Source organism: Sphingomonas sp. T1, from assembly GCF_902506585.1.
GTDB classification, from domain to species: domain Bacteria; phylum Pseudomonadota; class Alphaproteobacteria; order Sphingomonadales; family Sphingomonadaceae; genus Sphingomonas; species Sphingomonas aerolata.
On sequence record NZ_LR733875.1, the window covers coordinates 113,768 to 344,453 of the forward strand.

Annotated in this window: 186 protein-coding genes, 2 tRNA genes, 3 pseudogenes and 1 other annotated feature (2 of these 192 cut by a window edge); of the genes and pseudogenes, 87 read left to right on the top strand and 104 right to left on the bottom strand. The window is 66.8% G+C overall.

Features of this window, described 5'->3' with window-relative positions:
- The 3 genes from ntrX to hflX form a co-directional block, all read left to right on the top strand.
- Window positions 1–1,067: the 3' portion of a nitrogen assimilation response regulator NtrX gene (gene ntrX / locus GV027_RS00530; RefSeq protein ID WP_031393368.1), read on the top strand. The gene continues 310 nt to the left of window position 1, outside the view; only the last 1,067 of its 1,377 coding nucleotides appear in the window; the start codon falls outside the window, past its left edge; the stop codon is at window positions 1,065–1,067.
- Window positions 1,068–1,141: 74 nt separating this feature from the next.
- Window positions 1,142–1,717, top strand: a complete 576-nt coding sequence (gene hfq / locus GV027_RS00535; protein WP_261362599.1) for an RNA chaperone Hfq — start codon at window positions 1,142–1,144, stop codon at window positions 1,715–1,717.
- A gap of 24 nt (window positions 1,718–1,741) precedes the next feature.
- Window positions 1,742–3,034, top strand: coding sequence for a GTPase HflX (gene hflX / locus GV027_RS00540; RefSeq protein ID WP_159510608.1), 1,293 nt, complete (start codon window positions 1,742–1,744; stop codon window positions 3,032–3,034).
- On the opposite strand, the gene mazG is transcribed toward hflX, so the two are convergent.
- Window positions 3,015–3,749: a nucleoside triphosphate pyrophosphohydrolase gene (gene mazG, locus GV027_RS00545; RefSeq protein ID WP_159510609.1), complete on the bottom strand. Its 735-nt coding sequence runs from the start codon at window positions 3,747–3,749 to the stop codon at window positions 3,015–3,017. The genes hflX and mazG overlap by 20 nt on opposite strands.
- Window positions 3,750–4,503: 754 nt before the next feature.
- Between mazG and GV027_RS00550 the strand changes: the two genes are divergently transcribed.
- Both GV027_RS00550 and GV027_RS00555 read left to right on the top strand, forming a co-directional pair.
- The gene (locus GV027_RS00550; protein WP_159510610.1) at window positions 4,504–4,923 is read left to right on the top strand and encodes a VOC family protein; all 420 of its coding nucleotides are present in this window, start codon (window positions 4,504–4,506) and stop codon (window positions 4,921–4,923) included.
- A gap of 10 nt (window positions 4,924–4,933) precedes the next feature.
- Complete coding sequence (locus tag GV027_RS00555) at window positions 4,934–5,236, top strand: polyhydroxyalkanoic acid system family protein (protein ID WP_031438938.1); 303 nt, start codon at window positions 4,934–4,936, stop codon at window positions 5,234–5,236.
- Window positions 5,237–5,379: 143 nt separating this feature from the next.
- Here GV027_RS00555 and GV027_RS00560 read toward each other — a convergent pair whose 3' ends face one another.
- From GV027_RS00560 to GV027_RS00615, 12 genes are all read right to left on the bottom strand, one after another.
- Window positions 5,380–6,705, bottom strand: coding sequence for a PQQ-dependent sugar dehydrogenase (locus tag GV027_RS00560; protein ID WP_107931921.1), 1,326 nt, complete (start codon window positions 6,703–6,705; stop codon window positions 5,380–5,382).
- Window positions 6,706–6,918: 213 nt separating this feature from the next.
- A complete protein-coding gene (locus tag GV027_RS00565; protein ID WP_031393856.1) occupies window positions 6,919–7,818 on the bottom strand; it encodes a hemolysin family protein in 900 nt (299 codons plus the stop codon).
- An 8-nt stretch (window positions 7,819–7,826) separates the two neighbouring features.
- Window positions 7,827–8,336 carry an rRNA maturation RNase YbeY gene (ybeY, locus tag GV027_RS00570; RefSeq protein WP_031438936.1) on the bottom strand — a complete coding sequence of 170 codons (510 nt, stop codon included), beginning with the start codon at window positions 8,334–8,336 and terminating at the stop codon, window positions 7,827–7,829.
- A gap of 123 nt (window positions 8,337–8,459) precedes the next feature.
- Window positions 8,460–9,464: a PhoH family protein gene (locus tag GV027_RS00575; RefSeq protein WP_056409148.1), complete on the bottom strand. Its 1,005-nt coding sequence runs from the start codon at window positions 9,462–9,464 to the stop codon at window positions 8,460–8,462.
- A 415-nt stretch (window positions 9,465–9,879) separates the two neighbouring features.
- Entirely contained in the window at window positions 9,880–11,199 is a 1,320-nt protein-coding gene (gene miaB, locus GV027_RS00580; protein WP_159510611.1) for a tRNA (N6-isopentenyl adenosine(37)-C2)-methylthiotransferase MiaB, read from the bottom strand.
- 306 nt (window positions 11,200–11,505) lie between these two features.
- Window positions 11,506–12,030 (bottom strand): lysophospholipid acyltransferase family protein, encoded by a 525-nt coding sequence (locus GV027_RS00585; RefSeq protein WP_236558978.1) that lies wholly within the window; start codon window positions 12,028–12,030, stop codon window positions 11,506–11,508.
- 193 nt (window positions 12,031–12,223) lie between these two features.
- The gene (locus GV027_RS00590; RefSeq protein WP_031394622.1) at window positions 12,224–12,646 is read right to left on the bottom strand and encodes a Fur family transcriptional regulator; all 423 of its coding nucleotides are present in this window, start codon (window positions 12,644–12,646) and stop codon (window positions 12,224–12,226) included.
- A gap of 75 nt (window positions 12,647–12,721) precedes the next feature.
- A complete protein-coding gene (locus tag GV027_RS00595) occupies window positions 12,722–13,231 on the bottom strand; it encodes a GNAT family N-acetyltransferase (RefSeq protein WP_056679513.1) in 510 nt (169 codons plus the stop codon).
- Window positions 13,231–13,863, bottom strand: a complete 633-nt coding sequence (gene tsaB / locus GV027_RS00600) for a tRNA (adenosine(37)-N6)-threonylcarbamoyltransferase complex dimerization subunit type 1 TsaB (protein ID WP_159510612.1) — start codon at window positions 13,861–13,863, stop codon at window positions 13,231–13,233. Before tsaB ends, GV027_RS00595 begins: the two co-directional genes overlap by 1 nt.
- Before the next feature lie 39 nt (window positions 13,864–13,902).
- Complete coding sequence (locus tag GV027_RS00605) at window positions 13,903–14,502, bottom strand: malonic semialdehyde reductase (protein WP_159510613.1); 600 nt, start codon at window positions 14,500–14,502, stop codon at window positions 13,903–13,905.
- The gene (locus tag GV027_RS00610; protein WP_031396534.1) at window positions 14,502–15,074 is read right to left on the bottom strand and encodes a NifU family protein; all 573 of its coding nucleotides are present in this window, start codon (window positions 15,072–15,074) and stop codon (window positions 14,502–14,504) included. The genes GV027_RS00605 and GV027_RS00610 overlap by 1 nt, the downstream gene beginning before the upstream one ends.
- Before the next feature lie 83 nt (window positions 15,075–15,157).
- Window positions 15,158–16,036 (bottom strand): aspartyl/asparaginyl beta-hydroxylase domain-containing protein, encoded by an 879-nt coding sequence (locus tag GV027_RS00615; protein ID WP_107045656.1) that lies wholly within the window; start codon window positions 16,034–16,036, stop codon window positions 15,158–15,160.
- A 153-nt stretch (window positions 16,037–16,189) separates the two neighbouring features.
- Here GV027_RS00615 and GV027_RS00620 point away from each other — a divergent pair, with 153 nt between their 5' ends.
- Complete coding sequence (locus GV027_RS00620) at window positions 16,190–19,159, top strand: M16 family metallopeptidase (protein ID WP_159510614.1); 2,970 nt, start codon at window positions 16,190–16,192, stop codon at window positions 19,157–19,159.
- A 151-nt stretch (window positions 19,160–19,310) separates the two neighbouring features.
- A complete protein-coding gene (locus GV027_RS00625; RefSeq protein ID WP_037531841.1) occupies window positions 19,311–19,796 on the top strand; it encodes a hypothetical protein in 486 nt (161 codons plus the stop codon).
- A 33-nt stretch (window positions 19,797–19,829) separates the two neighbouring features.
- Here GV027_RS00625 and GV027_RS00630 read toward each other — a convergent pair whose 3' ends face one another.
- Window positions 19,830–21,620, bottom strand: coding sequence for an AMP-dependent synthetase/ligase (locus GV027_RS00630; RefSeq protein WP_159510615.1), 1,791 nt, complete (start codon window positions 21,618–21,620; stop codon window positions 19,830–19,832).
- A gap of 199 nt (window positions 21,621–21,819) precedes the next feature.
- The gene (gene ggt, locus GV027_RS00635) at window positions 21,820–23,541 is read right to left on the bottom strand and encodes a gamma-glutamyltransferase family protein (RefSeq protein WP_443029515.1); all 1,722 of its coding nucleotides are present in this window, start codon (window positions 23,539–23,541) and stop codon (window positions 21,820–21,822) included.
- A 37-nt stretch (window positions 23,542–23,578) separates the two neighbouring features.
- Here ggt and GV027_RS00640 point away from each other — a divergent pair.
- A tRNA-Met gene (locus tag GV027_RS00640) sits at window positions 23,579–23,655 on the top strand.
- 49 nt (window positions 23,656–23,704) lie between these two features.
- Here GV027_RS00640 and GV027_RS00645 read toward each other — a convergent pair.
- From GV027_RS00645 to GV027_RS00695, 11 genes are all read right to left on the bottom strand, one after another.
- Window positions 23,705–24,019: a hypothetical protein gene (locus GV027_RS00645; RefSeq protein ID WP_236558979.1), complete on the bottom strand. Its 315-nt coding sequence runs from the start codon at window positions 24,017–24,019 to the stop codon at window positions 23,705–23,707.
- A 539-nt stretch (window positions 24,020–24,558) separates the two neighbouring features.
- Complete coding sequence (locus tag GV027_RS00650) at window positions 24,559–27,144, bottom strand: cation-translocating P-type ATPase (protein ID WP_159510617.1); 2,586 nt, start codon at window positions 27,142–27,144, stop codon at window positions 24,559–24,561.
- A complete protein-coding gene (locus tag GV027_RS00655; RefSeq protein WP_159510618.1) occupies window positions 27,145–27,960 on the bottom strand; it encodes a universal stress protein in 816 nt (271 codons plus the stop codon).
- A gap of 396 nt (window positions 27,961–28,356) precedes the next feature.
- Window positions 28,357–30,468: an ATP-binding cassette domain-containing protein gene (locus tag GV027_RS00660; protein WP_159510619.1), complete on the bottom strand. Its 2,112-nt coding sequence runs from the start codon at window positions 30,466–30,468 to the stop codon at window positions 28,357–28,359.
- Window positions 30,465–33,071 carry a cysteine peptidase family C39 domain-containing protein gene (locus tag GV027_RS00665; protein ID WP_159510620.1) on the bottom strand — a complete coding sequence of 869 codons (2,607 nt, stop codon included), beginning with the start codon at window positions 33,069–33,071 and terminating at the stop codon, window positions 30,465–30,467. Before GV027_RS00665 ends, GV027_RS00660 begins: the two co-directional genes overlap by 4 nt.
- Window positions 33,068–34,216 (bottom strand): HlyD family secretion protein, encoded by a 1,149-nt coding sequence (locus GV027_RS00670; protein WP_159510621.1) that lies wholly within the window; start codon window positions 34,214–34,216, stop codon window positions 33,068–33,070. Before GV027_RS00670 ends, GV027_RS00665 begins: the two co-directional genes overlap by 4 nt.
- Window positions 34,217–34,223: 7 nt before the next feature.
- Entirely contained in the window at window positions 34,224–35,663 is a 1,440-nt protein-coding gene (locus GV027_RS00675) for an efflux transporter outer membrane subunit (protein WP_159510622.1), read from the bottom strand.
- Window positions 35,664–35,974: 311 nt separating this feature from the next.
- A complete protein-coding gene (locus GV027_RS00680; RefSeq protein ID WP_236558980.1) occupies window positions 35,975–36,601 on the bottom strand; it encodes a TorF family putative porin in 627 nt (208 codons plus the stop codon).
- Between the two features lie 67 nt (window positions 36,602–36,668).
- Window positions 36,669–37,913 carry a S8 family peptidase gene (locus GV027_RS00685; protein WP_159510624.1) on the bottom strand — a complete coding sequence of 415 codons (1,245 nt, stop codon included), beginning with the start codon at window positions 37,911–37,913 and terminating at the stop codon, window positions 36,669–36,671.
- Window positions 37,910–38,572 carry a zf-HC2 domain-containing protein gene (locus GV027_RS00690; protein WP_159510625.1) on the bottom strand — a complete coding sequence of 221 codons (663 nt, stop codon included), beginning with the start codon at window positions 38,570–38,572 and terminating at the stop codon, window positions 37,910–37,912. The genes GV027_RS00685 and GV027_RS00690 overlap by 4 nt, the downstream gene beginning before the upstream one ends.
- 9 nt (window positions 38,573–38,581) lie before the next feature.
- On the bottom strand, window positions 38,582–39,172 hold the full coding sequence (locus tag GV027_RS00695) for an RNA polymerase sigma factor (RefSeq protein ID WP_236558981.1): 591 nt from the start codon (window positions 39,170–39,172) through the stop codon (window positions 38,582–38,584).
- A 391-nt stretch (window positions 39,173–39,563) separates the two neighbouring features.
- Between GV027_RS00695 and GV027_RS00700 the strand changes: the two are divergent.
- The 3 genes and pseudogenes from GV027_RS00700 to GV027_RS21640 form a co-directional block, all read left to right on the top strand.
- A pseudogene (locus GV027_RS00700) lies at window positions 39,564–40,114 on the top strand (transposase); the annotation flags it as partial.
- Window positions 40,115–40,210: 96 nt separating this feature from the next.
- Window positions 40,211–40,432 carry a transposase gene (locus GV027_RS00705; protein ID WP_159510626.1) on the top strand — a complete coding sequence of 74 codons (222 nt, stop codon included), beginning with the start codon at window positions 40,211–40,213 and terminating at the stop codon, window positions 40,430–40,432.
- Between the two features lie 38 nt (window positions 40,433–40,470).
- A complete protein-coding gene (locus GV027_RS21640; RefSeq protein WP_159510627.1) occupies window positions 40,471–40,785 on the top strand; it encodes an IS3 family transposase in 315 nt (104 codons plus the stop codon).
- Here GV027_RS21640 and GV027_RS21340 read toward each other — a convergent pair.
- Window positions 40,767–40,936: pseudogene (locus tag GV027_RS21340) on the bottom strand (IS3 family transposase); the annotation flags it as partial. The gene GV027_RS21640 and the pseudogene GV027_RS21340 sit on opposite strands and share 19 nt — an antisense overlap.
- Window positions 40,937–41,027: 91 nt before the next feature.
- Here GV027_RS21340 and GV027_RS00715 point away from each other — a divergent pair.
- Both GV027_RS00715 and GV027_RS00720 read left to right on the top strand, forming a co-directional pair.
- On the top strand, window positions 41,028–42,725 hold the full coding sequence (locus tag GV027_RS00715) for a methyl-accepting chemotaxis protein (RefSeq protein ID WP_159510628.1): 1,698 nt from the start codon (window positions 41,028–41,030) through the stop codon (window positions 42,723–42,725).
- Between the two features lie 832 nt (window positions 42,726–43,557).
- Entirely contained in the window at window positions 43,558–46,308 is a 2,751-nt protein-coding gene (locus GV027_RS00720) for a TonB-dependent receptor (RefSeq protein ID WP_159510629.1), read from the top strand.
- Between the two features lie 491 nt (window positions 46,309–46,799).
- Here GV027_RS00720 and GV027_RS00725 read toward each other — a convergent pair whose 3' ends face one another.
- Entirely contained in the window at window positions 46,800–47,126 is a 327-nt protein-coding gene (locus tag GV027_RS00725) for a putative quinol monooxygenase (protein WP_159510630.1), read from the bottom strand.
- A 121-nt stretch (window positions 47,127–47,247) separates the two neighbouring features.
- Between GV027_RS00725 and GV027_RS00730 the strand changes: the two genes are divergently transcribed.
- Entirely contained in the window at window positions 47,248–47,604 is a 357-nt protein-coding gene (locus GV027_RS00730; RefSeq protein ID WP_159510631.1) for a winged helix-turn-helix transcriptional regulator, read from the top strand.
- Window positions 47,605–47,832: 228 nt separating this feature from the next.
- On the opposite strand, the gene GV027_RS00735 is transcribed toward GV027_RS00730, so the two are convergent.
- A complete protein-coding gene (locus tag GV027_RS00735; RefSeq protein ID WP_159510632.1) occupies window positions 47,833–48,213 on the bottom strand; it encodes a hypothetical protein in 381 nt (126 codons plus the stop codon).
- A 622-nt stretch (window positions 48,214–48,835) separates the two neighbouring features.
- Between GV027_RS00735 and GV027_RS00740 the strand changes: the two genes are divergently transcribed.
- Window positions 48,836–49,402 (top strand): hypothetical protein, encoded by a 567-nt coding sequence (locus GV027_RS00740; protein WP_159510633.1) that lies wholly within the window; start codon window positions 48,836–48,838, stop codon window positions 49,400–49,402.
- A 179-nt stretch (window positions 49,403–49,581) separates the two neighbouring features.
- Here GV027_RS00740 and GV027_RS00745 read toward each other — a convergent pair whose 3' ends face one another.
- On the bottom strand, window positions 49,582–50,352 hold the full coding sequence (locus GV027_RS00745) for an SGNH/GDSL hydrolase family protein (RefSeq protein WP_236559295.1): 771 nt from the start codon (window positions 50,350–50,352) through the stop codon (window positions 49,582–49,584).
- Window positions 50,353–50,558: 206 nt separating this feature from the next.
- Here GV027_RS00745 and GV027_RS00750 point away from each other — a divergent pair, with 206 nt between their 5' ends.
- The 4 genes from GV027_RS00750 (at window position 50,559) to GV027_RS00765 (ending at window position 59,818) form a co-directional block, all read left to right on the top strand.
- Window positions 50,559–52,769, top strand: coding sequence for a hypothetical protein (locus GV027_RS00750; RefSeq protein ID WP_159510635.1), 2,211 nt, complete (start codon window positions 50,559–50,561; stop codon window positions 52,767–52,769).
- 10 nt (window positions 52,770–52,779) lie between these two features.
- Entirely contained in the window at window positions 52,780–54,402 is a 1,623-nt protein-coding gene (locus tag GV027_RS00755; protein ID WP_159512656.1) for a DUF5597 domain-containing protein, read from the top strand.
- A 52-nt stretch (window positions 54,403–54,454) separates the two neighbouring features.
- Window positions 54,455–57,343: a glycoside hydrolase family 31 protein gene (locus GV027_RS00760; RefSeq protein WP_159510636.1), complete on the top strand. Its 2,889-nt coding sequence runs from the start codon at window positions 54,455–54,457 to the stop codon at window positions 57,341–57,343.
- 165 nt (window positions 57,344–57,508) lie between these two features.
- Window positions 57,509–59,818: a glycoside hydrolase family 3 C-terminal domain-containing protein gene (locus GV027_RS00765; protein ID WP_201302647.1), complete on the top strand. Its 2,310-nt coding sequence runs from the start codon at window positions 57,509–57,511 to the stop codon at window positions 59,816–59,818.
- On the opposite strand, the gene GV027_RS00770 is transcribed toward GV027_RS00765, so the two are convergent.
- Window positions 59,772–60,980, bottom strand: coding sequence for an MFS transporter (locus GV027_RS00770; protein ID WP_159510638.1), 1,209 nt, complete (start codon window positions 60,978–60,980; stop codon window positions 59,772–59,774). The two genes, GV027_RS00765 and GV027_RS00770, sit on opposite strands and share 47 nt — an antisense overlap.
- A gap of 224 nt (window positions 60,981–61,204) precedes the next feature.
- On the opposite strand from GV027_RS00770, the gene GV027_RS00775 reads away from it, so the two are divergent.
- Window positions 61,205–62,095 carry a LysR family transcriptional regulator gene (locus GV027_RS00775; RefSeq protein WP_159512657.1) on the top strand — a complete coding sequence of 297 codons (891 nt, stop codon included), beginning with the start codon at window positions 61,205–61,207 and terminating at the stop codon, window positions 62,093–62,095.
- Window positions 62,096–62,121: 26 nt separating this feature from the next.
- On the opposite strand, the gene GV027_RS00780 is transcribed toward GV027_RS00775, so the two are convergent.
- From GV027_RS00780 to GV027_RS00815, 8 genes are all read right to left on the bottom strand, one after another.
- Window positions 62,122–63,654 (bottom strand): MFS transporter, encoded by a 1,533-nt coding sequence (locus GV027_RS00780; RefSeq protein WP_201302553.1) that lies wholly within the window; start codon window positions 63,652–63,654, stop codon window positions 62,122–62,124.
- A complete protein-coding gene (locus tag GV027_RS00785; RefSeq protein WP_236558982.1) occupies window positions 63,651–65,120 on the bottom strand; it encodes an efflux transporter outer membrane subunit in 1,470 nt (489 codons plus the stop codon). The genes GV027_RS00780 and GV027_RS00785 overlap by 4 nt, the downstream gene beginning before the upstream one ends.
- Entirely contained in the window at window positions 65,117–66,019 is a 903-nt protein-coding gene (locus GV027_RS00790) for an efflux RND transporter periplasmic adaptor subunit (RefSeq protein WP_159510639.1), read from the bottom strand. Before GV027_RS00790 ends, GV027_RS00785 begins: the two co-directional genes overlap by 4 nt.
- Complete coding sequence (locus tag GV027_RS00795; protein WP_159510640.1) at window positions 66,016–66,222, bottom strand: DUF1656 domain-containing protein; 207 nt, start codon at window positions 66,220–66,222, stop codon at window positions 66,016–66,018. Before GV027_RS00795 ends, GV027_RS00790 begins: the two co-directional genes overlap by 4 nt.
- Window positions 66,219–68,273 (bottom strand): FUSC family protein, encoded by a 2,055-nt coding sequence (locus GV027_RS00800; RefSeq protein WP_159510641.1) that lies wholly within the window; start codon window positions 68,271–68,273, stop codon window positions 66,219–66,221. Before GV027_RS00800 ends, GV027_RS00795 begins: the two co-directional genes overlap by 4 nt.
- Window positions 68,270–68,722 carry a MarR family winged helix-turn-helix transcriptional regulator gene (locus GV027_RS00805; protein ID WP_159510642.1) on the bottom strand — a complete coding sequence of 151 codons (453 nt, stop codon included), beginning with the start codon at window positions 68,720–68,722 and terminating at the stop codon, window positions 68,270–68,272. The genes GV027_RS00800 and GV027_RS00805 overlap by 4 nt, the downstream gene beginning before the upstream one ends.
- Window positions 68,723–68,835: 113 nt before the next feature.
- Entirely contained in the window at window positions 68,836–70,626 is a 1,791-nt protein-coding gene (locus GV027_RS00810) for an IlvD/Edd family dehydratase (protein ID WP_159510643.1), read from the bottom strand.
- Window positions 70,627–70,657: 31 nt separating this feature from the next.
- On the bottom strand, window positions 70,658–71,803 hold the full coding sequence (locus GV027_RS00815) for an aldose epimerase family protein (RefSeq protein ID WP_159510644.1): 1,146 nt from the start codon (window positions 71,801–71,803) through the stop codon (window positions 70,658–70,660).
- A gap of 135 nt (window positions 71,804–71,938) precedes the next feature.
- Between GV027_RS00815 and GV027_RS00820 the strand changes: the two genes are divergently transcribed.
- Window positions 71,939–73,270: a sugar MFS transporter gene (locus tag GV027_RS00820; RefSeq protein ID WP_159510645.1), complete on the top strand. Its 1,332-nt coding sequence runs from the start codon at window positions 71,939–71,941 to the stop codon at window positions 73,268–73,270.
- A 25-nt stretch (window positions 73,271–73,295) separates the two neighbouring features.
- On the opposite strand, the gene GV027_RS00825 is transcribed toward GV027_RS00820, so the two are convergent.
- Complete coding sequence (locus GV027_RS00825) at window positions 73,296–74,057, bottom strand: FadR/GntR family transcriptional regulator (protein ID WP_056407587.1); 762 nt, start codon at window positions 74,055–74,057, stop codon at window positions 73,296–73,298.
- A 111-nt stretch (window positions 74,058–74,168) separates the two neighbouring features.
- Between GV027_RS00825 and GV027_RS00830 the strand changes: the two genes are divergently transcribed.
- From GV027_RS00830 to GV027_RS00840, 3 genes are all read left to right on the top strand, one after another.
- Window positions 74,169–75,722, top strand: a complete 1,554-nt coding sequence (locus tag GV027_RS00830; protein ID WP_159510646.1) for an aldehyde dehydrogenase (NADP(+)) — start codon at window positions 74,169–74,171, stop codon at window positions 75,720–75,722.
- Window positions 75,723–75,789: 67 nt separating this feature from the next.
- Window positions 75,790–76,782 carry an AraD1 family protein gene (gene araD1 / locus GV027_RS00835; RefSeq protein WP_159510647.1) on the top strand — a complete coding sequence of 331 codons (993 nt, stop codon included), beginning with the start codon at window positions 75,790–75,792 and terminating at the stop codon, window positions 76,780–76,782.
- 2 nt (window positions 76,783–76,784) lie between these two features.
- Complete coding sequence (locus tag GV027_RS00840) at window positions 76,785–77,711, top strand: Gfo/Idh/MocA family protein (RefSeq protein WP_159510648.1); 927 nt, start codon at window positions 76,785–76,787, stop codon at window positions 77,709–77,711.
- Between the two features lie 41 nt (window positions 77,712–77,752).
- Here GV027_RS00840 and GV027_RS00845 read toward each other — a convergent pair whose 3' ends face one another.
- Window positions 77,753–78,442, bottom strand: a complete 690-nt coding sequence (locus tag GV027_RS00845) for an OmpW/AlkL family protein (RefSeq protein ID WP_159510649.1) — start codon at window positions 78,440–78,442, stop codon at window positions 77,753–77,755.
- A gap of 126 nt (window positions 78,443–78,568) precedes the next feature.
- Between GV027_RS00845 and GV027_RS00850 the strand changes: the two genes are divergently transcribed.
- Both GV027_RS00850 and GV027_RS00855 read left to right on the top strand, forming a co-directional pair.
- A complete protein-coding gene (locus GV027_RS00850; RefSeq protein ID WP_159510650.1) occupies window positions 78,569–79,888 on the top strand; it encodes a radical SAM protein in 1,320 nt (439 codons plus the stop codon).
- Window positions 79,878–80,585 (top strand): Crp/Fnr family transcriptional regulator, encoded by a 708-nt coding sequence (locus GV027_RS00855; RefSeq protein WP_159510651.1) that lies wholly within the window; start codon window positions 79,878–79,880, stop codon window positions 80,583–80,585. The genes GV027_RS00850 and GV027_RS00855 overlap by 11 nt, the downstream gene beginning before the upstream one ends.
- Window positions 80,586–80,607: 22 nt before the next feature.
- On the opposite strand, the gene GV027_RS00860 is transcribed toward GV027_RS00855, so the two are convergent.
- Both GV027_RS00860 and cydD read right to left on the bottom strand, forming a co-directional pair.
- Window positions 80,608–82,266, bottom strand: coding sequence for an amino acid ABC transporter ATP-binding/permease protein (locus tag GV027_RS00860; RefSeq protein WP_201302554.1), 1,659 nt, complete (start codon window positions 82,264–82,266; stop codon window positions 80,608–80,610).
- Window positions 82,263–83,990 carry a thiol reductant ABC exporter subunit CydD gene (cydD, locus tag GV027_RS00865; protein WP_236558984.1) on the bottom strand — a complete coding sequence of 576 codons (1,728 nt, stop codon included), beginning with the start codon at window positions 83,988–83,990 and terminating at the stop codon, window positions 82,263–82,265. The genes GV027_RS00860 and cydD overlap by 4 nt, the downstream gene beginning before the upstream one ends.
- 118 nt (window positions 83,991–84,108) lie before the next feature.
- Between cydD and GV027_RS00870 the strand changes: the two are divergent.
- The 4 genes and pseudogenes from GV027_RS00870 (at window position 84,109) to GV027_RS00885 (ending at window position 87,848) form a co-directional block, all read left to right on the top strand.
- Window positions 84,109–85,710, top strand: a pseudogene (locus GV027_RS00870) (cytochrome ubiquinol oxidase subunit I).
- A gap of 33 nt (window positions 85,711–85,743) precedes the next feature.
- Entirely contained in the window at window positions 85,744–86,883 is a 1,140-nt protein-coding gene (gene cydB / locus GV027_RS00875) for a cytochrome d ubiquinol oxidase subunit II (protein ID WP_159510652.1), read from the top strand.
- A 28-nt stretch (window positions 86,884–86,911) separates the two neighbouring features.
- Complete coding sequence (cydX, locus tag GV027_RS00880; RefSeq protein WP_082451351.1) at window positions 86,912–87,034, top strand: cytochrome bd-I oxidase subunit CydX; 123 nt, start codon at window positions 86,912–86,914, stop codon at window positions 87,032–87,034.
- Window positions 87,035–87,137: 103 nt separating this feature from the next.
- Window positions 87,138–87,848 carry a Crp/Fnr family transcriptional regulator gene (locus GV027_RS00885; protein WP_037529129.1) on the top strand — a complete coding sequence of 237 codons (711 nt, stop codon included), beginning with the start codon at window positions 87,138–87,140 and terminating at the stop codon, window positions 87,846–87,848.
- Between the two features lie 27 nt (window positions 87,849–87,875).
- On the opposite strand, the gene GV027_RS00890 is transcribed toward GV027_RS00885, so the two are convergent.
- Window positions 87,876–88,472 (bottom strand): hypothetical protein, encoded by a 597-nt coding sequence (locus tag GV027_RS00890; protein WP_159510653.1) that lies wholly within the window; start codon window positions 88,470–88,472, stop codon window positions 87,876–87,878.
- A 242-nt stretch (window positions 88,473–88,714) separates the two neighbouring features.
- On the bottom strand, window positions 88,715–89,050 hold the full coding sequence (locus GV027_RS00895) for a hypothetical protein (RefSeq protein ID WP_159510654.1): 336 nt from the start codon (window positions 89,048–89,050) through the stop codon (window positions 88,715–88,717).
- On the opposite strand from GV027_RS00895, the gene GV027_RS00900 reads away from it, so the two are divergent.
- The 3 genes from GV027_RS00900 (at window position 89,022) to GV027_RS00910 (ending at window position 93,842) form a co-directional block, all read left to right on the top strand.
- Window positions 89,022–91,490, top strand: a complete 2,469-nt coding sequence (locus GV027_RS00900; RefSeq protein WP_159510655.1) for a PAS domain S-box protein — start codon at window positions 89,022–89,024, stop codon at window positions 91,488–91,490. The two genes, GV027_RS00895 and GV027_RS00900, sit on opposite strands and share 29 nt — an antisense overlap.
- Before the next feature lie 19 nt (window positions 91,491–91,509).
- Window positions 91,510–92,124 (top strand): response regulator transcription factor, encoded by a 615-nt coding sequence (locus GV027_RS00905; protein WP_031394397.1) that lies wholly within the window; start codon window positions 91,510–91,512, stop codon window positions 92,122–92,124.
- A gap of 77 nt (window positions 92,125–92,201) precedes the next feature.
- Window positions 92,202–93,842 carry a Na+/H+ antiporter gene (locus GV027_RS00910; protein WP_031394396.1) on the top strand — a complete coding sequence of 547 codons (1,641 nt, stop codon included), beginning with the start codon at window positions 92,202–92,204 and terminating at the stop codon, window positions 93,840–93,842.
- A gap of 15 nt (window positions 93,843–93,857) precedes the next feature.
- Here the strand turns inward: GV027_RS00910 and GV027_RS00915 are convergent, their stop codons facing one another.
- Window positions 93,858–94,835, bottom strand: a complete 978-nt coding sequence (locus tag GV027_RS00915) for an alpha/beta fold hydrolase (RefSeq protein WP_159512662.1) — start codon at window positions 94,833–94,835, stop codon at window positions 93,858–93,860.
- Between the two features lie 161 nt (window positions 94,836–94,996).
- On the opposite strand from GV027_RS00915, the gene GV027_RS00920 reads away from it, so the two are divergent.
- Entirely contained in the window at window positions 94,997–96,403 is a 1,407-nt protein-coding gene (locus GV027_RS00920; protein ID WP_443029547.1) for a coniferyl aldehyde dehydrogenase, read from the top strand.
- Window positions 96,404–96,440: 37 nt separating this feature from the next.
- On the opposite strand, the gene GV027_RS00925 is transcribed toward GV027_RS00920, so the two are convergent.
- From GV027_RS00925 to GV027_RS00940, 4 genes are all read right to left on the bottom strand, one after another.
- Window positions 96,441–98,768, bottom strand: a complete 2,328-nt coding sequence (locus GV027_RS00925; protein WP_159510657.1) for a TonB-dependent receptor — start codon at window positions 98,766–98,768, stop codon at window positions 96,441–96,443.
- Between the two features lie 87 nt (window positions 98,769–98,855).
- The gene (locus GV027_RS00930) at window positions 98,856–100,106 is read right to left on the bottom strand and encodes an MFS transporter (RefSeq protein WP_107932992.1); all 1,251 of its coding nucleotides are present in this window, start codon (window positions 100,104–100,106) and stop codon (window positions 98,856–98,858) included.
- A gap of 100 nt (window positions 100,107–100,206) precedes the next feature.
- On the bottom strand, window positions 100,207–101,286 hold the full coding sequence (locus GV027_RS00935; RefSeq protein ID WP_159510658.1) for an LLM class flavin-dependent oxidoreductase: 1,080 nt from the start codon (window positions 101,284–101,286) through the stop codon (window positions 100,207–100,209).
- On the bottom strand, window positions 101,283–102,176 hold the full coding sequence (locus GV027_RS00940) for an aldo/keto reductase (protein ID WP_159510659.1): 894 nt from the start codon (window positions 102,174–102,176) through the stop codon (window positions 101,283–101,285). Before GV027_RS00940 ends, GV027_RS00935 begins: the two co-directional genes overlap by 4 nt.
- Before the next feature lie 43 nt (window positions 102,177–102,219).
- On the opposite strand from GV027_RS00940, the gene GV027_RS00945 reads away from it, so the two are divergent.
- The 6 genes from GV027_RS00945 (at window position 102,220) to GV027_RS00970 (ending at window position 110,919) form a co-directional block, all read left to right on the top strand.
- On the top strand, window positions 102,220–103,296 hold the full coding sequence (locus tag GV027_RS00945; protein ID WP_159512663.1) for a Gfo/Idh/MocA family protein: 1,077 nt from the start codon (window positions 102,220–102,222) through the stop codon (window positions 103,294–103,296).
- Between the two features lie 72 nt (window positions 103,297–103,368).
- The gene (locus tag GV027_RS00950; protein WP_159510660.1) at window positions 103,369–103,668 is read left to right on the top strand and encodes a putative quinol monooxygenase; all 300 of its coding nucleotides are present in this window, start codon (window positions 103,369–103,371) and stop codon (window positions 103,666–103,668) included.
- 108 nt (window positions 103,669–103,776) lie between these two features.
- Window positions 103,777–104,292, top strand: a complete 516-nt coding sequence (locus tag GV027_RS00955) for an RNA polymerase sigma factor (RefSeq protein ID WP_159510661.1) — start codon at window positions 103,777–103,779, stop codon at window positions 104,290–104,292.
- Between the two features lie 36 nt (window positions 104,293–104,328).
- Window positions 104,329–105,264, top strand: a complete 936-nt coding sequence (locus GV027_RS00960; RefSeq protein ID WP_159510662.1) for a FecR family protein — start codon at window positions 104,329–104,331, stop codon at window positions 105,262–105,264.
- Window positions 105,261–107,642 carry a TonB-dependent receptor domain-containing protein gene (locus GV027_RS00965; protein WP_236558986.1) on the top strand — a complete coding sequence of 794 codons (2,382 nt, stop codon included), beginning with the start codon at window positions 105,261–105,263 and terminating at the stop codon, window positions 107,640–107,642. Before GV027_RS00960 ends, GV027_RS00965 begins: the two co-directional genes overlap by 4 nt.
- A 79-nt stretch (window positions 107,643–107,721) precedes the next feature.
- Window positions 107,722–110,919 carry an autotransporter outer membrane beta-barrel domain-containing protein gene (locus tag GV027_RS00970; RefSeq protein WP_159510663.1) on the top strand — a complete coding sequence of 1,066 codons (3,198 nt, stop codon included), beginning with the start codon at window positions 107,722–107,724 and terminating at the stop codon, window positions 110,917–110,919.
- Window positions 110,920–110,943: 24 nt separating this feature from the next.
- Here GV027_RS00970 and moaC read toward each other — a convergent pair whose 3' ends face one another.
- From moaC to GV027_RS00990, 4 genes are read right to left on the bottom strand one after another with little or no spacing between them, the layout of a single operon-like run.
- Window positions 110,944–111,417 carry a cyclic pyranopterin monophosphate synthase MoaC gene (moaC, locus tag GV027_RS00975; protein ID WP_159510664.1) on the bottom strand — a complete coding sequence of 158 codons (474 nt, stop codon included), beginning with the start codon at window positions 111,415–111,417 and terminating at the stop codon, window positions 110,944–110,946.
- Complete coding sequence (trpC, locus tag GV027_RS00980; protein ID WP_159510665.1) at window positions 111,414–112,190, bottom strand: indole-3-glycerol phosphate synthase TrpC; 777 nt, start codon at window positions 112,188–112,190, stop codon at window positions 111,414–111,416. The genes moaC and trpC overlap by 4 nt, the downstream gene beginning before the upstream one ends.
- 1 nt (window position 112,191) lies before the next feature.
- On the bottom strand, window positions 112,192–113,184 hold the full coding sequence (gene trpD, locus GV027_RS00985; protein ID WP_159510666.1) for an anthranilate phosphoribosyltransferase: 993 nt from the start codon (window positions 113,182–113,184) through the stop codon (window positions 112,192–112,194).
- A complete protein-coding gene (locus GV027_RS00990) occupies window positions 113,181–113,789 on the bottom strand; it encodes an anthranilate synthase component II (protein WP_159510667.1) in 609 nt (202 codons plus the stop codon). The genes trpD and GV027_RS00990 overlap by 4 nt, the downstream gene beginning before the upstream one ends.
- A 167-nt stretch (window positions 113,790–113,956) precedes the next feature.
- Here GV027_RS00990 and GV027_RS00995 point away from each other — a divergent pair, with 167 nt between their 5' ends.
- Entirely contained in the window at window positions 113,957–114,367 is a 411-nt protein-coding gene (locus tag GV027_RS00995; protein WP_031440380.1) for a hypothetical protein, read from the top strand.
- A gap of 88 nt (window positions 114,368–114,455) precedes the next feature.
- On the opposite strand, the gene trpE is transcribed toward GV027_RS00995, so the two are convergent.
- Together trpE and GV027_RS01005 are read right to left on the bottom strand one after the other, a co-directional pair.
- Window positions 114,456–115,961 carry an anthranilate synthase component I gene (gene trpE, locus GV027_RS01000; protein ID WP_236558987.1) on the bottom strand — a complete coding sequence of 502 codons (1,506 nt, stop codon included), beginning with the start codon at window positions 115,959–115,961 and terminating at the stop codon, window positions 114,456–114,458.
- Window positions 115,945–117,888: a peptidylprolyl isomerase gene (locus GV027_RS01005; protein WP_159510668.1), complete on the bottom strand. Its 1,944-nt coding sequence runs from the start codon at window positions 117,886–117,888 to the stop codon at window positions 115,945–115,947. The genes trpE and GV027_RS01005 overlap by 17 nt, the downstream gene beginning before the upstream one ends.
- A gap of 118 nt (window positions 117,889–118,006) precedes the next feature.
- Between GV027_RS01005 and tpiA the strand changes: the two genes are divergently transcribed.
- Complete coding sequence (gene tpiA, locus GV027_RS01010; RefSeq protein WP_159510669.1) at window positions 118,007–118,762, top strand: triose-phosphate isomerase; 756 nt, start codon at window positions 118,007–118,009, stop codon at window positions 118,760–118,762.
- Window positions 118,763–118,816: 54 nt separating this feature from the next.
- Here tpiA and GV027_RS01015 read toward each other — a convergent pair whose 3' ends face one another.
- On the bottom strand, window positions 118,817–120,205 hold the full coding sequence (locus GV027_RS01015; RefSeq protein ID WP_159510670.1) for a leucyl aminopeptidase family protein: 1,389 nt from the start codon (window positions 120,203–120,205) through the stop codon (window positions 118,817–118,819).
- A 10-nt stretch (window positions 120,206–120,215) separates the two neighbouring features.
- Window positions 120,216–121,610 (bottom strand): serine hydrolase domain-containing protein, encoded by a 1,395-nt coding sequence (locus tag GV027_RS01020; RefSeq protein WP_159510671.1) that lies wholly within the window; start codon window positions 121,608–121,610, stop codon window positions 120,216–120,218.
- A gap of 161 nt (window positions 121,611–121,771) precedes the next feature.
- Here GV027_RS01020 and GV027_RS01025 point away from each other — a divergent pair, with 161 nt between their 5' ends.
- A complete protein-coding gene (locus tag GV027_RS01025) occupies window positions 121,772–121,918 on the top strand; it encodes a lmo0937 family membrane protein (RefSeq protein WP_159510672.1) in 147 nt (48 codons plus the stop codon).
- Window positions 121,919–121,996: 78 nt separating this feature from the next.
- Here the strand turns inward: GV027_RS01025 and rimO are convergent, their stop codons facing one another.
- Complete coding sequence (rimO, locus tag GV027_RS01030; RefSeq protein WP_159510673.1) at window positions 121,997–123,325, bottom strand: 30S ribosomal protein S12 methylthiotransferase RimO; 1,329 nt, start codon at window positions 123,323–123,325, stop codon at window positions 121,997–121,999.
- A gap of 96 nt (window positions 123,326–123,421) precedes the next feature.
- Between rimO and GV027_RS01035 the strand changes: the two genes are divergently transcribed.
- On the top strand, window positions 123,422–124,519 hold the full coding sequence (locus tag GV027_RS01035) for an anhydro-N-acetylmuramic acid kinase (RefSeq protein ID WP_159510674.1): 1,098 nt from the start codon (window positions 123,422–123,424) through the stop codon (window positions 124,517–124,519).
- A gap of 57 nt (window positions 124,520–124,576) precedes the next feature.
- On the opposite strand, the gene GV027_RS01040 is transcribed toward GV027_RS01035, so the two are convergent.
- From GV027_RS01040 to GV027_RS01060, 5 genes are all read right to left on the bottom strand, one after another.
- Window positions 124,577–124,885 (bottom strand): hypothetical protein, encoded by a 309-nt coding sequence (locus GV027_RS01040; RefSeq protein WP_159510675.1) that lies wholly within the window; start codon window positions 124,883–124,885, stop codon window positions 124,577–124,579.
- Between the two features lie 83 nt (window positions 124,886–124,968).
- Complete coding sequence (locus GV027_RS01045; RefSeq protein ID WP_159510676.1) at window positions 124,969–126,147, bottom strand: vWA domain-containing protein; 1,179 nt, start codon at window positions 126,145–126,147, stop codon at window positions 124,969–124,971.
- A 64-nt stretch (window positions 126,148–126,211) separates the two neighbouring features.
- On the bottom strand, window positions 126,212–126,757 hold the full coding sequence (locus tag GV027_RS01050) for a CHAP domain-containing protein (RefSeq protein WP_031394952.1): 546 nt from the start codon (window positions 126,755–126,757) through the stop codon (window positions 126,212–126,214).
- 73 nt (window positions 126,758–126,830) lie between these two features.
- Window positions 126,831–128,231: a hypothetical protein gene (locus GV027_RS01055; RefSeq protein WP_236558988.1), complete on the bottom strand. Its 1,401-nt coding sequence runs from the start codon at window positions 128,229–128,231 to the stop codon at window positions 126,831–126,833.
- Between the two features lie 128 nt (window positions 128,232–128,359).
- Entirely contained in the window at window positions 128,360–129,214 is an 855-nt protein-coding gene (locus GV027_RS01060; protein ID WP_031394950.1) for an AAA family ATPase, read from the bottom strand.
- Window positions 129,215–129,385: 171 nt separating this feature from the next.
- On the opposite strand from GV027_RS01060, the gene bla reads away from it, so the two are divergent.
- Window positions 129,386–130,252, top strand: coding sequence for a class A beta-lactamase (bla, locus tag GV027_RS01065; protein WP_159512666.1), 867 nt, complete (start codon window positions 129,386–129,388; stop codon window positions 130,250–130,252).
- An 18-nt stretch (window positions 130,253–130,270) separates the two neighbouring features.
- Here bla and GV027_RS21855 read toward each other — a convergent pair whose 3' ends face one another.
- Window positions 130,271–131,035, bottom strand: coding sequence for a DUF6975 family protein (locus tag GV027_RS21855; RefSeq protein ID WP_443029516.1), 765 nt, complete (start codon window positions 131,033–131,035; stop codon window positions 130,271–130,273).
- Between the two features lie 305 nt (window positions 131,036–131,340).
- Here GV027_RS21855 and GV027_RS01075 point away from each other — a divergent pair, with 305 nt between their 5' ends.
- Together GV027_RS01075 and GV027_RS01080 are read left to right on the top strand one after the other, a co-directional pair.
- Entirely contained in the window at window positions 131,341–133,545 is a 2,205-nt protein-coding gene (locus GV027_RS01075) for a S9 family peptidase (RefSeq protein WP_236558990.1), read from the top strand.
- A gap of 98 nt (window positions 133,546–133,643) precedes the next feature.
- A complete protein-coding gene (locus GV027_RS01080) occupies window positions 133,644–134,672 on the top strand; it encodes an aspartate-semialdehyde dehydrogenase (RefSeq protein WP_031439890.1) in 1,029 nt (342 codons plus the stop codon).
- Window positions 134,673–134,806: 134 nt separating this feature from the next.
- Here GV027_RS01080 and GV027_RS01085 read toward each other — a convergent pair whose 3' ends face one another.
- Window positions 134,807–135,448 (bottom strand): YitT family protein, encoded by a 642-nt coding sequence (locus GV027_RS01085; RefSeq protein WP_159510680.1) that lies wholly within the window; start codon window positions 135,446–135,448, stop codon window positions 134,807–134,809.
- A 334-nt stretch (window positions 135,449–135,782) separates the two neighbouring features.
- Between GV027_RS01085 and GV027_RS01090 the strand changes: the two genes are divergently transcribed.
- Complete coding sequence (locus GV027_RS01090; RefSeq protein WP_159510681.1) at window positions 135,783–136,544, top strand: alpha/beta fold hydrolase; 762 nt, start codon at window positions 135,783–135,785, stop codon at window positions 136,542–136,544.
- 162 nt (window positions 136,545–136,706) lie between these two features.
- Entirely contained in the window at window positions 136,707–138,539 is a 1,833-nt protein-coding gene (locus GV027_RS01095; protein ID WP_159512667.1) for a M2 family metallopeptidase, read from the top strand.
- Window positions 138,540–138,703: 164 nt separating this feature from the next.
- Here the strand turns inward: GV027_RS01095 and GV027_RS01100 are convergent, their stop codons facing one another.
- The 3 genes from GV027_RS01100 to GV027_RS01110 all read right to left on the bottom strand — a co-directional run bounded on the left by GV027_RS01100 (window position 138,704) and on the right by GV027_RS01110 (window position 141,284).
- On the bottom strand, window positions 138,704–139,168 hold the full coding sequence (locus GV027_RS01100; protein ID WP_159510682.1) for a hypothetical protein: 465 nt from the start codon (window positions 139,166–139,168) through the stop codon (window positions 138,704–138,706).
- Between the two features lie 78 nt (window positions 139,169–139,246).
- The gene (locus tag GV027_RS01105; protein ID WP_031439894.1) at window positions 139,247–140,683 is read right to left on the bottom strand and encodes an AMP nucleosidase; all 1,437 of its coding nucleotides are present in this window, start codon (window positions 140,681–140,683) and stop codon (window positions 139,247–139,249) included.
- Window positions 140,684–140,804: 121 nt separating this feature from the next.
- Window positions 140,805–141,284: a peroxiredoxin gene (locus GV027_RS01110; RefSeq protein ID WP_031394784.1), complete on the bottom strand. Its 480-nt coding sequence runs from the start codon at window positions 141,282–141,284 to the stop codon at window positions 140,805–140,807.
- Window positions 141,285–141,393: 109 nt separating this feature from the next.
- Here GV027_RS01110 and GV027_RS01115 point away from each other — a divergent pair, with 109 nt between their 5' ends.
- Both GV027_RS01115 and ahcY read left to right on the top strand, forming a co-directional pair.
- Window positions 141,394–141,954, top strand: a complete 561-nt coding sequence (locus GV027_RS01115) for a YqgE/AlgH family protein (protein WP_159510683.1) — start codon at window positions 141,394–141,396, stop codon at window positions 141,952–141,954.
- A gap of 173 nt (window positions 141,955–142,127) precedes the next feature.
- Window positions 142,128–143,561, top strand: coding sequence for an adenosylhomocysteinase (ahcY, locus tag GV027_RS01120; protein WP_037530116.1), 1,434 nt, complete (start codon window positions 142,128–142,130; stop codon window positions 143,559–143,561).
- Between the two features lie 107 nt (window positions 143,562–143,668).
- On the opposite strand, the gene GV027_RS01125 is transcribed toward ahcY, so the two are convergent.
- Genes GV027_RS01125 through GV027_RS01135 form a run of 3 tightly spaced genes read right to left on the bottom strand, consistent with a single transcriptional unit; the run spans window position 143,669 to window position 147,290 of the window.
- On the bottom strand, window positions 143,669–145,015 hold the full coding sequence (locus GV027_RS01125; RefSeq protein ID WP_159510684.1) for a cell wall hydrolase: 1,347 nt from the start codon (window positions 145,013–145,015) through the stop codon (window positions 143,669–143,671).
- A 5-nt stretch (window positions 145,016–145,020) separates the two neighbouring features.
- Window positions 145,021–145,941 carry a cysteine synthase A gene (gene cysK / locus GV027_RS01130; protein ID WP_031394778.1) on the bottom strand — a complete coding sequence of 307 codons (921 nt, stop codon included), beginning with the start codon at window positions 145,939–145,941 and terminating at the stop codon, window positions 145,021–145,023.
- On the bottom strand, window positions 145,938–147,290 hold the full coding sequence (locus GV027_RS01135; protein WP_159510685.1) for an MFS transporter: 1,353 nt from the start codon (window positions 147,288–147,290) through the stop codon (window positions 145,938–145,940). The genes cysK and GV027_RS01135 overlap by 4 nt, the downstream gene beginning before the upstream one ends.
- A gap of 218 nt (window positions 147,291–147,508) precedes the next feature.
- Between GV027_RS01135 and pdhA the strand changes: the two genes are divergently transcribed.
- Together pdhA and GV027_RS01145 are read left to right on the top strand one after the other, a co-directional pair.
- Window positions 147,509–148,558, top strand: coding sequence for a pyruvate dehydrogenase (acetyl-transferring) E1 component subunit alpha (gene pdhA, locus GV027_RS01140; RefSeq protein ID WP_031394777.1), 1,050 nt, complete (start codon window positions 147,509–147,511; stop codon window positions 148,556–148,558).
- Complete coding sequence (locus tag GV027_RS01145; protein ID WP_159510686.1) at window positions 148,558–149,982, top strand: pyruvate dehydrogenase complex E1 component subunit beta; 1,425 nt, start codon at window positions 148,558–148,560, stop codon at window positions 149,980–149,982. Before pdhA ends, GV027_RS01145 begins: the two co-directional genes overlap by 1 nt.
- Before the next feature lie 49 nt (window positions 149,983–150,031).
- Here the strand turns inward: GV027_RS01145 and GV027_RS01150 are convergent, their stop codons facing one another.
- From GV027_RS01150 to GV027_RS01160, 3 genes are read right to left on the bottom strand one after another with little or no spacing between them, the layout of a single operon-like run.
- On the bottom strand, window positions 150,032–150,688 hold the full coding sequence (locus GV027_RS01150) for a TadE/TadG family type IV pilus assembly protein (RefSeq protein WP_159510687.1): 657 nt from the start codon (window positions 150,686–150,688) through the stop codon (window positions 150,032–150,034).
- Window positions 150,685–151,284 (bottom strand): TadE/TadG family type IV pilus assembly protein, encoded by a 600-nt coding sequence (locus tag GV027_RS01155; RefSeq protein ID WP_042466695.1) that lies wholly within the window; start codon window positions 151,282–151,284, stop codon window positions 150,685–150,687. The genes GV027_RS01150 and GV027_RS01155 overlap by 4 nt, the downstream gene beginning before the upstream one ends.
- On the bottom strand, window positions 151,281–152,981 hold the full coding sequence (locus GV027_RS01160) for a TadE/TadG family type IV pilus assembly protein (RefSeq protein ID WP_159510688.1): 1,701 nt from the start codon (window positions 152,979–152,981) through the stop codon (window positions 151,281–151,283). The genes GV027_RS01155 and GV027_RS01160 overlap by 4 nt, the downstream gene beginning before the upstream one ends.
- 122 nt (window positions 152,982–153,103) lie before the next feature.
- Here GV027_RS01160 and GV027_RS01165 point away from each other — a divergent pair, with 122 nt between their 5' ends.
- Together GV027_RS01165 and GV027_RS01170 are read left to right on the top strand one after the other, a co-directional pair.
- Window positions 153,104–153,766 carry a squalene/phytoene synthase family protein gene (locus GV027_RS01165; protein WP_159510689.1) on the top strand — a complete coding sequence of 221 codons (663 nt, stop codon included), beginning with the start codon at window positions 153,104–153,106 and terminating at the stop codon, window positions 153,764–153,766.
- Window positions 153,767–153,845: 79 nt separating this feature from the next.
- Complete coding sequence (locus GV027_RS01170) at window positions 153,846–154,325, top strand: EF-hand domain-containing protein (RefSeq protein WP_159510690.1); 480 nt, start codon at window positions 153,846–153,848, stop codon at window positions 154,323–154,325.
- On the opposite strand, the gene trmFO is transcribed toward GV027_RS01170, so the two are convergent.
- On the bottom strand, window positions 154,261–155,628 hold the full coding sequence (gene trmFO, locus GV027_RS01175; RefSeq protein ID WP_031439904.1) for a methylenetetrahydrofolate--tRNA-(uracil(54)-C(5))-methyltransferase (FADH(2)-oxidizing) TrmFO: 1,368 nt from the start codon (window positions 155,626–155,628) through the stop codon (window positions 154,261–154,263). The genes GV027_RS01170 and trmFO overlap by 65 nt on opposite strands.
- Before the next feature lie 58 nt (window positions 155,629–155,686).
- On the opposite strand from trmFO, the gene GV027_RS01180 reads away from it, so the two are divergent.
- On the top strand, window positions 155,687–156,118 hold the full coding sequence (locus GV027_RS01180; protein ID WP_159510691.1) for a DUF488 domain-containing protein: 432 nt from the start codon (window positions 155,687–155,689) through the stop codon (window positions 156,116–156,118).
- A gap of 173 nt (window positions 156,119–156,291) precedes the next feature.
- Window positions 156,292–156,347: a sequence feature (sul1 is cis-regulatory element that is thought to sense ions involved in sulfur or methionine metabolism; They are found in Alphaproteobacteria), on the top strand.
- A gap of 71 nt (window positions 156,348–156,418) precedes the next feature.
- The gene (locus GV027_RS01185) at window positions 156,419–157,900 is read left to right on the top strand and encodes a SulP family inorganic anion transporter (protein WP_159510692.1); all 1,482 of its coding nucleotides are present in this window, start codon (window positions 156,419–156,421) and stop codon (window positions 157,898–157,900) included.
- A gap of 99 nt (window positions 157,901–157,999) precedes the next feature.
- Here GV027_RS01185 and GV027_RS01190 read toward each other — a convergent pair whose 3' ends face one another.
- The 4 genes from GV027_RS01190 to yaaA all read right to left on the bottom strand — a co-directional run bounded on the left by GV027_RS01190 (window position 158,000) and on the right by yaaA (window position 162,758).
- The gene (locus tag GV027_RS01190) at window positions 158,000–158,350 is read right to left on the bottom strand and encodes a DUF952 domain-containing protein (protein WP_159510693.1); all 351 of its coding nucleotides are present in this window, start codon (window positions 158,348–158,350) and stop codon (window positions 158,000–158,002) included.
- Window positions 158,347–161,127, bottom strand: a complete 2,781-nt coding sequence (gyrA, locus tag GV027_RS01195; RefSeq protein WP_159510694.1) for a DNA gyrase subunit A — start codon at window positions 161,125–161,127, stop codon at window positions 158,347–158,349. Before gyrA ends, GV027_RS01190 begins: the two co-directional genes overlap by 4 nt.
- 198 nt (window positions 161,128–161,325) lie before the next feature.
- Window positions 161,326–162,012, bottom strand: coding sequence for an SDR family NAD(P)-dependent oxidoreductase (locus GV027_RS01200; RefSeq protein WP_056676150.1), 687 nt, complete (start codon window positions 162,010–162,012; stop codon window positions 161,326–161,328).
- The gene (gene yaaA / locus GV027_RS01205; protein ID WP_159510695.1) at window positions 162,009–162,758 is read right to left on the bottom strand and encodes a peroxide stress protein YaaA; all 750 of its coding nucleotides are present in this window, start codon (window positions 162,756–162,758) and stop codon (window positions 162,009–162,011) included. The genes GV027_RS01200 and yaaA overlap by 4 nt, the downstream gene beginning before the upstream one ends.
- A 163-nt stretch (window positions 162,759–162,921) precedes the next feature.
- Here yaaA and GV027_RS01210 point away from each other — a divergent pair, with 163 nt between their 5' ends.
- Window positions 162,922–164,214, top strand: a complete 1,293-nt coding sequence (locus tag GV027_RS01210; RefSeq protein ID WP_031439911.1) for a hypothetical protein — start codon at window positions 162,922–162,924, stop codon at window positions 164,212–164,214.
- Between the two features lie 100 nt (window positions 164,215–164,314).
- On the opposite strand, the gene GV027_RS01215 is transcribed toward GV027_RS01210, so the two are convergent.
- Window positions 164,315–164,782, bottom strand: coding sequence for an Lrp/AsnC family transcriptional regulator (locus GV027_RS01215; RefSeq protein WP_031393257.1), 468 nt, complete (start codon window positions 164,780–164,782; stop codon window positions 164,315–164,317).
- 195 nt (window positions 164,783–164,977) lie between these two features.
- Here GV027_RS01215 and GV027_RS01220 point away from each other — a divergent pair, with 195 nt between their 5' ends.
- The 3 genes from GV027_RS01220 to GV027_RS01230 are packed head-to-tail and all read left to right on the top strand — an operon-like array spanning window position 164,978 to window position 168,341.
- Complete coding sequence (locus tag GV027_RS01220) at window positions 164,978–166,795, top strand: histidine kinase dimerization/phospho-acceptor domain-containing protein (protein WP_236558991.1); 1,818 nt, start codon at window positions 164,978–164,980, stop codon at window positions 166,793–166,795.
- Complete coding sequence (locus tag GV027_RS01225) at window positions 166,792–167,778, top strand: polysaccharide deacetylase family protein (RefSeq protein ID WP_159510696.1); 987 nt, start codon at window positions 166,792–166,794, stop codon at window positions 167,776–167,778. Before GV027_RS01220 ends, GV027_RS01225 begins: the two co-directional genes overlap by 4 nt.
- Window positions 167,775–168,341 carry a DNA-3-methyladenine glycosylase I gene (locus GV027_RS01230; protein ID WP_159510697.1) on the top strand — a complete coding sequence of 189 codons (567 nt, stop codon included), beginning with the start codon at window positions 167,775–167,777 and terminating at the stop codon, window positions 168,339–168,341. Before GV027_RS01225 ends, GV027_RS01230 begins: the two co-directional genes overlap by 4 nt.
- 20 nt (window positions 168,342–168,361) lie before the next feature.
- Here GV027_RS01230 and GV027_RS01235 read toward each other — a convergent pair whose 3' ends face one another.
- On the bottom strand, window positions 168,362–168,631 hold the full coding sequence (locus tag GV027_RS01235) for a hypothetical protein (protein WP_031439915.1): 270 nt from the start codon (window positions 168,629–168,631) through the stop codon (window positions 168,362–168,364).
- Between the two features lie 131 nt (window positions 168,632–168,762).
- Here GV027_RS01235 and GV027_RS01240 point away from each other — a divergent pair, with 131 nt between their 5' ends.
- The 6 genes from GV027_RS01240 (at window position 168,763) to GV027_RS01265 (ending at window position 178,512) form a co-directional block, all read left to right on the top strand.
- Window positions 168,763–170,979, top strand: a complete 2,217-nt coding sequence (locus GV027_RS01240) for a ribonuclease R family protein (RefSeq protein WP_159510698.1) — start codon at window positions 168,763–168,765, stop codon at window positions 170,977–170,979.
- Between the two features lie 71 nt (window positions 170,980–171,050).
- Window positions 171,051–172,874: a translation elongation factor 4 gene (gene lepA, locus GV027_RS01245; protein WP_031395119.1), complete on the top strand. Its 1,824-nt coding sequence runs from the start codon at window positions 171,051–171,053 to the stop codon at window positions 172,872–172,874.
- Window positions 172,875–172,983: 109 nt separating this feature from the next.
- On the top strand, window positions 172,984–176,382 hold the full coding sequence (locus tag GV027_RS01250; RefSeq protein WP_159510699.1) for a polysaccharide deacetylase family protein: 3,399 nt from the start codon (window positions 172,984–172,986) through the stop codon (window positions 176,380–176,382).
- A 74-nt stretch (window positions 176,383–176,456) separates the two neighbouring features.
- Window positions 176,457–177,218 carry a molybdate ABC transporter substrate-binding protein gene (modA, locus tag GV027_RS01255; protein WP_159512669.1) on the top strand — a complete coding sequence of 254 codons (762 nt, stop codon included), beginning with the start codon at window positions 176,457–176,459 and terminating at the stop codon, window positions 177,216–177,218.
- Window positions 177,219–177,923 (top strand): molybdate ABC transporter permease subunit, encoded by a 705-nt coding sequence (gene modB / locus GV027_RS01260; protein ID WP_037530133.1) that lies wholly within the window; start codon window positions 177,219–177,221, stop codon window positions 177,921–177,923.
- Window positions 177,913–178,512 (top strand): ATP-binding cassette domain-containing protein, encoded by a 600-nt coding sequence (locus GV027_RS01265; RefSeq protein ID WP_159510700.1) that lies wholly within the window; start codon window positions 177,913–177,915, stop codon window positions 178,510–178,512. Before modB ends, GV027_RS01265 begins: the two co-directional genes overlap by 11 nt.
- Before the next feature lie 64 nt (window positions 178,513–178,576).
- Here GV027_RS01265 and rpsI read toward each other — a convergent pair whose 3' ends face one another.
- The 3 genes from rpsI to GV027_RS01280 all read right to left on the bottom strand — a co-directional run bounded on the left by rpsI (window position 178,577) and on the right by GV027_RS01280 (window position 180,773).
- The gene (gene rpsI / locus GV027_RS01270) at window positions 178,577–179,134 is read right to left on the bottom strand and encodes a 30S ribosomal protein S9 (RefSeq protein WP_043157976.1); all 558 of its coding nucleotides are present in this window, start codon (window positions 179,132–179,134) and stop codon (window positions 178,577–178,579) included.
- A complete protein-coding gene (rplM, locus tag GV027_RS01275) occupies window positions 179,135–179,614 on the bottom strand; it encodes a 50S ribosomal protein L13 (protein WP_037530138.1) in 480 nt (159 codons plus the stop codon).
- A 115-nt stretch (window positions 179,615–179,729) separates the two neighbouring features.
- Complete coding sequence (locus GV027_RS01280; protein WP_159510701.1) at window positions 179,730–180,773, bottom strand: COX15/CtaA family protein; 1,044 nt, start codon at window positions 180,771–180,773, stop codon at window positions 179,730–179,732.
- Window positions 180,774–181,010: 237 nt separating this feature from the next.
- Between GV027_RS01280 and GV027_RS01285 the strand changes: the two genes are divergently transcribed.
- From GV027_RS01285 to GV027_RS01300, 4 genes are all read left to right on the top strand, one after another.
- Entirely contained in the window at window positions 181,011–181,403 is a 393-nt protein-coding gene (locus tag GV027_RS01285) for a MerC domain-containing protein (RefSeq protein ID WP_236558992.1), read from the top strand.
- Between the two features lie 73 nt (window positions 181,404–181,476).
- Window positions 181,477–181,950 carry a Fur family transcriptional regulator gene (locus GV027_RS01290; RefSeq protein ID WP_107933086.1) on the top strand — a complete coding sequence of 158 codons (474 nt, stop codon included), beginning with the start codon at window positions 181,477–181,479 and terminating at the stop codon, window positions 181,948–181,950.
- Between the two features lie 127 nt (window positions 181,951–182,077).
- Window positions 182,078–184,000: a 1-deoxy-D-xylulose-5-phosphate synthase gene (gene dxs / locus GV027_RS01295; RefSeq protein WP_159510703.1), complete on the top strand. Its 1,923-nt coding sequence runs from the start codon at window positions 182,078–182,080 to the stop codon at window positions 183,998–184,000.
- On the top strand, window positions 183,997–184,161 hold the full coding sequence (locus GV027_RS01300; protein ID WP_159510704.1) for a hypothetical protein: 165 nt from the start codon (window positions 183,997–183,999) through the stop codon (window positions 184,159–184,161). The genes dxs and GV027_RS01300 overlap by 4 nt, the downstream gene beginning before the upstream one ends.
- A 29-nt stretch (window positions 184,162–184,190) precedes the next feature.
- On the opposite strand, the gene GV027_RS01305 is transcribed toward GV027_RS01300, so the two are convergent.
- Window positions 184,191–184,862 (bottom strand): RBBP9/YdeN family alpha/beta hydrolase, encoded by a 672-nt coding sequence (locus tag GV027_RS01305; RefSeq protein ID WP_031439324.1) that lies wholly within the window; start codon window positions 184,860–184,862, stop codon window positions 184,191–184,193.
- 187 nt (window positions 184,863–185,049) lie between these two features.
- Between GV027_RS01305 and GV027_RS01310 the strand changes: the two genes are divergently transcribed.
- The 5 genes from GV027_RS01310 to GV027_RS01330 all read left to right on the top strand — a co-directional run bounded on the left by GV027_RS01310 (window position 185,050) and on the right by GV027_RS01330 (window position 188,233).
- On the top strand, window positions 185,050–185,799 hold the full coding sequence (locus GV027_RS01310; protein ID WP_159510705.1) for a TlyA family RNA methyltransferase: 750 nt from the start codon (window positions 185,050–185,052) through the stop codon (window positions 185,797–185,799).
- A 171-nt stretch (window positions 185,800–185,970) separates the two neighbouring features.
- Entirely contained in the window at window positions 185,971–186,489 is a 519-nt protein-coding gene (locus GV027_RS01315; RefSeq protein ID WP_107933094.1) for a TspO/MBR family protein, read from the top strand.
- A 38-nt stretch (window positions 186,490–186,527) separates the two neighbouring features.
- Window positions 186,528–186,782 (top strand): accessory factor UbiK family protein, encoded by a 255-nt coding sequence (locus GV027_RS01320; RefSeq protein WP_031395657.1) that lies wholly within the window; start codon window positions 186,528–186,530, stop codon window positions 186,780–186,782.
- Window positions 186,783–186,879: 97 nt separating this feature from the next.
- Window positions 186,880–187,386: a YbjN domain-containing protein gene (locus tag GV027_RS01325; protein WP_031395656.1), complete on the top strand. Its 507-nt coding sequence runs from the start codon at window positions 186,880–186,882 to the stop codon at window positions 187,384–187,386.
- Between the two features lie 31 nt (window positions 187,387–187,417).
- On the top strand, window positions 187,418–188,233 hold the full coding sequence (locus tag GV027_RS01330; protein ID WP_159510706.1) for a pyrroline-5-carboxylate reductase family protein: 816 nt from the start codon (window positions 187,418–187,420) through the stop codon (window positions 188,231–188,233).
- Here GV027_RS01330 and GV027_RS01335 read toward each other — a convergent pair whose 3' ends face one another.
- A complete protein-coding gene (locus tag GV027_RS01335) occupies window positions 188,234–188,722 on the bottom strand; it encodes a MarR family transcriptional regulator (RefSeq protein WP_031395654.1) in 489 nt (162 codons plus the stop codon).
- Between the two features lie 106 nt (window positions 188,723–188,828).
- On the opposite strand from GV027_RS01335, the gene GV027_RS01340 reads away from it, so the two are divergent.
- The 3 genes from GV027_RS01340 (at window position 188,829) to GV027_RS01350 (ending at window position 190,530) form a co-directional block, all read left to right on the top strand.
- On the top strand, window positions 188,829–189,908 hold the full coding sequence (locus GV027_RS01340) for a branched-chain amino acid aminotransferase (RefSeq protein ID WP_031395653.1): 1,080 nt from the start codon (window positions 188,829–188,831) through the stop codon (window positions 189,906–189,908).
- Window positions 189,909–189,960: 52 nt separating this feature from the next.
- A tRNA-Gln gene (locus GV027_RS01345) sits at window positions 189,961–190,035 on the top strand.
- A 66-nt stretch (window positions 190,036–190,101) separates the two neighbouring features.
- Window positions 190,102–190,530: a DUF1810 domain-containing protein gene (locus tag GV027_RS01350; RefSeq protein ID WP_159510707.1), complete on the top strand. Its 429-nt coding sequence runs from the start codon at window positions 190,102–190,104 to the stop codon at window positions 190,528–190,530.
- A gap of 21 nt (window positions 190,531–190,551) precedes the next feature.
- On the opposite strand, the gene GV027_RS01355 is transcribed toward GV027_RS01350, so the two are convergent.
- Window positions 190,552–191,214, bottom strand: a complete 663-nt coding sequence (locus tag GV027_RS01355) for a Fe2+-dependent dioxygenase (protein WP_159510708.1) — start codon at window positions 191,212–191,214, stop codon at window positions 190,552–190,554.
- Between the two features lie 92 nt (window positions 191,215–191,306).
- Between GV027_RS01355 and GV027_RS01360 the strand changes: the two genes are divergently transcribed.
- Entirely contained in the window at window positions 191,307–191,615 is a 309-nt protein-coding gene (locus tag GV027_RS01360) for a hypothetical protein (RefSeq protein ID WP_159510709.1), read from the top strand.
- Between the two features lie 110 nt (window positions 191,616–191,725).
- Here the strand turns inward: GV027_RS01360 and GV027_RS01365 are convergent, their stop codons facing one another.
- Entirely contained in the window at window positions 191,726–193,822 is a 2,097-nt protein-coding gene (locus GV027_RS01365) for an alpha/beta hydrolase family protein (protein ID WP_159510710.1), read from the bottom strand.
- A gap of 58 nt (window positions 193,823–193,880) precedes the next feature.
- On the bottom strand, window positions 193,881–195,008 hold the full coding sequence (locus GV027_RS01370) for a lactonase family protein (RefSeq protein WP_236558994.1): 1,128 nt from the start codon (window positions 195,006–195,008) through the stop codon (window positions 193,881–193,883).
- 108 nt (window positions 195,009–195,116) lie between these two features.
- Between GV027_RS01370 and GV027_RS01375 the strand changes: the two genes are divergently transcribed.
- The 4 genes from GV027_RS01375 to GV027_RS01390 all read left to right on the top strand — a co-directional run bounded on the left by GV027_RS01375 (window position 195,117) and on the right by GV027_RS01390 (window position 200,063).
- The gene (locus tag GV027_RS01375; protein WP_159510711.1) at window positions 195,117–196,496 is read left to right on the top strand and encodes an ABC1 kinase family protein; all 1,380 of its coding nucleotides are present in this window, start codon (window positions 195,117–195,119) and stop codon (window positions 196,494–196,496) included.
- A gap of 156 nt (window positions 196,497–196,652) precedes the next feature.
- Window positions 196,653–199,013, top strand: a complete 2,361-nt coding sequence (locus tag GV027_RS01380) for an FdhF/YdeP family oxidoreductase (RefSeq protein ID WP_159510712.1) — start codon at window positions 196,653–196,655, stop codon at window positions 199,011–199,013.
- Window positions 199,010–199,804, top strand: a complete 795-nt coding sequence (locus tag GV027_RS01385) for a formate/nitrite transporter family protein (RefSeq protein ID WP_159510713.1) — start codon at window positions 199,010–199,012, stop codon at window positions 199,802–199,804. The genes GV027_RS01380 and GV027_RS01385 overlap by 4 nt, the downstream gene beginning before the upstream one ends.
- 7 nt (window positions 199,805–199,811) lie before the next feature.
- The gene (locus GV027_RS01390) at window positions 199,812–200,063 is read left to right on the top strand and encodes a hypothetical protein (protein ID WP_159510714.1); all 252 of its coding nucleotides are present in this window, start codon (window positions 199,812–199,814) and stop codon (window positions 200,061–200,063) included.
- A gap of 125 nt (window positions 200,064–200,188) precedes the next feature.
- Here GV027_RS01390 and GV027_RS01395 read toward each other — a convergent pair whose 3' ends face one another.
- The 8 genes from GV027_RS01395 to GV027_RS01430 form a co-directional block, all read right to left on the bottom strand.
- Window positions 200,189–202,255, bottom strand: coding sequence for a catalase (locus tag GV027_RS01395; RefSeq protein WP_159510715.1), 2,067 nt, complete (start codon window positions 202,253–202,255; stop codon window positions 200,189–200,191).
- 104 nt (window positions 202,256–202,359) lie between these two features.
- Window positions 202,360–202,623: a hypothetical protein gene (locus GV027_RS01400; protein ID WP_159510716.1), complete on the bottom strand. Its 264-nt coding sequence runs from the start codon at window positions 202,621–202,623 to the stop codon at window positions 202,360–202,362.
- A gap of 98 nt (window positions 202,624–202,721) precedes the next feature.
- The gene (locus tag GV027_RS01405) at window positions 202,722–204,638 is read right to left on the bottom strand and encodes an alpha-L-fucosidase (protein WP_159510717.1); all 1,917 of its coding nucleotides are present in this window, start codon (window positions 204,636–204,638) and stop codon (window positions 202,722–202,724) included.
- 18 nt (window positions 204,639–204,656) lie between these two features.
- Window positions 204,657–206,954 (bottom strand): GH92 family glycosyl hydrolase, encoded by a 2,298-nt coding sequence (locus tag GV027_RS01410; RefSeq protein WP_159510718.1) that lies wholly within the window; start codon window positions 206,952–206,954, stop codon window positions 204,657–204,659.
- Window positions 206,951–208,372 (bottom strand): glycoside hydrolase family 125 protein, encoded by a 1,422-nt coding sequence (locus tag GV027_RS01415; RefSeq protein WP_159510719.1) that lies wholly within the window; start codon window positions 208,370–208,372, stop codon window positions 206,951–206,953. Before GV027_RS01415 ends, GV027_RS01410 begins: the two co-directional genes overlap by 4 nt.
- The gene (locus GV027_RS01420; protein ID WP_159510720.1) at window positions 208,369–210,906 is read right to left on the bottom strand and encodes a glycoside hydrolase family 3 C-terminal domain-containing protein; all 2,538 of its coding nucleotides are present in this window, start codon (window positions 210,904–210,906) and stop codon (window positions 208,369–208,371) included. Before GV027_RS01420 ends, GV027_RS01415 begins: the two co-directional genes overlap by 4 nt.
- Window positions 210,903–213,488 carry a beta-mannosidase gene (locus tag GV027_RS01425; protein WP_159510721.1) on the bottom strand — a complete coding sequence of 862 codons (2,586 nt, stop codon included), beginning with the start codon at window positions 213,486–213,488 and terminating at the stop codon, window positions 210,903–210,905. The genes GV027_RS01420 and GV027_RS01425 overlap by 4 nt, the downstream gene beginning before the upstream one ends.
- Entirely contained in the window at window positions 213,488–215,803 is a 2,316-nt protein-coding gene (locus tag GV027_RS01430; protein WP_159510722.1) for a beta-N-acetylhexosaminidase, read from the bottom strand. The genes GV027_RS01425 and GV027_RS01430 overlap by 1 nt, the downstream gene beginning before the upstream one ends.
- Window positions 215,804–216,088: 285 nt before the next feature.
- On the opposite strand from GV027_RS01430, the gene GV027_RS01435 reads away from it, so the two are divergent.
- Complete coding sequence (locus tag GV027_RS01435; RefSeq protein ID WP_031396151.1) at window positions 216,089–216,826, top strand: GntR family transcriptional regulator; 738 nt, start codon at window positions 216,089–216,091, stop codon at window positions 216,824–216,826.
- A gap of 22 nt (window positions 216,827–216,848) precedes the next feature.
- On the top strand, window positions 216,849–219,770 hold the full coding sequence (galA, locus tag GV027_RS01440) for a beta-galactosidase GalA (RefSeq protein ID WP_159510723.1): 2,922 nt from the start codon (window positions 216,849–216,851) through the stop codon (window positions 219,768–219,770).
- A 61-nt stretch (window positions 219,771–219,831) separates the two neighbouring features.
- Here galA and nagE read toward each other — a convergent pair whose 3' ends face one another.
- From nagE to GV027_RS01470, 6 genes are all read right to left on the bottom strand, one after another.
- Window positions 219,832–221,565, bottom strand: coding sequence for an N-acetylglucosamine-specific PTS transporter subunit IIBC (nagE, locus tag GV027_RS01445; protein WP_159510724.1), 1,734 nt, complete (start codon window positions 221,563–221,565; stop codon window positions 219,832–219,834).
- Window positions 221,562–224,063, bottom strand: coding sequence for a phosphoenolpyruvate--protein phosphotransferase (gene ptsP / locus GV027_RS01450; RefSeq protein WP_159510725.1), 2,502 nt, complete (start codon window positions 224,061–224,063; stop codon window positions 221,562–221,564). Before ptsP ends, nagE begins: the two co-directional genes overlap by 4 nt.
- Window positions 224,064–224,106: 43 nt before the next feature.
- A complete protein-coding gene (gene nagA, locus GV027_RS01455) occupies window positions 224,107–225,249 on the bottom strand; it encodes an N-acetylglucosamine-6-phosphate deacetylase (protein WP_159510726.1) in 1,143 nt (380 codons plus the stop codon).
- Complete coding sequence (locus tag GV027_RS01460) at window positions 225,246–226,316, bottom strand: SIS domain-containing protein (RefSeq protein ID WP_159510727.1); 1,071 nt, start codon at window positions 226,314–226,316, stop codon at window positions 225,246–225,248. The genes nagA and GV027_RS01460 overlap by 4 nt, the downstream gene beginning before the upstream one ends.
- An 85-nt stretch (window positions 226,317–226,401) precedes the next feature.
- Window positions 226,402–227,166, bottom strand: a complete 765-nt coding sequence (locus GV027_RS01465) for a copper homeostasis protein CutC (RefSeq protein WP_236558995.1) — start codon at window positions 227,164–227,166, stop codon at window positions 226,402–226,404.
- Between the two features lie 7 nt (window positions 227,167–227,173).
- Complete coding sequence (locus GV027_RS01470) at window positions 227,174–228,187, bottom strand: N(4)-(beta-N-acetylglucosaminyl)-L-asparaginase (RefSeq protein ID WP_159510729.1); 1,014 nt, start codon at window positions 228,185–228,187, stop codon at window positions 227,174–227,176.
- 203 nt (window positions 228,188–228,390) lie between these two features.
- Between GV027_RS01470 and GV027_RS01475 the strand changes: the two genes are divergently transcribed.
- Window positions 228,391–230,686, top strand: partial view of a TonB-dependent receptor domain-containing protein gene (locus GV027_RS01475; protein WP_031439245.1) — the 5' portion only. 773 nt of this gene lie beyond the right edge of the window; the window shows 2,296 of its 3,069 coding nt (coding positions 1–2,296); the start codon lies at window positions 228,391–228,393; the stop codon falls past the right edge of the window.

Sequence of the window (230,686 nt, forward strand, 5' to 3'; positions counted from 1 at the left end):
AGAAACCGTTCGAAGCCGAGCGACTGCTGCTCATGGTGGCGCGCGCGACCGAGACCGAACGGCTGCGCCGCGAGGTCGCCTCGTTGCGGGCCACGGTCGGCCGCGAGACCGATCTCACCGGCAATTCGGGGGCGATCAACGGCGTCCGGGCGACGCTCAAGCGTGTCGCCGCGACCGGCAGCCGCGTGCTGATCATGGGTGGGGCAGGGGTCGGCAAGGAGGTCGCTGCACGCCTCCTGCACGGCTGGAGCCTGCGCACCGATGCGCCGTTCGTAATCGTCAGCGCCGCGATGATGACCCCTGAACGTGTCGACGAAGAGTTGTTTGGCGCGGAGGAGGGTGGGGACAAGATCCGCCCCGGGCTGCTCGAGCAGGCGCATGGCGGAACGCTGTTCCTCGACGAGATCGCCGACATGCCGATCACGACGCAAGCGCGGATCTTGCGGGTCCTGACCGACCAGAGCTTTACGCGGATCGGCGGTACCAGGGTCGTGAAGGTCGATGTGCGTGTGGTGTCCGCGACGGCGCGCGACCTCGTCCACGAGATTGCCGAGGGTCGGTTTCGCGAGGATCTCTATTACCGGTTGAACGTCGTGCCGGTGGCTATCCCGCCGCTCGCGGATCGCCGCGAGGACATTCCTGCGCTGGTCCAGCATTTCATCGCGCATTATGCGGCGGAACGCCGGGTTCGGACACCGGAAATCGCGCCCGATGCGATGGTTGCGCTGCAATCCTACGACTGGCCGGGAAATGTGCGTCAGCTTCGCAACGTGGTTGAACGGACGATCATCCTCGCGCCGGGCGACCGACTGGGGCGGATCGATCTCGACCTGCTGCCGGCCGAAGTTCTGGGCGATCAGGGCGACATGGGCAGCGCCGGGGGAACCGCGATCATGGGCTCTCCGCTACGCGAGGCGCGTGAAACCTTCGAACGGGAGTATCTGCGTGTTCAAATCCGTCGGTTCTCCGGCAACATCTCGCGCACCGCGAGCTTTATCGGGATGGAGCGATCGGCGCTGCACCGGAAGCTGAAGCTGCTCGGGATCACCGAGACGCGGGACGATTGATCGCATATCTGTCGCCCGCCCCTATGGACGAAGCGGTACCGGGAACATAGATTAGACGCTCGCCCGGCAATCGGGTGATCTCCGACGCCGGGAAACGGCGCCACGCGGGCAAAGTCCCGCCAAAAACAAGGGTTATCCCATTGGCCGAAAAAATTGGCTCGCTCCAGGACCTGTTCCTCAACGCGCTGCGCCGCACCAAGACCCCCGTCACGATGTTTCTGGTTAAGGGCGTCAAGCTCCAGGGTATCGTCACTTGGTTCGATAATTTCTCGGTGCTGCTACGTCGCGACGGTCAGTCCCAGCTCATCTACAAGCACGCGATTTCGACGATCATGCCCGCGGGACCGATGGACGTCGCCGCGATCGTCAACGCCGTCGCAGAAACGCAAAAGAAGCAGCCGCTTTTGCAGGAAATTTTCCTGAACGCGGTCCGCAAGTCGGAAGACAGCGTGACCATGTTCCTCATCAACGGCGTCATGCTCCAGGGCCAGATTGCCGGCTTCGACCTGTTCTGCATGCTGCTCCAGCGCGAAGGCATGGCGCAGCTCGTCTACAAGCACGCGGTGTCGACGATCCAGCCCGCGCGGCCCCTGAACCTTGCCGAGGATCCCGACGACAGCGACGAGACGGATGCGGTGGACGACGCATGATCATGACGGCCTGGGGCAATGCGCATGAGTAGTGGTTTCGACCGTGACCGCGACGAGTTCGCCCGCGGGACGAAAGCGATCGTCGTCTTGCCCGACCAGGGTGATGCGACACGCGATGTCGACGCACGGCTTGAAGAGACGGCGGGCCTTGCCGCCGCCATTGGCGTGGAGGTGGTCGAACGGATCGCCTATCGCGTCCGCCAGGCCAAGCCGGCAACGTTGATCGGCAGCGGGCAGGTCGAGCTCCTCGCGACACAGGTGCGAATGGAGGAGGCGGGGCTCGTCGTGTTCGATGCGAGCCTGAGCCCGATCCAGCAGCGCAATCTCGAAAAGGCGCTGGAGACGAAGGTCATCGACCGCACCGGGCTGATCCTCGAAATCTTCGGGGAGCGCGCGGCGACGGCCGAAGGGCGGCTGCAGGTTGAACTCGCGCATCTCGACTACCAGGCTGGCCGGCTCGTCCGGAGCTGGACCCATCTCGAGCGTCAGCGCGGCGGGTTCGGCTTTCTCGGCGGGCCTGGTGAAACCCAGATCGAGGCGGATCGCCGGCTCATCCGGGACCGGATGGCGCGGCTCCGGCGCGAACTCGAGCAGGTGAGCCGCACCCGCGGCCTGCACCGGGAGCGACGCCAGCGAGCCCCTTGGCCCGTCATCGCGCTCGTCGGCTATACCAATGCCGGAAAGTCCACGCTGTTCAATCGATTGACCGGTGCTGACGTCATGGCCGAAGATCTGCTCTTCGCTACGCTGGATCCGACGCTTCGGCAAATCCGATTGCCCGGTATCGACAAGGCGATCCTGTCCGACACGGTCGGGTTCGTCTCGGACCTGCCAACCCAGCTCGTCGCGGCATTCAAGGCGACGCTCGAGGAAGTGGTCTCCGCCGATCTGCTGATCCATGTGCGTGACATCGCGCATCCCGATACTGAGGCGCAACGTGCCGATGTCGAGGCGGTGCTGGCGGACATTGGCGTCGACGATATGACCCCGCGGTTCGAAGTCTGGAACAAGCTGGATCTGCTCGATCCCGCCGATCATGACGAGATTGCCGGGGAGGCTGCGCATCGCGAGGATGTCGTGGCGATCTCGGCGCTGAGTGGGGAGGGGGTGGGCCATCTCGTCGAGCAGGTCGCTGCCAAACTGACGGATGCGCATCGCCGCTATCACATTACGCTCGATGCGACGGACGGCGCAGGCGCGGCATGGTTGCACGCGCATGGCGAGGTGCTCAGCAGTCTCGCGGACGGGCTGGCCACCACCTATGACGTACGGCTGTCCGACACCGATTACGACCGGTTCAGCCGCCGCGACGCTTGACCGCCTGCCAAAGCGCTTCCTTTTCCTCGAGCGACAAAGCTTCGAAGCCCGCACCGGCGATATGCTCCATCGCCCGAAACCTGGCTTCGAATTTTGCGTTGCCCGTGCGTAACGCCACTTCGGGATCGACACCGAGGTGGCGGGCATAATTGGTCACCGAGAACAGAAGGTCGCCGACCTCTTCGGCCAGTGTGTCGGCGGTCGCTGTCGCAATCTCGTCGAGCTCTTCGTGTACTTTCGCCAGGGAACCGGTTGGATCGGGCCAGTCGAACCCGACCCGTGCAGCACGCTTTTGCAGCTTCTCGGCTCGCGCCAGCGAAGGGAGCGCGGTGGCGACGCCGGCCAGGGCACTCTGGTCAGGCTTGCTCGCGCGTTCGGTCGCCTTGATCGTTTCCCAACCAGGCGATGTCTCCGCCGGACCAAAGATATGCGGGTGTCGGCGCTCCATCTTGTCGCTGATCGCGTCGATGACGTCGGGCAGGGCGAACGCGCCGGCTTCTTCTGCGATGCGGGCATGGAACACCACCTGCAACAGCAGGTCGCCGAGTTCGTCCTTCAGATCGGCAAGATCGCCGCGCTCGATCGCGTCGACGACCTCATAGGCCTCTTCGATCGTGTAGCTGGCAATCGTCTTCGATGTTTGAACACGGTCCCATTCGCATCCCGTATCCGGATCGCGCAGTCGCGCCATGATGGTCGTGAGGCGGTCAATCATGGCGGCGCTCCGCATAAAGTGAGAATGACGTGGAGATCGCCGAAGCTATGATAGATTCAAAAGCTTCGTAACGAACAACTCTGTTGCCGCTAGTTAGAGAAGACACACTCTTCGCCAATTAGAAATGACACCCGTTGGTAGCAGCGGGGGCAGCGTGTAGCCATCCCAACAGCGCAGCGGTGCCCCCGCTGATGCGATACCCCCGCGGCCGGGGGGCGTTTCTTGGCGGGGAGCATCGTGCAGGCCGCATCCCTTGCACCTCCCCGGCGGAGGCCGGGGCCCAGGTGGGAAGGTCGCTGTGACGACGCGATGTCCTTTGTTACCACCGTCCCCCAATTGGGCCCCGGCCTTCGCCGGGGTGGTGCCATCTCTTTTGCGGGCGGCTGGTACTATATCGACAATTAGCATCGTGCAGGCCGCATCCCTTGCACCTCCCCGGCGAAGGCCGGGGTCCAGGTGGGGAGGTCGCAGTGATGTCGCGCTTTCCTTCGTTACCACCGTTTCCGACCTGGGCCCCGGCCTTCGCCGGGGTGGTTGTGGGGTGGCGGGGCGGCGTTACTGCAACGCACGTCGAGCTGTTTCCCCGCGAAGGCGGGGATCCAGACTGGGCTCCCGCCTTCGCGGGAGAACAGGGGGGCGCGCTTATGGGGAGAGCGAGGGCGGGATACTTTGAAGGAGAGCCGCAGACGGTCGGCGATCATCGCATAGCGGGGGCGGGGTGACGCAGGGGATCATCCGCTCTATCCTGCCGCGCATGACGCTGCGCCCCTTTCATCTCGCCTTTCCCGTCCATGACCTCGCCGCCGCGCGGGCCTTTTACGGGGGGACGCTCGGCTGTCCCGAGGGGCGGTCGAGCGACCACTGGATCGATTTTGACTTGTTCGGGCATCAGATCGTCGCGCATCTCGATCCGGCGGCGAAGGCGGTCGCGGTCGAGAATGCGGTCGACGGGCATCAGGTGCCGGTGCCGCATTTCGGCGTGGTGCTGACGATGGACGACTGGACGAGCCTGTCCGAGCGGGTCGCGGCGGCGGGGGTCCGGTTCGGGATCGCGCCGCATCTCCGCTTCAAGGGCGAAGTCGGCGAGCAGGCGACGATGTTCTTTTGCGACCCCAGCGGCAACGCGCTCGAGTTCAAGGCGTTCGCACAGGACGCGATGCTGTTCGCACACTGAGGATCAAAGAATGTCCAATCCCATTTCAGTCGATATCCCCCACAAGCTCGGCAAGGCGGGGGTGCGCTCGCGGCTCGACAGCGGCATCGACACGATCGGGTCGAAGATCCCCGGCGGATCGGTGACCGATCGGCGCTGGGAGGGCGACACGCTGCACTTCACCGTCAGCGCGATGGGGCAAGTGATCGGCAGCAAGGTCACGGTGTTCGAGGACACTGTCCATGCGATCGTCGACCTGCCCGGGCTGCTCGGGCTGTTCGCGGGCAAGGTGCAGGACATGATCCGCAAGGAAGGGCCGAAGCTGCTGCGCTGAGAGTTCGCGGTGTGACGCCGCCCCGCTCGTCATCCTGACGAACGTCAGGATCCAGGGTCACGGGCGGTGTCTTGTGTTACTCTGGATCCTGACTTTCGTCAGGATGACGGGGGGAGGGGAGGCGTTCTCGTGCCTCCCCGCACTTACTTCGTACTGACGCGCCAGATCGTGTTGCCGACATCGTCGGCGACCAGCAGCGCACCGGCCTTGTCGGTGATGACGCCGACCGGGCGGCCCTGTGCCTCGCCATCCTTGTTGAGGAAGCCGCCGAGCACGTCGACGGGCTTCGCGTTCGCCGCCGGGAAGCCGGTGTCGCCGAACGGGATGTAGACGACCTTGTAGCCCGAGAGCGGCTTGCGGTTCCACGAGCCGTGCTCGCCGACGAAAACGCCGTTGGTGAAGCGGTCGCCGAGCTTCGCGTCGCCCGCAAAGGTCAGGCCGAGCGCGGCAACATGCGGTCCGAGTGCATAGTCGGGACGCTTGGCATATTGCTGGAGCGCAGGGTTCTTCGGCTCGACGCGATCGTCGGGATAGCCGCCCCAATAATACCAGGGCCAGCCGAAGTGATCGCCGAACTCGACCTGGGTCAGATAGTCGGGCGCGAGGTCCGAGCCGAGCATGTCGCGTTCGTTGACGACGGTCCAGAGCTGGCCCGATTTGGGGTTGATCGCCATGCCGTTGGGGTTGCGCAGACCGGCGGCATAGATCCGCCAGTTCTTGTCCTTCGGCCAGACCTGAAGGATGTTGGCGCGGTATTTCTCCGCATCCATGCCGTTTTCGGCGATGTTCGACGCCGAGCCGACGCCGACATAGAGCGTCTTGCCGTCGGGGGCGGCGATCACGTTGCGCGCCCAGTGGTTGCCGCCGCCGTTGAGCGGGATGACACGCTCGGGCTTTGCGGTGATCCGGGTCGCGCCCTCGGTATAGGGCACGCGGACGAGCGCGTCGGTGTTGCCGATATAGAGCTGGCCATCCATCAGCGTCATGCCGAAGGGCGAGTTGAGCCCGGTCATGAAGGCCGAGCGCGTCTCCGCGACGCCGTCGCCGTCCGCGTCGCGCAGCAGCGTGATGCGGTTGGCCGAGGGCACGCCTGCGCCCGCGCGGCCCATCAGGAAGTTCATCACGGTCGTGACGACACCGGGACCTTTGCGCGGTGGCGAATTGGTCTCGGCGACCAGCACGTCGCCATTGGGCAGGCGGTAGAGCCAGCGCGGATGATCGAGCCCGGCCGCGAAGGGCTGGACCTTCATCCCCGCCGCCGCGGTCGGCATCGCGCCCTTGGGCCAGCCGACCGCCTTGGCGACGCCGATCGTCGGCAGCATCTGGATCCGCGGCGCGGTGATGTCAGGCCGCTTGCCGGTGACCTGGTTGACGTCGAGCCGGGCTGTATCGGGCCAGGCGAGCCAAGTGAACCCGGCGATCCCGACCAGGATGATCAGCCCGAGCACGATGAGGATGTGTTTGCGCATGCAGGAGAGTTAGGCGGGAGTGCGGGCGGGGGCAATGGCGTGATTGCGGTTGGGTATTGCGCGAGCTTCGTCATTCGCGGAGGCGGGAGTCCAGAGCGGCAGCGCCTGCGTGCTGTCGGATGGTCAGCCGGTATGGGTTCCCGCCTTCGCGGGAATGACGCTGGGGGCGGGGGGGGGGCGGGTCGTGTCGGCCGACGCACCGCCCCCTTCGTGTCAGTCGTCGTCCTCTACCAGCACGACCGGGGGGTGGAGGCGGAGGCGGTTGACGCGGCGTTCGTCGGCTTCGGTGACTTCGAGCTTCCAGCCGCTCGGATGATCGACGCATTCGCCGATCTGCGGGACATGGCCTGCGAGCAGCGCGGCGAGACCGCCCAGCGTGTCGATATCGCCATCGACCTCGGCGAGCCGTGGGTCGATCAGTTCGGCGGCATCCTCGAGCTCGGCGCGCGCGTCGACGTCCCAGGCGCCGCCGTCGATCGGCGTCATCAGCACCTGCGGCGCGTCGTCATGCTCGTCCTCGATATCGCCGACGATCTCCTCGATCAGGTCCTCGAACGTGACGAGCCCCTCGGTGCCCGAATATTCGTCGAGCACGATCGTCAGATGGACGTGCTTCTGCCGCATGTCGGCGAGCAGATCGAGCGCGCCGCGCGACATCGGCGCGTAGAGCGGCTCGCGGATGAGGCCAGCGAGCGTCGTCGGATGCTCGGCGCCGGTCGCGAGGATCGTGAAGACGTCCTTGATATGGACCATGCCGATGATAGTATCGAGATTGTCGCGGTACACCGGCAGGCGGCTGTGGCCGGCCTCGGCGAACAGCTTGACGAGGTCGGCGAACGACGTCTCCTCCTCGACCGCGATGATGTCGGCGCGCGGCACGCCGACATCGCCTGCGTCCCGCTCGCTGAAATGCAGCAGGTTGCGGACCATTTGGCGCTCGAGCGGGGTGAGATCGCCCTTGGCATCGGGGGCGGGATCGCCCTCGTGCCGGTCGATCGCATCCTCGAGCTGATCGCGCAGCGATTCGTCGGGAGCACCGAAGATCAGGCCTTTCAGCCCGCGCCAGATACTGTCGGTACTATCGCCGTTTCCGGCATTGGGGCCATCGGCCATCGTGGTCGTCAGTCCTCTGTGATGAGATAGGGATCGTGGAGCCCGAGCGCGGCGAGCGCGTCGCGTTCGATCTGCTCCATACCCTCTGCCTCGTCGTCGTCCATATGATCATAGCCTAGCAGATGCAGCGTGCCGTGCACCATCAGATGCATCGCATGATCCTCGACCGAGATGCCGCGCTCCGCGGCTTCCGCGACGCAGACGCCGTGCGCGAGGATGATGTCGCCGAGCAGCACCTCGCCATCGTCCGAATTCTGCGCGATCGTCTCGAGCAGATCGGCCTGGACCATCGGGAAGGACAGGACGTTGGTCGGCTTGTCCTTCTGGCGATACTGCTTGTTGAGCGTGTGGACCTCGTCGTCTGAGGCGAGCCGGAACGAGATCTCGACCGTGGCGGCGCCGGTCAGCAGCTGACCATGCGGTGTGCGTTCGATCGCCGCGGTCGCGGCACGCTTAGCGAGGCCGTCCCAGTCCTGGTCGGGCCAGGGAGCCTCCGAAGAGAGCGCGATTTCGAGCATGCGGGTCCTTCCGGCGGAAACGTCAGGACGAAATCATTACACAGGTGGCAAAGTTCCGCACCCCTTGCGGTATGCGGACGGCCCGGCGGCTATCCCGGCATGTCCGGAATAGCCGCGCGGGGATCAGGCGTCGCTGCCCTCATAGGCTTCGACGACGCGGCCGACGATCGGGTGGCGGACGACGTCGCCGACGGTGAAGCGGCACATCGAGATGCTCTCGACCCCCTCCAGACGGCGGACCGCATCGGCCAGACCCGAGGCGGCGACGCCGCCGGGGATGTCGACCTGCTTGGGATCGCCGCAGATCACCATCCGGCTGTTCTGGCCGAAGCGGGTGAGGAACATCTTCATCTGCGCGGGCGTCGTATTCTGCGCCTCGTCGAGGATCACGAACGCGTCGGCCAGCGTCCGGCCGCGCATGAAGGCGATCGGTGCGACCTCGATCTCGCCGCTCGCGATGCGGCGTTCGACCTGCTCGGCGGGGAGGCAGTCGTAGAGCGCATCGTACAAGGGACGGAGATAGGGGTCGACCTTCTCCTTCATGTCGCCGGGAAGGAAGCCCAGCCGCTCGCCCGCCTCGACCGCGGGGCGCGACAGGATCAGACGCTGGACGCTGCCGGTGATGAGCTGCTGGACCGCTTGCGCGACCGCGACATAGGTCTTGCCGGTGCCTGCTGGTCCGAGCGCGAAGATCATGTCGTTGTTCGTCAACTCGCGCATGTAGTGCGCCTGCGCCGGCGTGCGCGGAACGATCGTCTTCTTGCGCGTGCGGATCATGATCGGGGGGGCAGCGCCGCCGCCGGCATCGGCGCGGATGATCCCTTCGAGCACGGGTTCGTCGGCCATCGCGATCGAGGCGTCGACGAGGCCGGTGTCGACATCCTCGCCGCGCTGGATCCGGGCATAGAGATCGTGGAGCACGTCGCGCGCCTTGGCGACCTGTTCCGCGGTGCCCTCCAGACCAATCTTGTTGCCGCGCGCGGTGATGTACACACCAAGGCGGTTTTCGAGCGCTACCAGATTCTGGTCGTACTGGCCGAAGAGCCGGACGAGGAGTTGGGGCTTGTCGAACAGCAGCTCGACTCGGGCGCGGTCACCGGACTGGGCGGGAACGGGTTTACGGCTCATGCGGTCCTTTCGGGGGCAGACGTGTCGGATCGGTGATCGAATAGGGTCGGGCCGGCACGCATCACGCCTGGGATGGCGTTCGACCAGAGATGAGCATGGGAGCCCGCGCGTTCAAGCGGCGCCGGGGCGCCTGGCTGGCGATGATTCGAGTCGCGTGGGCGAAGCTGCATCGGGGGAGAGTGTGGCAGGGGATTCGGGTGGGGAACAGCGGTAGTTTTGGTGTGGTGTGCGAAGGATGGGGGGCGTTGCCTGAAAGCCTCAGCGGGGCGCGCGATTCCCATGATTGGCATACCACCCCGGCGCAGGCCGGGGTCCAGTTGGGAAGGTCGATGTGACGGAGGATCGTCCGTCGTTACTTCCGTCCCCCAACTGGGCCCCGGCCTTCGCCGGGGTGGTGGTAAAGGGTGGGGCGCTTTCAGGCGGCCTGCGCGATGCGTTCGATGCCGGTCAGCGAGTTGGGGCCGGCCGCCGCGAGGGTTACCTCCACCAGATCGCCGATCGCGTGGTCGCCGATCAGGTGGACCGATTGCAGCCAGGGCGACTTGCCGATGAGCTGGCCGGGGAGCTTGCCGGGGCGTTCGAGGAGCACGGTGCAGGTGCGGCCGACGGTGGCGGCGTTGAACGCGTGCTGGTCGCGGTTGAGCGCGGCCTGGAGGCGCTGGAGACGCTCGTCCATGACGGACTCGGGGACCTGCTCGACGATCGCGGCGGCGGGGGTGCCGGGGCGCGGGCTGTATTTGAAGCTGTAGGCCTGCGCATAGCCGACCGCGTCGACGAGGCTCAGCGTGTCCTCGAACTCGGCATCGGTCTCGCCGGGGAAGCCGACGATGAAGTCGCCCGACAGTGCGATGTCGGGGCGCACCGCGCGGACGCGGTCGAGCAGGCGGAGATAGGAATCGCGGGTGTGGCTGCGGTTCATCGCCTTGAGCACGCGGTCGCTGCCCGCCTGGACGGGAAGGTGGAGGAACGGCATCAGGCTCTCGACGTCGCGGTGTGCGTCGATCAGCCCCTGCGTCATGTCGTTGGGGTGGCTGGTGGTGTAGCGGATCCGCGCGAGGCCGGGGATGCGGTCGAGGTCGTGGATCAGGTCGTGCAGGCCGCGCTCGTTTTCGGACCACGCATTGACGTTTTGCCCGAGCAACGTGATCTCGCGCGCGCCGGCGTCGACCAGCGCCTTGGCCTCGTCGACGATCGCCGCGAACGGCCGGCTGATCTCGGCGCCGCGGGTGTAGGGGACGACGCAATAGGTGCAGAACTTGTCGCAGCCTTCCTGCACGGTCAGGAACGCCGAGGGCGCGACCTTGCGGCGGGTCGGGAGCGCGCCGAACTTCGACAGCAGCGGCATGTCGGTGTCGAGCGACGGCGTGCCCGCCGCGGCCTTTGCGACGAGGTCGGGGAGGTTGTGATAGGCCTGCGGGCCGACGACGACGTCGACCTTGGCGCGGGTGAAGATCTCCTGCCCCTCGGCCTGCGCGACGCAGCCGGCGACCGCGATCATCGGCGTCTTGCCGTTCTTGCGCAGCTGATCCTTCCGCAGCCGGCCGATGTCCGAATAGACTTTTTCGGTTGCGCGCTCGCGGATGTGGCAGGTGTTGAGCACGACGATGTCGGCGTCGACCGCATCGGCCTGGGTCAGCCCGTCGGCGGCCATCAGTTCGGCCATGCGCTCGCCGTCATAGACGTTCATCTGGCAGCCGAACGACTTGACGTGATAGGTCTTGGGTTTCGAGGTCATGCGCGCGCCGTACCAAATTTGTGTGCGTGGGGGGAGGGGCGTCTTCGGGGGTGGTGTCCGAGGGTGTCTCCCGGGCACCAAGAGTAGCTCCCCGGCACCAAGGGTACCTCCCCGGCGGAGGCCGGGGTCCAGTTGGGGGACGTTGCTGACTTAGGGCAGCGCCTCGTTACTCCGGCCTTGCCAACTGGGCCCCGGCCTTCGCCGGGGTGGTGTTTGAGGGCTGGGTGGGGGCAGTGCGCTCCCCCTTGTTCTCCCGCGAAGGCGGGAGTCCAGCCTGGGTCCCCGCCTTCGCGGGGAAACATAGTCTTAAAGGGCTTCGATGCGGCGGCGGGCTTCGGTGGCTATGGCTTTGCGGTTGCCGAAATCGGCGGGGGCGAACGGCTCGGCGAAGTGCAAGGTCGCGACGAAGCTGCCGCGGCGTTTCAGGACGCGGGCGGCGTGGTGCTGGCCGGGTTCGTCGCCAACCCAGGCGAGCTCGTGCGTGGCGGGGCCATAGTCGATGCGGACCGGCTGGACGCGGACGCCGGGCGGGGGCGGGTCGAGCGCGGCGAGCAGCGCGGCCTTGAAGGGGAGGAGCGTGACGCCGTCGCCGGTCGTGCCCTCTGGGAACAGCGTGACGGGCCAGTCGCGTGCGAGCGTGTCGCGGAGCTGCGCGATCTGCGCGGTCACCGCCATCCGATCGGCGCGGCTGACGAAGATGGTCGCGTTCAGCGTGCAGAGCCAGCCGACCAGCGGCGCCCGGCGAAGCTCGGCCTTGGCGATGAATGCGGTGCCGGTCGCACCCGACAGGAGCAGAATGTCGATCCAGCTGAGATGATTGGCGACGAACACCACGTCATGGCGCAGCGGCGTGCCGACGATCCGTCGCCGCGCGCCGACGATCCGGCCGACCAGCCCGAGAAAGCGCGGGGGCCAGGGCGATCGCCGGCCGAACAGCCGCCACAGCCCGTGGACCGGCAGCGCGAGCAGCAGCGCGATCAGCAGCGCCGCGAGCCGCGCGACGAGACGCAGGCGCCCGATCGGATCAGTCCTTGCGGGTCAGCGCGACGCCGTAGAGTTCCATGCGGTGATCGACCAGCCGGAAGCCGAGCTTCTCGGCGATCGCCTTCTGCAGCTGTTCGAGCTCGGGATCGACGAATTCGATCACCTTGCCGCTCTCGACGTCGATCAGATGGTCGTGATGCGCCTCGGGTGCGGGTTCGTAGCGCGCGCGGCCGTCGCCGAAATCATGGCGGTCGAGGATGCCCGCCTCCTCGAACAGCCGCACGGTGCGATAGACGGTCGCGATCGAGATGCCGGGGTCGATCGCCGAGGCGCGCTCATAGACCTTCTCGACATCGGGATGGTCATCCGCTTCCGACAGGACGCGCGCGATGACGCGGCGCTGCTCGGTAATGCGCAGGCCCTTCTCGTTACAGAGGGCTTCCAGATCGATCTTGCGCGGCATGTGTCGTTCCCTTGGTAAACCCCCATGTAGGCGGTTAACGCTGTTGCGAAAAGGGATAGTGACTCGCAATAAGCCTCAGCTGCCGAGCGCGCGCGAATAGGTGTGCGCGTCATGCGCCACCCCCGACCGGCCGCGGTAATAAGCGCGGCGTTCGCCGACCTTGGCGAAACCGTGCGCGGTGTAGAGTTCGACCGCCTCATTGCCCGCGCGCACCTCGAGATGCAGCGTGGCGACGTTCGCGGCGATGCAGTCGGCGATCACCGCGCCGACCAGCGCGGTGCCGATGCCGCGGCGGCGCGCATCGGTCGCGACCGCGATCAGCAGCAACTCCGCCTCGTCGAGCACCGTCCGCGTCATCGCGAAGCCCGCGGGGCGATCGTCGACAAAGGCGAGGACGAGCTGGATGCCGGGCAGCGCGAGCACGCCGAGGCACTGGGTGCGCGTCCACGCCTCGCCATACGCTGGGTCGAACGCGTCGCCCATCAGCGCATCGACGATCGCGAGGTCGCGCGCGTCGCCCGCGCGCAGGACGACCGCGGATGCCGCGTCTTCGTCGGAAGGCGGGGGCACGGCGCGGGTCGCCATCAGCGCGGCACCGCCGGACGGACCACGGCGGGCTTCGCATCGGGCGCGCGGCCATAGACCGGGACGGGCGGCAGCGCGGTGAGCGTCTCGGGCAGCAGGATCGCGGCGCCCGCATCGGGCAGCGCCTCGGTCAGGTCGAGATCATCGGCGAGTGCGGCAAGCCACCGCACGCCATTGCCGACCGCGCGCCGTCCCGCCAGCGCCGCGAGCGCCGCGTCGGGCTTCAGCGACACCATGTCGGTGCGCGGCGACAGATCGGCGGCAAAGCACTGCATGAAGACCTCACCATGCCCGCCCTCTAAAACTACTGCAATATCATCGGTTAAGCGATCGTCGAATCCCGCCGCAGCGACCAAAGGCAGCGATGAGAAGCCGGTGACCGTCGCCGACCAGCCGAGTGCCAGCCCGCGCGCGGCGGCGATGCCGACGCGGACGCCGGTGAAGCTGCCGGGGCCGACATCGACGAGGATGCGGTCGGCGCGGCCGCCGCCGGGGAGCGCGGCGATCATCGGAACGAGCCGTTCGGCATGACCGCGTCCGACGACGTCATGCGTCCGCGCGACGATCACGCCATCATCGGCGAGCGCGACCGAGCAGGCGGCGGTGGACGTCTCTATGATCAGCGTGCGCATATCGGTAATCCCTCTCCCCTCCGGGAAGAGGGCGTCATGTCAGGCGATGCTGTTGAACTTCGCGAAGTCGGGGCGTGGCGACCTGGCGAAGATCGTCGCGGGATCGCCATAGCCGAGCGTCGCGATGAAGTTGGTGCGGACCGCGGGCGTGTCGGCGAAGAAGGCAGCATCGACCTTCTCCGCGTCGAACCCCGACATCGGCCCGGTGTCGAGCCCGAGCATCCGCGCGGCGATGATGAAATAGGCGCCCTGCAGCGTCGAATTGCGGAAGGCGGACGCCGCACGCAGTTCGGCACTGCCCGTGAACCAGGATTTCGCATCGGCGTGCGGAAACAGTTCGGGCAGATGCTCGTGGAATTCGGTGTCCATGCCGATGATCACCGAGACGGGGGCGTTCAGGATCTTGGGCTGGTTCTGCGCGCTGCACGCGTCGGCGAGCTTCTGCTTGGACTCGTCGCTGACGCACCAGACCAGCCGCGCGGGAAGCTGGTTGGCGGACGTCGGACCCCATTTCATCAGATCCCAGATCGCGTGCAGATCGGGCGTCGCGACCGGGCGGTCGGTATAGCCGTTATAGCTGCGCGCCTCGCGGAAGACCGCGTCGAGCACGGCGTCGGGCTGCGGACCGCGCGGGGTCATCAGACGGCGCGCACTTCGGTGACTTCGGGGACGTAATATTTCAGGAGCTGCTCGATGCCGTTCTTGAGCGTCGCGCTCGACGAGGGGCAGCCGGCGCACGCCCCCTGGAGCTGGAGGAACACCTTGCCCTTGTCGAAGCCGCGATAGACGATGTCGCCGCCGTCATTGGCGACCGCGGGACGGACGCGCGTCTCGATCAGGTCGCGGATCTGCGCGACGATATCGGCATCGGCGGGGTCGTCGGTCAGCACGGTATCGTCGGATGGCACCGAGAAGCCTGCGCTCGCGGGGCGGAACAGCGGCATCGCGGCGGAGAAGTGATCGAGCATGATCGCCAGCACGTCGGGCTTCAGATCCGACCAGGCGACGCCGGGCGCGGCGGTCACCGAGACGAAGTCGCGCCCGAAGAACACGCCGGTCACGTCGCCGAGCCGGAAGATCGCGTCGGCGAGCGAACTCGCCTCGGCCTCCTCGGGGGTGGCGAAGTCGCGGGTGCCGGACTCCATGACGGTGCGTCCCGGCAGGAACTTCAACGTCGCAGGGTTCGGGGTGGATTCCGTTTCGATCAGCATGGGGTGCATGTGGCGACGGGGGGCGGAGGGATCAAGCAAACTCTTCTTTGGCACCGGCATAGCGTTTGAGCGGCCGGATGCCGTCAGACGTCGAGCTGTTTTACCGCGGCGTTCCAGTCGCCGATGTTGCGGACTGCGTCCTGGACGAAGGCCGAGCGGCGGACGACGTTCAGGAAGGCGTCGGCGATCCACTTGCCCGGATTGCGCAGTGGCCTCTCGAACTGGATGAGCAGGACGACGCGCGTGCCGCTCGTGTCGTTCCAGACCGCGTGGTTATAGGTGTCGTCGAACACCAGCGTTTCGCCCTCCGACCAGCGCACGGTGCGGTCGTGGACGCGCATCCGGACGTCGCCGTCGCGCGGCACGATCAGGCCGAGGTGACAGGTGATCAGCCCCTTGGTCACGCCGCGATGCTCCGGAATGTGCGTGCCGGGCGCGAGGATCGAGAAGAAGGCGCTGTTGAGCCCGGGGATCTGCGCGACGAGATCGCGCGTGCGCGGGCAGCGCACCAGATTCTCGTCGATCGGATAGCCATAGCCCCAGAGGAAGAACGAGCGCCACTTGTCGATCTCGGCGATCGCGCGGTGATCGGGCGAGATCGTCGCGAGGCTGGGCGAAGCCTCGCCGCGCAGCGCGACCGCGACCGCCTCGTCACGGATATCGCGCCAATGCTCGCGCAGCAGCTGCGTCCAGGCGAAGTCGCGGACGTCGAGCACCGGATCGTTCGAGACCAGCGACGAGCTCGCGATCAGCCGGTCGAACACGCCGCGCAGATGCTTGCCGACGCGGATGATCAGCGGCCGGCCGGGTTCCGCCGCGAGCGGCGCGCCGGGCCGGGGCGCACCCGAAATAACCGTCAGATCGGGGGTGCGGTGGGGGGTGCTGCGGGGATCACGACCAGAATTTCGCCACATTGCCGGACCCGTCGCGGTCCCGGTCTTCGCCCTGACTTCGGCTTGCATTCGCACTCCACTCTTCGTCGTTCGCTCGTACCGCGCGCCCGTATCCGCGCTTGCAGGTGATTGAGATAGCGCGGCTATGGGACGAAATGATGGCGCGGCGCGCGCGACGGGCACGGCGCTGGCGGTCGGCGGCCGGGGGCGCTACAGGACGGCATGGCGTTTACCCCCCGCGCGCTCGGCGCTCCCGTCTTCCTGTCGCTCGTGCTGTGCCTGGCGATCCCTGCCATCGGCCAATCGGGGACGCGGCCCGCGTCTCGCGCCAAGCCGCCCGCGGCGGCACCTGCTGCACCCGTCCAGCCGCAGACCGTGGCGATGCCCGGCGAGGCGCCGACCCTGCCCGGGCTGCCCGGCATCGACACGACCGCGTGGCTGTACAAGGGCAGCGATCTCACCCGCGACCCCGAGTGGAAGTTCGGCACGCTGCCCAACGGGCTGCGGTTCGCGGTGCGCAAGAACGGCGTCCCGCCGGGCCAGGTGTCGGTGCGCGTCCGCGTCGATGCCGGCTCGCTGAACGAGAGCGACGCCGAGCGCGGCTATGCGCATTTCATCGAGCATCTGTCGTTCCGCGGCTCGAAATACGTCCCCGACGGCGAGGCCAAGCGCGTCTGGCAGCGGTTCGGCGCGACGTTCGGGTCGGATACCAACGCGCAGACCACGCCCGTTTCGACGACGTACAAGCTCGACCTGCCCTCGGCGAGCGAGGCGGGGCTCGACGACAGCCTGAAGATCTTGTCGGGGATGATGGAGCAGCCGGTGCTGACCGACGCGACGGTCACCGCCGAGCGCCCGGTGGTGCTCGCCGAACAGCGCGAGCAGCCAGGACCCCAGGTGCGGATCGGCGATGCGATCCGGTCGACCTTCTTCGCCGGCCAGCCGCTCGCGGACCGGTCGCCGATCGGCAGCATCAAGACGCTCGAGGCGGCGACCGGCGCGAGCATTAAGGCGTTCCACGATCGCTGGTACCGGCCCGAGAACACCGTCGTCATCATTTCGGGCGACATGGACCCGGCGCTGTTCGGACGGCTGATCGTCAAGAACTTCGCGGACTGGAAGCCGGTCGGCGCGTTCACCGCGGCGCCCGATTTCGGCAAGCCCGATCCCGCCGCCCCCGCCGCACAGGCGATCGCCGAACCGTCGCTGCCCGCGGTCGTCACGCTCGGCGTGGTCCGGCCCTGGGTGTACAAGGACGACACCGCGATCATGAACCAGACGCGGCTGGTCGACGTGCTGGCGACGCGGCTGATCAGCCGGCGGCTCGAGACGCGCGCGCGCGCCGGCGGCAGCTATCTCCAGGCGGGGGTGTCGATCGACGACGTGTCGCGGTCGGCGAACCTGACCAGCGTCAACATCGTGCCGATCGGGACCGACTGGGAAGCGGCGCTGAAGGACGTGCGCGCGGTGATCGCCGATGCGCAGACCAACGCGCCGAGCCAGGCCGAGGTCGACCGCGAATATGCCGATTTCGACACGATCATGCGCACCCAGGTCGAGACCGCGCGGGTCGAGGCGGGCGCGCGTCAGGCCGACGACATGGTCGGTGCGCTTGACATCCGCGAGACCGTCGCGGGACCGGAGACATCGTACAAGATCCTGCAGGACGCCAAGGCGAAGGGCATGTTCACCCCCGCCACGCTGCTCGCGGCGTCGAAGCGGATCTTCGAGGGGACCGCGACGCGCGCGCTGGTCAACACGATCACGCCCGATCCCGCCGCTGTGGCCAAGCTCGAGACCGCGCTGAAGGCGGACGTCTCGGGTCTTGCGGGGCTGCGTCGCCAGCAGAATGCGGTGACGTTCGCCGCGCTGCCGCCGCTCGGCAAGCCCGGCGTCGTGGCGTCGCGCGAAAAGATCGCCGCGTTCGACATGGAGCAGGTGACCTATGCCAATGGCACCCGCCTGCTGCTGTTCCCCAATACGGGCGAGACCGGCCGCGTCTATGTTCGCGTCCGGTTCGGGCGCGGTTACAGCGCGATCCCGGCGAACAAGCCGAGCCCGGCCTGGGCGGGCGACCTCGCCCTGGTCGCGGGCGGGATCGGCAAGCTCGACCAGGGCGATCTCGATCAGCTGACCGCCGGGCGTCGCATTGGCCTCGACTTCGGGATCGATGACGACGCGTTCACGCTGGGCGCGCTGACCTCGCCTGCGGATTATGCCGACCAGCTGACGCTGATGGCCGCCAAGCTCGCCTTCCCGGCATGGGACGCAGCCCCGGTCGCGCGCGCGCGGGTCGCGGCGCTGGCGGCGTTTGCGGGCTATGAATCGTCGCCCGACGGCGTGCTGTCGCGCGATCTGGAGAAGCTGTTGCGCGCGGGCGATCCGCGCTGGGGCACGCCGTCGCGCGAATCGGTCGAGGCGCTCAACGCCAAGGACTTCCGCAAGTTCTGGGAGCCGCTGCTCAAGACCGGGCCGATCGAGGTGTCGGTGTTCGGCGACGTGAAGAGCGAGGAGGCGATCGCCGCGGTCGCCAAGAGCTTCGGTGCGATCGCCCCGCGCTCCGCGTCGACCGCGGTGGCGGCGCCGGTGCGCTTCCCCGCGCATGTCGCGACCCCGGTGATGCGCACGCATACCGGCCCGCAGAACCAGGCGGCGGCGGTCATCGCCTGGCCGACCGGGGGCGGGATCGAGGCGATCACCGAGAGCCGTCGCCTCGACGTGCTCGCGCAGGTGTTCGCCGACCGGCTGTTCGAGCGGCTCCGCCAGGCGGCGGGCGCGAGCTACAGCCCGAACGTGCAGAGCCAGTGGCCGACCGGGATGAACAGCGGCGGTCGCCTCGTCGCGATCGGCCAGGTCGCGCCGGAAAAGGTCGCGTTCTTCTTCGAGACCGCGCGCAAGATCGCCGCCGAGCTCGTCTCGACGCCGATCGCGGATGACGAGCTGCAGCGGATCAAGCGGCCGATGGGGCAGTATATCATGCGCGCCTCGACCGGGAACCAGTTCTGGATGCAGCAGCTCGGCGGGGCGACCTATGATCCGCGGCGGATCGACGCGACCAAGCGGATCGCCGAGGATCTGGTGTCGACGACGCCGGCCGACCTGCAGGCGGTCGCGGCGAAATATCTGCGCCCCGACCGCGACTGGACGATGGCGGTGGTGCCTGCTGCGGCGCCCAAGCCGGTGGCGAAATAAGCGGACCGGGAGGGCGCGTGCCGGTCGGTGCGCGCCCTTCGCCGAAGAAAATATCCTCGCGCAACGTCGGGCGGCGGGGATCGATCCGCACCACCGGATCGATCGTCATGCCGCGGGCGTTTGGACCTGATTCATACCCGGGAGTGTATTGATGAAGAAGACGTGGTTAGCGCTGGCGGTTGCCGGCGGATTGGGCGTGTCCGCCTGTTCGGGCGCGCCGTCGACCGATGCGGTCGATAACAATGCGATGAGCACTGCGGGCGTATCGCTGCGCAATCTGGGCGAAACCGAGGTCGCAGCGCCCGCGCCGCCCGCGCTGACGGTCAAGGGTGACCTGATCCCGACCCCGTCGGACACCGCCTCGCGCTATTTCCTGCTGCGCGAGCGCCGGGCGATCGGCGGCACGGTGATCGCGATCATCCGCCAGGAGCATGCCGGCCGCGTCGCCTATGCCCGCACCGAAGTCGATTGCGAGCGTCGCCTGTTCCATGTCCTGGGCGTCGCGCCGCGCCGTTCGCTGGTCGAGACGAGCATCGCCTATGACGGTCCGTTGCGGCCGATCGCCGGGCTGCCGCTGCGCGAGGAGCTGGCGACCTATGTCTGCAAGCGCAGCAACCTTCCGCTGGGCGCAGCCTGAGGGGGCGGGGGGTCCGATGCGGCCCCCCGTTCGTCAGCCCTTGAGGTAGAGCGCGTCGAGCCGGTCGCCATAGGCCTGGCGGATGACGTGACGGCGGATCTTGAGGCTCGGCGTCAGCTGTTCGTTCTCGATCGTGAACGGCCCGTCCGCCAGCACGAAGCGGCGGACGCGTTCGGTGACGGTCAGGTCCTTGTTCACGCGCTCGATCGCGTGACCCAGCGCGGTGCGGAACTCGCTGTTCTCGGCCAGCCGGCTGAAATTGCACGCATCGCCGTTCGACGCGCACCATTGCTGCGTCCATTCGGGATCGGGGACGATCAGCGCGACCATATAGGGGCGCTTGTCGCCGGCGATCATCGCCTGGACGATCTCGGGCTGGAGCGTCAGCATCCCCTCGATCTTCTGCGGGGCGACATTGTCGCCCTTGTCGTTGATGATCAGATCCTTCTTGCGGTCGGTGATGCGGATGCGACCCTGCGCGTCGATCTCGCCGACGTCGCCGGTGTGCAGCCAGCCGTCCTTCAGGACCTTCGCGGTCTCGGCGTCGTTGCGCCAATAGCCGTGCATGACGAGCTCGCCGCGGACCAGGATCTCGCCATCCTCGGCGATCCGTACCTCGGTATCCTTGAGCGGCGGGCCGACCGAATCCATCCGCACGCCCGCCTTGGGGCGGTTGCACGAGATGACGGGCGCGGCCTCGGTCTGGCCATAGCCCTGGAGGAAGGTGAGGCCGATCGATTCGAAGAACAGCCCGACCTCCGGGTTGAGCGGCGCGCCGCCCGAGATCATCGCCTTCAGCCGGCCGCCGAACTTCTTGGCGATCTTGGGCTTGAACAAGGTCGCGACGGCGGCCTGCGCCGGCCGGTCGATCAGGCGGAGCTTGCCCGCATAGCGCCTGGCGCCGATGTCGAGCGCGCGGGCGAGCAGATAGGCCGACGCGCCGCCCTGTTTCTCGATCGTCTTCGAGATGCGCGTGCGCAGCACCTCGAACAGGCGGGGGACGACGAACATGATCGTCGGGCGCGTTTCCTCGATATTGGCGGCGAGCTTTTCGAGGCCTTCGGCGTAATAGATCTGGCCGCCCAAAGAGATCGGGAAATGCTGGCCGCCGGTATGTTCATAGGCGTGGCTCAAGGGGAGGAACGACAGGAAGACCTCGTCGTCCCAACCGAAATCCTCCGAGATGACGGCGGCGCAGCCCGCGCAATTGTGCAGGATCGCGCCGTGATGCTGCATCACGCCGCGCGGCGCGCCGCCGGTGCCCGAGGTGTAGATGATGCAGGCGAGATCGTCGCGGGTGAAGGTCGCGCGCGCGGCCGCGGTCTCTGGCGTGGTCGGGTGCGCGGCGATCAGTGCGTGCCAGTTGTGGAAATCGATCGCGGCGGGGACTCGCATGTCCTCGAGCCCGATCACGATCTGCGCCTGGTTCGAGCGCAGGACGGCGGGGAGCACCGTCTTCGCCAGCTTGGCGGTCGAGACGATGATCGCGCAGGCGCCCGCATTCTCGATGATGTGCAGGTGATCGCGTTCGGTGTTGGTGACATAGGTCGGCACCGTCGCGCAGCCCGCCGCCATGATCGCGAGGTCGCTGAGGCACCATTCGGGGCGATTCTCGCTGACCAGCATCACCCGGTCGCCGCGTTTGAGCCCGATCGCGGTGAGCGCGGTGGCGAGGCTCGCCACCTGTCGCGCGGCGTCCGCCCAGCTGGTCGCCACCCAGGCGCCGCTCTGCTTGGTCCAGAGGAACGGCGAGTCGCCCCTCTCCGCGGCGCGCGCGAAGAACATGGTGACGAGGTTGGGAAAGGGTTCGAGCTGGCGGGGCATGGTCTCTCCTGGGGCGCTCTTGCGAGCTGTATCCCCTCGCGGGGCCGCTCGGTCTTTGGTGCGGTATAGTCTGCTAAGAGTCCGTCGTAATTCCCGCGGAGGCGGGAACCCATATTGGCTGACCGGCCTGTGGGATCACCGACGTCAACGCCTATGGATCCCCGCCTGCGCGGGGATGACGACAAAGGGGCGGGGCATGTTATTCCGGCGCGCGTTGCAGCGCACCGACGCGCTGGATCTGCGTCACGGTGCCGTCCTGCGCGATTCCGACGCCTTCGCTGCGCGGGTCCGCTGCGCCGACCCAGCGGCCGTTCACCCGCTCGACCGCGTTCGCCTTCAGCCCGAGCGCGGTGACCTGCACCGTCTCGCCGAGCGCCTGAAGCGCGGGGATCATAGCCTCGCGTTCGGTGCCCTTCTCGACCGCGGCGACATGGCCGGGCGCATAGATCAGGCCGAGCGCGATCGAATCCTGTGCGGACAGTTTCCAGTCGACCACGCCGATGATCGCCTTCGCGACCTGCGCGATGATCGTCGAGCCGCCTGCCGCACCGACCGCGAGCCGGACCTTGCCGTCGGGGCCGTAGACGATCGTCGGCGACATCGAGCTGCGCGGGCGCTTGCCGCCCTCGACGCGGTTGGCGACGAGATAGCCGTTCTTTTCGGGGACGGTGTCGAAGTCGGTGAGCTGGTTGTTGAGCACGGTGCCGTCGACGGTCAGCCCCGAGCCGAAATAGCCCTCGACCGTAGTCGTCACCTCGACGACGTTGCCGCGCGCATCGGCGACCGCGAGGTCGGTGGTGCCGGGGACTTCGCTGACCGGGGCGGATTGCCGGGCCGGGGCGCCGGGGGGCGAGCCGGCGCTGACGCTGGCCATCGTCGTGGTCGGCTGGATCAGCGCCGAGCGTGAGGCGAGATAGGCGGGGTCGAGCATGCCCTTGACCGGCACCGACACGAAATCGGGATCGCCGACATAGAGGTCGCGGTCGGCATAGGCGAGCCGCGAGCTCTCGGCGAACAGGTGCCACGCCTGTGGACTGTCCTTGCCGAGCTTGGCCATGTCGAAGCGTTCGAGCTGTTTCAGGATCATCAGCACGGTGATGCCCCCCGACGAGGGCGGGCCCATGCCGCAGATGCGATGGACGCGGTAGGTGACGCAGACCGGCGCGCGGGTCTTCGCGTCATAGCTGGCGAGATCGCCGGTCGTCATCTTCGACGGGTTGCGCGCGGCGGTGTTGACCGTGGTGACGATCTTCTGCGCCTCGGGACCGACATAGAAGCTGTCGGCGCCGCGCGCGGCGATCCGCTGGAGGAGGGCGGCCTGGGCGGGGTTCCTGATCATCGCGCCGATCGCGACGGGCGATCCGTCGGGGGCGGAGAAGAGCGTGCGCGTTTCAGGCGTGATGTGGCCGCCATACGCCTTCATCCCGTTAACGAGCCGCGGCGACGCCTTGAAGCCATTCGTCGCGAGCCGGATCGCGGGGTCGAACAGCCGCGCCCAGGGGAGCCGGCCCGAGGCGCGGTGCGCGAGCGCCATGCCGCGCAGCGCGCCGGGGACGCCGACGCTGCGACCGCCGGGGACCGCGTCGCGGTGGCTGAGCGGGGTGCCGTCGGCGGCGTAGAACCAGCGTGGATCGGCGGCGGCGGGGGCCTTTTCGCGCGCGTCGATCGTGCTGAGCCCGCCATTCGCCGCATGGCTGACCCAGAAGCTGCCGCCGCCGATCCCCGAGCTTTGCGGCTCGACGACGTTGAGCGCGAGCATCGTCGCGATCGCCGCATCGGTCGCGCTGCCGCCCGCGCGCAGGATCTCGACCCCCGCGGCGGCGGCGCGGGGGTCGGCGGCGCTGACCATGCCCTGATCCTTCGCCGGGGCGGGAGTGGGGGCGGTCCGGCGAAGGATCAGGGCATGGTTATCAAAACCCATTCACAATCTCATCTACCCACGTCCCTAACCGGACCGTCGCGGGGTGGAGCAGCCCGGTAGCTCGTCAGGCTCATAACCTGAAGGTCACAGGTTCAAATCCTGTCCCCGCAACCATCTTGATTTGCAACACCTCCGAGGGAATACCCGCGGAGGCTTTTTGCGTTTATGCTCCAGCACAGAGCGAAAGCATCGAGACGAGTTCGCCGCGTAGCTCGATCGCGAGATCGTCGCTTTCCGGCGTCAGCACCACCGCCTCGATGAGCGCGCGCAACCGGTCGAACGCCTGCGCCTTCAGCGCGTTGTCCTCGAAGGCCGCGGTGGGCTGTTCGACCTTCTCGCGGTACACGCGGCCCAGGTCCGGGGTAAGCAGCCCAGGCTCTGGGGAAACCGTCTCAATGGTCTCCTGTTCCGCAAGTTCCAGTTCGGCGAGCAGGGCCTTGCGCCGCTCGGTCCAGATCTTCATCTCGTCGACGAACACCGTCGCGTCCACGCCTTTGAGGATAGCCGCCTTGGCGTACCCGAGCTGGTGATCGAGATTGGCCAGTTCGGCTTCCCGCTCGGGGCGGGCGCTGACCGTTTCAGCTGTCAGGCGCCGGGTCTCTGCCTCATATTCCAGAGGAACGCTGCGACGACGTCGTCACGCAGCATCTCCTCGCCAGGCCCGCCAGCACGCGTGCGTCGAGTTCGTCCTGCCGGATCGTCAGCCGGTTGTCGCACCAGGTGGGGCCCTTCTTCTCGGCACCCTGGCAGCTGATCTGCTGCCGTCATCCCACAATCCTGCCTCCCATCGCTACATCTGATCGCATCCAAACGCCCCGTGGTCACAACTGCGTGCACGGCGTTTGACCGCCGGCCGGAGCAGCCAAGCATGGTCGACTCCAGAAACTCCTAGCGATTGCAGCTTAGAACGCGCCACTAAGCAAAGCGATCGACCAGAAAACCCCGATGGTTAGTCTACCCTACCGAGCAAAGGTGAACGGGCGGGCCGGCGAGGGCTTGTGCCTGAAAGAGCGTCGATCATTGCACGACAAGGGCTCGGCTGCCCGGATCGCTCCGCCTGCGCGGCGTCGCCTTGCGGATCAGCGGCTTGCACGCTTCGAGTATGGCGAGCAGTCCGATGCCCATGCCGAGCGCCAGCGTCATATCGCTCCAGGCGATCAAGCCGAACTTCAGCAGCATCTGCGCACGGGGCAGAAACAGGATCAGACCGGTTACGCAGACAATCGCTGCGACGACATAGCGGAGCGCTGCATTGTGGCGGACCAGCGCATCGAGCATCGAAGCGCTGAACGACCGGTTCACCAGGATCAGCGCGAGGATTTCGGCGATCAGCGCAAAGAAAATTAACGCGCGAAGCTCGCGCTCCGGCATCCCGGCCGCTTGCTCGATTATAAACACTGCCGCCAGCATGGCGAAGGCAAGCCCGCCCTGGAACACGCTCCAGACAATCATCGGCATGGAGAACAGCGCCTCGGACGGCGCGCGTGGCGGGCGGCGCATGATGTCTTCCTCGTCCCGCTCGGCCTCGAACACGAGGGTGCAGACCGGATCGATCACCATTTCGAGCAGGGCGACATGGATCGGCCCGAACAGGATCGGCATGCCGAAGAACAGCGGCAGCAGCGCAAGCCCGGCGATCGGCACGTGCACCGCAAAGATGAACGCCATCGCCTTGCGGATGTTGTCGTAGATCCGTCGGCCCAGCCGCACCGATTGGACGATCGCGCCGAAGTCGTCATCGATCAGTATGATCGCGGCGGCTTCGCGCGCGACGTCCGTCCCGCGTTTGCCCATCGCCACACCGATATGCGCGGCCTTGAGAGAGGGCGCGTCGTTGACGCCGTCACCCGTCATCGCGACGATCTCGCCCGCGGCCCTGAACGCGTCGACGATGCGCAGCTTCTGCTCGGGCATTATCCGCGCGAACACCGTCACAGCTGGCAGTTGTGCCGCGAGCTGGGCATCGTCGAGCGTCGTGAGGTCCGCACCGGTTAGGACCTCGCCCTCGGCGATTCCCGCCTGCCGTGCGATCGAGCGCGCGGTCGCCGCATAATCGCCGGTGATCATCACGACACGAATTCCTGCGCGACGACACTCGGCGATCGCGCCTGGAACACTGGCGCGGATCGGATCGGCCAGGCCGACCAGCCCGACCAGTTGATAGCGATAGCCGTGCTGCGTTTGCGCCCAGTCGCGATCCGGCGGTGCCGCGCTCGCGACGGCGAGGACGCGAATGCCGCGCACCGCCATGGCGTCGACCGCGGCGGTCATCGCTGCATGTTGATCCGGGGCAAGCGCGCACAGGCTGGCGATCGCCTCGGGCGCGCCCTTGGCCGCGATGCGCAGCGCGTCGCCGTCGTCCCACACGTTCGACATCGCCAGCAATTCGGGACGCAGCGCATAGGTGTGGACGAGCGTCCCGGTGGATGGCGACCGCGCCACGACCGCGGACCACGCGTCGTGCAGCGCGATTTCCATCGGGTCGCTCGGCGCAATCGCACTGGCGCGCGCGGCGGTGGCGAGCAGCGCGTGATAGCCAGGCGTCACCGGCCTATTCCCCGCGAGCACGAGCGTCGCGGAAGAGGGCAACCAAAGCTCGCCGACCGACATGCGGTTTTCAGTCAGCGTGCCCGTCTTGTCGGTGCACAGGATCGTGGCCGATCCCAGCGTCTCGATCGCGGCCGCGCGGCGGGTGAACACGCCGACCTTGCCGATCCGCCACGCTCCCATCGCCAGAAACACCGTCAGGACGACGGGAAACTCCTCCGGCAACATCGCCATGCCGATCGCGATCCCGGCCAGCAGCGCCTCGATCCAGCCGCCGCGCAGTAGCCCGAACAACGCAACGACCAGCAGCGCGACAGCGCCGCCGCCGATCCCGCACCAGGTCACGATCCGGGTCGTCTCGCGGCGCAAACGCGGTACCTCGGTCTCCAGCCTCGCCAGCGACTGGCCGATCCGTCCCACCTCGGTGCGCGGCCCGGTCGCGAGAACGCGTGCAAGCCCATTGCCGCGCGTGACGAGCGAGCCCGAATAGACGAAGGGCTGGCCTTCGCCACCGGGGCGGCGGGGCTCCGCGGCGGCGGCATCCGCGGCCGGGAGCTTGCCCACGGGCAGCGATTCGCCGGTGAGGAGCGACTCGTCGGTCTGGAGATCGTCGGCGTCGAACAGCAGCCCATCGGCGGCGATCCGGTCCCCCTGTTCGAGCACGAGGATATCGCCACACACCACCTCGCGCACGGCGATGTGCTGCCGCGTACCATCGCGGACGACCTGCGTACGCGGTGCGGAGAGATCGCGCAGTGCATCCAGCACATGCTCGGTGCGGCTTTCCTGGACCACCGTCACAACGATCGAAAACGTCGCGAAGGCGAGCAGGATCAGCGCTTCGGTAAGATCGCCGAGCAGCATATAGGCGACACCGCCGGCGAGCAGCAGCGCCAGCATCGGCTCGCGCAGCACGTCCAGCGCGAGCCGCAACACCGAATGGCGGTCGGCGCGCGGCAATTCATTGGGGCCGTCGCGTAAAAGCCGATCGGCGGCGACCGCGCTGGACAGTCCGCTGCGATCGGCGTTGACGGACAGCGTGGCCGTGCCGGGCATTCAGTGCGCCATGAGAACGGGCAAACGCGGATCGTCGATCAGACTGCGCGTGACGCCGCCGAGCACGATCTCGCGCATCCGTGAATGCGCAAAGCCGCCGACAACGAGAAGGTCGGCACCGCGATTGAGCGCGAAGCTGGTCAGCCCGTCCTGCGCTTTCCCGCTCCGGTCGAGCGCATGCCCCTCGACGCCGAAACCGTGGCGGTGCAGCAACGCGACGACCGGTTCGAGCGCGGTTTCCGGCTGATCGGCCAGACCGTGTTTAATCGCAACGACATCAATCCGCGCACCGGGCGCGGCGAGCCGGACGAGATTCTGCAAGGCGCGCATCGCAGTCGGCCCGGGCTTCCAGCCGAGCACGGCGTGACCGACGTTGCGGATCGAGCGGCCCGGCGGCAGCAGCAACAAGGGCGTGCCCGAGGCCATTAATACGGTCTCGATTGTCCGGCGGCGGAGCCAATCGATCGACCAGGACTCGTGCGGACCGATCATGACGAGATCCGCGAGAGGCGCGCTGGCGCGGACGTCGCCCGGGATCCACCCGACATCGTCGCATTGCGACACGATCTCCCCCTGACTGTTGGGCGGCAGGAGCGCGCGCAGGCTGCTGGCATGGTCGCGGACCAGTTGCCGAAGTTCGCTGGACAATGTGTACACCGTGCCGAACGGGGCAAGATTAGGCGACAGCATGGGTGCCGCGGTCAGGACATCGAAGATCATATGCGCCTGCCGCTGGTCGGCTAAGCCAAGGACCGCGTCGATAAAGCTGCTACCGCGGACGGGGCCCTCCACGATTGCGAGAATTGTCTTGATCATGGCCACCTCGTTGGATCGGGCCAGTTTAGGTCAAGGATCATGGGCTAGATTTACGTAGTTTACGCAAAGGCAAGCCGCGACGCGTTGCGATCTTCTCGGCCAGTCACGCCTCCCGCGCTTCAGCGTAGGGTCGATCTCATGGGAAAAGAGCAGTCGGAGCGTGTTGGCCAGTCTACCGGACGAAGTAAGCGAGCATTGACCGATATGCGTACCAACGACCTGGATACCAATTTTTCGAAAGGCATCTAAGGCACCAGGTGCCTAGAACCACAGACGGGTCACTCCCAAGCGGCTTGTAAAAGTCTGGCTTCCGCAGGGGTCTGTACAAGTCTGACGATACCCTGAGGCTCCGATCGACGCGCTGAGCGCGACGCTGGCATAGTCGAATATGCGCGATCATCGATGCGTGATGACGACCAAGGCCTGCGACCGGCCGATCGCTGCGGCGAGGCATTGACCAAGACGCTGCGGATCCAACGACGCGAAGCTCTCGTCGAGAATCGTGAGCGATGCACGCTGCAGCAACGCACGCGCGAGGAAGATGCGGCTCCGCTCGCCATGCGACAACTGCCAGCCGGTCTCGCCCACCTGCTGCTCGATCCCGCCTGGCATCCGCGACAGCAGATCCCCCAGACCAAGCTCCTCGCATAACTCTGTCGCATCGGCGAGATCGGCGGACGTGGGCGGCCAGCGGCGCGCCATCAGCAGGTTGAAGGCGAGCGATCCTGACAGGATGTGGTTGTCGTGAAACTGCGGCGCGGCGGCGGCCAGACGGTGCCAAGCGTCGCCCCGCGTCGCCTTGTCGAGCCCGTCGAGCAGCAGCAGCCCCGATGTTGGCGTCTCCAGTCCGGTCAGCAATGCTGCCAGCGTGGACTTTCCGCCGCCCGATGCGCCGTCGAGCAGGATCTTCTCACCGTGCCTGATCGTCAGGTTGGCGCGATCGACGACTCGGCGATCGGCACCGGGATAGCGAAACATAAGTCCCTCGGCCTCGATCACCGGCCGCTCCTCGTCCGCAATCCCGTCGGTTCGCCGGGTCACGGTGACCGCCCCGCCGCGCGCCGCGGCAAAAAGATCGCGCACCCGCGACCAAGCGATCGCGGCGCGTGCAAGTCCAGCCGAACCGCCGGCGATCCCGCCGAAAGCGCGCTGGCCGAGAAGCAGCCCGCCCAGACTTATCGCCAGCGTCACGGGCGACGGCACCGGCTGTCCCGCGAAGGCCGGGACGAGGGCGGCGATGCCCGCCAGCAGCCAGATCGATGGCAGCGCGGTGACGCCGACGATGCTCGCGCCATCCATCGCCGCCGATGTCGTGAGATAGCGCTGCACCACCGCGTCGTCCTGCGCGTCCCGGCGCGCAGCGCGGTCCTGGGCCAACCGGGTCCGATGTCCGACCATCGCCTCGATAAGCGCGTTGGTCATGTCCAGACGTTCCCCCGACCACTGACGCATCCGCACGAAATACCGCCAGCCAAGCAACCCGGTCAGCACGACCCAGCCGACCAGCAGGGTCAGATGCGCGGCCGGCGCTGCGCCATGGGCGAGAACCCATGCGGTGAAGACGAGTTCGATCCCCGCGAGCAGCACCCCGATACCGCCGTTGAAGGTGAGCGCTTCGAGCGCCTGGGCCTCGATCACGCGACCGATCATCTGGCCGACACCGCTGCGCTTGATCGCGTCGGGTCGCAACGCGAGCGCGCCGGCGAGCAGCCGCGCCTTCATGATCCGTCCGAGGTCGACCGCAAGGCTCGCCTCGCACCACGCGCTCGCGGTCTGCGCAACGACGGCGGTGAGCAGGATCACCATCCAGCCGAGCAGCCAGCCGGAATCAACCTTGCCCGCCAGAACGCCTTCACCGATCACCCGCCACCCTGCGATCTCCAGCACGTAGAGTGCGACGAACGCCGCAACGATCAGCGCGAGCGTGCGCAGGCTGCCGTCCAGCCGCATCTGCCGCCAGACCGGTGCGGAGGCCGGCGCACGGAGCAGGCTGATCCCGCCGATCCGTTCGGCCTGCAGCCGTTCGTGGAGCAGCGCGGCCGCGGCGCGCGGACGACGGCGTGGCTGGATCATCGCGCGATCGAGCAGCTCATCGACCGCCGCCCGGTGTTCTGCGGCGACCGGCTCGACGAGGCGATCGCGCAGCGTCGCGATCGGTACGCGGCGACGGTGCGCCTGCCGATCGAGCAGCAGCACGCCGCCGCGTCGCCGGCCGGCGAGCGCAAAGAAACCCGGGCCTTCCGCCGTGTCATCCAGCAGGATCGCGGGCCCGCCGCTTGCCAGCACGGCGTCGATCGCGGAGGCCGGTGTCTCGACGTCGACCGCCTCGACTTCCAGCCGCGCCGCCGCCCATTCGGTCCACCTTGGCACGTCCTCAAGCGCGAAGGCGGCGGGGACGACCAGCGGATCGGTCGGCGGGTCGCGGATCAGCCCGGCATCCAGCGCCAGCGCCTCGATCGCTTCGCCGAGCCGGGCAAGCGGCCACCAATTGGGGGCGAGATCGGTCATCGTGCGCGCTCCACGACCAGGCCATCGACCATTGTCAGTTGCCGCCACGCCGTGCCCTTGCGCAGCGCATCCTGCACCGCGGTTTCCGCGTCGAGCAGGTCGCGGTAGCGCGACGGGGCCGCGGCCAACACCGCCGGCGCGCCGTCCTCGATCAGCCGCCCGTCCTCGATCACGAGGACCCGATCGAACGCCTGCGTTTCCGCGAGATCATGGGTGACGCACAGCAGCGTCGTCTCGGCCCACCACACGCGTGCTTCGGCGAGCAGCGTCTCGCGCTGACCACGATCGAGCCCGCGAAATGGCTCGTCGAGCAGCACCAGCCTGGGATCGGCGACCATCAGCGCTCGCCCCAACCGGACGCGCTGTCCCTCGCCGCCCGACAGCAGTCCGCCGCCTTCGCCGAGCATCGTCTGCAGTCCTTCGGGCAGCGCGCGGGCGATCCCGCGCAGCCGCGCCGCCGCCATCACGGGCCCGACCTGACCGATCGCGTCGTCGGTCGCCGCGTAGAGCAGGTTATCGAGCAGCGAGCGGTTCCACAGCTGGATCGCCGGATCGACCCAGGCCGTCGTCGCGCGCAACGCCACCGCGCAGAGCGGTGCCCCATCGACGGTAACCGTTCCTGCCGCGGGCAGATGCCAGCCGAGCAGGACTCCCAGCACCGTCGACTTGCCCGCCCCCGAGGTGCCGACGATCGCGACATGCTCGCCTGGCGCGATGCGGACGCTGAGCCCGGTCAGAATCGGATGCCCGCCCGCGACGACATCGACCGCGTCGAACGCGATCGCGGCAGGACCCTCGCCGGTTGGCACTGGGCCGGCGATCGGCTCTTCCCGGGCATCGAGCGGCTCAACGAGGCGGAGCAGGACGTTGCGCTGGCCCGGGTAACTTTGCGCGAGCCCGGCAAGCCGCGATCCCAGGCCCGGAAGCTTCAGCGCCCAGAACACCAGCAGCAGGTCCGCACCGCCGACACCGCGCCCGCGCGACAGATGGCTCACGACCAGCGCCGCCGCCGCCATAGTGCCGATCAAAGCCTGTGCGCCGTCCGCCGTCACTGCGGTGCGCGCGAGCCTGCGCATCGCATGCGCCCATTCGACCAGCAGACCCTCGTGCTGGCGCGCCACCGCGCGCTGCGCGCCGTGCGCGCGGATCGGAGCGAGGCCGAGGATCGCGTCGAGATAGAAGCCATGGAGCGCGCCTGCGTGATTGCGGACACGCAGGTCGCGTTCGTTGAGCGCCGGCTGGATCGCGAGCGGCATCGCGATCGTCAGCAGCGCGACGCCAATTGCGGCAAGGCCGCTGTCCGGGGCGATCAGCGCAATCGCAAGCGCGGTCAGGGCAAGTTCGAACACGGTCTCGACGAAGCGCAGACCGATGCCGGGAACACTGCGGATCCCGTGAATATTGTGGCTCCGGTCCGCCATGTCGCTGATCGGGCGGCTTTGGAAATAGCGATCGGCCAGCCGCGGCAGCTTTGCGAGTAGCGCTATCCGCAGCCGAACTTCCAGCGCCCGTCCCATCCGCAGCGCCGCCGATCCCGTCGCCAGTTCGATCGTGAGCAGCACCGCGATGAACACGAGTAGCGCGATTCCAGCGGTCAGCCGGTCCAGCCCCCTCGGCAGCCGCTGCGCGACGTCGATCAGTCCGCGGAACAGCAGCGCCTCGAGCATCAGCGCGCCCGCCGCGAGCGCAGTGGCGAACATCAGTGCTACCGGCGCGACCAGGCCGTCGGCCCGCAGCATCGCAACCAGGGTCCTGAGCGGCGTGGCGGGCGGCTCGGCGAGCGCGGCGGCGAGTTCGGGCGGAAGATCGGCGGCGGGCGCGGCGGCGGTATGCCTGCCTGCGATGGTCACCAGCACCGCCCCGCGCACCACCGCGTCGTCCCCGGCGGGGACCGCGCTCCAATAAGCTTCGGGGATCGCAGTGAACGGATCGGCCGCAGCACGATCGGCGAGCGCCGCGATCAGTCGTGCGGCATCCGATCCGGGCGGCAGCGCGCACGCGTCGACCAGCGCCGTAACCAGCCGTATCGCTGCATCGATCGCGGCGGCGTGCTGCCAGTCCGCAGCAGTGACGGTAGCGAGCAGCCGATCCGCCGGTCCGACCGCGACGCCGATCGCGGCAAGGCGTTCGCGCCACGCCGTCGCTGCCTCCGCCGAGCGTGCCCATCCGTGCCAGGCCGCCGCGGGGACGCGCGTGCCATGCCGGTAGATCGCGGCGCGGAACGTCGCCTCGCGCAGCCAGCGTCGTCCGATTGCCGGGTCCATCACCTGCACCCAGCCGCGAACGCGCCGCCACAGCACGACGAAATGCGTCGCCTCATCGGCATGGCGAACCACGACGATCGCGGGCAGCGTTGTGCTGGCGAGCATCACATGGTCGGCGGGAACCAGCACCTGCTCCGCCGCCAGGCCGAGATGGTTGGCGACGGCTTCGATAGTGTCGATCGACGTGCCGTCGACGCTGGTCTGGCACGCCTCGCGCAGCCGCCCGTAGCTGACAGGGATACCATGCCCCTCGAGCAGGCACTTGAGTGCCGCCGGGCCGCAATCCATGCTCGATGTCTGGACGACTTCGGGGGCGAGCCATCGCCGCGGACTGCTCATCGCAGCGCCCCGCCTGCGGTCCGCATCAGCAACCGCGCGGGCGAGACATGCTCGACCGCGACCTCGACCGACCCTGCAAGCCCGTGCGCCAGCGCGACGCCGCGGATGGCGCCGCGTGCCGCGGACAGCTCGACCCGCATCCGGCCGTCGCGCAGCTCGCCGGCGACACGCTCGACCCGTGCCGGCACGACGCCATATTCGGTCCAGGGATACCCCGCGAGACGAAGCGTGGCGCGCTGTCCCGGACGGATCCGGCCCAGTCCGTTGGCCGGATCGAACGCCGCGACAACGATCAGGTCGCCGGCCGGGAGGATCGTCGCGAGCCGCTGACCTGCCACGACGATCGCGCCTGGCGCGACCGCCTGGACATCCGCGACGATCCCCGACACCGGCGCGCGAACCACGCGACCGGCAATCTCGATACGCAGTTGCGTGGCCAGCGCCGCGGTCGATGCCTGGTCGTCGGCCAGGGCGAGGCGCATGCGTTCGAGCTCCTCGCGGTGCGCGCTGTTCCGGCCGCTGCGGGACTGTGCTTCGGTTGCGATGCGGCGTGCGTCCTCGGCGAGCGCATCGCGCGCAACAGCGGCACGGCGCGCATCGGCGCGGGCGCGGATGGCGTCGGCCTGCGACACGCCACCCGCCTCGCTATCCTCGACGTGACGTCGCGCGATATCCGCGGCGAGACGCGAAGCTGCATCGGCTTCGGTCGCGCGCGCGCGCGCCGCACGTGTTGCCGCCGCTGCGCTCGATCGATCCGCGCTGTCCGCATTTCCGAGCAGCGCCATCTCACGGTCGAGCGACGCCAGACGTCGCGGATAGTCGCGCATTCGCCGCTCCGCCTCTGCGAGCCGGAGCCGCTGGGGTTCGGCATCGAGCGAGACCAGCACGTCCCCGGCCGTCACGCGGCGCCCGATCGAGAGCCGCGTCGCGATCATCCGCCCCGATTGCGCGGGCGACACGGCTCGCGGGGCAGTGCCGACCTCGAGCCGCGCACTGGTCGACACCTCGTACAGCGTCACCGACGCCAGCGTGAACCACAGCAGCCAGACCGCGAGCAGGGCTGTTGCGACGGCAAGCGCGAGCAGTGCGAGGCGCGGCGTCTCGCGAGCCAGCGCGTTATGCGTCCGGGCGAATGGTGTGGCCATGCCGCGATCACTGCCCCGCCGGAGCGAGGGTGGATGGCGACGAAGACGTCGTCCGCCATCCACCGCCGAGCGCGCGGACAAGGCCTACGGTGGCGATCGCGCGCGCATGATGAAGCCGGACCAGCCGGGTTTGCGCGCCAAGATCCGCGCGTGCCGTGTCGAGCGACTCGAGCAGGCTGATCGAGCCGCGGCCGAGGCGTCGGGCAGCCAGCTGTTCGCCGCGAAGGCTCGCATCTGCCGCTTCGCGCGCCACCGCTTCCTCCGCCGCAAGCAGGCCCGTGGCGGCGAGCTGGTCCTCCACGTCGCGAAACGCGCGCAGGATAGTGTCGCGCTGCTGCGCCTGGGCCAGCTCCTCCTCGGCCGCCGCCCTGCGAACGCGCGCGGCGGTACGGCCACCGTCGAAGATCGGCAGCGAAAGGATCAGGTTGAAGCCGAACGTCTGCGCGGTCTGGGACAGGAGCTCGCCGAGCGTCGGCGAGGCCTGCCCGCCATTGCCCGTGAGCGCAAAGCCCGGAAACCATGCGGTCTTCGCGGCCCGATGCCGCAACCGCGCCGCCTCCACCGCATCCGCAACCGCCGCGACGTCCGGCCGTCGCAGCAGCATCTCGCTCGGCAGTCCGGCCGGGATCGTGGGAACCGTGAGAAGTCCCGGCGCGGCGCGACGGTCGGGGATTGCTGCGGCACCGACCAGCAGTGCCAGCGCATGCCGGGTCAGTGCGCGGTCGCGGTCGCGCGCGAGCAGGTCGGCGCGCAGCATGGCAAGTTCCACCTGTCGCCGATTGACATCGCGCGCCGCGGCATTGCCGCGCGCGGCCTGCGCCACAACGATCGCCAGCGCCCGCGCCGCCCGGTCGATCGCGCTGGCCAGGACGTCGCGCTCGCCATCGAGCGCGCGCAACGCGAAATAGGTCTGCGCGATCTCCGCCTGCACCGCGAGCCGCGCACCGGCCAACGTCGCCTCTGCGGCGCGCGCATCCAGCCGCGCCGCGCGCGCGGCCTTGCTAACGCCGCCAAATAGGTCGGGCTCCCACGCCGCGCGGAGGCCAAGCTCGAACAGACGGCCGTTTTCGCCGCTGGCGGTGGCAAGATTGCCTGACTGGTCGGCGACGCCGGCGATCGCGGCAACCCGCGGCAGACGTTCGGCTGATATCGTGCGGACGGCGGCCCGTGCGATCGAAAGCCGCGCCGCGATGATCGCGATGTCCGCGTTATCGATATTGCCCCGCGCGACGAGCGCGTCGAGCTCTGGCGAGCCGAAGATCGTCCACCAGTCCGTGCGCCAGGGCAGCGGGCTCGCGACGCGCTGCGCCTCCGCATAGGTCGGGGGCACGTCCGCTGCGTCAGCGGCCGCCGCGATGCCGAGCACGCTGGCGACGAGAAGGGGGATTGCGGGCCGGACGCGGAGATGGCCGGAACAAGTCCGGCCATCTCGTCTGGAAACGATCATCTGAGATCGCAACCGCAGCGGGTCAGGCGTGCGGCTTGGGATCGTCCCTGCCACGACCGCGACGGATGTGGCCGGCGGGATCATCGGCGCCGCGTTTGCCGGCGTGCAGATCGGTCTGGATCTTCATGCTTCTTCTCCTGATATGCCGCGCAGCAAGACTCCGCGGCGGGTTTCGGTGGGTCGGATCCTGTCGAAAATGGGCGTTCTTGCGTCGCTCGAAGGTTTTTCCGACCGCATCCCATCACCGCTGCAGGCGGTGACATGCGTTAGTGTCGCGCGCGCGAAAAACGGTTCAAACCATTGGAACTTTTTTAGAAACTGCGTCTCGCACCGAGGATGAGGCCGCTCTGCCAGCGTCCGCTGTCATGGTTTGGGCCATTGCCTGCCCATTGCACGGTGATGGCGAGCCTATCGAACCGGCGCGCGACACCCAGTCGCCAGTCGAGCTCGATGAACCGCGGCCTGCCGGGATCGCGCGGTGGCGTCAGGACCCCGCCATGGCCCGCCAAGGACCAGGGGCCGTGCTCGACCAGTGTCGCGTTGACGTCGACATAGGCCGCGTCGCCGCCGTGGCCGTCATAATCGGGCGTCAGGTAGAGATGCGACTGCACGCGCCGCCCGATCAGTCCGACATAGGCTTCGGTCAAACGGCGTGCATAATCGCCGGTAAAGAACCGGCTATAGACCCGATTGGTGATGCCGATATCGAAGGTCAGCGCGCCGTTGAGACGTCTGGCGTAACCGACATACTGTACCGAACGGTGCGGCCGGACAACGCTGTCTCGCGTCGCAACGACCGTCGCCGAAATACCGGCATAAAGCCCACGGACATCGTCATAGGCCAGCGTGGCGGTGCCGATCGGTCGGTCGCCGCTGACCGTCTGTCCGCGAAAGCGGTCATCCGATGCGACGGAAATCTCGAACCCGGTTTGCGCCATCGCAGGCACGGGGACGAGGCCGATCGAGCATATTGCAAGACCGTGCAGACCGCGCGCGTGCCGCCGCCTAATTCGGCACGGAACAGCGCGCGCTGCCGGATCGCGCCAAATGTTGGAGCGTGTCGCACGCATCAATGACGCCGCCGCCGCTGCGCGCGGACACGAAAGACTGGCCCGTCTTGCCGGGGCGCAATTCCTGCATGAGCGCCATCAGCCCGCTGACATGTGCTGCCGCATAGGAATTTCCACTGACCAGATACCATCGACCGCCCGGCTCCGTGGTCGGCACGTCCCGCCCGGGGGCAATGTAAACCCCGGTTCGCGTTCCCGCCACTCCATCGTCTGCGACCGCGACAACGCCGGGCAGCGCCGCCGGGAAGCCCGAGCCCGTCTCCGGATCGACCGCCGCGACGAACGCGACGCCGCGCGCGATGCCGACCTGGACGAGCCGGGCGAGCAGCTGATCGAACGGCCCTGTCAGGCTGAGATTGACGACGCGCGCCTTGCGCTCGATCGCGAAGGTCAGCGCCTTGGCGAGGCTCAGCGTGTCGCAGATCGTTCCTGCGGTGCCGCCGGGTTGCCAGCATGCGCGCAGCCCCATGAGGCGCGCACCAGGCGCAATACCCGCGATTCCGATCGCGTTGTTCGCCCGCGCGCCGATGATCCCTGCGACGCCGGTCCCGTGGGTTTCCGCCCCCACGGTCGCGGCATCGGCGACAAAATCACGATTGATCATCAATTGCCCGCGGAGATCGGGGTGGCCGGCATCGATCCCGCTGTCGATGATCGCCACCGTGATGCCGTTGCCGGTCGCCATCCGGTGGAGCGCCGAGAGCTGCCAGCCGCGCGTCGCGGGCTGGGCACGGAACAGGCGATCATTGTAAAAGGCCGGCGCCTGGCCCTGCGTCGCGTAGCGGTGGAGCGGCTGTGACCAGGCGACGCCTGACAGGTGCGAAATCCGCTCGGCGGTTCCCTCGAGTGATCGGCCTTCGGGGACGATCATCACCATGCAGTCGATCCCAAGGATCGGCATCGGCCAGCCGGTCTCCAGCCGCAACCCTTCCTTGCGCGCGATCCGCGCCGCCAGTCGGCGTCGCGCCTGTGCGCTCGTCGGATCGCCGTAGCCGCCGCCATAGTCGGTGCCCGGGCGATAGTGCTCCGGGGCAAGCCTGAGCATCACCAGGATGCGGCGATCCACCATCGCATCGGGGCTCGCCGATGGTGCGGCCGTCGCGCCTGCCGGGCGTTGCGCGGTCGCCATCGACGGGATGGCCGTGATCGCGAGCGCGATGAGCAGAAGCGCGCGACTCATTTCGCGGGCGCCTGTTCGATCGGTTCCGCCATCGTCACGTCCGCGTCGCGCCGCAGCCGTGCAAGCGCCGCGTTGCCCGGTACGGCGAGGACATAGGCGCCGGACGCGGTCGGCCCGTCGACCAGTCTCGCGCCGCTTGCTTGGAGCGCCCCACGGAACGCCGCCTCGCTCGTCTCGGGCCGAAACATCGCCAGCACATTGCCGCTGCGTGCTGCACCCGCGTCGCCCAGCACATGATACGCGCCCGGCCGCGCATCGTATCGCTGTGTCAGCGTCTGCGCGCCGAGCGCCAGCACGGCGACGAATTGCGCTGCGACCACCCAGCGTAGCGTCCGGGGGCGCATGACGGCGCGACGTACCGCGCGCAACGGATCGCGTGTGCGGCGTCGCGGCACGTCCGTCGCGACCGACACGCTGCTCGTCGCGTCGAGCCGCGCCGCCATCGCCGCCCAGCTATCGCCGGTTTCCCCCGTATCCCGCGCGACCGCATCCGCCAGATGCCGCTCCTGCACCAGATCCGCGCGGCACGCACCGCACTCGGCGAGATGCTCGGCGACGAACGCGGTCTCCAAGGCATCCAGCTGCCCGGTGACGTACCAGGGCAGCAGCAGGTGCACCTCGGCATGCCGGTCGGTGGGGAAGGGAAGGATTTGGGTCATCGTCCTGTTCTAGAGCCAGTCCGACAGATCGCCGGGAAGGCTTTGCTTGAGGTGGCGGCGGGCGTGAAACATCCGCGTCTTCACGGTATCGACGGGGCAATCCATGATTTCGGCAATCTCGCGGTAGCTGAAGTCCTGGTAATAGGTCAGGTTGACGACGGCACGGTGCGACACGGACAAACCGTCGATGGCTTCGGCCAGCGCCAGCTTCACGCGGACCGCCCGGCTGTTCTCCTCGGGTGTCGCCGCGTCGCTGGCGAGTGCTTCCGAGCGGTCGTCATCGACCGGCTCGTCCAGCTTGCGTAGCGCCGCAAGGCCCTGGCGATAGGCAATTCCGAACATCCACGTCGACAGCCGGCTCTCGCCATTAAAGCCTCCGATCCGGTTCCACACGACCATCATGGTATCGTTCCGCACCTCCTCCACGAGATGCGGGCGGCGTAACAAATTGAGGAGGAAGCGTGACAATCGGGCGTCCCACGCGCGATAGAGCATCTCGAACGCCCGCCGATCGCGCGCACGGATGCGATCGATCAGCGCGGCCTCGCCGATACCGTGCCCGTCCTTGGCGCGCGGCGCCGCAGACCCGACCCCTGTCACTCCGGTCCTCCTGTTCGCCCCTTAGTGTCTGCCCGGCCGGAAATGGTTCAATCGCAACTTCGCATGGCGATACGATCAAGTCCTGGATGAGCGGTCCTCAGCGTTCACACGGGCCGATGCCTCGTTCACCTTGCCAGCAATCAGCGCGAGACGATAAGCCAATTCCGCTCACTCTCGCGAGCATGAACACGCGGCAGAAACGTTGCTCTTCGTGCCGGATCAGGACGGTCCGCGTCCGACCAGAAAGCGGCCGGTTGGCCCCTTACCCGACCGCCTGAACGAACGTCCACTTGCGACGATAGTCTCTCAAAAGCGACCGCCCGCTTACCACCGAGGCTGCGTAGAAACGTCTTGTTAGGCTATGCTTGCCGGCGTCATCTGGAGACGTCGGATGGGTCGTTTCATCGAGGGGTGTGACCGCCGGGAGCAGCTTTTTCTACCGACCTGCGTGGACGATTACGTTGCGGAAGACAGCACCGTGCGCATTGTCGATGTGTTCGTCGACGAACTGGATCTGGCGACGCTGGGGTTTGCCGGCGCCGCTGCGACGGGTCGGCCAGGCTATCATCCTGCGACGTTGCTCAAGCTTTACGTCTACGGCTATCTGAATCAGGTTCAGTCGAGCCGACGCCTGGAGCGCGAGGCGGGCCGCAACGTCGAGCTGATGTGGCTGACGGGCAAGCTCGCACCGGATATCAAGACCATCGCCGACTTTCGACGCGAACAAGGGCTGCGAACCAGGCGGCTTGTCGCCGGTTCGTGCTGTTGTGTCGGCAGCTCGGCCTCATCGCGCGCGGCACGGTCGCGGTGGACGGGAGCCGCTTTCGCGCGGTGAATGCGCGCGACCGTAACTTCACGCCGCTCACGATCCGGCCCCGGATGGATCAGGTCGACGCAAGCATCCAGCGCTACCTCGGCATCCTCGACACCGCGGGAAAGCGTCGCGGCTGTCCCCGTTTTTAGGAAAATGCGACGAGGTCGGATCTGCTCCCCAAAATCATGCCATTGGGAAATTTGCTCGTCAGATGGAGACGAGTGATGCGGCGAGGCCGATTTGCCGGGGATTGGATCATTGGCGTGCTGCGCGAGTATGAGGCCGGCGTGAAGACCGCCGAGTTGTGCCGGAAGCACGGGATTAGTGATGCGACGTTCTACAATTGGAAGGCGAAACACGGCGGGATGACCGTGTCGGACGCGGCGCGGTTGCGGGCGCTCGAGGACAAGAACCGTCGGCTGAAGGATCTGCTGGAAATAAACTGATCCGGTCTGCGAAGCGCTACGCTGCAGTGGAGGAGCTGATGGCTGACCACGGTTTCTCCGAGGGGCGTGCCTGCGGGCTTATCGGGGTCAATCGGTCGGCATGGCATTATGAGCCGCTTCGCGGGCAGGACGATGCTGCCCGCGTCCGGATGCGCGAGATCGCGAACGAGCGTCGTTGGTTCGGCTACCGGCGGCTGGCGACCCCGCTCAGGCGCGAGAGGAGAGGCATGAACCTGAAGAAGGTGTATCGGTTGTATCGCGACGAGCAGGTGACGGTGCGCAAGCGTAGCGGCCTCGAGCGCGCGCTTGGGACGCGACCGCCGGTCGCCTTCATCCCCCGGCACGAGCGATAGCGCATTCTCGTGCGATCCGCTTCGACGACAGCATACGCCCGCCGCTCGCTCATCCCCAGCACCGTCCGGAGATGCGCGACTGCTTGCTGCTTGACTGCAGGTGTCATCGCTTTTTTGACAACAGGTCTTTCAGACCTGCGTTGTTCAGCATCTGTCACACAGAGTTAAGATGCGCGCCGTAGCGGCCGCCTATGACAAATCGAACGTTAAGACTCTGGTCGCGGAGCATGGTCGCACGACTGATGGTACCCGTCGCCATCATGCTGGGGCTGGTGTGCCTGCTGGGCCTGATCGGGCACGGTACCAGAGAGCGTGTTCAGACGGCGCGCGATGCGGCGAACGCCGGCCAGACCGTTCGGATCAACCTGATCGAGGTGCGGTCGATCAGTCGCTCGTTGCAGCGTGACGCGCTGAACCTGCTGCTCGATCGCGATCCTCGCGCACTTGCGATCATCCATGGGAAATTCGCGAAACGGTCAATCCAGATGCGGACGCAGCTTGCCCAGCTGGTGAAAAACCCCATCGCGGGGCTGAGCGCACGGAGCCCATATATTGCCAGTCAGATCATCGTATTACGTCAGTTGGCGATCATGGCTGACAACGCCACGAGGAATCGCCAAGATCGGGCTTGGACCGTCTTTCGCGATGACGTCCGTCCCAACGAGCGGATGGCATCCAAGATCGCTGATACCCTCATCGCGTCTCAGGAAGTCGAGGTCGAGCGTCTGTTCCGCACCGCCCATGATATGGAAAGGCAAGAAGTCGCGATCAGTGTCGCGGCAGGCATCATCCTGTTCGCACTGTCCGCATACGGCACGGTGGTGATCGTCCAACGGACCATTGTCCGCCCGTTGCTGGACATCGAACATACATTGGCGGTGATCGCCGGAGGGAATGCAGAAGGTCGTACGCCGCACGCAGAACGAACCGATGAGATCGGTCGGATGTCACGCGCGATCGAAGTCTTTCGGGCCTCGGTCGTGGAGCGCGGACGGTTGGAAGCCGATAATGGCCGGCAGCGGTTGGCAGAGGTTCAGCGCGAACGTCAAATCGAAGATGCGCGGCGCACGGCACAGACAGCCGAGGCGGAACGTGACCGCATCGTCCGACAGGCCGCAACCACGTTGGAAGGCGAGATAGCGAACGTGCTTGCCGAGCTTCGCGGAGCAGCCGGACAATTGTCCACGACATCGGGCGAACTCGAGGATCATTCGACCGACGCGACCCGCGAGCTTGGTAGTGTCGGCGTAGCCGTCAGGCGAGCGATCGACGGAGCAACGGATATTGCCGCGGCAACGAACCAGTTTATGGGCGCGATAAGTCAGTCCAGCCAGAGTACACGTCTGTCTGCCGATCTCAGCGCAGAGGCTGCGGACTGCGCGGCACGGCTCGCACAGGATATGACGGACGTCCAGAATGACGCCCGCGCAATTGGTGCAATCGTCGGAGTCATCAGGACCATTGCTGCACGAACCAAGCTCCTCGCGTTGAACGCCGCCATGGAGGCGGCCCGTGTCGGCGAGGCCGGAAAGGGGTTTGCGGTCGTTGCCGACGCCGTGAAATCTCTGGCCGCGCAGACCGCGGACGCTACGGGCGAAATTGCCGAGCAGATAGCTGGTATGCAACGCGGCACCGCGGCAGCCTATGCTGGTCTGCTACATATCCGCGCAATGGTCGAGGACATGGCTCGTGGTACCGATGATCTCGCGTCGAGCATTGGCGAACAGGCGCAGAGCGGCCAGGCCATCAGCCGGAACGTGGATGGAACCGCGACAGACCTGGATCTGATCGGGCGTCTGGTGACGCATGTATCCGTCGCGACGCAAAGCACGACGGGGATGGCAGCCAAGGTCCGCATGGAGTCACGGTTGGTCGAAAACGGTGCATCGTCAATCGACGCCGCCCTGTTGCGCTTCTTCGAGACGCTGCACGCAACTTGAGGCTACGCGTCGTCGATCCGGAGCATCGCACGGGCGCGGTTCAGCGTAGACCGCTGCCCTCCAACGCGAGGACCGCGGCCCGCATTGCCACGATGCGATCGGCAGCTGTGGGCGAAAGCTCGCCCCAAGAGAATGCCGAACGGTCACGCGCGCCTTCGCGCCACATCCGCGCAGCGACATTGTCCAGGTCCGCTGAGGTCGGGGACCGGCCCGTCGACATGCAATCGACTATTTGATGGGGAACGAGCGAGGTAGCGCTGGACATCGGGAATACCCTCTACTGCAAGCACTTTCCCTAGCTGCGTTTGATGGCACCAGAATGACAGGCGCGGTGTTTTCAAACACCTAGCGGTATGGAAATGCTTTCCGGAGCTTCGGGCCCTGACGCGAAAATCACGTCCAGCCATTGGCTGTGCTGATCCGAATATATGCCAAAGCCATCGACGTGACGATCAAGTCATGCCGCATCGTAACATGCACGTCACAAGTTTACCGCATTCAGCCTGGAGCCGGATGCGGTAATTGGGGGGCGCGATGTTTTAGATCTTGGCTGGTTGCTGGCGTTCGTCATTTTGACAAGCCGATGTAAGCGATAAAGTCGGGCGACGCGTACGCTTTCTGCTGCAACGTGACGGCATGAAGAATTGTCTGGTCTGCCCGATCAATAGTCGTCGCGTGCGCTAGAGCCAACGTATCACCGCCGGCGGACTGCCGTTCCATTAAATGAAATCTGTCATAATCTCGAACGCACACGTTCGGGGCGCGAAGTCGCACGTCCAGCGATCACCTCGCGAGGTGTCACTGGCATATCAGCACCGGGGGAAACCGAACAATGATCCGTAGTTTGAAGCATGTCGACCGCATGGCGTCCCTGCTCCTGGGAGCCGCGACCGCAGCACTGTCCGTGGCGCCGGCCGCTGCCCAAACCGTCGCGGCGCCCGTCAGCCAGGAGGCCGATACGGGCGACGAGATCCTCGTCTCGGGGTATCGCCGCAGCCTCGAAGAAGCGATCGACATGAAGCGCAACACGATCGGCTTTTCGGACTCGATCATCGCCACCGATATCGCGGACTTCCCCGAGCAGAATCTCTCCGAAGCGCTGCAGCGCGTGCCCGGCGTGACGATCGAACGCGAACGCGGCCTCGGCACGCGCGTCAACGTCCGCGGCTTGCCGAGCGAATTCACCTTCGTGTCCATCAACAAGCTGGCGACCGCCTCGGGCTCGGGCGGCCGCGACGTCGAGTTCGACATCTTCGCGTCCGAACTGATCCAGTCGGTCACCGTGCAGAAGTCGCCGGTGGCGGCGGACGAGGAGGGCGGCATCGCCGGCTCCGTGCTGATCCGTACCGCGCGGCCGTTCGACAACCCCGGGCTTCGCGTGGTCGGCAGCGTTGATGGCGCGTATAATTCGATCTCCGAAAAGATCGATCCCAACTTCTCGTTTCTCGCCAGCAAGACCTTTGGCGATTTTGGCGTGCTGGTTTCGGTCGCCAAGCAGCAGCGCACAAACCGCACCGATTCCAACTCGGGTATCAACTTCCGCCCGATCGCGCGCTGGACCGATCGCGCCAACACCGTCTATCGCAATCAGGCGATCGCGGTATTGCAGCGCGACGCTGGCGTGACGTTCACCGAAGCCAACAAGAACAGAATCGTCTTCCTCGATAAGGTCGGCGACCGCGTCTATCAGAACGATCAGGACCGGCTCGGGCTGTCGGGCTCGGTTCAGTACAAGCCGAGTGACGATTTCAGCCTGGCGTTCGACGCCTTTCTCGGATCATACGACACGACCGAGGACGAATATGACGCTGCCGGCTATTCGGCATCGAGCAATTCGACGCTCGAGACGATCCACGAATTTGATGCCAAGACGCTCGCCGATAGCGGCATCGTCGTGCTGCGCGACGTCTCCTACACCAACACGCAGCACGAATTCCTGAGCAAGGAATATATCAACGAGACCGACTATCGTCAGTTCGGTGGGGAGATGAACTGGACGACAGGCAATTGGAAGATCAATGCGCTGGGTGGCTATTCCGGCGTCAGGAAGACGCTGGACTATGCGAATCTGAAGCACGTCGCCTACGCGCCCTCGCGCACGCGCTATACCGAGAATGGCGGCGAAACGATTCAGAGCGGCAATCCGAAGACGATCGACATGTACGATGCGCCGAATTCGTATCTGTTCGAAGCCTATGAGACCACGCGCGAACAGATCAAGGACGACAAATATGCCGCTCAGATCGATCTGAGCTATCAGTTCGAATCGTTGGTGCTCAAGCGCTTCAATTTTGGTGGTCGCTACACCGACAAGACCAACGAGCGTCAATATGGCGAGGAGAAGATCCAGGGTCCGACCCGCGGCAGCACCGCCTATGTCAACACCCGCAAGCTGGGCGACAGCCCGCTCGAGACCGTCACCGACATCGTCGGAGGGAAGAACTACCAGGCACGCGACCTGAGCTGGGCGCAGGTCTCGAACGCCTATGCGCGCGACTTCTTCCGGCCCGACGGTTTCGTCACGCCGTTCAGCGATGCGAACTATTACAAGGTCAAGGAAGAGACGATCGCCGGCTATGCGATGGTCGATTTCGAATTCGACGTGGCCGTGCCGCTGTTCGTCAATCTGGGTGGCCGCTATCTGCGCACCACGATCAATTCGGAAGGGTTCCAGCAGGTCCAGAACCCGAGCGGCTCGATCGGCCTGACCCCCGCGCCGGTGTCAAGCGACGGCAAATATGAGAAATTCCTGCCCTCGTTCAACGCGCATGCCGAGCTGACCGACAGCCTGTTTCTGCGCGCTGCTGCGTCAAAGACGCTGATCCGCCCGGCGTTGACCGACCTGGCGTACAAGCGGATCGCGAGCATCGGCAATTTCCGGTACACCGATGGCAATCCCGGCCTGAAGCCTACGCTTGCCGATCAGTGGGAAGTCGGCCTCGAGCAATATCTCCCGCGCGGCGGTATTCTGGCAGCGTCCTATTTCTGGAAGAAGATCAAGGGTGTGGTGCAGAGCCAGCTGACCGGTGAGGTACCCGGCGTGACGGTCTACAACGCCAACGGCACGGTCAACGGCGTCTATGACTTCGACGTCTACCAGCCCGTCAACGCCAAGGGCGCGTACAAAGTCAGCGGCGTCGAGGTGAACGCAGTGATCCCGTTCGGCATGGTCGCGGACTGGGCGGATGGCTTCGGCGTCAACGCCAACGCCACCTTCCTCGACAGTTCGCTGACGGGTCAGTCCGACCTCGGCATCGATACCTCGCCGATCGGCCTTGCCGACAAGACCTACAATGCCACGGTCTTCTACGACAAGGGACCGCTGTCGCTGCGCGTCTCGTACAACCGCAAGGGTGCCTATGTGGAGCGGATCGAGCGCAACATGTATCCGGTCTACCGCGATGCCTATGGCCAGTTCGACGTCGCCGCCAGCTATCAAGTGACGCGCAACGTCCGTGTTGAGCTGCAGGGCATCAACGTCGGCAATGCGAAGACCACCGGCTATACGATGGATCCGTCCTTTCCGGCGATCTACGAATCTTCGGGCAGCCGTATCAGCCTGGGTATCCGCGGGCAGTTCTGATCCCCGGCAGGCCTCGCCGTGGGGGCGGGGCCTGTCGCGTAATCTCGTTGCGGAGCATCCCCAAGTCTCGCGTAGCACCCTTGCCGCAGTGCTGGCCTCGTGCGTCCAGCCGAGGTCGCGCCGCGGCAAGCCCCCCGATTTTCCGCGCACGCTACCAAAGATATGGTGCGCAACGCCCACAAACGGTTGCCCCGGTGGGCAGTCGCATTCCGGAGCGCGGACATTCGTTCAGTAGGATGAATTCCGGTAAGACCGCCGCGCCCCCGCTAGCCACGAAGAGCTCATGGCCCGCGACGAAACCGCTCTCGCTCGACGCTACGAACAGGACTTCACTCGCGACATCTTCAAGCCGCCCCAGGCGCCCGAGTGGAACCCCTTGATCATCACCTCTTCTTCAGCTCCCGGCGTTGCGTCGGAATAGTCCAGGATAAGACGTGTTTCGGTGCCTCCCGGACGAGACGACGTTCACGCGGATGCCGCGCTCTTTCCGGTCAGGACGGCATATCAAGCGCCGCTCTGCCCGAAATCGAATAGGCGTCCGCCTGACGGTCGATGATGTTGAGTTTCCCGGCTTCCTCGAATACCGCTTTGAAATCGGGCGTGGAGAGGTGCGCGTTCAACGCCGCCTGATCTCGCCAGACTTCAATCAGGCGGAACGTGCCGGCGGCACCTACTTCCTCCGTAACGTCGAGAAATACACAGCCGTCCCGCAGCCTGGCTGCGCTCGCCATGCGCGAAGCGATGTCCCGGAACGCCTCCACGTCGCTGAGCTGGATGCGATATGTTGCATAGATCAGGATGGTCGGGGTGTCGGTCATGTCCAAGCTCCATTGTGGCGACGGAAAAGATGATCGATCCCGTCGCGCACGTTTCCGGGATATGGACCGGCACTGGTACCGCGGGTAGAACCTACCTAAAGGTAAGTGCCAAAGAGGCTTGATGAACGTTCCCCGATCTGACCCTGCAAGTGACTGTGGCCTTGATGTCGCGCTGGCCATCATGGGCGGCAAATGGAAGCCGCTGATCCTGTACCATCTCCGCTCGGGTCCGAGGCGGTTCGGCGATCTCAAGCGGGCGGTTGCCGGCATCAGCGAAAAGGTGCTGATCCAGCAATTGCGTGAACTCGCTTCGGCAGGCGTAGTGGTTCGTCACGATTATGGCGAAGTGCCGCCCAAGGTCGATTACACCGTCACGCCGTTCGGCATGACGCTGATCGAGGCTCTGCTGCCCCTGTGCGAGTGGGGCATAAGGAACCGCACCTGCGCTTCGGCCATCATGACTTCGAGGGCGAGCTAGAGAGCCGCTAACCGCGCCTCGTTGCTAAGGCTTTCTCAATATTGAATCTTTTTTGAAGAGGCATCGCCGCGATGTCGGCTATTGCCGGCCGCCGTCCCGAAAGCCGCCGTTCCACTTTCCTCCCTCGGCGAACATCAGACTAACGTACAGAAAGGCGAAGCTGCTGATGGCCAGACATGTTTGCGGTCAGGCGCCCGGCGACGATCCTGGTAGCTGCCTTTTGAAATGCTATTCTCCTCGCGCGTCCAAGAAGCGCTCGTGCCAAATCGTAGCTAAGGTTGCCGTGTGCAGCAGCGCGATGGCCAGGTTGCTCTTTACCACCGGATTGCGCCAACCGACCGCCGGTATGGTCATCAGCTTGTAGGCGATCTGCATCGGAAACAAGACGCCGGCGATGGCGATCGACAGCGTCGTATTGCCCGAAGCCTGACCGACCAGCGCGATGGCGCTGGCCATTACGATGGTCGCGTAAAGACATGCAAGGATACGCCGTGCAGCACTGTCGGCGCCGTAGCACGCCGTCATCGCGGGCACGTCGCGCGCGATCAACGCTGGAATGACCGTCACAACGATAACATTCACGAGATGAGATAGGGTCAACAAGACCATGGCTTCATCCGATCAGAAGCTGGCGCATGGTGAATATATGCATCCGATGCGTACCGGTCCAGCGAGGGCGCGGCTTATGGACCCGACAACAGACACGCCTGATCGGAATTGATCAACGAGGCGCTAAATCCGATCTATAAAATATCCTTGCGAGTTATCTAAGCTGCGAGTTCGATAAGTATCTATAGGCTGATGTTTTTCAATCAACGATATCCCGGTTTAGCGTCCTTAGTCCGTAAGGTTGTCAGAAAAGTAGAAGGTCTAAAAAGTGACCAGTTTTTGCTTTTGCCGCCGTCAGACGAGCTCATTTAAACCGGACATTGCTGACGCAAGAAACGCGAAATTGATTCTCGCCATGTGAAAATTGTTCCCTTGAAATATTGCGGCTCTGGGCATCCAGGCTTTCCGCTGCGGGCCTTCCGGGTGCGCTTCGGATTACCGGACCAGTCGGGAAGCTCTCCCGCCGTATGAGGCGGAACGGGGGCGGCTGGGGGGCAACTGACTCAAAGGATATAGATTGTTGGTGCGAGTTTCCTAACTTAAGTCTACGAAAGCTACCATCAACGGTGTCCCGTTGGCTGAGAGACGCTGGAGTGCTCCCGCTTATCTGGGGGAGTGACTAATGTTCCGTTTCGATCTGGAGCCTGCGATACCGCTTCTGACGGTCATCCAGAAAGGCGTTTGGACAGCTGCGACGGTGGCGACGTTTGAGCCGGCATTTCGGCAAGAGCTGAAACGGCTTCTGGTCTCGGGGCGGCCGACATCGCTGATTATCGAAATCAGAGCCACGGTGCCCAGGGATCTTCTTGTCACCGAGGCGCTGCGCGCAATGGTTGCGCGACTTGGACATCTCAACGCGGATAGAACCGCCGTGGTGTCGTCGTTGGGATTTGCAGATCTGCAAGCCGGGCGCATTTCCGACCCAAATACACGGATTTTTACGTCGATCGTTCAGGCAAGGGGCTGGGTGACGAACAACCCCGCGGAAAGCCCAGGTATGACGTCCGCCAACGAGCCGAGCGATGCTAGCCCAGAAGGGCCCGTCGTCCATGTACGCGGTCCTGCGGACGTGGACTTTGTGTTTACCCCAGCCGCCGCGCTCGAAACGGCTAGGCGTATCAGCGATGCAGCGGTGGAAGTGCTTCTCGAAACCGCGAGCGCGACGGCTCAGCGCGTTATTCCGATGTAAGCAGTTCCAAAGCCCGGACGCCTGATTTGGTGCCAGCACTGGAGTGGCGCTGAGGATGGAAAGCCCCTGTATCGCATCATTGCTTGATCATGACACGCGCACTTGGCGCCACCGACCTGAGGTTCACCACGGTGAACCTCAGGCCGTGTTGTGTGCGCTGGGACCGGAAATTCCCAATGTCACCTGCCGAGCGCTTTGGCGATCGCCGCGGTCGCGAGCGGGCGCATGACGGCATAGCCCTGCGGGGTCGGGTGGACGCCGTCGGTTGCGTAGCCGGGCTTCATCGCCCCCGCCGGCGTCGAAAGTGCGGCGTGATAATCGACATAGGTGAAGCCATTGGCTTTGGCATAGCCGCGCAGCCAGTCGTTGAGCGCGGCGATCTGCGGGACCGGGCGTTTGTCGGGGCTCCAGGGAAAGGCGGCGGCGGGGGGAACCGAGGCGAGGATCACCTTGATCCCGCGCGCGCGCGCGAGTTCGGCCATGCTCCGGATATTGCCTTCGACAGTCTCGATCGTCGCGGCGCCGGTGTTGCCGGCGATGTCGTTGGTCCCGGCCATGATGTGGACTGCCCGCGGTTTGAGCGCGATGACATCGCTGCGGAACCGGACGAGCATCTGCGGGGTCGTCTGCCCGCTGATCCCGCGATCGACCACGCCGTTCGAGAACAATGCCGCGTCGGCATGGATCCAGTTGTCGGTGATCGAATCGCCCATGAACACGACGCGGACCGTCTTGCCGGCGAGCGCGCGATTATCCGCCGCGTAACGGCACAACTGGCCAAAGTCGCGGGTCAGCATATGCCGTTTCCACGCTGCCCAGCCGGCTGCATCGGCCGGTGCCGGATGCTGCGGGCAGGGGTCGGCGACGATACCCACCGGATCGCTGGCATAGGGCGTGTCTGCGTCACTCGTCTGCGCGACGACGGAGATCGGCAACACAACAAGTATCATTGGCAAGAGCCAGTGTTTCATCGCCATGCGGTGGATCCTTTCCTGTGTCCTACGGCGCCCTCGACCGGCGCGATTATATAATTACCGCAATTTATCATACAAACCTTGTTACCGCTATCGGATCAGGCAATACAGCGGCGCTACGCGATCGGAGCTTATCGGTTGCGAGGCTAGAGGGGACGGGACTGGTGGGGAAGAGGGTGGTCTTGACGAGCGCGATCGCGCTGCTCGGCCTGTCGGCGCCGTCCCGTCCCGCCGCCTCGCACGCCGAGGTCTCTCCGGTTCGCGCGCCCTATGCGTGGCGCAACGTCCGGGTCGGTGGCGGGGGCTTCGCGCCCGGCATCATCTTCAGCACCGTCGAGCGTGGACTTGCCTATCTGCGTACCGACATGGGCGGTGCCTATCGCTGGGATGCGGCCGCGCGTGCCTGGCTGCCGTTGCAGGACGGCAATGCCGTCAGCAGCTATATGGGAATCGAAAGCATTGCCGCGGATCCGGTCAATGCGGATATCGTGTATCTCGCGGCGGGCATGTCGGCGCGGGGCGAAGCGGCGATCTGGCGATCGGACGACCGTGGCGCGCGGTGGCGGATCACGCCGGTACCGTTTGCGATGGGCGGCAACGAGGATGGCCGCGGCCTTGGCGAACGGCTTGCGATCGACCCGCATCGCCCGGCGACGCTGTTGTTCGGGTCACGCCATGACGGCCTGTGGCGCAGCGACGATTCGGGTGCGCATTGGCGAAAGGTCGACAGCTTTCCGGTTGGGGGGCTCGGCAAACCGGTACAGCCCCGCGCAACGCATGGCGGGCTGAGTTTCGTCCTGTTCGATCGCGCGCATCGCGGGCGGATCTTCGTCGGCCAGGCGGACCCCGGCGCACATCTGTTCCGGTCCGATGACGGTGGCGCGTCGTGGCTTACCCTGTCCGGAGGGCCGGATGACAGCATGCGCGCGGTGAAGGCCGCGCTCGGCGCGGACGGCGTCCTGACGATGACGTTTTCCGACGCGATCGGGCCGAACGGGATCACCCTGGGCGGCGTCTGGCGGTACGATCCAGCGACCAATGTCTGGACCGACGTGACCCCCGACAGACGACCGGATGCGCCGGCGGGAGGCTATATGGGCGTGGCGGTGTCGGCGCAGGATCCGCGCGTCATCGCCGTCAGTACCGTCAATCGCTATCGCCCCGTCGACACCGTGTGGCGATCGACCGACGCGGGCGCACATTGGGACCAGCTCTACCAGCGCAGCACGCGCGATGTGACACAGACTCCGTTCCTCGCGTTCGACGGCCCGGCGGATTTCGGGCACTGGATCGCTGGGCTTGCGATCGATCCGTTCGACCCGGGCCACGCCGCCTATGTGACCGGCGCGACGCTGTACGAGACACGCGCTTTCGACCGACCCGGTGCCGTGCCGTGGAAGCCCTGGACACGGGGTATCGAACAGACCGCGATCATCACGCTGATCAGCCCGACGGGGGGCGCACCGTTGATCTCGGGGTTCGGCGATATTGCGGGGTTCCGTCACGACGATCTGACGGTTTCACCGCCCAACAGCCACCGTAATCCCTATCTGACCAACACGAACACGCTCGATTATGCGGGACTGGCGCCGGCGGTGGTCGTCCGCAGTGGCAGCAGCCATAGTCGCGAGGTCGCGGGCGCGAGCCTGGCCTGGTCGCAGGATGAGGCCCGGAGCTGGCAACCGCTCGTCACGCCGGGCAGGGGCGCGTCCGAACGGACCGGCGATGCGCCGATCATCGTGTCGGCAGACGGTGCGGCGTTTATCGTCGAGACCGAACAGCCAGTCCTGACCCGCGATCGCGGGCAGACCTGGGTCCGGATCCAGGGTCTGCCGGTGGGGCTGCGGCCGGTCGCCGACAAGGTCGACCCATCCCGGTTCTACGTCGTCGACACGCTGAACAACCGCGTGTTGCGCAGCACGGACGGCGGCGCGCATTTCATGCCCGTCGCCGCACAGGGCCTCCCCGCTGACCTTTCGAGCGCGCAGGGCCGCAACCGGGAGGCGCAGAGCCCGCTGCTCGCGACGCCGGGCACTGCGGGCCTGCTGTGGCTCAATCTCGGCGGCGACCTGTATCGCTCGGTCGATGGCGGCGTGCACTGGGTGCGGGTCGGGGCAGGGTTGCACGTCGCGCAATTCGGTCTGGGCAAGGCGGCGCCCGGCGCCCGCTGGCCGGCGCTCTACGCGATCGGCCAGCAGGCCGGACAGGATGGAGTGTGGCGATCGATCGACGGCGCGACGACGTGGCAGCGGATCAACGACGACCGGCATCAGTGGGGACTGCGCTTCCGCGTGATCAGCGGCGATCCGCGGATATTTGGCCGCGTCTATATCGGCACCGACGGCCGCGGCGTCGTCTATGGCGATCCGGTCGCCCGGAACAAGAAGAGCTGAGGGGATGACGATGAAACGACAGGCTCTACTGCTTGCGTGGACGCTGTCCGCGCTGGTGACCGCCGCACATGCGCAACAGGCGACGCCGGTGCCACATGTCGAGACGAAGAACGGCCGACATGCGCTGATCGTCGACGGCGCGCCCTTCCTGATGCTCGGAGCGCAGGTCAATAATTCGAGCAACTATGCCTCCGCGCTGCCGAAGGTCTGGCCGATGCTCGAGCGGATCCATGCGAACACCGTCGAGGTCCCCGTTGCCTGGCAACAGATCGAACCGATCGAGGGGCAGTTCGATTTCTCGTTCGTCCAGACGCTGCTCGATGAGGCACGCACGCATGACAAGCGGGTCGTCCTGCTCTGGTTCGGAACGTGGAAGAATACCGCGCCGGGCTACACGCCCGACTGGGTCAAGCTCGACAATCGCCGCTTTCCCCGGATGAAAGACAAGACGGGGCAGGATCATTCCGTCCATACGCCGCTCGCCCGGTCGACGCTCGAGGCCGACAAGCGCGCCTTTGTACGCCTGATCGGCTATCTTAAGGAGCATGATCCGCAGAATACGGTCATCCTCGTCCAGCCCGAAAACGAGGTCGGCAGCTACCGCGTCCCGCGCGACTATAGCCCGGCGGCGAACGTGCTGTTCGCGAAGCCCGTGCCCGCGGCGCTGACGCGCAAGCTCGGCAAGCCCGCAGGAACGTGGACCGCGTTGTTCGGGGCGCAGGCCGACCGTGCCTTCAACACCTGGTACACGGCACGATATGTCGACGAGATCGCCGCGGCGGGCAAGGTCGTCAAGCCGATCCCAATGTACGTCAACGCATCGCTCGCCGGACCATCCAACGTGCCCGATCCGACCGGCGTCGCCAGTGGCGGGCCGCAGCAGGACGTGCTCGACATCTGGAAGGCGGCAGCGCCGTCGATCGATTTCGCCGCGCCAGACATCTATGACCGTGCGAGCGAGAACGTCGCGCAATATCTCGATAAATATGCGCGCTCCGACAATGCGCTGATGGTCCCCGAAATCGGCAATGCCCGCGAATTCGCGCGCTATTTCTACGGTGCGCTGGGTCGTGGCGCGATCGGCTACGCGCCGTTCGGGATGGATGATACCGGCTACGTCAACTATCCGCTCGGCGCGCGGTCTCTGGACGAGGCGACGCTCGATGCGATCGCCAAACCCTATGCCCTGTTCGCCGGCATGGTGTGCGAGTGGGCAAAGATCGCGTTCGAGCGTCCGACCTGGGGCGTTTTCAAACCCGACGACAATACGCCCCGGTCTACCGTGATGGGCGACTGGACGATCAATGCGACCTGGGGCGAATGGCAGTTCGGTCAGAAGGACTGGACCTGGATCAAGACCGAGCCCGCGCCATGGGGCAACGAGCCCGTCGGCGGCGCGGCGATCGCGCACTTGTCCGCCGATGTCTTCCTGGTCGCCGGGGACCATGTCCGTCTCAACTTCGGCGCGCGATCGGGGGGCCCTGCAAACGGCCTCGTCCTGCGCGTCGAGGAGGGGCATTTTCGGGACGGTGTCTGGGTGCGCGACCGGATCTGGAACGGCGACCAGACCGATTACGGGATCAACCTGATCGAGCCCGTGCTGCTTCGCGTCACGATGGGCGCATATCGCTGAAACGTTACCGATCGACGCGCCGCGGGCTGCGTCGGCACTGCTGGAGAGTAAGATGACCAAGCCATTCCTGACCCTGTTGCTGGCGAGCAGCGCGATCGCCTCCGCGCACGCCGCTGCGCCAGGCGGGTACGAGAAGATCGACGGCGGCGTCGCCGTGACCCCCGCAGGCGGCGCGACCGCGCGCGTCGAGGTCACGGTTCACGGCGACGGGATCATCCACGTCGTCGCCGCCCCGGCGAGTTCGATCGGCGCGACCCGCACCACGAGCCTGATGGTGCCAAGCCCCCCAAAGGCGGGCGCGTACACGGTGACGGAGCGGGCAGGGCATGTCCTCATCAAGACGGCGCGGGATACGGCGGACGTCGACCTCGCGACCGGGCATGTCCGGTTCCTCGACGCTGCCGGCAAGACGGTGCTCGACGAGGCCAATACGCGCCGCTTCCTGCCGAAGACGGTCGACGGGCGGCAATATGTCACGGCGTCGCAGCAGTTCAATCGCGGTACCGGCGAAGCATTTTACGGGCTCGGCCAGCACCAGAATGCGCAGATGGATTATAACGGCGAGGACGTAGAACTCGCGCAGCACAACATGGACATCGCCGTGCCCTTTCTGGTTTCGACCGGCAAGTACGGCATCCTGTGGGACAATGACGGGATCACCCGGTTCGGCAATCCCAAGCCCTATGATCTGGTCGGCGCGGGAACCGACACGGGCCTGCGCGTGACGAGCAACGGCAAGCCGGGCTTCACCGCCAACTATTATCTCGACGGCAAGCTGGCGGTCACGCGCCAGGAAGCCACGATCAACTATCAGTATATCAAGGATCAGGCGAACTGGCCCGAGGCTGCGAAGGCCCGCACAGTGGCGGCAACCGGCGGCCAGAACACGGCCGGCAACGCGGCCCAGACGCAGCGGGTCGTATGGACCGGCCGCGTCACGCCCGACCAGACCGGCGATCATAAATTCCAGCTTTATGGCTCGAGCTATTTCAAGGTGTTCGTCGACGGGCGCGAGGTGCTCAACCGCTGGCGGCAGAACTGGAACCCCTGGTACGCCAATTTCGACCTGCCAATGACCAAGGGCAAAGCCGCGGAGATCCGCATCGAATGGGATCCGAACGCCGGATATATCGCGCTGCTCCACAATGATCCGCTGCCCCAGGCCGATCGCCACTCGGCCTGGTTCACCAGCGACGTCGCGCGGTCGGTCAATTACTGGTACGTGCCCGGCAGCGACATGGACGACGTGATTGCGGGCTATCGCAAGCTGACCGGCAAGGCCGTCATGATGCCCAAATGGGCCTATGGCTTCTGGCAGTCGCGCCAGCGCTACAACACGCAGGACGAGGTCGTCGACGTGGTCCGCAAGTATCGCGACCTCCGCATCCCGCTCGACAACATCGTCCAGGACTGGTTCTACTGGCCCGAAAACGCCTGGGGCAGCCACCAGTTCGACAAGACGCGCTTTCCGGAGCCGCAGAAGATGGTCGACCAGCTCCACGATCTGAACGCGAACTTCATGATCTCCGTCTGGCCGAAATTCTACCCGACCACCGACAATTACAAGGAGCTGGCGGCCAAGGGTTTCACCTATGACGGCAATCTGAAGATGGCGAACAAGGATTGGGTCGGGCCCGGCTATGCCAATACCGACTATGATCCCTATGCGCCCGAGGCGCGGACGATCTTCTGGCGACAGATGCGCGACAGCCTGGCGAAGCTCGGAGTCGACGCCTGGTGGCTCGATGCGTCGGAGCCGGACATCCATTCGAACCTGTCGATCCCCGAGCGGATCGCCGCGATGGGCCCGACCGCGCGCGGGCCGGCGGAGGAATATTTCAACAGCTTCCCGCTGGTCCATGCCGGCGCGGTCTATGACGGCTGGCGCCAGTACAAGCCCGATGTCCGGCCGTTCATCCTGACCCGTTCGGGCTTTGGCGGACTGCAGCGCGAGGGGGCCGCGATCTGGTCGGGCGATGTCGCCAGCCGCTGGTATGACCTGCGCGCGCAGGTGTCCGCGGGCGTCAACGCGTCGATGTCCGGCATCCCGAACTGGACGCACGATATCGGCGGCTTCGCGCTCGAGGACCGCTATGCGAGCAAGACACCCAAGCCGGCCGATCTCGACGAATGGCGCGAGCTCAACCTGCGCTGGTTCCAGTTCGGTGCGTTCAGCCCGTTGTTCCGCAGCCATGGCGAGAGCCCGTATCGCGAGATCTACGAAATCGCGCCCGAAGGCACCCCGATGCGTGCCTCGATGCTCTGGTATGATGAGCTGCGCTATCGGCTGATGCCGTATATCTACACGCTCGCCGCGGAGACGTGGTTCAAGGACGGCAGCATCATGCGGGGCATGGTGATGGATTATCCCGACGACGTGAAGGCGCGCCGGATCAACGACCAGTATATGTTCGGCCATGCGTTCCTGGTCGCGCCGGTCACCGACTACAAGGCACGCTCGCGGTCGGTGTATCTGCCGGGTGCAGCAACGCTCTGGTATGATTTCCAGTCCGGCCAGACGTATCGCGGCGGCCAGACGATCACAGCGCCCGCGCTCTATACGCGCATGCCGCTGTTCGTGAAGGCGGGGGCGATCGTGCCGATGGGGCCTGTCCGCCAGCATGTCGATGACCTGCCCGACGCACCCGTGACGGTGACCGTCTATACCGGCGCCAGCGGACAGTTCAGCCTGTACGAGGATGACGGTCGCAGCGAGCAATATCGCGGCGGTGCGTTTGCGCGCATTCCGATGCGGTATGACGATGCAGCGGGCACGCTGTCGCTCGGTGCGCGCGAGGGCAAGGGCTTCAAGGGCATGGCGACATCCCGCACGATCAACGTGCGCTGGATCACGCCCGGCAAGCCGGTGACCGACGCCGATACCGCCGATGCGACGGTGACCTATGCGGGCAAGGCGATCACGGTGCAGCGCCCGCGTTGATGGCCGCGCGAGGGGGCACGGACGCGAAATCCCTTCGGGCCTGAACAGTCGCGGCGGACATCTGGACGCCGCAACGAATGCCGGGCTAGATCGGGCGAAACGAGACCAGGAGGGACGGCATGCGCCGGCCGTCCAGAGACGGCATGTAGAGAGAGAAATGTGATGATGACGCGCGGTACCCGATCGCTCCTGAACGTCTTGCTGCGCAGCGCGGTGCTAGTCGGTGTAATCGGGGTTTCGCCCGCGCTGGCGCAAACGACGAACAACGCGCCCGCGGCGGCGGCGGCGAAGACCGATGCGCCGGTCGCGCGGCCGTGGATGGATACGAGTCTCGATCCGTCCGTCCGCGCCGATCTCATCCTCAAGGAGATGACGCTCGACGAGAAGCTGCAGCTGACCTTCGGCTATTTTTCGACCGATGCCGCCTGGCTCAAGACGCCGACCAAGAACTGGGAATTTCCGAAGGACGGCTTGCCGGGATCCGCGGGGATCGTTCCGGGCATCGCGCGGCTGGGTATCCCGAGCCAGTGGCAGACCGATGCGGGCGTCGGTGTCGCCAGCCAGCGCAGCGCCACCCCGCGGCTGCGGACCTCGCTACCATCGGGAATACTGACCGCGGCGACGTGGAACCCGGCGCTCGCCGAAGCCGGGGGCGCGATGATCGGCAACGAAGCGTTCCTGTCGGGGTTCAACGTGCAACTGGCGGGCGGCATGAACCTGCTGCGCGAACCCCGTAACGGACGCAACTTCGAATATGGTGGCGAGGATCCGCTGCTCGCGGGCGTCATGACGGGGCATGCGATCAAGGGGATCCAGTCCCAGCATGTCGTCTCGACGATGAAGCATTACGCGTTCAACGGGCAGGAAACCAACCGCTTCACGATCGATCACCGCATCGGCGAACAGGCGGCGCGCCAGTCGGATCTGCTGGCGTTCCAGATCGCCAACGAGATCGGCCAGCCGGGTTCGGTGATGTGCTCTTACAACCGCGTCAACGGCCACTACGCGTGCGAGAACGACTGGCTGCTGAACACGGTCCTGAAGAAGGACTGGGGGTTCAAGGGCTATGTGATGTCGGACTGGGGAGCTGCCCATTCGACGACGGAAGCCGCCAATGCCGGGCTCGACCAGCAGTCGGGCTGGGCGTTCGATCGGTCGCCCTATTTCTCCGAAGCGCTGCGCGAGGCGGTCAATAACGGCCATGTCAGGACGGCGCGCGCGGACGACATGGCCCGGCGCGTGCTGTGGGGGATGTTCTCGGTGGGCGCATTCGACACGCCGGTCCGCGGCGATCGTGCGGCGACGATCGACTATACCGCGCACGCGGCGGTCACGCGCAGCGATGCCGAGGAGGGCATCGTCCTGCTGAAGAACGACGCCAATCTGCTGCCCCTGGCGAAAACGGCGAAGTCGATCCTGCTCATCGGTGCGCATGCCGATGTCGGCGTGTTGTCGGGCGGCGGATCGTCGCAGGTCTATTCTCACAACGCGCCGACCAGCGGCCTGATCGTGCCGGACGAGTTCAACAAGGGCTTTCCCGGCCCCAAGACCTATCACGCATCGTCGCCAATGACTGCGCTGCAGGCCCGCATCGGTGCCCGCGTAACGTATCTCGACGGCAAGGATCCGCGCGCGGCTGCGGCTGCGGCGCGCAAGGCCGATATCGTGATCGTCTTTGGCGAGCAGTGGACGGGGGAGTCGATCGACGTCCCCGACCTGGCGTTGCCCGATGCGCAGAATGCGCTGATCGACGCGGTCGCCCGCGCCAACCGCAAGACCGTCGTGGTTCTCGAGACGGGCGGACCGGTCGTCATGCCGTGGCTGTCGAAGGTCGGCGCGGTGATCGAGGCCTGGTATCCGGGCACGGCAGGCGGCGAAGCGATCGCGCGCATCCTCACCGGCGAGGTCAATCCGTCGGGTCGCCTTCCCGCGACCTTCCCCGCGTCGCTGTCGCAGCTGCCGCGCCCGGTGCTGGAAGGCGACCCTAAGCTCGATCGCGACGCGCATCCGATGGGCAATTACGACATCGAAGGCGCCGCCATCGGCTACAAGTGGTTCGACAAGACCGGCCGCAAGCCGCTGTTCCCGTTCGGCTACGGCCTGTCCTATACCCGGTTCGCGCTCGACGGTCTGAAGGCTGAAGCGAAGGGCAAGGGCATCGCCGCGACGTTCGCGGTCCGCAACACCGGGTCGGTCGCGGGCAAGACCGTCGCTCAGGTCTATGTCGCGGCGCCGGGCTGGGAAGCGCCCAAGCGGCTCGGCGCGTTCAAGAAGGTCGATCTGGCACCGGGGGCGAGCCAGTCGGTGGCGACGATGATCGACCCGCGCCTGCTCGCGACCTTCGACACGGCGACCGCGACGTGGAAGATCGCGGAGGGCAACTATCAGGTCATGCTGGCCGACTCCGCGGTGAGCATCGCGCAGACGGTCACCGTGCATCTGCCGGCGCAGACGCTCGACAGCCGGGGGAAATAGCGGATGGTGCGGGGGCTGTCGCGCGGCGCCGGACGCCGATCAGGACCGCGATCAGTCCCAGCGCCGACGCCCCGGCACCCGCAAGCGCGACCATCGGATAGCCGAGGCCTGCCGCGATGACGCCGCCGCCAAGTGCCGCGCCGATCGCGTTGCCCAGGTTGAACGCACCGATGTTCATCGCCGAGGCGAGGTTCGGCGCGTCGGCGGCGGCGTGCATGACCCGGACCTGAAGCGGGGGGACGAGCGCGAAGCTGGCGACGCCCCACAGGAAGATGAGGATCGCGGTCGGGACCTTGAATGGCATCAGCACGGCGAAGGCGACCAGGATCGCGGTGAGCAGCGCGAGCGTCACGATCAGTGTCCGGTCGACCGAGCGATCGGCGAACCGCCCGCCGAGCCAGTTGCCGACCGTCAGCCCCACGCCGTAGGTCACCAGCATCGCGGTGACATAGCCGAGCGACGCCTGCGTCACCTCGCGCAGGATCGGCGTGATATAGGTGAAGACGGTGAACATCGCGCTGGCGCCGACGACCGTCAGGCCGAGCGCACCCAGTACGGGCCCGCGCGTGAGGACACGCAGTTCGGCCTTCGGGTCGGCTCCGGTCGGCGCGGGCAACGTGGGAAGCGTCAACCGCAGCGCCGCCATCGTCGCGAAGCCCAGCGCCGAAATACCCCAGAACGACGCGCGCCAGCCGAGACGATCGCCTGCCCATGTCGCGAGCGGGACGCCGACGACATTGGCGATGGTCAGCCCCATGAACATCGCCGCGACCGCACCGGCCCGGCGTTCGGGCGGCACGAGGCTGGCGGCGACGATCGCCCCGACCCCGAAGAACGCGCCGTGGTTGAACGACGTCAGGATCCGCGCGGCCATCAGCATGCCGTACCCCGTCGACATCGCGGCGAGCAGGTTGCCGATCGTGAAGATGCCCGCCAGCATGATCAGCAGCGTGCGGCGCGGCACGCGCCCGGTCGTCAGCGTCATCAGCGGCGCGCCGATGACGACGCCCAGCGCATAGGCACTGATGAGCAGGCCCGCGGTCGGGATCGAAACGCCGAGATCGCCGGCGATGACGGGGAGCAGCCCCATGGGGGCGAATTCGGTCACGCCGATGCCGAACGCGCCGACGGACAGGGCCAGAAGCCCGGGGTTCAATTTCATCACTATGTTCCTAATGATTTGGGCGGTTCGGACCGTCGACGGACTTAGCCGGGCGTAACCCTCTCGCTGACGATTGGGCGGCAGGCATGGCTGGATCTGCAGCCCCGATGATCCCGATCGCGACTTAACCCGGCTTCGATTTCGAGGCATAAATAGGGCAACGCGCTCGGCGTTATTAGGGGGCGATGTGACGAAGGACCTTTGACTTGAACGCAAAGACGGGAATGGGGGCTGATCGGGCCCGTGCGCTCGAGATCTTCGCCGTGGTCATGCGCGAGGGAAGCTTCTCTGGAGCCGGCCGCGTGCTCGGACTGACGCCGTCCGCGGTGGCGCGGGCGATCGACCGGATCGAGGCCCGGCTCGGCGTCCGGCTGCTCCTGCGGTCGACCCGTGCGCTGACCCCGACGGCCGAGGGGCAGGCTTATCTCCAGACGGCGCGCCGGATCCTGGCCGACCTCGATGATGCCGAACAGCAGATTGCCGATCAGGGCGCGCCCCGGGGACGGCTGCGGATTAGTGCCGCGCTGTCGCATGGGCGGTTGTGCGTCGTCCCGCTGCTCGGCGCATTTGCCGACGCCTATCCACATATCCTCGTCGATATCGCGTTGACCGACACGATCGTCGACGTTGCGGCGGGGCAGGCGGACGTCGCGATCCGCTTCGGTCCGCTGGTCGACAGCCTGTTGACCGCCAGAAAACTCGGCGAGAGCCGGCGGGTGATCGTCGCGGCACCCGACTATCTCGCGCGGCGTGGTACCCCGACCCGGCCCGAGGAGCTGCACCGGCACAATTGCCTCAATTTCAACTTCCGGCGGGTCGAACCCGTCTGGCCGTTCCGCGTCGATGGCGCGGACATGGCGCTCGTGGTGACCGGCAATATCGAAGCCAATAACGGCGAAACACTGGGGCAGCTGGCCGCCGCGGGCGTCGGGATCGCGCGCGTCGGTGCGTTCAGCGTCGTCGACGATATCGCCGCGGGCCGTCTCGTCCCGCTCTTCGAGGCGTATAATCCGGGCGATGTCGAACATATCCACGCGCTCTTCGTCGGCGGTAGCAACACGCCGGCGCGTGTCCGGGTGTTCGTCGACTTTCTCGCGGAACGCTTCCGGGGCTGATCGCCGCGCCGGCGTGCCGGGAGGGGTTATCGACCCGCGGCCATCCCGGGTTGCGCAGGCACCAGGCGGTGACCGCTGAGATCGGATCCGGCATCGACGGCAAAGCGGCGGTTCCAGATCGTCGCGGCCGCCGACACCGCCGTCACGACCAGGAAGGCGAGGGTGAAATTGGCGAGCACCGGGCGTGTCGTGCCCGATCCGAGCATGCCGACATCCAACGCGGCCGCGCCGACGCAGATGCCGAGCGAGAGCATGAGTTGCTGGAACGTCGCGTAGAAACTGGTCGCGCTGCTCATCCGTGACGATGGAATCTCGTCATAGGCGATCGTGTTGTAGGCGGAGAACTGGAACGACATGAAGAAGCCCGAGAGCATCAGGACGCCGAAGATGACGGGGATGGGCCAGTCGGGGCGGAACAGGCCGCACACCGCGTAGCCGCCGCTCGAACACAGGCCGCCGACGATCAGGCTGTTGCGGAATCCGAACCGTCGCAGCACGCGGGGGGCGAGGCTCTTCATCATCAGCGAACCGATCGCCCCGGCAATCGTGATGGCGCCGCTCGCCGCCGCGGTCATGCCGAAGCCGAGCTGGATCATCATCGGCAACAGGAACGGTTGCGCGCCTTGCGTGATCCGCGTCAGCGATCCGCCGATCACCGACAGGCGGAAGGTCGGGATCCGCATCAGCGACAGGTCTAGGATCGGATCGCTGCGGCGTCTGGCATGGCGGATATAGGCGACGCCCGCGACCAGGCCGATCACGATGAGCCCGACGGCCTGCGTCAGTTCGCCCGTGCGGCTGGTCATCTCGAATCCGAACAACAGGCATCCGAGCGACACGCCCGACAGGATGAAGCCGGGGACGTCGAACCGTGCCGGCCGATCCTCGCGCACATCACCGATATAGCGGGTGACAAGCACCACGCCGAGCATGCCGATCGGGATGTTGAGGTAGAAGATCCAGCGCCAGTCCAGATAGGTGACGATCGCACCCCCGACCGGCGGCCCGAGGATCGGACCGATCAGCGCGGGCATGATCAGCCACGACATGGCCTGCACCATGTCTTCCTTGGCCACGCTGCGAAGCAGGACGAGACGCCCGATCGGGATCATCATCGCGCCGCCCAGACCCTGCAGGAACCGCGCGCCCATCATGAACGACAGGCTGGTCGCCTGACCGCACAGGATCGAACCGCCGACGAAGATCAGGATCGCGGCCCGGAACACGGTGCGCGATCCGAACCGGTCGGCAAGCCGCCCGCTCGCCGGGATGAAGATCGCCAGCGCCAGCAGATAGGAGGTGAGTGCCGATCCCATGCTCGTCGCGGGAACGCCAAAATCGCGCGCCATGGTCGGCAACGCCGTCGCGAGCACGGTGGAATCCATCTGCTCCATGAACAGCGCGCAGGCGATGATCAGCGCGGTGACGCGGTAGTTGCTCGGCGTGTGCGGGAGCGCTCCGGCGTTGCGCGGGACCCGGGCGATCGTGTCGGCGGCCGGGACGATGCCGTCGCGCACTTCGCTGTTGATCGCGGCGAGCCCCCGCCGGCGAAGCCTCATGCCTGCCACCCGCCGCCCAAGGCCCTGAAGACATCGACCTGACGATCGATCAACAACGCGTCGGACGCGGCGAGGTTGGCCTGGGCCGTGGTCAGCGCCGCCTGGGCGGTCAGCAGCGACAGGAAATCGGTTCGGCCAAAGCGATAGAGCGTGCCCGCCTGGCCGGCGGCGGTCGCGGCGCTCGCCTGCGCCCGCGACAGCGCGGCGTTGCGGTCGCCTTCGCGCGCATAGGCGGACAGCGCGGTCTCGGTCTCGCGCAACGCCTCCAGCGTCGTCGAATCGAACTGCGCCAGTGCCTGATCCGCCGAAGCGCCGGCCTGCGCGATCCGTGCGCGGACGACCGGGCGGTTCGGAAAGCTCCAGCTGATGAGCGGGCCGAGCCCCAGGTGGAACGCGCTGGTGGATCCGAGCGTCGAGACCGGCCCTGTGAACCCGGCGGATCCCCCCAGGCTGACCTGCGGATACAGGTCGGCGGTGGCGACGCCGATCCGCGCGGTCGCTGCGGCCAGTGCGCGTTCGGCCTGACGGATATCGGGCCGGCGGCGGATCAGCGCGGCGCCGTCGCCGATCGGCAGTGGCCGGGTCAGCGCGGGGGGCTTCGCGCAGGTCGCGACCTCGGCCGGATAGGCGGCGGGTGCGCGACCCATCAGCGTCGCCAGCCGGTAGAGCGCGGCGGTGCGCGTCGCGACCTGTGACGGGATCAACGCCTCGCTCTGGTCGACCGCGGTCCTTGCGCGCGTGACGTCGAACGCCGTGCCGCGCCCGCCGCGCTGCAAGCGGCGCGTGACGTCGAGCGTCTGGCGCTGCAGGGCCAGGACGCGGCTGTTCGCGGCAAGCACCATGTTCGCCGTGCACACCGCGGCATAGCTGCGCGCGGTTTCGGCCGCGACGGTCACGCGGACGTCGTCGCGCGCGGCGGCTACAGCCTGCGCATCGCCCTGCGCGGCTTCGATCGCGCGAAGAATGCGCCCCGACAGGTCGAGCGGATAGGCGAGGGTGATGCCGAGGTTGGCGTCAAGCGTTCCGGGCAGGTTGCCGCGGCTCGCATAGGGCCGGTCGATCGACGTACTGCCGCCGATCGTGGTCGACAGCGTTCGCCCGGCGGCAACCTCCGCAACGACCGCGTCGGCGCGGCGGAGATTGGCATCGGCCGCTCGCAGATCCGTATTCGCAGCCAACGCCTCCGCGACGAACGCGTCGAGGCGGGGATCGCCATAGAGTTGCCACCAGCGATCGGGGAGGGGGGCATCGACGAACGCGGCCTCGTGACCGCTGTCGAACGCGCCCTGCGCGGCGGGCATCGCGGCGACGGCGCGATCGGGACGTACATAGTCCGGGCCGGCGGTGGTGCAGGCGGCGAGGCCGAGCGCGAGGATACTCGCGGCAAGACCCCGGCGGGTGGGGGAGGCGGCGATCCCGCCCCGTCCAGGAGAAGGGGCGATCTGCGAGAGACGCGTGCGCATCACGCCGGCGCTCCCGACTGAAGTTTGGGCTCCACCGTCACCGTCGCCGTCCGCCCGACGATAAGCGGGACACCCTTCGGCACCTGCACGAGCTTCACACGCACGGGGATGCGCTGTGCGAGGCGGACCCAGTTGAACGTCGGGTTCACATTGGGCAGCAGGTTGGTCGTGTTCGTCCGTTCGCTGTCGTTGATGCCCGCCGCGATGCTGTCGACTCGACCGTGCAACGCCTGCGCTTCGCCCATCAGATGCACGGTCACCGGGTCGCCGAGATGGATGCTGCCGAGCTTGGTTTCCTCGAAATAGCCCTCGACCCGAAGCGAGTCCGTGTCGATCAGCGCCATCGCCTGCGCGCCCGCGGCAATATAGTCGCCGGGGTGCAGGTCGAGATTTGTGACGATGCCGTGCACGGTCGCCCGCACCGTCGTCCGCGCGAGGTTGAGCGCCGCGGTCGATCGCGCGCTCCGGGCTTGAGCGAGCGTTGCCGAGGCGGTGGCGACGCGCGCGACGTTCTGCTCGTGCGTCTCCTTGGCGACCAGGTCACCCAGCGCGAGGTCGCGTTGCGCCTCGCGTCGTGCCTGCAGCAGCGTCGCGCGCGCACTGGCGATCGAGGCATCCGACTGGGCGAGCGTCAGTTCGAAACGCGGGCGATCGACCACGAACAGCACGTCGCCGGGTTTGACCCTCTGATTGTCCCGCACCGCGACGCGCGTGACGAGACCCGCGACATCGGGGGTGACGCGAACGATGTCGGCCCGGATATGCCCGTCACGCGTCCACGGATCGCTCTCATAGCGCTTCCACAGCCACAGCGCGACGACCACCGCGAGCGCGACGATGACCAAGGTGACGGCGGAGCGGCCGAGCGGGGCAAGCAGGGACTTGAGACGGGGCGAGGTCATGCGGAGGGTCCGGTGAGCAGGGCAAGCAGCCCGAGGATGAGGATGAACAGGGCAAGGTCGACCAGCGGCCGATAGGTCACCGCGCGATAGGCCCCGGCAAAGGCGAGCAGGCGGGTGGCGACGCCGGTGAGCACGACCGCGGCGACTGCGAGCAGGAGGAGGGTCGGCAGATAGACACCGCCGATCGAGATCTCGCCGGTCATGCGGGCATCTCCGGTGAGCCCGCATAGGCGGGGGCCGAGGGAAAGAGGTTGCGGCGCAGCGAGGTGAGCGCGAGCACGCTCGTGCGGTGTCGCTCGGGCATGCTCGACGCGAAGCCGGCCAGCGCCCGGTCGATCCCCGCGAGCAGATCGGGTTCGGGGGGCGCCGGCTGGTTGGGGCGTAGTGCGCGGTAATGCGTGCCGACCCCGCGCAGCACCGGCGTGATCATCGCCGCCTCGTCAACCGGACCGTCGATGCGGAGCTGGCAGAGTTCGCCGACCGCCACACCGACGCGCAGGTCGGTCAGCGCATCGAGCAGCGGCTTGCCGGGATCCTCGCCCTGCAGTGCAAGCCGCGGTGCGAGCAGTCCGATCCGGTCGAGCATCCGCGCGATCCAGCCTGCCGTATCGGGCCGGCCGGTCGAATCCGCGCGCGTCGCCAGTTCGCGCCAGCCGGCACGGAGCAACCGCCGCGCGCTGGTCTGCGCCCCGATCGTCTGGAACAGGCCGACCGTGACGACCGCGAACAACGTCCCGATCAACTGCGCGATCGCGCCGTTCATAAACTGATCGAAGCCGCCGCCGAACCGGTCGTTCAGCCCGACCGTGTTGAGTCCGCCAAGCAGTGCACCGAGCGTGACGAGCAAGGTTGCCGGCCGCGCGAGGAACATCCCCCCGATCAGCATCGGTGGCGCGAGCACCGCGGCCAGCGTCACGAAGTCGGTCACGCGCGGCAGGATCGCAAACGCATAGACGGCCGACACGACTAGGCCGAGAATCGTGCCATAGAAGAACGCCTTGATCGCCGGCGCCGGGTTGTCGCCGTTGCCGAACAGGGCGCAGCACACCCCCGCGATCAGCACCGCGCCCGCACCGTCGGTCCATGCGGTTCCGATCCAGAAGGCGCAGCCCAGCAGGATCGTCATCACCGTGCCCGCGGCCGCCCGCAGTGCGATGCCGCGATCGCGGTGGAGCGGTCTGCGGGCGGAGCGTGCGAGCAGTCGCGAAACGGCGGGGGTGACCGGCGCGCGCGACGGCGATCGCATCTGATCGCGCAGGTCGCGTACATTGCGATGCGCGTCGACCAGCTCCCCGAGCCGCGCCACCAGGCTCAGCCGCAACGCGTCACGCCAGATCAGGGCGCTGCCGGGCGCGGGTTCGAGCGCGCGGGCCCGGGCGATCAGCTCATCGGCGTGCGCGCCGCGCTCCAATGCCGAAGAGGGATCGCGCAGCCATTCGCGAACGTCCTCGATCAGCGCAAGCGCCTCGGGGCGCGGCACGTCGGCGCCCCGCTTGAGTTCGACAATCCGGTCGTCGATCGCGCTCGCGAGCGGCAACAGCATCGACAGCTCCGCCTGGAGTCCGCGCAACGTCCGGACGCGCGGGAGCAACCGGGCGGTGTCGAATGGCAAGTGAATGGAAAGCTGGTGCAGCTCGTTGATATCGAGTGCCAGCCGCCGCCGGTCGCGGTCGAGCGCGGCATCGCTTTCCCCCGCAAGCGAATCGCGCGACCAGCGTTCCGCATCGGCAAGGATCGCGTCGATCCGGCCGAGCAGCACGGCGGTGACGGTCTGCGGGAAGACGAGGCCGTGGATCAGGCTACCGCACAGGATACCGATCGTGATCTCCTGCACCCGCAGCGCAGCGATGGTGAAGACCGCGCCCGGCGCCGCAACCGACGGAAACCCGATGATGCTGGCGGTATAGCCCGCGAGCAGGAACACGTAGGCCCGCGGCGTCCGGTCGAGCAGCGAGATGTAGAGGCACAGCCCGAGCCACAGCGCGAGGCCGAGCGACAGGAGTTCGGGCGCGTTGACGAGGTTCGGCACGAGCACGACCGCGGCAATCGCGCCGAGCACGGTCCCCGCGACCCGGAACACCGCCTTGGACAACACCGCGCCGGCCAGCGGCTGCGCGACGATATAGGACGTCGTTACCGCCCAATAGGGCCGCGTCAGACCGATCCGCAGCGCGATGTAATAAGCGAGGATCGCGGCGACGAAGCATTTGACCGAGAAGAGCGCCTCCTTCCCCCCGAACCGGGACAGCGTCATCGTCCGCGATCTGCTACAAACCGCGCACCAAGCCGTTCCGCGACGCGTAGCGCGGTGGCGAGATCGTCGTCCGGCACGCCCTCGAGCATCGCATGGCGCAGCGTCGCGAACTTGGCCTCGATCGTGGTGACGAGATTTCGCCCGTGCGGCGTCAGGCGGATCCGGCTGACCCGCGCATCGGCGGGATCGCGGTGGCGCTCGACAAGCCCGGCGGCGGTCATCTGGTCGATCGAGCGCACCAGCGATGCCTGTGTCACGTCGAGTTCACAGGCGAGATCGATCTGCCGCACATCGTCGCCCAGCCGTCCGACCTGAACGAGCGCCCAGCCGGTCGATGCCGACACCCCCATGTCGCGGAGCGCATGGTCGGCCGCCTGCCGCCAGCTGCGCGCGAGCGGCAGGAGGGTTCGGGCATAGGAAGATTCGAGCACGGCGCGGGGGGAGGTCATTAGCGTGCTAAGTAATCATGTCAGCCCATGCTGCAATGCAAAATAGCGAGCCATGCGAGGAATTTGTTCGCGCCCGCCGGGCCGCGCGACGTGCGCGACCCGGCGGCTCAGACCTAGTGGTTGTCGCGCGGCAGGCCCATCGTCTGGGCGATGCGCTGGTATTTCTCCGCACCTTCGAGGATGGCACCGGTTTCCATCTGGCCGACCGTGGCGCGCTGAATTTCCTGCCACGGCGTCTGCGAGCGCGGGAAGGCATAGCCGCCCGCCGCAGTCAGCGTGCGGCGCCGCTCGGCGAGTTCCTCATCGGAGATCAGGACATCGGCGCTGCCCTTGCCGAGATCGATGCGAACCCGGTCGCCGGTGCGGATCAGCGCGAGGCCGCCCATCGCCGCCGCCTCGGGGCTGGCATTGAGGATCGACGGCGAGCCCGACGTGCCCGACTGGCGACCGTCGCCGATGCAGGGAAGCGCATGGACGCCCTCGCGGATCAGATAGGCGGGCGGACGCATGTTGACGACTTCGGCGGCACCCGGATAGCCGATCGGGCCGGCACCGCGCATGAACAGCAGCGTATCGGTGGTGATGCCGAGCGACGGATCGTCGATCCGGTGGTGATAGTCCTCGGGGCCGTCGAACACGACCGCGGGGCCTTCGAACGCTTCGGGATCGTCAGGATTGCTGAGATAGCGTTCGCGGAATTCCGGCGAGATGACGCTCGTCTTCATGATCGCGCTGTCGAACAGATTGCCACGCAGGACGATGAAGCCGGCATCCTGCAGTAGCGGGGTCGCGAACGGGCGGATGACGCGCTCGTCCTCGATCGTCGCGGTGCGGCAATTGTCGCCGATGCTCTTGCCGTTGGCGGTCATCGCGTCTTCGTGAATCAGGCCCTGCTTCATCAGCTCGGCGACCACCGCTGGCACCCCGCCGGCATGGTAATAATCCTCGCCGAGATACTCGCCGGCGGGCTGAAGGTTGACCATCAGCGGGACCTTGTGACCGTGCGTCTGCCAGTCGTCGATCGGCAGGTCGACGCCGATATGGCGCGCGATCGCGGCGAGGTGGATCGGCGCGTTGGTCGATCCGCCGATCGCCGAATTGACGACGATCGCGTTGTGGAACGCCTCCCTGGTCAGGATGTCGCTGGGCTTCAGATCCTCGGCGACCATGTCGACGATGCGCTTGCCGGTCTTGTACGCGACCTCCTGGCGATCGCGGTAGGGCGCGGGGATCGCGGCCGAGCCGGGCAGCTGCATGCCGAGCGCCTCGGCAAGGCTGTTCATCGTCGTCGCGGTGCCCATCGTGTTGCAATAGCCGGTCGAGGGCGCCGACGAGGCGACGAGCTTGATGAAACCTTCATCGTCGATCGCGCCGGTCGCGAGCAGCTCGCGCGCCTTCCACACGATCGTCCCCGAGCCGGTCCGCTCGCCCTTGTGCCAGCCGTTGAGCATCGGCCCGACCGACAGCGCGATGGCGGGAATGTTGACCGTCGCCGCCGCCATCAGGCAGGCGGGCGTCGTCTTGTCGCAGCCGATCGTCAGCACGACGCCGTCGAGCGGATAGCCGTAGAGCACCTCGACCAGCGCCAGATAGGCGAGGTTGCGGTCGAGCCCGGCGGTCGGGCGCTTTCCGGTCTCCTGGATCGGGTGGACCGGGAATTCGAGCGCGATCCCGCCCGCCTCGCGAATGCCTTCGCGCAGCCGTTCGGCGAGCACGAGATGATGGCGGTTGCAGGGGCTGAGGTCGCTGCCGGTCTGGGCGATGCCGATGATCGGCTTGCCCGAGCGCAGTTCCTCAAGGCTCAATCCGAAGTTCAGATAGCGCTCCAGATAGAGCGCGGTCATGTCGATATTCTCGGGATTGTCGAACCACGCGCGGCTGCGGAGTTTGGGCAAGTCGGTCATGAGAGGCTTTCCGGGGTAAGCAGGTCGAATATCAGCGAGCGACGGAGACGCGGTAGATCATGGCGTGATGATAGGGCTTGCCCGGATCGACACGCGCAGAGACAAAATTCGGCTTGTTCGGTGCGTCCGGAAATTTCTGCGGTTCCAGCGCGATACCATCGCCCATCCGGTAGAGATGGCCGTGCTTGCCGATGAACGTCCCGTCAAGAAAATTGCCGGTGTAGAATTGTACGCCCGGCTCGGTCGACAGGACTTCGAGCACACGGCCCGACGCAGGGTCCTCGAGCCGCGCGGCGAGCTCGGGCTTGGCGGTAACGCCCTTGTCGAGCGCGAAATTGTGATCGTAGCCGTGGCCGTAGCGGATCTGCTGGTCGCGACCGTCGCGAAGCCCTTCGCCGACGATCCGGCCGTTGCGGAAGTCGAACACGGTCCCCTGGACGGGCTGCAACGCACCGGTCGGGATCAGCTTGTCGTCGACCGGCGTGATCGCCTTGGCGGGGATCGTCAGTCGGTGACCGTTCGCGCCCATCGCCGATCCCTCGCCACCAAGGTCGAAGATCGCGTGATTGGTCATGTTCACGATCGTCGGCTTGTCGGTCCTGGCATCATAGGCGATGCCCAGATTGCCCGCTTCGTCGAGCGTATAGGTGACGGTGACGTCGAGGTTGCCCGGATAGCCGGACTCGCCATCCGCGCTGCGGTGGCCGAGCACGAGCGTCGCGGTCGGGCCGTCCTTGATCGACAGGACTTTCCACGCGACCTTGTCGAAACCCTTGCCGCCGCCGTGCAGCGAATTGACCTTGTCGTTGAGCGGCAGCTGATAGGCCTTGCCGTCGAGTGTGAAGCGGCCGCCGGCGATGCGGTTGGCGAAGCGCCCGACCGTCACGCCGAAGAAATTGGGATGGTCGACATAGGAGGCGAGGTCGTCATAGCCGAGCACGACGTCGGCGACCTTGCCGGCCCGGTCGGGCGCCATCAGCGATTGCAGCGTCGCGCCGTAGGACAGGATGCGCGCCGAGACGCCGTGCGCGTTGCTGAGCGTGATCGCCTCAATCGCCGTGCCGTCGCGCAGCGTACCCGCGGGGGTGCGCTTGGCATCGGCCGCGTTCGCCGCTGGCGCTGCCAGAGCGGCTAAGAGAGTTGCCAAGATGATCCCCGTTTTTCCGATTCCGCTCATTCCGGTTCCTATCCTGATCGTCTGACGCCGTTGACGCGCCTTATGGGGGTATATAGTCGGACAATATATTTCTGAGCAAGCCATGCGGGAAAAGACTGATGCTCAGTCGCCGACATGGCACGGAGGATGATGACTATGGCGATGCCGATACAGACGCACCGGACGATCGCAGGCGCTGCACCGGGGGCAGGGGGCAGCGCGGAGGGGCCGAGTTACCGATCCGCGCTGACCTTGCTGGCCAGCCTGTTCTTCATGTGGGGCTTCATCACGGTCATCAACAACACGCTGCTGCCGCATCTGCGCAGCGTGTTCGACCTCAGCTACACACAGACCACGCTGATCGAGAGCGTCTGGTTCATCGCCTATTTCTTCGCGTCGATCCCGTCCGCCAAGCTGATCGAGCGCGTCGGCTATCAGCGCGCGATGGTGTTCGGGCTCGCGATGATGGCCGCCGGTGCTCTGATGATGGTGCCCGCCGCGCGGCTGCCGTCTTATGGCGTGACGCTGTTCGCCCTGTTCGTGATCGCCAGCGGCATCACGCTGCTTCAGGTCGCGGCGAACCCCTATGTCGCGGTCGTCGGCCCGCCCGAGACCGCGTCGTCGCGGCTGAACCTGGTCCAGGCGTTCAATTCGGCGGGCGCGACGCTCGCGCCCTTATTCGGCGGCTATCTGATCCTCGGCCGCTCGACCTCGGGCACGGCGGTCGCCGGTTCCACCGCGGTACTGACGCCCGCCGAGCGACTGGCCGACGCGCAGTCGGTCGTGCTGCCCTATCTCATCGTCGCGGGCGTGCTGGTCGTGCTCGCGGTCGTCATCGCACGCTTTCCGTTGCCGGCGATGGGGGCAGCGACGCAGCGTTCGGCAAAGGCCGATCGCAAGGGCCTGTCGCTCTGGTCGCATCGCAACCTCGTCCTCGGCATCCCGGCGATCTTCATCTACCTGATCGCCGAGATCGGCGTCGCCAACCTGTTCATCAACTTCGTCAGCCAGCCGGAGATCGGCAATCTGACGCACGAGCAGGCCGCGCATTATCTGTTCATCCTGTGGGGTGGAATGATGGTCGGGCGGCTGGTCGGCAGCGTCATCATGCGCAGCGTGCCCGCCGAGCGCGTCCTGGCGCTGGCCAGCATCGGCGCGTTCGTCGTGATGCTGGTCGCCACCTTCACCACCGGGCACGTCGCGATGTGGGCGCTGATCTCGGTCGGGCTGTTCCATTCGATCATGTTCCCGACGATCTTCACGCTCGGCATCCGGGGGCTCGGACCGCTGACGGAAGAGGGGTCGGGGCTGCTGATCATGGCGATCGCGGGTGGTGCGCTGGTGATCGTGCAGGGCTGGCTCGCGGACCGTTATGGCCTGCAGATCTCGTTCCTGCTGACCGCGGCGTGTGAACTCTACATCCTGTTCTACGCGCTCTGGGGATCGCGCGTGACGCATGCGCTGCCCGAACCGGTCGCGGTCGGATGATCCGGATATCGGCGATGCAGCGCGTTCAGCGCTGCATCGCCGCCTTCGTATCTTCCAGTGCCAGGTCGACCAGCGTGCGCATCGCGGCACTTGCCGCCGCGGCATCGCCGGCTGCGATCGCGTCATAGACCAGCACATGATCGGGGATCGGGTTGCGGGGCAGCGCGCGGGCGCGTTGCTTGTATTGCGTGGTCCAGTTGACCGCCGCGCCGATGCTGGCGCTCAGCACGATCAGCGCATCGTTCCGCGTCGCGGTCAGCACGGCGTCGTGGAATTCGCGATCCGCCGCGCGGCCTGCCTCGGTCGCGAGCGTGTGGCGACGCATCGCGGTGAGCGCGTCCTTCATGATCTTCAGATCGGCGCGGTCGCGACGCTCGGCCGCCAGCGCGGCGGCGGCCGGTTCGACGATCGCGCGCAACTCGAACAGGTCGCGCACGAACATGATGTCGGGCTCGGCCGCGAATGCCCAGGCGAGCACGTCGGGATCGAGCAGGTTCCACCGGCTACGGGGCAGGACGCGCGTGCCGATCTTGGGCCGGCTCTCGACCAGCCCCTTGGCAGTCAGCACCTGGACAGCCTCGCGGTACGCGCTTCGCGACACGTCGAGCGTCTTCGAGAAATCGACTTCCCCGGCCAGCGTGTCGCCGGGCGCATATTCGCCCGACAGGATCGCGGTGCCCAGCTTGTGCGCCACCGCGCCGTGCAGGCGGCGGCCGGTCCCCCGGGGGCTGCGTGCTGTTCCGGCGTCGGTCACAATCTCCTGTGGATCGTCGTCGTTGATCGTCATAGCGCCTGCTCCATCATCACGGCGTAACAGTCCGCGTGCCATCAAGGAACGCCAAAAGATTGCTAAATCGGGCCATTGCGCATAAGTCTGAGTATAAGGGAGCTACTATCCATGACTGATATCCAGACGACCGAGACGGCCGGCAACGACGCGTTCCGTTCGATCGACGCGGCGACGGGGCTCGCGACCGGCGAGGCCTTTGCGGTCCACGGCGCTGATGACGTTGCGACGGCCTGTGCTGCCGCCGACGCGGCATTCGATGCGTATCGCGCGACCGACAATGCAGCCCGCGCGGACTTTCTCGAACGGATCGGCGAAGAGATCGTCGCGCTCGGCGACACGCTGATCGTCACTGCGATGCGCGAAAGCGGCTTGCCGCGCGCGCGGCTCGAGGGCGAGCGGGGTCGTACCGTCGGCCAGCTGAAGCTGTTTGCCGGCGTCGTGCGCCGCGGCGGCTGGATGGGTGTCCGGATCGACCCGGCGCTGCCCGACCGCGCACCCTTGCCGCGTCCCGACCTGCGCCTGCGGATGATCCCGCTCGGCCCGGTCGCGGTGTTCGGCGCGAGCAATTTCCCGCTCGCCTTCTCGACCGCGGGTGGTGATACCGCCTCCGCGCTCGCTGCCGGCTGCCCCGTCGTCGTCAAGGGACATCCGGCGCACCCCGCGACCGGCGCGATGGTCGCTGGCGCGATCGAGGCGGCGGTTGCTGCCTGCGGCCTGCCAAAGGGTGTGTTCTCGCATCTGGTCGGCCCCGGCAACGATCTGGGCAGCACGCTGGTCCAGGATCCGCGGATCGCTGCGGTCGGCTTCACCGGGTCGCGCGCTGGCGGCCTGGCACTCGTCAAGCTGGCGCAGGCGCGCGACGTGCCGATCCCGGTCTATGCCGAGATGTCGAGCATCAATCCCGTCGTGCTGCTGCCCGAGGCGCTGAAAGCGCGCGGCGCGGCGCTGGGTACGGCCTTCGTCGGGTCGCTGACGATGGGCGCGGGGCAGTTCTGCACCAATCCCGGTCTAGTCCTCGCCATCGAGGGCGACGGGCTCGATGCGTTTGTCGCAGCGGCAGCCACTGCGCTTCCCGACGCACCGGCGGCGACCATGCTCACCGGCGGCATCCATGCCGCGTACCAGAAGGGCGTCGAGGCTCTCGCGGGCCATGACGCGGTCAAGACGATCGCACAGGGCAAGGTCGGCGAAGGTGTCGCACAGGGGCAGGCGGCGTTCTTCGAAACCACCGCCGCGCAGTTCCTGAGCGACGCGGCGCTGGGGCATGAGGTGTTCGGGGCGTCGTCGCTGCTGGTCCGCTGCGCAGACGAGAACGAGCTCCATGCCGTGCTGCGCGCCGCGGAAGGTCAGCTGACCGCGACGATCCAGATGGACGCGGGCGATGCCGGGATGGCGTCGCGTCTGATCCCGCTGCTCGAGCGCAAGGCGGGGCGGATCCTGGCCAATGGCTGGCCGACGGGCGTCGAGGTCGCGCATGCGATGGTCCATGGCGGACCGTTCCCGGCGACGTCGGACGGTCGCACCACCTCGGTCGGCAGCCTGGCAATCGACCGCTTCCTGCGGCCGGTATCCTACCAGAACCTGCTGCCGGAATTGCTGCCCGCCTGCGTGCGTGACGACACGGACGCGCCGCGGCTGATGGACGGCGTCGTCGCCGGCTGACCCGCCAATTCCCTGCATGATGACGTCCGGGCGAACCGTAACAGCGGCACCCGGAAAGGAGAGGATGATGAGCTTGCGCCTGTTGCAGCATGTTGGCGTCGACGGCACGCGATCGGTGATCGCGGCCACCAGCGCCGGGGCGGCTTTCGTTCCCGGCGTAGATAGCGTCCGTACGCTTGCCGAACGCGCGATCGCCGATGGAACCGATCTCGCCGCCGCGGTTGCGGCGTATGGGACGGGCGCCAGCGTCGACATCGCGGCCGAACTGGCGGCCGGTCGTCTGATGTCGCCGATCGATCATGTCGACCCGGCGCACGTCGTCATGACGGGTACCGGGCTGACGCACCTCGGATCGGCCGAGGGGCGCGACAAGATGCACCGTGCCGCGGCGGATGCCGAAAAACAGACCGATTCGATGCGGATGTTCCTGGAGGGCGTCGAGCGCGGCAAGCCCGGGCCGGGCGAGCGTGGCCAGCAGCCCGAATGGTTCTACAAGGGGGACGGTTCGAGTCTCGTCGCGCCGGGTGCGGCACTCAAGATGCCCGATTTCGCCGAAGATGGCGGCGAGGAGCCCGAGCTTGCCGGGATCTACCTGATCGGCGCTGACGGCACGCCGTTCCGGCTCGGCCTGTGTCTGGCCAACGAGTTCAGCGATCACGTGACCGAGCGGCATAATTACCTCTGGCTCGCGCATTCCAAGCTGCGCCAGGCGTCGCTCGGCCCGGAGCTGCTGGTCGGCACGCCGCCCGAGCATGTCGAGGGAATGAGCCGGATCCACCGCGACGGCGCTGTCCTGTGGGAGAAGCCTTTTCTTTCGGGCGAGGCCAACATGTCGCACAGCATCGCCAATCTCGAGGCGCATCATTTCAAATATGACCTGTTCCGCCGCCCGGGCGACATTCACGTCCATTTCTTCGGGACCGCGACGCTGTCGTTCGCCGAGGGCGTGACGACGCGTGAAGGCGACGTGTTCGAGATCGAGGCTGCGCCCTTCACGCTGCCGCTGCGCAACACGCTGACCAGGGCCGCGCCGCGGTCGGTTTCGGTAAAGGCGCTTTGAGCGTGGCAGCCATTCGCATCGCCGTCGTCGGCATGGGCAAGATCGCGCGCGACCAGCATCTCCCGTCGATCGCCGGCAACGCCGAATTCGAGCTCGTCGCCAGCGTCAGCCCGCGGGATCCGGGCGTCGAGGGCGTCGCCAACTTCAGGTCGCTCGAGGCGCTGCTCACCGACGGTCCGGCCATCGACGCGATCGCGCTCTGCACGCCGCCGCAGGTGCGCTATTCGCTCGCCACGATGGCGCTCGACAAGGGCCTGCACGTGTTCCTCGAAAAGCCGCCGGGCGCGACACTCGCCGAGGTCGATGCGCTCGAGTCTCAGGCCGCACAGACCGGCGCGACGCTGTTCGCCGGCTGGCATTCGCGGTTCGCGGCGGGTGTCGCACCCGCCAAGGCCTGGCTTGCCGACCGTCGCATCGACCGCGTGTCGATCGTCTGGCGCGAAGACGTCCGGGTCTGGCATCCTGGCCAGGCGTGGATCTGGGAGCCGGGCGGGCTTGGCGTGTTCGATCCTGGCATCAATGCCTTGTCGATCGCGACGGAGATCCTGCCCGAGCCGTTCTTCCTCGCGTCCGCGACGCTGTCGACACCGGCCAATCGTGCCGCGCCGATCGCCGCCGATCTCGCCTTCCGCAGTGCGTCGGGCACGCCGATCACGATGGATCTCGACTGGCGTCAGACCGGCCCGCAAAGCTGGGACATCGTCGTCGACACCGACGCCGGCACGCTCCGTCTCGCCAGAGGGGGCGCGGTGCTCACGCTGCCCGAGAGCAGCAGCGAGCATGACGATGCCGAATATGCCGGGCTCTACGCGCGTTTCGCCGCCCTGGTCCGTGACGGGCGCAGCGAGGTCGACACGACCCCCTTCACGCTCGTCGCCGACGCGTTCCTGCGTGGCACCCGCGTCTCGGTCGCGGCGTTCGACGACTAGGACCGCGGGTGCGATGGCCCGCGGTCCTGCTCGGCCGTGGGTTAAAGCCTCAGGCCGAGACCGACGCCGAAGACGAGCGGATCGAGATTGATCTTCACGGTCTGCGTACCGATTGCCGTCGTACGCAGGCGGGCGCTCGTGTCGATGCCGATATATTTGACGTCGAGATTGAGAAAGACCTTCGGCGTGATGTCGACATCGACCCCGGCCTGCGCCGCCCAGCCAAAGCTGTCCTTCATACGCACCCGCGTCCGCCCGACCGCCTTTTCGAGACCCGCCGAGGCATCCTCGTTCCAGAACATCGTGTAGTTCAGCCCGGCCCCGACATAGGGACGGATCGAGCCGCGTGGGTTGAGGTGATATTGCGCGGTCAGCGTCGGGGGCAGCACCCAGGTCGAGGCCAGCTTGCCGATCGATCCGGTCGTCCCGCTACGCCCGCTGGCGCTGTGCTTGGTCGTCGCGGCGATCAGTTCGAAGCCGATCTGGTCGGTGGCCATATAGGTGACGTCGACCTCAGGCATCGCGCTGTTGTCGACGCTGACGCGCTCGCCGGAGAAAGTCGGGAGGATCCCGCCCGAGCGTTCGTTCGGCGCGACGAGGATCGCGCGCAGGCGGACGAGGACGTCGCCGGCCTTGATACCGGTGCGCGGTGCCGGGTCCTGCGCCATGGCCGGCGTGGCGATGCCGAGGCCGGCGGCGGCTAGAACTACGCCGATGGAAAGATGCTTCATTGCCCGACTCCTGATTGGGATGCGTTCGGGCTAGGCGTGCGGCGAGGCGGGGGCGTTGATCACGGCCAAACGCGGATTTGATGCCGATCAAAGACCAGTCGAAGGGGACATCGCACCCATCATCGCATGTGGACCTATCACCCCGAACTGCTCGCGACACCCGTGCCGCGCTACACCAGCTATCCGACGGCTGCCGAATTCGGCGACGATGTCGGTCCGGTCGACATGGAGGAGGCGCTGGCGGCGATCGCGCCGGGGACGGTCGTTTCGCTGTATCTGCACATCCCCTATTGCCGGGACATATGCTGGTATTGCGGATGCAATACGGGGGCGGCGAACCGCGCCGCGCGGCTCGCCACCTATGTCGAACGGCTCGAACGCGAGATCGCACTCGTCGCGCAGCGGGTGCGCGGTATCCGCGTGGGATGGATCGCGTTCGGCGGCGGCAGTCCGAACGCGATCCCGCCGGCGGCGTTTCTCCGGCTCGTCGAAAACGTCAGGACGGCGTTCGACTGCACCGATGCGATACTATCGGTCGAGGTCGATCCGCGTGGCTTCGACCGCGACTGGGCGGGGGCGATCGGGCGGGCAGGGGTGTCGCGGGTCAGCCTCGGCGTCCAGACGCTCGACCCTCAGGTCCAGGCGGCGATCGGGCGTGTGCAGCCGTCGGAGGATATCCGTCGCACGACCGCGCTGTTGCGCGATGCCGGTGTCGGGTCGATCAATTTCGATCTCATGTATGGCCTGCCGCAACAGTCCGAGCAGAGCCTGCGCGCCAGCATCGTCGAGAGCATCGCGATGGCCCCCGACCGGCTCGCGGTGTTCGGCTATGCGCACGTCCCGCACCTCGTACCGCGCCAGCGACGTATCGTCGCGGACGGGCTGGCGGGGACAGCGGAGCGCTTTGCGCAGGCGGCCCTGGCGCATCGCATGCTGGTCGATACCGGCTATGCCCCGGTCGGGTTCGACCATTTCGCCCGACCGGGCGATGCGCTCGCGCAGGCGGCGGCGAGCGGCGGCCTGCGCCGCAACTTCCAGGGTTTCACCGAAGACCCGGCGGAGATCCTGATCGGTCTGGGCGCCAGCGCGATCAGCGACTTTCCCGACCGGATCCTGCAGACCGAGAAGAATACGGGGCGCTACGGCATGCGGATCGATGCCGGAGCCCTGGCAACCTGTCGCGGGCTGCGGCGCAGTCCCGAGGACAGGCTGCGCGGCCGGGCGATCGAGACGATCCTGACCCGGGGCACGGCCGACCTGACCGCGCTGGATGGCGGGGCCGATATCCGTATGCGGCTAACGCCGTTCGAACGGTACGGGCTGATCGCCTGGGAGGGGAGCGTGCTCCGCCTGACCGACGACGCGCTTCCCTATGCTCGCGTCATTGCGAGCAGTCTGGACGCGTACCGGCAGACCCCGTCGGCACGGTTCAGCCATGCGGTCTAGCGGGGCGATCGTGACGCTGCCGCCGCGCTGTGCCGCCTGCAACGTACGCGACGATGCGCTGTGTGCGACGCTCGAAGACGCGGGCCTGGTCGCGCTGCACGGGATCGGCCGACGGCGGACGATGCCGGTAGGGCAGGTGCTGGTCTGGAGCGGGGATCCGAACGCGATCTGCGCCACCGTCGTGTCGGGGGTGCTGAAGGCGATGCGCGCGGGGCCGGAGGGTCACGAACACATTGTCGGCCTCGCCTTTGCCGGAGATTTCGTCGGCGACCTGTTTGCCGACACCGTGAACGAGACGATCCGGGTGATCACCGATGCGGAGCTGTGCGTGTACCCGCGCGCGGCGCTGCAAAACATGCTCGACGCGCATCCGGCGATGGAACGCCTGTTGCTGCACCGCGCGCTCGGTGCGCTCGACGACGCGCGGATGTGGATGTTGATGCTGGGACGCAAGGCCGCAGGCGCGCGGATCGCCACGTTCCTGCTGGAAATGGCACGGCGGATGGGTCAGCCGGGCCTGGCCCGCTTCGACCTGCCGATGAGCCGGTCGGAGGTCGGCGCGTTGCTGGGGATGACGATCGAGACCGTCAGCCGGCAGATGACATCCTTGAAACGCCGCGGGGTCGTCGCCCTGCCGGGCGGGCGCGGCGTCATCATCCTCGATCGGGCGCTGCTCGCGCGGGCCGCAGCAGGCTGAGTGACAGCCTCCGGAGCCGCTGCTAGGCGGCGCTGCGCCGGTCCGATCCCGCCTGTGTCAGGTCGAAACGCCGGGGGCAGAGGGCGACGAGCGCCGGGCGGTGGCTCACGAGGATCAGCCCCTGTCCGGTCGTGTCGAGGCGCTGCGCCAGTCGGACCGCGAGCAGCTTTTCGGTCGTGCGGTCCAGCCCCTCGCTCGGCTCGTCGAGCACGAGCCACGGCGCGAGCGAGCAATAGGCACGCGCAACCGCGAGACGGCGGCGCTCCCCGCCCGACAGGCGTGCGCCGTTTTCACCGACCCACGCGTCGAGTCCGTGATCGAGCGCGCGAACCCGATCGTCGAGCACCGCGTCGTGCAGCGCCCGCCACAGCGTGGCATCGTCGGCATCGGGGTTGGCCAGCATCAGATTGTCGCGCACCGTACCCGACAGCAGCGCGGCATCCTGTGGTGCCCAGGCGAAGCTGCGTCGCGATATCTCTGACGGGATCAGGCCGATATCGAGCCCGTCCAGCCAGATCTCGCCAGGCGCGCTTGGCCGCAACGACAGCAGCCGTTCGACGAGCGTCGTCTTGCCGATCCCCGAGGGGCCGGTCAGCGCGACCCGATCGCCCCGCCGCCCGTGACACGTCCCCGCCGACAGGACGAACTGCAGTGCGCTACGGCTAGGACGGGTCGTGTCCAGCAAGTCGCGCGGAGATGCATTCTGCGGGTAAGTCTCTGTGCTTTCATGGGTTTCCAGAATATCGTCGAGCCGGTCGCGTGCCGCGCGCATGCGACCTCGCTCGATCATCGCGCGCAACACCGGCGTTCCCGCGTCGATCGTCATCGCCGCTGCCAGCGCCGCCAGTGCAGCCCGTGGCGCCCCCGATCCCGCCGACAGGATCGCGGCGATGGCGGCGGCGATACCGACGGCCGTCGCATGCAGCAGGTCCAGCCATCCGGCAGCTTCTGTCTGCGCACGCTGCGCGGCGGCGAGCGCACGGCTTCGATCGTCGACCTGCGCAGCGGCCCAGGGCTCGAGCCCGAAGCATCGCAGTTCGGGGGCGGCGTTGGCAAGGCCCGCGAACGTCTCGCGCAGTGCCCCGGCAGCATATTGCACCGCCTGGCCGAGCGGCGCGCTACGACGGGCAAGCCGGTCGGCAACGATCAGGAGCACCGCCATGCAGCACGCGGTGGCGATCGAGGCTGCGACGCTGCCGAGCGATACGAGCCCGAGCCCCGCGATCAGCGCGGCGGCGACGCCCCAGGGGGCGGACTGGCGTACAAACTGCATTTCCATCGCATCGACGTCGCCGATCAGCCGGGCGGTCGCCTCGCCCGTCCCGAAGGCCAGCGCGGTACCAGCGGGCTGTGCTGCGAGCGCGCGGAAGATGGCCGGGCGTATCCGCGCGAGCGCGCCGAACGCCGCCTCGTGGCTGGCGAGGCGCTCGCCGTAGCGTGCGCCGGTCCGCAGGATGGCGAGAAGCCGGATTTCCGCGCTCGGCAACATGTAGTTGAACGCGAGCGCTGCCGCCGGGCCCGCCAGACCGGCGATCGCGGCGGCGGTGATGAACCAGCCCGACAGCCCGAGCAGCAGGACCGACGCTGCCGCGACGATTGCGGCGAGCAGCGCGGCGCGTGCGAGAAGCGGGCGCTGCGCATGTCGCTCCTGCGCGAGCAACCTGTCGAGTGGACCGGTCACGCGGGGTCTCCAAGCCGAACCACATGATCGGCGATGCCGGCCAGGCGGTCGCTATGCGTCGCGATCAGCGTCGTCCGGCCGCGACAGGCGGCCGCGATCGTCGTGACCAGCGCAATCTCCGACAGCGCATCAAGATGTGCCGTCGGTTCGTCGAGCAGCAGGATCGGCGCGGGCTTGAGCATGGCGCGCGCCAGGGCAAGCCGCCGCCGTTCGCCACCGCACAGGCCGCCGCCGCGCGCATCGAGCCGCGTGTCGAGACCGGCCGCCATCCGACCGCCGCCGCGTGCCATCAGCATCGGCCGAAGACCGGCCTGCACCACCGCGCGGTCGATCGCATCGTCGGTGGCATCGGGGCAGGCAAGGCGCAGGTTTTCGCGGATCGTGCCGGCGATGATTAACGGATGCTGGCCAGCCCAGGATGCGCGCGGCGCGAGCGAACCGCCGGGTGGGATTCGCTGGCCGTCGATCACGACATCGCCCGCTACCAGCGGGGCCAGGCCGAGCAGCAGGTGCAGCGCGCTGGTCTTGCCGCTGCCCGATGGTCCGGTCAGCACGACGATGCGGCCCGGCGGGACATCGAACGACAGGTCGGACACGGCGTCCTGTTCCGCGTCGGGATAGCGGATCGCGACCGACCTGAACGCCAGTGCGGGCAGAGCGGGCAGATCGGGGCGCAGAGCGCGTGGTGTCGGTGGCAGCGACGCGGGCATGGTAGAGACGGGAATGGGCGCGGGCAGGGCGATCAGGCGATCCGCCGCCGTCTCGGCCGCCTGCTTGTCGTGATAGGTGGCGGCGAGACGGCGCATCGGCGCGTAGAATTCGGGCGCGAGTGCCAGCACGAAGAAGGCGCGGCCGAGATCGATCTGCTCGGGCACTTGGAAGGGCAGGAGGTGGAGCAGGTTGAACCCGCAATAGACCGCGACCAGCGCGACCGAGAGTGCAGCGAAGAACTCCAGCGCGCCCGAGCACAGGAAGGCGACGCGCAGCACGCCCATCGTCCGCGCCGCCAGTTCGTCCGCTGCGACCCCCAGCGCGTGCGCCTCGCGGTCCTCGGCGCCGAACGCAAGGACGACCGGCAGCGCCCGCACCCGGTCCGCGAACCGCCCGGTCAGCCGGGCCAGCGCCGTGAACTGGCGCCGGGATTTGTCCGCGGCCGCGCCCCCCGCAAGCGCCATCGCGACGATGAACGGTATGAGCGTGACGACCAGGATACCCGCGGCGACGGGGCTGGCAAATGCCGTCGCGATCAGGATCAGGAAGGGGGCGATGGCGCCCGCTTTGCGCGCGGGCAGGAAGTGCGCGATATAGCCGTCGAGCGCGTCCACCTCGTCCACCACCGCGGCCATCAGGACACCCGTGGTCGTCGGCGCACCGGGGTCGCGGTGCAGCGCCGACGCGACGATCCGGCGACGCAGCGTCACCTTGGCGACTTCGGCCTGGCGGGCGCCCGTGCGCGTCGCGAGCATGACGACGAGACCGCGAAGGCCGCCGGACAGGACGACGAGCGCGACCCAGGGCAGGATCGCGGCGGCACCGGCCGGAACCGCGACGATCGCCCCCGCCAGGCCGCCGGCAAAGCCGATTGCGGCAATGCTGTCGAGCATGAGCCACGCCGCCGCCGCATCGCCGCGGCGACCGCCCTGGGCGATGGTCTTGAGCCACTGGCGACGCGCGCGCGGCGTCGGGTCGGTGGATGCGAGGTCGCTCGAAGATAGTGCCATCATGGACGCGCTTGTCGCGTATTGCCGTTCGTCTGGTCTTTGACCGCGGTCAATGTTCTCACCGGCCGCGCCACTTACGCCCCGACCAAACCGGCATGTTCGCCGGGGGGGAGACCGTTCCATGGACCTCGGGGTCATCGACCTGTCGCGGCTGCAGTTTGCGCTCACCGCGCTCTATCATTTTCTCTTCGTGCCGCTGACGCTGGGCCTGTCGATGATGCTCGTCATCATGGAATCGGTCTATGTCATGACGAACCGGCCGATCTGGCGCGTGATCACACGCTTCTGGGGGCGGATCTTCGCGATCAACTTCGTGCTGGGGGTGGCTACGGGGCTGACGATGGAATTCCAGTTCGGCACGAACTGGTCGTATTTCTCGCATTATGTCGGGGACATATTCGGCGCGCCGCTCGCGATCGAGGGGCTGATGGCGTTCTTCCTCGAAGCGACGTTCGTCGGCATCATGTTCTTCGGCTGGAGGCGACTGTCGAAGCTCGGGCATCTGCTCGTCACGGCCATGGTGGCGCTCGGCACCAACCTGTCCGCGCTGTGGATCCTGATCGCGAACGGCTGGATGCAGAATCCGGTCGGTGCAAAGTTCAATCCGGAAACGATGCGGATGGAGGTCACCGATTTCGGCGCCGTCCTGTTCAACCCGATCGCGCAGGCCAAGTTCGTCCATACGGTCAGCGCGGGTTATGTCTGCGCGGCGGTGGTCGTGCTGGGCATCAGCGCCTTCTGGTTGCTCACCGACCGCTACAAGGGCGTGGCGCAGTGATCGATGACGGTGGCGGCAGCCTTTGGCCTGGCCGCGTCGCTGTCGGTCGTCGTGCTGGGTGACGAGAGCGGCTATGCCCTGACCGACAACCAGAAGATGAAGCTCGCCGCGATCGAGGCGGCGTGGCACACGGCACCGGCGCCGGCCGGTCTGACGCTGTTCGGCGTACCCGACGTCGCCGCCCGGGAAACCCGGTACGAGGTTCAGATCCCCTGGGTCCTCGGGCTGATCGCGACGCGCAGCCTCGACGGCACCGTCACCGGCATGTCCGAACTGGTGCTCAAGGCGCAGGAGCGGATCACGTCGGGCGTGGTCGCCTATGACGCGGTCGAACGGCTCAAGACCGACCCTGCCAATGTCGTACAACGAGCACGGTTCGAGGCGCACAAGCGTGACCTCGGTTACGCCCTGTTGCTCAAGCGGCATGTCGCGGATCCGCGCACTGCCAGCCCCGCGCTGATCGCCACGACGGCGTGGGACGTGGTGCCGAACGTGCCGCTGATGTTCTGGAGCTTCCGGATCATGGCCGCGATCGGGGTCCTGATGATCGCGTTGTTCGGGGCGGCGTTCGTTCTGACGTCGCTCCGCCTGCACACGCAGACGCGGTGGTTCCTCAAACTCGCGGTGCTCGCGATCCCCTTGCCCTGGATTGCGATCGAGCTGGGCTGGATGCTCGCCGAGATCGGCCGCCAGCCTTGGGCGATCGAAGGTGTGCTGCCGACCTTCCTCGCCGCATCCTCGTTGACGCGCGGTGTGCTGTGGACGACGATCATCGGTTTCACTGCAATCTACGGGACGCTCGCGGTCATCGAGGTCCGTCTGATCCTCGCGACGATCCGCAAGGGGCCGTTCGAGCATGACGAGGATGCCTATCCGGTTCCCGATGCCGGACCTGCAGGGCGCGGCGCCGCGCGTCCCGTTGCTGCCGATCCGATCCCCGCCTGACCCCTTTTCGCCTGATCCGAAAGGCACGATCCGATGTTCGACTATGAGACGCTGCGCATATTGTGGTGGGGGCTGATGGGGGTGTTGCTCATCGCCTTCGCGCTGACCGATGGGTTCGACCTCGGCGTCGCCACGCTCCTGCCGTTCGTCGCGCGCACCGATTCCGAGCGCCGGATGGTGATCAACTCGGTCGGTCCGACCTGGGAGGGGAACCAGGTCTGGTTCATCCTGGGTGGCGGCGCGATCTTTGCCGCCTGGCCATTCGTTTATGCGGTCAGCTTTTCCGGTTTCTACCTCGCGATGTTCCTTGTGCTCGCGGCGCTGATCCTGCGACCGGTCGGGTTCAAATACCGGTCGAAGCGGCCGGATCCGCGGTGGCGGTCCGGATGGGACTGGGCGCTGTTCGTCGGGGGCGTCGTGCCCGCGCTCGTCTTCGGGGTCGCGGTCGGCAATGTCCTGTCGGGGGCGCCGTTCCGGCTGGACAGCGATCTGCGGGCGTTTTTCGACGGCAGCTTTTTCGGGCTGTTCACGCCCTTCACGCTGATCTGCGGCCTGTTGTCGGTCGCGATGCTGGTCCTGCACGGCAGTGCGTGGCTGGCGATCAAGGTCGAGCATGGCCCGGTCCATGACCGCGCGACGCGGTTCGGGATGCTGGCCGGTATGCTGTCGCTGGTCCTCTTCGCGGCCGGCTGGGCGTTCGTCGCCTGGACCAATATCGGGTTCCGCATCGTCGGGACCATCGATCCGGCGGGGCCGTCCAATCCGCTGCGCACGACGAGCGAAATTGCCGCGGGCGCGTGGCTGGCGAACTATGCACTCTATCCGTGGATGGTGATCGCGCCGCTGCTGGGATTCGGCGGCGCGGTGGTCGCGCTGATTGGCATACGCCGACGGATCGAGAGTGCGGCATTTGCGGGATCCTCGGCATCGGCGGTGGGGATCATCGCGACCGTCGGGCTGTCGATGTTTCCCTACATCCTGCCGTCCAGCATCGATGCGCATTCGAGCCTGACGGTCTGGAATGCGTCATCGTCCGAAAAGACACTCGGGATCATGCTGTTCGTCACCGTCGTCTTCCTGCCGATCGTCCTCGCCTACACCGCATGGGCCTTCAAGCTGATGTGGGGCCGCGTCACCGCGCACGAGGTCGCGACCAATCCCGATTTCTACTGATCACTCCGTGCGGCAAGGACGATAGATAATGTGGTATTTCAGTTGGGTATTGGGCCTCGGCCTTGCGCTGGGCTTCGGAGTGCTGAACGGCATGTGGCATGAGTTTTCCCTGCCGGCCGATGACGAGATCGACGTATCGGACATGCCGTAGACAGTGACGGGCAACATATCCTGCCCGGCCCGTCCGGCGATATTGACCAGTCGGCGCCGAATTGATGCGGTCAATTCGGCGACCGGGCGCTATATCTGCCGTCATGCTTGCTGCAACCATCTGCGTCGACTGTGCAGTTCGCGATCAGTCGCTGTGCGGCAGCCTGACCAATAGCGAACTGCATGCGCTCAATACCCTGGGTCGGCGGCGGATCGTGCGGCGTGGTGAGACGCTGATCTGGGCGGGCGAGGACAATATCCTGTGCGCCAACCTCCTGTCGGGCGTGCTCAAGCTCGTCGCATCGAGCGGTGACGGTCGCGAGCAGATCGTCGGGCTCCTATACCCCGCCGACTTTGTCGGGCAGCCCTATCCCGGGCAGGCCGATTTCAGCGTGTCGGCGCTGACCGACGCGGAAGTGTGCATCTTTCCCCGGGCGTCGTTCGAGCGCGTCCTGACCGATCATGCGCGGATGGAGCGACTGCTGCTGCAGCGCACGCTTGCCGCGCTCGACGAAGCGCGGTCGCGTATGCTGACGCTCGCGCGCAAGTCGGCGAGCGAGAAGGTTGCGGGGTTTCTCGTCGATATGGCGACCCGTGCCGCGGCGACCGGTTGCAGGGGAACGCCCAGCGGGCCGGTCACGTTCGACCTCCCGCTTTCGCGGGGGCAGATCGCCGACATATTGGGGCTGACGATCGAAACCGTCAGCCGGCAGATGACGCAGCTGAAGACCCGCGGCGTCATCGGCTTGCCCGGCGGACGAGCCATCACCATTGTCGACCGCGACGCTCTCGCGGCGCGCGCCGATCCGGCTTAGCGACTCGGGAGCGACAGCTGGCTGCGCTCAGGGTGAAGTGCTACGCGCCAGGCTGTCGGTCAGCCGCATCCTGGCGGCGCGCGTGAGGCGGGCATGCCCCAGGGTCAGGATCGCGAGCTCGGTGAAGTCGGTGGCACGCCGGCAGCCGTCGAAGAAACCTCGCAACATATAGCCGAGCATGTCGGGCGCAAACCGGTCGGCTTCGATCGAGCGCGGATCAAGCGCGACGATGAGATCCTGCGCATAGACGGCGTCGGTCACGCGGTGCGCGGCGACATGATCGAGCAGCACGCCGATCAGCGGCTGTGACGGGGTTCGTCGGAACAGCGTGTCGAGCGTCGGCTCGAGGCCATCGTCGCGCCGTTCGGTCACCAAGGCCAGTCGCGCACAGATCCAGTCCGCATCGCGCGCCGAGGGTCTGACGGGCAAACAGTCTGCGCAATGTTCGAGAATGCTGCACAGGCTTCGCAGATCGGCATGCGCGGACAACAGGTCCGCAAGATCGTCGTCGCGGATGACATGCCAGTGACGACACGCTGGAACCGGGGACGACTCGCCGTCGCGCGATGCCCGATCGACGCGCTGCGCCTCGCCGTCCTGCTTCGTGCCGTGCCCGTCCGTCATGCCGGCTCCTCCGGTCATCGCTCTGCCCGTCATGGCGAACCGTGGCATTGATCGTCGTCAAAGGGGCAGGGTGCCAGTTTGAGGCGACCGCGGCGCCAGGGCGCGGACTGATATTTGGTGACGTTTACCGATGCTTAGGCGCGCCGGCCTATCTTTGGACGGGTCGCCGCGTCGTTCCGAAGTCGCGGGATGGACGCATTTTCACAGCTGACCATAATGGTGGAACTGGCCATCATTATGGGTCAATATATTTGCCAATAAGCTAGGTAATAATACAGTATTGGCATATATTTGCCGGATAGCATGGAGACTTCAACGCAAGACGATTCCGTTTCGACAATGAGCCAGCCGGGCCGTACTGTGGCCGGGTTGTGCATCGCGGCTGTCTTTGCGTGTGCGACGGTCCCGATGATCGGGTGGATGCTGCGGATTCCCGTGCTGACGACGTTCGGTTTGGTCGAGCCAATGCCGCCGTTCGGCTGCATTGCCTTTGCCTGCATGGCGGCGGCGACCCTGATATTGTCACGCGGACATTCCAGTCGCCGGGCCATGCCGCTGCTCGCCGTGCCGATCGCCATTGGTCTTGAGCGCCTGTTCGTCCAACTGGTCCTGCCGGCCGGGAGCCATGGAATCGATGGGTGGCTGTTTGCGGACGATGTCCGGACAGCCTTTGATCGCGCGATGACGGGGCCGGGCATTGTCGCCGATCTCATACTCGTCGCATTGCCCGTCGCGATCGGCGCAGCCGCGGCAAATACCCGCTCCTATGGACGGCTGGCGGCGGCACTCGCAGGCGGCAGTTTGGTGACTGCAAGCACAGCCTTATTGTTGATCCCGATGCTCCCGGCCCTGCATGCGACCGGGTGGCATCTGTCGTCGACGTCCCTGCCATCCGCGATCGGCGCGATGCTGCTGGCCCTGGCGGTACTTGCCTGGCGAAGTGATATTCTGGACGAGCCCGGTGCCTGGTCGCCCGAATGGCACATGTTGCGACTTGTTCTGCCGCTGCTGCTGGTCGTACCGGTGCTAGCGCCGCTCGTGGAAATGGCGAGCATCGAGCTTGCCGGGGTGTCTGCGGTCTGGGGCGAACTGCTGACCGTCACGCTGAATTTCGTGGTGGTCAGCGCGCTCGTCACCTGGACGGTGCGGAGCGGAGCGCGGCATCGCGCCGCGTTGTCCGAGCTGACCGAGGCATTGAACGCCGCACCGATGGCGCTGGTCGATACCGATGACCGGATCATCCACTGGTCGCGCGGGTGCGAGGAATTATACGGGTGGCGTGCGCACGAGGCGCTCGGCAGGCAGAAGCATGTACTGCTCGCGTCGTGCACCGCCGACGGCAGCTTGGCGACGGGCTGCCCGCATGCCGATGGCGAGCGTGAACTGATCGAGCGCAGACGCGACGGCAGCGCGGTGCACGTGATCGAGCAGGCGCGCAGGGTCGAGAAGCTGGCCCGTGCGCCGGCCCTCGTCCTGTCGATGACCGATATCAGCACCCGGCTCGAGATCGAGGCCGCGCTGCGCAAGAGCGAGGAGCGTCTCGCGCTCGCCAGCAGTGCGCACGAGATCGGGGTCTTCGAATGGGAAATCGCAACGGGGGCGCTGACCTGGACCGCAGGGTCCGAGCAGCGTCTGGGGCTGCCCGCGGGAAGCCTGCACGATTATCCGAGCTGGGCGGCGTTGATCGACCCGGACGACCTGGCGGAGGTCGAGCGCACGATCGCCGAAACCGTCGGCATGCGCGCACCGCGCATCAGTTTCACCTATCGATTGAGACTGCCCAACGGCACGCAGCGTTTCCTCGAAGGCTCTGCGCGCTGCTTCTACGATCAGGCAGGCGCGATGGTCCGGACCACGGGGATCACGCTGGACATAACGCGGCACGAGGAGCGCGAGGCGGCGCTTCGGGTGCGCGAGGCACAGCTGCGGTCGATCCTCGAAACCGTGCCCGACGCGATGATCGTCATCGACGAGGCCGGCGCCATCCGCTCCTTCAGCGCCGCCGCCGAACTCATCTTCGGCTATAGCGCCGCCGAGGCGATCGGATTGAACGTGCAGACCCTGATCCCGGGCGAGCGTGAGGCGTGGCAGCAGGGGTATTTACGGCGTTATCCGGCCTCGGGCGATCGGCGTGGCGTTGGTCATGGCCGGCTCACCACCGCGCGGCGCGCGGACGGGAGCAGCTTCCCGGTAGAGCTGCATGTCGGCGAAGCGCTGGTCGACGGCGAACGCGTGCTGACGGGGTTCGTCCGTGACATTTCGGAACGGATCGCCGCGGAAGAGCGGCTGAGCCTCGTCCGGCGGGAATTGATGCAGGTCATCCGGTTGAACGCGGTCGGCGAAATGGCTGCGGCGCTCGCGCATGAACTCAACCAGCCGCTCGCTGCGATCGCGAACTTCGTCACGACCGCCGAATTGCTCCTCGACAGCGGCGCCGGCATGGATGGCGACCGGCTCAAGGCCACGTTGATATCAGCGAACACGCAGGCCCTGCGGGCAGGAGACATCATCCACCGGCTTCGCGAGTTCATCGCCAAGCGCGAGTCCGAGATGCGGATCGAGCCCGTGGAGGCGACACTGCGTGAGGCCGTCACGTTGCTGACGTCCGGTGGACAGCATGCCGATATCGAGCTGAGCTTCGCGCTGTCCCCCGACGCCGACTTCATGCTCGCGGATCGGATCCAGGTGCAGCAGGTGGTCGTCAACCTGCTCCGCAACGCGTTCGAAGCATTGGCGACATCGCCCGACGGCGCGCGCGGCGTCCTCATCGAGGCGCGGTTGAACAAAGCGGCGCTCGTCGAGATCAGCATCTGCGACAATGGTCCCGGCTTGCCCGATGCGATCCTGTCGCGGATGTTCACGCCCTTCACGTCATCGAAGGGGGAGGGGGGCATGGGCTTCGGCCTGTCGATCTGCCGCCGGATCGTCGAAGCGCATGGCGGGGAGCTGGTCGGCTTCAATGCCCCGGGCGGTGGCGCCTGCTTTCGCTTCACCGTGCCGCATGTCTGTTTGGAATAAGCCGTGAAAGGATGTCTGGATGCGTACCGTCTATGTCGTCGACGATGACGACGCCGTCCGTGCATCGGTGCAGGGGCTGCTGTCGACCCGTCCGAACCTGCTGATCCGCGGCTTTCGCTCCGGGGATGCGTTTCTGGACGAGCTCAGCAGCCTCGACCCGGGTATCGTGCTGCTCGACCATCACATGCCCGGAACCACCGGGCTCGAGGTGTTGCGAAAGCTTGTGCCGTTCGCACCGCATTTCGCGCCGATCATCCTGACCGGGCAGGGCGACGTGCAGCTCGCCGTCGAGGCGATGAAGGCGGGCGCGCTCGAGTTTCTGGAGAAGCCGTGCGATCCGCACATCCTGCTGCGCACGGTCGACGAAGGTTTTGCGCGGCTCGAAACTGAAACCGCGGCCGCGGACCGGACCCAGGCGGCGCGTCAGCGGATCGCGCGGCTCTCGATGCGCGAGACCGACGTACTGATGGGACTGATCGACGGCCAGCCGAACAAGGTGATCGCGCATGCGCTGAGCCTGAGCCCGCGGACCGTCGAGATTTACCGCGCCAATCTGATGGACAAGCTCGGCGTGCGGAGCCTGTCCGAGGCGCTTCGGATTGCCTTTGCCGCCGGCCTCGTGACGGTCGACTGACGATCGTTCGGTCCAAGGGGGTGTCGTTTGTGGCGTGTGCCGGTTAGGAAGGACCCGACGCCAAGCGGGAGTATCTTTTGGAAGCTGTATCGATCGTTCTGTTCCTCCTGCTCGCGGTCGTCCTGAGCGGGTCCATTTCGCGAATGCTCCCCGTGCCGGTGCCGACGCCTCTGGTGCAGATCATGCTCGGTGCGGTCATCGGTTTGTCGACGTCGTACCGGGTCGCGCTCGATCCCGAACTCTTCCTGCTGCTGTTCCTGCCACCGTTGTTGTTCCTCGATGGCTGGCGGATCCCCAAAGACGAGCTGCTCAAGGACATTTCGACCGTGGTCGAACTGGCGCTGGGGCTGGTGCTGATCACGGTGATCGGCATGGGGCTGTTCATCCACTGGATGATCCCGGCGATGCCGCTTGCCGTCGCGTTCGCGCTGGCCGCAGTCGTCTCGCCAACCGACCCGATCGCGGTCTCGGCGATCGCCGCACGCGTGCCGATCCCGAAGCGGATGATGCACATCCTTGAAGGGGAATCGCTGCTGAACGATGCGTCGGGCCTCGTCTGCCTGCGCTTCGCGATCGCCGCGGCGCTGACCGGATCCTTCTCGCCGTCCTCCGCCGCCTTCAACTTCGTCTGGGTTGCCGGCGCAGGCATCGTGGTGGGCGTCGGCCTGACGCTCGCGGTCACGCGCGCCAAAGCATGGGTATCGCGGCGGTTCGGCGAGGAATCGGGTTCGCAGATCCTCGTCAGTCTGCTGATTCCGTTCGGTTCCTATCTGCTCGCCGAACATCTTCACGCGTCGGGGATCCTCGCGGCCGTCGCGGCGGGCGTGACGATGACCTATGCCGAGATATCGCGTCAGGCGCTGCCCAATACGCGGATGCGGCGCAACTCGGTGTGGGACACGATCCAGTTCGCGCTCAACGGCATCATCTTCGTGCTGCTCGGCGAACAGCTGCCGGCGATCCTTGCGGGTGCCAGGACGACGGTCAAGATGACGGGGCATGACAGCACCGGCTGGCTTGCCGCTTATGTCCTCGCGATCGTCGCCGGACTCGCCGCCCTGCGGTTCGTCTGGGTCTGGGTGTCGTTGCGGCTGACGCTGCTGCGCCGACGCTATCGTGACGGGGTGACGGTCCACAGCCCGGACTGGCGGCTGGTCGCGGCGATGTCGCTGGCGGGGGTCCGCGGGGCGATCACCCTTGCAGGCGTCCTGACGATCCCGCTCGTGCTCGATGACGGCACCGCGTTTCCGGCGCGCGACCTCGCCATATTCCTCGCCGCAGGAGTGATCATCGTGTCGCTGGTGCTGGCGAGCGTCGGCTTGCCGATCCTCCTCAACGGCCTGACGATGCCGCCCGAGCCGTCGCTGCTCGCGGAAGAGGACGCGGCGCGGGTCGCGGCGGCGGAAGCGGCGATCCGCGCGGTCGAGCGGTCGCAGCATGAGCTGGCCGAACGGATGGGCGACGGCGATTTCTATGCGGCGGCGGGCGGCCGGGTGATGGACATCTATCGCGACCGGATCGACAGCCGCAGCGGTTCCGCCAAGGCGTCCGCGGCCGCGCGGGTGCAGGACCGGATCGAGCGGGACTTCAAGCTCGTCGCGCTCCAGGCGGAACGCAGCACGATCGTCGATCTCGCGCGCGATCGCCGGATCGGCAGTGCGACGATCCGCAAGCTGGTCCGTGAACTTGATCTTGTCGAAGCCCGGTATCGCAGCTGACGGTTTGCGAGCGCCTCAGACGGGGGCTCCCGGCTTGGTCAGCGTGGAAAGCCATGCGACCACGTCATCGGGTCGTGTCACGGGGATCATGTGGCCGCCCGCGACCAGCGTGAGCGCTGCGCCGGGATAGGCGTCGGCGAGACCCTGGCCGTGCGCCAACGGATCGAGCACCGCGTCGTCGCGTCCGAACAGGATCGCGGTCGGAACGGACAGTGAGGGATAGCGCGCGACCATGGCCGGCAGATCGGCATTTGCCGCGGCGAGATCTGCCGCTGCTCCTGCAAAGGCCGATGGGCGACCGATCAGCGCGCCGCCGCCGCGCGTGGCGAAATCGTCGGGTACCGGATCGGGTGCGAAGACCATTCGAGCGCCGCTGGGCCGCGCGAGCAAGGCAGCGGGCGTGGCGACCGTCCATGCCAGCGCGCTGCGCATCGCGCGCGTAGCGATGGCACTTGCCACGAAGACCTGCGGCACGGTGGCGAGTGGCTGGGTCAGGGGTGCGATCAGCGCGAGCCCGCCGACCTGCTGCGGATAATCGAGCGCGAGCGCAAGCGCGATCGCGCCGCCCAGCGAGTGGCCGACGACGAGCGGTCGGTCGAGCCCCATCGCGGTGATGAACGCCGCGATGTGCACGGCTTGTGCACGGATATTGGCCTGCGCGATTGGCGCCGAATAGCCCGAGCCGGGGTGGTCGATCAGGATCACCCGGTGATCCGCACTCAGTCGGTCGAGCAACGCATAGCCGAAGTTGCGTATCTGCCCGCCAAGCCCGTGAATCATCACGATCGCCGGGCCCGTACCGCGTTCGAGATAATGCACGCGTCGCCCGTCGATATCGATGAACCTGCCGTCGGCCGGTACCCGGCGTTCCACGCGGTTCGCCGCGAGCCTGGCGAACAGCGCAAGACCGGCCACCACACTGAGCGCGAGACCGGCTGCACGCGCGGCCGGATGGCGAAGCGGCGTGGGGGCCGCATGGTCGCTCTCATTCATATGCGTCATCCGCCGACACATAGATTGCGCCGACATGTCACGCCAAGCCTCCGCGAGGCCGGTATGCAACCCGCTTGCGAAGCGGCAGGCGCAGACGGCATGACACGGGTATTGTAACCGGGCCGGGCGGGTACGCCGGATGGGAGATGGTGATGACCGACATGATGGCGATCCTGGCGGCGCAGCGCGCGGCATCGATGGCGGCGATGCCCGAGCTGCTGTCGGTCCGCAAGGACCGGCTGAAAAGGGCTGCGGCGATGATCCGCGAGTCCGCCACGCGGTTCTGCGACGCGCTGTCGGAGGATTTCGGGCACCGGAGCCGCGAGCAATCGATGATCACCGACATCGCCGGATCGATCGCGCCGATCACGCATGCGATCAAGCATCTCGACCGTTGGGCCAAGCCGGAGCGGCGTGCGGTGCAGTTCCCGCTCGGGCTGCTCGGCGCGAAGGCCTGGGTCGAATATCAGCCCAAGGGCGTGGTCGGGGTGATCGCGCCGTGGAACTTCCCGGTCAACCTCGTCATGGCGCCGCTTGCCGGCATCTTCGCGGCCGGCAACCGGGCGATCGTCAAGACCAGCGAATATACCCCGGTCACGGGTGCGCTGTTCGAGGAGCTCGTCGGGCGGTATTTCGCGGCGGACGAGCTCGCCTTTGTCGGGGGCGGGCCGGAGGTCGGCAAGGCGTTTGCCAGCCTGCCTTTCGACCATCTGCTCTTCACCGGCGCGACAGGGATCGGGCGCCATATCCTCCACGCGGCCGCCGACAATCTTGTCCCCGTGACGCTGGAGCTGGGGGGCAAGTCGCCGGTGGTGATCGGTGCGGGGACGGATATCGCGCGCGCGACCGAGCGGGTGGCGCTCGGCAAGATGCTGAATGCCGGCCAGATCTGTCTTGCGCCCGATTACATGCTGGTCCGCGACGCCGACGAGCCTGCCGTAGTGGCCGGACTGACCGCGGCGGCGAGCGCGATGTATCCGACATTGCTCGACAACCCGGACTATACGTCGCTGGTCAGCGACCGTCACATGGCGCGGTTGAACGACTGGCTCGACGATGCCCGAACCAAGGGCGCGCGGGTCGAGATCGTCAATCCGGCGGGCGAGGACCTCAGCGGTGCGAACACGCGCAAGATGCCGCTCCACATCGTCCGCGACGCGACCGATGACATGATCGTGATGCAGGAGGAGATCTTCGGCCCGGTCCTGCCGATCCGTCGTTATGACGATATCGACGACGCGATCGGCCAGATCAACCGGCGCGACCGGCCGCTTGCCCTTTATCACTTCGGCAGCGATGCGGGCGAGCGTCGCCGGTTGCTCGATCGAACCGTGTCGGGCGGCGTCAGCCTCGACGACGTGATCCTCCATGTCTCGATGGAGGATCTGCCGTTCGGCGGCATCGGCCCGTCGGGCATGGGCGCCTATCACGGCGCAGACGGGTTCCGTACGTTCAGCCATGCCCGCGCGGTCTTCCGGCAGGCGCGGTTCGACGTCGCCAAACTGGCTGGCCTGAAGCCCCCCTATGGTGCAACCGCGCGCAAGGCCGCCGCGCGGCTGATCGGATGAACCGCGCGTCCAACCGGTCCGCCGCGGCCAGCGGCGGTCAGAAGTCCTTGCGCAGCAGCAGCCCGGCGTAGCGCTGGTCGTCACGCGGGACGAACCGGACCGTCCCTGCGAACGTCCCTGCGGTGAGGAACGACGAATAGGAGGTGTTCGTCAGGTTCTTCACATAGGCGCGCAACTGCCAGCCCGACTGGTCGCTGAGCAGGGCGACGCTCGCATTCCAGATCGCATAGGCGGGCTGCACGGTGCTCGGCGTCTGCGCCAGCGCATATTGCACCTTGCTGCTGAACGTCACGTCGCTCTGCAGTTCGAGTGCTAGGCTGTCGCTGAGCCCGAAGCGGTACGCCGCATTCTCATAGAGCTTGATCTTGGGTGCATAGGGAAGCGGCTGGCCGTCGATGTTGCAGCTCGTCGGCGCGCCGGGCGGGCAGAGGAAATTGCGCACCGTGGCGTCGGTATAGGCGGCCGAGATGTCGAGCGTCAGGCCCTTGGTTGGGCGCAGCGTCACGTCCACCTCCGCGCCGCGCGAGCGCACCGAGCCCGCGTTGATCAGGCGGCTGACCTGCGCGCCGGCGACGACGTCGTTGAAGCTTGCCTGATACCCGTCGAAGTTCGTCGTGAACGCGGCCAGGCTGTAGCTCAGTGCACGGTTTGCGGTGCTGCCCTTCAACCCGAATTCGTAGGAGTTCGACGTCTCCGGGCTCAGCGGGACTTCGTCGAGCGGCGTCGTGGCGTTGAGCGACCGCATGTTGAAATACACGTTATACGCCGGCCCCTTATAGCCGCGCGAATAGGTGAAATAGGTCTGCGCATGATCGCCGATGTCATATTGGAGACCCAGCCGGTAGCTGTCGCCACGCCGATCGAGCCCGTCGCTGGCATTGTGATAGGCGCGCACGCCGGGGCGATCGAGCGCCGCTGCCCCGGTATTGAGCGGATCCGCGCTCGACGTGCGGACATGATAGAAGTCCAGGCTGTCCCAGGTCGAACGATAGCCCGCAATACCGCGGAAGCGCGGGGTGAAATTGACGTTGGCCTCGCCGAATAGCGCGAAATTGTCGTTGGTGATGCCGTAGTTCGCGACGCCCGTCGTCGTGCTGCGTGCACCACCAGCGGCGAGCGACGTCAGCGTCCGCTGATAGGTCTCGTCGGTGGTGGCGTGGAGATAATAGGCGCCGAGCACGTAATCGATCAGCCCGCCCTTGGGCGATGTGAGCCGCAGCTCCTCCGAGAACTGCTTGGTGTTCACCCGCCCCGTGTCCTGGCCGGACGGGAAGGCGGTCGATAGCGCGGCGACGCTGTCATAATCCTGACGCTGCGTGTTCAACCACTGCCGCCAGCCGGTGATCGAGGTGAGGTGATAGTCGCCGAGCGTCAGGTCACCCGTGAACGAGCCGCCGTAATTTTCGTCGCGCACGTCGGTGATCGTATCGTTGTTCGTGCGGCGGTTACTGGCGTTCGCACCGATGCCACTTGCCGTAAGCGCGGCAGCCAGGTCGGGCGAATTGGTGACGGTGCCGGTGGGGTAGGCGGTCCGGCTGGTGCTGGCATAGACGCTGGTCGGGGTGGTATCGCGCGAATTGAGATAGTCGCCGATAATCGTGAACTTGAGCGCGTCCGACGGCGTGATCACCAGCTTGCCGCGCGCACCGTAGCGTCGATAGCCGTTGACGTCGTCGTTGCGCGTGACGTTGCGGACATTGCCCTTGAAGTCGTCGTAAAGGCCGCCGATCAGCGCCTGGACCTTGCCGGGCACGATCGCGCCCGAGATGCCGGCCTTGATCCGGTATTCCTCGTCCGACGTGACGCCCGCTTCGCCGAACATCCGGAACTCGTCGGTCGGATTGCGCGTGACGATGTTGACGACGCCCGCCGACGCGTTCTTGCCGAACAACGTGCCCTGTGGACCACGCAGCACCTCGATCCGCTCGACCTCGCCCAGGTCGAGCGTCGACTGGCCGGGGCGGGTGAGGACAACGCCGTCGAGCACGGTCGACACCGACGGCTCGACGCCCGGCGAAGTGGTGATCGTGCCGACGCCGCGAATGAAGATCGTTCGGTCCTTGTTCGACGCACCGCTGCGAAAGCCGACCGCGGGGATCGTCGCGGCGATGTTCTCGACGGTGTTCAACTGGCGTTCGGCGAGCGACTGCCCGCTGACGGCGGTGATCGCAATCGGTACGGACTGCAGGCTTTCGTTGCGAAAGCGCGCGGTGACGACGACGTCTTCGCCGGTGTCGGCGGCAGGCGTCGCCGCCTTGGGCGGCGCGACTGCCGGCGCCGCGGCCGTGTCCTGAGCGAATGCCGGCGCGGCCAGGGTCGCAAGCGCGGTGCCGGCCAGCAGCGCCACATGGCGTGGATCGATCATGATATCCCTCCCGAAGATGATGTCGTCTTTTAAATCCCATTCAGCCGATGGGTATATAGATCTGGATGCAGCCGCATCGTATCAGCTTTAGTGCCCCTCGACCGGGCGCAACCGCGGCAGCAGCAGCTGGATCCAGCCGACCGCGAGCAGATAGGAGACGCTGGCGAACAGAAACAGCGGCAGGTAGCCGAGCCCGGCGGTCAGTACGAGGCCGGCGACCTTGGCGATCACCATACCACCGACATTGCCGCTGAACGAGCCGAACGCGGTGACCCGGCCAAGCTTGTCCTGCGGGACGACGTCGGCGATCAGCGCGAACAGGTTGGTCGAGAACGCCTGGTGCGCGGCGAGCGTCAGCGCCATCAGCGCGATCGTGACGGGATAACTGCCAACGTAAAGCACGAGCGGCACGGGCAGGACGCAGAGCGCGGCAACCAGCAATATGCCCTTGCGGACGGCGTTGACGCTGTAGCCGAGGCTCAGCAACCGGGTCGCCACGCCGCCCCCGAGCAGCGAGCCAACCGCCGCGCCGCCATAGGCGATGGCCAGCGGCACGCCGAGCGCGACTCCGCTCAGCCCAAATTGGCGGTGGAAAAAGTCGGGCAACCAGAAGAGCATCAGCCACCAGGTCGCGTCGGACAAGATCTTGGCGACCGCGATCGCCCAGGTCTGGCGATTGCGCAGGATCGGGCCATAGTCGCCGACCGGTGCCGCGGCATCTACGGCGCCCACGGGCTGCGAGGTGAAGCGCAGGCGACGGGTCGCGATCAGCCAGACCGCTGCCCAGACGAGCCCGAGCGCGCCTGCGACGACGAACGTCCCCCGCCAGCCGACGAGCAGCGCGACGCCCGGAATAGCCAGCGGCGCCAGGATCGCACCGATGCTGTTGGCCGCATTGGTCGCGCCGAACCCGCTCGATCGCCAGTTCTTGGGCAGCACCGACGCGATCGTCTTGATCCCGGTCGGCGTACCCATCGCCTCGGTCGCGCCCAGGCTGACGCGGATCATCACGAACTCGGTCATCGATCGCGCCCAGCCATGCGCCATCGCGGCGATGCTCCACGCCGCGACACCGATCGGGTTCGCCCATTTCACCCCGAGCTTGTCGACGATCCAGCCGGTGAACAGGAACGCGAACGCCGCGCCGCCCTGGAACCAGGCGGCGAGCGTCCCGTAATCATCGTCGCTCCAGCCGAGATCGGCGGCGATCGTCGGCTTCAGCACGGCGATGATCTGGCGATCGACGAGGTTGAGGATGCCGGCGGTGACGACCAGCGCGAACAGCAATGTGCGGCCACGGGCGCTGAGTTGCGCGACGGTCTTGATGGGCAAAGTCATAGCGGGCCAGCATGGACGAGAGCACGATGGATGCGAGCCAGTTTCTCTTGTCCGCGTCGGTTATTTGATTTCAGTCGGTCTCAGCGGCCGGCCCTGCGTCCTAGACGACCAAGGGACCATGCTCGATCCGCGGCAGCACGTGGCGTGCGAACAGGTCGGCCTCGGCGGCGTGCGGATAGCCCGACAGGATGAACGCATCGATTCCTTCGGCCCGGTAGGCGTTGAGCTTGGCGAGCACCTGGTCCGGATCGCCGACGATCGCGGCCCCGCATCCCGACCGTGCGCGGCCGATCCCGGTCCACAGATTGGCTTCGGCATAGCCATCGTCGGATCCCTCGCGCAGTTCGGCCTGGCGACGGACGCCGGCGGACTGCGAATCGAGCGAACGCGCGCGGATCGCCTGGCCTTCGGCATCGTCGAGTTTCGACAGCAGACGATCGGCCGCGGCGCGGGCTTCCGCCTCGGTCTCGCGGACGACGACATGGACGCGGTAGCCGAAGCGCAACGTGCGGCCGTGGCGTGCGGCGCGGGCGCGCAGGTCGGCGATGATCGCACGGACGCCGTCCATCGTGTCGGGCCACATCAGATAGACGTCGGCATTGGTCGCCGCGGCCTCCCGCGCGGCCTCGGACAGGCCACCGAAATAGAACGCGGGACAGCGCCCGGACACGGTGGTGGTCCGCGGAGGGTCGAGCTTCAGCTTCCAGAAGTTGCCGTCATGGTCGAGCGGCTTGCCGTCGAGCAGCGTGCGCAGGATGTGCATCGCCTCGACGGTGCGGGCGTAGCGTGGCGCGCTCGCGAGCGTTTCGCCGGGCAGGTCGCTGGAAATGATGTTGATCGCCAGCCGACCGCCGAGCATCTGGTCGATCGTCGCGATCTGGCGGGCGAGCTGCGGTGGCCAGCTTTCGCCAATCCGTACCGCCATCAGCAGTCGCAATCGCCTGAGCCTCGGTGCGATGCCCGCGGCGAACGCGGTCGTGTCGATGCCGAGCGTATAACCCGAGGGCAGCAGGATATTGTCGTATCCCGCCGTCTCGGCCTGCATCACGATGTCGCGACAATGCTCCCAGCTCGATTTCAGCGCAGGGTCGGGGACGCCGAGAAACTCGTAATCATCGTCGCACAGCGCCGAAAACCAGCTGATCTCGCAGGGCGGGAGGCTTGCCGACGGATCGATCATGGCAGCGATACGCCCATGCCGGCCTGCAGCACCGCATACCATTCGCTGCGGGTCCATTCGACCCTGTACGCATCGGCCGAGGCTGCGATCCGCGCGGGGGTCTGCGAGCCGACAATCGGGATGATCCGCGCCGGATGTGCCATGATCCACGCCAGGGTCGCGGTCGCGGCGTCGACGCCGTAGCGCGCGCCATGCTCGGCAAGCAGCGTTGCCGCCGGGTGATCGCCCTGCGCCAGCCGACCGCCGCCAAGCGGCGACCATGCCATCACCGCGACGTCGTGCGCCATCGCCTGATCGAGCGTGCCATCGAACAGGGGCGCGGTCTGGATCGGCGAAAACTCGGGCTGGGTGCTGACGATCGGCAGGCCGAAAAACGCCTGCAACGCGGCGAATTCGTGGACGCTGTAGTTCGAGACGCCGATGCTGCGCACCTTGCCCGCGTCGATCATGCGCGTCAGCGCCGCGGCGACCTCCTGCGGATGGGTCATAAAATCGCGGCGGTGGATCTGGTACAGGTCGACCTGCTCGATCGCCATGCGCGTCAGCGACGCATCGAGGGCGTCGGCCAGATACTCTGCACTGGAATTATACGGAATGCCGGGACGGATGCCCGCCTTGGTCGCGATCACCATCTTCGCGCGCAGGCTCCGGTCCTCGGCCAGCGCGCGACCGAACAGCGCCTCCGCCGAGCCGAAACCCGCCGGGACGTCGCAGCCATAGATGTCGGCGGTGTCGAAGAAGTTGATCCCCGCACCCAGCGCCGCGTCGATCATCGCGCGGACAGGCGCGGTTTCTCCGGCCAGCCGCCACATGCCCCAGGCTATCGGCGAAACAAGGATTTCGCTCTTGCCGAGCGGGCGAAGGTCGTTGGAAAGGCGGATCGTCGTCATGCCGACGGCTCATGGCATAGGGATAGACAGCTTGGTAGCCACGATCAGATACGGTGTCGTCGGAACGGGCATGATGGGCGTCGAACACATCCGCAACCTGGCGATCCTGCCCGGTGCGGAGGTCGTCGCGATCGCGGATCCGGTCGCGACCTCGATCGACTGGGCGACCGAGGCGCTCGGCGACCGGGCCGATGGCGTCGCGCGGTTCGACACGGTCGAGGCGTTTGCGAAGCGGGCCGATGTCGACGCGATCGTCATCGCGTCGCCGAACAATACGCACCGCGACGTGCTCGATCAGCTGTTCGCGATGGACGCCGCGATCCTGTGCGAGAAGCCGCTGGCGACGACGATCGACGATGCGCGGTGGATCGTCGATCGTGCCGCCGCACACGCCAAGCCGTTCTGGACCGGGATGGAGTATCGTTTCATGCCGCCCGCAGCCGCCTTTATCGAGCAGGTCCAGGCGGGCCGGGTCGGCCGGTTGCAGATGCTGTCGATCCGCGAGCACCGCTTTCCCTTCCTGCCCAAGGTCGGCGACTGGAACCGGTTTGCCCGGAACACCGGCGGGACGATGGTGGAGAAATGCTGTCACTTCTTCGATCTGATGCGGCTGATCGTCGGGTCGGAAGCGGTGCGCGTCCATTGCTCGGGCGCGATGGACGTGAACCATCTCGACGAACGCTATGACGGCGAGCGCCCGGACATCATCGACAACAGCTATACGACGGTCGATTTCGCGAACGGCGTGCGGGCGATGCTCGATCTCAGCATGTTCGCCGATGGGGCAGAGAATCAGGAGGAGATGTCGGCGACGGGCGATGCGGCGCGGCTCGACGTGCTGATTCCTGCAGGCGAACTCGTCTATTCGCCACGGGTCGGATTTCTCAACCCCAAGGCGGTCGAGCGCAGTCATGTCTCGGTCGATCCGGCGGCCCGGGCCGCGGGCTCGCACGAAGGCGCAACCTATTATCAGCACGCCGCTTTTGCCGCCGCCGTGCGCGGCGAGGGACCGGTACAGGTCACCGCGGAAGACGGCCTGCGCGCGGTCGCGATCGGTACCGCGGCGGAGATCAGCGCGCGCGAGCACCGGGTCGTGACGATGGCGGAACTGGGCGTCTGACCCTTTGGCGGGGTTGCGCGCCATCCGCCGGGCGCGCACAGGCTGTGGCGAAATCACGCCCAGGAGGTCGATATGCCCGTGAAGGTCATTGCGTTCGTTTCCGTCAAGCCCGGCCATGAGGAGGCGTTCATCGAAGCCGCCCGCATCTGCGCCGCGGCGTCGCGGAATGAACCGGGGGTGCTCCACTACGATCTGTGGCGCGAGGCCGATGGCGACCGGCGTTTCGTGTTCAACGAGCTGTATGTCGACGATGCCGCGGTTCAGGCGCACATGGCGTCCGACCATTTCAAGGCGCTTGGCGTGGCGTCACGCGATCTCGCCGCCGCGCGTCCGACGATCATCGCGACGCATCCGGTCGACGTTGCAGGCTGAGGCAAGACTGCGGCAAGGGCGCGCGCATCCGTGAGGCGCTGACGCGCGCCGCCTGCGGCCGAGCATCCGCCATGGTCGTGACGTTTTCTCTTACGGTATAGGCGACGGATGGACACGCAGGGTCTGGAGGCCGTCTTCCTCGCCAACCGCGATACGCTGCTCCGCTTTCTGTCGGCGCATGGCGCGGGGGATGCGGCGGAAGACCTTTTGCACGAGCTCTGGATTCGTGTGCGGACGCCGCGCGGCGGACCGATCGCCGCGCCGCTGGCCTATCTGTACCGCGCGGCGCACAATCTCATGCTCGACCGTCATCGCGCGGTCCGGCAGGCCGCCAGACGCGATCATGACTGGAGCGACGCGGTCGGTGCCACGGTCGCGGGCCAGTCCGATGCACCATCGGGTGAGCGCGTGCTGATCGCGCGCGAAGAGGCGCGGATGGCAGCGCGCGCGCTGGAGGCGGTCGGCGAACGCGCCGCGGCGGTGTTTCGCCGCCACCGGATCGACGGGGTCGCCCAACGTGCGATCGCGGACGAGATGGGCGTGAGCCTCAGCACCGTCGAAAGCGACCTGCGGCAGGCCTATCGTGCGATGATCGCGTTGAAAGGGCGGCTCGATGAGGTTTGAGGCGAACGTCTCCGTCAAGCCAGTCAGGAGGCCATGATGGCGCAGGACGACACCGCATTGGACGCACAGGCGCTCGACTGGATCGTGCGGACGGGCGATCCCGCATTCGACGACTGGCCCGGCTTCATGGCGTGGATGGAGGCGGACCCGACGCATGCCACGCGCTATCACGCGCTGAGCGCCGCGATCGATGATGGCGTCGCATCGTTGCGCGCGCCGCAGGCGGGGGCGGTGGCGCAGCCGATCGCCAAGCCGGCACGACGCGCGCCGCAGCGGATAGGACGGTGGGCCGGCGGGGCGATCGCCGCATCGCTGGCGGTCGTCGCCGGCCTTTCGGTCTATGAGCGCCGCCCCCAACCCTATGCCGTCGAGGCGGCGCCGGGGGCCGCGCGGACGATCCTCCTCGCTGAGGGAAGCCGGATCATGCTCGCGGGCGGTTCGCGCGTGACGATCGATCGACGTGATGCGCGCATCGCGACGCTTGATCGTGGCGAGGCGATGTTCGTCGTCGCGCATGATGCGGCGGATCCGTTCGAGGTCCGGGTCGGCGAGACGCGCCTGGTCGATGTCGGCACGGCCTTCGACGTCAAGCGGACCAGCGATGGCATGCGCGTTGCCGTGTCCGAAGGTGCGGTCGACTATGATCCGGGTCCGAACGCGATCCGGATGACGGCGGGGCAGGGCGTCGTGGCCACGCGCGGCGGTGTGATGCGGATCACGGTCGATGCCACGGCGGTCGGGTCGTGGCGCGAGGGGCGGCTGGCGTTCGAAAATGCGCCAATGACCGAAGTCGCGGACGATCTGTCGCGAACGCTGGGTATCACGATCGCGGTGGCACCGGAGATCGCCGACCGCCGCGTCCGTGCGACGATCGCCACGGCAGGGCTCGCGCGTGACCCCACGCCGCTCGCCGCACTGCTCGACGTGACGATGCGGCGGTCCGCCCAGGGTTGGACGATGTCGGCCCGGTGATCCGGCGGGGCGGGGTCTTTGTCGTTGCGGTGGCGATCGCCGGGCTGACCGGTGCGTCGGCTGCGGCGGGGCCGGTATCGCTCGACCTGCGCGCGGGTCGCCTGGGCGACTCCGTCATGGCACTGGGGCGGCAGGCCGGGGTCAGCATCGCCGTCGACGACCCGGTCCTGTGGGCACGACCCGTCCCCGCGATCCGGGGACGCTTCACGGCCCGGCAGGCGCTCGCAAAGCTCGCACGATCGACGGGGTCGACGATACGGTCCGCCGGGGCCGGGGGGTGGCGTCTGGTCGCGCGTGCAGCGCCGCCACGTGCGGCACAGCGCCGTCTGCCGGGGGCGACCGCGAATGCCGCGCCGGCAGTCCCGACCATCGCGGGGGCCGATATCATCGTCGCCGCGAGCAAGCGGGACACCCGGCTGCGCGATTTCGCCGGGCAGGTCGCGCACCTCGATGGAATCGACCTGGCGCTTGGCGGCGCGGGGGGCAGCGACGCGGTGCTGGCGCGGCTCGCGAGCGTATCGTCGACGCATCTGGGTGCGGGGCGCAACAAGCTGTTCATTCGCGGCATTGCGGATTCGAGCTTTACCGGCCCGACACAGACGACCGTCGGCCAGTATCTCGGCGACATCCGGCTCAGCTACAACGCGCCCGATCCCGACCTGCGGCTCTACGACATCGCCTCGGTCGAGGTGCTCGAGGGGCCACAGGGAACCCTGTACGGCGCAGGATCGCTCGGTGGCATCATCCGCACCGTTCCCAATGCACCAGTGATCGACGACACGACGGCCGCCATCGCGACGGGCGTGTCCGCGACGACGCATGGCGACCCCGGCGGCGACATCGGCGCGACGCTCAACCTGCCGGTTATGGAAGGCCGGATGGCGCTGCGCATCGTTGGCTATGCGGTGACGGAGGGCGGGTATATCGACAACCCGACGCTCGGGCAGAGCGACGTGAACCGCACCAGCGTCGCCGGCGGGCGGGGTACGCTGCGCGTTGAGCTGGGGCGCGACTGGACGCTCGATCTGGGCGGCGTGTACCAGCGAACCCGCGGCGACGACAGCCAATATACCGATCGCGACGCGCCGCCCCGCACGCGGAACAGTGCCGTCGTGCAAGGGTTCGGTGCGGACTACCGGATGGGCGATCTGGTCGTGTCGGGCACGCTTGGCGGCCTGATGCTCCGGTCGTCGACGGCGATCGTCGGTCAGACGCTGACGGAACGCTATGACGCCACCATGGTGAACGGCGATCCGCGGCTGTTCGTGCAACGCAACGCGACCGCGATGGTGACCAACGAGACCCGGTTGTGGCGGCCGATGCGCGCCGGCTTCGGCAGGGTGGTGGGGGGCAGCTTCACGCACAACCGTACGCGGCTGTCGCGGGCACTCGGCGCAGTCGAGGCACCGGTGCCCGTGACGGGCGTCACCAACCGGATCGACGAGGCGACGCTGTATGGCGAGGGCAGCGTCGCGCTGTTCCCCGGATTGATCGCGACCGGCGGCGCGCGCGTGACGCGGGCCGCGCTGTCGGGAACCGGACAGGATCTGGCGGAGGCCCTCGCCCCGGTCGCGCTGGCAAGGGCGCAGGTCACCGCCAGTCGTCGTGAAACGAGCCTGTTGCCGTCCGGATCGCTGATCGCAACGGTGCTGCCGCGGCTCTCGCTTTATGCCCGGTACCAGCAGGGGTTCCGGCCCGGCGGCTTGGCGATCGAGAGCGACTTCGTGCGGCGGTTCCGCAACGACCGGGTCCGCACGATCGAAAGCGGCATACGGTTCGGGCAGAGCGGGATTGATCCGGTATCCGTGTCGGCCGGGCTGTCACATACGCTGTGGGACGATATCCAGGCGGACTTCATCGACGGATCGGGATTGCCGAGCACCGCCAATATCGGCAACGGCCGGATCTGGTCGGCAAGCGCGGCCGCCGCCTGGCGACCGGTCGCCGGGCTCACGATCGACGCCGGGCTGACCTATAACGACAGCCGGGTGACCGAACCCAGCCAGGCCTATGCACTGGCGTTCGCGCGGATGAGCCAGGTTCCCAATATTGCCCGGTTCGCAGGGCGGCTGGGGCTCGACTATAGCCGGCCGCTCCACGGCGACCTCGATCTGCGGGTCTATGGCTGGGCGCGGTATGTCGGCCGCTCCCGGCTCGGTATCGGCCCGGTGCTCGGGGAGGAGCAGGGCGATTATCTCGATACCGCGCTGACAATGCGCGTCGGCCGGCCGACACTCGGCTTCACGCTCGGCGTGACCAATCTGACGGATGGCACCGGCAATCGCTTCGCGCTGGGCACGCCGTTCCAGATCGGCAGCGGCCAGATCACGCCGTTGCGGCCTCGCACGTTGCGCCTCGGGATAGACGCGGCATTCTGAAAAGCTGCGCAGCCCGGCAAGGCTGCGCGGCAATGGTTCCGTCCTGTGTTCGAAACATATTCGAAAAGGGACCTGGTTCATGCGTCGTATCCTGCTTGCCTCTACCTGCCTGATGGCGGTCGTTCCGGCCCATGCGCAGACCTCGATCGAGACCAAGCGCACCGATGCGGTGCGGACATCGACCGTGAAGGCCGGGGCGCCGGATGCGATCCGGATCACGGCCGCGGGATCGGTGACCCCTGCCGGCGGTACGGCGGTGACGATCGACAGCGTGCATGCCGTCACCAACGAAGGCACCGTCCAGATCACCAATGCGGACAATGCGACGGGCATTCTCGCGGTAGCGGGGACCGGCGGCGGCATCACGAACAGCGGCAAGATCATTGTCGACGAGACCTATGAGGCGACCGATGTCGACAAGGATGGCGATCTCGACGGCCCCTTCGCGGCGGGCAGCGGGCGGACCGGCATCCGCACCGCGGGCGCCTATAGCGGCGCCATCGCCAATACGGGCGCGATCACGGTCGAGGGGAACGAGTCCGCAGGGATCTGGCTCGGCGGCCCGCTGTCCGGCGCGTTCAAGACCGAGGGCACGATTGCGGTGACGGGGACGAACGTCGTCGGCGTGCGGACGGGCGACATCACCGGCAACGTCCGGCTCGCCGGAACGGTCGCGGCGATCGGGCAGGGGGCCGTGGCGGTGCGGCTCGATGGCGCGATCACCGGTGCGCTGGTGGTGCAGGGTTCGCTCGGCGCGACCGGCTACCGTACCACGACCGCGCCGGCGGATCCGTCGAAGCTCGATGCCGACGACCTGTTGCAGGGCGGATCGGCGCTGGTCGTCGCGGGCAACGTGTCGGGCGGGATCATCTTCGCAGTGCCGCCAAAGGATGCCAGCACGACCGACAATGACGAGGACAAGGACGGGATCGACGACAGCAAGGAGGGATCGGCCATGGTCACCGCCTATGGCGCGGCACCAGCGGTCCAGATCGGGTCGGCGACCAATGCGGTCGCGATCGGCGCAGTCGCGGGCAGCGGCACGAATTTCGGGCTGATCGTCGATGGCGGCATCGGTGGCAGCGGTGTCTATGCGGGTATCACCGCGACCGGCCTCTCGATCGGCGGGCTTAATGGCAGCGTGTCGATCGCCAACGGGATCGCGGTCAACGGCACGGTCCAGGCGCAGGCCAATGGGGCGAGTGCGACCGCGATCCGGATCGGCAGCGGCACGACGACGCCCGAACTGCGCAATGCCGGGACGATCGCGGCGGCGGGCGGCGGCACGACCGCATCGCTGTCGAGCGCGGTCCTCGTCGAGGCGGGCGCGACGGTAGGCACGATCCGCAACAGCGGGACGATCAAGGCGAGCGCACAGGCGGCCGATGGCAGCGCCACCGCGATCCTCGACCGGTCCGGCCGGGTGACGCTGGTGGAGAATAGCGGGGCGATCACCGCAAGCGGTGCACTCGCGACGTCGGAGCGCAACGTCGCGATCGACCTGTCCGCAGCGACGGCGGGCGCCACCGTCCGCCAGACCGCGGTCGCGGCGGGCGTCACGGCGCCGAGCATCGTCGGCGACATCCGCTTCGGTACGGGGAACGACGTGTTCGAGATCGCCGATGGCACCGTGTCGGGCACGACCCGGTTCGGCGGCGGCGCGAACCGTCTCGCGCTGTCGGGCGACGCGGCCTATGCGGGAACGGCGCTCTTCGGCACCGGCGATGACGCGATGGCGCTTGCCGGTACCGCGGTGTTCAGCGGCGCGGCGGATTTCGGTGGCGGGGCGGACACGCTGACCATCGGCGGGACGTCGCGCTTTTCGGGCACGCTCGCCAACAGCGGCGGGCTGGCGGTGACGGTCGCGGGCGGTACGCTCGATCTGACCAAGGCTGCGACGATCGCATCGCTGGCGATGGGTTCGGGCAGCGTGCTGGCGGTGACGCTGGACAAGACCGGGGGGACGGGGACGTCGATCACCGTCGCCGGGGTGGCATCGTTCGAGAAGGACACCAAGCTCGCGCTCAAGCTCGCCAGCATCACCGGTGCGGAAGGGCGGTACACGGTCCTGCGTGCGGGGAGCCTGACCGGTGCTGCAAACCTGACCGCCTCGACCACGTTGTTGCCGTTCCTGTACAAGGGGAACGTCGCGACGGGCACGGGCAACGACGTCGCGATCGACATCGTCCGCAAGACCACGGTCGAACTCGGCCTCAACCGCTCGCAGACCTCCGCCTACAACGCAGTCTATGCGGCGCTCGGCACCGACGCCAAGGTCGGCCAGGCGTTCCTGAACATCAACGACGGCGACGCATTTCGCGGATCGCTGCGCCAGATGCTTCCCGATCATGCCGGCGGGACGTTCGAGACCGTGACGATGGGCTCGCGTGCGACCGCCCGGGTGATCGCCGACCCGCACGGCCCGTTCAAGGATGAGGGCCAGTGGGGCTATTGGGTCAGCCAGGTCGGCTGGGGCACGTCGAAGAGCATCGGCGATACCGGCGGCTATGACGTGACCGGCTGGGGCGTCTCGGGCGGGGCCGAATACAAGACCGGGCTGGGTAATATCGGTGCGTCTCTCGCCTATCTCAGCGGCCGCGATGCCGATGAGGGGACCAGCAATGAAGTCAGCTCCAACCAGTATGAGCTCGCGGCCTATTGGCGTGGGCACTGGGGTGGGCTGAACGCCAATGCCCGCGCCTCGGGTGCGCGGATCGGGTTCGACGGCGTGCGGCGCTTTGCCGGCACCGCGGGGACCGAGGCGGTCCAACGCGTGTCGAGCGCGGACTGGAACGGCACGCTCTACTCGGCGTCGGGCGGCCTGTCCTATGACGCCGATCTGGGCAATATCTCGTTCCGTCCGATCATCGCGGTCGATTATTACAAGCTGAAGGAGGACGGCTATAGCGAAACCGGGGGCGGCACCGCGATTGATCTGGTCGTCCAGTCGCGCAGCAGCGACGAACTGGCGGTCACCGGCAGCGCGGCGCTGGGTCTCGATCTTGGGGGGCAGAACCAGGACGCAGGCTGGTTCCGCTTCGAGCTTGAGGGCGGACGGCGCGAGCTCGTTGGCGGGGGGCTGGGTGCGACGACCGCGGCCTTTGCCGGCGGGACCGCGTTCACGCTGACACCCGAGGAGCGCACAAGCGGCTGGGTCGGCAAGCTGCGCGCGGTCGGCGGCAATGCAGCGTTCCGCTTCGGCGGCGAATTTAACGCCGAGGAGCAGCAGGGACGTGCCGCATTGTCGCTGCGCGCAAGCCTGCAGATCGGGCTGTAACGACGGAAGACTGGTCTGCCCGCGTCAGCGCGGTGCGGACCAGTCCCCGGACTTTCCGCCGCGCTTTTCGAGCAGGCGGATCCCGTCGATCTCCATCGCCTTGTCGATCGCCTTGGCCATGTCGTAGACCGTCAGCAGTGCAACGCCGACCGCGGTGAGCGCTTCCATCTCGACGCCGGTCTTGCCGTCGGTCGCGACGGTCGCGGTCGCGGTGACGCCGCTGTCGTCGACGTCGAGGTCGAGCGTGATCTTGGTCAGCGGCAGCGGGTGGCACAGAGGGATCAGGTGGCTGGTCCGCTTGGCGGCCATGATCCCCGCGACGCGGGCGACGGCGATGACGTCGCCCTTCTTGGCCGAGCCCTCGGCGATCGCGCGCGCAGCCTCGGCCGACATGGTGATCCGGCCGGTCGCGACCGCCTCGCGTGCGGTCGGGGTCTTGCCGCCGACATCGACCATCCGCGCGGCACCCGCCGCATCGACATGCGTCAGCTGGCTCATCCGACCAGTGCCCGGGTCGCGGCCTCGACATCGTCCTGGCGCATCAGCGCTTCCCCGATCAGGAAGCACCGGATCCCGCGTTCGGCCATCGCGTCGAGGTTGGCGCGCGTGGTCAGCCCGCTTTCGGCAACAAAGGTACAGTCGCGCGGGGCCTTGTCGACCAGGTCGTAGGTCCGTTGGAAGTCGACGGTGAAGTCGCGCAGGTCGCGGTTGTTGACCCCGATCAGCCGCGACTTGAGCTTGAGGGCGCGATCGAGTTCGTGCGCGTCGTGGATCTCGACGAGAACGTCCATGCCGCATTCGAGCGCCGAGGCCTCGATCTCCGCCATCTGGATATCGTCGAGCGCGGCGACGATGATCAGGATCGCGTCGGCGCCGATCGCGCGCGCCTCGGTCGCCTGCCACGGGTCGACCATGAAGTCCTTGCGCAGGACGGGAATCGACACGGCATCGCGCGCGGCGGACAGATACGCGTCCGCGCCCTGGAACCATTTCTCGTCGGTCAGCACCGAGAGGCACGCGGCACCGCCGGCCTCATAGGCGCGGGCATGCGCGGGGGGATCGAAATCGGCGCGGATCAGCCCCTTGGACGGGCTGGCCTTCTTGACCTCGGCGACCAGCGCATAGCCCGACTTCGCATCGAGCGCGGCGCGGAAGCCGCGTGGCGCGGACATGCGGGCGATGCCGGCATCGATGTCCGACAGCGAGGTGGTGGCCTTGCGCGCGGCGACTTCGGCGCGCTTGGTCTCGAGGATACGGTCGAGCATGGTCATGTCAGTAGGCGATCCAGCGGTCGAGCAGCGCGTCGGCGCTGCCGGTGTCGAGGGCGGTGGCGGCGAGCGCGGCGCCTGCGACAAGGGTGGGGACGGTCCCGGCGACCATCAAGGCCGCGGCGGCGTTGAGCAGGACGGCGTCGCGGTAGGCGCCCGCCTCGCCCTTCAGCAGGCGGCGGAGCGCCTCTGCATTATGGGCGGCATCACCGCCGCGAATTGCCGTGATCGCATGCCGCGGCAACGCTGCATCGTCGGGCGTGACGCGCGCGGGAAGCGCGACGTTGCCGATGGACGCAACGACGCTGGGGCCCGCGCCGGACAGTTCGTCGAGCCCTTCCTCGCCGGAGACGACGAGTGCGGCCTGGGTACCGAGCTGGGCGAGGGCATCGGCGTAGAGCGGGACATAATCGGGCCGCGCGATGCCGATGAGCTGACGCGTCGTTCGCGCGGGATTGGCGAGTGGCCCCATCAGGTTGAAGATCGTCCGCCTGGCGATACGCTGACGGATCGGGGTGATCCGCTTCATCGCCGGATGGTGATTGGCGGCGAACAGGAAGGCGATGCCGATGTCGCGCAGGCTGGCCTCGGCGGTTGCGCCCGCGCGGTCCATGTTGAGGCCGAGGACTTCGAGCGTGTCGGCGGCGCCGGCCTTGCTCGAGGCGGCACGGTTGCCATGCTTGGCAACGGGCACGCCGCAGGCTGCGACGACGAGCGCGACGGCGGTCGAGACGTTGAGCGTATGGTGGCCATCGCCGCCGGTGCCGCAGACGTCGATCGCGCCCGGCGGCGCATCGATCGGGATCATCCGCTCACGCAGCGCACGCGCGGCCTCGGCGATCTCGATACTGGTCTCGCCACGCTCGGACATGGCGATCAGGAATGCGGCGATCGCGTCTTCGCTGGCGCGCGCGTCGAGGATGTCGGCAAACGCCTCGCGCGCGGTCTCGCGCGACAGCGGCGTCGTCGGATCGGGCAGGAGCACCGTGGTCGTCATCGATCGAGCCCCTCGCGCAGGCGGTCGGGCAGCTGATGCGAAATCCCCGCCAGCGTCAGGAAATTGGCGAGCATCGCGTGGCCGTGTTCGGTCGCGATGCTCTCGGGATGGAATTGCACCCCGTGGATCGGCAGCGTCGCGTGGCGGAACCCCATCACGCTGCCATCCTGCGCGGTCGCGTTGACGACGAGCGTGTCGGGGACCGCGTTGACGATCAGCGAATGATAGCGCGTCGCGAGAAACGGCGAAGGGAGGCCGGCGTAGAGGCCGGTGTCGTCATGGACGACCGGCGACGTCTTGCCGTGCATCAGCCCGCCACGTTCGACCTTGCCGCCGAAATGCTGCCCGATCGCCTGATGGCCGAGGCAGACGCCGAGCAGCGGTTTGCCGGCGTCGGCGCAGGCGGCGACGAGGTCGAGGCTGACGCCCGCTTCGGTCGGCGTGCAGGGGCCGGGGGAAATGAGAAACGCCTCCGCGCCGGACGACAGGGCCTGTCCAGCGGAGATCGCATCGTTGCGGACGACCTCCACCTCGACACCCAGTTCCATCAGATAATGGACGAGGTTCCAGGTGAAGCTGTCGTAATTGTCGACGACCAGGATCATGCGTTCGCCATAGACGAAGTCTAAGCCGGTGCAACGGGGATGCGCATCGACGGCCGTTGCACACCATGCCCGCCATATTCGCTGACGGGCAACGCGCGGGGCATGCTATTCAGCACGGAGCAACCTGCGGCGGCAGACGTTGTGCGTATGCAAGGAGTTTCCCACCAATGTTCCGTCTCACCGTCCTCGCCGCGCTGATCGCGCTTCCCGCCCTCGCTTCGGCGCAGGAGCAGACGGCCGAACAAGGCCAGCCCCCGCAGCGCATCCGCAGCGTTACGCTGGGGGCTGGGCAGAAGTGCCCGACATCGACCAATGGCGAGATCGTCGTTTGCTCGACACTCGACCAACCCTATCGTATCCCCAAGGAACTGCGCGATACCGCACCGATCGCCGCGCAGAACCAGAGCTGGGTCAACCGGGCTGCGACGGTCGACCAGGTCGGCCGCGTCGCGGGCGGGCTGCCGGACACCTGTTCGCCGGTCGGTACGGGTGGACAGTCGGGATGCGCGCTCGCACGGGCCCGCGCCTATTCGGCCGAGCGTCGTGCGCAGGCTGCGGGGCAGGCGATCGATCCCTGACGCCACAGCGAGCACCATCGGGATCCTAGGCCGCGGTCGGCACCTGACGCCCGCGGCCTTTTATTGTGTTTGTCGAACGATGGCGGGATTACTGCCCGTAGGACGTCCCGCCGGCGCGCGCGACCGCTTCGCGGGCGGCGGCGAGGATCGCCCCGGCCTTGGCCTCGCATTCGCGCTGTTCGGACACGGGATCGCTGTCGGCGACGATTCCCGCCCCGGCCTGTGCATGGATCATCCCGTCCTTCACGACGGCGGTCCGCAACACGATGCACGAGTCCATCGATCCGTCGGGGGAGAAATAGCCGACGCCGCCGGCATAGGCGCCCCGCCGTTCGGGTTCGAGTTCGGCGATGATCTGGCACGCCCGGACCTTGGGGGCGCCGCTGACCGTGCCAGCCGGGAACCCCGCGAACAGCGCATCGAGCGCGTCGCTGCCGGGCGCGAGCGACCCGACGACGTTCGAGACGATGTGCATGACGTGACTGTAGAATTCGACGCCGTAGCTCGCCGTGACGCGGACCGAACCCGGCGCCGATGCCCGTCCGACATCGTTGCGGCCGAGGTCGAGCAGCATCAGATGTTCTGCGCGTTCCTTCGGATCGGCGAGCAGGCTGGTCCGGTTCGCCTCGTCCTCCGCAGCACTGCGGCCCCGCGGGCGGGTCCCGGCGATCGGGCGGATCGTCACCTCGTCGTCGCGCACGCGGACGAGGATCTCGGGTGAGGATCCGATCAGCGCGAAGCCGGGAAGATCGAGATGATAGAGGAAAGGCGACGGATTGATCCGCCGGAGCGAGCGATAGAGCTCGAACGGCGGGAGCGTGAACGGCGTGCTGAAGCGCTGGGCAAGGACGACCTGGAAGATGTCCCCGGCCACGATATAGTCCTTCGCGCGCGCGACCATCGCGCCGTAGCGATCCGGCGACAGCGCCGGCGTGTAGGACGGCTCTGGTGAGACCGCCCGGACCGGCGCCGGCACCGGCGTGGTCGTAAGCTTCGCGGCGACGGCGTCGAGCCGCTCCTCGGCACGCGCGACGATCGTGTCGGGATCCATGGCCGGATCCGGCCAGGCGGGGGCGACGAGAAACAGCGCGTCGGCGAGCCGGTCGAAGACGAGAACCACCGAGGGACGCACGAAGATCATGTCGGGCAGACCGAGCGGGTCGCTGTCGGGCTGCGGCAGGGTCTCGACCAGCCCGACCGTCTCATAGCCGAAATAGCCGACCAGACTGGCGAGCGCGCGCGGCAGCTCTTCCGGGACGTCGCTGCGGCATTCGGCGACCAGAGTGCGCAGGGCATCGAGTGTGGGCAGCGCACAGGGCTCGAACGCCTCGCGATCGGTCGACCAGTGACGGTTGATCTCGGCCCGATGACCCGCGGCACGGAACAGCAGGTCGGGCGCGAGGCCTATCAGGCTGTGCCGTCCGCGTGTTGCGCCGCCTTCGACCGATTCGAGCAGGAAGTCTCCACGCCCCGGCTCGATGAGCTTGAGGGCGGCGGCGACCGGCGTCTCCGTGTCGGCGACCTGCCGCCGCCAGACGAGGGCGGGGCGTCCGGCGGCAAGCGCCGCGCATGCGAGCTCAGTTATTGGAACCACCCTGTGCCAGCAGTTCGGCCCGGACGCGGGCAACCGCCTTCGGATCGGTCTTCACGCCGACCTGCGCGCGGACGGCCTTGACGAACTGGTCGACATATTCGCGGCCGACACTGCGCGCGATCGAACCGCGAGCGGCCTGGATCGCCGCCTGGTTGCCGGTCGCATTGCCCCGATCGATCTTGTCGAGTTTGACCACGAACCAGCCATCGGGGCCGGCGATCGTCTTGGCGGTACCCTGCGCCATGCTGAACATCAGGCGCAGCACGGGCGGGGTGTTTTCGGGGTTCTGCATGATCTGCGCGCGCGACGCCGTGACGGGGCGCGCGGGCGGGACCGGGAAGCCCGACTGCCCCAGCGCCTGCTGCAGCGGCATACCCTTGTTGATCCGGGCCAGCGCGGCATTGGCATATTTGCGGGCGGCCTGGCTGGCGCGGTCAGCCATCAGGTCACGCATCACGGCAGGACGGACCTGTGCGAGCGGACGGGGTGCGGCGCGAACGACACGGCCGAGCGCGACGACCGCGAAGCTGCCGTCCGACCCGGTCTGGACCATCTGCGGCGCATCGCCTTCCGCGGCCTGGAACGCGGCGCTGACGATCGGCGCGAGCGCGGCGTCGGGCTGGGTGCCGGGCGTGTCGGGGTTGGTGCCGTTGGCGACGAGGCCGGGCGTGGTGATCGCGGTCAGCTTTCGGTCCGCGATGATCTCGTCGAACGTCGCATTGTCTGACAGACCATCATCGATCGCATCATGGATCTTGCCGAGCGCTGCTTGCGCCTTTTGCGCGCTGAGTGCTGTGGCGATCTCGCCCCGTGCCTGGTCGAGGGTCTTGGCGGGGACGTTCTGGATCGAATCGATGCGAGCGATCGTCCAGCCGAGCGGCGTACGGACGGGGCCGACGACCGCGGCATTCGCTGCCGCGAACACGGCATCCGCGACCTGCGGGCTGGTCGTGCCGGCGTAGACAGCCTTATCCACACCCGTCTGGGTCGATGCCTCGAGCCCGGCGGCGCGGGCGGCATCGGCGATCGCGGTTCCGGCCTTCACCTTGGCAGCAATCGCAGCGGCGCCCGCCTGATCGGCGACGACGACCTGCGTGATCGTGCGCTTTTCCGTCGGGGCGTAGCGTGCCCGATCCTGCTGATACTGGGCAGCAATTTCGGCGTCGGTCGGAACGGCCTGCGCCTTGACCTGTGCCGCGTCGACGACGGCGTAGCGGATGACGCGGCGTTCGGGGATCGTGTAGCGCGCGACGTTGCGACGATAGAAGGCGTTCAATTCGGCGTCGGTCGGCGCAGGGCCGGCGGGCACCGCGGCGGTCGGGATGAAGCCCACCAGACCGCTGCGCTTCTCGAGCAGCAACGAGGCGAAGGGGAGGGCGAGCTGGCTCGGGACCTGCGACGCGCCGCGCGTCGGCAGGATCAGCTGCTGCGCATAGGTGTCGCGGACGATGTCAGCGCGGATCTGCGCGTCGGTCAGCTTCCGTTCGACCAGCACGCGCTGATAGAGGGACGGATCAAACTTGCCGGTCGGGCCCTGCAGTGCGGGGATGCTGGCAATCTGCCCGTCGACCGCGCGCTTGCTGACGACCATGCCCTGCTGCCGGCCGAACTGCTCGAGCGCGAGGCTCGCCGTGATGCGGTCCAGCGTGCCGTCGAAGCCGCCCTGCTGGACATAGCTCGCCATGTCGAGCGTCGGCTGCTGCTGGCGGAACCCTTCCATCTCGGTCTGGACGCGCGTGCGAAGCTCGTTCGCCGTCACGTCCGCCTTGCCGACCGTGGCGACGTCGTCGGCGGCGATGCCGCTTGTTCCGCCGCCCAACCCGGTCATGTCACCCGCCGCGAAGGCGAGCGCGATGACGCCGAGGAGGCCGAAGGTGATGATCACGCCGAACCTCGACTGGGTGAGGCGGCGGAAGAAACTGAGCATGGATGGCCGATCGACAGGGACTGAGTTCCTTCCGCTTTACGGTGCGCATCGGCGCGCTTCAAGCTTGTGCCGTTCGGTGTCAGCGCTATCCGGGACCGATGATGATCGGGAGAGTGCGATGCGGCGCAAGTTGGTAGCGGGAAACTGGAAGATGAACGGGTCGCGCGCGGCGCTTGCTGAACTCGACGCGATTGCGGCGGCGGCGGCGGCCGCGCCGGACGTCGATGTGGAAATTGCCGTGCCCTTCACGCTGATCGCCGCGGCGGCTGATCGCGCGCCGGCCCTCGCGATCGGTGCCGAGGATGTGCACGAGGCCGATTCGGGCGCGCATACGGGTTGCGTGTCGGCGGGGATGGTGAAGGAAGCGGGTGCGCGCTTCACGATCGTCGGTCATTCCGAACGCCGTGCTGACCAGCACGAAACCAGCCACGACGCCTGGGCGAAGGCGGCGGCGGCGCGGCGGCAGGGACTGCGCGTCATCCTGTGCTGCGGCGAGACCGAGGCCGAACGCGATGCCGATCGGGCCGAACGTGTCGTGCAGGCGCAGATCGAGAAGTCGGTGCCCGACAATGCCGACGGCAGCTGGTTCACGCTGGCCTATGAGCCGCGCTGGGCGATCGGTACCGGGCGCACCCCGACGCTCGACGAGATCGCCGCGATCCATGCGATCGCGCGGGCGAAGCTGCGGATGCTGATCGGCGATGCGGCAGCGGGCGTGCGGATCCTCTATGGCGGGTCGGTGACCGGGAGCAACGCGGCCGCCATCTTGGCGACCGCGAATGTCGACGGCGCGCTGGTCGGGGGCGCGAGCCTGACCGCGGACAAGTTCGTCCCGATCATCGAGGCCGCGGCGAGCATCGACGGCGCCGGCTGACCCGCCGAGAGCGCGGCACGCCCTGTCTTCGGGCGTGCCGCGTCAGGCCTTTGGTCAAGAGGTGCCGTACCGCGTGCTCAGCATCGCGAAGGCGGCGCGCAAGGCATAGGCCTCGCCCCCCTTGGGGCGGCCGGGCTTCGCGGTCGGGCGCCAGGCGAAGACGTCGAGATGCGCCCACGCGATGCCGGGCGGTACGAAGCGGCGCAGGAACAGCGCCGCGGTGATCGCGCCGGCAAAACCGCCATCGGGCGCGTTGACCAGATCGGCGATGTCCGACTTGAGCATGTCGTCATACCCGTTCCACAACGGCATCCGCCAGAGCGGGTCGGCTTGTGCGTGGCTAGCGGCGATCAGTTCAGCCGCGAGCGCTTCGTCGTCGGTGAACAGCGGCGGCAGATCGGGGCCGAGCGCGACTCGCGCCGCGCCCGTCAGCGTGGCGAAGTCGAGGATCAGCGCAGGGCGGTGCTCGACCGCGCGGGTCAGTGCGTCGCCGAGAACGAGCCGCCCCTCGGCATCGGTATTGGTATTCTCGACCGTCATGCCCTGTCGCGTGTCGAGTACGTCGCCCGGGCGGAAGGCATTTCCGGCAATCGCATTCTCGACCGCGGGGATGAGCAGGTGGAGCCGGACGGGGAGCTTCGCCCCCATCACCAGCCCGGCCAGGGCGAGCGTGTGCGCGGCGCCGCCCATGTCCTTCTTCATCAGCCGCATGCCCGCCGACGGTTTGATGTCGAGGCCGCCCGAGTCGAAGCAGACGCCCTTGCCGACCAGCGCAACGCGCGGGTGCGTGGGGTCGCCCCATTCGAGCTCGATCAGCCGGGGCGCGCGTGCCTCCGATGCTGCCTGGCCGACCGCGTGGATCATCGGATAGCCGCTGGCGAGCGCGGCGCCGCGCGTCGTCGTGACGGTTGCGCCATGCCGGGCGGCGAGCGTCTCTACCGCCGCCTCGAGCTCGGCGGGGCCGAGATCCGATGCGCCGGTGTTGACGAGGTCGCGGACCATTGCGGTCGCCTCGGCAAGACGGATCGTTGGCTCGATCGACGCGACCTCGCTCGTCAGCAACACGCGCGCGGGCTTGCCGACGGGTTTGCGATAGCGATCGAACTGATGCTGTGCGAGCATCCAGCCAAGTCCGGCACCCCCCACGTCGCCCTCTGCGAGGCGGTAGGTGCCCGCGGGAAGCGAGGCACCGAGCGAGGCGATCCGCCACGGCGACGACATCGCCTCGTCACAAACGAGCAGCATCGACCATGTATCAGGGGCGTCGCCGTGCAGCACGGCGCGGTCGCCCGGCTTGCCGGTCAGGCCATGCGCCGCGACCGCGGTGCGGATGCGCGGCGGCTGAGCACCGAGCCAGCTCGCAAACTCCTCCGGACGGACGACGTGGATCGGCGTGGCGGACTGGCCGCGGTCGGGCTGAAGCAGGGAAGCGAAATCGGTCATTGCGTGCCAGTTACTGAGAGGGAGCCACGAGGAATTGTTCGTACCGGCCGTTCGCGCCGGGTTCGGCATAGGTGCTGAGCGACAGCGTGCGGTCGGGATAGGTGATGCGATAGGTGCGGTTGACGAAGCCGCCGCGCAAGCGGGCGCGGCCGGTTTGCGCAAAACCGGTCGGTTCGCCGAGCGCGCCGAGGCTCGATTTATAGTCCGCGAGCGCCACCGGCTTGAAATAGAAATTGGCGTCCTCGGTCAGGCGGCTGCGGTCGAGCGTGCCGGTGCGGAGCTGATCATAGACCGCGCGTGCCCTGGGCAGGGCGGCGGCATCCTCTGCGTTCGCGGCGGGGGGTGGCAGGATGATGTTCGCGATCCCGCTCGAGATCCGGCCGACCGCATCGCTGAACCAGCTGTTGGTCAGCACGACGATCGCCGCCTGATCGTCGGGATACACGATGTTCTCGGACAGGAAACCGACCGCCTCGCCGCTATGCTCTACATAGCGGCGGCCGTTGGCGGTGCCGGTCGAGACGCCGAGGCCATAGCCATTGGTCGATCCGTCAGCGAGCCTGATAGGGGTCTCCTGCGCCGCCCAGTCGTCCGCGGGCAGCGCGGTGCGGGTAAGCCGCGCGACGTCCCATTTGGCGAGGTCCCGCGCACTCATCGACAGCTCGCCCGCGGCGTAGAGCCAGCCGGGCGCACTCGGCGTCTCGGGACGGACGGGCCCGAGCGCGAAACGGCCATAGCCTTGCGGAAAGCCCCTGCCGATCGCCTTGTCCTGATCGAGCGCGCGAATGTCGAGCGGCTTGAAGATGCGCTGCTGCAGGAAGTCGAGCAGCGGTTGGTTCGCGACCTTCTCGACGATCAGGCCCGCGACGACATAGCCCGTGTTGGAATATTGCCACTGCGTGCCCGGCTCGAAATCGAGCGGCTTCTTCCCCCAGCGATCGACGATCTGCTGTGGCGTGACGGGGGTGGCCATCGCCGCAAAGCTGTAATCCTGCGGCCAATAGTCCTGCAGCCCTGAGGTGTGGCTGAGCAACTGGCGGATCGTGATCCGGTCGCCGCCGGTCACGCCGGGGACATATTTCGCGACCGTGTCGTCGAGGCTCAGCCGGCCCTCGTCCTCGAGCAGCAGGATCGCGGCGGCGGTGAATTGCTTCGAGATCGACGCGATCTGATAGGGCAGCGCCGGATCCGCGCGCGCGATCGTTTCGGACGGCTTGCCATAGGCCTTGACGAACACGATCCGCCCGCCGCGCACGATCGCGATCGATGCGGACGGAACGCCCGTATCGCGGAGCGAACCGGCGACGAGCGTATCGATCTCCGCGCTTTCCGCAGGCGTGAGCGACTGCGCGATGGCGGGCAAGGGAAGCGCGAGCGCGGCGAGCGTGAACAGGCGAAACAGCATGGCGACATCGAAGCAGAAGGCGGGTGTCGGCGCAACGCCGCAACTTAATGTCGAGCTAGCTGAGCAGCTTAACCCATATTAGGTTAAACGGCGGAACACGCCCGAGCGCGGGGACGTTTCAGCGGCATCGATCACGTGATCACAACAGATTGGGAACTGCCATGCTCTGGACCATCGCCGTCATCTTGCTCGTCCTCTGGCTTGCCGGTTTCGCCTTTCACGTCGCGGGCGGGTTGATCCACATCCTGCTCGTGGTTGCGGTGATCGTGGTGCTCGTGAAGCTGTTCACCGGTCGCAACGTCGTCTGAACGTAAGAACCCCAAGGTGCAGGCGTTTTCGCGTGCACCTTGGGGTAGTATCGTTGCGTCAAGACCGACGCAGGCGCGTCAGACCGGCACGCCGTACAGATCATGGTCGTCGGCATCTTCGATCGTCACGGGTACGATATCGCCGACCGTCAGGTGACCTGCGTCGCGCAGGAAGACCTCGCCGTCGATCTCGGGCGCATCCGCCTGTGAGCGACCCGTCGCCCCCTCGTCGTCGAGCACGTCGATGATCACGTCGAGTGTCCGGCCGATCTTGGCCTGCAACTTCGCTGCCGAGATCGCCGCAGTCTTTTCCATGATCCGGGCGTAGCGCTCTTCCTTGAGCGCCTCGGGCACGTGGTCCGGCAGCAGGTTGGCGGCCGCGCCCTCGACCGGTTCGAACCGGAACGCGCCGACGCGGTCGAGCTGCGCCTCGTCGAGCCAGTCGAGCAGATACTGGAAATCCTCCTCGGTCTCGCCGGGAAAGCCGACGACGAAGGTCGAGCGGATCGTGATGTCGGGCGCGATCTCACGCCATTTGTGGATGCGCTGGAGCACTTTGGCGTCGTTGCCGGGGCGTTTCATGCGGCGCAGCACCGCTGGCGCGGCATGCTGGAACGGGATGTCGAGATAGGGCAGCACCAGGCCCTCAGCCATCAGCGGGATGACGTGGTCGACGTGCGGATAGGGGTAGACGTAATGCAGCCGCACCCACGGCGCGATCTTGCCGAGTTCGCGCGCGAGATCGGTCATGTGCGCACGAACCTCGCCGCCACCCTTCAGCGGCCAGACCGAGTGGCGCAGGTCGACGCCATAGGCCGACGTGTCCTGGCTGATGACCAGCAGTTCCTTCGTGCCCGCGGCGACGAGCTTTTCGGCTTCGCGCAGGATCGCGTCGGGACGACGGCTGACGAGATCGCCGCGCAGGCTCGGGATGATGCAGAAGGAGCAGCGATGGTTGCAGCCTTCCGAGATCTTCAGATAGCTGTAGTGCCGCGGGGTCAGCTTGAGCCCGGCATCCGGGATCAGGTTGAGGAACGCGGACGGCGGCATCGGAGCGGCTTCGTGGACCGCGCCGACGACCTGCTCATATTCATGCGCACCGGTGATCGCGAGCACCTGCGGGAAGCGCGCGCGGATCGCCTCGGCTTCCTTGCCCATGCAGCCGGTGACGATGACGCGGCCGTTCTCGGCAATGGCTTCACCGATCGCCTCGAGGCTTTCTTCTTTCGCCGAATCGAGAAAGCCGCAGGTATTGACGAGGACAATGTCGGCACCGGCATAGTCGGGCGACATCTGATAGCCGTCGCCGCGCAGCTGCGTGAGGATCCGCTCGCTGTCGACGAGGTTCTTCGGACAGCCGAGCGAGACCATGCCGATCTTGGGCGGAGTGGGGAGTATGGTTGCCATGGGAGCCGCGCACATAGGCGCAAAGTTCGGTTTTTTCTAGGCGGTCGAGATGCGATCCGTCATGGCCGGGTCTGAGGACAGGGAAAAGGACCCAAAATGCTGGCGATTGGATTGATGTCGGGGACGTCGCTCGACGGGATCGACGCCGCGCTGATCGAGACCGATGGCGAGGCGATGGTCCGCCCCATCGCGTTCCGTGGGGAGCCCTATTCGGATGCGGCGCGCGCGGAACTGTCCGACGCGACACGGATGGCGCTGACGTTCGAGCGGCCGCGCGCCAGTCCGCCAATCGTCGCGGCGGGTGATCTCATCACGCGTACGCATGTCTTCGCGGTACACAAGCTGCTGGCGGATGCCGGCGTCGCCGCGGCGGAGATCGATGTTATCGGGTTTCACGGACAGACGATCGCGCATCGGCCCGATCGGGGCTGGACGTGGCAGATCGGCGACGGCGCGGCGATGGCACGGGCGACGGGGATCACGACGGTATCCGATTTCCGGTCGGCCGATGTGGCGGCGGGGGGGCAGGGCGCGCCGCTGCTGCCGGTCTATCATGCGGCGCTGGCGTCCACGCTCGACGGGCCGGTCGCGGTGCTGAATCTGGGCGGGGTCGGCAACATCACCTTCATTCCCGGCGCGACAAATGGCAACGACTCGCTGGTCGCGTTCGATACGGGGCCGGCGAACGGCCTGATCGACAGCTGGGTCGAGGCGGAGACGGGCGCGCGTTACGACAAGGGGGGCGCGCTGGCGGCGGCGGGGCGCGTCGACGAGACGGTGCTGACGGCGATGCTCGATCACCCGTTCTTCGATGCACCGCCGCCCAAGTCGCTCGATCGCAATGATTTTACCATACAGCCGGCGCGCGGGCTGTCGGCGGCGGACGGTGCGGCGACGCTGACCGCATTCACTGCAGCGACGGTCGCGGACGCGGTCCGGCATCTGCCCGCGCGACCCAAGCGGCTGCTGGTTGCGGGCGGTGGACGTCATAATCCGACGATGTTGGACATGATCGCCGCGGCGACCAGGCTGCGGGTTGAGGCGACCGACGCGCTCGGGTGGAACGGCGATGCGCTGGAGGCGGAAGGTTTCGCCTATATGGCGGTGCGGACGCTCCGCGGGCTACCGATCAGTTTTCCGGGGACGACGGGGGTGCCGGCGGCGATGGCTGGCGGGGTCGTCCACGCGGTCTGAGCCCGGCGGGATGCAAAAAATCATGGCCCGCCTTTTCGGGCGGGCCACACATTTCGCTCAGTGAGCCTTTTTCGGCTTGCCGGGCTTCTTGGGTGCGGGCTTTGGCGGGGTCTTCTTTTCCGGTGTGTCCTTGGCGCGCAGCGCCGGTGCAGCGATCGCAGCGGCGATGCCGGCGACCAGCGTGGCGCCGACCGCGATCGCGGTCTTCGGGTGCGACTTCACCGCGTCGGTGGCGGTGGCGATGCCGGCCTTTGCCGCGTCCGTCGCATCGTCCATCCAGTCGCCCTTGGCGGCGGGAGCCGGCGCGGCGTCGTCGTCATGCTTGACCTTGGCATGCGGCATGGCAGAATTCGGGATCGACGACATAAGCTATTCCTCGCACAGGGATGATGCACGGTAAACCGACCGGGTCCATGACGGTTCCGTTACGGGATCGCGCAGGCGGGGCCTTAGCGCTTGCGGGTAAGCTCACGCATCGCGTCGTCGAGACCGGCGAGAGTCAGTGGGTACATGCGGTCGGTCATCAGTTCGCGCATGATGCGGACCGATTGCGAATAGCCCCATTGCGCCTCGGGCACGGGGTTGAGCCATGCCGCAGACGGATAGGTGGTCGTCAGGCGCTGCATCCACACCGCGCCCGGCTCCTCGTTGAAATGCTCGACCGAGCCGCCGGGATGGGTGATCTCGTACGGGCTCATCGATGCGTCACCGACCAGCACCAGTTTGTAATCATGGCCGAACTTGTGGAGCACGTCCCACAAGGGCGTGCGCTCGGCAAAGCGGCGCGTGTTGTCCTTCCACACACCTTCATACGGGCAATTGTGGAAATAATAGAATTCGAGGTTCTTGAATTCGGTGGTCGCGGCGGAGAAGAGCTCTTCGCAGAGCTTGACGAAGGGATCCATCGATCCCCCGACATCGAGGAACAGCAGCATCTTGATCGCATTGCGGCGTTCGGCGCGCATGACGATGTCGAGATAGCCCTGGCGCGCGGTGCCGGCGATCGTGCCGTCGATGTCGAGTTCGTCCGCGGCGCCGTCGCGTGCGAACCGGCGCAGGCGTCGCAGCGCGATCTTGATGTTTCGCGTGCCGAGTTCGCGGGTGTTGTCAAGATTGCGGAACTCACGCTGGTCCCAGACCTTCAGCGCGCGCTTGTGCCGGCTCTCGCCGCCGATGCGCACGCCTTCGGGGTTGTAGCCGCCATTGCCGTAGGGGGAGGTGCCGCCGGTACCGACCCATTTGTTGCCGCCCTGATGGCGTCCCTGCTGTTCCTCGAGCCGCTTCTTGAGCGTCTCCATGATCTCGTCCCACGAGCCCAGCGACTGGATCGCGGCCATCTCGTCCGGGGTGAGGAATTTCTCGGCGACCGCCTTCAGCCAATCCTCGGGGATGTCGGTCGGCGTCATGCCATAGCTCGTGGCGAGGCCGCGGAAGACCTTGGCGAAGACCTGGTCGAAGCGGTCGAGCATCCCCTCGTCCTTCACATAGACCGCGCGGGAGAGGTAGTAGAATTCCTCGGGCGTCCGCTCGATCACCTCGGCGTCGAGCGCCTCGAGCAGGAGCAGATGCTCCTTGAGGCTGGCCGGGATGCCCGCGCTACGCAGCTCGTCGAGAAAATTGAGAAACATCGCCCTATCCTGCCTCTCCAGCCCCGCGAAGTCGAGGGGCGAGTCGAGGATCGGGTATGCGCGGTCAGCTGCCCGGGACGTATGCGTCGATCAGCGCGCCGACATAATCGGGATTGCGACTGGTCAGTTCGGCCGCGGGTCGCGCATCGCCGTGGATGAAGCCGTAGACGGGGTAGATGCCGCCGCCGAGGCCGTCGACATCCTTGTACCAGACCTTGACGCGGCTCCAGTCATTGGCTGGCGAGACGTCGAACAGCGTGACGTCCTGTTCGGCATGACCGCGTTCGCCGTTCTGGCGCGACCAATTGGCATGGGTCAGCATCACGACGCGCTTCTCGACGACGCGGCTGATGACCGCGACATGCCCCATAGGCAGGCGGGCCGTCTTGGCGAAGACGATGACGGAGCCCGTCTTTGGTCGGTGCGTCCGCTCGTACCGGCCATCGGCCTGACGCCACCAGGTCCAAGCATCGCCATAGATCTCGATCCCCGAGGCCGCCCGCGCAAACGGAACGCACTGCCCGACATAGTCGAGCAGCGATGCCTGTGCAGCAGACCCCGCGCCGATCGTGAGGACAGCGGAGAGAAGGGCGCGACTGAAGCGATTCATCCCGTGATCCTAAAGGCCGTCCCATGACCGCCATGTTGCCGCCTGTGGTTAATGGCATGACGATGCGCCAGCCTCAATATGGATTAGACGACAAGGCGTTGCGCGCGTGCGGTAGTCCGTAAAGCGCCCAGTCGGTTCCCGACAGCATCCCCCGGCGGCGGACGGTCCGGAGCGTATAGACGCGTCCGCAGCGTCGCGTCGTGGCCGCCGCGCCGCCGTCGTCGAGATCGACAAAGACGAACTGCGCAGGTCGGCAGTCACTCGTCAGAACGAGCGGATAGTGCGCCGTTGCGGCTGCGACCCGAAGCGGGGCAACCGGCTGGAGGTGATCGACATGAACGCGTGCGCCGCCCGGTGCTTCGATGCGGACGCGGGCGATGGCGGCATCGATATCGCCGCGTCGTCGCTTAATGTCCTGCGCGATGTCGTGGACCATGCCGATCGCGAGGAGGGTGAGGGCGAGCGCGGCCAGCATCCTTGACCGGCGGCCTTTCGTCAGCGCCGTGGCGGCCAGGTCGGTCAGGAGCAGCAGTATAGCCACGCTGGAGAGCAGGAAATATCGCGGCATTCCTGTGTTGGCGACGTGAAGCGTGGCGAGGGCGATTGGGAGTCCTGCAATGGCGAGCATTGCCAGCCACGCCATGGGGCGTCGATGCGCGACGGCGACCATTGCGGCGACGCATAGTGTGAGCGCGAGGACCGCGATCCACCAACGTGGCAAGGCGGATGCACCGACCGTCGTCGCCAGCATGACCTGCAGCGCGCTGACCAGGCTGGCGAACGAGAAGGGCACATAGTCGCCGACCTGCATGCCGCCGGGGCTTGCGGCGGCGGCGCCGAAGACCAGCGTGAAGACGAGCATGACGGCAACGACGCTCGGCAGCATCAGCCGCGCGGTCATCGCAGCGGCCGTCCCTGTGGCAACCCGCTGGCGCAGCGTCAGCGCGACCCAGCCGGCGATCGCAGCCACGAAGAACAGCATCGTCAACTGCGACAGGAGTCCGAGCGTGGTCAGGACCGCAAGCAGCCCCGGCGCATGGCGGGGCGCAGGGGCGGGCCCGTCGAGCCAGCGTGCGGCGACCAGGATTGCACCCAGCGCGCACAGCAGCATTGGCGCATAGCCGCGCGCTTCGCTGCCATAATTGACCAGGATCGGCGACAGCGCGAACAGCGCCGCGCCGACCAGCGCATGCGCCGTGGAGCGCCGCGCACCGATCGCGGCGACGACCAGCACCGCGGCAGCGCCGGTGACGATCGACAGCGCACGCAGGGCCAGCGGCGGCGCGGCATAGCCGACCGCCTGCATCCACAGGCTGTTCAGATGGTGATTATTGTCGTGGTTGATCGAGGTGAACACGGCCCAGGGTGTGTCCGCCCTCGCCACCAGCACCGCAGACCACGCCTCGTCGACCCACAGCCCGCTATGGGCCGATAGGATCCGCACCCAGACCGCGACGCCCAGGATCGCAAACAACGCGGATGTCGCGGGGAGGGACAGGTTGTGGCGCACCCCCGGAGCATTAGCGCCCAACTGATTAAGGCCGCGTTTTCAGCGTTGCTCAGGCGGACGGTTCCGGCCGCTGCTGTCCCGCCGCTCCCGAACTACCCCTGGTTCTTCTGCCGCTTTGCCATGAAGGCGAGGCGTTCGAAGAGCATCACGTCCTGTTCGTTCTTGAGCAGTGCGCCGTGCAGCGGCGGGATCGCCTTGGTCGGATCGCGGTTCTGCAGCGTCTCGAGCGGCATGTCCTCGTGCAGCAGCAGCTTGAGCCAGTCGAGCAGTTCGGAGGTCGAGGGCTTTTTCTTGAGCCCGGGGACGTCGCGGACGTCGTAGAACAGGTCCATCGCGCGCGAGACCAGCATGCGCTGGATCCCGGGGAAATGGACATCGACGATCGCCTGCATCGTGTCGCGGTCGGGAAACTTGATATAGTGGAAGAAGCAGCGGCGCAGGAACGCGTCGGGCAGTTCCTTCTCGTTGTTGCTGGTGATGATGACGATCGGACGCTCGACCGCGCGGACGGTTTCCTTGGTCTCGTAGACGTGGAATTCCATCCGATCGAGTTCCTGCAGCAGATCGTTCGGGAACTCGATATCGGCCTTGTCGATCTCGTCGATCAGCAGGACGGGCGGTGCCGGCTGAGTGAACGCCTCCCAGAGCTTGCCCTTGCGAATGTAGTTGCCGATGTCGTGGACGCGCTCGTCGCCGAGCTGGCCGTCGCGCAGGCGGGCGACAGCGTCATATTCGTACAGCCCCTGCTGCGCCTTGGTCGTCGACTTGATGTTCCATTCGATCAGCGGCGCGCCGAGCGCCTTGGCGATCTCATAGGCAAGCACGGTCTTGCCGGTGCCGGGCTCACCCTTGATCAGCAGCGGGCGGCGTAACGTCACCGCGGCGTTGACCGCGACCTTGAGGTCGTCGGTCGCGACATAGCTCTGCGTGCCTTCGAAGCGCTTCATGCCCATTCCCGTCAGAATCGAATTCCCGGTACGGATAGAAGCTGTTGGGTATCCGACGCAACCCGGACGATGACGGCACCGCCAGCGATCGGGGTTCGTGGCAGGGCCCGGACGGTGTACGGAACGATCGCGCGGCGAAACGGCGCGGCTGGAGGAGGCATCACGATCATCATGCTGAACAGGCGGGCCGTCCTGTCAGGCGTTTCCGCAACGCTCGTCACGCGTCCGGCCTTCGCACGCAGCGAGGCTCCTCCGCTTGGCGTCACCGACTATGAGGCCGCGAGCGGCGGCCATGTCGGGATTTACGCGCGCAACCTGATGACGGGGAGGGCGATCGCCTGGCGTGCCGATGAGCGGTTCGTCATGTGCAGCACGTTCAAGGCCTCGCTCGCCGCGTGCGTGCTGAACCGGGTCGATCGCGGCCGGGCGCGGCTGGCAGACAGGATCGCGCTATCGCCCGCAGACCTGCAGGACTGGCACGCGCCCGTCGCCCGACAGAATCTGGCGCGCGGCGAGATGTCGCTTGGCGAGATGTGCCAAGCGGCAGTCGAGCAGAGCGACAATAGCTGCGCCAACATCTTGTTGCAGCGGATCGGCGGACCCGCCGCGCTCACCGCCTATTGGCGGGGTCTCGGCGACGATGTCAGCCGGCTGGACGATATCGAGCCGTTCCTGAACCGTACGCCGCCGGGTGGGTTGCGCAACACGACGACGCCTAGGGCGATGGCGTCGACGATCGGACGGCTGACACGTGGTCCGGTATTGTCGCCCTCGTCACGCGCGCTGCTCATGCTGTGGCTCCGGCAATGCCGGACCGGCGACGCGCGGTTGCGGGCCGGTCTGCCGCGCGCGTGGGTGATCGGCAACAAGACGGGTAACAACGGCAAGGACGCGGCCGGCGACGTCGGGGTGTTGTGGCGCGATCCCGACACGCCGATCATCATCAGTGTCTACACGCGCGGCGGCACGCCGACCGAGGCGCAGTTCAAGACGTTGTTTTCAGAGGTTGCCCGGGGAGTTGCTACGACACTGGCCTAGGCAGCGTGTGCAATCCGTTCAGAGATCGCCGCGCGCGCTGGCGCGGGCTTCGAGCAGCGACCAGAGGCCGCGATGCTGGGCGTAGAGCTGCTGCGCCCCGAAAGTGATGGCGCGCCGCGTACCAGGCGTTGCACCCAGCGTCGCCAGCGCCTTGGCGCTGACGTCAGCGGGCGGGAGCGCGCGCGGCGGCGCGACGATGCCGAAGCGGGTCGCGGCAAGGTCGAGCACATCGCGCGTCACTGCCCAGTCGTGGAGCAGCGCGGCCACTGCCCCCGTGGCGCAACCGGCGCGCTCCGAACCGGACAGGATCTCCAGCGCGTTGCGCACGCCGGCGAGGGCGGCCTCGGTCGCCGCCTGACCCGGTGTCGAGGGCAACGGCCCCACGGCCGCGGTCAGTTGGGCGAGATAGCCGCGTTCGATCGCGAACCCGGTCGCTGCGGTTTCGAGCCAGGGCAGCGATGCGAGCTGTGCGCCGCGCAGCAAGGCGTCGTCGATCATCCCTGGGTGCCGTCCATAGACGTCACAGAACGCGTGCACCGCATCTGACAGGTTGCGCTGGGCTGGGGCGGATTGAATCAGCCGCGTCGCGTGAGGGTGCGCGACAGCACCGTCGACGGCGCCAAGGCGCGCGACGACGTCCCAAGGGCCGGGCCGTGTTTCGTCAATGGATGCCGTCGTCGAAGCCATTAGTCCCCGGTCATGTCTGGGATGCCCGCGCGCCATATGCGTGCGGACGTCCGGTCGCAGGTCCTTGCACGTCACGTGTAAAGACGGCGTGCACATGACGTTAACCGGCTGCTAACCATCCGCCGGCGGGTCCGGTCGGCCTGGGCTTGACGGCTTGGCCGCGGGCGAGCGCATCACGCGGGGTTTACGGCTTTACGGGGGCGGGACGCGCCGCGATAACGCGCGCGGCACCGGCGCCGCGCTGGAGCCCGTCCATCGGAGACTATAGGATGCGTACATGGTTGCTTGGGCTTGCACTTGCTTCGGTCGGAACCGCCGCGATGGCTGCTGACGGCGCGTCCGCGCAAACGGCTGGCGGAGCCGACGGCGTTGCCAAGCCGAGCGATCCGGCAGCGGCTCCCATGGCAGCTGTAGCCTCGGCCGGCGATCTGACGCTGGCGCGGGTGTTCGGCAATCCCGACCTGTCGGGCCCGCAGCCGCGCGCGGTTCGGCTGTCGCCCGACGGTGCGCTGTTGACCTCGCTGCGCAACCGGGCGGACGAGAAGGAGCGGTTCGACCTGTGGGCGGTCGATACCGCCACGGGCCAGGAGCGGATGCTCGTCGATTCGAAGAGTGTAGGCAGCGGCGCCGAGCTGAGCGAAGCCGAGAAGATGCAGCGCGAGCGCGCGCGGATCGCCGGGTCGAAGGGTATCGTCGCCTATGACTGGGCCCCCGATGGCAAGTCGATCCTCGTGCCACTCGACGGCGACCTGTACATCGCGACGCTCGACGGCAAGGTCCGGCGGCTGACGGATACACCGGGTGGCCAGCTGAACCCTGTGATCAGCCCCAAGGGCGGGTTCGTGTCCTATGTCCGCGACCAGAATCTCGTCGTCCAGCCGCTCGCGGGTGGCGAGGCGCGCGCGGTCACCAAGGGCGGCGGCGGCACCGTCCATTTCGGCGAGGCGGAGTTCGTCGCGCAGGAGGAAATGGATCGCCGCACGGGCTATTGGTGGTCGCCCGACGAGCGTTATGTCGCGGTCGAGCGGTTCGACGAGGCACCGGTGCGGATCTTCACGCGCGCGTCGATCGGCGCGACCGGGACCAAGGTCTATGACCAGCGCTATCCCGCCGCGGGCACGCCCAACGCGCTGGTCGACCTGTACGTGATGAAGCCCGACGGGTCGGGCCAGGTGAAGGTGGATCTGGGCACCAATCCCGACATCTATCTGGCGCGGGTCGACTGGACGCCCGACGGGACGATGCTGCTCGTCCAGCGCCAGAGCCGCGACCAGAAGCTGCTCGAGATGCTGCGCGTCGACCCGGCAACGGGCAAGTCGACGATCCTGTTCACCGAGAAGTCGGGGGTGAAGAGCTGGCTGAACCTGTCGGACGCCTACCGCGTGCTGAAGGACGGCAGCCTCATCTGGCGGTCGGAGCGCAGCGGCTATGGCCATCTCTACCGGTTCGCGGCAGGGCGCTGGACGCAGCTGACCAAGGGCGATTGGGTCGTGACCGGGCTGGTCGGCGTCGACCAGGCCAAGGGGCGGTTGTTCTTCACGGGCAACAAGGATGATGTGCTCGAGCAGCAGCTCTATTCGGTCGATATCGCCAAGCCGAACGCGATCACCAAGCTGACCGAGAGCGGCTGGTGGAACAGCGCGTCGATGGACGGCGCGGGGACGCGGTTCATCGTCTCGCGCTCGAACCCGTCACAGCCGACCCAGGTCTATCTGGCGGATGCGACCGGCAAGCGGATCTCGTGGATCAACGAGAATGCGGTGAAGGAGGGGCATCCCTATTACCCCTATGCCGCCAGCCATCAGCAGACCAGGTTCGGGACGCTGAAGGCCAAGGACGGCACGACGCTCTATTACGAAATGATCACCCCGCCGATCGAGCCGGGCAAGAAATATCCCGTCTTCTTCCAGCATTATGGCGGTCCGGGCACCGGCCAGCAGGTCACGCGCGGCTGGCAGGGGCCCCTGCCGCAATATCTGGTCGATCAGGGCTGGATCTTCTTCCAGATCGACAATCGCGGCTCCTACAACCGCGGCAAGAAGTTCGAGGACGCGATCTATCATGCGATGGGCACGGTCGAGGTCGAGGACCAGCTGAGCGGGGCGGAGTATCTGAAGACGCTGCCGTTCGTCGAGCCGAGCAAGATCGCGACCTATGGCTGGTCCTATGGCGGGTACATGTCGCTGAAGATGCTGGAGAAGACGCCGGGAGTCTATGCCGCCGCAGTCTCGGGCGCGCCGGTCACCGACTGGCAGCTCTATGACACGCATTATACCGAGCGGTATCTGGGCGATCCCAAGACCGATCCGGCGAGCTATGCGACGTCGGCCGCGGTCGAGGATGCGTCGCTGATCAAGGATCCGCTTCTGCTGATCCACGGCATGGCGGACGATAACGTGTTCCTCGACAATTCGACCAAGGTCGCGGCCAAGATGCAGGCGACTGCGACGCCGTTCGAGATGATGTTCTACCCGGGCTATACGCACCGCGTCGCCGGGCCGGGGATCAGCGAGCATGTCTGGGGGACGATCCTGAACTTCCTCGACCGGACGGTGAAGGACAAACCGGTTCCCGGCGAAGGGGCGAGCTTGCCCGCGACGAAATAAAGTTATCTGGCAGGGCGCGTCGGAGACGTATACGGACGCGCCCGGATGAAAATCAGCAATGTCGCGATCGTTTCGCGGCGGCATCAAGGGACGACATAATGGGTTATCGGATCGTGGTCGCAGGGGCGACCGGCAATGTCGGGCGCGAAATGCTCAACATCCTGGCGGAGCGTGAATTTCCGGCGGACGAGATCGCCTGCGTCGCATCGTCGCGCAGCCAGGGCGAGATGGTCGATTTCGGTGACACCGGCAAGCAGATCAAATGCCAGAATATCGAGAATTTCGACCCCACCGGCTGGGACATGGCGCTTTTCGCGATCGGGTCGGAGGCGACCGCGGTCTACGCACCGAAGTTCGCCGCGGCGGGCTGCACCGTGATCGACAATTCGTCGCTCTACCGGATGGATCCGGACGTGCCGCTGATCGTGCCCGAAGTGAATGCGGACGCGATCGACGGCTACAAGGTCCGCAACATCATCGCCAACCCGAACTGCTCGACCGCGCAGATGGTCGTCGCGCTCAAGCCGCTGCATGACGCGGCCAAGATCAAGCGCGTCGTCGTCGCGACCTATCAGTCGGTGTCGGGCGCGGGCAAGCAGGGCATGGACGAGCTGTTCGAGCAGAGCCGCAACATCTTCGTCGGCGACCCGGCCGAGGCCAAGAAGTTCACCAAGCAGATCGCGTTCAACGTGATCCCGCACATCGACAGCTTCCTCGACGACGGGTCAACCAAGGAAGAGTGGAAGATGGTGGTCGAGACCAAGAAGATCCTCGACCCGAAGATCAAGGTCACCGCGACCTGCGTCCGCGTGCCGGTGTTCGTCGGCCATTCGGAAGCGATCAACATCGAGTTCGAGAACGAGATCTCGGCCGAGGAGGCGCAGAACATCCTGCGCGAGGCGCCCGGGGTCATGCTGATCGATAAGCGCGAGGATGGCGGCTACATCACGCCGATCGAATGCGTCGGCGAGTTCGCGACCTTCATCAGCCGCGTGCGCGAGGATTCGACCGTCGAGAACGGCATCAACCTGTGGTGCGTGTCGGACAATCTGCGCAAGGGCGCGGCGCTGAACGCGGTGCAGATCGCCGAGCTGCTCGGGCGACGGCATCTGAAGAAGGACGCGTAAGGGACTGATCTGGGGGGAGGCTGTGCCGCCCTCCCGTCATCCCGGGCTCGACCCGGGACCCAGGGCCACGGCTGTCGCCCTTGATACTCTGGGTCCCGGGTCGAGCCCGGGATGACGAAGAGGGTCGGTGGCGATCAGTGGCCGATATACCGTCCCGGCCGGTGCCAGGCGATCAGGATCAGGCTGATCGCCGCCGCGCTGAGTACCGACCAGAGAAGCTGGCCCGTGCTCACCACGGGAATCGCGGCGGCGAGGATCACCACATCGAGCGCGATTTGCGTGCGGCCCGCATTCCAGCCGCGCGTGCGCTGTAGCCACAGCGTCACGACCCCGGTGCCGCCGACCCCGGCCTGATGCCGCGCGAGGACGAGGATGCCGAGCCCGATCACCGTGCCGCCGACGATCGCGGCGAAGAACGGGTGCATCTGATCGACGTGCATCGATCCGCCCGCGAAGGTCGAGAAGGCGGCGATCCCGGCATTCACCAGCATCGTCTTGATCGCGAAACGGCGGCCCATCGCGTAATGCGCGAACAGGAAGAAGGGCAGGTTGATCAGCGTGAACAGGACGCCGGTCGGCAAGGGCACCAGATAGGACAGCAGCAGCGCGATCCCGGCGATCCCGCCGGTGACGAGCCCCGCCGCCTTTAGGAAGACCAGCCCGATCACCAGCAGGATACAGCCGATGACGAGCGCGTAAAAATCCTCCGCGATACTGTGCGGGCGTCCCAGGGGAAGGGTGGCTAAGGGGAGGGTGGCGTCGGCAGATGGCGGCATTGCGGGTCCTTGGTCGGGCCCTTCGCGCATCCTCGATGAATCGTCCGACGCGATCCTTGCGCCTTAGCTAAAGGAGTTTGCGTGTCACACTACCCCTTTTTGCAATGTCGTCGTGCGGCGGGGCCATAACGATGGGCGCTCGTCATCCTGACGAAAGTCAGGATCCAGGATACCAAGCGCCGCATACGTGGCTCTGGATCCTGACTTTCGTCAGGATGACGTAGCGGTGGGTCGCGGATACTCCTCGGAGCGCGTCTCTTCGTGGCGGTTGACAGCACGGTGTCGTGTGTCGGACGGGGGCGGCAACATCCTAAGATTATAGGGATCTGGATCCGTGGCACATTCCCCGACCGAGACGCAGTATTTCGAGAGCTTCGACGGCACGCGGATCGCGTGGCGCGAGGTCGGCGAGGGGCGGCCGGTGCTGCTGATCCACGGCTATTTCTCCGATGCGAAGACCAACTGGATCCGCTACGGCCATGCCGCCAAAATCGCGGCCAAGGGGTTCCGTGTGATCATGCCCGACCTGCGCGCGCACGGCGAGAGCGGCAAGCCGCATGGGCTGGAATTCTACCCCGCGGATGCGCTGACGCTCGACGGCCATGCGCTGGTCGATCATCTCGGGCTGACCGATTATGATCTTGGCGGCTATTCGCTGGGCGCGCGGACGACGTCGCGGATGCTCGCCACGGGCGCGACGCCGAGGCGCGTGGTCTTTTCCGGGATGGGCCTCGCCGGACTGACCGAGACGTCGCGGCGCGCGGGGCATTTCCGCAATATCCTCACCAATCTGGGCAAGCATGTTCAGGGCACGCCCGAGTGGCTCGCCGAGGCGTTCCTGAAGACCACGGGCGGCGATCCGGTCGCATTGCTCGGGATCCTCGAGACCTTTGCGGATACACCGATCGAGGCGGTCAGGGCGATCGAGCAGCCGGCGCTGGTGGTGTGCGGTGCGGAGGATGAGGATAACGGGTCGGCACCGGATCTCGCCGCGGTCCTGCCGCATGGCCGCTATGTCGCGACGCCGGGCGGGCATATGAGCGCGGTGGTGAAGCCCGAGCTTGGCCAGGCGATCGCGGACTTTCTTGCTGCATAGCGCCCGGTCATCCTGACGAACGTCAGGACCCGCAGCCAAGCAGCGCCGCCCCCCGTGACCCTGGATCCTGACTTTCGTCAGGATGACGGGAGGGGGCGTGGCTGGCGGGTTGACCATCCGGCGGCGGATCATCCATCAGGGCCTCACGATAAGGGGATGATGATGGTTCGGTTCAGCGTTTCGATGTTTGCTCTCGCCGGCGCGCTGTGCGCTGCGCCGTCGGTGGCCGGTGCTCAGGCCACCGCTGCTGCGTCCAGGCCGACCGCCGCGCAGGCGGATGCGTTCGTCGCCGAGGCGGAAAAGATATTTGCCGCCAAGTCGGTCGACGCATCGCGCGTGGCGTGGGTGAACGCGACCTACATCACCGACGATACCGATGCGCTGGCGGCGAAGTCGGGCGCGGAGATGACCGATCTCGGCGTGAAATATGCTCTGGGCGCGGCGAAATACGCCAATGTCCCGGGCCTGTCGATCGACACCAAGCGCAAGCTCGACCTGCTCCGCGGGGGGCTGACGCTGCCCGCGCCGACGCGGCCGGGCGCATCGGACGAGCTGTCGATGCTGACGACGAAGATGTCGTCCTCCTACGGCAAGGGCATGGGGACGCTCGACGGCAAGCCGATCAATGGCTCGGACATCGAGGCGGCGATGGGCGAGAGCCGCGATCCCGCCAAGCTGCAGGAGATGTGGACGAGCTGGAACGACGCGGTCGGCGCACCGATGCGCGGCGACTATGCCAAGATGACCGCGATCTCGAACGAGGGCGCGCGCGAGCTCGGTTACAAGGATGTGGGCGCGCTCTGGCGGTCGGGCTACGACATGAGCCCCGAGCAGTTCGCCGCGCTGACCGACAAGATCTGGAAAGAGGTCGAGCCGCTCTACATGGCGCTGCACACCTATACGCGGTGGAAGCTCAACGAGAAATATGGCGACGCGGTCCAGGCGAAGACCGGGCCGATCCGCAGCGACCTGCTCGGCAATATGTGGGCGCAGGAATGGGGCAACATTTACGACATCGTCGCCCCCAAGGGATCTGGCGATCTCGGCTTCGACACGGGCGAGCTGCTGAAGGCCAAGGGCTATGACGCGGTGAAGATGGTGAAGCAGGGCGAGGGCTTCTACTCGTCGCTGGGCTTTGCGCCGCTTCCCGAGACCTTCTGGAAGCGGTCGCAGATCACCAAGCCCGCGGACCGCGACGTGATCTGCCACGCCTCGGCCTGGGATATCGACAACCAGGACGATATCCGCATCAAGATGTGCACCAAGGTGAATGCGGACGACTTCGTCACGATCCACCATGAGCTCGGCCACAATTACTATCAGCGCGCGTACAAGGCGCAGCCGATGCTGTACAAGAACGGCGCGAACGACGGCTTCCATGAGGCGATCGGGGATACCGTCGCGCTGTCGATCACGCCGGATTATCTGGTGAAGATCGGGCTGCTCGATCAGGCGCGGGTGCCGAGCGCGGACAAGGATATCGGCCTGTTGCTGCGTCAGGCGATGGACAAGGTCGCGTTCCTGCCGTTCGGGCTGCTGATCGACAAATGGCGCTGGGGCGTGTTCTCGGGACAGATCCCGACGGGCGGCTATCAGGCGGCTTGGGACCAGATGCGGCTGCAATATCAGGGGATCAAGCCGCCGGTCGCGCGCGACGAGACGAAGTTCGACGCGGGCGCGAAATATCACATCCCGGCGGCGGTGCCCTATACGCGCTACTTCCTCGCGCGCGTGCTGCAGTTCCAGTTCTACAAGGCGGCGTGCGAGCAGTCGGGGTGGAAGGGGCCGCTGCATCGCTGCTCGTTCTACGGCAACAAGGCGGTCGGCACGAAGCTGAACGCGATGCTGAGCATGGGCCAGTCCAAGCCCTGGCCCGACGCGTTGCAGGTGTTCACGGGCAGCCGCGAGATGTCGGGCGCGGCGCTGGTCGAGTATTTCAAGCCGCTCAAGGCGTGGCTCGACGTGCAGAACAAGGGCAAGCCCACCGGTTGGTGAGGCAAGGCTGTCATTCAACCGCCCCGTTTCCCCGCGAAAGCGGGGATCCAGGGCCGCGAGCGCGTTTCGGGTTTTAGCGGGGCTCAGGCGTCCGCGGGGGAGCAGCCTCGTACCTCCCCGGTCTTAGCCGGGGGAGGGAACCGGTCGAACGGTCCCGGGGGCGATTATTCCGGGATCGTCCCTTCGTCGGCAATCCCTGCCTCGAACGACTTAGACGAATCCGTACCGTCCGCCTGATGCGCGTGCTTGCCAGCGGGTTTGGGCGTCTTTGGTGTGCTGCCGCGCAACGTCAGCAGCGCGGCGGCAGCGCCGAGTACCGCGACGCCGCCCGCGATCGCGGCGGCACTCCATTTGCCACCGACCTTGTCGATCGGCTTAGCGACGGGCGGCGGCGTCTTGCGCGCCGATATCGGTCGCGGCGTGCTGCGCTTGGTCGAGCGCGGCTTGGGGGCAGGCTTGGGCTTGCGGGAGACGGGGACCGCCTTGTCGGATGTCGGCGTGTCGAGCGAGGGCGCGGCCGGCGCAACGACGGGCTTGGCCGGCTTGGGTGCACTGGCCTTGCGCGGTGCGCGGCGGCGCGTGACGACGGGCTTCTTGGCGTCCGTTTCAGGCGGGTCGGTGTCGGCCACGGCTATGCTCCCTCACAAATGATCCCGCGGGCGTAACGCATTGGCATGCGATGCGCTCCGAAAATCGCGCGGCAGGCCTTACCGGAACGGCGGCTCGTCGAACGCCCGCAGCTTGCGGCTGTGCAGCTTGGCACCCTCCTGGCGAAGCTGCTCGCAGGTTTCGATCCCGATCCGCAGATGCTCGCTGATCGCGCGTTCGTAGAAGCGGTTGGCCTGACCCGGCAGCTTCAGCTCGCCATGGAGCGGCTTGTCCGAGACGCAGAGCAGCGTGCCGTAGGGAACGCGGAAGCGATAGCCCTGTGCGGCAATCGTCGCCGATTCCATGTCGATGCCGACCGCGCGCGACAGCGAGAAGCGCAGCGCCGATTTCGAATAGCGCAGCTCCCAGTTGCGGTCGTCGGTGGTGACGATCGTGCCAGTCCGCAGCCGGCGCTTCAGGTCCTCGCCCGACTGGCCAGAGACGATCTCGGCGGCCTTGGCCATCGCCACCTGGACCTCGGCGATCGCAGGGACGGGGATTTCGGGCGGGAGCACGTCGTCGAGCACATGGTCGTCGCGCAGATAGGCATGCGCGAGCACATAGTCGCCGATCCGCTGGCTGGGACGCAGGCCGCCGCAGTGACCGATCATAAGCCAGGCCTCGGGACGCAGCACCGCGAGATGGTCGCAGATTGTCTTGGCGTTGGACGGGCCGACGCCGATGTTGACGAGCGTGATCCCGGTGCGGTCGTCCGCCATCAGGTGATAGGCGGGCATCTGGTGCCGCCGCCATGCGCTGTCGGAGATGATCTTGTCGATATCATCCCCTGACGAAATCGTGATCCCGCCCGCGCCCGACAGCGTCGTGAACCGGCTGCCTTCGCCGAGCTGCGTGCCCGCCCAGCGAACGAATTCATCGACATAGCGGTGATAGTTCGTAAACAATACGAAGCGCTGCGCGTGTTCGGCAGGGGTGCCCATGTAATGGCGCAGCCGTGCGAGACTGAAATCGGTCCGCAAGCCATCGAACAGCGCGAGCGGGCGCGTGTCGTCCTGTGCCACCCACAGCCCGTCGGCGATCTCGTCACCGATATGCGCGAGCTCGGTGGCGGGAAAGAACCGTGCGAGTTCGGTCGCAGAGACCTCGTCGAGGCTCAGCGCGTGGCCGGGATCGATGACGTACGGGAAGGGGATCTCCTGCCGCCCTTCGACGGCTTCGACCTCGACGTCGTAATCCTCGATCAGCAGCGTCAGCTGTTCGGTCAGATAATCGGCGAAGATCGCGGGCTTGGTCACGCTGATCCGGTATTCTCCGGGATTCACCATGCGTCCGAAGGAGCGGAGCGGGGTCGGGCGGTCAATGCCGCCTTTGTAGATCAGCCGGATTTCGGGATAGGCGAACGAGCCATCGCTGCGGGTTGCCGGATCGGGCACGGTGCCGTCGGCGATATAGGCGCTCATGGCGGACTGAAGCCGCGCAACGGAGGCGCGGTAGAGGCGGTCGAGTTCAGCGACCAGGTCGGATGCGATTGTCATCGCCCAGTGTTACGCGGGCGAGATTACGGAGGCAAGACTAGCGCGCGTGCCACGCCAGCTCCGTCATTCCCACGTGCGCGAGGATGACGGAGCGCGACGTTCAATCAGGCACGCGACGCGATCAGATCTCGCTGAGCAGATGCTCGGCGGAGCTGACCTTGAACTCGCCGGGGGCTTCGACATTGAGCTGCTCGACGACGCCGTCATTGACGATCATCGAATAACGCTGGCTGCGCGTGCCCATGCCGAAGCCCGAGCCGTCCATCGTCAGTCCGACCGCCTTGGCGAAATCGCCATTGCCGTCTGCGAGCAACGTGATGTCGCCGGCGCCGGCGGACTTGCCCCAGGCATCCATCACGAACGCGTCATTGACCGAGGTGCAGGCGACCTCGTCGATGCCCTTGGCCTTCAGTGCGGCTTCCTTTTCGACGAAGCCCGGCAGGTGCTTGGCCGAGCAGGTCGGAGTGAACGCGCCGGGAACCGCGAAGAGCGCGACCCTGCGGCCCGCGAAGAAGGTCTCGGACTCGACCTGATCCGGGCCGTCCGCGGTGGCCTTGACGAGAGTGGTGTTGGGAAGCCGGTCGCCGACGCTGATCGTCATGGAAATTCTCCTGTCGCCGCGAGATCGTCCCGGGCGGACGGTACCTCGTATGGGAGGCGCGCGATTTCAAGCGTGGCGGCGGAGCCGTCGCGACGCTATGGTCTAGGGCATGGACAAGACGGCTTTTCTTTCCGGGCAACTCCTTCTGGCAATGCCGGGAATGAGCGATCCGCGGTTCGCCCGTGCGGTCATTGCAATGTGCAGTCATGATGAAAACGGCGCGCTCGGGATTGGCCTTGGGGCCACCGTCGACGGGCTTGGCTTCCACGACCTGCTCGACCAGTTCGAGATCGCACCCGGTGACGCGCCCAACGCCCCGGTGCATTTCGGCGGCCCGGTCGAACCCCGTCGCGGCTTCGTCATCCACTCGTGCGACTGGGGGGGGCAGGACACGATCGAGGTCGCAGGCCTTTGGGCCTTGTCGAGCACGATCGACGTGCTCCGCGCGATCGCGGAGGGGAAGGGACCGTCGCAATGGGTCGTAGCGCTCGGCTATGCGGGATGGGACAGCGGGCAGATCGAGGGCGAACTCGCACGCCCCGGCTGGTTCAACGTCGCCGGCGCTGCCGATCTGGTGTTCGACACCAGCGCGGATGAGCGCTGGAGCAGGGCGTTCGAGCGGGCCGGCGTCGACCCGCGCCTGCTCGTGGCGGATACCGGTACGGCGTGAAGATCACCGTGCGGATCCGCAGGTCAAGATGACATTCTAGCGCGGCGGAGGCCTCTCCGGGCATCATATAAAGATATCTTTATATTTGATTTGAGCGGCCCGTTCCTCTATGCGGCCCTGCATCCGGCACGGGCATGAGGCCCGCCGATCAAAGATTTCCAGGAGATATCCTCGTGGCCACCACGCTCGCGCCCCAGAAGACGGACGGCAAGACCGATTACGTCGTCGCCGACATCAGCCTTGCCGATTTCGGCCGCGCCGAGATCAACATCGCCGAAACCGAAATGCCGGGCCTGATGTCGCTCCGCGAGGAATTCGGCGCAGCGCAGCCGCTCAAGGGCGCGCGCATCACCGGTTCGCTGCACATGACGATCCAGACGGCGGTGCTGATCGAGACGCTGACCGCGCTCGGCGCCGACGTCCGCTGGGCGACGTGCAACATCTTCTCGACGCAGGACCATGCCGCCGCCGCGATCGCCGCGTCGGGTGTGCCGGTGTTCGCGATTAAGGGCGAGACGCTCGCCGACTACTGGAACTATGTCGGCGACATCTTCTCGTGGGATCGCGACGTCGAGGGCCAGACCGCCAACATCATCCTCGATGACGGTGGCGACGCGACGATGTTCGCACTCTGGGGTGCGAAGCTCGAAGCCGGCCACACGATGCCCGAGCCCGAGAACGAGGAAGAGGTCGAGATGCAGCGTGCGCTCAAGGCGTATGTCGCAAAGAACCCCGGCTATCTGACCGAGACCGTGAAGAACCTGAAGGGCGTCTCGGAAGAGACCACCACCGGCGTTCACCGGCTGTACGAGATCGCCAAGAAGGGCGAGCTGCCGTTCCCCGCGATCAACGTCAACGACTCGGTCACCAAGTCGAAGTTCGACAACCTTTACGGCTGCAAGGAATCGCTGGTCGACGCGATCCGTCGCGCGACCGACGTCATGCTCGCCGGCAAGGTCGCCTGCGTCGCCGGTTTCGGTGACGTCGGCAAGGGTTCGGCGCAGTCGCTCCGCAACGGCGGCGCACGCGTGATGGTCACCGAAGTCGATCCGATCTGCGCACTGCAGGCGGCGATGGAGGGCTTCGAGGTCGTGACGATGGAAGACGCCGTGAAGCGTGCGGACATCTTCTGCACCGCGACCGGCAATGCCGACGTCATCACCGCCGATCACATGAAGGCGATGAAGCCGATGTCGATCGTCTGCAACATCGGTCACTTCGATTCGGAGATCCAGATCGCCGCTCTGTCCAACTATGACTGGACCGAAGTGAAGCCCGGCACCGACCTGGTGAAGTTCCCGGACGGCAAGCAGATCATCATCCTGGCGAAGGGTCGCCTCGTGAACCTGGGTTGCGCCACCGGCCACCCGTCGTTCGTGATGTCGGCCTCGTTCACAAACCAGACGCTCGCGCAGATCGAGCTCTGGACCAAGGGCGAGAACTACAAGAACGAAGTCTATGTCCTGCCGAAGCATCTCGACGAGAAGGTCGCAGCGCTGCACCTCGAGAAGCTGGGCGTGAAGCTGTCGCAGCTTACCCCGAAGCAGGCCGGTTACATCGGCGTGCCCGTCGAAGGCCCGTTCAAGCCGGATCACTATCGCTACTGATCGCCCACGCGATCTGAAGCGGAAAAGGCCGCGTCTACCGAAGGGTGGACGCGGCCTTTTCTTTTGGATCTGACTGTTGCGCGGCGACTGATATGCCGATCTTTCCGTTACATCTCGGTCGCTTGCGGTGCTTTCCTGACGTCCGGCTTCAACGCCGGGGCTGCGGCCGCCGCTGGCGTGGCGGGTGTCTTGCGCCGCACACCGTCGAGTTCCTGTGGCGCATCCGCCGGGGGTGCAGCCTTGTCCGCCGCCGCGGGGGCCGCGCGCAGCGTCTGTCGCGCGCGCATGCACTGCGAGGGATCGGGCCGGCGGACCTGCTGGCAGTTCCACAGCGCCTTTTCGTAATCGGCCGAGCGATCGCGCAGGTAGCTGAACGTGATTGCCGCGCTCTGCACCGGCGTCAGCGGCGTGGACGTTGCGGCCTTGGTTTTGTCGGCCCATGCCATGAACCGGCAAAAGGCACGGTCGCCGCAGGCGATCGTCGCGAGCGTCGGGTAGGCGTTGGGGAGCACGCCCGGCGAGAAGGTCATCAGCACCGTATCGCCTTCGGCCGTCGCGAAGGGCGTGGAGGCGGCGTTCGCGCCGTCACCGGCGACCGCATCGTCGCCCAAGACGAAGCCGAGCGCGGCGGATGCTTCGGCAATCGCGGCATCGGCCTCTGACAGCGCGGCGGCGGTGCGGTGCGCCTCCGAAATAGGCGCGAGCTGCGCGATGACCGGTTCGCCCTGTTCGGGCGCACGCCGGAAGGCCGGGGGTGTGCCCCACCAGCCCGACCAACGGAAGAACAGGTGCGAGCCGACCGCGACGATCTTGTCGAGGCTCGACTGCCAATAGGGGACGACCCAGTCGGTGTGGTAATGCGTGGCATAGCCGACCGGTCGATAGACATTGCCCGACAATGCGGCGGTCGCGACGCTGCGCGCCCGGCGCCAAGCGTCCTCGGAGGGCTTCCATCGAAGCAGCGCGCCGTCGCAGCTGAAGCTGAACTGGCATCCCGTCGCGCGCGTCTCTCCTTCGAACACGACCCCGCAGACGGTTTTCGGAAAGGCGGGATGTCGCAGGCGGTTGAGCACGACCTGCGCGACGGCGCGTTCGCCGATCGTGTCGTCGCCCGCCTCGTACAGCGTGCCGGCCGCGAGGCAGTCGGTCGCGCGTGCGAGGTCGTCGGTGGTGCCGGCGAAGCGGAACGGCCGTGCAGCGGGGTTCGGATCGGTCGAGAACGGCACCGTGGCGTTGAACGCCCGCGCATCCTCCGGCGCGAGGTCGACGAACCGGACCGGCTCGACCGGGGGCAGCTCCGCCTGCGGCACGACGCGCTGCTTCGGTATCGCGGCGCGCGCCGGGTGGGGCAGCGCCGGGGGATTGGTCACGACGAGCGTCGGTCCGACGATCGCCGCAGCCGCGATCGCGAGTACCGACACGCGCAGATAAACGGCGCCACGCGCATCGGTCATTGTCGTCACTGCTCCGGAAGGAAGTCCGGCACGGACAGATAGCGCTCGCCGGTATCATAGTTGAAGCCGAGGACGCGGACGTCGTCGGGAAGATCGGGAAGCTTCTGCAGGATCGCGGCCAGCGTCGCGCCCGAGCTGATCCCGACCAGCATGCCCTCTTCGGCTGCCGAGCGGCGCGCCATGTCCTTGGCGACCGCGGCATCGACCTCGATCACGCCGTCGATCGCCTGGGTGTGGAGATTGGCGGGGATGAAGCCTGCGCCGATGCCCTGGATCGGATGCGGGCCCGGCTGGCCACCGGCGATCACCGGCGAGGCGGCGGGCTCGACCGCATAGACCTTCAGTTCGGGCCAGTGCGCCTTCAGTGCCTCGGCGACGCCCGTGATGTGGCCGCCGGTGCCGACGCCCGTGATGATCACGTCGATCGGCGTATCCCGGAAATCTTGGAGGATTTCTTGTGCCGTCGTGCGGACATGCACGTCGATGTTCGCAGGATTTTCGAACTGCTGCGGCATCCAGGCGCCGGGCGTTTCGGCGACGCGCTCGCGCGCGCGTTCGATTGCGCCCTTCATGCCCTTCTCGCGCGGGGTCAGGTCGAAGGTCGCACCATAAGCGAGCATCAGACGCCGACGTTCGACGCTCATGCTCTCGGGCATCACGAGGATCAGCTTGTAGCCCTTGACCGCTGCGACCATCGCAAGGCCGACGCCGGTGTTGCCGCTGGTCGGCTCGATGATTGTGCCGCCGGGCTTCAAGTCACCGGCCTTTTCCGCGGCCTCGATCATAGCCAGCGCGATACGGTCCTTGATCGAACCGCCAGGATTCGACCGTTCGGATTTCACCCAGACTTCGGAATCGGGGAAGAGCTTCGACAGGCGGACGTGCGGTGTGTTGCCGATCGTGTCCAGGATCGAGGAGGCTTTCATGGCTTGGCTTCTCCGTGCTGTGGTTCGGTCTCTAGGATCTCGGGGGGATCAAAGGTCTTCGCCGCCCCGAGTTCCGGGAACAGGCGCGCCCAGCCGATCGTGACGGCAATAGCACCAACCCCGCCGAACACCACTGCGCCGACGGGGCCGAGCAGCGACGCCATCACCCCGCTTTCGAATTCGCCGAGCTCGTTCGAGGCCGAGATCGTCAGCTGCGATACCGCGCTGACGCGGCCGCGCATCACGTCGGGCGTGTGAAGCTGGATGAGCGACTGGCGGACATAGACCGAGATCATGTCCGCACCGCCCGCGACGATCAGCGCGACGAGGCTGAGGACGAAGGCGGGGTGGACGGGGAACCCCGCAATCGTGCCGGGGGTGAGTCCGATCAGCTCGACGATCGGCGTCGCGACCCCGAAGGTTAGGATCGCGATGCCGAACACGATCACCGCGACCAGCATCTTGACCCCGACATTGCGCGACATCGGTCGAATCGAGAACCAGATCGCGGTGACCGCGGCACCGATTCCCATGCCCGCGGCAAGCACGCCGAGCCCCTGCGACCCGACATGCAGGATATCGCGGGCATAGACCGGCAACAGCGACGTGGCACCCGCCAGCAGTACCGCGAACAGGTCGAGCGTGATCGTCGCGAGCACCAGCCGGTTGCGGCGGACATAGGTGAAGCCCTCGATGATCCGCGCGAGGGGGCGATGGTCGGTCTGCGCGGCGGGCTGTGCCACCGGGCCGATCAGGAACATGAACACCAGCGCCACGAGGAAGAGCAGCGTTGCCACACCATAAGCGACCTCGGGATGGATCGCGTAGAGAAGCCCGCCGACGCTCGGGCCTGCGATCGTTCCGACCTGCCACGCGATCGAACTGATCGCGATCGCGGTGGGGAGCACAGCCCGGGGCACGAGATTGGGCGCGAGCGCCGAATAAGCCGGGCCGGAAAAGGCTCGCGCGACGCCGAAGGCGACCGCGGCGGCGAACAATGCGCCGAGCGTGAGATGGCCGGACCATGTCAGCAGCCAGAGCGTCGCGGCGGTGAGCACGAGTAGCGTGGTCGTGCCGCGGACGATCCAGCGCCGGTCGAAGCTGTCCGCGACGAGCCCGGTGATCGGGGTCAGCAGGAACAGCGGCACGAACTGCGCAAAGCCGATCATCCCGAGCATGAACGCCGCCTGGCGGATGTCCATCGTCTCGCGCGCGAGGTTGTAGACCTGCCAGCCGATGACGATCGACATCGCGCTCACCGCGATCGTGCCGGCGAACCGCGACAGCCAATAGGCGCGAAAATTGGCGATCCGGAAGGGATGCTGATGCGGGTCGCTCGTAGGATTCATCGCCCCGGGCTTTAGGGGGTCGGGCGCGGGAAGGGCAACCGGAGCTTTGCTTGGGGCGGGGATAGGGGCGGGGGCCACAGCCCGCGAGTCGGGCACGACGGATCGAGGCTCGCGGGACAGTCGCAGAATCGCATACCCCAGACGGGAATTGATGTTCGGCCCCGTCCGCGCCTATAGGCTGCGGCAACTCCCCTACGGAAAACGAGGTTTCCCACATCGTGGCCAAAGCCCCCCCAGCACGTGCAATCGCCGAGCCCCCGATCACCAACCGTGAACGGCCGGCCGAACCCAAGCCCTATGAGGCCAGCAAGGACGAGCTGCTCGCCTTCTACAAACAGATGCTGCTGATCCGGCGTTTCGAGGAAAAGGCGGGCCAGCTTTACGGTCTCGGCCTGATCGGCGGCTTCTGCCATCTGTACATCGGCCAGGAAGCCGTCGCCGTCGGCCTGCAGTCCGCGCTCGACGGCGAGACCGATTCGGTCATCACCGGCTATCGCGACCATGGGCACATGCTCGCGTACGGGATCGACCCGAAGGTGATCATGGCCGAGCTGACCGGGCGCGGCTCGGGCATCTCGAAGGGCAAGGGCGGGTCGATGCACATGTTCTCGACCGAGCATAAATTCTACGGCGGGCACGGCATCGTCGGTGCTCAGGTGTCGCTGGGCACCGGCCTCGCGTTCAAGCACAAATATTCGAACGACGGCGGCATCTGCATGGCCTATTTCGGCGACGGCGCCGCAAACCAGGGCCAGGTGTATGAGAGCTTCAACATGGCCGAGCTGTGGAAGCTCCCGATCATCTTCGTGATCGAGAACAACCAGTACGCCATGGGCACGAGCGTCAATCGCGCCTCGGCCGAGGACCAGCTCTATCGCCGCGGCGAATCGTTCCGCATTCCCGGCATCCAGGTCGACGGCATGGACGTGCTGGCGTGCCGCGGGGCCGCCGAAGAGGCGATCGCCTGGGTCCGCGCGGGCAAGGGCCCGGTCATCCTCGAGATGAAGACCTATCGCTATCGTGGCCACTCGATGTCCGATCCGGCGAAATACCGTACGCGTGACGAGGTCCAGGCGGTCCGCGACAAGTCCGACCCGATCGATCACATCAAAAAGCTGCTCGACGAGCAGGGCGTGACCGAGGCGGACCTGAAGTCCATCGAACAAGAGATCAGGAAGACCGTGAACGAAGCCGCCGATTTCGCCGAGCAGACCCCCGAGCCGGATGTCGCCGAGCTCTACACCGACGTTCTGGTGGAGTCGTACTGATGGCGATCGAGATCAAGATGCCCGCGCTCTCCCCGACGATGGAAGAGGGCACGCTCGCGAAGTGGCTCGTCAAGGAAGGCGATAGCGTCAATTCCGGCGACATCATGGCCGAGATCGAGACCGACAAGGCGACGATGGAGTTCGAGGCGGTCGACGAGGGCACGATCGGCAAGATCATGGTTGCCGAAGGTACCGACAATGTGAAGGTCGGCACCGTCATCGCGACGCTGCTCGAAGAGGGCGAAAGCGCCGACAGCGCGCCGACCGAGGCACGCGCGGGCGAGGCCGCCAACGCCGCACCGAAGGAAACGCCGTCGGACGACAAGGCGCCGCCGGTTCCCGAAGGCGCGTCGCCTGCCAAGGCCGAGAGCGGGACGCAGCAGCTCGTCGCGTCGGCGGAGAAGGTCGGCAAGACCGATCCGGCGATCCCGGAGGGTACCGAGATGGTCAAGACGACCGTCCGCGAGGCGCTGCGCGATGCGATGGCCGAGGAAATGCGCGAGGACGACCGCGTCTTCGTGATGGGTGAGGAAGTCGCGCAGTATCAGGGCGCGTACAAGGTCACGCAGGGGCTGCTCGACGAGTTCGGCGAGCGTCGCGTGATCGACACGCCGATCACCGAATACGGCTTTGCCGGTATCGGTGCAGGCGCGGCGATGGGCGGCCTCCGCCCGATCGTCGAGTTCATGACCTTCAACTTCGCGTTGCAGGCGATCGATCACATCATCAACTCGGCCGCGAAGACCAACTACATGTCGGGTGGCCAGATGCGTTGCCCGATCGTGTTCCGTGGTCCCAACGGCGCCGCGTCGCGCGTGGGTGCACAGCATTCGCACAACTTTGCGGCCTGGTATGCGAGCGTCCCCGGCCTGATCGTGATCGCGCCCTATGACGCGGCGGATGCCAAGGGCCTGCTGAAGGCGGCGATCCGTACAGACGATCCGGTCGTGTTCCTCGAGAACGAGCTGATGTACGGCCGCAGCTTCGACGTTCCCAAGCTCGACGATCACGTCCTGCCGATCGGCAAGGCGCGGATCGTCCGCGAGGGCAAGGACGTGACGATCGTCAGCTACTCGATCGGCGTGGGCATCAGCCTCGAAGCCGCCGAGAAGCTCGCCGAGGAGGGGATCGACGCGGAGGTCATCGACCTGCGCACGCTGCGTCCGCTCGACACCGACACGGTGCTGAAAAGCCTCGCCAAGACCAACCGCATGATCATCGTCGAGGAAAACTGGGCAACCTGCTCGATCGCGTCCGAGATCGTGTCGGTGGTGATGGAGCACGGCTTCGACGACCTCGACGCGCCGGTGCTGCGCGTGACCAACGAAGACGTGCCGATGCCCTATGCGGCGAACCTCGAAAAGCTGATGCTGGTCGATGTCGCCAAGGTCGTCGATGCGGCGAAGAAGGTGACGTACCGGTAACCAGTGAGATGTTGCTGATCGCTCCGACCGATGAACCCGGTCGGAGCGATCATGCTGCGTAGGTCGAGCACAGACTCGGCGTGACACCCGCAACGGCGGCCAGGGTCTGGTCGTTGCGTTCGCGCACATTGTACACGGCCTCGGCGCGCAGGACCGGGGCGCCGAAAAATCGCTGCGAGACGAGCGGCTGATACTTGTATGTCACCTCGATGAAGATCAGCGCAGTTCCGGGGGCCGCCGCAATCTTGCGACTGGGCAGTCCCATATATTGCAGGCTTGCATCGGCCTTGCCCTTGTCCTGCAGGCCATAAGCCGGCTGCGAGGCACTTGTGTTCAGCGCCCCCGTGCACCGCTGCCAACGGATCCACTGTCCCGCCTTCGTGCCGGTCTGACCATTGGGTTCGACGCTCGAAATCACGACGCGGCCGTTATCGGCAAAGTCGATATCGGTCCCTAGCAACTTCGGGCTGAGCAGGACCTCGTTGACATCGGCCTCGTTGATCGAATCCCGCACGCGTGCGACGTTGTCGGACGCGGTCGTGGCGATCTGGTTGACGCGCATCTTGGCGATCGACATGTGCGTCAGTTCGGCACCGGCGAGACCCAGTGTCAGAAGGAACGGCGCAACGATCGCAAATTCGATCATTGCGAGGCCACGCGTGTCGGCAAGAACCCCTGGCCTTGCGGTGCTGTCGATCCTCGTCATGGCTTGGTACATACGACCGTCGGTGCCGCACGCGAGGTAAAGGGCTGGTTTCGTACCAGCGTCGTTTCCGTAACTGTCCGGGTGCGCGTCCAGCCCATCAGCGGTCCGACCGGCGTCAGATTGGGGTATCTCACGGTCGCTGTGTAGAAGATGACGTCGTCCGCGCTACCGACACCGTCATCGCCCGGCGTCGCGTCGTAAATGCCATTGTTGTTCGCATCTTCGAAACAGTCCCCAAGATTGAACGTGCCGCGCGGGTCCGTGTCCGACGTGATCTTCTCGGGCTTGCCGACATTCGAGAAGTTGTAATAGCGGCGCGTCGACACGGTGACATATTCTGCCGGGACTACGGCGCGGACCTCGGCCTTGATCGTTGCGCTCACGTTGGCGGCGGTCGTGTTGCCGACCGTGGTCAGCCGTGATGCCTTTGCGAGCGCGCCCTGTACCATGGCCTCGACATAATTCTGATACCCGACCTCCAGGATCATCATCAGCAACCCAATCAGCAACGGTACGATCAGGGCGAATTCGACGATCGTTGCGCCCGCGACATCTGCCGCAATGCGCCGCCTTGCCGGCGCTAATTGAGCGATCACTGGCTCACCCGTAGCGATCCGACCTTGGTACCGATTTCCTTGAACTTCTGGATGAGCGCGGCGGAGGTGGTGATGCCTGACGCCATGGAAGGCTGTGTCGCGCAATCCCGCATGTCGTTGGTCAGCGTGGTCGAAAACGCAATGACGTACAGCTGGATACCCTGCGCCCTGGCAGCATTGCAGGCCATGCGAAAGCGCTGGAGATGGCGCGACAGCTGCGCTGCGGCGAGCTGGGTGGTATTGCCCGTCGTCGTTCCCAGCACGCGCTTGTCGCGCTCCTCCGCGCCATAGGTCGTATAGACGTCCAGGTAAGGCGACAGGTCGCCGTCGGTCATGAAGATCATGAACTTCCTGACCGAGAAGCCACGAAGCTTTCTCGGATTGTCGGGATCGCTCTGATTGTTCGTTTCGGGCGTTGCCGATGCGAAGATGCCGTCCGACGAAATAAACCGGGCGCCCCATATCATGCCGATATCATGATAGGTGCCGCCAAGCGGCTGCAGATCATTGAGGTATTTCATGAAGCCGGCCTTGTCGCCGTAGTATTCCTTCAGGCGGCTGGCCTCGCTGGCGCAATATTTCGGATCGGTATAGATGGCGCGCCGGTCGGGATCGAATTCCGTCTCGGGCCACCACGGCGCCCAACGGCTGGCGTCCGAGTTCGGCAACCGGTTGATGTCGAGGTCCCACGCGTCCGACGGTGCCGTCGTCAGCGATCCGCCGTCGATCGTCGTGTTGTTGGTCTGGCGCTCCTCGATGCACCCGGCCCATTTCGATGTCGACGTGCTGGGCGATCCGCCAGGGGTCGGTACCGATGCGCCCGTCTTGAACGTCGCGGTGTTCAGCGTCGCCTGCTGGTAGGTCCAGTAGTTCGAGCAGACCCCCCAATAGCTTGAATAGCTGCCGTCATACGCGTTGCACCAGTTCAGCGAGCTGTAGACAGGTCCGCCGGTCCGGGCCCGCGTCTGATAGGGTGCGCTGTTGCGGATATAGCTCGCATCCTTGGCATAGACGAGCCTGCCGACATTGACCGTCGCATTATAGGGTACAAAGCCATAGCGAAGCCTGAGGTTGTTGTTGTGCAGCTGGTTCTGCGCTGACTCCAGGGTGTCGTAGAGGGACTCGGACGCGTCGCGCAGCGCCTGCATTTTCGATCCTGATTGTTCGATCTCGCCGCAGGCGTCATTGGGACGGCTCGTCGGGCAGTTCATCGATCCCGACATGTCGAGGACGAGCACGACGTCCGTGCCGACGAAATCCTGCGTCGCCGCGCAGGTAATCGACAGGGGTAAGGTGTTGAACCCGAAGATTTTCATCACGGTGGTCGGTATCGCGGTCGTCGCGGTGATCCGGACGGTACCAACGGCGGGAACGGTGACCACGGGAGTGAACGGGGTCGTGTCGAAGGCCCCGCTGGGGAAGTTGAAGTTAAAATAGTTTCTGGCTTCGGTTTCGACGTCGCTCGTCAGCGTCGGGCCCGCCAGCAGGCGCCGCGCCGCCAGCGAGCCCGCGTCGCAGGCCTGCTGCAGCCGGTCACGCGCGACATAGGCGCGTGACATGTCCAGCCCGGACCCGACCATGGCCAGCAGCGGCATGATCGCGAAGGCGACGATCACCAAAGTGTTGCCTTTGACGTTCCGTCGCAGACGCCGGAGGAACGTCAGCGCTGCAAATTTCGGGGCAATCGTCTTGGCCATGAATGTCCCACTGGATCTTGATCGCGCACCCATGCCCGGCAATCCGGTAAGCCCGGCTCAAGAGATATGGTTAACGTGAGCGGGGGCGTGCCCTGCGCCGCGTTCGCAGCTATGGCAGCGCGATGGTCGACCCTGCCAACTTACCCAATCCCGAGCGCGCGCTTGCCCTGAGCTATGCGCCGGCCCCGACTCGGCCCGGGCTCGAGGCGCTGTTCGCGCTCGATACGGCACTCGGTACGATCCTCAAGACGACGCGCGAGCCAATCGTCGGGCAGATGCGGCTGACCTGGTGGTATGAGGCGCTCGGCCGGCTCGACACCGCGCCGGCGCCGGCCGAGCCCGTGTTGCAGGCGCTCGCACGCCATGTCGTGCCGCAGATCGGCGGCGCGACGATCGCGACGATTGCCGAGGGGTGGGAGGCGCTGCTTGAAACGCCGCTCGACGATGCAGCGGTCGAACGCTTTGCCCACCTGCGCGGCGGGCAGCTGTTCGCGGCGGCGGCATCGTTGCTGGCGGTGTCGGACGATCGCATCGCGGCGGCGGGCGAGGGATGGGCGCTGGCGGATCTGTCGCTGCGGCTGTCGGATCCGGCACGCGCGGCAGGCGTCGCCGCGATGGCGCGCGGGCGGCTCGATACGGCGCTCCACGGTCGCTGGCCACGACGCGCACGATCGCTTGGCGCACTCGCACTGCTGGCGCGGGCCGATCTTACCGCGCCGGAGCATCCGGCTGGCAGCCCGAAGCGGGTCGGCCGCCTGCTGTTGCACAGATTGGTCGGATACTGACCGGTTCGTTTGAGATCGGCGCGCGGCGGGATTAGCCTTGCGCCTGGACGGGGACGTCCGGGGGTGGGGGAGACCGGGGATGTGGCGATACCTGACGGGTGGCGCGGCGCTGATCGCGCTGATCGGTGCGGCGATACTGGGTTTTGGCGGCAAGGTGCGATCCGGGCCAGTGCTGGCGCCACAACCGACCGCGCAGGCGCAGACCCAGGCACAGGCGGATGGCGGAACCGATCCCTTGCCACGCATGGCACCGCGCGCGACCGATGCAACGCGCGAACAGCGGCGATTTCAACGGTATGACAAGGATCGCGACGGCGCGGTGACGCGCGACGAATATCTGGTCGCGCGGCGCAAGGCCTATACGAAGCTCGACGTCGATGGCGACGGGCGGCTGTCGTTCGACGAATGGGCGGTCAAGGCGACGACCAAGTTCGCCGGTGCGGATGCGGACAAATCGGGCGCGATGACCGCGCCCGAATTTGCCACCACCGCGGTCAGGCGGAAGCCGTCGTCTCGGGCTGCCTGTCCGCCGGTTCCGCCGTCGTCTGAGGAGAGTTGAGCCACGCCGCCAGCGCCGCGCGGCCGCGATCGGTGTACATCCGCTTGCGATCGGTCTTCTTGGTGCGGCCGGGGATCGGCGGGAACAGCCCGAAATTGACGTTCATCGGCTGATAGGTCTCGGCCTCTGCGCCACCGGTGATATGGCCGAGCAACGCGCCGAGTGCGGTCGCAAAGGGCGGCGGCGTCAGCGTCTGGCCGGTCAGTTCGGCGGCGGCGAACCTGCCCGCGAGCAGGCCGATGCCGCAGCTTTCGATATAGCCCTCGCACCCCGTGATCTGCCCGGCGAAGCGGATGTTCGGCCGCGATTTCAGCCGCAGCGTCGCGTCGAGCAGCTCGGGCGAGCGGATGAAGGTGTTGCGGTGCAGACCACCCAGCCGGGCGAACTCGGCATTCTCCAGGCCCGGAATCGTGCGGAACAGCCGGACCTGATCGGCATGCTTCAGCTTGGTCTGAAAGCCGACGATGTTCCAGAGCGTCCCCTGCGCATTGTCCTGGCGCAGCTGGACGACCGCATAGGGCCAGCGCCCGGTCTTGGGGTTGTCGAGCCCGACGGGCTTCATCGGCCCGTAGCGCAGCGTGTCGACGCCGCGCTCCGCCATCACCTCGATCGGCATGCAGCCATCGAAATAGGGCGTGTCCTTCTCCCAGTCCTTGAACGGCGTCTTTTCGCCGTCGACCAGGCCCTGATGGAAGGCGAGATACTGGTCCTTGTCCATCGGGCAGTTGATGTAATCCTTGCCCTCGCCCTTGTCCCAGCGCGAGGCGAACCAGGCGGTCTCCATGTCGATCGAGTCGCGGTGGACGATCGGCGCGAGCGCATCGAAAAAGGCGAGCGCCTCGCGGCCGGTCTCGGCGCCGATCCCGGCCGCGAGCGAGGCGGCGGTGAGCGGGCCGGTGGCGATGATCGTCGGGCCGTCGGGCAGCGCGTCGATGCGTTCGCGGACGAGCGTGATGTTCGGATGCTGGTCGATCGCCTCCGTCACGCTGTTCGAGAAATTGTCGCGGTCGACCGCGAGCGCGGAGCCGGCGGGGACGCGGTGGATATCGGCCTGACGCATGATCAGCGAGCCGAGCGTGCGGAGTTCCTGATGAAGCAGGCCGACTGCGTTGCTCTCCGCATCGTCCGAGCGGAAGCTGTTCGAGCAGACGAGTTCGGCGAGGCCGTCGGTCTGGTGCGCGGGCGTGGCTTCGCCGCTGCCGCGCATTTCGGACAGGCGGACCTTGAGGCCGGCCTCGGCGAGCTGCCAGGCGGCTTCGGATCCGGCGAGGCCGCCGCCGATAACATGGATGTCGTGGGTCATGGCCGTCAGATAGCGCCGGACGCTTGCCGTGTCAGCGGTCCAATCCCACTTCGTCCTCATGAAGATCTTCACGATCGGCTATGAAGCCACCACGATGACGGACTTTCTCGCGGCGCTGACGCGGGCCGGGGTCGAGCGGGTGATCGACGTCCGCGCGCTGCCGCTGTCGCGTCGGCCGGGATTCTCGAAGACGTCGCTTGCGGCGTCGTTGCACGAGGCGGGGATCGACTACACGCACCTGAAGGCGCTGGGGACGCCGAAGCGCGGGCGCGATGCAGCGAAGAAGGGTGACGTCGCGACGTTGACCGCGGTGTATGACGAACAACTCGAACTGCCCGAGGCGCAGGCGCAGGCGGCGATCATGCTCGCGCTCGCGGCGGAGAAGCCAAGCGCGCTGCTGTGTTACGAGCGCGACCCGTGCCATTGCCACCGGACCCTGCTGTTGCAGGCGGTGGGCGAGGGGGCCGAGGTGGTCGACCTGTTTACGTGATTTTCGACGGGCTTGACCCTCCGTCATCCTGACGAAAGTCAGGATCCAGAGTTGCTGAAGTTCACCGTTCGTGGCTCTGGATCCTGACTTTCGTCAGGATGACGGGGTTGTGGAGGAAGAGTGGCAGACCGTGTTGCAATGCAGCACCTGATCCGCTAGCACGCCCGCATTCGCTTGGACCCGGTGCAATTCCGGGTGGCTATTCCGGCCGCCGATCCGCCGGACAACGCAACGACGCCATTGTGAACACCCGCGACCGACAGGGTCGCCGCGGTTCGTGCGTCCTATGCGGACATATCCATGACAATTTCTGCTTTTTCTCGTTACCGCGCCGAGTGGTATAGCGGCCCGACGGCCGCGCGGCGTGACATTCTCGCCGGCATGGTCGGCACTTTCGCGCTGATCCCCGAGGTCATCGCCTTTTCCTTCGTCGCCGGCATCGATCCCGAAGTCGGCCTGTTCGCCTCGTTCGTGATCGGCATCGTCATCGCCTTTGCGGGCGGGCGCCCCGCGATGATCTCGGGCGCCGCGGGCTCCGTCGCGCTGGTCGCCGCCGCGCTCGTTCATGCGCACGGGCTTCAATATCTCCTCGTCGCGACGATCCTCGCGGGCATGCTGCAGATCGCGTTCGGGCTCGCCAAGCTCGATGTGCTGATGCGGTTCGTCTCGCGCTCGGTCCATGCGGGGTTCGTCAACGCGCTCGCGATCCTAATCTTCTCGGCGCAGGTGCCGCAGATGGTGGGGGTCAGCTGGCAAGCCTATGCGATGATCGCGGGCGGGCTTGCGATCATCTATCTCGTGCCGCGGATCTCGAGTGCGATCCCGTCGCCGCTGATCTGCATCGTCGTGCTGACCGCAATCGCGATGTGGTTTCCGATGCCGCTGAAGACGGTCGGCGATCTCGGGCGGCTGCCCGATTCGCTGCCGTCGTTCGGCTTGCCCGACGTGCCGCTCAGCTGGGATACGCTGCGCATCGTCGCCCCCTATGCGCTTGCGATGGCGGCGGTTGGGCTGCTCGAATCGATGATGACCGCCAATGTCGTCGACGAGATGACCGAGACGCGCAGCTCCAAGGCGCGCGAATGCACCGGGCTCGGGCTCGCCAACATCGCTGCGGGCGCGTTCGGCGGGATCGCCGGGTGCGGGATGATCGGCCAGACGGTCGGCAATGTTCGCTATGGCGGCACCGGACGGCTGTCGACGATGGTCGCGGGCGTGTTCCTGCTCGTGGTGATGGTGCCGTTGCGTCCCTGGGTCGCGCAGGTGCCGGTCGCGGCGCTGGTCGCGATCATGATCATGGTGTCGATCAGCACCTTTTCCTGGAGATCGCTGCGCGATCTGGTGCGACATCCCAAGGTGTCGAGCGTGGTGATGCTGGCGACGGTCGTCGTCACCGTTGCGACCCACGACCTGTCGCTCGGCGTCGGGGTGGGCGTGCTGCTGAGCGGCGTGTTCTTCGCGTGGAAGGTCACGCGGATGATGGACGTGACGGTCGAGTACGACGCGGCGAGCGATACGCGCATCTACAGCGTGACGGGGCAGGTGTTCTTTGCCAGCGCGGATATCTTCGCGGACCGGTTCGACCTGCGTGAGGAGGCCAAGCATGTGCGGATCGACCTGACGGGCGCGCATCTCTGGGACGTCACCGCGGTCGGCGTGCTCGACGACGTGGTCGCCAAGCTGCGGCGGCATGGTGCGGTGGTCGAGGTCGTCGGGCTGAACCAGGCGAGCGCGGTGCTCGTCGACCGGCATGCACCGTTGATGCGCGATCTGGCGGCGTGATCGGGTAGCGGGGGGCGGATAAACGACGGTCGTCGTTGCCGCCCCCTCCGTCAGGCTCTGCCTGCCACCTCCCCCGGGCGGGGGAGGATGGTCAGGGCTTTAGCCGGCTACGGGCAGCTTAACCTGGCCGGCATCGTCGCGTTCGAGCGGGCTGTAGGACAGCACCGTCTCGAGCAGGAGCGGACCGTTATAGATGTGCGGGAAGAGCTGGCCGCCGCGCGACTCTTCCCATGTCACGTCGTCGCCGATCGCTTCGAGATCGACTGCGGCGACGTACAGGTCGGACTGGCCGGTGAAATGCTTGTCGACCGTCTCGGTCAGATGCGCCGCGGTCGACAGGTGAATATACCCATCGGCCAGATCGACCGGCGCGCCGGCGAAGCTGCCGCTTTCCAGCGACGCCAGCTGCTCGCCCGTCAGCACCTTGTAGGCGATAGGGTCGCGGCTCATTCGCCGTCCCCCTGGCCTTCGGTCGGATCGCCCGCCGCCGTGTCCTCGCCGATCGTCGCGCCGGTGTCGGGCGCCAGCTCTGGCGTTGCGTCGGCCAAGTTCACCTCGGCGTCTTCCTCGGTTTCCTCGATCCGCGCGGCCGAAACGACATGCTCGCCCTTCGCCACGTCGAACAGCTTCACGCCGGCCGAATTGCGGCTGATGACGCGCAGCGATGCAAGCGTCGTGCGGATCAGCTTGGCCTGGTTGGTCACCAGCATCAGCTGATGGCCCTTGGCCGCAGCAAAGCTCGCCACGACCGGACCGTTACGGCCGATATTGTCGATGTTGGTGATACCCTGACCACCACGCCCCGTGCGACGATAGTCGTAGGCGCTCGACAGCTTGCCATAGCCGTTCTCGCAGACCGTCAGGATGAACTGCTCGCGGTCCTTGAGATCGTTGTAGCGCTCGTCGCCCATGCCGTGATCGCCATCGCGCTCGCCCTTCCAGGGGGCGAATTTCAGGTACGTCTCGCGCTCTTCGGGGGTTGCGCCGACACGGTGGAGGACTGACAGCGAGATGACCTCGTCGTCGCCCTTCAGCGTCACGCCGCGCACGCCGGTCGAGGTGCGGCTCTGGAACTCGCGGACGTCGTCGCCGGCAAAGCGGATCGCTTTTCCGAGCCGCGTCGCGAGCAGGACATCGTCATGCTCGGTGAGCAGCGCGACGCCGATCAGCTTGTCCTCGGAGCCTTCTTCAAAACGCATCGCGATCTTGCCGTTCGACGGCACGTTGGTGAACGCGTCCATCGCGTTGCGGCGCACCAGCCCGCGCTGCGTCGCGAACATCACGTGCAGACGGCTCCACTCGCTCAGATCCTCCGGCAGCGGGAGCACGGTCGAGATCGTCTCGCCCGGCGCCAGCGGCAGCAGGTTGATCATCGGGCGCCCTCGGGTTGCGGGGCCACCCTCGGGCAGGCGCCAGACCTTGTAGCGATAGACCTTGCCGAGGTTCGAGAAGAACAGCACCGGCGTGTGCGTCGAGGTGACGAACAGCTCGGTGACGACATCCTCGTCCTTGGTCGACATGCCCGCGCGGCCTTTGCCGCCGCGTGCCTGCGCACGGAACGTGTCGAGGCTGGTGCGCTTGATATAGCCCTGCATGGTCACGGTGACGACCATGTCCTCGCGCTCGATCAGATCCTCGTCGTCGATGCCGTTGGCGGCAGCGGCGATCTCGGACCGGCGCGGAGTCGCAAATTCGTCGCGGATCGCGATCAGCTCGCCGCGCATGACTTCGTACAGCTTGGCGCGGTCGGCTAGGATATGGAGCAGTTCGGCGATCGATGCCGCGAGCGTCTTCAGTTCGTCGCCGATCTCGTCGCGACCCAGCGCGGTGAGACGGTGGAGGCGAAGGTCGAGGATCGCGCGGACCTGCGGCTCGGACAGCTTGTAGATGCCCTCCTGCTGCTTGTCCTCGACCGCCTCGACGAGCGCGATATACGGCGCGATCTCCGCGACTGGCCATTCGCGTGCGAGCAATTTGCCGCGCGCTTCGGCGGGGCTCGACGATCCGCGGATGATGCGGACGACTTCGTCGAGATTGGTGACCGCGATGACAAGGCCGAGCAACAGGTGTGCGCGCTCACGGGCCTTGGCGAGCTCGAACTTCGAGCGGCGGGTGATGACCTGTTCGCGGAACGTGATGAACGCGCCGATGATGTCGCGCAGGTTCAGCAGCTCGGGGCGGCCGCCGCGGATCGCGAGCATGTTGGCGGGGAAGCTCGACTGGGCGGGGGTGTGCCGCCAGAGCTGGTTGAGGACCACGTCGGGGGTCGCGTCGCGCTTCAGGTCGATGACGATGCGCACGCCCATGCGGCTCGATTCGTCGCGAATGTCGCTGACGCCTTCGATGCGCTTGTCCTTGGCGGCTTCGGCGATCTTCTCGACCAGGCCGTTCTTGCCGGTCTGGAACGGGATCTCGGTCAGGACGATCGAACGGCGATCGCCCTTGCCCTCTTCGACGACGTGGCGCGAGCGGACGATGATCGAGCCGCGGCCGGTCTCGTAGGCGGACTTCGCCCCTGCGCGGCCGAGGATGATCGCGCCGGTCGGGAAGTCGGGCCCGGGGACGATCTCGAACAGTTCCTCGGTCGTGATCGCGCCATTGTCCATATAGGCAAGGCACGCGGCGATCACTTCGCCGAGGTTATGCGGCGGGATGTTGGTCGCCATGCCGACCGCGATGCCGCCTGCGCCGTTGACGAGCAGATTGGGGAAGCGCGCCGGCAGCACCGACGGCTCGCGCTCCGACCCGTCATAGTTGGGTGTGAAATCAACGGTATCCTTGTCGAGATCGCCGAGCAGCGCATTGGCGACCTTGCCTAGGCGGGCCTCGGTGTAGCGCATCGCCGCGGGCGGATCGGGATCCATCGAGCCGAAGTTGCCCTGACCGTCGATCAGCGGCACGCGCATCGACCAGTCCTGGGTCATGCGGGCCAAGGCGTCGTAGATCGAGCTGTCGCCGTGCGGGTGATATTTACCCATCACGTCACCGACGATACGCGCCGACTTGCGATAGGGCTTGCCCGCGACGAAGCCGCTCTCATGCGCGCCATAGAGGATGCGGCGATGAACGGGTTTCAGGCCGTCGCGGACGTCGGGGAGCGCGCGCGCGACGATCACGCTCATCGCATAGTCGAGATAGCTCGACTTCATCTCGTCGACGATCGAGATGGTGGCAATGCCGGCTGGCTCGCCGCCGGTGGGTTCGGCGAGCATGGTCTCGTCGGTCAAATCTGAAGGCTTTCGGCTTGTTTCGGTACGATGACACACCTTAGCCGAGGGGGGACCACCTTACTACCCCCGCGCACGCGTACGCGCGGGGAGAGGAGAGGTTTCATCGGTATTTGCGGGTGATTGCCGGTTGTCGGCACGATGCGTTTTACCAGCGTTCGCTGGGGTGACGGACTTCAGGGCGGGCGAAGGCCCGGGTCAGGGGGTAATCTCGACCCCGTCCCAGGCGAACAGCTTCCCGCTGTCGGGCGCGCGGAGGCCGTCGATCACGTCGAGCAGCTGGACCGCCGCCCGGTCCGGCTTGAACAGCGTGCCGGGCGTCACATTGCCCTGGAACGGCTGCGACAGGCCGGTGTCGACCGTGCCTGGATGAAGCCCGACGACGATGCCGCTCGAATTGCGGCGCTTGTCCTCGATCGCGATCGTGCGGACGAGCTGGTTGAGCGCCGCCTTCGACGCGCGATAGCCGTACCAGCCACCGAGCTTGTTGTCGCCGATGCTGCCGACCCGCGCCGAGAGGACCGCGAACACGATCCGCCCCGCCTTGGGCATCGTCGGCAGGAAATGCTTGGCGACCAAAGCGGGACCGATCGCGTTGATCGCGAAGTTGCGCGCCATCCACACCGGATCGAGATCGCGCATCGCCTTTTCAGGCCCCTTGTCGCCCGCATGGAGCAAGCCCGTCGCTACGATCACGAGCGTCGGCGATCCGACCTTCGTTGCAGCCGCGACAATGCTCGCTTCATCCTCCAGGTCCAGATGGCGATCACCATCGGCCGACCGCGAGAAGCCGTGGACGGCATCGAATGTGCCCTCGTCGCGCAGCGCCTCTTCCAGCGCCTTGCCGATCCCGCCCGAGGCGCCGATGACGACCGCGCTGCTCATCGGCGCACGAATCGCCACTGCGCGTCGGTGCTGGCAGCCGCGTCATAGGCATAGCCGTCGGTGTCGAAGCCCTTCATCCCCTCGATATCGTCGATGCGGTGCTCGAGCATCCAGCGCGCCGCCATCCCGCGTGCCTTCTTGGCGTGGACGCTGACGAATTTCTGGGCCTCCCCCTCGCGGAAATCGAACGCGACGACGCGGATTCCGGCTGGCAGCTTGCCATCGGCTGCCGCCCAATATTCCTGGCTGGCGAGATTGAGGATCGTCCCGGAGCCTTCGGCCGCGACGTCCTCGGCCAGAAGCTTCGCGATCCGGTCGCGCCACCAGTCGGTCAGCTTCTTCTGACGGGGTGCCCAGCGCGTCCCCATTTCGAGCCGATAGGGGCGCATCGCGTCGAGCGGACGGAGCAGCCCGTAAAGACCCGACAGCATGCGCAGATGATCCTGCGCATAGTCCACCGCCGCCTCGTCGAGCGTCTTTGCATCAAGCCCGGTATAGACGTCACCCGCGAACGCGAACAGCGCGGGGCGTTCGGGCAGCGTGTCGAAATCGCCGAACCGGTCGGCATTGAGCTTCGCGAGCGCCGGCGAGATGTGCATCAGCTCGCTCAGCCGCTTCTGCGTCAGATGCGCCGCCGCATGCGCGAGCGTCGTCGCCTCGTCGGCGAAGCGTGGCTGTGTCGGCGTGACGGGGGGCAGGGCGGTCTCATAGTCGAGCGTCTTGGCGGGCGAGAGGACGGCGATCATGCGGGTCACCTAGCCGTGCAACCCGGCGCGTTCAATCGGCGTTCAGTGCGCGGGACACATAAGGCGTGTCTTCACCCTGATTCCCGCTGCTTGCTTGAACGCAATCGGCCACACCCATATAGCGTCGCGCCAAGTCGCAGATACGCACGAGGAGAGTTCCCGCATGAAGACCATTTCGAAACTCGCACTGGCCGCGGTGCTCGCCACCGGGGTGAGCGGCATGGCACTTAGCGTTCCGGCCATGGCCAAGGACAAGAAGGAAGAGGCCAAGGGCGGTCTCAAGCTGAGCCCCGAGGTCCTGAAGGCCGCGCAGGTCGCACAGCCCGCGATCGCCGCGAAGGATTTCGCCACCGCAGAGCCCGCGCTCGCGCAGATCGACGCAGCCGCGAAGACCGACGACGACAAATATATCGGCGCCGCGCTGCGCTATGATCTTGAGCAGCAGAAGCTGGCCGCCGCACAGGCCGCCAATCCCAATGCTCCGATCAACGAGACGGTCCTGGCCGGTCCGCTCGACGTGCTGATCGCCAATCCGAGCACACCTGCCGACATGCGCGGGCGCTACACCTATCGTCGCGGCGCGCTCGCGTTCAACGGCAAGCAGTATCCGGTCGCGATCCAGTATTTCCAGAAGGCCAAGGCGCTCGGCTTCACCGATCCCAACCTCGACCTCCAGATCGTCAAAGCGAAGATGGAAAGCGGCGACGTGAAGAGCGGCCTCGCCGATCTCGACGCGTCGGTGACGGCATCGACCGCGGCCGGCCAGAAGGCACCCGAGGATTTCTATCGCTATGCGATCAGCAAGGCCAACGCCGCCAAGCTGAAGCCCGAGACGTTCGCCTGGCTGCAGAAGTACGCGGTGGCCTATCCCTCGCCCAAGACGTGGCGCGACGTGATCGTGACGTTCGGTCTCCAGCAGAACGGCGTCGTCACGCTCGACGAGACGCAGAAGATCGACCTGTTCCGGCTGATGCGCCAGACCAAGTCGCTGGCCGATCAGAACGACTATCTGGAATATGCGGACAGCGTGAACCGTCGCGGTCTGCCGAGCGAGGCGCAGGCCGTGCTCAAGGAAGGCATGGCTGCGGGCAAGATCCCTGCGACCAACACCATGGCGAAGACCCTGCTGGCGGATACCGGCACGGCGATCCGCAACGACGGCCCCCTGTCCGGGCTCGAGAAGAAGGCTGCGAGCAACGCCGATGGCAAGCTGGCTGCCGGCACCGCTGATGCCTATCTCGGTCAGGACAATTACGCCAAGGCGATCGAACTCTATCGCCTCGCGCTCAGCAAGGGCGGCGTGAATGCCGACGACGTCAACCTGCACCTCGGCATCGCGCAGGCGAAGTCGGGCGACAAGGCTGGTGCGGCGACCTCGTTCGCGGCCGTGAAGACCACGCCGCGTCTGGAGACGGCGCAGCTCTGGACGGCCTGGATGAACGCTCCCGCCGCCTGAGCGGGTGGCAAAAAATGGAAAAGGGGGCGGCAGCGATGCCGTCCCCTTTTTTTGTGCCCCGCGTCGGAGGGGCGCCGCGAATGCGGCGTTGAGCTTGAGTCTAGTCGAGCGTGACGGGAATGCCCGACAGTGCCTTGGCGGTGCGGATCGTCAGCGAGGTCTTCACGCTGGCGACATTGGGGGCAGGGGTCAGGTGCGTGGTCAGGATTTCCTGGAAGCTCTTCAGGTCGGCGGCGACAATCTTCAGGATGAAGTCGATCTCGCCGTTGAGCATGTGGCACTCGCGGATCTCGGGGATGTCGGCGATGTGCGTTTCGAACGCGGCGAGGTCGTGCTCGGCCTGGCTGCGCAAACTGACCATCGCGAAGACGGTGATCGGGAAGCCAAGGCGGCCGGCGTCGAGGTCGGCATGATAGCCGCGGATCGCGCCCGCTTCCTCCAGCGCGCGGACGCGGCGCAGGCATGGCGGCGCTGTCAGCCCGACCTGGTCTGCTAAGTCGACATTGGTCATCCGACCGTCGGCCTGCAGAAGCGACAGGATCTGACGATCGATCCGGTCAAAACTCATTACGTGTAACTCCCATGAAACGCGTCAAACACGGCGATCGACCCTCCATAGCGATAAGATTGTTGCGGCGAAACGCAATTGTCCCACATCGCCACGGCATAACCGTGCACGCCAATTCTGTTGTTCCTTCCAAGGCCGCCTCAGGGTATGACACCTTGATGACGCAGGCGGTGCAGCGTCCATTCGGGGAACTCCGTGCGCTTCGACGACAGCCTGAAGACCGTGCTATCTGCCGACATGGCCACGGATTTCGGTGCTCAATCGGCGTGGCGTCAGATGGTCGACCTGATCGGACGCGGGCGTAGCCCGGCCGATGCTGAGTCGCTTGCTCGGTTGCAGGCGCTGCGCAAGCTGGTCCCCGACACGGTTCGCGCGGCAAGCGCGCGCGCGCTGGCGTTTGCGAAGCCCGATGTCGCACTGGTAGGGTTTTTCGCCGAAGACACCTTGGCGATCGCCGCCCCCGTGTTGCGGACCGCGATGCTGCCTGCGGATGACTGGCTTGCTCTGCTGCCTCAGCTTACGCCGGCGGGCCGATCCGTTCTGCGGCATCGGAAAGATCTGCCCGACCCCGTCTGTCGCGGTCTTGAGAGTTTCGGGTCGACCGATTTCGTCCTTGCGCATCATCCGGCGCCGTCCGAGGCTGCTCCCGCGATCAACCCCGGTGCAGAGGTGCAGCTTTCTGTCGATGACGCGGTGCCCGGACCTGCCGTCGAGGCTCCAGCGGAATCGCCCTCGTGTCCGACCATGCCGCACACCGCGTCGCCCTTTGTCACGCTCGGCGCGATTACGCGCGGTCTGCCAGTCGTGGCCGAAGCGCTGCGTCACGCGGCGGTACCGGCGACCGACGCCGCGCCCGAGCCCGTCGCGAAGCCCGAGCGGTTCGAGATTTCCGACCTCGTCAAACGAATCGACGCGTTCAATCGCGATCGGATCGTGCCCGACGCGACGGACTTTGCCGCGGAGGTTGCCGACAGCTTCCGCTACGAAACCGATCCGACGGGCGTGATCCGCTGGGTCGACGGCGTGTCGCGCACGGCGCTGGTTGGCGCCTCGCTGGCCTATGCCGCCGTTCAGGGTGAGGTTCAGATCGACGGAGTCGCGGCAGGCGCCTACCGGCGGCGCTCCGCCTTCGACGCGGCGCGGCTCCAGATCGGCGGTTTGTCGAGCGCTGCCGGTGCATGGCGTATTTCGGGTGTTCCGGCCTTCGATCCCGCATCGGGGCGGTTTACCGGGTTTCGCGGCACCGCCCGCCGGCCGCGCCGCGACGAGGTCGCGTCGCTCGGGGAGCCATTGGCCGCGCCCAAGTCGCCGGTTTCCGATTCGTTGCGGCAACTGGTGCACGAGTTGCGCACGCCGACCAATGCGATTGCGGGCTTCGCCGAACTGATCGAGACCGAATTGCTCGGCCCGGTCCCTGCAACCTATCGCGAACGCGCGGCAATGATCCGGAGCCAGGCGTCCGAACTGCTTGCCGCGATTGAGGATCTAGATACCGCGGCACGGATCGAAGGCGATGCGCTCGAGCTGCGCCCGACGATCGTGCCCGTCCTGCCGTTGCTCGACGGCGTGGTGCGTGACCTCGCGCCGCTGGCAGCGTTGCGCGGCGCCCAGGTCGTCATCGATCCGTCGGCGGCCCATTGCGACATCGCCGGTGACGACCTTGCGGTCGAACGGCTGGTGGGGCGCCTGCTGGCGACCCTCGTATCGGCCTGCAGCGCGGACGAGATGCTGATGGTCGCGGTCCTGTGCTGCGGCGATACGGTGGCGCTGCGCTTCGATCGGCCTCGCGCGATGGCTGTGCACGACACGAACATCCTGCTGAGCATCGACAACGACCGCGGTCACGAGCGCGATGGCGCCCCGTTGCTGGGCACCGGATTTGCGCTGAGGCTGGCGCAGAATTTTGCGGTCGAACTGGGTGGGCACATGGCGTTCGAGTCCGAACACATCATCCTCACGCTACCTGCCGTTGCGGCCGAACGGATGGAGCGCGTTCTCGACCGGTTTCGGTGAACGGCGCGCGGTACAGGCTGGCTTCACCGCCGGAGCCCATCGTCTGGCGGCCGGGTTTTGGCCCGCGCTACACGCTGTTCGTCGATGTCGAGGAGCAGTTCGACTGGACCGCGCCATTCGAGCGTACGCGACATTCGACGAGTGCGATGGCGGTATTCCCCGAGGCGCATGCGCGGTTCCGCGAGCAGGGCGTCGCGCTGACCTGTCTGGTCGATTATCCGATCGTCGACGACCCCGCCGCCGTCGAGATCCTGCGCGACGTCGTTGCCGATGGCCGGTCGGAGATCGGCGCGCAGTTGCACCCCTGGGTCAACCCGCCCTTTGGTGAGCCGCTGACCCCAGCGATGAGCTTTGCGGGCAATCTTCCCGAAGGCCTCGAAGCCGCGAAGCTCCGCTTGCTCACCGACGCGATTGCCACGGCGTTCGGTCGACGCCCGCGTGCCTATCGCGCCGGTCGCTACGGGGTTGGCCCGGACACGGTCGCGGCACTCACGGCGCTCGGCTACCGCGTCGATAGCTCGGTCCGGCCCGGCTATGACTATTCAGCCGAGGGCGGGCCCGACTTTTCATTGAGTGACCCGCGTCCCTGCCGCCGGGGCGCGCTCCTCAGCGTGCCGTTGTCGACGTTGTATGTCGGCGCGCTGCGTGGTGGCGGCGCGGGACTGTACCGCGCGCTGGGGCGAGTGCCCTATGCGCGCGGTGTCGCGTCGCGACTGGGGCTGTTGTCGCGGGTCGCGTTGACGCCGGAGGACATGCCGATCGGCGCCGCGCTGGAGGCGGTGACGATCGCGGTGGGCGAGGGGGTCGAACTGCTCAACTTCGCGTTCCATTCGCCGTCGCTCGTCCCCGGCAATACGCCCTATGTCCGCGACGCCGCCGATCTGCGCACGTTCCATGACTGGTGGTCGGCGATGCTGACCCGGCTCGACCGGCTGGGCGTGCGCAATGCGTCGCTCGACGAAATCCTGGAGAATGCCCTGTGACGACGCACCCTTCGCGCTGTGGCTGGGCGGGGCACGATCCGCTGATGTGCGCCTATCACGACACCGACTGGGGCGTTCCCGAACGCGACGGACGCGCGCTGTGGGAAAAGCTGATGCTCGACGGTTTCCAGGCGGGACTTGCCTGGATCACCGTGTTGCGCAAGCGCGAGGCGTTTCGCGCCGCCTTTGCCGGGTTCGACCCGGAACAGGTCGCGCGCTTCGACGAGGCAGACATCGCCCGGCTGATGGGGAACGCCGGCATCATCCGGTCGCGGGCCAAGATCGAGTCGACGATCGGCGGCGCGCGCGCGGTCCTCGCGATGCGCGAGGCGGGTCTGGATTTCGCGACCTATTGCTGGTCGTTTACCGATGGCAAGGTACTGATCGGCGACGGTGCCAAGCTGGTCACGCAATCGGCATTGTCGGCCCAAATCGCAGCCGATCTCAAGAGTCGCGGGTTCAAGTTCGTCGGTCCGACGATCGTCTATGCCTGGATGCAGGCGGTCGGGATCGTCAATGATCACGAAAGCACGTGCTTCCGTCGCGCGGAGCTCGGCGGCTAGGACGCGACAGGTCGGCGTGGTCAGAACGCGCGACGGTGCTTTCCGCCATAGCGACGGCCGATATAGTCGCCGATATGCGCGACCTCTATCGCCGCTTCGCGCACTGCGCCGTTCTGGCAAGGCATCGGGTCGCTGGCCGGTTCGGCGGCGCGGCGCTGGACCGTGGCGCAAAGCTCTTCGATGTCGGCCCGCGACAGGATGTTCTTCTCGCGCAACAGGCAGATCAGGCTTTGCAGGATGACGAGGTTCTTGTCCTCGGGATCGGCTTCGAGCCGTAGCGGCGTCGTCACTGTCTCTCTCCTTATGTTTATCCGGAGATGATATGCTCATGAGGTTCAGGCGCAAGGATTGATTTTCGCCGTGTTGCAACGGCTTGCCGGTAACGGGTGACGCATCGCCCTACGCACCCTATCTGGTAGGGATGTACAAACCGAAAGCCGGTCTTCCGACCCGCCAGCAGATCCTGGACTTCATCGCGTCGTCGGACGTCCCAGCGGGTAAACGCGAGATCGCCAAGGGCTTCGGCCTGAGTGCGCAGGACAAGATCGGACTGAAGGCGTTGCTGAAGGACATGGCGGACGAGGGGCTGATCGACAGCGCTCCCGGCCGCGCGTTTCACAAGATGGGCGGCGTGCCCAAGGTCACCGTGTTGCGGATCGCCGACGTCGACGATGCCGGCAATGTCTGGGCGGTCCCCGAGCGCTGGGAGGCCGAGGGCGTGCCACCGCCGCGGCTGCGCGTGCGCGAACGCAAGCGCGGTGCGCTGGGGGTCGGCGAGCGGATTCTCGCGCGGACCGAGGAGGCCGGCAATGGCTGGACCGCGCATCCGATGAAGGTGCTCGCGCCCGCGTCCGAACAGGTGCTGGGCGTGCTGCGCGAGGAGGCGGGGCGGCTCTGGCTGACCGGCGTCGACAAGCGCGAGCGGCGTGAGTTCGCGGTTGCCGATGCCGGCGGCGCCGCACCGGGCGATCTGGTGCTGGCCGAATTGGCTGGCAAGCCGCCGCGGATCGCCGCGCGGGTCGTCAACAAGCTGGGCGACCCGTTTGCGGCGCGCAGCTTCTCGCTGATCGCGATCCACAAGCATGGCATTCCTGACGTGTTCGCGGTCGAGGCGATCGACGAGGCCAAGCGCGTCGCGCAGTTGCCGCTCGGCGACGACCGGGAAGATCTGCGCCACCTGCCGATCGTCGCGATCGACCCGGAAGATGCACGCGATCATGACGACGCGGTCTGGGCGGAGGCGGACGAGGATCCGGCCAATGCCGGCGGCTGGAAGGCGATCGTCGCGATCGCCGATGTCAGCTTCTACGTGCGGCCGAAGTCGGAGATCGACCGCGAGGCGCGGCGGCGCGGCAATTCGGTCTATTTTCCCGACCGCGTCGTGCCGATGCTGCCCGAAATCCTCTCGGCGGACGTCTGTTCGCTGAAGGAGGGCGAGGATCGCGCTGCGCTCGCCTGTCATCTGGTGATCGGCAAGGACGGGACGCTCAAGTCGTGGCGCTTCACCCGGGCAGTGGTGCGGATCGCGGCGAACCTCGCTTATGAGGAGGCGCAGGCCGCTATCGACGGGACGCTGGCGCTCGACATGACCGAGACGGTGCTGAAGCCGCTCTGGGGCTGCTGGGCGTCGCTGGCGAAGGCCCGCGATGCGCGAGCGCCGCTCGACCTCGACCTGCCCGAGCGGCGGGTGGTGCTCGACGAGAAGGGGCGGATCATGTCGGTCGCACCGCGCGAGCGGCTCGATGCGCACCGGCTGATCGAGGACTACATGATCGCGGCCAACGTCGCGGCGGCCAAGGCGCTCGAGGGCAAGAAGGCGCCGGTCATGTACCGCGACCACGAGCCGCCGAGCCGCGAGAAGCTGATGGCGCTGAAGGATTATCTCGAGACGTTCGGGGTGCCCTTCACGCTGGGGCAGGTCATCCGGCCAGCGACGTTCAACCATGTGCTCGAGCGGATCGGCGATGCCGACTTCCGGCCGCAGGTGATGGAGCAGGTGCTGCGCACGCAGACCCAGGCCTATTACAGCCCCGCCAATCACGGGCATTTCGGGCTGGGGCTTGGCAGTTATGCGCATTTCACCTCACCGATCCGGCGCTATGCCGACCTGATCGTGCATCGGTCGCTGGTCGCGGCGTACGGCCTGGGGGCAGGCGGGTTGCCCGCCGAAGATGCGGCCGGGATGGAGGCGATCGGCGAGACGATCAGCCGGCTCGAACGCCGCGCGATGGAGGCGGAGCGCGACACGATCGATCGCTATGTCGCGTCCTTCCTGTCCGAACGCGTCGGTCAGATCATGGAAGTGCGGATTACCGGCGTCACCAATTTCGGATTCTTTGCGACCATCGAGGGAATCGGCGGCGACGGACTGATGCCGGTGCGCGACCTTGGCGGCGAATATTTCCGTTTCGACGAGGCGGCGCGGACGCTGGTCGGCGAGGATAGCGGCGACGTCTATGCGCAGGGGCAGATGCTCGACCTCAAGCTCGCCGAGGCAAACCCGGTATCGGGCGCGCTGCGCTTCGAAATGCCCGAGGGGAAGGGGGCCGCGGGGCCGGCACGCGCGCGCAAGCCGGGCCGCGAGATCAAGCGTCGCGGGCGTCCGGCGAACATCCGGCACCAGGGAAAGCGACGCTGATTGTGATCCCCGTTGCCACGGATGATGCGGAAGCTTTGGCATAAGCCCGGCGAGGTGCTAACGGCGCGCGCATGACGACCGAATTGTCCCGCATCCGCAACTTCTCCATCATCGCGCATATCGACCATGGCAAGTCGACGCTCGCCGATCGACTGATCCAGCAAACCGGCGGCCTGACCGCGCGCGAAATGTCCGAGCAGGTGCTCGACAACATGGACATCGAGAAGGAGCGCGGGATCACGATCAAGGCGCAGACCGTGCGGCTGGCCTACCGCGCGAAGGACGGCGAGGATTACGTCCTCAACCTGATGGACACGCCGGGGCATGTCGACTTCGCCTATGAGGTGAGCCGCAGCCTCGCCGCCTGCGAGGGCGCGCTGCTCGTGGTCGACGCGGCGCAGGGCGTCGAGGCGCAGACGCTCGCCAACGTCTATCAGTCGATCGAACACGATCACGAGATCGTGCCGGTCATCAACAAGATCGATCTTCCCGCCGCCGAACCCGAGAAGGTCCGCAAGGAAATCGAGGACGTGATCGGCATCGACGCGTCCGGCGCGGTGCTCGCATCGGCCAAGTCGGGCATCGGCATCGAGGACATCCTCGAGGCGATCGTCACGAAGATCCCGCCGCCCAAGGGCGATCCGGAGGCACCGCTGAAGGCCATGCTGGTCGACAGCTGGTACGATCCGTATCTCGGCGTCGTCATCCTCGTCCGCGTGATCGACGGCGTTCTGAAGAAGGGCCAGCAGATCAAGTTCATGCAGACCGGGACGATGCATCTGGTCGACCGGGTCGGCTGTTTCCGCCCGAAGATCGAGCAGCTGACCGAACTCGGCACGGGCGAGATGGGCTTCATCACCGCGCAGATCAAAGAGGTCGCGCAGACGCGCGTCGGCGACACGATCACCGATGCGAAGCGGCCTGCGCTGGAAGCGCTGGCGGGCTTCAAGGAAGTCCAGCCGGTCGTGTTCTGCGGCATGTTCCCGGTCGATGCCGCGGAGTTCGAAAAGCTGCGCGAGTCGATCTCGAAGCTGCGCCTCAACGATGCGAGCTTCTCGTTCGAGATGGAGACGTCTGCGGCGCTGGGCTTCGGCTTCCGCTGCGGGTTCCTGGGCCTGCTCCATCTGGAGATCATCCAGGAGCGGCTGACGCGCGAATATGACCTCGACCTCATCACCACCGCGCCGTCGGTGGTGTACGAGATCGAGCTGACCCACCCCGATCCGGCGGGCACGACGCATATCGAGCTGCACAACCCCGCCGACATGCCCGAGCCGAACAAGATCGCGACGATCAGCGAGCCGTGGATCGAGGCGACGATCTACGTCCCCGACGAATATCTCGGCAGCGTTCTCAAGCTCTGCCAGGACCGCCGTGGCATCCAGAAGAACCTGACCTATGTCGGCGGCCGCGCGCAGGCGACCTACGAGCTGCCGCTCAACGAAGTCGTGTTCGATTTCTACGACCGGCTGAAGTCGATGTCGAAGGGCTATGCGAGCTTCGACTATCACCAGATCGGCTATCGTGAGGGCGACCTCGTCAAGATGGGCATCCTGGTCAACGAGGAGCCGGTCGACGCGCTGAGCATGATCGTCCACCGCGGCACCGCCGAGGTACGCGGTCGCGGGATGGTCGAGCGGCTGAAGGACCTGATCCCGCGTCACCTGTTCAAGATCCCGATCCAGGCAGCGATCGGCGGCAAGGTGATCGCACGCGAGACGATCAGCGCGATGCGCAAGGACGTGACCGCCAAATGCTATGGTGGCGATGCAAGCCGCAAGAAGAAGCTTCTGGAAAAGCAGAAGAAGGGCAAGCTGAAGATGCGCGAATATGGGTCGGTCAGCATCCCGCAGGAGGCATTCATCGCCGCGCTGCGGATGGGCGACGACTCCTGATCGGATGTTCTCTTTCAGGCTGACGTGACGGATTTGTCATCGTCCCGATTGGTCGCGGGCATGAATGGTGGTGCATGGCGCGCGATCCTGGGGTCGGATAGCGTTGGTCATGGCACTGCATCCTGTTTTCTACGACGCAAGCGGGCGGCGTCGTCGTCGTTTCGCATTGGGTGTCATCGCCTTCGTAGCGCTCGTTTTATTGTCGGTGGCGGTGTTCGCCGTGTCGATCGGCGCGGTCCCGGCGGCACCGTTGCTGCCGTTCGAGCCCGAGCATCCCGGGCTTCACCGCTTGCCCGCACCGCATAGCGGCGTGATCGGACGGGCGCAGCGCAGCATCGATTATTACGGCAAGGCACTGTTCGGCGGACCCACCGCGGGCGCCGGCAAGGCGGGTGCGAAGGGGGGCGTCGGACAGGCGCCGCGCGCGACCAACCCGCGGCTGGCCATCGCCTTCCACGTGCCCTGGGACGAATCGAGCGTGGCGAGCCTTGCCCGGCATGTCGAACAACTCGACTGGGTCATTCCCGGCTGGGTGTCGGTGACCGGGGCCGACCACCGGATCACCGTGTTCCGCGATGTCGCGGGCCGCGCGGTGCTCAATCGCGCGATCCACCGCCCGGTGATCCTGCCCATGGTTCAGAACGCCAAGGACGGCGACTGGGACGGCGCGGGCAGCGCCGCGCTGTTTGCGGATGTGACCGCCCGGCGCGCCTTTCTCGATCGGCTGGTCCCTTTCCTGGTGGCGAACCATGCAGGCGGCGCCTTCTTCGATTTCGAGAGCCTGCCCGCGGGGGCGCAGGCGAACTACCGCCTGTTCCTTGCCGAGGCGAAGGCGCGGTTCGCACCACGCGGCTGGGTCGTCGCGATCGCCGCGCCGGTCGGGAACGCCGACTGGAACATGCGTGCCTATGCGCGCGTGACCGACAAGATCTTCCTGATGGCCTATGACGAGCACGAGACGAGCGGCCCGGCCGGGCCAATCGCATCGCAGCGCTGGTTCGCGCGGTCGGTCGCGAATGCCGCGCGCGGCGTCGCCCCCTCAAAGCTGGTCGTCGCGTTCGGATCCTACGCCTATGACTGGCATGACCGTGGCGGCGATGCGCTCGGCGTCGAGGAGGCGTGGCAGGCGGCATCCGATTCGGGCACCGTCCCGACGTTCGACAAGGGCAGCGGCACCAGCAGCTTCGCCTATGCCGATGGCGGGACCCGGCATCAGGTCTGGCTGCTCGATGCGGCCAGCGCGTATAACGAGCTGGCCTTTCTGCAAAAGGCGGGGGTGCAAAGCTTTGCGCTGTGGCGACTGGGGTCGGAGGATCCGGCGCTCTGGTCGATCTTCGGGCGCGACCACCGCCGATTGCCCGATCCGCGTGCGATCAACACGACACCGGCCGGGACGAATGTCGATATCGAGGGCAATGGCGAGATCCTGAAGATCGGGTCGACGCCGGTGTCCGGGCTGCGTGATACTGTCGCGGCTGCCGACGGGACGATCGCGGACGTCCTCTTCACGCGCATGCCCTCGCCCTACGTCGTCCAGCGTACGGGCTACAGCCCGCGGGCGCTTGCGCTCACTTTCGACGATGGGCCCGACGCCGAATGGACGCCGCAGATCCTCGACATCCTCAAGCGCAAGCACGTGCCGGCGACGTTCTTCGTGGTGGGCGAGAATGCGCTGACGCAGCGGAGCCTGCTCGAACGCATGGTGGCCGAAGGGCATGAGGTCGGCAGCCACACCTATACACACCCCAATCTGGCCACCGTATCGGGGCGGCAGGTCGGGTTCGAGCTCAACACGACGCAGCGGCTGTTCCAGGCGTTCACCGGGCGATCGCTCCGCCTGTTCCGCGCGCCCTATTTCGGCGATGCCGAGCCGAGCACCGCGGACGAGATCAAGCCGGCGCTCGAGGCGCAGCAGCGTGGCTATGTGTCGGTAGGCCTGCACGTCGATCCCGACGACTGGAAGCGTCCGGGTACCGCGGCGATCATCGACCGCACGATCGCACAGGTCGTGGAAGGATCGCCCGAACGCAGCGCCAACATTATCCTGCTGCACGATGCGGGGGGCAACCGCGCGCAGACCGTCGCGGCGCTGCCGGTGATCATCGACCGGCTGCAGGCGATGGGATATCATTTCGTGCCGGTCTCGGCGCTGGCCGGGCTGACGCGCGATGCGGCGATGCCGGTGATATCGTCGAGCGACCGGGTCGCGGCGGTCGCGGATCTTGCGCTGTTCAGCACGCTGGGTGGACTGGTAATCGGCCTGCGCTGGATCTTCGGGATCGCGATCACGATCGGCATCCTTCGCGCGCTCGCGCTGTCGGCGCTGGCACTGATCCAGGCACGCCGCGAATTGCGGACGGTGTTCCCGGCGATCGATCCGGCTCGATTCGTCACGGTGATGATCCCGGCGTTCAATGAGGAACGCGTGATCGTCCGCGCGGTCGAGGGCGTGCTGGCCTCGACCGACGTCGTGGTCGAGGTGATTGTGATCGATGACGGGTCGAGCGATGGCACGAGCCAGGCCGTCGCCACCGCCTTTGCCGGCGACGCGCGGGTGCGGCTCATGACTCTGGCGAACGGCGGCAAGGCGCGGGCGCTGAACCGCGGGCTGGCCGCGGCGCGCGGTAACATCGTGATTGCACTCGACGCCGATACGCAGTTCGAACCGCTGACGATCGCGCGGCTGGCGCGGTGGTTCGACGATCCGGCGCTGGGGGCGGTCGCGGGCAATGCGAAGGTCGGCAACCGGGTCAATCTGATCACCCGCTGGCAGGCGCTCGAATATATCACGGCGCAGAATCTCGAGCGCCGGGCGCTTGCGCGGCTGAACGCGATGACGGTGGTTCCGGGCGCGGTCGGCGCGTGGCGACTGGCGGCGATCCGCGCGGTCGGCGGCTATCCCGACGATACGCTGGCCGAGGATCAGGATCTGACGATCGCGATCCAGCGCGCGGGGTGGACGGTCCAGTATGACCAGTTCGCGATCGCCTGGACCGAAGCGCCCGAGACGCTGCGCGCGCTCGCCAAGCAGCGGTTCCGCTGGGCGTTCGGGACGCTCCAGTGCCTGTGGAAGCATCGGTCGGCGATCGGCCGCAGCCAGCCGCGCGGACTTGGCTGGGTCGGGCTGCCCCAGGCGATCGTGTTCCAGATCCTGCTGGCGGCGATCTCGCCGATCATCGACCTCGCGCTGCTCGTCAGTGTCGCAACGACCTATGTCGCGGTCTCTGCGCATGGCTGGGCACAGAGCAGCCACGACCTGCAGACCATGCTGACCTATTGGCTGGTCTTCACCGCGATCGACCTGCTCGCGGCGACGATCGCGTTCGCACTCGAGCGACGCGAGCGGTGGAGGCTGCTCTGGCTGCTGATTCCGCAGCGGATCGGCTATCGCCAGGTCATGTACTATGTTGTGCTCAAGGCACTCGCTCAGGCTTTGCGGGGGCCGATGGTCGGCTGGGGCAAGCTGGCCCGGACGGGGCGCGTGACGGCGCCCTCCGGGGCGGAATGAACCCCATGTCCGTTGTGGCGTTCAGCGGGCGGCATATTATAGCGCCGTGATTGTTGGCGGCCTGAGGGGACATGATGAAGTATCCGGTATTGGTCGCCATGCTGGCCGTCAGCGGCGTCGCGACGGGCGCTGACGCTGCACAGCGCGCGGCACCGCTCGTGCTGGCGGCGGCGAGCCTGCAGGAATCGATGACCGCGGCCGCCGATGCGTGGGCGGCGAAGGGGCATGTGCGCCCGACGATCTCGTTTGCGGCCTCGTCGGCGCTGGCACGGCAGGTCGAGGCCGGCGCGACAGCGGATCTGTTTATGTCCGCTGACGAGGACTGGATGAATGAGCTGGCGAAGCGCCGCCTGATCGTCCCTGCGTCGCGCGTGACGTTCCTGGGAAACCGGCTGGTCGTCGCGGCGGCGGCGGGGACGACGGTGCGGATCCCGTCACGCCCGCCTGCAGCACTCGCGCGGGTCCTGACCGCGGGGCCACTCGCCATGGCGGATACGCCCGTCCCTGCGGGGCGGTACGGCCAGGAGGCGCTGGAGGCGCTCGGCGTGTGGAAACAGGTCGCACCGCGCGTCGTGCGCGCCGAAAACGTCCGCGCGACGCTGGCGCTCGTCGAACGCGGCGCGGCACCCCTTGGGATCGTCTATGCGACCGACGCCAAGGCATCGACGCGTGTCAGGATCGCGGGCGTGTTTCCCGCATCGACGCATCCGGCGATAACCTATCCGATCGCCCGGCTGATAACGTCGCGCAATCCTGAAGCCGAGGCGTTCCGCCGTTTCCTGACGTCGCGGCAGGGCAAGGCGATCTTCGTGCGTTACGGCTTTTCGGCGCGCTGAGTGACGGATGGGTTCGTCCTGACACCGGCGGAATGGGGGATCGTCGGTCTGTCGCTGAAGGTCGGCGCCGTCGCCATGCTGATCACATTGCCAATCGCGTTCGGCTTCGCCTGGTTGCTGGCCCGCGTGCGGTTTCCCGGGCGGATCCTCGTCGATGCGGTGATCCACCTGCCGCTCGTCGTGCCGCCGGTCGTGACGGGGTGGCTGCTGCTGCTCGCCTTTGCGCCGAACGGCCCGGTGGGCGGCTGGCTGCAGTCGTGGTTCGGGGTCAGCGTGCTGTTCCGCTGGACCGGTGCGGCGATCGCGGCGGGGGTCATGGCGCTGCCGCTGATGGTGCGCGCGATGCGGCTGTCGATCGAGGCGGTCGATGCACGGCTTGAAAGTGCGGCGCGGACGCTGGGCGCGGGGCCGTGGCGGGTGTTCTGGACGGTCACGCTGCCGCTGAGCGTACCGGGCGTGCTCGCGGGCGCGGTTCTCGGCTTCGCGCGATCGATCGGCGAGTTCGGGGCGACGATCACGTTCGTCTCCAACGTGCCGGGCGAGACGCAGACGCTGCCTTTGGCGATCTATTCGGCGCTTCAACAACCAGGCGCGGAGATGCTGGTATGGCGGCTCTCGGCGATTTCGGTCGCGCTGTCGCTGATCGCACTGGTCGCGTCCGAACTGCTGACGCGGCGCGCGGGCAGGGGGCTGCATGTCCTTTGAGATCGACGTCCGCAAGCGACTGGGCGATGCCGAGGTCGCGCTGACGCTGGCGGCGGGCGACGGCGCGACGGTGCTGTTCGGACCGTCCGGCGTCGGCAAGACCAGCATCCTGAAGATGGTCGCCGGGCTGCTCACGCCCGACCAAGGCCGGATCGTCGTCGATGGCGTCACGCTGTTTGGGGAGGGCGTCAACCTGCCACCGGAACACCGCCGTGCGGGCTATGTATTTCAGGAGGCGCGGCTTTTCCCCCATCTGAAGGTGCGCGCTAACCTGCTTTACGGCGCCGGCCGCGACACGTCGGGGTTCGAGGAGCGGATCGGCTTCCTAGGAATCGGGCATCTGCTCGACCGCTGGCCGCGGTCGCTCTCGGGGGGCGAAGCGCAGCGCGTGGCGATCGGACGTGCGTTGCTCAGCAACCCGCGCTTCCTGCTGCTCGACGAGCCGCTGGCGTCGCTCGACCGACCGCGCCGCGAGGAGATCGTCCGCGTGATCGAGCATCTGCGCGACGCGATGCGCTTGCCGATCCTGATGGTGACCCACGACCCCGACGAGGCCGCACGGATCGGCACCCGCGTCGTACGGATGTAGCGCAGGCATGAAAAAGGCGGCCCGGGAAAACCCGGACCGCCTCGTTCGTAGCTCGGTAAAGCGTTTAGCGCTTCGAGAACTGGAAGCTACGACGGGCCTTCGCCTTGCCGTACTTCTTGCGCTCGACGACGCGGCTGTCGCGCGTCAGGAAGCCTGCTGCCTTGACCGATGCACGCAGCACCGGCTCGAAGCGGGTCAGCGCCTGGCTGATGCCATGCTTGACCGCGCCGGCCTGGCCCGAAAGGCCACCGCCCTTGACGGTGCAGACGACGTCATACTGACCTTCGCGCTCGGTGATGCCGAACACCTGGTTGATGACGAGACGCAGCGTCGGACGTGCGAAATACACTTCCTGGTCACGACCGTTGATCGTGATCTTGCCGGTGCCGGGCTTGACCCAGACGCGAGCGACGGCGTCCTTGCGACGGCCGGTCGCATAGGCGCGACCCTGCTTGTCGAGGATCTGCTCGCGGAGCGGCATCGGCTCGCGGACCGGCTCGTTGGAGACGGGCGCTGCGATGTCGCCTTCGCTGGTCGGCAGCGACTGGGCGGCCGGAGCAGCCGGTGCGGGCTGGTTGGTCAGGCTCGCGAGATCGGCGAGCGACTGGCGGTTGTCGGTCATTTACGCACCCACCTTGTTCTTGCGATTCATGCTGGCGATGTCGAGAACCTCGGGGTTCTGTGCCTCATGCGGATGCTCGGTACCCTTGAAGATACGCAGGTTGCGCATCTGCTCACGGCCAAGCGGACCGCGCGGGATCATGCGCTCAACGGCCTTTTCGAGAACGCGCTCCGGGAAGCGGCCGTCGAGAACCTTGGCGGCAGTGATGCCCTTGATGCCGCCGGCATAACCGGTGTGCTTGTAATAGACCTTCTTCGCGGCCTTGTTGCCGGTGAAGCGGATCTTGTCGGCGTTGATCACGACGACGTTGTCACCGCAATCGACATGCGGGGTGAACGACGTCTTGTGCTTGCCGCGCAGGACGTTGGCGATGATCGACGCTGCGCGACCGACCACCAGATCCTCGGCATCGACGATATGCCATTTCTTCTCCACCTCGTGCGGCTTGGCCGACTTGGTGGTCTTCATGAGCGCCTTCATGGGGCTGAGACCTTTGCTGAAACGATATGCGCCGCCACGACGGACGGCGCTAACGAGGCGGCAATGGCAAAAAGGCGTGTTTAAGTCAAGCTTTCCGCCGGTTTCATGGCGGGTATCATGATACCTTGGGCGGATTGCCGAGCCGGTGCGCGGCAAATACCGTGGCGATCAGCAACAGCGCCGCGTTGGCCTGATGCGCGACCGCGACATGGATGGCGACGCCGGTCATGAGCGTCGCGATCCCCAGAAAGACCTGCAGCGTGACGAGCCCGACCACCCAGAAGCCGGCGCGCGAACCATGCTGCGTCGCGCGGACCGCGAGCCATACGAGCCCGGCAGCGGTGGCGAAGGCGAGCCACCGGTGAATGAACTGCACGACGATCGGGTTGTCGACGGCGTTGATCCAGCCGGGTGACAGCATCGGGACGCCGCCCGGGAACAGGCTGTCGCCCATCAGCGGCCAGCTCGCAAAGGCATAGCCAGCGTCGAGCCCTGCGGTGAACGCGCCATAGACCAATTGAACGAACAGCAGCGCGAACGCGGTGATCGCGATCGGCACGAGGCGGGCTGGCGCCGCAAGCTTCGAGCGATGGAGTGCGAGCAGGTCCAGCGCCGTCCAGACGATGCCGGCGAGCGTGACGAGCGCGGTCATCAGATGGACCGCCAGACGAATGTGGCTGACGTCGGTGCGAACGGACAGCCCGGACTTCACCATCCACCAGCCGACCGCGCCCTGAAGCGCACCGAGCGCCAGCAGCGCGCCGAGTCGCCAGCCATAGCCGACCGGGATCTCCCGGCGCAGCGCGAACCACAGGAGCGGGATCGCGAACGCCGCGCCGATCGTCCGTGCCAGCGCGCGATGGAGATATTCCCAGAAGAAGATCGCCTTGAACCCGTCGAGCGTCATGCCACTGTTGAGCTGGCTATATTCGGGGATCTGTTTGTAGTTCGCGAATTCCGCCTGCCACTGCGCAAGCGTGAGTGGCGGGATGATGCCGGTGATCGGCTTCCATTCGGTAATCGAGAGACCCGAATTGGTCAGGCGCGTTATCCCGCCCACGACGACGATACCGACGATCATCGCCGCGACGATAAGAAGCCAGATCGCGACCGCCCGCGGGCGTGCTGTGGACAGGAAGGCGGCACTGGGCTGGAGCATCGCACGGCTCTACGCCTGTCTGACTGGGGCGTCGAGTATCAGGGGTTATCGGCCGCCGGGTTTCTACCGGGCCGGGAGCCGCGCACGGCGCGTTAAGAAAGAGCGCACGCGCAGGATTGATCACGACGTCGATCGAGCGTCCTTTTCCTGGAAAAAAAGCGAGCGGACGGCGGGCGTTCGGTCGAATGTGATGTTGTATCCTTTCCTCTGATGGACTATCTGAGCCGAACGATGTCGATGACCGCCCACCACCATACCCATGCGCATCCGACCTGGATCGCAGGCCTGGATCGCTATGCGATCGGGCTTTCGGGTCTGTGCATGGTGCACTGTCTGGCAACGTCGGTGCTGGTTGCACTGATGTCGACCGCGGGCGGCGTGCTGCTCGATCCTATCTTCCACGAAGTCGGGCTGACGATCGCGATCCTGTTCGGTGCGGTCGCGCTGGGGCGGGGGATCCTTCATCATGGCTATGCGATGCCGGCCGCGATGGGTGCGTTCGGGCTCGGGATCATGGCGGGGGCAATGACGCTGCCGCATGATTCGGGAAGCGGTGAGACGCTCTGGACGATCATAGGTGTCGCGTTGCTCGCGTTCGGGCACGATCTGAACCGCCGCGCCGACAGCTGAGCCGGGCCGCACGATCGCCCCGGCGCGGTCGCTGCTTGTCGCCGGTCCTGCGGCACCCTAGATTCACGGCATAATGGCAACGCATTCGCATTCACATCATGAGCCGCAAGGCGCCGACCTCAATGTTGCCGCACAGGCGACGCTGGAAAAATCGGGCGAACAGTGGACGACGATGCGCGCCAGCGTGTTTTCCGCGCTGGCTGGCTTCGACAAGCCGGCCTCGGCCTATGACATCGCGGAAGCCGTGTCGAAGGCGGAGGGGCGGCGCGTCGCTGCCAACAGCGTTTACCGAATTCTCGACCTCTTCGTGGGTGCGAACCTGGCGCGACGGGTCGAGAGTGCGAACGCGTATGTCGCCAACGCCCATCCCGATTGCCTTCACGACTGCATCTTCCTGGTGTGCGATTCGTGCGGGCAGACGACGCATATCGACAATGACGTGATCACCCGCGGCGTCCGCAACGCGGCGGTTTCGGCCGGTTTCGTGCCTGTCCGCCCGGTCATCGAAGTCCGCGGCCGGTGTGCCGCATGCGAGGCGCAGCGCTGATCGAGGAAGGCTGCTAGCGCCATGACGGGGTAACTAATCTGGCGTCGCTGCGTAGAAATATCCGCAGATGGCGGGGTTTCGTTCGGTAACAATCGACACCAAACCTGTGCTGCGATAAGCCGGTGGGATGGCAGATACTCCTGTAACCCCGTTGCTCGACACGGTTTCGACCCCCGATGACCTGCGCAAGCTGAAACCCGACCAGCTTCGCCGGCTTGCCGATGAACTGCGGACCGAGACGATCTCGGCCGTCGGGACGACCGGTGGCCACCTCGGATCGGGGCTCGGTGTGGTCGAACTGACGACCGCGATTCATTATGTGTTCGATACGCCGCGCGATCGTCTGGTCTGGGACGTCGGGCATCAATGCTATCCGCACAAGATCCTGACGGGCCGCCGCGACCGGATCCGGACGTTGCGCCAGGGTGGCGGCCTCAGCGGCTTCACCAAGCGGAGCGAGAGCGAATACGACCCGTTCGGCGCCGCGCATTCCTCGACGTCGATCTCGGCCGCGCTCGGCTTCGCGGTCGCCAACAAGATCGCGGGCACGCCGGGCAAGGGCATTGCCGTGATCGGCGACGGCGCGATGTCGGCGGGCATGGCCTATGAGGCGATGAACAATGCCGAGCAGGCGGGCAATCGCCTCGTCGTGATCCTGAACGACAATGACATGTCGATCGCGCCGCCGGTCGGCGGCCTGTCGGCCTATCTCAGCCGGATCGTGTCGAGCCGCGAATTCCTGGGCATTCGCGAGCTTGCCAAGAAGCTCGCACGCCGCCTGCCGCGGCCGTTCCACAACGCTGCGCGGAAGACCGACGAGTTCGCACGCGGCATGACGATGGGCGGTACGCTGTTCGAGGAACTCGGCTTTTATTATGTCGGCCCGATCGACGGGCATAATCTCGAGCATCTGATTCCCGTGCTCGAGAATGTGCGCGACGCGGAGGAGGGCCCGATCCTCGTCCATGTCGTGACCAAGAAGGGCAAGGGCTATGCGCCCGCCGAGGCCGCGGCCGACAAATATCACGGCGTGCAGAAGTTCGACGTGATCTCGGGCGTGCAGACCAAGGCCCCGCCGGGACCGCCGCAATATCAGAACGTCTTCGGTGCGCAGCTCGTCGCCGAGGCCGCCAAGGACGACCGGATCTGTGCGATCACCGCGGCGATGCCGTCGGGCACCGGCCTCGATGCGTTCGCCAAGGCCTATCCCGATCGCTTCTTCGATGTCGGCATCGCCGAACAGCACGGCGTGACCTTCGCGGCGGGGCTTGCCGCGCAGGGGATGCGGCCGTTCTGCGCGATTTATTCGACGTTCCTGCAGCGGGCCTATGACCAGGTCGTCCATGACGTCGCGATCCAGAACCTGCCGGTGCGCTTCGCGATCGATCGCGCCGGGCTGGTCGGAGCGGATGGCGCGACGCATGCCGGATCGTTCGATGTGACCTATCTCGCGACGCTGCCGAATTTCGTCGTGATGGCGGCGGCGGACGAAGCCGAGCTGGTCCATATGACGCACACCGCGGCGCAGTATGACACCGGGCCGATCGCGGTGCGCTACCCGCGCGGCAACGGCACGGGCGTCGCCTTGCCTGCCACGCCCGAACTGCTCGAGATCGGCAAGGGCCGGATCGTTCGTGAGGGCAAGGCCGTGGCGATCCTGTCGCTCGGCACGCGGCTCGAGGAGGCGTTGAAGGCCGCCGATGTGCTCGAGGCCAAGGGGTTGTCGACCACCGTCGCCGATCTGCGCTTCGCCAAGCCTCTCGACGTCGAGATGATCCGCAAGCTGCTCACCACGCACGAGGTCGCGGTCACGATCGAGGAGGGCGCGGTCGGCGGTTTTGGGGCGCATGTGCTGACGCTGGCCAGTGATGAAGGGCTGATCGATGGCGGGCTGAAGCTGCGCACGCTGCGCCTACCGGATCTCTTCCAGGATCAGGACAAGCCCGACGCGCAATATGCCGAGGCCGGGCTCGATTCGGCGGCGCTGGTGGAAACCGTGCTTAAGGCGCTGCGCCATAATTCGGGCGGGGTCGCCGAAGCGCGCGCATGAGCGGGCCGACCAAGGCCATCGTGATCATCGCGCTCGCGGTGATCGTGATGGTGTCGCTGAACATCGCCATGTGGCGGCGGATGCGCGCCGGTCTGGCCGCGGCACGCGCCGCGGACCAGCAGGATCAGCAGATGCCGGCAGACGACACACTGCGCGGCTGATCCGGAACGACTGCCCGACTCGCGCCTGCCTATCTGCCCAGATAGTGGGAGTGGGCCGCGTCGGTTGCGCTGACGGCGAGGATCGATCGCGCCTGGCTCGGCGGCAGCGCTTGCCCGTGACCGTCGCCACTCGCGGCGATCACCCGCTCGAGCAGATCCTGTCCCTCGCGCCACCAGCCGATACCGCTCGCGGCATTGAGATGCCCCTGCGGGCCGGCATCGACGAAATGACTGCCCCAGTCGGCGGCCATGCTGTGCGCGCGATCGGGCGTAACCCACGGATCGTCGCTGCTCGCGACGACGATCGAGGGGAAGGGCAGGGGGCCGCGCGGGGTCGGTGAAAAGCCCTTGAGCTCGGCCTGGGCCCCACCGCGATCGACATCGGCGGGCGCGACGAGCAATGCCCCCGCGACGGGCCAGCCATAGGGTTGCGGGCTCAGCTCGGCCCACCACGCCACCGCAAGGCAGCCAAGACTGTGCGCGGCAAGGATGACGGGGGCCTGCGCGCGCCGGATCGCCTCGTCGAGTCGCGTAACCCAGGCGTTGCGATGCGGCGTGTTCCACATCCCCAGTTCGACCCGGACGGTATCCGGCCGGGCATCTTCCCACAGGGTCTGCCAATGGGACGGGCCGGAGCCACCGAGCCCGGGAACCGTCAGGATGGTCGGTTGAACGCTATCATATGGTGCAAAAGAACCCACGACGCCTCTCCTTCTCCAGACCCCCGAAGCCCGGGGGTGGGATCGTGATCGATCGCCGCTCTAGGGGACGTCGACCGATCACGATCCCAGTCCGCAAGATAATCCTACCAGTTCAGTGGGCAATAGACATTGCGGCAAAAGGAAGGCAGCTTGCGATGATCGGACGCCGGGGCGATAGGCTGGGCGTATGGCAAAGCAACGCGCGGACCAGATGCTGGTCGACAGGGGACTGGTCGAGTCGCGGACGCGCGCCCAGGCGCTGATCATGGCGGGGCTGGTCTTTGCCGGCACGCGCAAGGTCGACAAGCCGGGGCAGACGCTGGCGGACGACGTCGTCCTCGACGTGCGGGGTCGCGATCACCCCTGGGTGTCGCGCGGCGGGATCAAGCTTGCGCACGGGCTCACACATTTCGGCTGGACGGTCACGGATGCGGTGGCGATCGACGTCGGCTCGTCGACCGGTGGGTTTACCGACGTGCTGCTCAGCAACGGGGTCGCCCGCGTCTATGCCGTCGACAGCGGGACCAACCAGCTTGCGTGGAAACTCCGCCAGGACCCGCGCGTGATCGTCCATGAACAGACCAGCGCGCGCATCCTGACCGACGCGCATATCCCCGAACCGGTCGACCTGATCGTCTGCGATGCTAGCTTTATCGGGCTGGCCAAGGTGCTCGAGCGCCCGATCGGATTCGCACGTCCCGGCGCGCGGCTGCTCGCGCTCGTCAAGCCGCAGTTCGAGGCGGGGCGCGAAGAGGTCGGAAAGGGCGGGGTGATCCGCGATCCGGCCGTCCATGCGCGCGTCTGCGGCGAGGTCGCGGTCTGGCTCGAGGCAAAGGGCTGGCAGGTCGAGGGCGTCGTCGAGAGCCCGATCACCGGCCCCGAGGGCAATATCGAGTTCCTGATCGCCGCGCATGCGATCGCCGCGCCACGCGACTGAGGATCCGGATGCTGCCCGCGCTGGACCCGGATCGGCCATCGCAGAATGACACACTTCCCGATCGGTCCATGCATGTTGCGGTTTACGGCAGGGCGTTCCCGCGGCAGGACTAAGCCGATCAGTCTTGAAAGGACGTATGTGGGAGGCATCGCTTCGAAGGGCCAGCTGAGGATGTCGTTCCTGCGCTGGGCGATCGTGACCGTTCCGTTGATCGTCCTGCTGGGCTTTCTGGCCGGGCGCGCGGTCCCGGTGGGGAGCGAAAGTGCCTGGTACACCAGCCTGGTGAAGCCCGCGCTCACTCCGCCAGGCTGGGCGTTTCCGGTCGCCTGGTCGACGCTCTACGTGCTGCTCGGCCTGGCTCTCGCAATGATCCTCAATGCGCGCGGCGCGCGGGGGCGAGGGCGCGCGATCGCCTTGTTTGCCGCGCAGTTCGTGTTGAATCTTGCCTGGACGCCGCTGTTCTTCGGCGCGCACCGAATCGGGGCGTCGGTGCTCGTCATCGTCGCGATGCTGCTGCTCTCGATCGCGGCGACATTCCTGTTCGCGCGTATCCGGCGCGGGGCGGCGTGGCTGATGGTGCCCTATATGGTGTGGATCAGCTTTGCGGGAATGCTCACATACGGTATAGGCCGGCTCAACCCCGAGGCCGAAACCCTTGTGCCGACGACGCGCACCTCCCAGATGTTGTGAAGAGGCGCGCGGCGCGAGTTACTAGCAGGATGATGACAATGCAGTCCGAAAACCGGATGTTCGACGATTTCGTGAAGGTCCTCAACGGCGCCGCAGGAACCTTTGCCGGTGTCGGCCGCGAAGCGCAGTCTGGGGTTCGCGAGCGTGCCCGTGAATGGCTCGGCGGCCTCGATTTCGTGAGCCGTGAGGAGTTCGACGCGGTCAAGTCGATGGCGGCCGCCGCGCGCGACGAAAATGACGCGCTGAAGGCCCGGCTCGACGCTCTCGAAGCAAAAATGCAGGTCGGCGTCTGACTTTTCCACAGATTTCTGGGCATTCGGATCGAACGGGGTTGTCGGAGCATTTTTGCCCCGGCACCCTTTGTCGCGTGACAAGGAGTGCCAGGACGTAATGATGCTCGACCACGCCGACCATGACCAGGACGATGCTGCGCCCATCGACATGCTCGAAGCCTATTATGCTGCGCATGGATGGGAACATGAACGTCACGACGACGAGATCGTCGCGACCGTAAAGGGCAGCTGGACGACGTACGAACTGCGCGCCTTGTGGCGCGAGGATGACAGCGTGCTGCAGTTCCTGGCGTTTCCGGACATCAAGGTGCCCGATGAACGGCGTCAGGCGGTCTACGAGACGATCGGGCTCGCCAACGAGCAGCTCTGGATCGGCCATTTCGAACTCTGGTCGACGAGCGGGATCCTGCTGTTCCGTCACGCGGCGATGGTCGATGGCGGTGAGGATGGCACGATGTCGCTGTCGGCTGCCGAACTGCTCGTCGAATCGGCGATCGAGGAATGCGAGCGCTTCTATCCGGTGTTCCAGTTCGTCCTGTGGGGCGGGAAGACGCCGGCGGACGCGCTTGCCTCGGCATTGATCGAAACCCAGGGCGAGGCGTGATCACGCGCGTTTCCCCGGGCGCGGCGTGCCGATGACCGGGCGGATCCTGATGATCGGCTGTGGCAATATGGGCGGGGCGATGCTGGCCCGCTGGCTTGCCGACGGCCTTTCACCCGACAGCGTGACCGTCGTCAGTCCCAGTTTGCGCGTGATGCCACCCGGTGTGCACGTCGTCGCCGCTTTGCCCGACCCCGACGACTTTTCTGCCGAAACCGTCATGCTCGCGCTGAAGCCGCAGCAGCTCGGCGCGCTGAAGACGCCGGTGTTCGCGCGCTATGCGCCAAAGCTGCTGATTTCGATCCTCGCGGGGGTCGAGATCGCCGCACTCGACCGTCTGTCTCAGGCACAGGCGGTGGTTCGGGCGATGCCCAACCTGCCGGTTGCGATCGGCCGCGGCGTGGTTGCGCTGCACGGCGCGACGGATGACGGCGCGGCGCGTGCGACCGCGGAGGCGTTGATGACGCCGCTCGGCCTGGTCGAGTGGATCGCCGCAGAGGCGCAGTTCGATGCCGTCACCGCGCTGGCAGGATGCGGGCCGGGTTTCGTGTTCCGCTTTGCCGACGCGCTGGCCAAGGCGGGGCAGGCGCTCGGCCTGCCGGCGGATCAGGCGGCTCGGCTCGCGATCGCGACGCTCGACGGATCTGCGCGGATGGCCGGTGCTGCGGACGTTTCGCCGGCGGTGCTGGCGGACCGGGTCGCGAGCCCTGGTGGGTCGACGCGGGAAGGGCTGAACGTGCTCGACGACGGCGATGCACTGGTCTCCCTGATGTCCCGCACGCTGGCGGCCTCGGCACGGCGGAATGCGCAGATGGCGGCAAACGCCCGCGGCGACCTCGCGCCGCTTTAGTCAGCCGCGCAGCTTTATCACCTGCTCGCGTTCCTCTTCCGGAATCAGGCCTTCGAGCACCGCCCAATAGCCCGCAACCGCACCATGGCCGGCGTGATTATAGGCTGCGGACATCTTCTGTCGCGCGGCTTCGAACAGGTCGCTCTCCATCTTGCTGCCGACCGGCGTCAAGCGCAGCAGCCGCTGACGCCGGTCACGATCGCCGGGACGGACCTCGATAAAGCCACGATCGCTAAGTTCGTTCAGCACGCGACCGAGCGACTGCTTGGTGATCGCGAGCAGCGACAGCAGCTCGCTGACCGTCATGTCCGGCTTGCGGGCGATGAAATACAGGGCGCGGTGGTGCGCGCGCCCCAGCCCCTGCTCCGCGAGCCCCGCATCGATCGACCGGACCAGATGGCTCTGACCAAAGTACAGGAGTTCCATGCCGCGACGCAGTTCGGGTTCGCGAAGAAACAGGGGTGAAGCGGGTGATGCTGAGGCAGCCATGTTGACCGGTTTAGTCTTCGGTCCTAGTCGACGGCAAGCCGTGGAAAGAGAGAAAAATTCAATGCATCCTCCGTTGTCGCAGGCCTCATCGTCCCCAGACGCGAGCATGACATTTTCGTTCGAACCGTGTGGCGATCCGGTCGCTGCGAACGAGCGTGCGCAGCGCCTGATCGATCCCGGCTTCGGCCGGGTCTTCACCGACCATATGGCGATGATCCGCTTCAGTGACGCGAAGGGCTGGCACGATGCCAGGATCACCACGCGCGCGCCGATCATGATGGATCCCGCATCGTCTGTTCTGCACTATGCGCAGGAAATCTTCGAGGGGATGAAGGCCTATCGACTCGCCGATGGCGGCACCGCGCTCTTCCGGCCCGAAGCCAATGCGCGGCGTTTCCAGGATTCGGCACGCCGGATGGCGATGCCGGAGCTTCCCGAGTCGCTGTTCCTCGAATCGGTCGAGCGGCTGGTCCGGACGGATCAGGACTGGATTCCCGACAGCGACGGCGGCGCGTTGTATCTGCGACCGTTCATGTTCGCGAGCGAGGTGTTCCTGGGGGTCAAGCCGAGCGCGGAATATCTCTACATGGTGCTCGCCTCGTCGGTCGGTGCCTATTTCAAGGGCGGTGCCTCGGCGGTCTCGATCTGGGTCAGCCAGCATTACACGCGCGCGGCACAGGGCGGCACGGGTGCGGCGAAGTGCGGCGGCAATTATGCCGCCAGCCTGCTCGCGCAGAAGGAAGCGATCAGCCAGGGCTGTGACCAGGTCGTCTTCCTCGATGCGGTCGAGCGTCGCTGGGTCGAGGAACTCGGCGGCATGAACGTCTTCTTCGTGTTTGCGGACGGCAGCCTGTCGACCCCCGCTCTCACGGGCACGATCCTGCCCGGCATCACCCGCGATTCGATCCTGACGCTCGCGCGGGCGCAGGGGATCACCGTGCGCGAGGAGCCCTATGCGATTGACCAGTGGCGCGCCGACGCGGCGAGCGGCAAGCTTGTCGAGGCGTTCGCCTGCGGCACTGCCGCGGTCGTGACCCCGATCGGGACCGTCGCGTCGCCCGAGGGCCGCTTCACGATCGGCGGCGGCGAGCCGGGCGCGATGACGCTGCGGATCCGCGATTCGCTCGTCGCGATCCAGCGCGGTCTGGCGCCGGATGCCAATGGGTGGGTCCATCGACTCGATTAAGACGCGATAGGGCTTTTCTCGTCGGGGCGCGCCGCTATAAGGCCGCCTCTGCTGGGGCGTCGCCAAGTGGTAAGGCAGCGGCTTTTGATGCCGCCATGCGCAGGTTCGAACCCTGCCGCCCCAGCCAGTTCTTCCTGCGTCTATCGGTTCTGCCATATATGGGGAGCCGAGGATTGAGTGAAAGCAGGCGGTGATGACCCATCCTTATGATCTTGAACGGTTCGTCACTGCGCAGGCTGCAGTCTACGAGTCCGCGCTTGCCGAGATACGCCGCGGCGCCAAGCGTAGTCACTGGATGTGGTTCATCTTCCCGCAGATTGCCGGGCTCGGACGAAGCCCGATGGCGCAGCATTATGCGATCGTGTCACTCGAGGAAGCGCGGGCCTATCTCGCGCATCCGGTGCTCGGGGCGCGTCTGCGGCAATGCGTGGAAGCGCTCGACGCGCTGACGGGGGTGACCGCCCGGGCCGTTTTCGGTGAGGTCGATGCGATGAAGCTGCGATCGTCGCTGACGCTGTTTCGCGAGGCGGGGGCCGATCCGCTTTTCGGTGCCGCGCTTGATCGCTGGTTTGCCGGGACGAGCGACGCGGCCACCCTCGGCCTCATCGACAGACCAAGCTGACGACGATCCGCGTCGCGTCGATCAGTCCTCGGCCCAGCGCCGGAGAAGGTTGGATTGCGTCTTGGCGAGCAGGTCGAGTTCGGGCGTCTTGCCCAGCCGTTCGAAGAGCGCGTGTCGGGCGGTTTCAAGGTCGAACAGCAGTTCCCGCGCATCCGCGTCCCGAACGAGGCTCCGGACCCAGGTCACCGCGGCAAGCCGCTCGCCCGACACGACTGGCGCCACGCGGTGCAGCGAGGTCGTCGGATAGCAGACCGCCGAGCCCGCAGGCAGCTTGACGTCCTGTTCGCCGGCGGCGGATTCGATCACCAGATCGCCGCCGTCATAGTCTTCCGGATCGCTGAGGAAGACGGTTACCGACACATCGGTCCGCATCCCGCCCATGATCGCATCGTCGACATGGCTGCCATAGGCCATGCCCGCATCATAGCGGCTGAAGAGCGGCGGGCGGACGACATGCGGCCGCGTCGCCATGCGGAACAGGGCATTGTCGAGCAGCCGGTCGACGACCAGGTCCTGCATCTCGGCGAGCAACGGGTCGCCGCGGTCGACCTGTTCGTTGCGTTTGACAGGGCGTGCCTCGCGCCCCGCCGTCCGTCGGCCGTCGACATAGCGGGTCTTGCGCATATTATCTCGCAGCCACTGGAGATTGTCGGCATCCAGGACGTTGGCAATCATGATCATCATGGGAAATCTCGCAAATCCGGCATGGAGCCGGGTGACGCGCCCCTAACAGTTCAGTGCCTTCCCGGCCAACGTGTCGGGACCGAGGAGATAGTATGCGTACGAAATTGTGGATGGGCGTCGGCGCCTTTGTGATCGCGCAATCGGGCCATGCCGTCATCGGCGACGCGGCCGCCAAGCCATTGTCGCCGCCGGCTCAGCAGGTCGGTGAAGGTGAGGGCGAGGGCGAGGGCGAAGGTCGGCGCGTCGTTCGGTCGGGCAAGGCTCGGCATGCGGTGACGTCGCCGCGGCGCGCGCGGGCTGCGCAGCAGCAGCGTGGCCAGCGCGGCGAAGGCGAGTATGAGGGTGGTGAGAACGAGCGCGGCGAGGGTGGCGAAAACGAGGGCGGCGAGGGCGAACGCTGATCCGGCTACGCCCTTTGGCGTGACCAGCACTGCCGCACGGATCGGCATGATCCGTGCGGCAGTCACGAGACTGCACCATGGGCATCGCCCCGGCGGTGACGAACGGACGGTCAGTCGGTGCGTGATCCGCTCGGCTTGGCGCGATAGCGATCGAACCAGGCGATGATCGCCGAGGCCTTTGCCGCGGATTGCGACGGCCGTGCGGTGAAGCCGCCATGGCTCGCCCCCGGCACCTTGACGAGCGCGGTCGGTACGCCGCGGATCTGCAACGCGGCGTAATATTGCTCGGATTCCGAAACCGGCGTGCGGTAATCGTCGCTGCCCACCACGACCAGGGTCGGCGTCTTGACGTTGCCGACGAGACTGAGCGGCGAGCGGTTCCAGTAGCTCATCGGATCCTCCCATGGCAGCTTGCTGAACCAGTAGCGCGAGGTGAACAGCGTATTGTCCATCGTCAGCGCCTCGCTCGCCCAGTTGATCACCGGCTTCTGCGTCGCCGCGGCCTTGAACCGGTCGGTCTTGCCGACGATCCAGGCGGTCAACACGCCGCCGCCCGATCCGCCGGTGACGAACAGATTGTCGGCATCCGCGGTCCCATCCGCTATCGCCGCGTCGACCGCGGCGATCAGGTCGCCATAATCGTCGGACGGGTATTTCTTGTCGATCAGGTTGGCGAACTCCTCGCCGTACGAGGTCGAGCCGCGCGGATTGGTCCACAGCACGGCATAGCCCGCCGCGGCATAGAGCTGCATGTCGGTCGCGAACCCCGGGCCGTAGGCGCTATTGGGGCCACCATGGATTTCCAGGATCAGCGGCACGCGCTGGCCGGGGGTTCGCGTGGCGGGCGTCGCGAGCCACGCGTCGATCGCGCGGCCATCGGGCGCGGTCACCGCGATCTTGCGGATCGGCGCGAGCGTCTTGGCGCCGGTCATCACCGCGTTGAGCTGCGTCAGCCGCCGTGACTTGCCACCGCTCGACACCCAGATATCGGCAGGAGCGCTGCCGTCGCCGCCGGTATAGGCGATCGTCCCGCCTCTCGCGACGGAGAACTCGCCTCCGGTATAGGGCCGGTCGAGCCCGCCGCCCGCGACATTGTCGACCAGCGGCGTCGTCCGGCCGTCGAGGCCGATGCGCGCAATCCGGCGCTGGCCGTGATCGTCATAGCTTGCATAAAGACTGCGCCCGTCGGCGGCCCACACCGCATCCTCGATCCCGCGATCGAGCGCGGCGGTCAGCGAGCGGGGACTGCCGGCGTTGCGGTCCCCGAGGTAGAGCTGGGTGTTCTCGTAACTGCGCCGCTTGTCGTCGAAGCCGAGCCACGCGATCCGCGTGCCGTCGGGGGAGATCCGCGGCTGCGCATCGGGGCCGTCGCGGGTCGTCAGCGTCCGCATCGCGCCGCTCGTCGTGTCGACCGCGATGAGGTCCGAATTCATCACCTGCCGCTCGGCATCGGGCCCGCGGATCGCGGCGAACACGATCCCGCGGCCGTCGGGCGTCCATGACAAGGGTCCGCCGTCATCGAACGCGCCGAAGGTCAGCTGTTGCGGCGCGCCGCCGTCCGCCGCGACGACGAACAGATGATCGCGGCCGGGCTTCACATAGCCGGGGCCATCGTTGCGATAATTGACGCGGTCGATCACCGTCAGCGGCTCGGCCCATTTCGCGCCCTCGGGCTTGGGCGGTGCCTTGCCGAGCGTCGTCGCTTCGCCCGCGACGGTCGCGACGTAAGCGAGCCGGGTGCCGTCGGGCGACCAGGCGAGCGCCTGCGGATCGCCGGGAAAGCCCGTCACCCGCGCGCTCGTGCCGGTCGCGATCCAGCGAACGAACAGTTGCGACTGCTCGCCGTCGCGCGCGGCATAGGCGACGCGCGTGCCGTCGGGGGACCAGCGCGGGTCGGACCCTTGCGCGGCGAACGGCGACTGGCGACCGGTCGCGACGTCGATCAACCACAGCGACGACTGGACACGGTCGGTCATGACGTCGGCGGTGCGGCGGACATAGACGATCGTGCGTCCGTCAGGGCTGATCTGCGGGTCCGCGGCGATCGACAGGCCGAACAGGTCGGCGCCGGTGAAGCGCCGCGTCGGGGCGTCGGCCGGGGCCGCGATCGGCTGCTGCTGCGCGACGGCGGGGGCAGCCGACAACAGGGCGAGAACAAGGGTGAGGCGCAAGCACGGCTCCTTTGACGATGATCGAGGCGCGATCATGCCCGATCCCCCGGCCCGTGCAAGGGCAGGGCCGGGGGCGTTATGGGTCGGGTGATCGTCAGCCAGTCGGCGCTAGGAACACCGCCCCGGGGACGCGCAGGGTCTGATCGGTCGGCGCGAGACGGCCGTCCTTGCCAAGCGCCATGACCGCGATCGTGCCCGACCGCTCGTTCGCGACGAGCATCTGCCGCTGATCCTCGAGCAGCAGGAAGATGCGCGGCCAGTGTCCGCCGGCGGCGATGTGCTGGACGAGGGTCGGTACTCCGTCGCGATCAAGTGCGAACACCGCGATGCTGTCAGCGCCGCGGTTCGAGACGTAGAGATGCCGGCCGGCGCGATCGATCGCGATGTGCGCGGCCTGGGACGACCCGACATGGCCATCGGGCAGGGTGGATACCTGCGTGCGGGTGGTGAAACGCCCGTCCGGCTGTGCATCGAGCGCGGTCACGGTATTGGCGAGTTCGGCAACGACATAGGCGCGCGGCAGGCGGGGATGCCAGACGAGGTGGCGCGGTCCCGTTCCCAGCGGCGCGCGCCAAGCCGGGACCGGTGCGGCAAGGCTGCGCGCGCCCGGATCGAACCGATAGGCGAAGATCGTGTCGGCGCCGAGGTCGACCGAATGCAGCCAGTGCCGATCGGGGCTGAACCCGACCCAATGCGCATGCGGCCCCTCCTGACGGCTCTTGTCTGGACCGGTCCCCTCATGGCGGAAGATCGTCGGTTCGCCCGGCGCACCGGTCGCGGGATCGATGCGGTAGAAGCCGACACTGCCGCTCGAATAATTGGCAATGGCGAGGCAGCCGGACGCGTCGTCAAACGCAGCATGGCAGGGATCGGCGCCACCCGACGGCATCGTGCCGCGGGCTTTCCAGTCGGGCGTGAAGCCGGTCACCGACCCTTTCGCCTGCTCGCGCAGGACATACCATAGCCCGGTGCGGGGTGCCCGCACCGCAAACGACGCGTCGTCGATCCCGGCGACCGGCGGCTCGACCTGCCAGCGATTGCGCGCCCGGTCATGCGACAGCGTGTACAGACCCTTGCCGCCCTCGCGCGCATAGGTGCCGACGAGCACGCGGGCGTCGCGCGGCGATGGCGGTGCGGCGCGCAGACCGGTGGCGAGCGTCGCGGTCGCCATGCCGCAGAGCAATGTGCGGCGGGTGATGTTATTGAAAACAGGTGGCGTCATGGATGGCGGTCCGATGGTTGATCCTCCACCCCAGCTTACCATCTAAGAAGCGGTCTCGCGCAAGGGGCTCTCCAGACCGAGGATAGACCGACGAGCGAAGATCCTGTCATGCCCGGCACGGAGCCGGGCACTCAACAAAATCCACAAGCTGATAACGAGTCCGGCTTCGACGCGGGATCGCAATCGCGTGGCGGGCGGTCGATCCCGCGGGGCCGGCTGTCGCGGCTCGGCGTGTTCGGGCGGCTTGCCGGCGGCGTCGCGGGCGGGGTGGTCGCCGAGGGCGCCCGGCGGCTCGCGAGCGGCGAGCGTCCGCGCATGTCGGACCTGCTGCTGACCCCCGCCAACGCGGTGCGGGTCGCGGACCAGCTTTCGCATCTGCGCGGTGCGGCGATGAAGCTCGGCCAGATGGTGTCGATGGACGCGGGCGACATGCTGCCGCCCGAACTGGCGACGATCCTCGCCAGGCTGCGCAACGATGCGCATCACATGCCGCCCGCGCAGCTCGACCGGGTGCTCACGGCCGAATGGGGGAAGGACTGGCGCCGCCGCTTCGCCCATTTCCAGGCGCATCCGGTCGCGGCCGCATCGATCGGCCAGGTGCACCGGGCACGGCTCCCCGACGGACGTGTGCTGGCGATCAAGGTGCAATATCCGGGCGTGAAGGACAGCATCGACGCGGATGTCGACAATGTCGCCACGCTGCTGCGCGTGTCGGGGCTGTTGCCCAAGGAGCTCGACATCACGCGGCTGCTCGGTGACGCGAAACAGCAATTGCACGACGAGGCGGATTATGTCCGCGAGGGCGAGATGCTGGGACGCTATCGCGCGCTGGTGGGCGACGATGCGGGGCTGGTCGTCCCGCAACTCGAGCCGACATTGTCGACGCCGCGCGTGCTGGCGATGGAGTATATCGACTGTACGCCGATCGAGAGCCTCGAGACCGCACCCCAGGACGTACGCGATACGGCCATGGAGCGGCTGATCAGGCTCACGCTGCACGAACTGCTCGACTGGCGGCTGATGCAGACCGATCCCAATTTCGCGAATTATCGCTGGCAGGCCGAGACGGGGCGGATCGTCCTGCTCGACTTCGGGGCCGCGCGCGCGGTGCCGCAGGACGTAGCGGACGGGTATCGCCGGCTGCTGGCCGCTGGGCTCGCCGGACAGCGCGACGCGGTTCGCGACGCAGCCGTTCAGGCGGGCTTTCTGGGCGAGGCCGCGGTCGTGGGGCATCAGCCACAGATCGACCGCATGATCGACGTGATCCTGGCAGAGATGAATCGGACGGGGCCGTTCGACTTCGGCGATCGCAGCTTCGTCTCGGTACTCCGGGACGAGGGCGCGGCGATCGCACGCGACCGGTCGACCTGGCATATCCCGTCGGCCGACATGCTGTTCGTGCAGCGCAAGATCAGCGGTACCGCACTGCTCGCCGCACGGCTGAAGGCGCGCGTCGACGTGCGCGCGATGGTCGAACCTTATTGCTAGTCAAATGAAAGCCGTACTGACCTATAAAGGCGATCACCGGCTGCGATTTTCCTGTTTTGCCGCTTATGCTGCGGCGCGGTATCGCGACTCCAAACGTTAAGGCTGCATGGACCCGGGCAATTTCCGCGGTGACACGCCCGATTTGGAGATTTGAGTATGCGTAACAAGCGTCCCGACGGGATCGTCGACTATACGGGCCCGGCCGGTGGCTGGGGTGCGCTCAAGGCGGTTGCCACGTCGCTGAAGGCCCAGCAGATCGTCGTGCGGGGCGGGCAGACGCTGCTGAAGTCCAACCAGCCCGACGGTTTCGACTGTCCGAGCTGCGCCTGGCCCGACCCCAAGCATACCTCGTCGTTCGAATTCTGCGAAAATGGCGCCAAGGCGGTGGCATGGGAATCCACGGCGAAGCTGATCGGCGCCGATTTCTTCGCCAAGCACAGCGTCGCCGAGATCTGGAAGCAGAGCGATCACTGGATCGAGGATCAGGGTCGCGTCACCGAACCGCTGCGCTACAACGCCGCGACCGACCATTATGAGGTCGTGACTTGGGCGGAGGCGATGTCCGCGATCGGTGCGGGTCTTGCCGCGGTGCCGGATCCGAACCAGGCCGAATTCTATACCTCGGGCCGCTGCTCGAACGAGGCAGCGTTCCTCTATCAGCTGTTCGTGCGGCTGTACGGGACCAACAATTTCCCTGACTGTTCGAACATGTGCCACGAGGCGACGTCGGTCGGCCTCCCCAAGTCGATCGGGATCGGCAAGGGCACCGTCAGTCTCGAGGATTTCGACCATGCCGACCTGATCCTGTCGATCGGCCATAATCCGGGGACCAACCACCCGCGGATGATGGCGACGCTGCGCGAGGTGTCGCGCCGCGGTGGCAAGATCATCGTGTTCAACCCGCTCAAGGAGCGCTCGCTCGAACGCTTCGAATCGCCGCAGTCGGTGGTCGAGATGGCGACGATGTCGGCGACCCAGATCGCCAGCTCCTATCTGCAGGTGAAGGTCGGCGGCGACGCCGCGGCGCTCAAGGGTATCGCCAAGGCACTCGTGGCGCTCGACGAGGCGGCGCGCGCGAGCGGCGGCGAACCCGCGCTCGACCATGCGTTCATCGCCGAGCATACCGACGGGCTCGAACCCTATATCGCCGATCTCGCACGGACCGATTGGGCCGATATCGAACAGGCCAGTGGTTTGCGCCGGGCGGATCTCGAGGATGTCGCGCGGATCTATGCGTTGTCCAAGGCGACGATCGCCTGTTACGGCATGGGGATCACCCAGCACCGCACCGGTACCAGCAACGTCCAGCAGCTTGCGAACCTGTTGCTGCTGCGTGGCAATATGGGCCGCCCCGGCGCCGGGATCTGTCCTCTGCGCGGGCACAGCAACGTGCAGGGCGACCGGACGGTCGGCATCACCGAACGACCGATGCCGCTGCTGCTCGACCAGATGAAGAAGGTCTTCAACTTCGAGCCGCCGCGCGAGCATGGTCATTCGGTGGTCGAGAGCATCGCCGCGATGCGCGACGGCAAGGCCAAGGCGATCGTCTGCCTCGGCGGCAACCTCGCCATCGCGTCGTCCGATCCGCAGGCGTGCGCTGAAGGGTTCCGCAAGCTCGACTTGGCGGTGCACATCACCACCAAGCTCAACCGCACGATGCTGTTGATGGCGAAGGACACCTATATCCTGCCATGCCTGGGGCGGACCGAGCTCGACACGCAGGCCGGTGGCCCGCAGTCGGTCACCGTCGAGGATTCGATGTCGATGGTCCACGCGTCGCGCGGATTCCTGATGCCGCCGGGCGAGAATGTGAAGTCCGAGATCTGGATCGTCGGCGAGATCGCCAAGGCGACGCTCAAGGGCAAGGGCGATATCGACTGGGATGCCTATGTCGGCAATTACGACCTGATCCGCGACAAGATCGAGGCCGTGTTCCCTGATTTTGCCGATTACAACGCGCGGATCCGCAAGCCGGGCGGGTTCCACCTCCCCAACTCCGCCGCATTGCGGATCTGGAAGACGAGCAGCGGCAAGGCGAACTTCATCGTTGCCGAGGGGATCGAGGAAGACGAGACCGCGAACGCGCCGGACGTGCTGCGTCTGACGACGCTGCGGGCGCATGATCAGTACAACACGACCGTCTACAGCCTCGACGACCGGTATCGCGGTGTCTTCGGCCGTCGCGACATCCTGTTCATGAACGAGCGTGACATGGCGCGGCTCGGCTATGCGGAGGGCGATGTTGTCGATGTCGCCACCGCGTTGCAATATGCGCATCCGGACCGCGTCGTGCAGAAGCTGACCCTGGTCCGCTATGCGCTGCCGGACGGGTGCATCGCGTCCTATTATCCCGAGACGCAGCCGCTGATCGCGCTCGAGGATCATGATCCGCAGAGCTTCACCCCGTCCTATAAGTCGGTGCCGGTGACGGTGCGGCGGGCCGGCGGGGATGTCGGTGCGGAGCGCGGCGTGGCGCGCGCTGGGGTCGTCGGCCAGAGCCAGGCCGCTATGGCATGAGCGCGGGATACGCGCCGACGATCGACACCTATGCGACGCTCGCGGCGGCCAAGGCCGCGGCGTGGCGTCGCTCGCCGGTTGGCTTCTTTGCGGGCGCGATCCTGGCGGGAACCTATATCGGGATCGCGATGATCCTGGCGATCAGCGCGGCGGCGGGGCTTCCTCCCGGCGTCCGGCCACTGGTGATGGGCGCGACGTTCGGGATCGGCCTGATCCTGACGGTATTCGCCGGCGCCGAGCTGTTCACCGGCTATGTCATGTATCTCGGCTTCGGCCTGGCGAAGCGGACCATCAGCTATGGTGAGGCGATCACGCTGGCGACTGTCGTCTGGCTCGGCAATCTGGTCGGTGGCGTCCTGCTATCGGCAATCTTCGCAATCGGCGGGGGCGGCGCCGTGTTCGCCAATGCCGACACGATGTTCAACGCCTATGTCCAGCACAAGGTCGAGGCGGATGGGATCGCGTTGTTCGCGCGGGCGATCCTGTGCAACTGGCTCGTCTGTCTCGCGATCTGGACGGCGGCACGGATGAAGGGTGATGCGGCCAAGTGCATCGCGATGGCCTGGATCCTGCTCGCGTTCGTTGCTGCCGGTTTCGAGCATTCGGTCGCCAACATGACCGCGCTCACGCTCGGCCTCATGGCGCCGCATCCGGTTATCGATCTGGCGGGCACGGTGCATAATCTCGTCGTTGTGACTGCGGGAAACACCGTCGGCGGGCTGGTCTTCGTCGTCTTCGGGTACATGCTCGCGGCCAGGACGGACGCCGCAACCGCGCCAGCGGCGGACTGACGCGCACTTGGCCAAGAAGCATTATCTCACCGCGACGCTGCCCGATGGCTATGTGAAGACGATCGGGCCCACGGCGACGGCGTTCACCCATTACTGGCGGATCGTCGCGGTGCTCGCTAACGGCAAGACAGAAGTCTTCTGGGGGCACAGCAAGTCATTGGCCGAGGCGAAGAAGAAGCGCGTCGCGGCCGAGGAGGCGTCGATCCAGCGCGGTTGGCGATCGCACGCGTTCGAGATCGCCGAACTCGTTCGCTCCTAGACCATCCAGGCGTACAGCTGGGCCAGACGCGAAACGGCCGCCCCACACATGATGTGCGGGGCGGCCGTTCTTCTGTCAGACGAATGAGACCACGCGCGAACGGCGTGATCTCATTCTCGTGCCGGTCAGGCGAGCATGCGGACGCTGGGCTCACGATCCCAATAGCGCTTTGCACCCGCGGTCGCGATGTCGGCCAGCGCCACCACACCCGCATCGGGCTCCACGCCGGCCTTGTCGAGAAGCGGCTTGGCCGCATCGCTGGCGCCGATCGCCTTCAGATGACCGAACGCATCCATGACCCACTGGACCGCCGCGCCTTCCTTCAGCAGCGTCTTGCACCCATCGGCCGACAGGACGACCGCCACCGCGTCGAAGATCTGCGACGGGCTGCCCGCAAGCTGGCCCTGTGCCTTCTTCATGCTGCCATCGGCGAGCTTGGCGCCGCCGACCTTGGGGGCGACGAGTACTGGCTTGCCGCCTGCACCCTCGACCGCCGCGACGACCGCGTCGATCTCCGCGCCATCCGACCCGTCGGCGATCAGGATCCCGACCTGACGGCCCTCGAGCGTCTCCTTCATGTTCTTCTGGATCGACAATGCCGGGCTCGGTGGCATGTCGACCGGCGCGCGGAACGCCGGATTGGCCGCCGGCAGGGGGATGCCGAGACCATCGGCAACGCGCGTCGCCAGTTCCTCGTTCACGTTGCGGAGGTTGGCGACGGTGCGCTCCTGAACATGCGCGAGACCGACCTTCGACAGCTCGAAGGTGAAAGCCGACGCGATATGCGCCTTCTCATTGTCGGTCGCCGACACCCAGAACAGCCGTGCCTGGCTGTAATGGTCACCGAACAGTTCGGCGCGCATCCGCAGCTTCTCGCCTTGCTCGTCCGCACCGGTCGGGTTGGTGGTCGTCACGAAGCCGTTCGGCGATTCGCGCGGGCCGCCGTCTTCGCCGACAACCGACAGGCTGTTCGGCTCGTAATTAGCACGACCCTTGGGCACCTTGGTCTGCATCATGCCGTCACGCTGGAAATTACCAGCGGGGCTGCGCGGTGCGTTGACCGGGATCTGGTGGAAGTTGGTCGTGCCGAGACGCGACTTCTGCGTGTCGAGATAGCTGAACAGACGGCCCTGAAGCAGCGGATCGTTCGAGAAATCGATGCCGGGGACGATGTTGGTCGGCAGGAACGCGACCTGCTCGGTCTCGGCAAAGAAGTTGTCGACGTTGCGGTCGAGCACCATCCGGCCGATGATCCGGACGGGAACGTCCTCCTCGGGGATCAGCTTGGTCGAATCGAGCACGTCATAGGGCTGCGCCTCGGCGAAAGCCTTGTCGAACACCTGGATGCCCAGCTCCCATTCGGGGAAGTCGCCGGTGTCGATCGCTTCCCACAGGTCGCGACGATGATAATCGTTGTCCGCGGCCTGGAGCTTGAGCGTCTCGTCCCAGATCGTCGACTGGAGGCCAAGCTTGGGCTTCCAGTGGAACTTGACGAAGCTCGACTTGCCTTCTTCGTTCACGAGCTGGAACGTGTGGACGCCGAAGCCTTCCATCATCCGCAGCGAACGCGGCAGGGTGCGGTCGGACATCGCCCACATCTGCATGTGCGTCGATTCTGGGGTCAGCGATGCCCAGTCCCAAAAGGTGTCGTGTGCCGAACCGGCCTGCGGATAGGCGCGATCGGCCTCCATCTTCACCGAATGGATCAGATCGGGGAATTTGATCGCGTCCTGGATGAAGAACACCGGGATGTTGTTGCCGACGAGATCCCAGTTCCCCTCGGTCGTATAGAACTTGACCGCGAAGCCGCGCACGTCGCGCGGGGTGTCGACCGAACCGGCGCCGCCAGCGACCGTCGAGAAGCGCGTGAAGAGCTCGGTCTTCGTGCCCTTCTTGAACACCGCCGCCTTGGTCAGGTCGGAAATGTCATCGGTAGCTTCGAAATAGCCGTGCGCACCCGATCCGCGTGCGTGAACGATCCGCTCGGGGATCCGCTCATGATCGAAATGGAAGATCTTCTCGCGGAGCACGAAATCCTCGAGCAGCGTGGGGCCACGCGCGCCGGATTTCAGGCTGTTCTGGTTGTCGGACACGGGCACGCCGTGGTTGGTGGTCAGGACGGGGACGTCGCCGCCTGCCTGCTGATGCGTCTCACCACCGTTGCCGGGGTTGCGCTGTTCGGTGTCGCTCATTGCGGATCCTTGCTGTCGAGGACGAAGTTCGGGGGCTCAACGTGCGATCCACCAGACCGGGTCCATGCAGGCGGCAAGGAATCGGCCTGCTTCATGTTAGGGGATCAGATCGTGGGCGACGGATGTTGCCCCGACCACGCCGAACCGAGTCCGTTTCCAGCAGGTGCCCGGAATCGCTGGAGTTTATTCGCCGACCGCCAGAGCAGAAGCAGGCCGATCGCGAACAGGAACAGCGCACCGAACAGGAATGCGAGGTAGAATCCTGGTGCGAGCCAGGCCGATCGTATCACCGGCGCGGCCTCGGCACCGTCCATGGCGACCCCTGCGATTGTGGTCATCGGCGTTGCACTGGTTTCGATCGCTGTCATGGCGTGTCCCCGGCCGGACCGGCACCGTCGCGGCACCGGATCCGACCTGGGGTATGCGCGCGATTTATTGCACGCGTGGGACAGACCGTATCATTGCGTTACCCGCTGCGCGGCCGGAACGCGCCGATCCCGGCGATTGCGAGGCGACGGGCAGGAATCGCGGTCTCGGCAAAGCTGAGGCGGAGCAGACGGGCGGTGACCGGGGTCGCAAAGGCGATCCGCTGAGTCGCGAGCGCATAGGCGATGTTGGGCAGTTCGCCCTTGCCGGCCTCTTGCCAGTCGGTGCCGTCGGTGCTCGTCTCGATCCGGTAGCCCTTCGGCGGTGCGGTGTCCGCCATCACCGCGCGCGACGGCGTCAGGCTGAACCCGGCGAGCGTCTCGGTCGCGCCGAGGTCGATCGTCACCGAGGCGGGGGCGCCGGGTTTGGGGGCGGGCAGTGCCCAGCTCGTCGCGGTGTCGTTGTCGAGCAGGGCCTGTGCACCGGGCTCGGAGGCGGCGGCGATCGACCAGCGCGTCGTGGCGACGATGCTCGGATCCGACGCGACGACGGTGGCGACCGCGGCGGGCGCGACCTGGCGGAAAAGCGCGATCTCGCGGATCGCGGGACAGGCGGGGGCTTCGAGGATACGCAGACGCAGGCGGCGGGCCGTGACCGGCGCGGGCAGGCGGATGATACGCTGCGCGCCGATGCAGGCGTGCTGCGCCAGTTCGCGCCACCGGCCGTCCACTTCGGCATCGACCGCGAACCGCGTCACGCGCAGCCCGAGCGGGAGATATTCGCGCAGGCGGATGAGGTCGAAGGCCCGGCCGGGGGGAAGCTCGAGCACGAGGCTGGGAGTCGTGATGCCGTCGGCGGTCGACCAATAGCTGTCGGAGCGACCGTCGAGGACGTTTGCCGGCGTGAAGCCGGGGCCGCGACTGTGGCTGGCGGTCGCGACCGCGCCCTGGGCGAGGTCGCGCGCGAAGGTGGCAGCCTGCGCGGTGCCGAAGGATTTCAGCACGGCGACGTCGATATCGGCGAGGCGGCCGCGCCGGTCGGGCGGCAGGTTGAGGTTGAGGTTGGTGCCGCGACCGACCGACTCGTCGTACAGCTTTACCAGCCGCGCGGGCGTCTTGACCTTCGCATCCTCGTCCGCGTGATAGAACCAGCCCGGCCGGATCGAGACGTCGGTCTCGGCCGGCCACCAGAGCGGCGCACCCCGCACGCCCGAATTGCCCTCGCTCTGGACATAGGGATGGTTCGGCATGGTCGGCCAGCAGGGATCGCCAGCGACGCCGTCCTCATTGCCGACCCAGCGCACGTCGGCGCCCAAAGGATCGAAGGTGCAGGCCATCGGCTGATGCTGATGGACCAGCGCGACGATCGACGGCCAGTTGTAATATTTCGGCGCATCGATCTTCCGCGTGTCGCGCGCGCCGCCATAATAGCCGTCGCCGCCATTGGCGCCGTCGAACCAGAATTCGAACAGGGTGCCATAGCGCGTGCAGAGCTCGACCACCTGCTTACGGAAATACTCGACATAGGCCGGGCGGCCATAGTCCGCGTGATTGCGATCCCAGGGCGAAAGGTACAGGCCGAAATCGAGCCCGGCCCTCCTGGTCGCGCGCTCCATCTCACCGACGACATCGCCCTTGCCGTTCTTGTACGGGCTGTTGCGGATGCAATGCTCGGTCAGCATCGTCGGCCACAGGCAGAAGCCGTCATGATGCTTGGCGGTCAGGATGATGCCGCGCATGCCGCCTGCCTTGGCCGCCGCAACGATCTGGTCGGGGTCGAAATCAGTCGGATCGAAGAGCTTGGGATCCTCGTCGCCATAGCCCCATTCGCGATCAGTGAAGGTGTTGATCGAGAAATGGACAAAGGCATATTGCTCGCGCGCATGCCAGGCGAGCTGGCGCTTCGACGGCGTCGCACCCCATGGCTTGGGGGCGGCCGCGCGGGTCGCCGCGAGCGCAGGCGTCGCGGTTGCGGCCAGGCCCGATGCGAGCAGGAGGCGGCGGGAAACTTCGGTCATCAACGTCTCCGTGGGAATTCAGGCAGCGGGGCGGCCGAACGAGGGGGGGCGGTCAGCGAGCTTCGCGCCGAACGCCGGATCGGGGGTGGCGGACATGGTGAAGCGCAGCGTACCGCCGGCGACGAGATCGGCATGCGCGATCCAGCTTTTCGTCCAGGGCTTGCCGTTCCAAGTGACCGCGGTGACATAGGGCGTATCGGCGCGGTTGCCCGGCGCCTCGATCACGACCTTACGCTTGCCCCCGACCTTGAGTTCGGCGCGGGTGAAGAGCGGCGAGCCGAACACATAGACCGCCGCGACCGGATCGACCGGGTAGAGGCCGAGCGCTGACATCACGAACCATGCGCTCATCTGGCCGCAATCGTCATTGCCGATGATCCCGTCGGGCGCGCGCTTGTACATCGTCGTCAGGATCTTGCGGACCAGCGCCTGCGTCTTCCAGGGCTGGCCGACATAGGCGTAGAGATAGGGCACGTGCTGATCGGGTTCGTTGCCGTGCGCATATTGGCCGATCAGCCCCGATATGTCGGGCGGCGCGTCCCTGGGCAGCGTCGAGGGCGCAGCAAACAGCGCGTCGAGGCGCGCGGCGAACTTCGCATCGCCACCGAAATGCGCGATCTGGCCGTAGAGGTCATGCTGGTTGAGGAAGGTCGTCTGCCAGCCATTGGCTTCGGTGAAGTCGTGGTAGCGCTTGATGTGGCCGAGCTGGATCGGGTCATAGGGCGTCAGCCAGCTGCCGTCGGCGAGCTTGGGTCGCGCCAGGCCGATCGCCGGGTCGAGGACGTTGCGATAGTTCCGGCTGCGCTCGCGCAGACGGGCGGCGTCGTCGGTCGCCCCGGCCTCTGCGGCAAGGGCGGCCATCGCCCAGTCGTCATAGGCATATTCCTGGGTCCGGCTGACCGACTCGTCGACCTGATCGGCAGGCAGATAGCCACGCGCGATATAGGTGCCCCGCGCGCGGCTGTTGACGAGGTCGGGGGCCTTGGCGTCGAACGCGCGCGTGCGGATCGCAGGCCAGGCGGCGGCATAGTCCGCGTCGATGCCCTTGGCCGCGGCCTCCGCCATGATAGCGACCGAATGCCAGCCGATCATCGTGCCGGTCTCGACCCCCTGGAGCGGCCAGCACGGCGGGCCATAGGCGCTCTGCTGCGTCTGGCGGACCAGGTCGCGGACGAGCGACCGCGCGCGATCGGGCGCGACCAGCGTCAGTAGCGGGTGGAGCGTACGATAGGTGTCCCAGGTCGAATAGGTGCTGTACGCCTGTTCGCCCTTGGGCACGCTGTGGACCAGCCGGTCGAGCCCGACATAGCGGTCGTCGACATCCGAAAAGAGCGTCGGCGCGAGCATCGCATGATAGAGCGCGGTGGCCATGACGACGCGTTGGTCGTCGCTGCCACCGTCGATCTTCACGGTCTTGAGCGCGTCGGCCCAGTCGCCGATCGCCTGACGCCGCGCCGCATCGAAGTCGCGCGATGCCGAGGCGGCGAGGTTGGTCCGTGCGCCCGCCATGTCGACCGCGGAAACCGCGGTGCGCACGACGATCGGGGCGGAGCCCGCATCGTCGTAGTGCAGCACCGCGCGCACGCGGTCGGCGGTCGCGATCGCGCCGTTGACGACCTGGTCGCCCGCATGCAGCGTGATCCGGTCGGGCTTGCGCGAGACCTGCATCGCGAAGTGGATGCGGCGCCCCTTGGCCCAGCGGAAGGTGCGGCGGCTGCCGATCAGGATGCCGTCCGATTCGAGTTCGATCCGGCTGTCGTCGATCAGCGGGCCTTCGCCCGGGCGGCTGTCGCGGTAGTTGCCGAGGTCGATAAGGAGATGCCCGGGGCCGGCGGGAAAGCGGTGCCGCTGCCAGCCGACGCGCGCTTCGGCGGTGAGTTCGGAGCGGACGCCGTTGCCGAGCGTGCAGGCATAATAGCCGGGCTCGGCACTTTCCTGCGCATAGGTCTGTCGATAGCCTTCGCCGGGCTTGTCGGGTGCGCCGGGGCGCAGCTTGACCGGGCCGCGGGCAGGCACGACGAGCACGTCCATCATGTCGGCGATGCCGGTGCCCGACAGATGCGTGTGCGAAAAGCCCATGATCGACGGGTCACCGCGATGATAGCCCGAGCAGTTCGCCCAGTTCTCCGTATCCGTGTCGGGACTGACCTGGACCATGCCGAACGGCACGGTCGCGCCGGGATAGGTATGGCCGTCGCCGCCGGTCCCGATCCACAGATCGGGCACCGCGCGCGACCGGCCGGCAAAGGCTGGCATCGCGTCGCTCAGCGCCAGCGCACCGGTCGAGCCGAGCAACGCACGTCGCGTGAGCCTCATAACGGCGCTGCCAGCAGCGCGGGGCGGGTATCGGCAAGATGGACGAGCAGTTCCCCGAACAGTCCGTTCGTCCAGGCGAACCAGCTGCGCGTGAACTTGGTGGGATCGTCCTTGTCGAACGCCTCGTGCATGAAGCCGGTGTCGGCATCCGTATCGCGCAACATCCTGAGGCAGCTGCGGACGGTCGCGTCGTCAGCGCCGGCAAGCGCGCGGATGATCAGCGACATCGGCCAGATCTGGCCGAGCCCGACATGCGGGCCGCCGATCCCCTCCGCCTTGGTGCCCTTGAAGAAATAGGGATTGGCGTCGCTCCAGGCAGCGTCCGAGGTGCGGCGCCAGAGCGGGTCGGTGGCGGGAACGCAGCCCATATAGGCGAGCGCGGACAGCGACGGCACGTTGGCGTCGTCCATGAAGACCGCGTTGCCGAACCCGTCGACCTCATAGGCCCAGACCTCGCGGCCGTCGCGCAGCCGCATCTTGCCATGCGCGTTGAGCGCGGTCTCGACCTCGGCCGCAAGCGCGGTGGCATCGGCGGCGAGCGCGGTGTCGTTGCGCGCCTCCTTCGCGACGACAGCCAGTTCGCGCAGCGTCGTCACCGCGAAATGATTGGCGGGGATCAGATAGGGATAGAGGCAGGCATCGTCGGACGGACGAAAACCGCACTGGATCAGGCCGTTCGGCCTGGCGGGATTGCCCCAGCCCTCGAGCGCCATCGTCTCGGTATTACGGTTCGAGGCGCGCAGGAAGCTATAGGGGCCGCGACCGTCCTTGCGTTGCTGCTCGCGATAGGTGCGCAGGCTGGCGCGTGCTGCCTCCGCCCAGGTCGCGTCGAACGGGGTCGCGTCGCGCGTCGCCTGCCAATAGCCATAAGCGAGACGCATCGGGTAGCAGAGCGAGTCGATCTCCCATTTGCGCTCGGCGACACCCGGTTTCATCTCGGTCTGGTCGTGCAACGCCCAGCTCAGCTCGGTCTTGCCGGCGGGATCCTCGAGAAACGCATTGGCATAGGGATCGAGCAGAATCGATCGCGACTGGCGGGCGATCAGCCCGCGGAACACGGTGCGCAGCGCGGGATCGTTGCGGACGAGGTGAAGATAGGGGCGGAGCTGCGCCGAGCTGTCGCGCAGCCACAGGCACGGAATGTCACCGGTGATGACGAACGCGTCGGGGGCACCGCCGATGGTCGACATCCGCACGGTCGTGTCGAGCGTGTTGGGATAGCAGTTGCCGAACATCCAGCGCAGCTTCGGATCGGCGATCCGGGCCGAGACGCGGGCGATCTCGCGTTCCACCGCCCGGCTCTTGAACAGACGGTCGGCGACGGCGGGGCGCTTGGAGGGCAGGTTCGGGCGGGCGGCAAAAGCAGGGGTGCCGACGAGCGCGAGCCCGCCGGCGATCAACGAACGGCGATCGATCATTTGGGCAGCCCCACCGCTGCGCCTGTGATCGTCAGGTCGGTCCATTGCCCCTCGCCGTCGCCGGGCTGGCCGCCGCCGACATAGAGGCGATAGGCGCCGGGCTGGATCGTCCGCGTGCCGTCGCGCGCGACGCTGCTCATCGAGCGGGGATCGAGCGCGAACGAGACGGTGCGCGACTGGCCGGGCTTGAGCGCGACGCGGTCGAAGCCGACGAGCTGGCGCTGGAGCACCGCGGTGGTCGCTCCGCCGCCGGTGGTCGCGGTCGGGACGAGATAGGCCTGAACGACCTCTTCGCCCGCGCGCGCGCCGGTGTTCGAGACCTTCGCCGCGAGCGTGAGAGGCTGGCCGGCCGCGACGGTGAGGCTGGGTTTTGCCGCGGCATAGCCGAAACTGGTATAGCTCAGCCCGTGGCCGAAGCCCCAGAGCGGCTTGCCGGTGAAGTAGCGATAGGTGCGCTCCTTCATCGTATAGTCGATGAAGGCGGGCAGGTCGCTGGCGGACTTGTAGACGGTGACGGGGAGGCGACCCGAAGGGTTGTTGAGCCCCGCGAGCGTCTCGGCGATCGCGGTGCCGCCGGCCTGGCCCGGATACCAGGCGGTCAGGATCGCGTCGGCGAGCGACGGATCGACCGTCACCGCGCTGCCGCTGGTCAGGACGAGGATGACGGGTTTGCCGGTCGCGCGCAGTGCTTTGAGCAGCGCCTGTTGCGCGAGCGGAAGCCCGATGTCGGTGCGGTCGCCGCCGACGAAGCCGGGTACGCTGACCGACAGCGCCTCGCCCTCGAGATCGGGCGACAGGCCCATCACCGCGACGACGACGTCTGAAGCGTTCGCGGCGGCGACAGCGGCGGCGAGCATCGGCGCGGCGGGCGGCGTCCAGAGCAGGCGGATACCCTCGTCGTCGCTGCGGTGATCGAGTTCGAGGCGGAAGACGGCGGGTTTGCCGTCGCTGGAGACCGGGATCTCGACGCGGCCCTTCTTGATCTCGCCGGCGGTGAGCTGGCGGTCGCCGATCCAGAGGCGTGCGACGTCATGGACCGAACAGTCTTTCCAGCACGCCGGGACGTCGATCACCAGCGTATAGTCACCCGCGGCGGGCGGAGTGAAGACGCCCGACCAGCGGACGCCGAAGCTGCGGCCAAGCCCAGGCGCCGGACTGACGCGGTTGAGGTCCGCATCGATGCGGCGTTCGGTGCGCGTCAGGACGGGCGTGCCGCCGGTCGTCCCGGTACCGGTGAAATACTCCGCTTTCAGACCCTGAGGAAAGACGGTTTCGGGAACCACCACCGGCGCGCCGTCGGCGAGCACCGAACCCTGGGCATAGCGGACATTGGCGGCGCCGAACTGCTTGCGGATGCCGTCGAGCGGGGTAACGGGGGAAACGGCGGTGCCGTGGTAATTGCCCTGGAGCACGCCGATATCGTCGGCATTGGTGCCGATCACCGCGATCCGGCTGCCCGATTTGAGCGGCAGGCGGCTGGCATCGTTCTTGAGCAGCACGATCGATTTGCGCGCCGCCTCGAGCGCGAGCGCACGGTGCGCGGGGGTATCGACCTGATCGGTGCCGATCTTGTTCCACGGGCTGTCGCCGCCGAACGCGATGCCCAGCGCGCGGCGGGCGCGGAAGGCGCGCGTCAGCGCGGTGTCGACCTCGGCCTCGCTCACCAGACCCTGGCGAACTGCGGCGGGGAGGCCGGCATAGGCGGTTCCGCAATTGAGATCGGTGCCGCCCCTGATTGCCGCTGCCGCGGCGCCGGGCGTGTCGAGCCGATAGTGGTGATAGGTGCTGATGTTACCGACCGCGTCGCAATCGGAGACGGTGAAGCCGGTAAAGCCCCAGTCGCGACGCAGCCGGTCGACCATCAGCGGCGACGATGCGCAGGCGGGCACGCCGTGGATCGAGTTGTACGCGCACATCAGCGAGAGCGCCTTGCCCTCGGTCACCGCCTGGCGGAAGGCGGGCAGGTAGGTAGCTTCCAGATCCTGCGGGCTGGGGTCGACGTCGAAACTGTCGCGCCCGGCCTCGGGGCCGCTGTGCACCGCGAAATGCTTCGGCGTGGCGACGACCTTGGGGTGGAGCGGGTCGGGGCCCTGAAGGCCGCCGATGAACGCGACACCGAGCCGCCCGGTCAGATACGGATCCTCGCCATAGGTTTCCTGCCCGCGCCCCCAGCGGGGATCCCGGAAGATGTTGATGTTGGGCGACCAGATCGTCAGCCCTTCATAGATGCGGCGATCGGCATTGGCGGGCTTCGCATTGAAGCGCGCGCGTGCCTCGGTTGCGACGACGTCGCCGATCTTGCGGACGAGCACCGGATCCCAGGTCGCGGCCATGCCGATCGCCTGCGGGAACACGGTCGCATGACCGTTGCGCGCGAGACCGTGCAGTCCCTCGTTCCACCAGTCATAGGCGGGCAGGCCGAGCTTCGAATCGGCGGGCGCGGTGCTCTGCAACTGTGCAGCCTTTTCCTCCATCGACATGGTGGCGACCGCGGTGGCGACGGGATCGGCGGAGGCGAGCAGGAGCCAGATCATCGGGCAAGGGTCCTCAAGGTGAGCGCTTTGCGCAGTGTGGCAGGCGACGCGTCCGACGCAACGGCGACGGTCCGCGTCTCGCCCGGCAGAAGGTCGAACCCGTCATCGGCGGGCTGCGCTGCCACGTCGCCGAAATCGAGCATGACCGCGCGGGCGAAGCGGCTGGCGGTGATCGTCGCGGTCGAGCCCGACCAGGTGACGCTCAGGCCCGGATCGGGATAGGCCATGTCCTTGGGCAACGCGCGTTCGATGATCGCACGGCTGGCGACCGCGTCACCGACGATTAGCTCGGCGACCGCATAGCTGGCCCCCGGCGCGGCGCTGCCGAACAGCGTCGCATCGGGGAGCGTCGCGGCGAGCGTCGACGAGAGCGGCGGCAGCGTCGCGGGCGTGGTGGTGTCGTTCAGCAAGGTGCCTGCCATGTCCATCGCGCGCACCCGCCAGCGCGCGGCGATCGGCGTGGTCGCGTCGGAGATCAGCGAGATCCGCGTCGCGCCGTCCTTGTGCTCCGCGGCGATCGCCTGGGGTGCGAAGAAGCGCCGCGCGGCATAGTTGAGCAGCTTCCACTGGCCGTCATGATCGATGCTCGCCCAGCTGATCGAGGGCCAGACGTCGTTCAGCTGCCAGTAGAGCGACCCCATCGTCACCGGGCGGCACGCACGGTGATGCAGCGCGGCGATGCGGATCGCCTCGGCCTGGTTGACCTGCGTCAGATAGACGAGATCGGCGAAATCCTTCGCCGGGCGCAGGCGATCGCGCAGATACATCAGCAGGCGCTCATTGCCCTCGCCGGCGAGGAACTTCTGATGCGCCTTCATCACCGGACTGTCGGCGGCAAGCGGTCCCTTGCCCGCGAAGGCGCGGATCGTCGCGAGGTCCGGCATCGCCTGGAAGCCATATTCCGACATGAAGCGCGGGCAGCTGTCGAGATAGCGTTCGACCGGTTTCGATCCGGACCAGACATCCCAGAAATGGCGATCACCGTCCTTGTCGGTGTCGGTCGGGCCCTCATAATCGGTCGAGGGGGAGCCCGGCCAATAAGGCGTGCCGGGCGAATATTTCGTCACCGCCTGGCGCAGCACGCGGTCGAACAGCACCGCCATGCCCGCGCCGATCCGCTCCTGCTCGTCGGCGCCGACCGCCTTCTTGAACGCCTTGCGATCGGACCAGTTCTCCCAGCCCGACAGCACTTCGTTGCCGCCGGCCCAGATCACGACCGAGGGATGCGAGCCGATCCGGGCGACCTGCTGCTCGGCCTCAATCCGGACATTCTCGCGGAATGCTGCATCGGGCGGCGTGACGCTGCCGCCGAACATGAAGTCCTGCCACACCATCAGCCCCATGCGGTCGGCCATGTCGTAAAAGGCGTCGTCGAGATAATAGCCGCCGCCCCAGACGCGGATCATGTTCATGTTGGCATCCGCTGCGCCCTTCAGGATCGTCTGCATATAGGCGGGGGTGACGCGCGACGGGAACATGTCGAACGGGATCAGGTTCGCGCCCTTGGCGAAGATCGGCGTGCCGTTGACCTTGAAGCCGAAGCTGCCGTCCTTGCGGATCAGTTCGACCGTGCGCAGGCCGATCCGCCGCGTGACACTGTCCTCTGCGGTCGCTTGCGCGCCGGCGAGCGAGGCGGTGACGGTGTAGAGCGGCTGCGCGCCATAGCCGATCGGCTGCCAACGCTGCGGCGCGGCGATCGTCAGCGGCAGCGAGACGCTGTTGCTGCCGGCGGCGAGCGTGACGCTACGGTCGACCGTGACGGTCTTGCCGTCGGGACCCGTGACAACGGCGTGCACGGTCGTGCGACCAGGCGTGTCGGCGACGATGTCGAGCTTCGCCGCGATCCGCGCCTCGGCGTCGCTCAGATCCTCCTGCTCGACCCGGAACGTCTCGATCCGCGCCTCGTCCCAGATCTCGAGACGGACCGGGCGCCAGATGCCGATGTTGACGATGCGGGGACCCCAGTCCCAGCTGTAATGATATTTGGGTTTGCGAATATAGGGCGAGGTCTGCTTGCCCTTGGGCTCGTCGCCGAACGCGCTGTCATATTCGCCGGGAAGCGGATGCTTTTCGGCGAGCACCATCGGCTGCAGCGTGCGGATCGGCGAGGCGATCGTCACCACCACCTCGTTGCGGCCCGCCTTCAGCGCCGATTTCGCGTCCACGCGCCAGCGACGGTGAGCGTTGTCGGTCTTGAGCAGCGGCGTGCCGTTGACGGCGACGGTCGCAAAGGTGTCGAGACCGTCGAATACGAGATCGAGATGGTCGCGCGCGAGCATCGCCGGCGTGACTTCGAGCACGCGGCGGAACTGCCACCGGGTCAGCCCGGCCCACTGGATCGCCGCCTCGTTCATGCCCTTGTAGGGATCGGGGACGCGGCGCGCGGCGATCAGGTCCTGCTGGACCGATCCCGGCACCGTGGCCGCGAGCCATTTCGCCTCGCGCTTGTGCGCGGCGACCGCGGCCGTGTCGGTCGGATCGATCCGGACCTGCCAGTCACGGTCGAGCGTGACCACCGTCTTCGGGGCCGAGATCGCGGGCGAGGCGAGTGCGAGGAGAGGGAGAAGGAACCAGCGACGCATCAGCGTGTCTCCGTAAGTTGCATCCGCTCGACCGCATAATAGGGATCGGACGTGGGGGAGGTGAATTGCAGGCAGATGTCGCGGTCGCCGGTCAGCGCGGGCAGGCGGCCCTTGACGCTGAACCGGGTGGCGGCGGTTGCCGGATCGGGGAGCGGGAAGGTGCCGGCGACGACCGGCTTGGCACCCGCCACGGTGCAGCCGACGAGCACGATCAGCTCGCCGTGCGGGGTGACGTTATAATGCCGGCGAAGCTTCGTATCTTCATGCGCGAGCGCATAATGACGCGGCAGGCGGGCGATATCGATCGTGAAGCCCTTTGCGGCATCCATCGGCGCGGCGGGATAGGCGGTGCACAGGTCGAACAGGTCGATATTGTAGACCGGTGCATTTGCCTGCGCCTCGGGCGTCAGCGGCACGCGTAGCGCGAGCGATCCTTTTGGACAGGCGACCATGTCGGAGGCAGTGCGCGTCAGCAGTGCCTGACGGCCGGTATCGAACAGGCGTGGCTCGGCGATCTGCTGACCGGCGGCGTCAAACGCGGCGGCGCGGATCTTGACCCCGGCTTTGATCGACAGCGGTGCCGTATAGGCGGGCGACCGCGGGCCGGGGGCCTTGACGTCGAGCGTGTAGCGGATCGTGCCATAGGGCGCCTGCGTCGTCAGCGAGACCTTGGCGCTTTTGGTGCGCAGCGCATCGCCGCGTGTGCCAGCGAGCGTATAGCCGACTGCGAACGCGCTGTCCGCGACCTGCATGCCGGAGGTGCGCCAGCGGCCGATCTGCGGCTGAACCCGCTCGAGAAAACTGCCGAAGTCGCGCTTGTCCTTGCCCGACCAGGTGATCTCGGCGAGCGCGGCGGCGCGTGGGAAGATCAGATGCTGCATCTGATAGGGCGTGACGATGTACTCACTCCACAGATTGCCCTGTGCACCGAGCACGTGATGCGCCTTGTCGGCGGGGATCCCCGCAGGCATCGGCTCATACTTGTACACGGTCTCGAGCGACTGGACGTCGATCCGCCCCGGCGGTTCGTCGCTGCGATCGCTCTGCAGGCTGTTGAGGTAGAGCGTCGGTGCAGGCGACAGGACGACGTCGTGGTTCTGGTTCGCGGCCTCGACCGCGCCCTTCTCGCCACGCCACGACATCACCGATGCGGAGGCGGGCAGGCCGCCTTCGAGGATTTCGTCCCAGCCGATCAGGCGACGGCCCTTGCTGGCAAGATATTCGCCGAACTGGTCGATCATCCAGCTCTGCAGCCCGTTCTCGTCCTTGATCCCGAGCTTGACCATCTGCGCCTGGACTTCAGGGCTGCGTTCCCACTGATCCTTGACCGCCTCGTCCCCGCCGAGATGAACATAGGTGCCGGGGAAGACCGCCATGATCTCGTCGAGCACCGTCTTGACGAAGGCGATGCCCTTCGGACCGGGGTTGAAGAGATAGGGATTCACGCCCCAGTCGCTGCTGACCTTCGGCGTGTCGCCGAGGACGCCGAGGTCCGGATACGCGGCGACGAGCGCCTGCGCGTGGCCGGGCAGGTCGATCTCGGGGACGATGACGATGCCGCGCTCGGTTGCATAGGCGACGAGCTTGCGCAGCTCGTCCTGCGTGTAGAAGCCGCCGACCTGCGTGCCGGGCGCCTCGCCGGTCGAGGGGGACGTCCGGACGCTGCCGATCGCGGTCAGCCGGGGATAGGCCTTGACCTCGAACCGCCAGCCCTGATCGTCGGTGAGGTGGAGATGGAGCGTGTTGAGCTTCACCGACGCCATCTGGTCGACGATCGCATAGAGCGAGGGCAGCGACTGGAAATGCCGCGCGGTGTCGATCATCAGCCCGCGCCAACCGAAGCGGGGAACGTCGTCGATCGTGACCGCTGGGATCCGGACGGGCTGGCCGAAGGCGCGATCGGGGCTGATCAGCTGCGCCAGCGTCATCGCGCCATAGACGAGCCCGGCATCGCCCGACGCCGCGATCCGCACGCCGGACGCATCGACCGTCAGACGATAGGATTCCGCGCCCTTGATCGCCGCGTCGCGATCGATGCGGATCAGGCCGCGCGCGCCGGTCGCCAGCGTTAGGCCGCGTTCGGTCTTCACATGGGCTAGGAGCAGACGGGCGGCGGCGGTGGTGCCGGCATCGCCGGGATCGGCGGACACCGCGCTGCCCGTCGCGATCGTCACGGCGCCGGTCCCGCGCGTCATCGCTGCGGGTTGCGGGACGAGCGGCAGGCGGTCCTGCGCATCGGCCACGCCGGTGGTGCCGAGCATCATGCCGGTCGCGACAAGCGCGCATCCGAAACGGGGGGGTGCGTTTGACCGCATGATTTCTGCTCCCGGTAACCGGCTCCTCACGGCCGCTGGTCGGGGAATGTAACCAATATAGGTCCAGACACAAGCCGTTGATTGGCCAGCGTCCTGAAAGCAGGTCCCGAGCCGCCGCAAAGTTTGCCAGTGTTTCAGCCGATCTAGTAGCATCGACCCGTTTTGGACGGAAATACCAATATAATCCTTGGCGTCGGTCTGGTTGCCGCGCGGCTGTGCTTTGGCTATCCTCCCGCGCCAGGACAGGGTGTGGCGCGCTTCGGGCTGCCAGTCAAAGGGGGGTACATGGCGTTTTCCGATGATATCGGACGCTTTCGCAAGGGCAATCCGTCGCCGCTCTATCTTCAGTTGCAGGATCTGATCCGCAACGCGATCGGCGAGAAGCTGCTCGTCCAGGGCAATGCGATCCCCGCCGAACGCGATCTGGCGATCGAATATGACGTCTCGCGCATCACCGTGCGCAAGGCGATCGGCGGGCTCGTCGAGGAAGGGCTGCTGACCCGACGCCGGGGTGCGGGCACGTTCGTCGCCGGTCGCGTCGAAAAGAGCTTCTCGAAACTGTCGTCGTTCAGCGAGGACATGGCGGCACGCGGCCGGACATCGAGCAGCACCTGGATCTCGCGATCCGCGGGCCAGGTGAACCCCGAAGAGGCGATGGCGCTCGGCCTGTCGCCGGGTGCGCCGGTGTTCCGCTTCAACCGCATCCGCTATGCCGACGAGGAGGCGATGGCGCTCGAATTCTCGACCATCGCCGGCTATTGCCTGACCTCGGTCGATGGCGTGACGGACTCGCTCTATGCCGCGCTCGAAGCGGCGGGGAGCCGGCCGGTGCGTGCGCTGCAGCGGCTGCGTGCGGTGCCGTTCGGCGGCGAGCATGCGCGGATGCTGGGGGTCGATGCCGGTCATGCCGGGCTGCTGATCGAACGCCGTGGCTTCCTGCGCGACGGACGTGCGGCCGAATTCACGCGCTCCTATTACCGCGGCGATGCCTATGACTTCGTCGCCGAACTCGCCGACATCTGATCCGTTACACCGAAAGACTGCCATGAACCGACGCCAGCTCCTCATCGGCACGGCGGGCGCCGGTGTCGGCGTCGTCGTCCGCCCGACCGACGCCTTTGCCGCTGCCGGGGCTGGCGCAGGTCGGCAGGCAGGCGAGGCCGGCGCATTGCCGATGCCCGCGCCGTCGCGGACGCTGCCGCCTGCAATGCATGTTCAGGACCCGTCCTGCACCCGGATCGAACGCGGTTGGGTGTTTCATGAAGGCGATGTCGCGACGCCCGCGCCCGAGGGGCATAATGCGACCTATCTGAGCGTGAAGGCGGGCAATGCGCTTGGCGCCGCGGCCATGGCGTTTGACGATTCGGACTGGGCGCCGGTCCGGTTGCCGCATGACTGGGCGTCCGCGCAGCCGTTCGAGCGCGATGCGAATATCTCGCAGGGCTATCGCCGGCGCGGCATCGGCTGGTACCGGCGGACGTTGCGGCTGGACGCGGACGATCGTGGGAAGACGATCGCGCTGCGGTTCGACGGGATCGCGAGCAACGCGACGATCTGGGTCAATGGCAGCGTCGTCGCGCACAACTGGTCCGCCTATAACAGCGTCGAGATCGACCTGACCCCGTTCGCCCGGTTCGGCGACGATCTGAACATGATCGTCGTGCGGGTCGACGCCACCGCGATGGAAGGCTGGTGGTATGAAGGCGCCGGCCTGTACCGCCATGTCTGGCTGGTCCGACGCGCGCCGGTCGCGATCGTCACCGACGGCGTGCACTGCGATCCGCGACGCGACCCGGCGGGGGGTTGGCACGTGCCGGTCGCGGTGACGATCGGCAGCATAGGCCGCGCTGCGGTCGGCGTGACGATCGAGACGATCCTGCTCGACCCGGACGGCAAGCCGGTTGCGACGGCACGCGCGGTGGCGAGCGTCGCGCCGCTCGATCCGGTGGTGACGACGCTGACGATGCCGGTGACGGCGCCCCGCTTGTGGTCGATCGAGACCCCGACGCTTTACACCGTCGTCACGCGCGTGATGCGAGACGGCAGCGTCATTGACGAACGGCGGACACGCGTGGGGTTCCGGACGATCCGCTTCGATGCGGACCGGGGCTTCTTCCTGAACGCTAAGCCCGTGAAACTGAAGGGCGTGTGCCTGCATCAGGATCATGCGGGCGTCGGCACCGCGATCCCCGACGCGCTGGTCCGCTGGCGGCTCGAACGGCTGAAGGCGATGGGGTGCAATGCGATCCGCTGTTCGCACAATGCCCCGGCGGCCGAACTGCTCGACCTGTGCGACGAGATGGGGTTCGTCGTGATGGACGAGAACCGCCAGTTCAATCCCGCGCCCGACTATATGGCGCAACTCGAATGGATGGTGCGGCGCGATCGCAACCATCCGAGCGTGATCCTGTGGTCGGTGTTCAACGAAGAGCCGATGCAGGGGACGGAGGCCGGCGTCGAGATGCTCCGGCGGATGGTCCATGCGACGCACGCGCTCGACGACAGCCGCCCGGTGACCGCGGCGATGAACGGCGCCTTTTTCGATCCCGTCAACGTCTCGAGCGAAATCGATGTGACGGGGTTCAACTATTATCAGGGCGATTATGATCGCTTCCACCAGCTCAACCCGACCAAGCCGATCACGAGCTCGGAGGATACGAGCGCCTATGAGACGCGTGGGGCCTTTGCCAGCGATCCGGCGCGGCATGTCCAGTCGTCCTATGACGTCGAGGCGGCGAGCTGGGGGGATACGCATCGCGGCACCTGGAAGAAGATCGCCGAGCGGCCGTTCGTCGCGGGCGGCTTCGTGTGGACGGGGTTCGATTATCACGGCGAGCCGACCCCGCATGAATGGCCGACGATCTCGAGCTTCTTCGGGATCCTCGACCTGTGCGGTTTTCCCAAGACCGCGTTCGACATCCACCGCGCGCACTGGGTCGATACCGCGCCAATGGTGAGCATCACCCCGCACTGGACCTGGCCAGGGCGGGAAGGCCAGCCGGTCACGCTGCTGGTGATGAGCAATGCCGAGCGCGTCGAGGTCCGGCTGAACGGCCGGGTCGTCGGTGAGGCGGCGGTCGACCGGATCATGGGGAATGAATTCGTCGTGCCCTATGCCCCCGGGCGGATCGAGGTGATCGCGCGGCGCGGCGGTTCGCAGGTGGCACGCGCGGCGCACGAAACCGCCGGTTCGCCGGTCGCGCTGCGGCTGACGCCGGCGCGGACGGTGATGGCGGGTGATGGCGAGGATGCGCAGCCGGTGACGATCGATGCGGTCGATGCGGCAGGACGCCACGTGCCGACCGCCAACCTGCCGACGCGGTTCGCGGTCGAGGGGGCGGCGATCATCGGGATCGGCAATGGCGATCCGAACAGCCATGAGAGCGAGAAGGGCAGTGCCCGGTCGCTGTTCAACGGCCTTGCGCAGGTCATCGTCCAGGCGGGCGAGGGGCGGGGGCGGATCGTGATGACCGCGACCGCACCGGGCCTCAAGCCGGCGCAGCTGACGATCGATCGCGCGGGTCTCGCACCGCCTGCGCAGGTCGCCGTGACGCTAGCTGCGATGGCGATCCGCGAGTGGCGGCGTTCGCCGGCGATGGCGACGCGACCCGATCCGGCGCTGGCACCGGTCGATGGCGACAATAACAGCTGGGCGTTCGTACGCAGCGGGACGCGAGTCGACCCGGATCGTGCGGGCCGCTGGCGCATCTATCGCACAACGGTCACGCCGTGGCGGCGGGTTGCGCAGGAGGGGGGCGCGATCCGTTTTGCGGCGATCGCCGGGCGTGCGGAGCTATGGGTCGATGGCATGCGGATCGCGGTCAAGGACGCCGCATCGGTCGGACCGTTCGAGGCGGCGGTGCCGCCGGGCGGCGGCGTGCGGACGATCGCGGTGCTGGTCGAGGCGGCGGCCGGCGTCGCGTCCGGGCTCGTCGGCGGCGTGACGCTGGAACCGCGCGCACAATAACAAGGGCGGTGCCGTGCCGCCCGTCCCTCGGCCGATGCCGAAGGGACGGGCGGAATAGACGTCAGGCGGGCGTGTGGATCAACGTCGCGAGCGTCGCGTCGGTCCCGAGCAGGTGCAACTGACCGGCGGCGGGGCGTGCGGTGGCGCGGAGCCCGAGATGTGCGAGACGCGGTTCGTCGATCGCCGCAGCGTCGGCCAGTTCGATCCGCACCCGACCGGGGTGGCGGCTCGCGGTGACGATATTATCCTCGCCTCCGAGTGCTGCAAAGGCCGCGTCCGACAGCCGCACCGCGGTGGTGTCTGGCACGGGTGCGGCGGTCGCAGCGGGCGCAGCGCTGGCGACAACTGCAGGACCGCCCAGGGCGAGCGCGTCGCGGATCTCGACCGCGACCACATCCGCGATCGGGCCGAGCACGACCTGCAGCGCGGCGTTCGATGGGCGCAGGATTCCGCGCGCGCCGAGCGCCTTGAGAGCCGCGTCGTCGACCGCGGATTGATCGACGACGATCAGACGCAGCCGCGTGGTGCAGGCGCTGACCGTGGTCAGGTTCGCGCCGCCGCCAAGCGCCTGTGCGAATGCCGCGCCACGACCGCCTGCTACCGGTGCGGCAGCCGCAACGCTGGCCTCTGCTTCCCGGCCCGGGGTGGCGAGGTCGAACTTGCGGATGAAGAAACGGAACAGCCCGTAATACAGCGCGAAATAGACCGCACCGACGGGGAGCAGCAGCAACGGCCGCGTCGCCTTGCCATAGTTGAGGACATAATCGAGCAGTCCCGCCGAGAAGCCGAAGCCGAGCTTCACGCCCAGCGCGTTCATCAACGCCATCGACAGCCCGGTCAGCACCGCATGGACCGCATAGAGAAGCGGTGCGAGGAACATGAAGCTGAACTCGATCGGCTCGGTCACGCCGGTCAGCGCGGAGGTCAGCGCGAGGCTGAACAACATGCCGCCGACGGCCTTGCGACGCTCAGGAAGCGCGGCGTGGTACATGGCGAGACAGGCGGCGGGGAGGCCGAACATCATGACCGGGAAGAACCCCGCCATGAACGCGCCGGCATCGGGATCGCCCGCGAAGAAACGCCGCAGATCGCCGGTCGTGCCGTGATAGTCGCCCGCGACGAACCAGACGATGTTGTTGACCAGATGATGCAGCCCGGTGACGAGCAACAGCCGGTTGAACAGGCCGAACAGGAACAGGCCGATCGCACCGCTGCCGCTGACCGCCAGGCTGAGCTGATCGACGCCCGCGTTCAGGATACCGAAGCCCGCGCCGAAGATGACCGCGAAAACCAGCCCGGCAACCCCACTGACGATCGGAACGAACCGACGCCCGCCGAAAAAGGCGAGATATTCCGGCAATTTGATTGCCGAGTACCGGTTGTAGAGCAGCCCGCCGGCAAGCCCAGACAGGATCCCGATCGGCACGTCGAGCCGCGCGATCGCCTTGGCCTTCCAGGCGGCGGCGACAATCTCGAGCGTCGGGGTCGCTATCCCCGCGACGACGTCGGCGGGGACGGCGAGGAACACCTTGCCCGCTTCGGTCGCGACGAGGAAGCACACGACACCCGCCAGACAGGCCGCCCCGTTGCCGTCGCGGGCGAAGCCGGTCGCGACGCCGATCGCGAACAACAGACCCAGATGCGAGAAGATCGCGTCCCCGGCCGCGCTCAGGAACGCGATGTCGAGCAGATCGGGCTGGCCGAGCCGCAGCAACAGGCCGGCGATCGGCAGCACCGCGATCGGCAGCATGAGCGCACGGCCGAGCGGCTGCAGGGCTTCGAGTATCGACTTCATGCGGCAAACTCCCGGGCGAGCGTTCGGACTTGGGCGGCGGAGGTGCAGGCGAGGCACGCGGTCGCGTGCGCGCGGCACGCCTCCATGCCGAGCGTGGCGACCAGCGCCTTGATCTCCGGAATGATCGCCGGTGCGCAGGAGAGTTCTGTGACGCCGAGGCCGATCAGGATCGGCACGGCAAGCGGTTCGGAGGCCAGCCCCCCGCAGACGCCGGTCCAGCGTCCATGGACCGCGCCACCCTTGCAGGTCTGCGCGATGAGGCGGAGGACGGCGGGGTGAAGCCCGTCGATACCCGGCGCGACCGCCGGATTTCCGCGGTCCATCGCCAGCGTATATTGGGTCAGATCATTGGTGCCGACCGACAGGAAGTCGGCTTCGCTGGCGATCAGGTCCGCGGTCACCGCCGCGGCGGGGGTCTCGATCATGACGCCGACCGGGACGCGATCGGGCAGGTCGAGCTCGGCGGCGATCCGGTCGACAGCCGCGCGGACCGCGCGCAGCTCGTCGAGGCTGGCGATCATCGGCACCATGATCCGGCACTGACCGGTGGGACGGACCGACAGGATCGCGCGAACCTGATCCTCGAGCATCTGCGGATAGGCGAGCCCGACGCGGATGCCGCGCAGGCCCAGCGCGGGATTCTCCTCGGCATCCATCGGCAGATAGGGCGCGGGCTTGTCGCCGCCGATATCGAGCAGCCGGACGATCAACGGGCGACCGTCGAGCGCGTCGGCGATCGCCTGATAGTCGGCGGTCTGTTCGGCGACGCTTGGTGAGGATTCGCGTTCGAGGAACAGGAATTCGGTGCGGAGGAGGCCGGAGCCCTCCGCCCCGTTGTCGCGCGCGAGACGGGCATCGCCGATCGATCCGAGATTGGCAAAGGCCTCGATCCGCGTCCCGTCGGCCATGCGGCAGAGCTCGCCAGCGCGCGCGAGCATGTCGGCGCGGCGCATCTCGGCCTGGGCGAGGCGGACCTGCGCGGCGACGAGCGTGTCCGCGTCGGGATCGACACGCATGAGCCCTTCGCTCGCCTCGAGGATGACGGGCGTGCCGTCCGCCAGCGGAGCAAGCGCGGGGCCGACCGCGACCAGGGCGGGCAGGCCGATCGTCGCGGCGAGGATGGCGACATGCGACGTCGGCCCACCGCGCGCGACGCACAGGCCGATGACCGTCGCGCGGTCGAGCGCCAGGATGTCCGATGGCAGCAGGTCGTCGGCGAGCAGGATCGTCTCAGGCGGAAAGACCGGGACGGTCGTCTCGACGCCTTCGAGTACCGCCAGCAGCTGGCGTTCGAGGTCGAGCATATCGTCCGCGCGCTCGGCAAGCCGTGCATCGGCACCGGCGCGCAATGCGTCGGCAAGCGGCCGGATCGTGGCGCGCCAGGCGTGGCCCGCGCTTTTGCCCGCGGCGATCTGCGCCTGCGTCCCGTCGCGGAGCACGGGATCGTCGAGCATCGCCGCATGCGCCTCGACGATCGCCTTCTGCGCGCCCGTGCTATGGCGGGTCTGCTCGGCGAGCCGCGCGGCGAGCGTCGTGATCGCGCTCGCGAACCGCTCATTCTCGACGGCAATGCCTTGGCCCTGTTCGGGGACCGCGATCTCGGCATGGCGGAACCAGCGCGCCTTGCCGACCGCGAGGCCTGGTGCAGCGGTCACGCCGAGCAGCGCGCCGTCGATCGCCGCGCGCGCCGGGCTGGCTGCTGCCGGGGCCGGGGCGGGTGCGGGAGTGGTCTCGTCCATGCCGCTGAGGATCAGCGCCGCGATCGCGTCGAGCGCGTCGGCGGCGTCGGGGCCCCGCGCACCGAGCGTGATCGGGTCGTTGTACCGCACCCCGAGCGCGAGCAGCCCGATCGGGCTGAGAATGCTGGACGTGTTCGCATCGCGCGTGACCGTGACGTCCGCGGTATAGCGTTTCGCGAGCGCCCCGAGCCGCGCGGCGGGGCGCGCGTGAATCCCGTGCGCAAGCGGCACGGTGATCGTCCGCGTCAGGATTTCGCCCGAGGCCGCGCCACCTGCGACTGCGTCGGGCCGGATGTCGGCTACCGGTTCGATCGTCATCAGCGGGTCGCCGAGCGCGACCTCCCGGTCGGTCGTGCACTGCGTGATGGCGAACCGGTCGGGGTTGACGATGATGATCGGCGTGACGACGGCACGCGCCTCGCGTACGAGCAGGTCGAGATCGAAGCGGATCAGCGGCGCGCCCGTGACGACCCTGTCGCCGACCGCAACGCAGGGCGAGAAGCCCCGGCCGCCGAGTGCGACGGTATCGAGCCCGATATGGATCAGGATCTCCGCGCCCTCCGCCGTGCGCAGCGTGATCGCATGGCCGCTGTCGAGCAGCGTCAGCACGGTCGCGTCACAGGGCGCGTAGAGCCCGTCGCCGGTCGGATCGATCGCGACGCCGTCCCCCAGCATGCGGTCGGCGAAGACCGCGTCGGGGACCTGATCGATGGGCAGCGCCCAACCCTGCATCGGCGCGCTCAGGAGGATGGGAGCCATGGGATCGTCCTTGGTGCCGTAAGGGGGGTAAAGCGGGGCGTGGTTAGGCGGACGGAACGCCGCCGAACCAGGTGCCCAGGGGGTGGAGATCGTGCGTCAGCCGCACCCAGTCGGCGCGCTGCCCGGGGGCAAGCGCCCCGCGCGTGTCCGACAGGCCGAGAAACGCGGCCGGATAGGTCGACGCCATCGCTGCGGCAATCTCGGGCGCGAGGTCGAGCCTTGCGACCGCATTGCGGACCGCACCGGTCATGTCGAGGTCCGACCCTGCCAGCGTCCCGTCCGCGCCGACGCAGCGGCCATCCTCGACATGGATCGGCCGCCCCTGGATCGTGAAGGACTTGTCCGCCGCGCCGACACAGGGCATCGCGTCGGAGACGAGCATGAACCGGTCATGCGGGCGGCTGCGCAATGCGATCCGCAACGCGGCGTCATCGACGTGAAAGCCGTCGACGATGATCCCGCAATAGACCGACTGGTCGTCGAGCGCTGCACCGACCACGCCGGGTGCGCGGTGGATCAGCGGCGACATCGCGTTGAACAGATGGGTGACGCCGGTGATGCCCGCAGCGATGCCCGCGGCGGCGGTGGCGTAGCTCGCATCGCTGTGACCGATGCTGACCAGCACCCCGGCGGCGGTGAGCGCGGCGACCTGATCGGCGGTGACGCGTTCGGGCGCGAGCGTCAGCATGACGCGGCCGCGGCGGGGACGCGTCATCAATTCCATCAGATCGTCGTCGAGATCCTGGAAGCGCGACGCATCATGGATGCCCTTGCGGGCCGCACTGATGACCGGGCCCTCGACATGAATGCCGACCACGCCCGGCACGCCGGCATCGATCGCGGCGTCGACCGCATCGAGCGCGCGCGCGATCACGTCGGGCGTGTCGCTGATCAGCGTGACCATGAAGGCAGTCGTGCCGTAGCGGGCATGCGCCGCACCGATGGCGGCGATCCCCTCGACCGTGGTGGCATCGTTGAACAGCACGCCGCCGCCGCCATTGACCTGCGTGTCGACGAAGCCGGGCATGATCCAGCCCCCGTCGAGGTCGATCGTCTCCGCGGCTGTGCCCGTAGCGGGCGATGCGTCGAGGCTGACGATCCGGCCGTCTTCGACGACCATTGTCGCGTCGGTGAGGACAGCGGCCGGCGTGACGATATGGCCGTTAGAAAACCGGAAAGTCGTCATAGCGTGCGCGTGACCTTGGCAAGATGCGAGGGCGCGTCGGGATCGAACCCGCGCGCCACGGAAAGGGCGTTGACGAGCTTGTAGAAGCTCTGAATCATCAGGACCGGCTCGATCGCCGGATGCGCGGTAAACGCGGGCAGCGTCGCGTCGCCGGCCTGCGCGTCGCGTGCGGCATCGGCCAGCAGGACGCAGGCGCCGCGCCCCGCAAATTCGGCCGCGGCATCGCGCACGCCGTCGCCGGCCGCGTCGGAGGTCGCCAGCGCGAGCAGGGGAAAACCGTCCTCGACGAGCTGCATCGGGCCGTGGCGCACCTCGGCCGAGCTGAAGCTTTCGGCATGAAGCGCGCAGGTTTCCTTCATCTTCAGCGCCGCCTCGTTGGCGATGCCGAAGCCCGGGCCGCGCGCGATGACGAAGAGGTTGGTAGCAGTGCGCAACGGCGCGATCGCGCTGGACCAGTCGAGCGCCCAGGCGCGCTCCAGGTCGGCGGGAAGCGCCGCCACCGCGTCGCGCAACGCATCGTCGTCGGCCCATTCCGCGGTGAGTGCCGCCAGTGCCGCGAGCGCGCAGATATAGGATTTGGTCGCAGCGACCGAGCGCTCGGGGCCAGCCTTGAGCGCGATCAGCGTGTCGGCGGCGGCGGCGAGCGGCGAGGTCTCGTCATTGACCAGCGCGACGACATGCGCGCCGCCTGCCTTCATCGAGGCGACCGTCGCGAGCAGATCGGGGCTGCGGCCGCTTTGCGAGATGGCGATGCACAGGGTCGTCTGCGCGGAAAGCTCTGCGTCGTACAACGACACGACCGAGGGGGCGGCGGCCGCGACCGGGATACCGGTCTTCGTCCAGATCAGGTATTTGCCGTAAACCGCGGCATGATCGGACGATCCGCGCGCGCAGGTCACGACCACCGCGGGCGGTGCGGACCGCAGCTTTGCGCCGAGTGTCGTGAAGGCTTCAGCATTGGCCGCGAGCAGCCGGGCAACCGCGGCACCCGATTCCGCCGCTTCGCTGAACATCAGCGTGGCTTCCGGGTCGCGTGCCGCCAAGGGGGCGGGGGGGGCGTTGGTCATGACAGCTCGCTCTCAGGATCTTGCACGGTGACCGTATGGCGGCCTTCGTCGTTGGATTGTGCCAAGCGTAAGTTATAGATTGGTCTTATTCAAGCGTGTGTTTCTGCGTAAGCATATGCGACAGCTGGCGGATGCGGTCCGTACTGGTCGCGGTGCGGTTCGGCGCGGCGAAACCGAATCGCACGTCCACCGGGTCGGCCCCGCCGGCGATCGGCTGACGGCACGACGCGTGGACTTCGGTGATGCCGGTGCGCAGCAGCGCAGGCAGTGATTGCGGGGACACGCCGCTGCCCGCGAGGATGATGATGCGACCGGCGGCTTGGCGATGCAGGTCGGCCACTGCCTCGACCCCGTCGATTGCCTTGGGCGTCCCACCCGAAGTGAGGACCCGGTCGAAGCCGAGTTCGATTGCGGTGTCGAGCGCGGCGCCAAGATCGGAACACACGTCGAAGGCGCGGTGCAGCGTCAGCGAAAGCGGTCTGCCGCGCTCGCTGCCGAGCGTCCGCGCGTGCGCGATCAGCTTGGCCAGAGTTGCCGCGTCGAGCCGGTGGTCGGCCAGGGTTGCGCCGATCACGATGCCCGCAAGCCCGGCGTGCGCAGCGGTGACGATATCGTCGGCGATCAGCGCGATTTCGCGCGGGGTGTAGGCGAAACCGCCCTCACGCGGGCGTACGAGCAAGTGCGCGGGGAGGGGCGCCTGCGCCGCCGCGCGGATCAGCGACGCAGGCGGCGTCAAGCCACCGACCGCGAGTGCGGCGCACAGCTCGATCCGGTCGGCGCCGCCCTCCACCGCGGCATCGATGCCGTCGAGATCCTCGACACAGACTTCGAGCGTCATGGCGTCGCGCATCATGCGGTCAGCTCGCGAACAACGCGCGCGCTTTCAGCACCGTGGTGCTGCCGCGCGCGTCGGTGACGGCGTAGGTAAAGCCCGGCAACAGGCAGAAGGCCCCGACCGCGCCCTTCGTATCGAGCGCGAGGAAGCCGACCTGCACGCCGCGTATCGCGTCGCCGCGCAGCCGCGCGATATGGCGGACCACCTCTTCGCAGGCTTGTTGCGGTGACGCGCCCGCGCGCATCGATGCGACGACGCGCGCCGACCCTGCGACACGCGTGACCTCCTCGCCCAACCCGGTCGAGGTCGCGCCGCCGACGCCGGCCTCGACATAGAGCCCCGATCCGACCTGCGGCGAATCACCGACCCGGCCGCGCATCTTGAACGCCATGCCCGATGTGGTGCAGGCGCCCGCCATCCGCCCCGTCGGATCGCGCATCAGAAGGCCGATCGTGTCATGGTCGAGCGCGCCACCGGGCGTCCGCGTGATGCGGTTCTCGCTATTGGCTTCGGGGCGATAATCCGCGGTCTTCAGCCAGTCTCGCCACGCCTTTTCCGCCTCGGGCGTCAGCAACGACTCTTGCTTAAAGCCCTGGTCACGCGCGAACCGCGTCGCGCCTTCGCCGACGAGCATGGTATGCGGTGTCCGCTCCATCACACGCCGCGCGACGGAGATCGCGTGCATCGTGTTCTCGAGCGCTGCGACTGCGCCGACGCCGCCCGCATCATCCATGATGACCGCATCGAGCGTGACATGGCCGTCGCGGTCGGGATAGCCAGAATAGCCGACGCTGTGATTGTCCGGATCGGCTTCGGGGACCATCGCGCCGGCCTCGACCGAATCGATCAGCGATCCGCCGGCGCTCCTGCGGGCAAAAGCCGCGGCATTGGCTGCAGCACCGAAATCCCAGGTCGACACGATCAGCGCGGGCGCTGCGCCGCTGGTTGCGGCGCGCGCGCGGGCGATCGGCGCAACAAAGGGCAGGGCCGCTCCAATACCACCAAACGCGGTCAGCAACGATCGTCTCGTCTTCATCAGCAGCCCCCTGTTGTCACCCTGGCGCCCAGTCGTATCGCAAGTCACGGCGGTCGACCAGTCGTATGGCCATTTTACAACATCCGGTCCGAAACGTTACACAGTGGTCTTACTAAGGTATTGACTGAGACCCGATTATGACCAAAACCTTACGAAGGAGACGGGGGCAGGCGACAACGCTGGTCCAAACAAGGGTTTTTAGTATGAACGTGCGTAATTCGGCGTCTTATATGGCGCTTGCGGGGGCACTGATGGTGTCCGCGACCCCTGCGATTGGACAGGTCACGCCGGCACAGGCCGAGGCTACCACGCCCGCGGAGGCCAAGGTCGAGGCGGATGCGGCGACCGCGACCAGCGCCGTCGACGCGCCGCCTGCCGAAGACCGCGCTGGCGGAGGCGACATCGTCGTTACCGGATCGCGCATCCAGCGTCCGAACATGACATCCGCCGCACCGATCACCTCGGTCACCTCGCAGGACATCCGCGCCCAGGCTGCGGTCAATGTCGAGGACGTGCTCAACCGTCTGCCGCAGGTCGCGCCCGACAGCCAGCAGACCTATAATGATTCGGACGGCCGGCAGCGGATCAAGCTGCGCAGCCTCGGGTTCGAGCGGACGCTTGTCCTCATCGACGGCAAGCGCCTCGGCACGCAGAACGGGCAGGACGTGGGCATCATCCCGCCGTCGCTGCTCGAGCGCGTCGACGTCCTGACCGGTGGCGCGTCGTCGGTCTACGGGTCCGATGCCGTCGCCGGCGTCGTCAACTTCGTCCTGAAGAAGGATTTCGAAGGCATCCAGCTCGACGGAAACTATAATTTCTACAACCACAACAACAAGGACACGGTCGTCTCGTCGCTGGCACGCGCAGCCGGCTTCAACAGCCCGCGCGGCCTCACCAACGATGGCGGCCGTGCCGACGTCACGCTGACCGCGGGCAAGAAGTTCTTCGACGGTGCGCTGCGGATCAACGGCTTCGTCAACTACAAGCATACCGACGAGGTCCTGCTGTCCGAGCGGTCGAACTCGGGCTGCTACCTCACGCAGACGAGCCTCAACGCGCCGATCTCGTGCGGCCTGACGCCGAGCAGCTCGACCAGCGGCCTGATTTCGCCACTGGACAGCAAGGGCGTCGCGACGGGGCAGTATGTCAACAACCCCAATGGCACGCGCACCTTCGTGCCGTTCGGCACCGGTGCGGGCAATGCGTCGAACTATTTCAGCAACTACGCCTATCAGCGCCCGTCCGAGCGCGTGAACGCGGGTGGCTTCGTCAGCCTCGATGTCGCGCCGGACGCCGAAGTCTATGCATCGGGCATCTGGTTCCGCGACAAGTCGTACAACAACTACCCGGCGATCGCGGGCGGCAACGTCCAGGTGAACTGCAACAATCCGTTCCTGTCGGCTTCACAGGCCAGCACGATCTGCGGTGCGGCAGCGGGTACCGCGGCGTTTGCGCCGATCGACATCCGCTATCGCCTCGGCGAGGGCAACGACCAGCCGGACAGTTATCTGAACACCGGTCTGCGCCTGACCGGCGGTCTGCGCGGCAAGGCCGGCGATGCATGGACCTATGACATTGGCGGCGTCTATGCGCGCAACAAGCAGGACTACACGCCGAGCTTCGTCAACGCGGCCAATCTGCGGAATTCGCTGAACGTGGGCGGGACGCTCGCGGCACCGACCTGCGCAGGGACCACCGACGCCGCCTGCGTGCCGTTCGATGCGTTCAGCGCGGGCAACACCAATCCGGCGCTGATCGACTATCTCTACGACCGCGGCACGTCGACCACGATCGGTACGCTGTATGACGTGCAGGCGAACATCACCGGCGATCTCGGCAAGTACGGTGTCACCTCGCCGTTCGCCGAGCAGGGCGTCGCAATCGCGCTCGGCACGGAATATCGCAAGGATACGCTGAAATCGACCGCCGACAGCGTCTACCGCGCCGGGCTTGGTGGCAATGACACCTATCTCAAGCAGGACGTCTGGGAGGCCAATATCGAGGTCCAGGCGCCGCTGATCGAGCACAAGCCGTTCGCGGAACTGCTGCAGGCCAATGGTGGCTATCGCGTTTCGAAGTACAGCAGCAATTCGAGCAGCTTCAACACGTGGAAGATCGAGGGCATCTACGCCCCGGTCAGCGACCTGACGTTCCGCGCCTCGTTCAACAAGGCGCAACGCGCGCCGACCGTGACCGAGATCCGGCAGGCTACCAATGTCGATTTCGCCCGTGGCGGATCGGGCACGTTCAACGATTTCTGCGCACCGACCGTGACGACCAACGCCGCTGGCGGCGTGACCTATGGCACGCCCGTCGCCTCGCGCGAGGTCTGCCGCGCGACCGGCCTGTCCGACGCGCTGTACGGCAGCCCGACGCTGATCTGTCCGGGGGATGCATCGACGGGAGCGACCGGATGTACGGTTCGCTCGGGCGGTTTCGAAGCCGATCCCGAAACGGCCTATACCCAGACCTATGGCCTGATCGTGAAGCCGCGCTTCG

Coding starts and splice junctions, on each gene's coding strand:
- hflX (WP_159510608.1), top strand. CDS start 1,742: ATGAGTAGTGGTTTCGACCGTGACCGCGACGAGTTCGCCCGCGGGACG.
- mazG (WP_159510609.1), bottom strand. CDS start 3,749: ATGATTGACCGCCTCACGACCATCATGGCGCGACTGCGCGATCCGGAT.
- GV027_RS00550 (WP_159510610.1), top strand. CDS start 4,504: ATGACGCTGCGCCCCTTTCATCTCGCCTTTCCCGTCCATGACCTCGCC.
- GV027_RS00555 (WP_031438938.1), top strand. CDS start 4,934: ATGTCCAATCCCATTTCAGTCGATATCCCCCACAAGCTCGGCAAGGCG.
- GV027_RS00560 (WP_107931921.1), bottom strand. CDS start 6,705: ATGCGCAAACACATCCTCATCGTGCTCGGGCTGATCATCCTGGTCGGG.
- GV027_RS00565 (WP_031393856.1), bottom strand. CDS start 7,818: ATGGCCGATGGCCCCAATGCCGGAAACGGCGATAGTACCGACAGTATC.
- ybeY (WP_031438936.1), bottom strand. CDS start 8,336: ATGCTCGAAATCGCGCTCTCTTCGGAGGCTCCCTGGCCCGACCAGGAC.
- GV027_RS00575 (WP_056409148.1), bottom strand. CDS start 9,464: ATGAGCCGTAAACCCGTTCCCGCCCAGTCCGGTGACCGCGCCCGAGTC.
- miaB (WP_159510611.1), bottom strand. CDS start 11,199: ATGACCTCGAAACCCAAGACCTATCACGTCAAGTCGTTCGGCTGCCAG.
- GV027_RS00590 (WP_031394622.1), bottom strand. CDS start 12,646: ATGCCGCGCAAGATCGATCTGGAAGCCCTCTGTAACGAGAAGGGCCTG.
- GV027_RS00595 (WP_056679513.1), bottom strand. CDS start 13,231: ATGGCGACCCGCGCCGTGCCCCCGCCTTCCGACGAAGACGCGGCATCC.
- tsaB (WP_159510612.1), bottom strand. CDS start 13,863: ATGCGCACGCTGATCATAGAGACGTCCACCGCCGCCTGCTCGGTCGCG.
- GV027_RS00605 (WP_159510613.1), bottom strand. CDS start 14,502: ATGACCCCGCGCGGTCCGCAGCCCGACGCCGTGCTCGACGCGGTCTTC.
- GV027_RS00610 (WP_031396534.1), bottom strand. CDS start 15,074: ATGCTGATCGAAACGGAATCCACCCCGAACCCTGCGACGTTGAAGTTC.
- GV027_RS00615 (WP_107045656.1), bottom strand. CDS start 16,036: ATGCAAGCCGAAGTCAGGGCGAAGACCGGGACCGCGACGGGTCCGGCA.
- GV027_RS00620 (WP_159510614.1), top strand. CDS start 16,190: ATGGCGTTTACCCCCCGCGCGCTCGGCGCTCCCGTCTTCCTGTCGCTC.
- GV027_RS00625 (WP_037531841.1), top strand. CDS start 19,311: ATGAAGAAGACGTGGTTAGCGCTGGCGGTTGCCGGCGGATTGGGCGTG.
- GV027_RS00630 (WP_159510615.1), bottom strand. CDS start 21,620: ATGCCCCGCCAGCTCGAACCCTTTCCCAACCTCGTCACCATGTTCTTC.
- ggt (WP_443029515.1), bottom strand. CDS start 23,541: ATGGGTTTTGATAACCATGCCCTGATCCTTCGCCGGACCGCCCCCACT.
- GV027_RS00650 (WP_159510617.1), bottom strand. CDS start 27,144: ATGCCCGGCACGGCCACGCTGTCCGTCAACGCCGATCGCAGCGGACTG.
- GV027_RS00655 (WP_159510618.1), bottom strand. CDS start 27,960: ATGATCAAGACAATTCTCGCAATCGTGGAGGGCCCCGTCCGCGGTAGC.
- GV027_RS00660 (WP_159510619.1), bottom strand. CDS start 30,468: ATGACCGATCTCGCCCCCAATTGGTGGCCGCTTGCCCGGCTCGGCGAA.
- GV027_RS00665 (WP_159510620.1), bottom strand. CDS start 33,071: ATGAGCAGTCCGCGGCGATGGCTCGCCCCCGAAGTCGTCCAGACATCG.
- GV027_RS00670 (WP_159510621.1), bottom strand. CDS start 34,216: ATGGCCACACCATTCGCCCGGACGCATAACGCGCTGGCTCGCGAGACG.
- GV027_RS00675 (WP_159510622.1), bottom strand. CDS start 35,663: ATGATCGTTTCCAGACGAGATGGCCGGACTTGTTCCGGCCATCTCCGC.
- GV027_RS00680 (WP_236558980.1), bottom strand. CDS start 36,601: ATGGCGCAAACCGGGTTCGAGATTTCCGTCGCATCGGATGACCGCTTT.
- GV027_RS00685 (WP_159510624.1), bottom strand. CDS start 37,913: ATGAGTCGCGCGCTTCTGCTCATCGCGCTCGCGATCACGGCCATCCCG.
- GV027_RS00690 (WP_159510625.1), bottom strand. CDS start 38,572: ATGACCCAAATCCTTCCCTTCCCCACCGACCGGCATGCCGAGGTGCAC.
- GV027_RS00705 (WP_159510626.1), top strand. CDS start 40,211: ATGCGGCGAGGCCGATTTGCCGGGGATTGGATCATTGGCGTGCTGCGC.
- GV027_RS21640 (WP_159510627.1), top strand. CDS start 40,471: ATGGCTGACCACGGTTTCTCCGAGGGGCGTGCCTGCGGGCTTATCGGG.
- GV027_RS00715 (WP_159510628.1), top strand. CDS start 41,028: ATGGTACCCGTCGCCATCATGCTGGGGCTGGTGTGCCTGCTGGGCCTG.
- GV027_RS00720 (WP_159510629.1), top strand. CDS start 43,558: ATGATCCGTAGTTTGAAGCATGTCGACCGCATGGCGTCCCTGCTCCTG.
- GV027_RS00725 (WP_159510630.1), bottom strand. CDS start 47,126: ATGACCGACACCCCGACCATCCTGATCTATGCAACATATCGCATCCAG.
- GV027_RS00730 (WP_159510631.1), top strand. CDS start 47,248: ATGAACGTTCCCCGATCTGACCCTGCAAGTGACTGTGGCCTTGATGTC.
- GV027_RS00735 (WP_159510632.1), bottom strand. CDS start 48,213: ATGGTCTTGTTGACCCTATCTCATCTCGTGAATGTTATCGTTGTGACG.
- GV027_RS00740 (WP_159510633.1), top strand. CDS start 48,836: ATGTTCCGTTTCGATCTGGAGCCTGCGATACCGCTTCTGACGGTCATC.
- GV027_RS00745 (WP_236559295.1), bottom strand. CDS start 50,352: ATGATACTTGTTGTGTTGCCGATCTCCGTCGTCGCGCAGACGAGTGAC.
- GV027_RS00755 (WP_159512656.1), top strand. CDS start 52,780: ATGAAACGACAGGCTCTACTGCTTGCGTGGACGCTGTCCGCGCTGGTG.
- GV027_RS00760 (WP_159510636.1), top strand. CDS start 54,455: ATGACCAAGCCATTCCTGACCCTGTTGCTGGCGAGCAGCGCGATCGCC.
- GV027_RS00765 (WP_201302647.1), top strand. CDS start 57,509: ATGACGCGCGGTACCCGATCGCTCCTGAACGTCTTGCTGCGCAGCGCG.
- GV027_RS00770 (WP_159510638.1), bottom strand. CDS start 60,980: ATGAAATTGAACCCCGGGCTTCTGGCCCTGTCCGTCGGCGCGTTCGGC.
- GV027_RS00775 (WP_159512657.1), top strand. CDS start 61,205: ATGGGGGCTGATCGGGCCCGTGCGCTCGAGATCTTCGCCGTGGTCATG.
- GV027_RS00780 (WP_201302553.1), bottom strand. CDS start 63,654: ATGAGGCTTCGCCGGCGGGGGCTCGCCGCGATCAACAGCGAAGTGCGC.
- GV027_RS00790 (WP_159510639.1), bottom strand. CDS start 66,019: ATGACCTCGCCCCGTCTCAAGTCCCTGCTTGCCCCGCTCGGCCGCTCC.
- GV027_RS00795 (WP_159510640.1), bottom strand. CDS start 66,222: ATGACCGGCGAGATCTCGATCGGCGGTGTCTATCTGCCGACCCTCCTC.
- GV027_RS00800 (WP_159510641.1), bottom strand. CDS start 68,273: ATGACGCTGTCCCGGTTCGGGGGGAAGGAGGCGCTCTTCTCGGTCAAA.
- GV027_RS00805 (WP_159510642.1), bottom strand. CDS start 68,722: ATGACCTCCCCCCGCGCCGTGCTCGAATCTTCCTATGCCCGAACCCTC.
- GV027_RS00810 (WP_159510643.1), bottom strand. CDS start 70,626: ATGACCGACTTGCCCAAACTCCGCAGCCGCGCGTGGTTCGACAATCCC.
- GV027_RS00815 (WP_159510644.1), bottom strand. CDS start 71,803: ATGAGCGGAATCGGAAAAACGGGGATCATCTTGGCAACTCTCTTAGCC.
- GV027_RS00820 (WP_159510645.1), top strand. CDS start 71,939: ATGGCGATGCCGATACAGACGCACCGGACGATCGCAGGCGCTGCACCG.
- GV027_RS00825 (WP_056407587.1), bottom strand. CDS start 74,057: ATGACGATCAACGACGACGATCCACAGGAGATTGTGACCGACGCCGGA.
- GV027_RS00830 (WP_159510646.1), top strand. CDS start 74,169: ATGACTGATATCCAGACGACCGAGACGGCCGGCAACGACGCGTTCCGT.
- araD1 (WP_159510647.1), top strand. CDS start 75,790: ATGAGCTTGCGCCTGTTGCAGCATGTTGGCGTCGACGGCACGCGATCG.
- GV027_RS00845 (WP_159510649.1), bottom strand. CDS start 78,442: ATGAAGCATCTTTCCATCGGCGTAGTTCTAGCCGCCGCCGGCCTCGGC.
- GV027_RS00850 (WP_159510650.1), top strand. CDS start 78,569: ATGTGGACCTATCACCCCGAACTGCTCGCGACACCCGTGCCGCGCTAC.
- GV027_RS00855 (WP_159510651.1), top strand. CDS start 79,878: ATGCGGTCTAGCGGGGCGATCGTGACGCTGCCGCCGCGCTGTGCCGCC.
- cydD (WP_236558984.1), bottom strand. CDS start 83,990: ATGATGGCACTATCTTCGAGCGACCTCGCATCCACCGACCCGACGCCG.
- cydB (WP_159510652.1), top strand. CDS start 85,744: ATGTTCGACTATGAGACGCTGCGCATATTGTGGTGGGGGCTGATGGGG.
- cydX (WP_082451351.1), top strand. CDS start 86,912: ATGTGGTATTTCAGTTGGGTATTGGGCCTCGGCCTTGCGCTGGGCTTC.
- GV027_RS00885 (WP_037529129.1), top strand. CDS start 87,138: ATGCTTGCTGCAACCATCTGCGTCGACTGTGCAGTTCGCGATCAGTCG.
- GV027_RS00890 (WP_159510653.1), bottom strand. CDS start 88,472: ATGACGGACGGGCACGGCACGAAGCAGGACGGCGAGGCGCAGCGCGTC.
- GV027_RS00900 (WP_159510655.1), top strand. CDS start 89,022: ATGCCGCTGCTCGCCGTGCCGATCGCCATTGGTCTTGAGCGCCTGTTC.
- GV027_RS00895 (WP_159510654.1), bottom strand. CDS start 89,050: ATGGCGATCGGCACGGCGAGCAGCGGCATGGCCCGGCGACTGGAATGT.
- GV027_RS00905 (WP_031394397.1), top strand. CDS start 91,510: ATGCGTACCGTCTATGTCGTCGACGATGACGACGCCGTCCGTGCATCG.
- GV027_RS00915 (WP_159512662.1), bottom strand. CDS start 94,835: ATGAATGAGAGCGACCATGCGGCCCCCACGCCGCTTCGCCATCCGGCC.
- GV027_RS00920 (WP_443029547.1), top strand. CDS start 94,997: ATGATGGCGATCCTGGCGGCGCAGCGCGCGGCATCGATGGCGGCGATG.
- GV027_RS00925 (WP_159510657.1), bottom strand. CDS start 98,768: ATGATCGATCCACGCCATGTGGCGCTGCTGGCCGGCACCGCGCTTGCG.
- GV027_RS00930 (WP_107932992.1), bottom strand. CDS start 100,106: ATGACTTTGCCCATCAAGACCGTCGCGCAACTCAGCGCCCGTGGCCGC.
- GV027_RS00935 (WP_159510658.1), bottom strand. CDS start 101,286: ATGATCGATCCGTCGGCAAGCCTCCCGCCCTGCGAGATCAGCTGGTTT.
- GV027_RS00940 (WP_159510659.1), bottom strand. CDS start 102,176: ATGACGACGATCCGCCTTTCCAACGACCTTCGCCCGCTCGGCAAGAGC.
- GV027_RS00950 (WP_159510660.1), top strand. CDS start 103,369: ATGCCCGTGAAGGTCATTGCGTTCGTTTCCGTCAAGCCCGGCCATGAG.
- GV027_RS00955 (WP_159510661.1), top strand. CDS start 103,777: ATGGACACGCAGGGTCTGGAGGCCGTCTTCCTCGCCAACCGCGATACG.
- GV027_RS00960 (WP_159510662.1), top strand. CDS start 104,329: ATGGCGCAGGACGACACCGCATTGGACGCACAGGCGCTCGACTGGATC.
- GV027_RS00970 (WP_159510663.1), top strand. CDS start 107,722: ATGCGTCGTATCCTGCTTGCCTCTACCTGCCTGATGGCGGTCGTTCCG.
- moaC (WP_159510664.1), bottom strand. CDS start 111,417: ATGAGCCAGCTGACGCATGTCGATGCGGCGGGTGCCGCGCGGATGGTC.
- trpC (WP_159510665.1), bottom strand. CDS start 112,190: ATGACCATGCTCGACCGTATCCTCGAGACCAAGCGCGCCGAAGTCGCC.
- trpD (WP_159510666.1), bottom strand. CDS start 113,184: ATGACGACCACGGTGCTCCTGCCCGATCCGACGACGCCGCTGTCGCGC.
- GV027_RS00990 (WP_159510667.1), bottom strand. CDS start 113,789: ATGATCCTGGTCGTCGACAATTACGACAGCTTCACCTGGAACCTCGTC.
- GV027_RS00995 (WP_031440380.1), top strand. CDS start 113,957: ATGTTCCGTCTCACCGTCCTCGCCGCGCTGATCGCGCTTCCCGCCCTC.
- GV027_RS01005 (WP_159510668.1), bottom strand. CDS start 117,888: ATGCTCAGTTTCTTCCGCCGCCTCACCCAGTCGAGGTTCGGCGTGATC.
- tpiA (WP_159510669.1), top strand. CDS start 118,007: ATGCGGCGCAAGTTGGTAGCGGGAAACTGGAAGATGAACGGGTCGCGC.
- GV027_RS01015 (WP_159510670.1), bottom strand. CDS start 120,205: ATGACCGATTTCGCTTCCCTGCTTCAGCCCGACCGCGGCCAGTCCGCC.
- GV027_RS01020 (WP_159510671.1), bottom strand. CDS start 121,610: ATGCTGTTTCGCCTGTTCACGCTCGCCGCGCTCGCGCTTCCCTTGCCC.
- GV027_RS01025 (WP_159510672.1), top strand. CDS start 121,772: ATGCTCTGGACCATCGCCGTCATCTTGCTCGTCCTCTGGCTTGCCGGT.
- rimO (WP_159510673.1), bottom strand. CDS start 123,325: ATGGCAACCATACTCCCCACTCCGCCCAAGATCGGCATGGTCTCGCTC.
- GV027_RS01035 (WP_159510674.1), top strand. CDS start 123,422: ATGCTGGCGATTGGATTGATGTCGGGGACGTCGCTCGACGGGATCGAC.
- GV027_RS01040 (WP_159510675.1), bottom strand. CDS start 124,885: ATGTCGTCGATCCCGAATTCTGCCATGCCGCATGCCAAGGTCAAGCAT.
- GV027_RS01045 (WP_159510676.1), bottom strand. CDS start 126,147: ATGTTTCTCAATTTTCTCGACGAGCTGCGTAGCGCGGGCATCCCGGCC.
- GV027_RS01050 (WP_031394952.1), bottom strand. CDS start 126,757: ATGAATCGCTTCAGTCGCGCCCTTCTCTCCGCTGTCCTCACGATCGGC.
- GV027_RS01060 (WP_031394950.1), bottom strand. CDS start 129,214: ATGAAGCGCTTCGAAGGCACGCAGAGCTATGTCGCGACCGACGACCTC.
- bla (WP_159512666.1), top strand. CDS start 129,386: ATGCTGAACAGGCGGGCCGTCCTGTCAGGCGTTTCCGCAACGCTCGTC.
- GV027_RS21855 (WP_443029516.1), bottom strand. CDS start 131,035: ATGTGCACGCCGTCTTTACACGTGACGTGCAAGGACCTGCGACCGGAC.
- GV027_RS01075 (WP_236558990.1), top strand. CDS start 131,341: ATGGCAGCTGTAGCCTCGGCCGGCGATCTGACGCTGGCGCGGGTGTTC.
- GV027_RS01080 (WP_031439890.1), top strand. CDS start 133,644: ATGGGTTATCGGATCGTGGTCGCAGGGGCGACCGGCAATGTCGGGCGC.
- GV027_RS01085 (WP_159510680.1), bottom strand. CDS start 135,448: ATGCCGCCATCTGCCGACGCCACCCTCCCCTTAGCCACCCTTCCCCTG.
- GV027_RS01095 (WP_159512667.1), top strand. CDS start 136,707: ATGGTTCGGTTCAGCGTTTCGATGTTTGCTCTCGCCGGCGCGCTGTGC.
- GV027_RS01105 (WP_031439894.1), bottom strand. CDS start 140,683: ATGACAATCGCATCCGACCTGGTCGCTGAACTCGACCGCCTCTACCGC.
- GV027_RS01110 (WP_031394784.1), bottom strand. CDS start 141,284: ATGACGATCAGCGTCGGCGACCGGCTTCCCAACACCACTCTCGTCAAG.
- GV027_RS01115 (WP_159510683.1), top strand. CDS start 141,394: ATGGACAAGACGGCTTTTCTTTCCGGGCAACTCCTTCTGGCAATGCCG.
- GV027_RS01125 (WP_159510684.1), bottom strand. CDS start 145,015: ATGACCGATGCGCGTGGCGCCGTTTATCTGCGCGTGTCGGTACTCGCG.
- cysK (WP_031394778.1), bottom strand. CDS start 145,941: ATGAAAGCCTCCTCGATCCTGGACACGATCGGCAACACACCGCACGTC.
- GV027_RS01135 (WP_159510685.1), bottom strand. CDS start 147,290: ATGAATCCTACGAGCGACCCGCATCAGCATCCCTTCCGGATCGCCAAT.
- GV027_RS01145 (WP_159510686.1), top strand. CDS start 148,558: ATGGCGATCGAGATCAAGATGCCCGCGCTCTCCCCGACGATGGAAGAG.
- GV027_RS01150 (WP_159510687.1), bottom strand. CDS start 150,688: ATGACGAGGATCGACAGCACCGCAAGGCCAGGGGTTCTTGCCGACACG.
- GV027_RS01160 (WP_159510688.1), bottom strand. CDS start 152,981: ATGGCCAAGACGATTGCCCCGAAATTTGCAGCGCTGACGTTCCTCCGG.
- GV027_RS01165 (WP_159510689.1), top strand. CDS start 153,104: ATGGTCGACCCTGCCAACTTACCCAATCCCGAGCGCGCGCTTGCCCTG.
- GV027_RS01170 (WP_159510690.1), top strand. CDS start 153,846: ATGTGGCGATACCTGACGGGTGGCGCGGCGCTGATCGCGCTGATCGGT.
- trmFO (WP_031439904.1), bottom strand. CDS start 155,628: ATGACCCACGACATCCATGTTATCGGCGGCGGCCTCGCCGGATCCGAA.
- GV027_RS01180 (WP_159510691.1), top strand. CDS start 155,687: ATGAAGATCTTCACGATCGGCTATGAAGCCACCACGATGACGGACTTT.
- GV027_RS01185 (WP_159510692.1), top strand. CDS start 156,419: ATGACAATTTCTGCTTTTTCTCGTTACCGCGCCGAGTGGTATAGCGGC.
- GV027_RS01190 (WP_159510693.1), bottom strand. CDS start 158,350: ATGAGCCGCGACCCTATCGCCTACAAGGTGCTGACGGGCGAGCAGCTG.
- GV027_RS01200 (WP_056676150.1), bottom strand. CDS start 162,012: ATGAGCAGCGCGGTCGTCATCGGCGCCTCGGGCGGGATCGGCAAGGCG.
- yaaA (WP_159510695.1), bottom strand. CDS start 162,758: ATGATCGCCGTCCTCTCGCCCGCCAAGACGCTCGACTATGAGACCGCC.
- GV027_RS01210 (WP_031439911.1), top strand. CDS start 162,922: ATGAAGACCATTTCGAAACTCGCACTGGCCGCGGTGCTCGCCACCGGG.
- GV027_RS01215 (WP_031393257.1), bottom strand. CDS start 164,782: ATGAGTTTTGACCGGATCGATCGTCAGATCCTGTCGCTTCTGCAGGCC.
- GV027_RS01240 (WP_159510698.1), top strand. CDS start 168,763: ATGTACAAACCGAAAGCCGGTCTTCCGACCCGCCAGCAGATCCTGGAC.
- lepA (WP_031395119.1), top strand. CDS start 171,051: ATGACGACCGAATTGTCCCGCATCCGCAACTTCTCCATCATCGCGCAT.
- GV027_RS01250 (WP_159510699.1), top strand. CDS start 172,984: ATGGCACTGCATCCTGTTTTCTACGACGCAAGCGGGCGGCGTCGTCGT.
- modA (WP_159512669.1), top strand. CDS start 176,457: ATGAAGTATCCGGTATTGGTCGCCATGCTGGCCGTCAGCGGCGTCGCG.
- GV027_RS01265 (WP_159510700.1), top strand. CDS start 177,913: ATGTCCTTTGAGATCGACGTCCGCAAGCGACTGGGCGATGCCGAGGTC.
- rpsI (WP_043157976.1), bottom strand. CDS start 179,134: ATGACCGACAACCGCCAGTCGCTCGCCGATCTCGCGAGCCTGACCAAC.
- rplM (WP_037530138.1), bottom strand. CDS start 179,614: ATGAAGGCGCTCATGAAGACCACCAAGTCGGCCAAGCCGCACGAGGTG.
- GV027_RS01280 (WP_159510701.1), bottom strand. CDS start 180,773: ATGCTCCAGCCCAGTGCCGCCTTCCTGTCCACAGCACGCCCGCGGGCG.
- GV027_RS01285 (WP_236558992.1), top strand. CDS start 181,011: ATGACCGCCCACCACCATACCCATGCGCATCCGACCTGGATCGCAGGC.
- GV027_RS01290 (WP_107933086.1), top strand. CDS start 181,477: ATGGCAACGCATTCGCATTCACATCATGAGCCGCAAGGCGCCGACCTC.
- dxs (WP_159510703.1), top strand. CDS start 182,078: ATGGCAGATACTCCTGTAACCCCGTTGCTCGACACGGTTTCGACCCCC.
- GV027_RS01300 (WP_159510704.1), top strand. CDS start 183,997: ATGAGCGGGCCGACCAAGGCCATCGTGATCATCGCGCTCGCGGTGATC.
- GV027_RS01310 (WP_159510705.1), top strand. CDS start 185,050: ATGGCAAAGCAACGCGCGGACCAGATGCTGGTCGACAGGGGACTGGTC.
- GV027_RS01315 (WP_107933094.1), top strand. CDS start 185,971: ATGTCGTTCCTGCGCTGGGCGATCGTGACCGTTCCGTTGATCGTCCTG.
- GV027_RS01320 (WP_031395657.1), top strand. CDS start 186,528: ATGCAGTCCGAAAACCGGATGTTCGACGATTTCGTGAAGGTCCTCAAC.
- GV027_RS01325 (WP_031395656.1), top strand. CDS start 186,880: ATGATGCTCGACCACGCCGACCATGACCAGGACGATGCTGCGCCCATC.
- GV027_RS01330 (WP_159510706.1), top strand. CDS start 187,418: ATGACCGGGCGGATCCTGATGATCGGCTGTGGCAATATGGGCGGGGCG.
- GV027_RS01335 (WP_031395654.1), bottom strand. CDS start 188,722: ATGGCTGCCTCAGCATCACCCGCTTCACCCCTGTTTCTTCGCGAACCC.
- GV027_RS01340 (WP_031395653.1), top strand. CDS start 188,829: ATGACATTTTCGTTCGAACCGTGTGGCGATCCGGTCGCTGCGAACGAG.
- GV027_RS01350 (WP_159510707.1), top strand. CDS start 190,102: ATGACCCATCCTTATGATCTTGAACGGTTCGTCACTGCGCAGGCTGCA.
- GV027_RS01355 (WP_159510708.1), bottom strand. CDS start 191,214: ATGATGATCATGATTGCCAACGTCCTGGATGCCGACAATCTCCAGTGG.
- GV027_RS01360 (WP_159510709.1), top strand. CDS start 191,307: ATGCGTACGAAATTGTGGATGGGCGTCGGCGCCTTTGTGATCGCGCAA.
- GV027_RS01365 (WP_159510710.1), bottom strand. CDS start 193,822: ATGATCGCGCCTCGATCATCGTCAAAGGAGCCGTGCTTGCGCCTCACC.
- GV027_RS01370 (WP_236558994.1), bottom strand. CDS start 195,008: ATGACGCCACCTGTTTTCAATAACATCACCCGCCGCACATTGCTCTGC.
- GV027_RS01375 (WP_159510711.1), top strand. CDS start 195,117: ATGCCCGGCACGGAGCCGGGCACTCAACAAAATCCACAAGCTGATAAC.
- GV027_RS01380 (WP_159510712.1), top strand. CDS start 196,653: ATGCGTAACAAGCGTCCCGACGGGATCGTCGACTATACGGGCCCGGCC.
- GV027_RS01385 (WP_159510713.1), top strand. CDS start 199,010: ATGAGCGCGGGATACGCGCCGACGATCGACACCTATGCGACGCTCGCG.
- GV027_RS01395 (WP_159510715.1), bottom strand. CDS start 202,255: ATGAGCGACACCGAACAGCGCAACCCCGGCAACGGTGGTGAGACGCAT.
- GV027_RS01400 (WP_159510716.1), bottom strand. CDS start 202,623: ATGACAGCGATCGAAACCAGTGCAACGCCGATGACCACAATCGCAGGG.
- GV027_RS01405 (WP_159510717.1), bottom strand. CDS start 204,638: ATGACCGAAGTTTCCCGCCGCCTCCTGCTCGCATCGGGCCTGGCCGCA.
- GV027_RS01410 (WP_159510718.1), bottom strand. CDS start 206,954: ATGAGGCTCACGCGACGTGCGTTGCTCGGCTCGACCGGTGCGCTGGCG.
- GV027_RS01415 (WP_159510719.1), bottom strand. CDS start 208,372: ATGATCGATCGCCGTTCGTTGATCGCCGGCGGGCTCGCGCTCGTCGGC.
- GV027_RS01420 (WP_159510720.1), bottom strand. CDS start 210,906: ATGATCTGGCTCCTGCTCGCCTCCGCCGATCCCGTCGCCACCGCGGTC.
- GV027_RS01425 (WP_159510721.1), bottom strand. CDS start 213,488: ATGCGTCGCTGGTTCCTTCTCCCTCTCCTCGCACTCGCCTCGCCCGCG.
- GV027_RS01430 (WP_159510722.1), bottom strand. CDS start 215,803: ATGCGGTCAAACGCACCCCCCCGTTTCGGATGCGCGCTTGTCGCGACC.
- GV027_RS01435 (WP_031396151.1), top strand. CDS start 216,089: ATGGCGTTTTCCGATGATATCGGACGCTTTCGCAAGGGCAATCCGTCG.
- galA (WP_159510723.1), top strand. CDS start 216,849: ATGAACCGACGCCAGCTCCTCATCGGCACGGCGGGCGCCGGTGTCGGC.
- nagE (WP_159510724.1), bottom strand. CDS start 221,565: ATGAAGTCGATACTCGAAGCCCTGCAGCCGCTCGGCCGTGCGCTCATG.
- ptsP (WP_159510725.1), bottom strand. CDS start 224,063: ATGGCTCCCATCCTCCTGAGCGCGCCGATGCAGGGTTGGGCGCTGCCC.
- nagA (WP_159510726.1), bottom strand. CDS start 225,249: ATGACGACTTTCCGGTTTTCTAACGGCCATATCGTCACGCCGGCCGCT.
- GV027_RS01460 (WP_159510727.1), bottom strand. CDS start 226,316: ATGACCAACGCCCCCCCCGCCCCCTTGGCGGCACGCGACCCGGAAGCC.
- GV027_RS01465 (WP_236558995.1), bottom strand. CDS start 227,166: ATGCGCGACGCCATGACGCTCGAAGTCTGTGTCGAGGATCTCGACGGC.
- GV027_RS01470 (WP_159510729.1), bottom strand. CDS start 228,187: ATGAAGACGAGACGATCGTTGCTGACCGCGTTTGGTGGTATTGGAGCG.